Annotated in this window: 189 protein-coding genes, 1 tRNA gene, 2 pseudogenes and 1 riboswitch; of the genes and pseudogenes, 78 read left to right on the forward strand and 114 right to left on the reverse strand. The window is 70.9% G+C overall.

From position 1 onward, the window contains the following. Positions 1-355: 355 nt before the first annotated feature. A complete protein-coding gene (locus tag ACWD4O_RS29215) occupies positions 356-997 on the reverse strand; it encodes a DNA-3-methyladenine glycosylase (protein WP_451284342.1) in 642 nt (213 codons plus the stop codon). 165 nt (positions 998-1,162) lie between these two features. Here ACWD4O_RS29215 and ACWD4O_RS29220 point away from each other — a divergent pair, with 165 nt between their 5' ends. Then, entirely contained in the window at positions 1,163-1,945 is a 783-nt protein-coding gene (locus tag ACWD4O_RS29220) for a sporulation protein (protein WP_451284344.1), read from the forward strand. Between the two features lie 61 nt (positions 1,946-2,006). On the opposite strand, the gene ACWD4O_RS29225 is transcribed toward ACWD4O_RS29220, so the two are convergent. Further along, positions 2,007-5,393 (reverse strand): LamG-like jellyroll fold domain-containing protein, encoded by a 3,387-nt coding sequence (locus ACWD4O_RS29225; protein WP_451284346.1) that lies wholly within the window; start codon positions 5,391-5,393, stop codon positions 2,007-2,009. Positions 5,394-5,505: 112 nt separating this feature from the next. Between ACWD4O_RS29225 and ACWD4O_RS29230 the strand changes: the two genes are divergently transcribed. Next, positions 5,506-6,045, forward strand: coding sequence for a YbhB/YbcL family Raf kinase inhibitor-like protein (locus ACWD4O_RS29230; RefSeq protein WP_451284348.1), 540 nt, complete (start codon positions 5,506-5,508; stop codon positions 6,043-6,045). A gap of 195 nt (positions 6,046-6,240) precedes the next feature. Continuing rightward, positions 6,241-6,747: an HNH endonuclease gene (locus tag ACWD4O_RS29235; RefSeq protein ID WP_358806606.1), complete on the forward strand. Its 507-nt coding sequence runs from the start codon at positions 6,241-6,243 to the stop codon at positions 6,745-6,747. A gap of 173 nt (positions 6,748-6,920) precedes the next feature. On the opposite strand, the gene ACWD4O_RS29240 is transcribed toward ACWD4O_RS29235, so the two are convergent. From ACWD4O_RS29240 to ACWD4O_RS29250, 3 genes are all read right to left on the reverse strand, one after another. Continuing rightward, complete coding sequence (locus ACWD4O_RS29240) at positions 6,921-7,892, reverse strand: SPFH domain-containing protein (protein WP_451284350.1); 972 nt, start codon at positions 7,890-7,892, stop codon at positions 6,921-6,923. Between the two features lie 143 nt (positions 7,893-8,035). Then, positions 8,036-8,467 carry an NfeD family protein gene (locus ACWD4O_RS29245; RefSeq protein ID WP_358806608.1) on the reverse strand — a complete coding sequence of 144 codons (432 nt, stop codon included), beginning with the start codon at positions 8,465-8,467 and terminating at the stop codon, positions 8,036-8,038. Positions 8,468-8,520: 53 nt separating this feature from the next. Next, positions 8,521-9,318 (reverse strand): ABC transporter ATP-binding protein, encoded by a 798-nt coding sequence (locus tag ACWD4O_RS29250; RefSeq protein WP_451284353.1) that lies wholly within the window; start codon positions 9,316-9,318, stop codon positions 8,521-8,523. A 154-nt stretch (positions 9,319-9,472) separates the two neighbouring features. Here ACWD4O_RS29250 and ACWD4O_RS29255 point away from each other — a divergent pair, with 154 nt between their 5' ends. Continuing rightward, complete coding sequence (locus tag ACWD4O_RS29255; RefSeq protein ID WP_451284355.1) at positions 9,473-10,261, forward strand: hypothetical protein; 789 nt, start codon at positions 9,473-9,475, stop codon at positions 10,259-10,261. A gap of 218 nt (positions 10,262-10,479) precedes the next feature. Here the strand turns inward: ACWD4O_RS29255 and chpE are convergent, their stop codons facing one another. From chpE to ACWD4O_RS29270, 3 genes are all read right to left on the reverse strand, one after another. Continuing rightward, complete coding sequence (chpE, locus tag ACWD4O_RS29260) at positions 10,480-10,725, reverse strand: chaplin ChpE (RefSeq protein ID WP_351908232.1); 246 nt, start codon at positions 10,723-10,725, stop codon at positions 10,480-10,482. Positions 10,726-10,889: 164 nt separating this feature from the next. Next, complete coding sequence (locus ACWD4O_RS29265; protein ID WP_351908234.1) at positions 10,890-11,531, reverse strand: response regulator transcription factor; 642 nt, start codon at positions 11,529-11,531, stop codon at positions 10,890-10,892. Continuing rightward, positions 11,524-12,669, reverse strand: a complete 1,146-nt coding sequence (locus ACWD4O_RS29270) for a GAF domain-containing sensor histidine kinase (RefSeq protein ID WP_451284358.1) — start codon at positions 12,667-12,669, stop codon at positions 11,524-11,526. Before ACWD4O_RS29270 ends, ACWD4O_RS29265 begins: the two co-directional genes overlap by 8 nt. Before the next feature lie 239 nt (positions 12,670-12,908). Between ACWD4O_RS29270 and ACWD4O_RS29275 the strand changes: the two genes are divergently transcribed. From ACWD4O_RS29275 to ACWD4O_RS29285, 3 genes are all read left to right on the forward strand, one after another. Next, positions 12,909-13,607: an SDR family NAD(P)-dependent oxidoreductase gene (locus tag ACWD4O_RS29275; RefSeq protein ID WP_451284360.1), complete on the forward strand. Its 699-nt coding sequence runs from the start codon at positions 12,909-12,911 to the stop codon at positions 13,605-13,607. Beyond that, positions 13,604-14,779 (forward strand): S-adenosylmethionine:tRNA ribosyltransferase-isomerase, encoded by a 1,176-nt coding sequence (locus tag ACWD4O_RS29280; protein WP_451284362.1) that lies wholly within the window; start codon positions 13,604-13,606, stop codon positions 14,777-14,779. Before ACWD4O_RS29275 ends, ACWD4O_RS29280 begins: the two co-directional genes overlap by 4 nt. A 309-nt stretch (positions 14,780-15,088) precedes the next feature. Beyond that, on the forward strand, positions 15,089-15,832 hold the full coding sequence (locus ACWD4O_RS29285) for a transglycosylase SLT domain-containing protein (protein ID WP_451284364.1): 744 nt from the start codon (positions 15,089-15,091) through the stop codon (positions 15,830-15,832). A gap of 93 nt (positions 15,833-15,925) precedes the next feature. Here ACWD4O_RS29285 and ACWD4O_RS29290 read toward each other — a convergent pair whose 3' ends face one another. Then, positions 15,926-18,430, reverse strand: coding sequence for an FHA domain-containing protein (locus ACWD4O_RS29290; RefSeq protein ID WP_451284366.1), 2,505 nt, complete (start codon positions 18,428-18,430; stop codon positions 15,926-15,928). 245 nt (positions 18,431-18,675) lie between these two features. Between ACWD4O_RS29290 and ACWD4O_RS29295 the strand changes: the two genes are divergently transcribed. Next, complete coding sequence (locus ACWD4O_RS29295) at positions 18,676-20,862, forward strand: streptophobe family protein (protein ID WP_451284368.1); 2,187 nt, start codon at positions 18,676-18,678, stop codon at positions 20,860-20,862. Positions 20,863-21,193: 331 nt separating this feature from the next. Beyond that, the gene (gene serB, locus ACWD4O_RS29300) at positions 21,194-22,408 is read left to right on the forward strand and encodes a phosphoserine phosphatase SerB (RefSeq protein ID WP_358806617.1); all 1,215 of its coding nucleotides are present in this window, start codon (positions 21,194-21,196) and stop codon (positions 22,406-22,408) included. Between the two features lie 83 nt (positions 22,409-22,491). On the opposite strand, the gene ACWD4O_RS29305 is transcribed toward serB, so the two are convergent. From ACWD4O_RS29305 to ACWD4O_RS29320, 4 genes are all read right to left on the reverse strand, one after another. Then, complete coding sequence (locus ACWD4O_RS29305; RefSeq protein ID WP_451284370.1) at positions 22,492-23,010, reverse strand: SixA phosphatase family protein; 519 nt, start codon at positions 23,008-23,010, stop codon at positions 22,492-22,494. A gap of 67 nt (positions 23,011-23,077) precedes the next feature. Further along, positions 23,078-23,284: a hypothetical protein gene (locus ACWD4O_RS29310; protein WP_351908252.1), complete on the reverse strand. Its 207-nt coding sequence runs from the start codon at positions 23,282-23,284 to the stop codon at positions 23,078-23,080. 224 nt (positions 23,285-23,508) lie between these two features. Continuing rightward, positions 23,509-23,625: an SGM_5486 family transporter-associated protein gene (locus ACWD4O_RS29315; protein WP_105974872.1), complete on the reverse strand. Its 117-nt coding sequence runs from the start codon at positions 23,623-23,625 to the stop codon at positions 23,509-23,511. Between the two features lie 121 nt (positions 23,626-23,746). Then, positions 23,747-25,228, reverse strand: a complete 1,482-nt coding sequence (locus ACWD4O_RS29320; RefSeq protein WP_451284373.1) for an MFS transporter — start codon at positions 25,226-25,228, stop codon at positions 23,747-23,749. 70 nt (positions 25,229-25,298) lie between these two features. On the opposite strand from ACWD4O_RS29320, the gene ACWD4O_RS29325 reads away from it, so the two are divergent. Continuing rightward, positions 25,299-25,988: a FadR/GntR family transcriptional regulator gene (locus ACWD4O_RS29325; RefSeq protein WP_451284375.1), complete on the forward strand. Its 690-nt coding sequence runs from the start codon at positions 25,299-25,301 to the stop codon at positions 25,986-25,988. Here ACWD4O_RS29325 and ACWD4O_RS29330 read toward each other — a convergent pair. From ACWD4O_RS29330 to fabG, 3 genes are all read right to left on the reverse strand, one after another. After that, entirely contained in the window at positions 25,969-26,310 is a 342-nt protein-coding gene (locus tag ACWD4O_RS29330) for a hypothetical protein (RefSeq protein WP_451284376.1), read from the reverse strand. The genes ACWD4O_RS29325 and ACWD4O_RS29330 overlap by 20 nt on opposite strands. Positions 26,311-26,484: 174 nt before the next feature. Next, positions 26,485-27,252 carry an enoyl-ACP reductase FabI gene (gene fabI / locus ACWD4O_RS29335; RefSeq protein WP_351908261.1) on the reverse strand — a complete coding sequence of 256 codons (768 nt, stop codon included), beginning with the start codon at positions 27,250-27,252 and terminating at the stop codon, positions 26,485-26,487. Between the two features lie 5 nt (positions 27,253-27,257). Beyond that, a complete protein-coding gene (gene fabG / locus ACWD4O_RS29340) occupies positions 27,258-27,977 on the reverse strand; it encodes a 3-oxoacyl-[acyl-carrier-protein] reductase (protein ID WP_351908263.1) in 720 nt (239 codons plus the stop codon). A 244-nt stretch (positions 27,978-28,221) separates the two neighbouring features. Here fabG and ACWD4O_RS29345 point away from each other — a divergent pair, with 244 nt between their 5' ends. From ACWD4O_RS29345 to tyrS, 3 genes are read left to right on the forward strand one after another with little or no spacing between them, the layout of a single operon-like run. Beyond that, positions 28,222-29,745, forward strand: a complete 1,524-nt coding sequence (locus tag ACWD4O_RS29345; protein WP_451284379.1) for a TldD/PmbA family protein — start codon at positions 28,222-28,224, stop codon at positions 29,743-29,745. Next, complete coding sequence (locus ACWD4O_RS29350) at positions 29,742-31,136, forward strand: metallopeptidase TldD-related protein (protein ID WP_450950696.1); 1,395 nt, start codon at positions 29,742-29,744, stop codon at positions 31,134-31,136. The genes ACWD4O_RS29345 and ACWD4O_RS29350 overlap by 4 nt, the downstream gene beginning before the upstream one ends. A 44-nt stretch (positions 31,137-31,180) precedes the next feature. Next, positions 31,181-32,446, forward strand: a complete 1,266-nt coding sequence (tyrS, locus tag ACWD4O_RS29355) for a tyrosine--tRNA ligase (RefSeq protein ID WP_451284381.1) — start codon at positions 31,181-31,183, stop codon at positions 32,444-32,446. Between the two features lie 60 nt (positions 32,447-32,506). Here the strand turns inward: tyrS and ACWD4O_RS29360 are convergent, their stop codons facing one another. After that, positions 32,507-32,785 carry a GlsB/YeaQ/YmgE family stress response membrane protein gene (locus ACWD4O_RS29360; RefSeq protein WP_450950694.1) on the reverse strand — a complete coding sequence of 93 codons (279 nt, stop codon included), beginning with the start codon at positions 32,783-32,785 and terminating at the stop codon, positions 32,507-32,509. Between the two features lie 266 nt (positions 32,786-33,051). Here ACWD4O_RS29360 and ACWD4O_RS29365 point away from each other — a divergent pair, with 266 nt between their 5' ends. Together ACWD4O_RS29365 and ACWD4O_RS29370 are read left to right on the forward strand one after the other, a co-directional pair. Continuing rightward, complete coding sequence (locus ACWD4O_RS29365) at positions 33,052-33,468, forward strand: DUF3099 domain-containing protein (RefSeq protein WP_451284383.1); 417 nt, start codon at positions 33,052-33,054, stop codon at positions 33,466-33,468. 197 nt (positions 33,469-33,665) lie between these two features. Beyond that, positions 33,666-33,887: a hypothetical protein gene (locus ACWD4O_RS29370; RefSeq protein WP_450950693.1), complete on the forward strand. Its 222-nt coding sequence runs from the start codon at positions 33,666-33,668 to the stop codon at positions 33,885-33,887. Here ACWD4O_RS29370 and moaA read toward each other — a convergent pair. The 3 genes from moaA to ACWD4O_RS29385 all read right to left on the reverse strand — a co-directional run bounded on the left by moaA (position 33,884) and on the right by ACWD4O_RS29385 (position 37,015). Continuing rightward, positions 33,884-34,873: a GTP 3',8-cyclase MoaA gene (moaA, locus tag ACWD4O_RS29375; RefSeq protein WP_451284385.1), complete on the reverse strand. Its 990-nt coding sequence runs from the start codon at positions 34,871-34,873 to the stop codon at positions 33,884-33,886. The genes ACWD4O_RS29370 and moaA overlap by 4 nt on opposite strands. A gap of 160 nt (positions 34,874-35,033) precedes the next feature. Next, entirely contained in the window at positions 35,034-36,662 is a 1,629-nt protein-coding gene (locus ACWD4O_RS29380; RefSeq protein WP_451284386.1) for a solute symporter family protein, read from the reverse strand. Next, a complete protein-coding gene (locus tag ACWD4O_RS29385) occupies positions 36,659-37,015 on the reverse strand; it encodes a DUF485 domain-containing protein (protein ID WP_351908298.1) in 357 nt (118 codons plus the stop codon). Before ACWD4O_RS29385 ends, ACWD4O_RS29380 begins: the two co-directional genes overlap by 4 nt. 352 nt (positions 37,016-37,367) lie before the next feature. Between ACWD4O_RS29385 and ACWD4O_RS29390 the strand changes: the two genes are divergently transcribed. The 3 genes from ACWD4O_RS29390 (at position 37,368) to ACWD4O_RS29400 (ending at position 41,490) form a co-directional block, all read left to right on the forward strand. Further along, a complete protein-coding gene (locus ACWD4O_RS29390) occupies positions 37,368-38,897 on the forward strand; it encodes a S8 family peptidase (RefSeq protein ID WP_451284389.1) in 1,530 nt (509 codons plus the stop codon). 124 nt (positions 38,898-39,021) lie between these two features. Next, the gene (locus ACWD4O_RS29395; RefSeq protein ID WP_451284390.1) at positions 39,022-40,434 is read left to right on the forward strand and encodes a CoA transferase; all 1,413 of its coding nucleotides are present in this window, start codon (positions 39,022-39,024) and stop codon (positions 40,432-40,434) included. Positions 40,435-40,503: 69 nt separating this feature from the next. Next, positions 40,504-41,490, forward strand: coding sequence for a CopD family protein (locus ACWD4O_RS29400; RefSeq protein WP_451284392.1), 987 nt, complete (start codon positions 40,504-40,506; stop codon positions 41,488-41,490). 24 nt (positions 41,491-41,514) lie between these two features. On the opposite strand, the gene ACWD4O_RS29405 is transcribed toward ACWD4O_RS29400, so the two are convergent. Genes ACWD4O_RS29405 through ACWD4O_RS29415 form a run of 3 tightly spaced genes read right to left on the reverse strand, consistent with a single transcriptional unit; the run spans position 41,515 to position 44,222 of the window. After that, a complete protein-coding gene (locus ACWD4O_RS29405; RefSeq protein ID WP_451284394.1) occupies positions 41,515-42,558 on the reverse strand; it encodes a zinc-dependent alcohol dehydrogenase family protein in 1,044 nt (347 codons plus the stop codon). A 48-nt stretch (positions 42,559-42,606) separates the two neighbouring features. Next, entirely contained in the window at positions 42,607-43,308 is a 702-nt protein-coding gene (locus tag ACWD4O_RS29410; RefSeq protein ID WP_451284396.1) for a lysoplasmalogenase, read from the reverse strand. After that, positions 43,305-44,222: a sterol desaturase family protein gene (locus ACWD4O_RS29415; protein WP_451284398.1), complete on the reverse strand. Its 918-nt coding sequence runs from the start codon at positions 44,220-44,222 to the stop codon at positions 43,305-43,307. The genes ACWD4O_RS29410 and ACWD4O_RS29415 overlap by 4 nt, the downstream gene beginning before the upstream one ends. A gap of 161 nt (positions 44,223-44,383) precedes the next feature. Between ACWD4O_RS29415 and ACWD4O_RS29420 the strand changes: the two genes are divergently transcribed. After that, positions 44,384-47,464 carry an NACHT domain-containing protein gene (locus tag ACWD4O_RS29420; RefSeq protein WP_451284400.1) on the forward strand — a complete coding sequence of 1,027 codons (3,081 nt, stop codon included), beginning with the start codon at positions 44,384-44,386 and terminating at the stop codon, positions 47,462-47,464. A gap of 3 nt (positions 47,465-47,467) precedes the next feature. Here the strand turns inward: ACWD4O_RS29420 and ACWD4O_RS29425 are convergent, their stop codons facing one another. Next, on the reverse strand, positions 47,468-48,178 hold the full coding sequence (locus tag ACWD4O_RS29425) for a VIT1/CCC1 transporter family protein (RefSeq protein ID WP_451284402.1): 711 nt from the start codon (positions 48,176-48,178) through the stop codon (positions 47,468-47,470). Between the two features lie 104 nt (positions 48,179-48,282). Here ACWD4O_RS29425 and ACWD4O_RS29430 point away from each other — a divergent pair, with 104 nt between their 5' ends. The 5 genes from ACWD4O_RS29430 (at position 48,283) to ACWD4O_RS29450 (ending at position 53,236) form a co-directional block, all read left to right on the forward strand. Further along, positions 48,283-49,296: a DEDDh family exonuclease gene (locus ACWD4O_RS29430; RefSeq protein WP_451284404.1), complete on the forward strand. Its 1,014-nt coding sequence runs from the start codon at positions 48,283-48,285 to the stop codon at positions 49,294-49,296. A gap of 93 nt (positions 49,297-49,389) precedes the next feature. Next, positions 49,390-49,623: a hypothetical protein gene (locus ACWD4O_RS29435; RefSeq protein WP_143637050.1), complete on the forward strand. Its 234-nt coding sequence runs from the start codon at positions 49,390-49,392 to the stop codon at positions 49,621-49,623. A 98-nt stretch (positions 49,624-49,721) separates the two neighbouring features. Then, positions 49,722-50,513 carry an SURF1 family cytochrome oxidase biogenesis protein gene (locus ACWD4O_RS29440; protein ID WP_451284406.1) on the forward strand — a complete coding sequence of 264 codons (792 nt, stop codon included), beginning with the start codon at positions 49,722-49,724 and terminating at the stop codon, positions 50,511-50,513. A gap of 174 nt (positions 50,514-50,687) precedes the next feature. Next, positions 50,688-52,475 (forward strand): glycoside hydrolase family 15 protein, encoded by a 1,788-nt coding sequence (locus ACWD4O_RS29445; RefSeq protein ID WP_451284408.1) that lies wholly within the window; start codon positions 50,688-50,690, stop codon positions 52,473-52,475. 5 nt (positions 52,476-52,480) lie between these two features. Then, a complete protein-coding gene (locus tag ACWD4O_RS29450; RefSeq protein WP_451284410.1) occupies positions 52,481-53,236 on the forward strand; it encodes an SDR family oxidoreductase in 756 nt (251 codons plus the stop codon). Between the two features lie 62 nt (positions 53,237-53,298). Here the strand turns inward: ACWD4O_RS29450 and amaP are convergent, their stop codons facing one another. From amaP to ACWD4O_RS29475, 5 genes are read right to left on the reverse strand one after another with little or no spacing between them, the layout of a single operon-like run. After that, positions 53,299-53,877, reverse strand: coding sequence for an alkaline shock response membrane anchor protein AmaP (gene amaP, locus ACWD4O_RS29455; RefSeq protein ID WP_451284411.1), 579 nt, complete (start codon positions 53,875-53,877; stop codon positions 53,299-53,301). A gap of 5 nt (positions 53,878-53,882) precedes the next feature. Next, positions 53,883-54,521, reverse strand: coding sequence for a DUF6286 domain-containing protein (locus ACWD4O_RS29460; RefSeq protein WP_451284413.1), 639 nt, complete (start codon positions 54,519-54,521; stop codon positions 53,883-53,885). Then, the gene (locus ACWD4O_RS29465) at positions 54,518-54,937 is read right to left on the reverse strand and encodes an Asp23/Gls24 family envelope stress response protein (protein WP_451284415.1); all 420 of its coding nucleotides are present in this window, start codon (positions 54,935-54,937) and stop codon (positions 54,518-54,520) included. The genes ACWD4O_RS29460 and ACWD4O_RS29465 overlap by 4 nt, the downstream gene beginning before the upstream one ends. Positions 54,938-54,942: 5 nt before the next feature. Continuing rightward, positions 54,943-55,128, reverse strand: coding sequence for a hypothetical protein (locus ACWD4O_RS29470; RefSeq protein ID WP_351764570.1), 186 nt, complete (start codon positions 55,126-55,128; stop codon positions 54,943-54,945). A 43-nt stretch (positions 55,129-55,171) separates the two neighbouring features. Next, positions 55,172-55,654, reverse strand: coding sequence for an Asp23/Gls24 family envelope stress response protein (locus ACWD4O_RS29475; RefSeq protein ID WP_450950676.1), 483 nt, complete (start codon positions 55,652-55,654; stop codon positions 55,172-55,174). A gap of 96 nt (positions 55,655-55,750) precedes the next feature. On the opposite strand from ACWD4O_RS29475, the gene ACWD4O_RS29480 reads away from it, so the two are divergent. Then, positions 55,751-56,470 (forward strand): nucleopolyhedrovirus P10 family protein, encoded by a 720-nt coding sequence (locus ACWD4O_RS29480; protein WP_451284417.1) that lies wholly within the window; start codon positions 55,751-55,753, stop codon positions 56,468-56,470. Positions 56,471-56,578: 108 nt separating this feature from the next. Here ACWD4O_RS29480 and ACWD4O_RS29485 read toward each other — a convergent pair whose 3' ends face one another. From ACWD4O_RS29485 to ACWD4O_RS29495, 3 genes are all read right to left on the reverse strand, one after another. Then, the gene (locus ACWD4O_RS29485; protein WP_451284419.1) at positions 56,579-57,382 is read right to left on the reverse strand and encodes an enoyl-CoA hydratase/isomerase family protein; all 804 of its coding nucleotides are present in this window, start codon (positions 57,380-57,382) and stop codon (positions 56,579-56,581) included. Between the two features lie 119 nt (positions 57,383-57,501). Next, the gene (locus ACWD4O_RS29490) at positions 57,502-57,723 is read right to left on the reverse strand and encodes a helix-turn-helix domain-containing protein (RefSeq protein ID WP_004002281.1); all 222 of its coding nucleotides are present in this window, start codon (positions 57,721-57,723) and stop codon (positions 57,502-57,504) included. A 347-nt stretch (positions 57,724-58,070) separates the two neighbouring features. Further along, a complete protein-coding gene (locus tag ACWD4O_RS29495; protein WP_450950674.1) occupies positions 58,071-59,669 on the reverse strand; it encodes an ABC-F family ATP-binding cassette domain-containing protein in 1,599 nt (532 codons plus the stop codon). 248 nt (positions 59,670-59,917) lie between these two features. Between ACWD4O_RS29495 and ACWD4O_RS29500 the strand changes: the two genes are divergently transcribed. Further along, a complete protein-coding gene (locus ACWD4O_RS29500) occupies positions 59,918-60,331 on the forward strand; it encodes a VOC family protein (RefSeq protein WP_450950673.1) in 414 nt (137 codons plus the stop codon). 27 nt (positions 60,332-60,358) lie between these two features. Here ACWD4O_RS29500 and ACWD4O_RS29505 read toward each other — a convergent pair whose 3' ends face one another. The 3 genes from ACWD4O_RS29505 to ACWD4O_RS29515 form a co-directional block, all read right to left on the reverse strand. Further along, positions 60,359-61,795 (reverse strand): hypothetical protein, encoded by a 1,437-nt coding sequence (locus tag ACWD4O_RS29505; RefSeq protein ID WP_451284422.1) that lies wholly within the window; start codon positions 61,793-61,795, stop codon positions 60,359-60,361. 192 nt (positions 61,796-61,987) lie between these two features. Then, entirely contained in the window at positions 61,988-63,151 is a 1,164-nt protein-coding gene (locus ACWD4O_RS29510; RefSeq protein WP_451284424.1) for an alpha/beta hydrolase family protein, read from the reverse strand. Positions 63,152-63,274: 123 nt separating this feature from the next. Continuing rightward, positions 63,275-64,006 (reverse strand): class II aldolase/adducin family protein, encoded by a 732-nt coding sequence (locus ACWD4O_RS29515; protein ID WP_451284425.1) that lies wholly within the window; start codon positions 64,004-64,006, stop codon positions 63,275-63,277. Between the two features lie 176 nt (positions 64,007-64,182). On the opposite strand from ACWD4O_RS29515, the gene ACWD4O_RS29520 reads away from it, so the two are divergent. From ACWD4O_RS29520 to cobI, 10 genes are all read left to right on the forward strand, one after another. Beyond that, the gene (locus ACWD4O_RS29520; protein WP_451284427.1) at positions 64,183-64,947 is read left to right on the forward strand and encodes a lysozyme; all 765 of its coding nucleotides are present in this window, start codon (positions 64,183-64,185) and stop codon (positions 64,945-64,947) included. 153 nt (positions 64,948-65,100) lie between these two features. Beyond that, positions 65,101-66,324 carry an anion permease gene (locus ACWD4O_RS29525; protein ID WP_451284429.1) on the forward strand — a complete coding sequence of 408 codons (1,224 nt, stop codon included), beginning with the start codon at positions 65,101-65,103 and terminating at the stop codon, positions 66,322-66,324. A gap of 34 nt (positions 66,325-66,358) precedes the next feature. Beyond that, positions 66,359-66,580, forward strand: coding sequence for a hypothetical protein (locus ACWD4O_RS29530; RefSeq protein WP_450950667.1), 222 nt, complete (start codon positions 66,359-66,361; stop codon positions 66,578-66,580). A 160-nt stretch (positions 66,581-66,740) separates the two neighbouring features. Next, positions 66,741-66,881: riboswitch (cobalamin riboswitch) on the forward strand. Between the two features lie 101 nt (positions 66,882-66,982). After that, positions 66,983-67,948 carry a cobalamin biosynthesis protein gene (locus tag ACWD4O_RS29535; protein WP_451284431.1) on the forward strand — a complete coding sequence of 322 codons (966 nt, stop codon included), beginning with the start codon at positions 66,983-66,985 and terminating at the stop codon, positions 67,946-67,948. Beyond that, the gene (locus tag ACWD4O_RS29540; protein WP_451284433.1) at positions 67,945-69,456 is read left to right on the forward strand and encodes a cobyric acid synthase; all 1,512 of its coding nucleotides are present in this window, start codon (positions 67,945-67,947) and stop codon (positions 69,454-69,456) included. Before ACWD4O_RS29535 ends, ACWD4O_RS29540 begins: the two co-directional genes overlap by 4 nt. After that, complete coding sequence (gene cobN / locus ACWD4O_RS29545) at positions 69,453-73,106, forward strand: cobaltochelatase subunit CobN (protein WP_451284435.1); 3,654 nt, start codon at positions 69,453-69,455, stop codon at positions 73,104-73,106. The genes ACWD4O_RS29540 and cobN overlap by 4 nt, the downstream gene beginning before the upstream one ends. Then, entirely contained in the window at positions 73,103-75,109 is a 2,007-nt protein-coding gene (locus tag ACWD4O_RS29550) for a putative cobaltochelatase (RefSeq protein ID WP_451284436.1), read from the forward strand. Before cobN ends, ACWD4O_RS29550 begins: the two co-directional genes overlap by 4 nt. Beyond that, entirely contained in the window at positions 75,109-75,708 is a 600-nt protein-coding gene (gene cobO / locus ACWD4O_RS29555; protein ID WP_451284438.1) for a cob(I)yrinic acid a,c-diamide adenosyltransferase, read from the forward strand. Before ACWD4O_RS29550 ends, cobO begins: the two co-directional genes overlap by 1 nt. 7 nt (positions 75,709-75,715) lie before the next feature. Next, a complete protein-coding gene (locus ACWD4O_RS29560) occupies positions 75,716-77,101 on the forward strand; it encodes a cobyrinate a,c-diamide synthase (RefSeq protein ID WP_451284440.1) in 1,386 nt (461 codons plus the stop codon). Beyond that, the gene (cobI, locus tag ACWD4O_RS29565) at positions 77,086-77,847 is read left to right on the forward strand and encodes a precorrin-2 C(20)-methyltransferase (RefSeq protein WP_451284442.1); all 762 of its coding nucleotides are present in this window, start codon (positions 77,086-77,088) and stop codon (positions 77,845-77,847) included. The genes ACWD4O_RS29560 and cobI overlap by 16 nt, the downstream gene beginning before the upstream one ends. A 26-nt stretch (positions 77,848-77,873) precedes the next feature. Here cobI and ACWD4O_RS29570 read toward each other — a convergent pair whose 3' ends face one another. Then, positions 77,874-78,602, reverse strand: coding sequence for a ZIP family metal transporter (locus ACWD4O_RS29570; protein WP_451284443.1), 729 nt, complete (start codon positions 78,600-78,602; stop codon positions 77,874-77,876). Between the two features lie 109 nt (positions 78,603-78,711). Here ACWD4O_RS29570 and cobM point away from each other — a divergent pair, with 109 nt between their 5' ends. From cobM to cobC, 6 genes are read left to right on the forward strand one after another with little or no spacing between them, the layout of a single operon-like run. Continuing rightward, positions 78,712-79,530: a precorrin-4 C(11)-methyltransferase gene (cobM, locus tag ACWD4O_RS29575; RefSeq protein WP_451284445.1), complete on the forward strand. Its 819-nt coding sequence runs from the start codon at positions 78,712-78,714 to the stop codon at positions 79,528-79,530. Next, complete coding sequence (gene cbiE / locus ACWD4O_RS29580) at positions 79,527-80,828, forward strand: precorrin-6y C5,15-methyltransferase (decarboxylating) subunit CbiE (RefSeq protein WP_451284447.1); 1,302 nt, start codon at positions 79,527-79,529, stop codon at positions 80,826-80,828. Before cobM ends, cbiE begins: the two co-directional genes overlap by 4 nt. Then, positions 80,825-82,537 carry a precorrin-3B C(17)-methyltransferase gene (gene cobJ / locus ACWD4O_RS29585; protein ID WP_451284448.1) on the forward strand — a complete coding sequence of 571 codons (1,713 nt, stop codon included), beginning with the start codon at positions 80,825-80,827 and terminating at the stop codon, positions 82,535-82,537. The genes cbiE and cobJ overlap by 4 nt, the downstream gene beginning before the upstream one ends. Then, positions 82,534-83,121 (forward strand): precorrin-8X methylmutase, encoded by a 588-nt coding sequence (locus ACWD4O_RS29590; protein ID WP_451284450.1) that lies wholly within the window; start codon positions 82,534-82,536, stop codon positions 83,119-83,121. Before cobJ ends, ACWD4O_RS29590 begins: the two co-directional genes overlap by 4 nt. Continuing rightward, the gene (locus tag ACWD4O_RS29595; RefSeq protein ID WP_451284452.1) at positions 83,118-84,056 is read left to right on the forward strand and encodes a sirohydrochlorin chelatase; all 939 of its coding nucleotides are present in this window, start codon (positions 83,118-83,120) and stop codon (positions 84,054-84,056) included. The genes ACWD4O_RS29590 and ACWD4O_RS29595 overlap by 4 nt, the downstream gene beginning before the upstream one ends. After that, positions 84,046-85,176, forward strand: coding sequence for an Rv2231c family pyridoxal phosphate-dependent protein CobC (gene cobC / locus ACWD4O_RS29600; protein WP_451284634.1), 1,131 nt, complete (start codon positions 84,046-84,048; stop codon positions 85,174-85,176). Before ACWD4O_RS29595 ends, cobC begins: the two co-directional genes overlap by 11 nt. 38 nt (positions 85,177-85,214) lie before the next feature. Here cobC and ACWD4O_RS29605 read toward each other — a convergent pair whose 3' ends face one another. From ACWD4O_RS29605 to ACWD4O_RS29625, 5 genes are all read right to left on the reverse strand, one after another. Further along, entirely contained in the window at positions 85,215-86,216 is a 1,002-nt protein-coding gene (locus ACWD4O_RS29605) for an SCO1860 family LAETG-anchored protein (RefSeq protein ID WP_451284454.1), read from the reverse strand. A 199-nt stretch (positions 86,217-86,415) separates the two neighbouring features. Next, positions 86,416-87,507: an amidohydrolase family protein gene (locus tag ACWD4O_RS29610; RefSeq protein WP_451284456.1), complete on the reverse strand. Its 1,092-nt coding sequence runs from the start codon at positions 87,505-87,507 to the stop codon at positions 86,416-86,418. Positions 87,508-87,528: 21 nt separating this feature from the next. Next, positions 87,529-88,323 carry an amino acid ABC transporter ATP-binding protein gene (locus ACWD4O_RS29615; RefSeq protein WP_451284457.1) on the reverse strand — a complete coding sequence of 265 codons (795 nt, stop codon included), beginning with the start codon at positions 88,321-88,323 and terminating at the stop codon, positions 87,529-87,531. After that, the gene (locus ACWD4O_RS29620) at positions 88,320-89,153 is read right to left on the reverse strand and encodes an amino acid ABC transporter permease (RefSeq protein WP_450950652.1); all 834 of its coding nucleotides are present in this window, start codon (positions 89,151-89,153) and stop codon (positions 88,320-88,322) included. The genes ACWD4O_RS29615 and ACWD4O_RS29620 overlap by 4 nt, the downstream gene beginning before the upstream one ends. Beyond that, entirely contained in the window at positions 89,150-90,001 is an 852-nt protein-coding gene (locus tag ACWD4O_RS29625) for an ABC transporter substrate-binding protein (RefSeq protein ID WP_451284459.1), read from the reverse strand. The genes ACWD4O_RS29620 and ACWD4O_RS29625 overlap by 4 nt, the downstream gene beginning before the upstream one ends. Before the next feature lie 174 nt (positions 90,002-90,175). On the opposite strand from ACWD4O_RS29625, the gene ACWD4O_RS29630 reads away from it, so the two are divergent. Beyond that, a complete protein-coding gene (locus ACWD4O_RS29630; protein WP_451284461.1) occupies positions 90,176-91,297 on the forward strand; it encodes a pyridoxal-phosphate-dependent aminotransferase family protein in 1,122 nt (373 codons plus the stop codon). A 204-nt stretch (positions 91,298-91,501) separates the two neighbouring features. On the opposite strand, the pseudogene ACWD4O_RS29635 reads toward ACWD4O_RS29630, so the two are convergent. Next, positions 91,502-92,035: pseudogene (locus ACWD4O_RS29635) on the reverse strand (GNAT family N-acetyltransferase); the annotation flags it as partial. Next, positions 92,020-92,400, reverse strand: a pseudogene (locus ACWD4O_RS29640) (hypothetical protein); the annotation flags it as partial. The pseudogenes ACWD4O_RS29635 and ACWD4O_RS29640, both read right to left, overlap by 16 nt. 31 nt (positions 92,401-92,431) lie before the next feature. On the opposite strand from ACWD4O_RS29640, the gene ACWD4O_RS29645 reads away from it, so the two are divergent. The 3 genes from ACWD4O_RS29645 (at position 92,432) to ACWD4O_RS29655 (ending at position 93,452) form a co-directional block, all read left to right on the forward strand. Further along, positions 92,432-92,602: a hypothetical protein gene (locus ACWD4O_RS29645; protein WP_451284463.1), complete on the forward strand. Its 171-nt coding sequence runs from the start codon at positions 92,432-92,434 to the stop codon at positions 92,600-92,602. Continuing rightward, the gene (locus ACWD4O_RS29650; protein ID WP_451284465.1) at positions 92,599-92,736 is read left to right on the forward strand and encodes a hypothetical protein; all 138 of its coding nucleotides are present in this window, start codon (positions 92,599-92,601) and stop codon (positions 92,734-92,736) included. Before ACWD4O_RS29645 ends, ACWD4O_RS29650 begins: the two co-directional genes overlap by 4 nt. 146 nt (positions 92,737-92,882) lie before the next feature. Beyond that, positions 92,883-93,452 (forward strand): DUF3885 domain-containing protein, encoded by a 570-nt coding sequence (locus ACWD4O_RS29655; RefSeq protein WP_451284636.1) that lies wholly within the window; start codon positions 92,883-92,885, stop codon positions 93,450-93,452. Between the two features lie 131 nt (positions 93,453-93,583). Here ACWD4O_RS29655 and ACWD4O_RS29660 read toward each other — a convergent pair whose 3' ends face one another. The 4 genes from ACWD4O_RS29660 to ACWD4O_RS29675 all read right to left on the reverse strand — a co-directional run bounded on the left by ACWD4O_RS29660 (position 93,584) and on the right by ACWD4O_RS29675 (position 98,407). After that, on the reverse strand, positions 93,584-95,317 hold the full coding sequence (locus ACWD4O_RS29660; RefSeq protein WP_451284467.1) for an AIPR family protein: 1,734 nt from the start codon (positions 95,315-95,317) through the stop codon (positions 93,584-93,586). A gap of 1,006 nt (positions 95,318-96,323) precedes the next feature. Continuing rightward, positions 96,324-96,396: transfer RNA gene (locus ACWD4O_RS29665), tRNA-Ala, on the reverse strand. Between the two features lie 78 nt (positions 96,397-96,474). After that, positions 96,475-97,848, reverse strand: coding sequence for a hypothetical protein (locus tag ACWD4O_RS29670; protein ID WP_451284469.1), 1,374 nt, complete (start codon positions 97,846-97,848; stop codon positions 96,475-96,477). Between the two features lie 85 nt (positions 97,849-97,933). Then, entirely contained in the window at positions 97,934-98,407 is a 474-nt protein-coding gene (locus ACWD4O_RS29675) for a hypothetical protein (RefSeq protein WP_451284471.1), read from the reverse strand. 52 nt (positions 98,408-98,459) lie between these two features. Between ACWD4O_RS29675 and ACWD4O_RS29680 the strand changes: the two genes are divergently transcribed. The 5 genes from ACWD4O_RS29680 (at position 98,460) to thpD (ending at position 102,424) form a co-directional block, all read left to right on the forward strand. Then, entirely contained in the window at positions 98,460-98,987 is a 528-nt protein-coding gene (locus tag ACWD4O_RS29680) for a DinB family protein (protein ID WP_451284473.1), read from the forward strand. A gap of 236 nt (positions 98,988-99,223) precedes the next feature. Further along, positions 99,224-99,733, forward strand: a complete 510-nt coding sequence (gene ectA / locus ACWD4O_RS29685) for a diaminobutyrate acetyltransferase (protein WP_451284475.1) — start codon at positions 99,224-99,226, stop codon at positions 99,731-99,733. A 62-nt stretch (positions 99,734-99,795) separates the two neighbouring features. Then, on the forward strand, positions 99,796-101,067 hold the full coding sequence (ectB, locus tag ACWD4O_RS29690; protein ID WP_451284477.1) for a diaminobutyrate--2-oxoglutarate transaminase: 1,272 nt from the start codon (positions 99,796-99,798) through the stop codon (positions 101,065-101,067). Positions 101,068-101,123: 56 nt separating this feature from the next. Further along, positions 101,124-101,528 carry an ectoine synthase gene (locus tag ACWD4O_RS29695; protein ID WP_450951275.1) on the forward strand — a complete coding sequence of 135 codons (405 nt, stop codon included), beginning with the start codon at positions 101,124-101,126 and terminating at the stop codon, positions 101,526-101,528. After that, positions 101,525-102,424 (forward strand): ectoine hydroxylase, encoded by a 900-nt coding sequence (gene thpD, locus ACWD4O_RS29700; RefSeq protein WP_451284480.1) that lies wholly within the window; start codon positions 101,525-101,527, stop codon positions 102,422-102,424. Before ACWD4O_RS29695 ends, thpD begins: the two co-directional genes overlap by 4 nt. Before the next feature lie 39 nt (positions 102,425-102,463). Here the strand turns inward: thpD and ACWD4O_RS29705 are convergent, their stop codons facing one another. From ACWD4O_RS29705 to ACWD4O_RS29720, 4 genes are all read right to left on the reverse strand, one after another. Beyond that, on the reverse strand, positions 102,464-103,516 hold the full coding sequence (locus tag ACWD4O_RS29705) for an aminotransferase class V-fold PLP-dependent enzyme (RefSeq protein WP_451284482.1): 1,053 nt from the start codon (positions 103,514-103,516) through the stop codon (positions 102,464-102,466). A gap of 96 nt (positions 103,517-103,612) precedes the next feature. Continuing rightward, the gene (locus tag ACWD4O_RS29710) at positions 103,613-104,329 is read right to left on the reverse strand and encodes a DsbA family oxidoreductase (RefSeq protein WP_451284484.1); all 717 of its coding nucleotides are present in this window, start codon (positions 104,327-104,329) and stop codon (positions 103,613-103,615) included. Between the two features lie 85 nt (positions 104,330-104,414). Further along, on the reverse strand, positions 104,415-105,023 hold the full coding sequence (locus ACWD4O_RS29715) for a DUF1349 domain-containing protein (protein WP_451284486.1): 609 nt from the start codon (positions 105,021-105,023) through the stop codon (positions 104,415-104,417). Positions 105,024-105,146: 123 nt separating this feature from the next. Next, entirely contained in the window at positions 105,147-106,676 is a 1,530-nt protein-coding gene (locus tag ACWD4O_RS29720) for an aldehyde dehydrogenase (NADP(+)) (protein ID WP_451284488.1), read from the reverse strand. A 123-nt stretch (positions 106,677-106,799) separates the two neighbouring features. Between ACWD4O_RS29720 and ACWD4O_RS29725 the strand changes: the two genes are divergently transcribed. The 3 genes from ACWD4O_RS29725 (at position 106,800) to ACWD4O_RS29735 (ending at position 109,643) form a co-directional block, all read left to right on the forward strand. Further along, positions 106,800-107,573 carry an IclR family transcriptional regulator gene (locus ACWD4O_RS29725; protein ID WP_033283195.1) on the forward strand — a complete coding sequence of 258 codons (774 nt, stop codon included), beginning with the start codon at positions 106,800-106,802 and terminating at the stop codon, positions 107,571-107,573. 3 nt (positions 107,574-107,576) lie between these two features. Next, positions 107,577-108,047 carry a GNAT family N-acetyltransferase gene (locus ACWD4O_RS29730; protein ID WP_451284490.1) on the forward strand — a complete coding sequence of 157 codons (471 nt, stop codon included), beginning with the start codon at positions 107,577-107,579 and terminating at the stop codon, positions 108,045-108,047. Positions 108,048-108,188: 141 nt separating this feature from the next. After that, positions 108,189-109,643, forward strand: coding sequence for a peptidoglycan D,D-transpeptidase FtsI family protein (locus tag ACWD4O_RS29735; protein ID WP_451284492.1), 1,455 nt, complete (start codon positions 108,189-108,191; stop codon positions 109,641-109,643). A gap of 69 nt (positions 109,644-109,712) precedes the next feature. Here the strand turns inward: ACWD4O_RS29735 and ACWD4O_RS29740 are convergent, their stop codons facing one another. After that, positions 109,713-111,164 carry an NCS2 family permease gene (locus ACWD4O_RS29740; protein WP_451284494.1) on the reverse strand — a complete coding sequence of 484 codons (1,452 nt, stop codon included), beginning with the start codon at positions 111,162-111,164 and terminating at the stop codon, positions 109,713-109,715. Between the two features lie 257 nt (positions 111,165-111,421). Here ACWD4O_RS29740 and ACWD4O_RS29745 point away from each other — a divergent pair, with 257 nt between their 5' ends. Further along, positions 111,422-111,985 carry a SigE family RNA polymerase sigma factor gene (locus ACWD4O_RS29745; protein WP_351908427.1) on the forward strand — a complete coding sequence of 188 codons (564 nt, stop codon included), beginning with the start codon at positions 111,422-111,424 and terminating at the stop codon, positions 111,983-111,985. Continuing rightward, on the forward strand, positions 111,982-112,863 hold the full coding sequence (locus ACWD4O_RS29750) for an anti-sigma factor (protein WP_451284496.1): 882 nt from the start codon (positions 111,982-111,984) through the stop codon (positions 112,861-112,863). Before ACWD4O_RS29745 ends, ACWD4O_RS29750 begins: the two co-directional genes overlap by 4 nt. 66 nt (positions 112,864-112,929) lie before the next feature. On the opposite strand, the gene ACWD4O_RS29755 is transcribed toward ACWD4O_RS29750, so the two are convergent. After that, positions 112,930-114,084 carry a right-handed parallel beta-helix repeat-containing protein gene (locus ACWD4O_RS29755; RefSeq protein WP_451284498.1) on the reverse strand — a complete coding sequence of 385 codons (1,155 nt, stop codon included), beginning with the start codon at positions 114,082-114,084 and terminating at the stop codon, positions 112,930-112,932. Positions 114,085-114,362: 278 nt separating this feature from the next. On the opposite strand from ACWD4O_RS29755, the gene ACWD4O_RS29760 reads away from it, so the two are divergent. Then, a complete protein-coding gene (locus ACWD4O_RS29760; RefSeq protein WP_451284500.1) occupies positions 114,363-116,597 on the forward strand; it encodes a family 43 glycosylhydrolase in 2,235 nt (744 codons plus the stop codon). Here the strand turns inward: ACWD4O_RS29760 and ACWD4O_RS29765 are convergent. The 20 genes from ACWD4O_RS29765 to ACWD4O_RS29860 all read right to left on the reverse strand — a co-directional run bounded on the left by ACWD4O_RS29765 (position 116,590) and on the right by ACWD4O_RS29860 (position 139,714). After that, positions 116,590-117,387: an HAD family acid phosphatase gene (locus ACWD4O_RS29765; protein ID WP_451284502.1), complete on the reverse strand. Its 798-nt coding sequence runs from the start codon at positions 117,385-117,387 to the stop codon at positions 116,590-116,592. The two genes, ACWD4O_RS29760 and ACWD4O_RS29765, sit on opposite strands and share 8 nt — an antisense overlap. 109 nt (positions 117,388-117,496) lie before the next feature. Beyond that, the gene (locus ACWD4O_RS29770) at positions 117,497-118,612 is read right to left on the reverse strand and encodes a right-handed parallel beta-helix repeat-containing protein (protein WP_451284504.1); all 1,116 of its coding nucleotides are present in this window, start codon (positions 118,610-118,612) and stop codon (positions 117,497-117,499) included. Between the two features lie 38 nt (positions 118,613-118,650). Further along, positions 118,651-119,826 carry a dienelactone hydrolase family protein gene (locus ACWD4O_RS29775; RefSeq protein WP_451284506.1) on the reverse strand — a complete coding sequence of 392 codons (1,176 nt, stop codon included), beginning with the start codon at positions 119,824-119,826 and terminating at the stop codon, positions 118,651-118,653. Beyond that, positions 119,813-120,847 carry a pectinesterase family protein gene (locus tag ACWD4O_RS29780; protein ID WP_451284508.1) on the reverse strand — a complete coding sequence of 345 codons (1,035 nt, stop codon included), beginning with the start codon at positions 120,845-120,847 and terminating at the stop codon, positions 119,813-119,815. Before ACWD4O_RS29780 ends, ACWD4O_RS29775 begins: the two co-directional genes overlap by 14 nt. A 1-nt stretch (position 120,848) precedes the next feature. Next, positions 120,849-121,967 (reverse strand): pectinesterase family protein, encoded by a 1,119-nt coding sequence (locus ACWD4O_RS29785; protein ID WP_451284510.1) that lies wholly within the window; start codon positions 121,965-121,967, stop codon positions 120,849-120,851. A 78-nt stretch (positions 121,968-122,045) separates the two neighbouring features. After that, complete coding sequence (locus tag ACWD4O_RS29790; RefSeq protein ID WP_451284512.1) at positions 122,046-123,380, reverse strand: pectate lyase family protein; 1,335 nt, start codon at positions 123,378-123,380, stop codon at positions 122,046-122,048. A gap of 88 nt (positions 123,381-123,468) precedes the next feature. Next, positions 123,469-124,266 carry a rhamnogalacturonan acetylesterase gene (locus tag ACWD4O_RS29795; RefSeq protein WP_451284513.1) on the reverse strand — a complete coding sequence of 266 codons (798 nt, stop codon included), beginning with the start codon at positions 124,264-124,266 and terminating at the stop codon, positions 123,469-123,471. Positions 124,267-124,371: 105 nt separating this feature from the next. After that, positions 124,372-125,709, reverse strand: coding sequence for an ABC transporter substrate-binding protein (locus ACWD4O_RS29800; RefSeq protein WP_451284515.1), 1,338 nt, complete (start codon positions 125,707-125,709; stop codon positions 124,372-124,374). A gap of 104 nt (positions 125,710-125,813) precedes the next feature. Continuing rightward, the gene (locus ACWD4O_RS29805; RefSeq protein ID WP_451284517.1) at positions 125,814-127,868 is read right to left on the reverse strand and encodes a pectinesterase family protein; all 2,055 of its coding nucleotides are present in this window, start codon (positions 127,866-127,868) and stop codon (positions 125,814-125,816) included. A 33-nt stretch (positions 127,869-127,901) separates the two neighbouring features. After that, a complete protein-coding gene (locus tag ACWD4O_RS29810) occupies positions 127,902-129,425 on the reverse strand; it encodes a family 43 glycosylhydrolase (RefSeq protein ID WP_451284519.1) in 1,524 nt (507 codons plus the stop codon). Next, positions 129,422-130,276 carry a DUF6807 domain-containing protein gene (locus ACWD4O_RS29815; protein WP_451284520.1) on the reverse strand — a complete coding sequence of 285 codons (855 nt, stop codon included), beginning with the start codon at positions 130,274-130,276 and terminating at the stop codon, positions 129,422-129,424. Before ACWD4O_RS29815 ends, ACWD4O_RS29810 begins: the two co-directional genes overlap by 4 nt. Next, complete coding sequence (locus tag ACWD4O_RS29820) at positions 130,276-131,454, reverse strand: Gfo/Idh/MocA family protein (protein WP_451284522.1); 1,179 nt, start codon at positions 131,452-131,454, stop codon at positions 130,276-130,278. The genes ACWD4O_RS29815 and ACWD4O_RS29820 overlap by 1 nt, the downstream gene beginning before the upstream one ends. After that, positions 131,451-132,752, reverse strand: a complete 1,302-nt coding sequence (locus ACWD4O_RS29825; RefSeq protein WP_451284524.1) for a pectate lyase family protein — start codon at positions 132,750-132,752, stop codon at positions 131,451-131,453. The genes ACWD4O_RS29820 and ACWD4O_RS29825 overlap by 4 nt, the downstream gene beginning before the upstream one ends. A gap of 8 nt (positions 132,753-132,760) precedes the next feature. After that, positions 132,761-133,660: a carbohydrate ABC transporter permease gene (locus ACWD4O_RS29830; RefSeq protein ID WP_451284526.1), complete on the reverse strand. Its 900-nt coding sequence runs from the start codon at positions 133,658-133,660 to the stop codon at positions 132,761-132,763. Further along, positions 133,657-134,592 carry a carbohydrate ABC transporter permease gene (locus tag ACWD4O_RS29835; protein WP_351908463.1) on the reverse strand — a complete coding sequence of 312 codons (936 nt, stop codon included), beginning with the start codon at positions 134,590-134,592 and terminating at the stop codon, positions 133,657-133,659. Before ACWD4O_RS29835 ends, ACWD4O_RS29830 begins: the two co-directional genes overlap by 4 nt. Positions 134,593-134,760: 168 nt before the next feature. Next, complete coding sequence (gene araD / locus ACWD4O_RS29840) at positions 134,761-136,527, reverse strand: L-arabinonate dehydratase (protein ID WP_451284528.1); 1,767 nt, start codon at positions 136,525-136,527, stop codon at positions 134,761-134,763. Beyond that, positions 136,515-137,426 carry a dihydrodipicolinate synthase family protein gene (locus ACWD4O_RS29845; RefSeq protein ID WP_451284530.1) on the reverse strand — a complete coding sequence of 304 codons (912 nt, stop codon included), beginning with the start codon at positions 137,424-137,426 and terminating at the stop codon, positions 136,515-136,517. Before ACWD4O_RS29845 ends, araD begins: the two co-directional genes overlap by 13 nt. Continuing rightward, entirely contained in the window at positions 137,423-138,097 is a 675-nt protein-coding gene (locus tag ACWD4O_RS29850) for a GntR family transcriptional regulator (RefSeq protein ID WP_351908469.1), read from the reverse strand. The genes ACWD4O_RS29845 and ACWD4O_RS29850 overlap by 4 nt, the downstream gene beginning before the upstream one ends. Before the next feature lie 132 nt (positions 138,098-138,229). Beyond that, positions 138,230-138,991, reverse strand: a complete 762-nt coding sequence (locus ACWD4O_RS29855; protein ID WP_451284532.1) for an MBL fold metallo-hydrolase — start codon at positions 138,989-138,991, stop codon at positions 138,230-138,232. A gap of 129 nt (positions 138,992-139,120) precedes the next feature. Beyond that, on the reverse strand, positions 139,121-139,714 hold the full coding sequence (locus tag ACWD4O_RS29860) for a TIGR03086 family metal-binding protein (RefSeq protein WP_451284533.1): 594 nt from the start codon (positions 139,712-139,714) through the stop codon (positions 139,121-139,123). A 119-nt stretch (positions 139,715-139,833) separates the two neighbouring features. On the opposite strand from ACWD4O_RS29860, the gene ACWD4O_RS29865 reads away from it, so the two are divergent. Then, complete coding sequence (locus ACWD4O_RS29865; protein ID WP_451284535.1) at positions 139,834-141,102, forward strand: MFS transporter; 1,269 nt, start codon at positions 139,834-139,836, stop codon at positions 141,100-141,102. Here the strand turns inward: ACWD4O_RS29865 and ACWD4O_RS29870 are convergent. Beyond that, positions 141,039-142,202 (reverse strand): hypothetical protein, encoded by a 1,164-nt coding sequence (locus tag ACWD4O_RS29870; protein ID WP_451284537.1) that lies wholly within the window; start codon positions 142,200-142,202, stop codon positions 141,039-141,041. The two genes, ACWD4O_RS29865 and ACWD4O_RS29870, sit on opposite strands and share 64 nt — an antisense overlap. Next, complete coding sequence (locus ACWD4O_RS29875; RefSeq protein WP_451284539.1) at positions 142,203-143,144, reverse strand: 5-dehydro-4-deoxyglucarate dehydratase; 942 nt, start codon at positions 143,142-143,144, stop codon at positions 142,203-142,205. 284 nt (positions 143,145-143,428) lie between these two features. Between ACWD4O_RS29875 and ACWD4O_RS29880 the strand changes: the two genes are divergently transcribed. The 3 genes from ACWD4O_RS29880 to ACWD4O_RS29890 all read left to right on the forward strand — a co-directional run bounded on the left by ACWD4O_RS29880 (position 143,429) and on the right by ACWD4O_RS29890 (position 146,598). Further along, entirely contained in the window at positions 143,429-144,238 is an 810-nt protein-coding gene (locus ACWD4O_RS29880; protein WP_451284541.1) for an NAD-dependent epimerase/dehydratase family protein, read from the forward strand. Between the two features lie 263 nt (positions 144,239-144,501). After that, entirely contained in the window at positions 144,502-145,272 is a 771-nt protein-coding gene (locus ACWD4O_RS29885) for a DeoR/GlpR family DNA-binding transcription regulator (protein ID WP_451284543.1), read from the forward strand. A gap of 105 nt (positions 145,273-145,377) precedes the next feature. Beyond that, positions 145,378-146,598 (forward strand): TerD family protein, encoded by a 1,221-nt coding sequence (locus ACWD4O_RS29890; RefSeq protein WP_451284637.1) that lies wholly within the window; start codon positions 145,378-145,380, stop codon positions 146,596-146,598. 254 nt (positions 146,599-146,852) lie between these two features. Here the strand turns inward: ACWD4O_RS29890 and ACWD4O_RS29895 are convergent, their stop codons facing one another. The 7 genes from ACWD4O_RS29895 to ACWD4O_RS29925 all read right to left on the reverse strand — a co-directional run bounded on the left by ACWD4O_RS29895 (position 146,853) and on the right by ACWD4O_RS29925 (position 153,974). Continuing rightward, positions 146,853-147,455, reverse strand: a complete 603-nt coding sequence (locus ACWD4O_RS29895; protein WP_451284545.1) for a TetR/AcrR family transcriptional regulator — start codon at positions 147,453-147,455, stop codon at positions 146,853-146,855. A 131-nt stretch (positions 147,456-147,586) separates the two neighbouring features. Continuing rightward, entirely contained in the window at positions 147,587-148,465 is an 879-nt protein-coding gene (locus ACWD4O_RS29900; protein ID WP_451284546.1) for a carbohydrate ABC transporter permease, read from the reverse strand. After that, on the reverse strand, positions 148,455-149,477 hold the full coding sequence (locus tag ACWD4O_RS29905) for a carbohydrate ABC transporter permease (RefSeq protein WP_451284548.1): 1,023 nt from the start codon (positions 149,475-149,477) through the stop codon (positions 148,455-148,457). Before ACWD4O_RS29905 ends, ACWD4O_RS29900 begins: the two co-directional genes overlap by 11 nt. A gap of 1 nt (position 149,478) precedes the next feature. Further along, positions 149,479-150,786, reverse strand: a complete 1,308-nt coding sequence (locus ACWD4O_RS29910) for an ABC transporter substrate-binding protein (protein WP_451284550.1) — start codon at positions 150,784-150,786, stop codon at positions 149,479-149,481. A 196-nt stretch (positions 150,787-150,982) separates the two neighbouring features. Continuing rightward, on the reverse strand, positions 150,983-152,044 hold the full coding sequence (locus tag ACWD4O_RS29915) for a LacI family DNA-binding transcriptional regulator (RefSeq protein WP_451284552.1): 1,062 nt from the start codon (positions 152,042-152,044) through the stop codon (positions 150,983-150,985). Positions 152,045-152,259: 215 nt separating this feature from the next. Next, the gene (locus ACWD4O_RS29920) at positions 152,260-153,285 is read right to left on the reverse strand and encodes a 1-aminocyclopropane-1-carboxylate deaminase (protein ID WP_450951232.1); all 1,026 of its coding nucleotides are present in this window, start codon (positions 153,283-153,285) and stop codon (positions 152,260-152,262) included. 14 nt (positions 153,286-153,299) lie between these two features. After that, the gene (locus ACWD4O_RS29925; RefSeq protein ID WP_451284555.1) at positions 153,300-153,974 is read right to left on the reverse strand and encodes a GntR family transcriptional regulator; all 675 of its coding nucleotides are present in this window, start codon (positions 153,972-153,974) and stop codon (positions 153,300-153,302) included. Positions 153,975-154,127: 153 nt separating this feature from the next. Between ACWD4O_RS29925 and ACWD4O_RS29930 the strand changes: the two genes are divergently transcribed. Next, entirely contained in the window at positions 154,128-154,769 is a 642-nt protein-coding gene (locus tag ACWD4O_RS29930) for a TetR/AcrR family transcriptional regulator (protein WP_451284557.1), read from the forward strand. A gap of 119 nt (positions 154,770-154,888) precedes the next feature. Here the strand turns inward: ACWD4O_RS29930 and ACWD4O_RS29935 are convergent, their stop codons facing one another. Together ACWD4O_RS29935 and ACWD4O_RS29940 are read right to left on the reverse strand one after the other, a co-directional pair. Next, the gene (locus ACWD4O_RS29935) at positions 154,889-156,091 is read right to left on the reverse strand and encodes a YbfB/YjiJ family MFS transporter (protein ID WP_451284639.1); all 1,203 of its coding nucleotides are present in this window, start codon (positions 156,089-156,091) and stop codon (positions 154,889-154,891) included. A 50-nt stretch (positions 156,092-156,141) separates the two neighbouring features. Further along, positions 156,142-156,450, reverse strand: coding sequence for a muconolactone Delta-isomerase family protein (locus tag ACWD4O_RS29940; protein ID WP_451284559.1), 309 nt, complete (start codon positions 156,448-156,450; stop codon positions 156,142-156,144). Between the two features lie 138 nt (positions 156,451-156,588). On the opposite strand from ACWD4O_RS29940, the gene ACWD4O_RS29945 reads away from it, so the two are divergent. The 3 genes from ACWD4O_RS29945 to ACWD4O_RS29955 all read left to right on the forward strand — a co-directional run bounded on the left by ACWD4O_RS29945 (position 156,589) and on the right by ACWD4O_RS29955 (position 158,954). Continuing rightward, a complete protein-coding gene (locus tag ACWD4O_RS29945) occupies positions 156,589-157,524 on the forward strand; it encodes a LysR family transcriptional regulator (protein WP_451284561.1) in 936 nt (311 codons plus the stop codon). Between the two features lie 274 nt (positions 157,525-157,798). After that, positions 157,799-158,512 (forward strand): SDR family NAD(P)-dependent oxidoreductase, encoded by a 714-nt coding sequence (locus ACWD4O_RS29950; RefSeq protein WP_451284563.1) that lies wholly within the window; start codon positions 157,799-157,801, stop codon positions 158,510-158,512. A gap of 70 nt (positions 158,513-158,582) precedes the next feature. Next, positions 158,583-158,954 (forward strand): YybH family protein, encoded by a 372-nt coding sequence (locus ACWD4O_RS29955; RefSeq protein WP_451284565.1) that lies wholly within the window; start codon positions 158,583-158,585, stop codon positions 158,952-158,954. Positions 158,955-159,056: 102 nt separating this feature from the next. On the opposite strand, the gene ACWD4O_RS29960 is transcribed toward ACWD4O_RS29955, so the two are convergent. The 3 genes from ACWD4O_RS29960 to ACWD4O_RS29970 all read right to left on the reverse strand — a co-directional run bounded on the left by ACWD4O_RS29960 (position 159,057) and on the right by ACWD4O_RS29970 (position 164,205). Beyond that, on the reverse strand, positions 159,057-160,640 hold the full coding sequence (locus ACWD4O_RS29960; protein ID WP_451284567.1) for a TROVE domain-containing protein: 1,584 nt from the start codon (positions 160,638-160,640) through the stop codon (positions 159,057-159,059). A 527-nt stretch (positions 160,641-161,167) separates the two neighbouring features. Continuing rightward, entirely contained in the window at positions 161,168-162,625 is a 1,458-nt protein-coding gene (locus ACWD4O_RS29965; protein ID WP_451284569.1) for an alkaline phosphatase PhoX, read from the reverse strand. 152 nt (positions 162,626-162,777) lie between these two features. Then, positions 162,778-164,205, reverse strand: a complete 1,428-nt coding sequence (locus tag ACWD4O_RS29970) for a hypothetical protein (RefSeq protein WP_451284571.1) — start codon at positions 164,203-164,205, stop codon at positions 162,778-162,780. A gap of 399 nt (positions 164,206-164,604) precedes the next feature. Here ACWD4O_RS29970 and ACWD4O_RS29975 point away from each other — a divergent pair, with 399 nt between their 5' ends. Further along, positions 164,605-166,431: an endonuclease/exonuclease/phosphatase family protein gene (locus ACWD4O_RS29975; protein WP_451284573.1), complete on the forward strand. Its 1,827-nt coding sequence runs from the start codon at positions 164,605-164,607 to the stop codon at positions 166,429-166,431. 58 nt (positions 166,432-166,489) lie between these two features. On the opposite strand, the gene ACWD4O_RS29980 is transcribed toward ACWD4O_RS29975, so the two are convergent. Next, positions 166,490-167,224 carry an SRPBCC family protein gene (locus ACWD4O_RS29980; RefSeq protein WP_451284575.1) on the reverse strand — a complete coding sequence of 245 codons (735 nt, stop codon included), beginning with the start codon at positions 167,222-167,224 and terminating at the stop codon, positions 166,490-166,492. A 17-nt stretch (positions 167,225-167,241) separates the two neighbouring features. Further along, entirely contained in the window at positions 167,242-167,850 is a 609-nt protein-coding gene (locus ACWD4O_RS29985) for an ArsR/SmtB family transcription factor (RefSeq protein WP_451284577.1), read from the reverse strand. A 143-nt stretch (positions 167,851-167,993) separates the two neighbouring features. Between ACWD4O_RS29985 and dapA the strand changes: the two genes are divergently transcribed. Then, positions 167,994-168,881 carry a 4-hydroxy-tetrahydrodipicolinate synthase gene (gene dapA, locus ACWD4O_RS29990; protein ID WP_451284579.1) on the forward strand — a complete coding sequence of 296 codons (888 nt, stop codon included), beginning with the start codon at positions 167,994-167,996 and terminating at the stop codon, positions 168,879-168,881. A 44-nt stretch (positions 168,882-168,925) separates the two neighbouring features. On the opposite strand, the gene ACWD4O_RS29995 is transcribed toward dapA, so the two are convergent. Together ACWD4O_RS29995 and ACWD4O_RS30000 are read right to left on the reverse strand one after the other, a co-directional pair. Continuing rightward, positions 168,926-170,152, reverse strand: a complete 1,227-nt coding sequence (locus ACWD4O_RS29995; protein ID WP_451284581.1) for a WD40 repeat domain-containing protein — start codon at positions 170,150-170,152, stop codon at positions 168,926-168,928. Beyond that, complete coding sequence (locus ACWD4O_RS30000) at positions 170,149-170,706, reverse strand: SigE family RNA polymerase sigma factor (RefSeq protein WP_451284582.1); 558 nt, start codon at positions 170,704-170,706, stop codon at positions 170,149-170,151. The genes ACWD4O_RS29995 and ACWD4O_RS30000 overlap by 4 nt, the downstream gene beginning before the upstream one ends. A gap of 152 nt (positions 170,707-170,858) precedes the next feature. On the opposite strand from ACWD4O_RS30000, the gene ACWD4O_RS30005 reads away from it, so the two are divergent. Then, positions 170,859-171,362 carry a hypothetical protein gene (locus ACWD4O_RS30005; RefSeq protein WP_451284584.1) on the forward strand — a complete coding sequence of 168 codons (504 nt, stop codon included), beginning with the start codon at positions 170,859-170,861 and terminating at the stop codon, positions 171,360-171,362. Positions 171,363-171,439: 77 nt separating this feature from the next. On the opposite strand, the gene dapD is transcribed toward ACWD4O_RS30005, so the two are convergent. From dapD to ACWD4O_RS30020, 3 genes are all read right to left on the reverse strand, one after another. Beyond that, positions 171,440-172,429, reverse strand: coding sequence for a 2,3,4,5-tetrahydropyridine-2,6-dicarboxylate N-succinyltransferase (gene dapD, locus ACWD4O_RS30010; protein WP_451284586.1), 990 nt, complete (start codon positions 172,427-172,429; stop codon positions 171,440-171,442). Between the two features lie 94 nt (positions 172,430-172,523). After that, complete coding sequence (locus tag ACWD4O_RS30015; RefSeq protein WP_451284588.1) at positions 172,524-173,060, reverse strand: TetR/AcrR family transcriptional regulator; 537 nt, start codon at positions 173,058-173,060, stop codon at positions 172,524-172,526. Continuing rightward, positions 173,060-173,380, reverse strand: coding sequence for a DMT family transporter (locus ACWD4O_RS30020; protein ID WP_451284590.1), 321 nt, complete (start codon positions 173,378-173,380; stop codon positions 173,060-173,062). Before ACWD4O_RS30020 ends, ACWD4O_RS30015 begins: the two co-directional genes overlap by 1 nt. A 374-nt stretch (positions 173,381-173,754) precedes the next feature. Between ACWD4O_RS30020 and ACWD4O_RS30025 the strand changes: the two genes are divergently transcribed. Next, positions 173,755-174,477 (forward strand): AbfB domain-containing protein, encoded by a 723-nt coding sequence (locus ACWD4O_RS30025; RefSeq protein ID WP_451284592.1) that lies wholly within the window; start codon positions 173,755-173,757, stop codon positions 174,475-174,477. Between the two features lie 67 nt (positions 174,478-174,544). Here the strand turns inward: ACWD4O_RS30025 and ACWD4O_RS30030 are convergent, their stop codons facing one another. From ACWD4O_RS30030 to ACWD4O_RS30065, 8 genes are read right to left on the reverse strand one after another with little or no spacing between them, the layout of a single operon-like run. Further along, positions 174,545-174,877 (reverse strand): metal-sulfur cluster assembly factor, encoded by a 333-nt coding sequence (locus ACWD4O_RS30030; protein ID WP_037743875.1) that lies wholly within the window; start codon positions 174,875-174,877, stop codon positions 174,545-174,547. Beyond that, a complete protein-coding gene (gene sufU, locus ACWD4O_RS30035) occupies positions 174,874-175,341 on the reverse strand; it encodes a Fe-S cluster assembly sulfur transfer protein SufU (protein ID WP_451284595.1) in 468 nt (155 codons plus the stop codon). The genes ACWD4O_RS30030 and sufU overlap by 4 nt, the downstream gene beginning before the upstream one ends. Positions 175,342-175,359: 18 nt before the next feature. Beyond that, positions 175,360-176,616, reverse strand: coding sequence for a cysteine desulfurase (locus ACWD4O_RS30040; RefSeq protein ID WP_451284597.1), 1,257 nt, complete (start codon positions 176,614-176,616; stop codon positions 175,360-175,362). Then, positions 176,613-177,377 (reverse strand): Fe-S cluster assembly ATPase SufC, encoded by a 765-nt coding sequence (gene sufC / locus ACWD4O_RS30045; RefSeq protein ID WP_451284599.1) that lies wholly within the window; start codon positions 177,375-177,377, stop codon positions 176,613-176,615. Before sufC ends, ACWD4O_RS30040 begins: the two co-directional genes overlap by 4 nt. 7 nt (positions 177,378-177,384) lie before the next feature. Then, positions 177,385-177,705, reverse strand: a complete 321-nt coding sequence (locus ACWD4O_RS30050) for a non-heme iron oxygenase ferredoxin subunit (protein ID WP_450952351.1) — start codon at positions 177,703-177,705, stop codon at positions 177,385-177,387. Further along, complete coding sequence (gene sufD / locus ACWD4O_RS30055; RefSeq protein ID WP_451284601.1) at positions 177,705-178,889, reverse strand: Fe-S cluster assembly protein SufD; 1,185 nt, start codon at positions 178,887-178,889, stop codon at positions 177,705-177,707. The genes ACWD4O_RS30050 and sufD overlap by 1 nt, the downstream gene beginning before the upstream one ends. Positions 178,890-178,945: 56 nt before the next feature. Then, positions 178,946-180,370: a Fe-S cluster assembly protein SufB gene (sufB, locus tag ACWD4O_RS30060; protein WP_451284603.1), complete on the reverse strand. Its 1,425-nt coding sequence runs from the start codon at positions 180,368-180,370 to the stop codon at positions 178,946-178,948. Further along, positions 180,367-181,110 (reverse strand): helix-turn-helix transcriptional regulator, encoded by a 744-nt coding sequence (locus ACWD4O_RS30065; RefSeq protein ID WP_451284605.1) that lies wholly within the window; start codon positions 181,108-181,110, stop codon positions 180,367-180,369. The genes sufB and ACWD4O_RS30065 overlap by 4 nt, the downstream gene beginning before the upstream one ends. Positions 181,111-181,294: 184 nt before the next feature. Here ACWD4O_RS30065 and ACWD4O_RS30070 point away from each other — a divergent pair, with 184 nt between their 5' ends. From ACWD4O_RS30070 to ACWD4O_RS30085, 4 genes are all read left to right on the forward strand, one after another. After that, positions 181,295-182,095 carry an aminoglycoside N(3)-acetyltransferase gene (locus ACWD4O_RS30070; RefSeq protein ID WP_451284607.1) on the forward strand — a complete coding sequence of 267 codons (801 nt, stop codon included), beginning with the start codon at positions 181,295-181,297 and terminating at the stop codon, positions 182,093-182,095. Between the two features lie 87 nt (positions 182,096-182,182). Next, entirely contained in the window at positions 182,183-183,106 is a 924-nt protein-coding gene (locus ACWD4O_RS30075) for an ABC transporter ATP-binding protein (RefSeq protein ID WP_451284609.1), read from the forward strand. 50 nt (positions 183,107-183,156) lie between these two features. Beyond that, complete coding sequence (locus ACWD4O_RS30080; RefSeq protein WP_451284641.1) at positions 183,157-183,873, forward strand: ABC transporter permease; 717 nt, start codon at positions 183,157-183,159, stop codon at positions 183,871-183,873. Positions 183,874-183,917: 44 nt separating this feature from the next. Then, complete coding sequence (locus ACWD4O_RS30085; RefSeq protein ID WP_451284611.1) at positions 183,918-184,928, forward strand: COX15/CtaA family protein; 1,011 nt, start codon at positions 183,918-183,920, stop codon at positions 184,926-184,928. 116 nt (positions 184,929-185,044) lie between these two features. On the opposite strand, the gene ACWD4O_RS30090 is transcribed toward ACWD4O_RS30085, so the two are convergent. The 3 genes from ACWD4O_RS30090 to ACWD4O_RS30100 all read right to left on the reverse strand — a co-directional run bounded on the left by ACWD4O_RS30090 (position 185,045) and on the right by ACWD4O_RS30100 (position 187,588). Then, positions 185,045-186,151 carry an amidohydrolase family protein gene (locus ACWD4O_RS30090; RefSeq protein ID WP_451284613.1) on the reverse strand — a complete coding sequence of 369 codons (1,107 nt, stop codon included), beginning with the start codon at positions 186,149-186,151 and terminating at the stop codon, positions 185,045-185,047. A gap of 91 nt (positions 186,152-186,242) precedes the next feature. After that, positions 186,243-186,572: a hypothetical protein gene (locus ACWD4O_RS30095; protein ID WP_398418226.1), complete on the reverse strand. Its 330-nt coding sequence runs from the start codon at positions 186,570-186,572 to the stop codon at positions 186,243-186,245. Positions 186,573-186,670: 98 nt separating this feature from the next. Then, on the reverse strand, positions 186,671-187,588 hold the full coding sequence (locus tag ACWD4O_RS30100) for a heme o synthase (protein WP_451284616.1): 918 nt from the start codon (positions 187,586-187,588) through the stop codon (positions 186,671-186,673). A 391-nt stretch (positions 187,589-187,979) separates the two neighbouring features. Here ACWD4O_RS30100 and tkt point away from each other — a divergent pair, with 391 nt between their 5' ends. From tkt to pgl, 5 genes are read left to right on the forward strand one after another with little or no spacing between them, the layout of a single operon-like run. Beyond that, positions 187,980-190,067, forward strand: a complete 2,088-nt coding sequence (gene tkt, locus ACWD4O_RS30105) for a transketolase (RefSeq protein WP_451284618.1) — start codon at positions 187,980-187,982, stop codon at positions 190,065-190,067. Positions 190,068-190,101: 34 nt separating this feature from the next. Continuing rightward, complete coding sequence (gene tal, locus ACWD4O_RS30110) at positions 190,102-191,220, forward strand: transaldolase (protein ID WP_398418228.1); 1,119 nt, start codon at positions 190,102-190,104, stop codon at positions 191,218-191,220. Between the two features lie 4 nt (positions 191,221-191,224). Beyond that, positions 191,225-192,763, forward strand: coding sequence for a glucose-6-phosphate dehydrogenase (zwf, locus tag ACWD4O_RS30115; RefSeq protein ID WP_351918901.1), 1,539 nt, complete (start codon positions 191,225-191,227; stop codon positions 192,761-192,763). After that, positions 192,760-193,917, forward strand: a complete 1,158-nt coding sequence (gene opcA, locus ACWD4O_RS30120) for a glucose-6-phosphate dehydrogenase assembly protein OpcA (RefSeq protein WP_451284620.1) — start codon at positions 192,760-192,762, stop codon at positions 193,915-193,917. Before zwf ends, opcA begins: the two co-directional genes overlap by 4 nt. Next, the gene (gene pgl / locus ACWD4O_RS30125) at positions 193,914-194,696 is read left to right on the forward strand and encodes a 6-phosphogluconolactonase (protein ID WP_451284622.1); all 783 of its coding nucleotides are present in this window, start codon (positions 193,914-193,916) and stop codon (positions 194,694-194,696) included. The genes opcA and pgl overlap by 4 nt, the downstream gene beginning before the upstream one ends. 39 nt (positions 194,697-194,735) lie before the next feature. On the opposite strand, the gene ACWD4O_RS30130 is transcribed toward pgl, so the two are convergent. The 9 genes from ACWD4O_RS30130 to ACWD4O_RS30170 form a co-directional block, all read right to left on the reverse strand. Beyond that, the gene (locus ACWD4O_RS30130) at positions 194,736-195,638 is read right to left on the reverse strand and encodes a hypothetical protein (RefSeq protein WP_451284624.1); all 903 of its coding nucleotides are present in this window, start codon (positions 195,636-195,638) and stop codon (positions 194,736-194,738) included. Between the two features lie 120 nt (positions 195,639-195,758). After that, positions 195,759-197,408, reverse strand: a complete 1,650-nt coding sequence (gene pgi, locus ACWD4O_RS30135; protein WP_451284626.1) for a glucose-6-phosphate isomerase — start codon at positions 197,406-197,408, stop codon at positions 195,759-195,761. A gap of 53 nt (positions 197,409-197,461) precedes the next feature. Beyond that, positions 197,462-198,655: an MFS transporter gene (locus ACWD4O_RS30140; RefSeq protein ID WP_451284643.1), complete on the reverse strand. Its 1,194-nt coding sequence runs from the start codon at positions 198,653-198,655 to the stop codon at positions 197,462-197,464. Between the two features lie 260 nt (positions 198,656-198,915). Further along, positions 198,916-199,251 carry an RNA polymerase-binding protein RbpA gene (locus ACWD4O_RS30145; protein ID WP_003957010.1) on the reverse strand — a complete coding sequence of 112 codons (336 nt, stop codon included), beginning with the start codon at positions 199,249-199,251 and terminating at the stop codon, positions 198,916-198,918. A gap of 210 nt (positions 199,252-199,461) precedes the next feature. Then, a complete protein-coding gene (secG, locus tag ACWD4O_RS30150; RefSeq protein WP_351918892.1) occupies positions 199,462-199,698 on the reverse strand; it encodes a preprotein translocase subunit SecG in 237 nt (78 codons plus the stop codon). Positions 199,699-199,793: 95 nt separating this feature from the next. Continuing rightward, on the reverse strand, positions 199,794-200,570 hold the full coding sequence (tpiA, locus tag ACWD4O_RS30155; protein WP_451284629.1) for a triose-phosphate isomerase: 777 nt from the start codon (positions 200,568-200,570) through the stop codon (positions 199,794-199,796). A 6-nt stretch (positions 200,571-200,576) separates the two neighbouring features. Next, complete coding sequence (locus ACWD4O_RS30160; RefSeq protein ID WP_451284631.1) at positions 200,577-201,788, reverse strand: phosphoglycerate kinase; 1,212 nt, start codon at positions 201,786-201,788, stop codon at positions 200,577-200,579. Between the two features lie 134 nt (positions 201,789-201,922). Further along, positions 201,923-202,933: a type I glyceraldehyde-3-phosphate dehydrogenase gene (gene gap, locus ACWD4O_RS30165; protein ID WP_450952368.1), complete on the reverse strand. Its 1,011-nt coding sequence runs from the start codon at positions 202,931-202,933 to the stop codon at positions 201,923-201,925. Between the two features lie 229 nt (positions 202,934-203,162). Beyond that, positions 203,163-206,117 (reverse strand): M14 family zinc carboxypeptidase, encoded by a 2,955-nt coding sequence (locus ACWD4O_RS30170; RefSeq protein WP_451284632.1) that lies wholly within the window; start codon positions 206,115-206,117, stop codon positions 203,163-203,165. Positions 206,118-206,270 lie beyond the last annotated feature (153 nt).

The raw sequence follows: 206,270 nt of genomic DNA on the forward strand, positions 1-206,270 counted from the left end.
GGACGCTTCCTTTGTACTCACCCGAGACACTCTCAGGCTTTCCTCCGGGCAGTTTCCCTTCGGTCTTGCGTTTCCGACTCTATCAGATCCTTTTCTCGATCCGATTCCCTGTCGGCGGGATTGTCTTGGGCTTTGGGCTTTCGCCCGTCGGCCTTTCGACATTCACTACGTTAGCCGATTCCCTCCGCAACTCATAATCGAGTTCCGCCGAGTTCGAATTCGGGCATGCGGGCACGCCGAATTCGCTCCCGTTGTAGGGGCGTCGTAGGTAGTGGGTTGGCCGCTTCCGGCTGCTGGCGATTGCCGTACCCGGTTCAAGCGGCTCGGGCTACGTTACGCGCAGGCCAACAGCGAGTCAACTTCGACGGCGCTTGGGGACATGGGCCCGATACGGGCTCACCGTCGGGTCGTCGGCGACCCAGTACCGCCAGGGGTGGACGGCCCCGTCGCCGGAGACTCCCGTGCGCGGGCCGTTGCGTACCTGGTCGGAGGGGACCGGGGTGCCGGTCAGGATCTTCAGGGGGGTGTCCCCCGTGGCGCAGGCGTCGGTGCCGTCGAGGGCTCGGTCCACGTCCAGGGCGGTGGCCAGGCGGGCAGGGCCTTTGGCCAGTTCCTTGTCATTTCGGGCCGAGAGTCGACGTTTGCGCGCCGCCTCGGCGCCCTCGACGATCTCGCCGGCGCGCAGCAGGACGGCGCTCGCCCTGCCCTCCGGGCCGCAGACGAGGTTCATGCAGTGCCACATGCCATAGGTGAAGTAGACGTACACGTGTCCGGGCGGACCGAACATCACGCCGTTGCGGGCCGTGGGGCCGCGATAGGCGTGGGATCCCGGGTCGTTCGGGCCGTCGTAGGCCTCGACCTCTGTGAGGCGCAGGGTGATCGGACCCTCGAGGGTCGTACGGACGAGGAGGCGGCCGAGGAGATCGGGGGCCACGGCCAGGACAGGGCGGTCGAAGAAGGTCCTGGGGAGGGGCGTACGGTCGGGGGTCGCGATCATGCCCGCCGAGCGTAGTGCAGACACGTGGTGCCGATGGGTGGGTGCGTCGGGGTGGTCAGCGGGCGCTGGGCTTGCCAGGGTGTGGGACGCGGAACCGGCCACGTCCGGATCGCGTTTGTAGGGATCGAGGGATCCCGTCCGAAGGTCGTAGTTAGAGGGAGAGTCATGGCGTTCAAGAAGCTGCTCGCGAGTCTGGGGGCCGGCGGAGCTTCGGTCGAGACGGTGCTGACCGAGGTCAACGTCGTTCCGGGCGGTGTCGTCCAGGGCGAGGTGCGGATCCAGGGCGGGTCCGTGAACCAGCAGATCGAGGGGCTGTCGGTCGGGCTGCAGGCCAAGGTCGAGATCGAGAGCGGCGACCAGGAGTACAAGCAGGACATCGAGTTCACGAAGCTGCGGCTCGGTGGCGCCTTCGAGCTGCAGGCCGGTGCCGTGCACGCGGTGCCGTTCGGCCTGGAGATCCCGTGGGAGACGCCGGTCACGACGATCGACGGTCAGACGCTGCGTGGCATGCACATCGGTGTGACCACGGAGCTGGAGATCGCCCGCGCCGTGGACTCCGGTGATCTGGACCCGATCAACGTGCACCCGTTGCCGGCGCAGAAGGCCATCCTGGACGCCTTCATCCAGCTGGGCTTCCGTTTCAAGAACGCGGACCTCGAGCGCGGTCACATCCGGGGTACGCGGCAGAAGCTGCCGTTCTACCAGGAGATCGAGTTCTTCCCGCCGTCGCAGTACCGGGGGCTCAACCAGGTCGAGCTGAGCTTCGTGGCCGACGAGCACGCGATGGACGTCGTGCTGGAGATGGACAAGAAGCCCGGGCTGTTCAGCGAGGGCAGCGACACCTTCCGCTCGTTCCAGGTGGGACAGCAGGACTACCAGCAGACCGACTGGGCGGGCTACCTCAACCAGTGGCTGTCCGAGGTCGGCAGCAAGCGCAACTGGTTCTGAGACCCAGGGGCTGAACACGCAGCGGGCCCGGAGTGCCGTACGGCGCTCCGGGCCCGCTGCGCTACATGCGGGCGTAGCCCTGCGCAGTGATCTTCTCGAAGGAGAGGTGGACGACCGTGGACCGGTCCGTGGGGTCGGTGTTCGTCTCGCGCAGGGCGGTGAGCTCGTCCGCGGTGAGGGCGCGGCGGATCAGGCGGAACTCGTCGAGGGCTCCCTTGAGGCGGGTCGAGGCCGCGCCGTCGGGGCGGACGCCGAGGTGCACTCCGGTCACGTCGAAGGCGTCGCCGTAGGTGAGGGAGCCGGTGGGGACGGTGCCGGGGGTGCCGGTCGTGCCGTCGACGGAGAGGGTCAGTTGGGTTCCCTTGCGTTGAAGGACTACGTGGTGCCACGCGGCGCCGGTGCGGAACGGGGTGTCCGGGGCGTAGGCCGTGGTGGCCGCGTTCTCCGTCTGGACGAGGGCGGCCAGGCGGCCCGCTCCCGGTTCGGCGCGGAGCCAGAGCTGGCGTTCGGTGGCGCCCTGACCGTAGGCCCAGGCGAGGACCGGGGTGCCGGTGGCCGTGGTGGCGTCGTAGCGGAGCCAGGTGGCGAGGGTGAAGTCGCCGGAGCCGAGGGCCTTGGAGTCGGTGTACGGGAGTTCGACGGAGTCGTCGGTTCCGTCGAGGTCGATTCCGCCGCCGAAGGCGCCCGAGCCGGTGGAGAGGGCGGGGTTCCCGCGGACGTAGGCGTGGTTGCAGTGGGCGGAGGCGTCCGGGGTGGCGGGGCCGGTGGCAGGGCGGGTGACGTCGTGGGACTGGGTGGTGCCGTTCTCCATGGACCACCAGATCCTGCTGCCGGCGGGGTAGGCGCCGGTGCCCGAGGTCGGGGCGGCGATCTTGGCGAGTTCGGTGTCCGTGAGGGCGCGGTCGTAGAGGCGGAAGTCGTCGAGGGTGCCGGTGAGGATCTCGGTGGTGCCGGGGCGGGAGCCGAGGCGCAGGCCGGGGACGGTGGTGCGTCCTGCGGTGAAGGAGCCGGTCAGGCCGTCGGCGTGCTGGGTGTGGGCGGCGTCGACGGAGACGGTGAGGGTGGTTCCGGCGCGGGTGGCGGTCAGCAGGTGCCACTGGTCGTCGCCGAAGGCCGTGCGGGTGGTGTCGGGGTCGGGGAGGGAGAAGTTGACCTTGCCCTGGTCGGTTTCGGCCCAGGCGTAGAGCTCGTCGTTCTGGGGGCGGGCGCGGATCCAGAGGGAGGGTTGGCCCGTGGTGGAGCCGTAGGCCCACAGGAGGGCGGCGTTGGGGGTGGTGGGGGTGGCGGTGTAGCGGAACCAGAGGGTGAGGGTGAAGTCGTCGTCGCCGGTGTCGAGGGCGGGTACGTAGGGGACTTCGAGGCCCGGGCGGTCCGTGGCGACGGGGAGGGCGCCGAGGCCCATGCGGGCGGCGGTGGTGACGCGCGGGGTGGCGCCGGAGCCGAGCAGCAGGGTCGCGTCGGCGCAGTTGGCGGAGATGTCGTCCTCGATGGCGACCGTGGTGAGTGCGGGGTCGGTGGCGGTGTCGACGGTCTGGAAGGGGAGGTGGGCCGTGAGGGCGTTCTCCGCTGCGGTGGTGGTGTTCTTGGTGCGTAGTTCGGTGAGCTGGGCGTCGGTGAGGGCGGTGCGGTAGAGGCGGAACTCGTCGAGGGCGCCGGTGAAGGTGTCGCTGGCGGTGGCGTCGGGTTTGGCGCCGAGGCGGATGCCGTCGACGCCGGAGGCGCGGGGTGCGGCGAGGGTGCCGGTCAGGCCGGTGCCGGTGACGGTGGCGCCGTCGACGGCGAGGCGGACCTGGCTGCCGGAGCGGACCAGGGTGAGGTGGTGCCAGACGCCGTCGCCGTAGGCCGCGGAGCCGTCCGGGGCCTGGAGGGTGAGGCTGACCCTGGTGCCGGAGCCCTGGATCCAGGCGACGATCTGGTTGTCCTTGGGGATGGCGCGGATCCAGAGCTGTGGGGCGGCGGAGTTGTGGCCGTAGGCCCACAGCAGGGCCTGTTGGGGTGTGGTGGAGGTGGCCTGGTGGTTGAAGAAGAGGGAGTAGGTGACGTCGTCGGAGCCGGGGTCGATCGTGGGGCTGTAGGGGAGGTCGGCGTGGCCGCCGGCGGGGAAGTTCAGGGCCTGCCGGAATCTGCCGCTGACGGCTGCGGCGGCGCCGGTGAGGTAGGCGTCGTTGGCGTCCGGTGTGGTGTCGGGGGTGGTGGGGCCGGCGTCGGGGGTGGGCTGTGGGAGGACGGTGCCGTCGAAGGTGCCGGGGAGTCCGATGGCCGTGGGGGCGAAGCGGTTGAAGTAGATGTTGGCGGCGGAGAAGTCCGTGCCGCCCTCGTAGACCAGGCCGAGTTCGCCGCCGGTGAGTTCGGCGAGGTCGGAGTAGCCGGCGCGGGCCGTGTTGAGCTGACCGCCGGGGGCGTCGGTCCAGGTCGTGCCGCGGTCGGTGGAGTAGCGGACGCGGAGTTTCTCGCGGCCGGTGCTGCCGCTGGGGGCGGCCAGGACGAGGGTGTCGCCGGGGTGGTCCTGGTAGGTGTGGCGCAGGGTGAGGACGGAGGCCTGGATCTGGGGTGTGGTGAGGTTCGCGACGGTGTGGCGTCCTACGGTCGTGCCGCCGTCGGTGCTGATCACGTGGGTGCGGTGCGGCTTGGTGTCGTCCTGCTCGTTGCGGGCGGCGAGGTAGAGGTCGCCGTTGTCGAGTTCGGCGAGGGCGGTCTCGGTGGGCTTGAGCTCGCCTGCGACGTAGGAGTTCTCGGTGGTGCTCGTCTGCCAGGTCTCGCCGTGGTCGGAGCTGTAGAGGACGCCGGCCAGTTGGGTCGTGGCGTCGGGGCTCTCGTAGGCGCTGACGACGAGACGGCCGGCTTCGGGTCCGGTCCGGAGCTGGATGCCGTGTGCGGGGCCGGTGGCGAACCAGCCGCTGGTCTTGCCGCTGAGCCGGGGCAGGGCGCGTGGGGCGTCGAAGGTGAGGCCGTCGTCGGTGCTCTTCTGGACGTACGGCAGGCGGGTGCCGCGGGTGGCGGGTTCGCCGGTGGAGACGAGGAAGACGTCTCCGGTGGTCTCGTCGGCGACGGGGGTGGCGTTGTCGCGGGTGTACGGCGCTTCGGGGTCGGTGGCGGTGCCGGCCAGGACGGTTCTGGTCGGGCCCCAGGTGCGGCCGTCGTTGGTGGAGCGTCGTACGACGATGTCGATGGGGCCGCGGTCGGCGCAGGACGGGGAGGCGCGGCCTTCGGCGAAGGCGAGGAGGGTGCCTGCCTTGGTGCGTATGAGGGTGGGGATGCGGAAGCAGCCGTAGCCGCCGGTGCCGGAGCGGAAGAGGGTCTGTTGGGTGCCGACGAGTCTGTCGTCGGAGGTCCGGGTGCCGCTCGCGTCCGCGGCGGGTGCGGCGACGAGGGTGGTGGCCACGGACAGCAGGACGGCGGCCAGGGTTCTTCGGCGTCCCCGGTGGGTGAACGATCTCCGATAGGGCATCGGGCAACGGTATGTGACGGTGTGAAAGTCGTGGGAGTCGTGGGCGGTCGGAAGGTCGTAGGCTCCGGAGGCAGGCATGGAGTGCCTTTCCGATCTAGCAGGAGGTGTCGAGGTGACCGAGCTGAAGAGGCGGCCGCTGCCCCACGATTTCCATCCGCCGGTGCCGTCGTTCACGGTCACGAGCGAGGATGTGCAGGAGGGGGCGACGCTCAAGGACGCCCAGGTCCACGCCTTGGGGAACCTCTCGCCGCAGCTGCGGTGGGAGGGGTTCCCGGCCGGGGCCAAGAGCTTCGCCGTGACCTGCTACGACCCCGACGCTCCGACGGGCAGCGGGTTCTGGCACTGGGTGCTGTTCGACATCCCGGCCTCGGTGACCGAGTTGCCGGCCGGTGCGGGCAGCGGGGCCTTCGACGGGCTGCCGAAGGGTGCCGTCCAGGCGCGCAACGACTACGGCGGCAAGGACTTCGGCGGGGCCGCGCCGCCGCCCGGGGACGGGCCGCACCGGTATGTGTTCACGGTGTACGCGGTGGACCAGGAGAAGCTCGGTCCGGACGCGGACGCCTCGCCCGCCGTTGTGGGCTTCAACCTGCGCTTCCATGCGATCGGCCGCGCTCAGCTGATCGGCGAGTACGAACATCCCAAGGAGGGATGAGTCAGCTCATCGTTCATTGAACGTTTGCCCGCCTCTGGTCTTGGAAGTGATCAGGGGCGGGCATTTTGTTGCCGGGGGCGCGGGGGTCGTCCCTTGTGGAGCAGCAGATATTGCGTTGTCCATCTCGGCGTGCCCGGCCAGAGTTGATCCCAGTCCGCCAGGGGGTGGGCCGGTGCACACAGGAGGTGGGCTGGTATGCGGGACACGCTGGTACTGAACGCGAGCTTCGAGCCGCTGTCGACGGTGACGTTGAACCGAGCCGTCGTCCTGGTGCTTCAGGACAAGGCCGTCGTCGAGCAGGCCCACCCCGAACTGCGGATGCGTGGCGCGGAGTTGGACATACCGGCGCCCCGGGTGATCAGGCTGTGCAGGTATGTACGGGTGCCCTTCCGAAGACAAGCACCGTGGTCGAGGCGGGGTGTGCTGGTCAGGGACCGGCACCGGTGCGCGTACTGCGGCCGTCGGGCGACGACCGTGGACCACGTGGTGCCGCGGGCGCAGGGTGGTCAGGACTCGTGGCTGAACACGGTCGCCTCGTGCGCGGAGGACAACCACCGTAAGGCGGACCGGACTCCGGAGCAGGCGGAGATGCCGTTGCTGCGGCAGCCGTTCGAGCCGACGCCTGCGGACGCGATGCTGCTGGCGCTGGGGCAGGACGACCTGGCCGCTCTGCCGGACTGGCTGACGGTGGACGCCGCGTAGGCGCTCCGCTGGAAGTGCCGTGATGTGCCGTGATGTGCCGTCGTTCCGCTGCGGCGCCATCGTGGCTGGTCGCGCAGTTCCCCGCGGCCCGGACGTGCCCGTGCCGGTACACGGCTGGGGCCCACCTCCCGAGCGGAGGTGGGCCCCAGTCGTGTGGATCGGGGTGGTGCCGGTCAGTCGATCGAGGGCTTCTCCCGGCGTTCGCCGCCACCGTCGCCGTTGCCACGGTTGCCGCTGTTACCGCCCGAGTTGCCGCCTGAATTGCCGCCGAAGGGGCCGAAGTTGCCCATGGCGCCGGACAACCCCTTGAGCGCGTCGCCGATTTCGCTGGGGACGATCCAGAGCTTGTTGGCGTCGCCCTCGGCGATCTTCGGGAGCATCTGGAGGTACTGGTAGGAGAGGAGCTTCTGGTCCGGGTCGCCGGCGTGGATCGCCTCGAAGACCGTGCGGACGGCCTGGGCCTCGCCCTCGGCGCGCAGCGCGGCGGCCTTGGCCTCACCTTCGGCGAGCAGGATCTGGGACTGCTTCTCGCCTTCGGCGGTGAGGATGGCGGCCTGGCGGACGCCTTCCGCGGTGAGGATCGCGGCGCGCTTGTCACGGTCGGCGCGCATCTGCTTCTCCATCGAGTCCTGGATGGAGGTCGGGGGCTCGATCGCCTTCAGTTCCACACGGTTGACGCGGATGCCCCACTTGCCGGTGGCTTCGTCGAGGACGCCGCGCAGGGCCGCGTTGATCTCCTCGCGGGAGGTCAGGGTCCGCTCGAGGTCCATGCCGCCGATGATGTTGCGCAGCGTGGTGACGGTGAGCTGCTCGATCGCCTGGATGTAGCTGGCGACCTCGTAGGTGGCGGCCCGGGCGTCGGTCACCTGGTAGTAGATGACCGTGTCGATGTTCACGACCAGGTTGTCCTGGGTGATCACCGGCTGCGGCGGGAACGGCACGACCTGTTCGCGCAGGTCGATGCGGTTGCGGATGGTGTCTATGAACGGAACGACGATGTTGAGGCCCGCGTTCAGCGTCCGCGTGTAGCGGCCGAAGCGCTCCACGATGGCGGCGCTGGCCTGCGGGATGACTTGGATCGTCTTGATCAGGGCGATGAAGACCAACACCACCAGAATGACCAGGACGATGATGACCGGTTCCATCGTCGGCTCCCCGTACCCTTCTCCGCCTCAGCGCTTTCGGAAGATCTTATGTCTGTTGAAGATCTTGCTGGTCGAGTGTGTCAGACCGTCGTGCGGCTCGCGAGGTGTTCGGTTCACTTACGTGGTGCGGGAGTTGTACAAGGTCAGATGACGATCGCCGTGGCTCCCTCGATCTCCACGACGTCGACCTCCTGCCCCACGTCGTAGGCGCGGTCGGTGTCGAGTGCGCGCGCCGACCATACTTCGCCGGCGAGCTTGATCCGGCCGCCGGAGCCGTCGACCCGTTCCAGCACGACGGCTTGCTTGCCCTTCAACGCGTCGATGCCTGTGGCGAGTTGGGGCCGTTGTTTGCTGTGCCGGGTCGCGATGGGGCGTACGACGGCGATGAGGGCGACGGAGACGACGACGAAGACGAGCACCTGGGCGACGGCGCCGAACCCCAGGCCTGCCACGATCGCCGCGGCCACCGCGCCGACCGCGAACATGCCGAACTCGGGCATCGCGGTCACCACGAGCGGGATACCGAGCGCTGCCGCGCCGACGAGCCACCACACCCATGCGTCGATGTCGTTCACACCGTCATGGTAGGGCCGGGGGTCCCGCCTCCGACAGGGCGCAGAAGGAGCGGTCAGGACAGCGGCAGGCCCTGAGCCGTCCAGCGGTCGCCGACCTGTTCCACGACGAGCGGGAGGCCGAAGCAGAGGGAGAGGTTGCGGGAGGTGAGCTCGAGCTCGACGGGCCCGGCGGCGAGGACCTTGCCCTGGCGGATCATGAGGACGTGCGTGAAGCCGGGGGCGATCTCCTCGACGTGGTGCGTGACCATGATCATCGAGGGGGCGATGGGGTCGCGGGCGAGGCGCCCGAGACGGCGTACGAGGTCCTCGCGGCCGCCGAGGTCGAGGCCGGCGGCGGGCTCGTCGAGGAGGAGCAGCTCGGGGTCGGTCATCAGGGCGCGGGCGATCAGGGTGCGCTTGCGCTCGCCCTCGGAGAGGGTGCCGAACTTCCGGTCGAGGTAGTCGCTCATGCCGAGGCGGTCGAGGAAGGCGCGGGCGCGCTGCTCGTCGATGTCCTCGTACTCCTCCTGCCAGCCGGCCGTCATGCCGTAGGCGGCGGTGAGCACGGTCTGCAGGACGGTCTGGCGCTTGGGGAGCTTGTCGGCGAGGGCGATGCCGGCCATGCCGACGCGCGGGCGCAGCTCGAAGACGTCGGTGCCGGGCTTGCCGAGGGGCTCGCCGAGGACGGAGACGTCGCCGGAGCTCGGGAAGAGGTAGGTGGAGGCGATGTTCAGGAGGGTCGTCTTGCCGGCCCCGTTGGGACCGAGGATGACCCAGCGCTCGCCTTCTTTGACCGACCAGGAGACCTGGTCCACAAGAGCCCGGCCCTCGCGGACCACGGATACGTCCTGAAGCTCCAGAACATCGCTCATGAGCGCGTTGTCTCCCCTTGCAGTGTGGCCGGTCGGTTTGTCGCGGACGTCTGTGGGTCGGACCGCCGCGCGTGGGTGGGCGCGGCCCCCTCGGGAAAATCTACGCCACCGGTCGGGCGACCCGTTCCATCGGTCCGGTCCTTAGGGTGGGGGCATGCTCTCGGAACCGCGCTCTGGTCGCCTCGCCGCTTGGGGAAATGCCCTGTTGGCCGGATTTGTCTCGCCGGACGACGCCGTACTCGCGATCGTCGGGGAGGACGCCGTCCATCGGGTGGAGGGGCTGCCCGGGGAGTCGGCGCCCGTCGGGCTGACGCTGGCGCTGGGGCGGCTGCGGGCGCTCGGGGTGAGCGGGCTGCGGGTGGCGCTGCCCGCGCCGGGGCATCCGCTGGGGTTGAGCGGTCCGCCGGAGTTCAACGCGCGGGCGCTGGAGGCGGAGGAGGCGGTGGTCTGCCACGGCGCCGGGTACGGGCTGGTGCCGGAGGTGTACGAGGCCGGGCCCGAGGGCGACGTACATGTCGAGGTCGTCTGGCACTGTCTGCCGGTGCGGGAGGCTCCGCCGGCCGATGTGCCGTCGCTGGGCGAGGCGGAGCGGGAGCTGGCGGAGGCGTTGCGGGACGCCACGGCGGTGCTGACCCAGCTGGACGTGGCGGGGTCCGGGCCGGTGGCGGAGGCGGCGATCGACGCGTACCGGGCTCGGGCCGACGGGGGGCGGGAGGTGCTCGCACCGGGGTATCCGCCGCGGGCGGTGCGGGTGCTGGAGCTGGCGCAGCGGGTGGGGTTGCTGGTGGCCCTCGCGTCGGAGCACGGGCACGGCGGGGCGGTCAGCTCCGCCGAGATGGCGGCGCGGGCCGAGGCGTTGCGGCCGGTCGAGCGGACGGCTCGGCGGGCGCTCGTCGCGGCGTACAACTCCGTTGTGGAGGAGCGGGAGCGGGGGGTGCGGTGAGCGTTGCCGGGGGCTCTGCCCCCAGACCCCCGGTTCGGCCCTGAACGGGCCTTGTCCTCAGGCGCCGGGCGAGCCGGTAGGCGTCGGAGCCCTTTTCTCGCTGCGGCGGCTGCCTCACCGGCCGTTCGGCTCATTGGAGCGACCGGTCGACAAGCGGACCGGCCTCCCCCGGTGGGGGCCGGGGGAGGCCGGAGGTCACCGCGGGTGCGGGCCGGACCTCAGTGGTTGAGGCCCAGGTTGCCGAAGGCGGGGTTCAGCACGCCGATGACGTTCACGCTGTTGCCGACCACGTTGACCGGGACGTGCACCGGGGCCTGGACGAGGTTGCCCGAGACGACGCCCGGCGAGCCCTTGGCCTCGCCGAGGGCGGTGGCGCCGTCGGTGGCGGAGGCCATGCCGGCTCCCGCGGCGACCAGGCCGCCGGCCACCATCGTCACAGCCGCTGCCTTCTTCAGGTTCTTCACTTCTGAGCCCTCCTCGCGATGGCCGCGGCAGTCGCCGCGGCACGCACTGGAGAACGGCGGAGACCGACGAAGGATGCGCCATCCGGGGGACATTCCCACGACGGTATGAATCTCGGATCGGAAGTTAACCCTCCGTATTGCCGCTGCCTTGCCTCGGCATGTCCTCAGCCGGCCACGCCGTGGCGTACGGCCCACAGTGCGGCCTGGGTGCGGTCCGCGAGGTCGAGCTTCATCAGGATGTTGGAGACATGCGTCTTGACGGTCTTCTCGGAGAGGACCAGCGCGCGGGCGATCTCGCGGTTGGAGCGGCCGTCCGCTATCAGGCCGAGCACCTCGCGCTCCCGCTCGGTGAGCGAACCGCCTCTCCCCTGGCCCGAGTTGGCTTCGTCCTGGGACAGCAGGGCGTCGGCGACCTCCGGCTGGAGCAGGATGTGGCCGGCGTGCACCGAGCGGATGGCGCCGGCCAGGGCGTCGGGGTCGACGTCCTTGTAGACGTATCCGGCGGCACCCGCGCGCAGGGCGGGGACCACGGTGCGCTGTTCGGTGAAGCTGGTGACGATCAGCACGCGCGCGGGGTTGGCCGCTTCGCGCAGTTTGCGGAGGGCCTCGACGCCGTCCATGCCCGGCATCTTGACGTCCATCAGGACGATGTCGGGTTTCAGCTCCTCGGCGAGGGCGACTCCTGCCGCGCCGTCGGCGGCCTCGCCGACGACCTCGATGTCGTCCTGCACCTCCAGGAAGGTGCGCAGGCCCCGGCGGACGACCTGATGGTCGTCGACGAGCAGCACCTTGATTGCGTCAGCCACCGGGAGCCTCCATCTCGATCGTGGTGCCCTTGCCGGGCGCCGATTCCACCATGAGCGTGCCGCCGACGCCGCTCGCCCGGTCCCGCATCGACACCAGGCCGAGGTGGCGGCCGGCCCGGCGGACCGTCGTCGGGTCGAAGCCGCCGCCGTCGTCCTTGATGCGCAGGAGCGTGTCCTGGCCGCGCTTGCGCAGGACGACCTCCACATGCTCCGCGCCGGAGTGGCGCAGGGCGTTGTGCAGGGCCTCCTGGGCGACCCGCAGCAGGGCCTCCTCCTGGGCGGCGGGCAGGGCGCGCACACCCTGGCTGGTGAAGGTCACGCGCGCGGTGTGGGCACGGTCGAGGACCTGGATCTGGGTGCGGAGGGTGGCGACCAGGCCGTCCTCGTCGAGCGCGGCCGGTCTCAGCTCCACGACCGCGGCGCGCAGCTCGTCGGCCGCCTCCGCGGCGAGCGCCGCGACCTGCTGCAGCTCGCCCTTGGCGCGCGAGGGGTCGCGGTCGACGAGGGCGGCGGCGGCCTGGGCCGTCAGGCGAAGGGAGAACAGCTTCTGACTGACCGCATCGTGCAGTTCATGGGCCAGCCTGGAGCGTTCCTCGGCGATCGTCAGTTCGCGGCTGCGCTCGTACAGGCGGGCGTTGGTGAGGGCTATCGCGGCGTGCTGGGCGAGGATCGAGAGCAGTTCCTCGTCGTCCTCCGTGAAGCCGCAGCCGCCGTGCGGCTTGGGACAGTTCTTGTTGGCGAGGAACAGGGCGCCGATGACCTCGTCGCCGTCCCTGATGGGCAGGCCCAGGAAGTCGGACATCTCCGGGTGGGCGGACGGCCAGCCCTCGAAGCGGGGGTCCTTGCGGACGTCGGCGAGGCGCTCGGGCCTGGCCTCGTGCAGCATCGCCGCGAGGATGCCGTGCTGGCGGGGCAGCGGGCCGATGGCCTTCCACTGCTGGTCGCTGACGCCGTCGACGACGAACTGTGCGAAGCCCCCGTGGTCGTCGGGGACGCCGAGGGCGGCGTACTGCGCGTCCAGCAGTTCGCGGGCGGAGGCGACGATCGTCTTGAGGACGTCGCGCACCTCCAGGTGCCTGCTCATGGCCAGCAGCGCGGAGCTCACCGCGGCGAGGCCGGACCGGGGGCCTTGACTCATGTCCTCACGGTACCGGCGGGGTGTGACAGCGCGGATCGGACCTGTGACGGCCCCGGGTGGGGCGGGAGACCTAGGCCTGAGGTCCCGGGTACTGCGGTCCAGGGCGAAGGGACCGGGTGCTCGGGTGTACGACGAAGGGCCCCTCTCGGCCCGGTCCCGCGTCCGAGGCGGGGGCGGGGGGCCGGTTCCTACGTTGGGGGCACCGCCGAGCCGGGCGGTCGGACGAGGGGACGGTTGTCATGCCGGTAGCGATCATCACGGGGGCCTCGAAGGGGCTGGGGCGGGCGCTGGCCGAGGCGCTGGCCGCGCGGGGCTGGGATCTGGTGCTGGACGCCAGAACGGCGGAGGTGCTGAAGGAGACGGCTGCTGCCGTGGCGGTGCACGGGACCCGGGTCGAGGCCTGTGCGGGGGACGTCACCGATCCCGCGCACCGGGTCGAGCTGGTCGCGGCGGCCTGGCAGCTCGGCGGCTGCGACCTGGTGGTGAACAACGCGAGCGCGCTGGGCGCCGAGCCGCTGGTGCGGCTGGCGGAGCTGCCCCTGGACGGGCTGCGGCGGGCGCTGGAGGTGAACGTCGTGGCGGCGCTGGGGCTGGTCCAGGAGGCGCTGCCGCTGCTGCACGCCGCGCCGGCGGGCGCGGTGATCACCGTCAGCTCGGACGCGGCCGCCGAGGCGTACGAGACATGGGGCGGCTACGGGGCGTCCAAGGCGGCCCTGGACCATCTCGCGGCGGTGCTGGGCGAGGAGGAGCCGTCGCTGCGGGTGTGGGCGGTGGACCCCGGGGACATGGCCACGGACCTGTACGCGGCGGCGGTGCCGGACGACGACGGCCCTCGGCCGGATCCGGCCGAGGTGGCGCCGGCCTTCCTGCGGCTGCTGGACGAGCGTCCGGCGAGCGGGCGCTACGGGGCGCCCGCCCTGCTGGAGGGACGGCGATGACGCTGGCCGTGCAGGTGCCCCGGGAGCTGTCGGCGCGGGTGCCGGCCGAGCAGCGCGGGCCGGGGCGGGACCGCGACGATGTCCGGCTGCTGGTGTCGCGGGGGACGGATGTGGCGCATCACGCGTTCCGGGAGCTGCCGTGTCTGTTGCGGGCCGGGGACCTGCTGGTCGTGAACACCTCGGGGACGCTGGCGGCGGCCGTGGACGGGCGGATCGGGCACGCACGCGTGGTGGTGCACTTCTCCACGCGCGGGGACGACGGACGGTGGGCCGTCGAGCTGCGGGACCCGGACGGGAAGGGCACCACACGCGTGCGTGCGGGCGGCCCGGCGGGGGCGCGGGTGCGGCTGCCCGGAGGCGTGCGGCTGGTCCTGGAGGAGCCGCTGAGCCCGGGGAGCGGGCGGCTGTGGTGGGCGCGGGTGTCGCCCGGCGGAGCGGGCGGCGGCGGAGCGGGCGGCGGCGGAGCGGGCGGCGGCGGCGGAGCGGGCGGCGGCGGAGCGGTGCCGGGGCTGCTGCGGGAGCACGGGCGGCCCATTCGCTACTCCTATACGGAGCGGGATCAGCCGCTCTCCGTGTATCAGACGGTGTTCGCGCTGCCGTCGGCCGACGGGGCGGGCAGCGCGGAGATGCCGAGTGCGGCGCGGCCCTTCACCGCGGGGCTGGTGGCGGAGCTGGTGAGCCGGGGGGTGCAGTTCGCGCCGATCACGCTGCACACCGGGGTCGCCTCGGCGGAGGCGCACGAGCCGCCGTATCCGGAGCGGTTCGCGGTGCCGGAGGCGTCGGCGCGGCTGATCAACGCGGTGCGGGCCGGGGACGGGCGGGTGGTGGCGGTCGGGACCACGGCCGTGCGGGCGGTGGAGTCCGCGGCCGGGGCGGACGGGGTCGTACGCGCGCGTGCGGGGTGGACGGATCTCGTCGTCACTCCCGCGCGCGGGGTGCGGGTGGTGGACGGGCTGCTGACCGGGCTGCACGAGCCGGAGGCCTCGCATCTGCTGATGCTGGAGGCGGTGGCGGGGCGGGCGGCGATCGACCGGGGCTACGGCGAGGCGTTGCGCGGGCGCTATCTGTGGCACGAGTTCGGCGATGTGCACCTCATCCTCCCGGCGGAGGGCGACGACCGACGCCGACAGCCCTCGCCGGGCACTGACGCAGAGCATTGCTTTGGCAACTAGCGGTGAGAACGGGTGGGACCCCATGTGAGCCCGCGCATAGGGCGCACATCACGTACTAGGGGCAATAGGAGATAAAGGGGACCCGTATGAACGGGACAGATGGTTCTATCTGTCCCGTTTTGCCCTTCCCTGATCCACTATCGGGGATCGTACGTCACACCTTTGCCTGGGCATTTTGCGGCCGCTAAGAATTGCTCTCGTCGCTCAGCGCCGTGGGGTTCCCCCCGCGGCGTTCCTGCCGAAAGCACCCGCTGTCCGCCGTCGGACGAAGTGAGCGACCTCCGCGCTATTCGAAGAGGTCCTTCCGCCATGCCCAAGAACACTCACAAGATCGCGATCGCCGCTGCTGCCACCCTCGGCACCGCAGCCCTCGCCTTCTCCGTGGTGCCGGCCGACGCGCAGACGACCACCACCGACGCCGCCTCCTCGGCCCGGGTCGCCTACAGCTCCAAGCCGGTGCAGGACGTCAAGGCCAGCGTCACCGACCAGCTGGCCGGGGCGAGCGTGAAGGTCGACGCCATCGAGGCCAAGAAGAAGGCCGCAGCGGACGCCGCCGCGAAGAAGAAGGCCGCCGCGGCGAAGACCGCCGCCGAGAAGGCCGCCGCTGCGAAGAAGAAGGCTGCCGCCGAGGCCGCCGCCGAGAAGAAGGCCGCGGCCGCGCGCAAGGCGAAGGAGGCCGCGAGCCGGTCCGCCAAGCGCGCCGTGGTCAAGCAGGTCGCCGCCAAGAGCTACGCCAACAACCTCGACGGCTGGATCAAGGAGTCCCTGGACATCATGAAGTCCAAGGGCATCCCGGGCAGCTACCACGGCCTGCACAAGAACATCATGCGCGAGTCCTCGGGCAACCCGAACGCGATCAACGACTGGGACATCAACGCCATCAACGGCATCCCGTCCAAGGGCCTGCTGCAGGTGATCCCGCCCACGTTCGCGGCCTACCACGTCTCCGGCACGTCCTGGAACATCTACGACCCGGTAGCCAACATCACGGCCGCCGCGAACTACGCCGCCGACAAGTACGGCACGATCGACAACGTCAACAGCGCGTACTGAGCAGCTGTCGCACACGCCGGAGGGCGGCACCCCACGTCAGGGGTGCCGCCCTCCGGCGTCGTACGGCCGTCGCCGCCCGATCGGTGCGCGTGACTACTTGCGCATGACCTCGGGCTCGTGGCGGCGCAGGAAGCGGGCCACGAAGAAGCCGCAGACCACGCCGATCGCGATCAGGGCGACCATGTCCAGGCCCCAGGCGCCGACGGTGTGCTCCCACAGCGGGTCCGTCTCGCCGCCGTCCTTGGGCGGGCTGATCTTGTTGAAGTCCAGCGTGGCGCCGGCCGCCGCGACCGCCCAGCGCGAGGGCATCAGATACGAGAACTCGTTGACCCCGACCGCGCCGTTCAGGGTGAACAGGCAGCCGGTGAACACGACCTGGATGATCGCGAACATGACCAGCAGCGGCATGGTCTTCTCGGCCGTCTTCACCAGCGAGGAGATGACCAGGCCGAACATCATCGAGGTGAAGCCGAGCGCCATGACCGGCACGCACAGCTCCACCAGCGTGGCGCTGCCGAAGACCAGGCCCTCCGTGGGGATCTCCCGGCTGGAGAAGCCGATGACGCCGACCAGCAGCCCCTGGAACACCGTGACCAGACCGAGCACGAACACCTTGGACATCAGATACGCCGAGCGCGACAGGCCGGTGGCCCGCTCCCGCTCGTAGATGACCCGTTCCTTGATCAGTTCACGGACGGAGTTCGCCGCGCCCGCGAAGCAGGCGCCGACCGCGAGGATCAGCAGAACGGTGGTGGCGGTGCCGTTGGGGATGATCCGGCCGCTCTTCGGGTTGACCGGGTTGGGCAGCAGGCTGTTCCCGGAGTCGATCAGCAGACTGACCGCGCCGAGGACCACCGGCAGGATCACCGTGAGAGCGAGGAAGCCCTTGTCGGACGCGATCACCGACACATAGCGGCGCACCAACGTGATGAACTGGGACATCCAGCCCTGCGGCTTCGGTGGCCTCATCGCCTGCATCGGCGGCATCTGTACGGACTGCGGCGCGATGGCGTCGATGTCCGCGGCGTACATCTGGTAGTGCTGCGAGCCCTTCCAGCGGCCCGCCCAGTCGTAGTCGCGGTAGTTCTCGAAGGCGGAGAAGACATCGGCCCAGGTGTCGTAGCCGAAGAAGTTCAGCGCCTCCTCGGGCGGGCCGAAGTAGGCGACGCTGCCGCCGGGCGCCATCACGAGCAGCTTGTCGCAGATCGCGAGCTCGGCCACGGAGTGGGTGACGACCAGGACCGTGCGGCCGTCGTCGGCGAGGCCGCGCAGCAGCTGCATGACATCGCGGTCCATGCCCGGGTCGAGGCCGGAGGTCGGCTCGTCCAGGAAGATCAGCGACGGCTTGGTGAGCAGCTCCAGAGCCACCGAGACGCGCTTGCGCTGGCCGCCGGAGAGCGAAGTGACCTTCTTCTCCTTGTGGATGTCCAGCTTCAGCTCGCGCAGCACCTCGTCGATGCGGGCGTCGCGCTCGGCCGCCGTGGTGTCGGCGGGGAAGCGGAGCTTGGCCGCGTACTTCAGGGCCTTCTTGACGGTCAGTTCCTTGTGCAGGATGTCGTCCTGCGGGACCAGGCCGATGCGCTGGCGCAGTTCGGCGAACTGCTTGTAGAGGTTCCGGTTGTCGTAGAGGACATCGCCCTGGTTGGCGGGCCGGTACCCCGTCAGCGCCTTGAGCAGGGTCGACTTGCCGGAACCCGACGGTCCGATGACCGCGATCAGCGACTTCTCCGGGACGCCGAACGAGACGTCCTTCAGGATCTGCTTGCCGCCGTCGACCTCGACGGTCAGATGGCGGGCCGAGAAGGAGACCTCACCGGTGTCGACGAACTCCTCGAGCCGGTCGGCGACGATCCGGAACGTCGAGTGGCCGACGCCGACGATGTCGGTCGGGCCCAGCTGGACCGAGCCGCCCTTGGGGATCGGCTGGCCGTTGACGTAGGTGCCGTTGTGCGAGCCGAGGTCGCGGATCTCCATACGGCCGTCGGGCGTCGAGTGGAACTCGGCGTGATGGCGCGAGACCTGCAGGTCGGAGACGACCAGCTCGTTCTCCAGGGCACGGCCGATGCGCATCACACGGCCGAGGGAGAACTGGTGGAACGTGGTGGGGCTGCGGTCGCCGTAGACCGGCGGCGCCCCCGCGCCGACGCCGGGGCCCTGCTGCTGCGGGATCGACGGCGGCTGCTGCCCCTGCTGCGGCTGCTGCCAGCCGGCCTGCGGGGCCTGTTGCGCCTGCGGGGCCTGTTGGGCCCAGCCCGGGTTCGCCGCCTGCGCCGCATACGGCTGCTGGGGCTGCGCGGCGGGCGCCTGCGCTCCCGACAGGTTCAGCCGCGGTCCGTCGGTCGCGTTGCCCAGGTGCAGCGCCGAGCCGGGGCCGATCTCCAGTTGATGGATCCGCTGCCCCTGCGCGAACGTGCCGTTGGTGCTGCCGTGGTCCTCGATGACCCAACTGCGGCCGTTGAAGCTGACCGTGGCGTGGCGCCAGGAGACCCTGGCGTCGTCGAGGACGATGTCCCCCTGCGGATCACGTCCGAGGGTGTATGGCCTGGACGGATCGAGCGTCCAGGTGCGTCCGTTCAATTCCAGTACGAGTTCCGGCACTCCAGCCCCACTGAGTTGTCCCCCGAATAGCCCCATCAACGGGGAGTCTAGGGATGTCGAACATCGGGGGGAACTATTTCAGTAGCGGCCCCCTGACCGAAAGTCGGGCCTTGTGAAGAGCGTGCGCGAGCGTATCGGCCGTTCCCGTTGACGGGGTTGAAACCCGGCCGGAGAGTGGTAAACGCACGCGAGGGGGACGGAAGCGGCGATCTTCGCCGCTGCGCGCCGCGGATCGGGGGGTCTGCATGAGTGCCGGCACAGGTGTCGAAGGCAGTGGAAGCGTGGCGCGCGGTGGGGGCGTGCCGTGGACGGACGTACTCCTGGGCGCAATCGCCGCGGTGAGCTGGGCGTTGATCGGAATGGCGGGGACGGCCGCACTCGGGCTGCATCTGCTGGGAGCGGACTCGGTGGGCTCGTTGGGCCCGATGACGGCGGCGGCGGTGGCACTGGGGGCCGGCGGCTCGGTGACTCCGTCCGGCGACGTTTCCGCGTTCGGGCTGACGGGCGCGGAGGCGAACACGGCCATCGAGATCACGCCATTGGGGGTGAGCCTGGTGGGTGCGCTGCTGCTGTCGTGGCTCTTCCTGCGGTCCCTGCGCACGGCGGGAGTTGTGATCGCCCCGGCCGAACTCGTCGCGCGCGTCGGCGCGGTGGTCGCGCTGTTCGTGGCGATGCTCGGCGGACTGGCCTGGGCGGGGCACGACGTCATCACGCTCGACGGGGGCTCGCTGGGCCTGGACGACCTGCCCGGGGGCGGCGGGGGCGGGGGCGGGGGCGGCGGCCTGGAGATCCCCGGGCTCGGCGACGTCGGGGACATCGGGGGGCTGCTGCCCGACCGGCTCGGCGACCTGGTCGGCGCGAAGGCGGCGGTCGGCTTCACCGTCGACACGGCGCCCACACTGCTCGGCGGCCTCGGCTGGTCGCTCGGCATCCTGCTGATCGCCCTGCTGGCCTCGCGCCGCACGCCGCTGCCGCGCGGCTGGGAGGCGGTGCACCGCGTGGTGCGGCCGGCCGTGTCCGCCGTCGTCACCGTGCTGCTGGTGGCCGTGGCGGCCGGGTTCGCCGCGGGGGCCTACGCGGCGATCGGCGACGACCACCCCAAGCGGATCGCGGGCGCCGCGCTGCTCGGCGCGCCGAACGGGGTCTGGCTGGGCATCCCGATCGGTCTGTTCGTCCCGTGGGACGGTCGGGCGACCGGCGCACTGACGAGCTTCCTCCCGGACCCGCTGGACGACCTGCTCGGCGCCGGCACCGAACAGCCGGTGACGCTGGGCCGCCTGGCCGAGCTGGACGGACGGGTGTGGCTGCTGGGAGTGGCGGCGGCACTGATGATGCTGCTGGCGGGGGTCATGGCGGCCGTACGGACGCCGGTGGGGACGATGGGGTCGGCGGGACGCGGGACGGCTGGGGGGACCGAGGGGATCGAGGGGACTGCGCGGGGTGGGCCGGGCGGGGGGCCTGGAGGGACTGGGTGGACTGCGGGGGCCGGGGGGGTCGCCGGGCCCGGCGGGGCGGCGGCGCCTGCGGGGACCACGGCAGGGGCGGGACGACGTGCGGGTGCAGGGACCACCGCAGGGGCGGAACGAAGTGCGGGTGCAGGGGGCGGAGCTGGACCCTCCGGAGTGGATGAGGCTGTCGGTGCAGGAGGCGCAGGTGGGCGCGGGGCCTGGGTCGCCGGGTTCGTGGGGCGGTGTGCCGTGCGGCTGGGGGTGGCGACCGCCCTGGCGTTGCCGTTGATCGCCTGGCTGACGGAGGTGTCCGTGGACGCCTCGCTGTCCGTGCTGGGCTTCGATGCGTTCGGTGCCGGGATCGAGTTGCGGGGACGGCTCGGCATGGCGTTGCTGCTGGGCGCCGTGTGGGGTGCGGGGGCCGGGGCCGCCGGTGCCCTGCTGGCCTGTGCCACGGGAGCCGCCGGAGGGCGGGCGGCGCCACTGGCACGGGGTGACGTGGGAGACGCGGGAGGCACGGCGGTCGGCGCCTCCGGTGGGGGCGCTCGGCCTTCGGGGGACTCGGGTGAGCGGACCGGGCCGTATGCGCCGAGTGCCTCGTACCGGCCGCCGAATCCAGCGACCAATCCGTACCTGCGCCTCCCGGAGGGGCTGCTGGACGCGGAGGACGCACGGCCCGGGCCGCCGCCGGCCGGGCGGGCCGGGCCGTCGAGGTCGTACGAGAGCTCCCGGCGGGACGATCCCCCGGCGACGGGCGGGCGGCCGCCCGGCGTGCCGCCCGGACCGGACGACGTCTACGGCGCCCCGACCGTGGTCCGGCCGATCGGACCGCCTCCCCGCTCGCCGCGGCGGCCCGCGGGTCCACGCCCCGGCCCGCGCCCCGGTGAGCGACCGCCGTCGGGCCCGGAGGAGGGCCCGCCGCCTCCGCCACCGACTCCCCCACCCGCGCCGAGGACGCCGAGGGGACCGAAGGGATCACGGTGAGGGCCGACCCGAGGCGGCCCGAGCCCGGGCCCGGGCTCGTCGGCGGCCCAGCCCGAGGAGGGCCCGCGGCGGCCGGCAGTTCCTCTCCCCCCGCCCGAGGAGAAGGGGGCCGTGGCCGTCGCCACCCGCCGGGCATTCCCCTCGCCGAGGAGACCGAGAGGACGAAGGAATCGTGGTGAGCGGGCCGGGCCCAGCCGGGCGGGGACAGGGCCGTGAGGGCCCGTGGCCGTCTGTTGAGGTCCGCGTCACCTCTCTGACATCGAGTGTTCCCTGTCCGTCAGGCGGCCCCGAGCGGCGATCGGCACTGGGTGCCGGATACGGTGGATACACCATGAGCGCTTTGCAGACTTCGTCCTCCGACGTCCCTACTCTCCTAGTCAAGATTTTCGGCAAGGACAGGCCGGGCATCACGGCCGGCCTCTTCGACACCCTCGCCGCCTACTCCGTCGACGTGGTCGACATCGAGCAGGTCGTCACCCGAGGCCGGATGGTGCTGTGCGCGCTCGTGACCGAGCCGCCGGCCGGCCTCGAGGGGGAACTGCGGTCGACGGTCCACAACTGGGCCGAGTCGATGAAGATGGAGGCGGAGATCATCTCCGGCATCGGCGACAACCGGCCACGTGGGCTCGGACGGTCGCTGGTCACCGTGCTGGGGCATCCGCTCACCGCCGAGGCCACGGCATCGATCGCCGCGAAGATCACGAAGGCCGGCGGCAACATCGACCGTATCTTCCGGCTCGCCAAGTATCCCGTCACCGCCGTCGAGTTCGCCGTCTCCGGTGTGGAGGCCGCGCCCCTGCGCACCGCCCTGGTCACGGCCGCGGCGGCGCTCGGCGTGGACATCGCCGTGGTGGACGCGGGCCTCTACCGGCGGGCCCAGCGGCTCGTCGTGATGGACGTCGACTCCACCCTCATCCAGGACGAGGTGATCGAGCTCTTCGCCGCGCACGCGGGCTGCGAGGACAAGGTCGCCGAGGTGACGGCGGCCGCGATGCGCGGTGAGCTGGACTTCGAGCAGTCGCTGCACGCGCGCGTGGCGCTGCTGGAGGGGCTGGACGCCTCGGTCGTGGACAAGGTGCGTACCGAGGTGCGGCTGACTCCGGGGGCGCGCACCCTGATCCGGACGCTGAAGCGGCTCGGATACCAGGTGGGCGTCGTCTCCGGCGGTTTCACCCAGGTCACCGACGATCTTCAGGACCGGCTCGGGCTGGACTTCGCCCAGGCCAACACGCTGGAGATCGTCGACGGCAAGCTGACCGGCCGGGTCACCGGCGAGATCGTGGACCGGGCGGGCAAGGCACGGCTGCTGCGCCGGTTCGCCGCCGAGGCGGGTGTACCGCTCTCGCAGACCGTGGCGATCGGTGACGGCGCAAACGACCTGGACATGCTCAACGCGGCGGGGCTCGGGGTCGCCTTCAACGCGAAGCCGGTGGTGCGGCAGGCGGCGCACACGGCGGTGAACGTGCCGTTCCTGGACACCGTCCTGTACCTGCTGGGCATCACCCGCGAAGAGGTCGAGGCGGCGGAGACGCACGACGAGCAGTAGCCTCCGCTCGGAAGCCTCCGCTCGGACGGACTGCGAGGGCCCGGCACCGCAGCGGCGCCGGGCCCTCGTGTGTGCCGGGTGGGTTACTCGGAGGGGGCCCAGTAGTCGAGCAGGGTGGCCGCGCCCGGTTCCAGGGACTTCCAGGAGCCGTCGAAGGAGACGACGACGAAGGCGGCGGCCGGGAAGCCCCGGCGCTGCATGCGCTCCCCCGCGTCGCCCTCGGCCTGGCCGGAGACGATGTCGGCGAGACCCTGGATGCCCGGGTTGTGTCCGATCAGGACGAGGTTGTGCACGTCGTCGGCCGTCTCGTTGAGCAAAGCGATCAGCTCGCCCGGTGAGGCCTCGTAGATCCGCTCCTCGTAGACGGTTTTCGGCCGCTGCGGGAACTCCTGGACGGCGAGCTTCCACGTCTCCCGGGTGCGGACCGCGGTGGAGCACAGGGCCAGGTCGATGGGGATGCCGGTGTCGGTCAGCCTGCGTCCGGCGACGGCGGCGTCCTTACGGCCCCGCTCAGCGAGCGGACGCTCGTGGTCGGTCACCTGAGGCCAGTCGGCTTTCGCATGGCGGAAGAGGACGATCCTGCGGGGTTCTGCGACGCTCATGAGTCCCAGCTTCGCATGAAACAGGCCATGGGGCGCAGGGAGTTGACATGCGGTTTCACCCGCGGTTCTAGCGTGCTATCAGCTGCTGTACGCGCTCGACGAGGTGGGTGATCGCCGGGTCGCCGGCGGCCGCCTGGGCGTCGGCGGGGTTCAGGAGCAGCACGAGGAGGGTGATGAAGCCGAGCGTCGGGAGGGCGAGGGCCCACCAGGGCAGCCGGATGTCGACGCCGCCCGGGGTGGCCGGGTGGGGCCGGGTGTGCGTAGGGGCCGACATGGTGCCTCCGCTGTCTTCGAGTGGTCCGTGTTCGGTGGACCGTGGCGCGTGATCCGCGTCGCGCGGTCACCCTTCGAAGTTACGGAACCGGCGGCCCTCAACCCATCCGGTGCTCCACCCACTTGACCCTGACCCTGGCCCCCTAGGGGACAGGGGGGTTAACCCCACCCCGCCCCTGGAGCCGGGTCGGACCGGACCGGGTCGGACCGGACCGGGTCGGACCGTCAGGGGGAGGCGATGGTCGCGATGACGGCGATGATCACGAAGATGGCGAAGAACGAGCCGAAGACGAGCAGCATCTTCTTCTGGCCGTTCTGCGGGTTCGGGTCGAGCACTGGCATACGGCAAGTCTCGCACCCCGCGTCCGCGACGGTTCCCCCGGGGTCAACGGCGTCACGGAGGTCGGCCGTGTACCGGGGCCGGCCGTGTACCGGGGTCGGCCGTGTACCGGGGCCGGCGGTGTCATCGGGTTCGGCGGGCGGCCTCCTCCTCCACCGTGCGGTCGCGGCCGGCCAGGACGCCCACGACCGTCTGCGGGACCAGCAGCGCCGCCATCAGCGCGAGGGGCAGGCCCCAGCCGCCGCTGTGCTGGTAGAGCACCCCCACCAGGAGCGGGCCGGGGATGGAGATCAGGTAGCCGGTGCTCTGCGCGAAGGCCGACAGCTGGGCCACGCCCACACCGGTCCTGGCTCGCATCCCGACCATCGTGAGGGCGAGCGGAAAGGCGCAGTTGGCGACGCCGAGCAGCAGGGCCCAGGCCCAGGCGCCGCCGGCGGGCGCGAGGTACAGGCCGGCGTAGCCGACGAGGCCGCAGCCGCCGAGCGCGAGCACGATGGGGCCCTGCTGCGGCAGCCGGGTGGCGACGCGCGGTATGACGAAGGCGAGGGGGACGCCCATCGCCATCGTCACCGCGAGGAGCAGTCCGGCCGTGCTCGCGGGCACTCCGGCGTCCCGGAAGATCTGCGGCATCCAGCCCATGGTGATGTAGGCGGCGGTGGCCTGGAGACCGAAGAAGACGGCGAGCGCCCAGGCGGTACGGCTGCGGGTGATGCGCAGCGGGGCGGACGGCCGCGGCACGTACGCGTGGGCCTGTGCTGCGGACGGCCGTCCCCCACGCGCGTGGTTCTGCGCGGCGGATCGCGGCCCTCCCGCGCGCGTCGCGGACTCCTCCCCCGCCTGCGGCCGCTCCTGCTCGGCAGGCTTCCCCGGCCGCCTCTCAGGCCGCTCGTCCGCCGTCCTCGCACGGCCCACGCCCGCGCCCGCGCCCGGGTCCGCTCCCGCGCCCGCGCCCCGGTCGCGTGCGAGCAGCAGCCACGGGAGGACGGCCGCCGCCGCCAGGGCCGCCCACACCGCAAGGCCGGTTCGCCAATTGCCGCCCAGGGTCTCGGTCATGGGCACGGTGATCGCGGCGGCGGTGGCGGTGCCGAGGGCGAGGGCCATCGAGTACAGGCCGGTCATGGAGCCGACCCGGTCCGGGAAGTGGCGCTTGACGATGACCGGCATCAGGACGTTGCTGACGGCGATGCCCATGAGGGCGAGCGCGCTCGCGGCGAGGAAGCCGGCCGTGCCCGCGACGTAGGGGCGGACGAGCAGTCCCGCGGCGATCGCGCCCATGCCCGCGCAGACCACCGCGCCCGGCCCGAACCGGCGGGCGAGCCGAGGGGCCATGACGCCGAAGACGGCGAAGCAGAGCGGGGGCACGGAGGTGAGCAGCCCGGCCGCGCTGCCGCTCATGCCGAGCCCGTCGCGGACCTCTTCGAGAAGGGCGCCGAGGCTGGTGATGGCGGGCCTGAGGTTGAGGGCGGCCAGCACGATGCCGACCACGAGCAGCCGTCTCGTCCACGCGTGTGTGACCGCTCGCGGGGGCTCGTCCTCGCCCGGGGTGCGGAGGGGCGGTGATGTGGTCGTCGTCCGGGTCTGCTCGCTCACCATGCCGCCCATCATAGAATCATGGGATGATTGGTTGTCCATGTCCGGGTGCGGATCCGGCGCCCCGTCCGTGCGAAGGTGTGCCATGCCCCTGAGCCATCCCCGTCGCTCGGCGTTGTCCGAGCAGGTCATCGCCGAGCTGCGTACCCAGATCACCTCGGGCGAGTGGCCGGTCGGCTCGCGGATCCCCACGGAGCCCGAGCTGGTCGAGCAGTTGGGCGTCGCGCGCAACACGGTCCGCGAGGCCGTCCGCGCGCTCGCGCACAACGGGCTGCTGGACATCCGGCAGGGCTCGGGCACCTACGTCGTGGCGACCAGCGAGCTGGCGGGCGTGATGCACCGCCGCTTCGCCGACGCCGACCCCGGACACATCGCGGAACTGCGCGCCACGCTGGAGTCGAGCGCGGCGAAGCTGGCGGCCGGGCGGCGGACGGAGAAGGACCTCAAGCAGCTGGACGCGCTCCTGCTGCGGCGCGAGGAGGCGTGGGAGTCGGGCGACACGGAGACGTTCGTGGCGGCGGACGCGACGTTCCACCTGGCGGTGGTGGCGGCCTCCCACAACGACGTCATGACGGCGATGTACGCGGATCTCGGCGAGGTGCTGCGGGACTGGCTGCGCGAGGACGTCGGCGCGGAGCTGACGCCGGAGACGTACATGGACCACTCGCGGCTGGTGGACGCGATCCGCGCGGGCGACGCGGCGACGGCCGCCGCGGAGGCGGCCGGCTACCCGTTGCTGTGCCGGCCCGGACGGTTCACACCTTCTGGTGACTGACCCAGGCCGAGCGGACCTCCTTCCAGCAGCGGCCGGTGAGCCGTACGGTCTGGGCGGGGCCCGCGTCGGCCGGGGTGCCGTCGGTGTCGAGGTCCCACCAGCGGTCGCACTCGATGTGCAGACGGACCCGGTCGATGTCGACGTACGGGTTGTGGCAGTAGGCGACGACGCGGGAGCCCTCGATGCCGGTGCGGCACTCCGCGCCGAACGGATCGGGGTGCTCGGAGTGCCCCACGCGCGTGTGGGGAAGCGCCTCGTACGCCGGGCAGAGGACGAGGGCGACGGCAGCGGTCACTGGGACGAGGCTACGGAACAGGCGCACAAGGGAACCTCCTCGGCAGAGCTGGGGAGGGAAGCGCGTGGTGAACGCGTACTTCAGCGTGCCTGGTGGGAGCCGTCCACCGCCCGGCCAGATAGGCCGAACGAGTGATGGGTGAGGGCCCGCGTCCGACCGGACGCGGGCCCTCACCCGACACTCAGTGCCTCAGCGGCGGCGTCACGCTCCGATGGCGTGCAGACCGCCGTCCACGTGGATGATCTCGCCCGTGGTCTTCGGGAACCAGTCGCTCAGCAGGGCGACGACACCGCGGCCGGCCGGCTCGGGGTCCTTGAGGTCCCACTCCAGCGGGGAACGCTCGTCCCAGACGGCGGCCAGGTCGCCGAAGCCCGGGATGGACTTGGCGGCCATGGAACCGATCGGGCCCGCCGAGATGAGGTTGCAGCGGATGTTCTGCTTGCCCAGGTCGCGCGCCATGTAGCGGCTCGTGGCCTCCAGGGCGGCCTTGGCGGGGCCCATCCAGTCGTACTGCGGCCACGCGTACTGCGCGTCGAAGGTGAGGCCGACGACCGAGCCGCCGTTCTGCATCAGCGGGAGGCAGGCCATGGTGAGCGACTTCAGGGAGTACGCCGAGACGTGCATGGCCGTGGCGACCGACTCGAAGGGCGTGTTGAGGAAGTTGCCGCCGAGCGCGTCCTGCGGCGCGAAGCCGATGGAGTGCACGACGCCGTCGAGACCGCCGAGCTCCTCGCCGACGATGTCGGCCAGCCGGCCGAGGTGCTCGTCGTTGGTGACGTCGAGCTCGATGACCTTGGTGGGCTTGGGCAGCTTCTTGGCGATGCGCTCGGTCAGCGTGGGCCGCGGGAACGCGGTCAGGATGATCTCGGCGCCCTGCTCCTGGGCCAGCTTGGCGGTGTGGAAGGCGATGGAGGACTCCATCAGCACACCGGTGATCAGGACGCGCTTGCCCTCGAGAATTCCGCTCATGGTGATCAGTGACCCATTCCCAGTCCGCCGTCAACGGGAATGACGGCTCCAGTGATGTACGAGGCGTCGTCCGAGGCGAGGAACCGCACCGCCGCGGCGACCTCCTCGGGCTGCGCGTAACGACCGAGCGGCACCTGCTTCACGATGCCCTCGCGCTGCTCGTCGGTGAGCACCTTGGTCATGTCGGTGTCCACGAAGCCGGGCGCGACGACGTTGAAGGTGATGTTGCGCGAGCCGAGCTCACGGGCGAGGGAGCGCGCGAAGCCGACCAGACCGGCCTTCGAGGCGGCGTAGTTCGCCTGGCCGGGGCCGCCGAACAGGCCGACGACCGAGGAGATCAGGACGACGCGGCCCTTCCTGGCGCGCAGCATGCCGCGGTTGGCGCGCTTGACCACCCGGAAGGTGCCGGTGAGGTTGGTGTCGATGACCGAGGTGAAGTCCTCCTCGGACATCCGCATCAGCAGCTGGTCCTTGGTGATGCCGGCGTTGGCGATCAGGACCTCGACCGTGCCGTGCTCGGCCTCGATCTCCTTGTAGGCCTGCTCCACCTGCTCGGCGTCGGTGATGTCGCACTTGACCGCCAGGCAGCCCAGCTCCGTCAGGGCGGCCGGCGGCTCACCCGAGCGGTATGTGATCGCGACCTTGTCGCCGGCGTCGACGAACGCGCGGGCGATGGCGAGGCCGATGCCCCGGTTTCCTCCGGTGACGAGAACCGAGCGGCTCAACGGATCACCCTTTCGGTAGGGATCTGAAACACCCGCCCGAGCACTGGATGGCAGGCGGCTTCCCTCGAAACCTATCGGTCCGATTCAGGTCACGGACATTCGGGCACCGACAGTGGCTCCCGGGAGTGTCTGTGGGGTCCCTACAGAAAGTTTGCGGACGCGGGGCGGAAAGGTGTGGTCCGGGGGCCGCCGGGCGCGACATGATCGGTGCCTTCACACGCGACGACACCAGGGAGAGACGTAGGTGCCCCACAGCATCGATGAAAGTTTCACGGCCCTACCCCTACGCGCCCTCGCCGACGCCGCTCTCGCACGCGCGCGTGCGCTCGGGGCGGATCATGCGGACTTCCGGTTCGAGCGGGTGCGCAGCGCGTCCTGGCGACTGCGGGACGCCAAGCCCTCCGGGTCGTCCGACACGACGGATCTCGGGTACGCGGTACGGGTGGTGCACGGCGGCACATGGGGGTTCGCGTCCGGCGTGGATCTGACGATGGACGCCGCGGCCAAGGTCGCCTCGCAGGCCGTGGCGATGGCCAAGCTCTCCGCGCAGGTCATCAAGGCGGCCGGCTCGGACGAGAGGGTGGAGCTGGCCGATGAGCCGGTGCACGCCGAGCAGACGTGGGTCTCGTCGTACGAGATCGACCCGTTCACCGTGCCCGACGCGGACAAGGCGGCGCTGCTCGCGGACTGGAGCGCCCGGCTGCTGGCGGCCAACGGGATCAACCATGTGGACGCCTCGCTGCTCACCGTCCACGAGAACAAGTTCTATGCCGACACGGCCGGGACGGTGACCACCCAGCAGCGGGTGCGGCTGCACCCGACGCTCAACGCGGTGTCGGTCGACGAGTCCAGCGGCGAGTTCGACTCGATGCGCACGATCGCGCCGCCCGTCGGGCGCGGCTGGGAGTACCTCACCGGCACCGGGTGGGACTGGGACGACGAACTCGACCGGATCCCGGAGCTGCTCGCCGAGAAGATGCGGGCGCCGAGCGTCGAGCCGGGGCTGTACGACCTGGTCGTCGACCCGTCCAACCTGTGGCTGACCATCCACGAGTCCATCGGCCACGCCACCGAGCTGGACCGCGCCCTCGGCTACGAGGCCGCCTACGCCGGCACCTCCTTCGCCACGTTCGACCAGCTCGGCAAGTTGCGCTACGGCTCGGACCTGATGAACGTCACGGGCGACCGCACCGCCGAGCACGGCCTGGCGACCGTCGGCTACGACGACGAGGGCGTCGCGGGCCAGTCCTGGGACCTGGTGAAGGACGGCACGCTCGTCGGCTACCAGCTGGACCGGCGGATCGCGAAGCTGACCGGGTTCGAGCGGTCCAACGGCTGCGCCTTCGCCGACTCCCCCGGTCATGTGCCGGTGCAGCGGATGGCCAACGTGTCGTTGCGGCCGGATCCGGCGGGCATGTCGACCGAGGGGCTCATCGGGAGCGTCGACCGGGGCATCTATGTCGTCGGCGACCGGTCCTGGTCCATCGACATGCAGCGCTACAACTTCCAGTTCACCGGACAGCGCTTCTTCCGGATCGAGAACGGGCGGATCACCGGGCAGTTGCGGGACGTGGCCTACCAGGCGACGACGACCGACTTCTGGGGCTCGATGGCGGCGGTGGGCGGTCCGCAGACGTACGTCCTCGGCGGCGCCTTCAACTGCGGCAAGGCCCAGCCCGGGCAGGTCGCGGCCGTCTCGCACGGCTGCCCGTCGGCCCTGTTCAAGGGCGTCAACATCCTCAACACCACGCAGGAGGCCGGTCGATGAGCGCTCGTACCACCAAGCCGCACGAGGTCGTCGAGCGCGCCCTCGAGCTGTCGCGGGCCGACGGCTGTGTCGTCATCGCCGACGAGCAGTCGACGGCGAACCTGCGCTGGGCCGGCAATGCGCTCACCACCAACGGCGTCACGCGCGGGCGCACGCTCACCGTGATCGCGACGGTCGACGGCAAGGAGGGCACCGCCTCCGGGGTCGTCTCGCGGTCCGCCGTGACTCCGGACGAGCTGGAGCCCCTCGTGCGGGCCGCCGAGGCCGCCGCGCGCGGTGCGGCCCCCGCCGAGGACGCGCAGCCGCTGGTCACGGGCGTGGCGCCGTCCCCCGAGTTCACGGAGGCGCCCGCGGAGACGTCGTCCGCCGTGTTCGCCGACTTCGCGCCCGCTTTGGGCGAGGCGTTCGCACGCGCGCGTGCGGGCGGCCGTGAGCTGTACGGGTTCGCCAACCACGAGCTGGTCTCGACGTACCTGGGCACGTCGACCGGGCTGCGGCTGCGGCACGACCAGCCGAACGGAACGCTGGAGCTCAACGCCAAGTCCCCGGACCGTACGCGCTCGGCGTGGGCGGGGCGCTCGACCCGGGACTTCAAGGACGTCGACCCGGCCTCGCTGGACGCCGAGCTCGCCGTCCGTCTGGGCTGGGCGGAGCGACGGATCGAGCTGCCCGCCGGGCGGTACGAGACGCTGCTGCCGCCGACCGCGGTGGCCGACCTGCTGATCTACCAGATCTGGTCGGCCTCGGGCCGGGACGCGACCGAGGGCCGGACGGTGTTCTCCAAGCCCGGCGGCGGCACCCGGCTCGGCGAGAAGCTGACCGACCTGCCGCTGAGCCTGCGCAGCGACCCGAACGAGCCGGGCCTGGAGTCGGCGCCGTTCGTCATCGCGCACTCCTCCGGCGGCGATCAGTCGGTGTTCGACAACGGGCTGCCGGTGCGGTCCACCGAGTGGATCGGCGAGGGGCAGCTGAAGCAGCTGACGACCACCCGGCACAGCGCCGCGCTGACCGGCCTGCCGGTGGCTCCCGGGACCGACAACCTGATCCTGGACGGCGGCGACGACCGCTCCCTGGAGGAGATGGTCGCGAACACCGGGCGGGGGCTGCTGCTGACCTGCCTGTGGTACATCCGCGAGGTCGATCCGGCGACCCTGCTGCTGACCGGCCTGACCCGGGACGGCGTCTATCTCGTCGAGGACGGCGAGGTCGTCGGCGAGGTGAACAACTTCCGGTTCAACGAGTCGCCGGTCGGCCTGCTGGGGCGGGCGACGGAGGCGGGGCGCACCGAGAAGACGCTGCCCCGGGAGTGGAGCGACTGGTTCACCAGGGCTGCTATGCCCGCGCTGAGGGTGCCGGACTTCAATATGAGCTCTGTCAGTCAGGGCGTATAACCTCGTACTCGATTCACGAGACCACTCAAGGAGACAAGAGAACCGTGACGGACATCGTCGACGAGCTGAAGTGGCGGGGGCTGTGGGCCCTGTCCACCGACGAGGACGCTTTGCGCAAGGCGCTCGCGGACGGTCCCGTCACGTTCTATTGCGGTTTCGACCCGACGGCGGCCAGTCTGCACGTCGGCCACCTGGTGCAGGTCCTCACCATGCGTCGGCTGCAGCAGGCGGGCCTGCGTCCGCTGGCCCTGGTGGGCGGGGCGACCGGCCAGATCGGCGACCCGCGCCCGACGGCGGAGCGGACGCTGAACGACCCGGAGACGGTCGCGAACTGGGTGACGCGGCTGCGGGCGCAGATCGAGCCGTTCCTGTCCTTCGAGGGCGAGAACGCCGCGGTGATGGTGAACAACCTGGACTGGACGGCCGGGCTGTCGGCCATCGAGTTCCTGCGTGACATCGGCAAGCACTTCCGCGTCAACAAGATGCTCACCAAGGACTCCGTCGCCCGGCGTCTGGAGTCCCAGGAGGGCATCAGCTACACGGAGTTCAGCTACCAGCTGCTCCAGGGCATGGACTTCCTGGAGCTGTACCGCAGGTACGGCTGCACGCTGCAGCAGGGCGGCAGCGACCAGTGGGGCAACCTCACGGCGGGCCTCGACCTGATCCACCGGCTGGAGCCGGAGGCCGAGGCGCACTGCCTGGCGACGCCGCTGATGGTGAAGGCGGACGGCACCAAGTTCGGCAAGACCGAGGGCGGCGCCGTCTGGCTCGACCCGGAGATGACGACGCCGTACGCGTTCTACCAGTTCTGGCTGAACGTGGACGACCGGGACATCTCGACGTACATGCGGATCCTGTCCTTCCGGTCCCGTTCGGAACTCGAGGAGCTGGAGCAGCAGACCGAGGAGCGTCCGCAGGCCCGTGCCGCTCAGCGCGCGCTGGCCGAGGAGCTGACGACGCTGGTGCACGGCGCCGACCAGACGGCCGCCGTGATCGCCGCGTCCAAGGCCCTCTTCGGCCAGGGCGAGCTCGGCGACCTCGACGACCGGACGCTGGCCGCGGCCCTCTCCGAGGTGCCGCACGTCCAGGTCACCGAGCTCGGCCTCGTCGTGGACCTGTTCGCCGAGGTCGGCCTGGTGGCGAGCAAGTCCGCCGCGCGGCGGACCGTGAAGGAGGGCGGGGCCTACGTGAACAACGTCAAGGTCACCGCGGAGGACTCCGTCCCGGCGAAGGAGGAGCTCATCCACGGGCGGTGGCTGGTGCTGCGGCGGGGGAAGAAAAACCTGGCGGCGGTCGAGTTCACGGGCTGACCTGCGGAGCGGCCGCGGGGTGACCTCCTGACGGAGGCCGGCCCGCGGCCGAGCCCGTTCTCAGGCCTGTTGCTTCCGCTTGCCCAGCGTCGCCATGTAGACCATGTCGCCGAGGGCGACGATGATGATCGCGGCGACGAGCTGGAAGAAGTGGCGCCACCAGTCGATGCCCGAGGTGGCCTCCACGCCGAAGCCACGGGCGATCGCGTTGCCCACGATCGCGCCCAGCATGCCGAAGATGGTGGTCAGCCAGAGCGGGCTGTGCTGCTTGCCCGGGATGATCGCCTTGGCGATCAGACCCAGCACGAATCCCACGATGATCGCCCACAACCAGCCCATGACTGCCTCCTCGTACGCTCGACGTGAGCATGGCCCTGCTCGACGTGAGCATTGCCCTTGAGTCTCGGTCCGCCCGCCGTACGCCGCACGTCGGGTACGGCCGTACGCGGGACGGCGCAGAGCCTTCGCCCGGACGGGAGACCACCCGGTCTCGAAGGCGGCGCAGGCGCGGCGTAACGTGGACGGTGTCCGGACCCGGATCCCCGATCGGGTGCGGACGACGGAGTGGCCGAGGCGAGGCCGATGCGGGCGGACGGTGGAATGTGATGCGGAAGCAGGGTGGCGGCGGGCACGTCGAGGTGTTCCGGATCACCGGTGCGCGCCAGGGGCTCCAGGACGATGTACGGGGCCGGCAACGGCGGTACATCATCTCCATGTCGATCCGTACGTTGTCGGTGATCCTCGCGGCGACCTTGTGGAACGTGGAACGGCACGTGGCCGTCGTGGCGTTGGTCCTGGGCGTGGTTCTCCCCTATATCTCCGTGGTGATCGCCAACGCGGGGCGGGAGAACGTGCCTTCGCTTCCCTCGACGTTCCTGAAGGCGCCGGTGCGGACCATGATCGCGCCGCCGCGGGCCTTCGACGACGCCGCGGAATCCGTCCCGGGAGGGACGGAAAAGGAAGGCTTCGCGGAATCCGTCCGGGAGGAATCCGTGCCCGGTCAGACCGAGCGGAAGCCATGAACCCGCCCTGAACAGGCTGTGCGCCAAGCTCAGGAAAAGCTCAGATCAATCATGTTGTTCCAGTGCCGTGGGAGCGCTCGGCCGTGACATACTTCGTACGCGCTCCGCATCCCCCGTCGGAGCGACGGACCGACGCCGGGCAGCTCCCCCCGTGGCTGCTCGGCGTCGCCTTTTGTGCGCACACGTGAGACGGTTCTGTGACTGACGAGACCCCCATCTGCTCCGCCAAGGGCTGCCGCGTCGACGCCGTGTGGGTGCTCGCCTGGAACAACCCGAAGATCCACACGCCGGAGCGGCGCAAGACCTGGTTGGCGTGCGAGGAGCACCGGGAGCATCTGTCCCAGTTCCTCGGAGTACGGGGTTTCCTGAAGGACGTCGTCCCGCTGCCGGAGTGGGAGGCGTCTCAGACGCAGGGCTAGCCGCCGATCGCCGACATCGGTCGGTCCGGCTGGAGGAAGCTCGGGTCGTCCAGGCCCGAACCCGCTTTCTTGCCCCACATCGCCAGGCGCCAGATGCGGGCTATCTCCTCGTCGGGTGCGTCGGAGCGCAGGGCCGCTCGCAGGTCGGTCTCCTCGCGGGCGAAGAGGCAGGTGCGGATCTGGCCGTCGGCCGTGAGCCGGGTGCGGTCGCAGGCGGCGCAGAACGGTCGGGTGACGGAGGCGATGACGCCCACGCGGTGGGGGCCGCCGTCCACCAGCCAGCGTTCGGCCGGGGCCGAGCCTCGTTCGTCCCGGCCCTCGGGGGTGAGGTCGAAGCGGGTGCGCAGGGAGGCCAGGATGTCGCCGGCCGTGACCATGCCCTCGCGCTTCCAGCCGTGCTGCGCGTCCAGCGGCATCTGCTCGATGAAGCGCAGCTCGTAGTCGTTCTCCACGGCCCAGGCCAGGAGGTCCGGGGCTTCGTCCTCGTTCAGGCCCGGCATCAGGACGGAGTTGACCTTCACCGGGATGAGGCCGGCTTCACGGGCGGCTTCGAGGCCTTCGAGGACGTCCTTGTGGCGGTCGCGGCGGGTGAGCCTCTTGAAGACGTCCGGGCGCAGGGTGTCGAGGGAGACGTTGACCCGGTCCAGGCCCGCCGCCTGCAGGGCGGCGGCGGTGCGGCGCAGGCCGATGCCGTTCGTCGTCAGCGACATCTGGGGGCGGGGGGTGAGGGCCGCGACGCGCTCGACGATGCCGACCAGGCCGGGGCGCAGCAGGGGCTCGCCGCCCGTGAAGCGGACCTCCTCGATGCCGAGCGTGGAGACCGCTATGTCGATCAGGCGGACGATCTCGTCGTCCGTGAGGAGGTCGGGCTTGGCCAGCCACTGCAGGCCCTCCTCGGGCATGCAGTAGGTACAGCGCAGGTTGCACCGGTCGGTCAGCGAGACTCTCAGGTCGGTGGCCACTCGGCCGTAGGTGTCGATGAGCACGTGGGCCCCCTCCCTCGCAGCAGATCGCTTGTCGTTCTCCGTCACTTGCGAGCCTACGTGACACCACTGACAACGAAAGAGCCCGATCCCACGAGGCAAGACGCGGCCGCGTCGTAGGGATCTACGACGCGGCCGCGGGGGGAGCGTGGCAGGTGGGTGCTCAGTGGGCTCCGGTGCCGGTGAGGGAACGGACCTCCAGCTCGGCGAACTTCTTCGTGTCGGGCTCCTCCTTCGACAGCAGGGTGCCGACGACGCCCAGCAGGAAGCCGACCGGGATCGAGATGATGCCGGGGTTCTCCAGCGGGAACCAGTGGAAGTCGACGTCCGGGAACATCGAGGAGGGCTTGCCCGAGACGACCGGCGAGAACAGCACCAGGCCGACCGCGGTGACCAGGCCGCCGTAGATCGACCAGAGGGCCCCGGAGGTGGTGAACCGCTTCCAGAAGAGGCTGTAGAGGATCGTCGGCAGGTTGGCCGAGGCGGCGACCGCGAAGGCGAGCGCGACCAGGCCGGCGACGTTCAGGTCACGGGCGAGGGCGCCCAGCAGGATGGAGACGGCGCCGATGCCGACGGTGGCGTAGCGGGCGGCGTTGATCTCCTGCTTCTCGGAGGCCTGGCCCTTCTTGATGACGTTCGCGTAGATGTCGTGCGCGAAGGACGAGGACGACGCCAGGGTGAGGCCGGCGACGACCGCGAGGATGGTGGCGAAGGCGACCGCCGAGATGGTGGCCAGCAGGATCGCGCCCCAGTTGGAGTCGACGCCGCCGAGGTGCAGGGCGAGGAGCGGTGCGGCCGTGTTGCCGGCCTTGTTGGAGGCGATGATCTCGTCCGGCTTGATGAGGGCGGCGGCGCCGAAGCCGAGGGCGAGGGTCATCAGGTAGAAGGCGCCGATCAGGCCGATGGCCCAGATGACCGACTTACGGGCGGCCTTGGCGGTGGGCACGGTGTAGAAGCGGATCAGGATGTGCGGCAGGCCCGCGGTGCCCAGGACGAGGGCGATGCCGAGGGAGATGAAGTCCAGCTTGGTGGTGCCGGTGGCGCCGTACTTCAGGCCGGGCTCCAGGAAGGCTGTGCCCTTGCCGCTGTTGGAGGCGGCCGAGCCGAGCAGATCCGAGACGTTGAAGTCGAACTTCAGCAGGACCAGGAAGGTGAGCAGCAGGGCGCCTGCGATGAGCAGGACCGCCTTGACCATCTGGACCCAGGTGGTGCCCTTCATGCCGCCGATCGTCACGTAGACGATCATCAGGACGCCGACCAGGGCGACGATGCCGACCTTGCCGCCGTCGCTGGTGATGCCGAGCAGGAGCGAGACCAGCACGCCCGCGCCCGCCATCTGGGCCAGCAGGTAGAAGATCGAGACGACGATGGTGGAGGTGCCGGCGGCCGTGCGGACGGGGCGCTGGCGCATGCGGTACGCCAGCACGTCGCCCATCGTGTAGCGGCCGGAGTTGCGCAGCGGCTCGGCGACCAGGAGCAGGGCGACCAGCCAGGCGACGAGGAAGCCGATGGAGTACAGGAAGCCGTCGTAGCCGAAGAGGGCGATGGCGCCGGCGATGCCGAGGAAGGACGCGGCGGACATGTAGTCGCCGGAGACGGCGAGGCCGTTCTGGAAGCCGGTGAACTGGCGGCCGCCGGCGTAGAAGTCGGCGGCGTCCTTGGTCTGGCGGCCGGCCCAGACGGTGATGACGAGGGTCGCCAGGACGAACACCGCGAACAGTGTGATGATCAGTGTGCGGTGCTCGCTGGCCTCACCGGCGGCGAGCAGGGTGGTGTGCTGTGCGGGGCTCATGCGCCGCCCTCCATCCGGGACTTGATGGCTTCGGCCTTGGGGTCGAACTTGGCGGCGGCGGTCCGTGCGTACCACCAGGCGATGAGGAACGTGGTGAGGAACTGGCCGAGGCCCAGGGCGAGGGCCACGTTGATGTTGCCGAAGAGCTTGGTGCCCATGAAATCGCCCGCGTAGTTGGACAGCAGGACGTACAGCAGGTACCAGGCGATGAAGGCGATGGTCAGCGGGAAGGCGAAGCCACGGTAGGCGCCGCGCAGTTCACCGAACTCCGCGCTCTCCTGCACCGCGACGAACTCCTCGCTGGAGGGGAGTTGGGTAGGGGCTTTCGAAGGGGGCGGTGTCTCGGTGGCCACGGAGTCTCCTCGTGCTTGCAGGTGGCGGGTCGGGCGGGGGCTCGATCGTGCACGGGCTCCCTGCACAAGGGCACGGCGGCGCGCGAAGGCCGGTTCAACTCGATCGGGTTCTTTCGGAAGTCGCCGCATGGACCTTGTCCGAGCCGCGCCCGGCCCTTGTCCGAGCCACACCCGAGCCGCGCCCGCGCCGCGCCCGCGCCTGATCTGAGCCTCTTTCGGAAGTCGTCCCCAAAGGTCATTGCTGGCCAACGAGTCCGGGAGATAGCTTCGGCACAGCACCACCCGTCATGTACCTGCCCAAGCACCACCTGCGCTTGGGCCAGGTCCCGTTTCCGGATGATGTGGAGACCCCATGGCTCATCTGCCTTCCAGACGCCGCCTCGCTCTCGCGGTGCCCGTCGTGCTGTCGCTGACAGCCTCCCTCGGCTTCCTGCCGACGGCGGCCACCGCGGCCCCCGTCACGACCTCCGCCACTCAGACGGCCGACGCCGGAACCCTGGCGTACGTCGTCAACACGAAGGTGGACCACCGCACGATCGGTTCGGTGAAGAAGGCGATCGCCGCGGCCGGCGGCACCGTCGTCGCGGCCTACGAGAAGATCGGCGTGCTCGTCGTCCACTCGGCGAACCCCGACTTCGGCGCCCAGATACGCGCGGTGCGCGGCGTGCAGTCGGCGGGCGCGACCCGTACCGCGCCGCTGAGCCTCGCCGGGACGACCGACGAGGGCGCGGCCCAGATCCTGTCGCAGGCCGAGGCCGCGAAGGTCGAGAAGGCATCCGACGCCGCGGGCCAGAGCGAACCGCTCGAGGCCGACCAGTGGGACCTGCGCGCGATCGGCGCCGACAAGGCCGCCGAGATCGACCCGGGCAGCAGGAAGGTCACGGTCGCCGTGATCGACACCGGCGTCGACGACACCCACCCGGACCTCGCGCCGAACTTCTCCGCGTCCCAGTCTGCGAACTGCGTCGGCGGCGTCGCGGACACCAGCGAGGGCGCGTGGCGCCCGTACACCGTGGACGACTACCACGGCACGCATGTCGCCGGTGAGATAGCCGCGGCCCGCAACGGCATCGGCGTGGCGGGCGTCGCGCCCGGCGTGAAGGTCGCCGGCATCAAGGTGAGCGACCCCAAGGACGGCCTCTTCTACCCGGAGAGCGTCGTCTGCGCCTTCGTGTTCGCCGCCGACCACGGCGTCGAGATCACGAACAACAGCTACTACGTCGACCCGTGGCTCTACAACTGCATGGACGACCCCGACCAGAAGGCGATCGTCGACGCGGTCAACAGGGCCCAGCTGTACGCCCAGAAGAAGGGCACGCTCAACGTCGCCTCGGCGGGCAACTCCAACCACGACCTGGACGCCGACTCCCTGGTCGACACCTCCAGCCCGGACGACTCCACGCCGGTCGAGCGGACGATCGACCCGCACGAGTGCTTCGACGTGCCGACCCAGCTGCCGGGCGTCGTCACGGTGAGCGCGACGGGCGTCAAGGGCACCAAGTCGTACTACTCCACCTACGGCCTGGGCGCCATCGACGTCGCGGCTCCGGGCGGCGACCGGTACCAGATCCCGGACACCCCGTCGGCCAACGGCCGCATCCTGTCGACGATGCCGAACAACGCGTACGGCTTCCTGCAGGGCACCTCGATGGCGTCCCCGCACGTGGCCGGTGTGGCCGCGCTGCTGAAGTCGACGCACCCGTGGGCGACCCCGGCCCAGCTGCAGGCGCTGCTCAAGGCGCAGGCGAACAACCCGGGCTGCCCGACCGAGCCGTACGACGGCAACGGTGACGGTGTCGTGGACGCGACCTGTGTGGGCGGCAAGCGGGTGAACGGCTTCTTCGGCTTCGGCGTCGTGAACGCGCTGCGCGCCGTGAAGTAGCACGCACCGTGAAGTAACACGCGCCGCGAGGGGCCGGGCGGATCATCCGTCCGGCCCTTTGTCGTGCCCGTAGGGCCCATATGGCGATTGAATATTGATTGAATCAATACTGCACAATACAGTCATGACTGAAATCAAGTTCGCCTGGTCGGAACTGGGCGGCGATCCCGCCCTTCTCGCGCGCGTGTCGACCGTCGTCCGGGAGGGCGTCCTACCGGCGCGCCTCCCCGCGCGGGAGCTGGCGCGGGCCTGTGTGGGCGCGTGTGTGCTGGCCGGCGCCGAGCTGGGGGCGCGGCGGGCCGGCCTCGCGGAGGTCCCCGCGGTGCGGGTGGACGACGGGGCGGTGGCCGCCGCGTTCACCAGCGAGCGGCAGGTGCTGGTCGACGGGCGCGCGCCGGTCCTCTTCGCCCCGCTGTCCCGGTTCTGGCGGACGGCCGACGGCTGGGTGCGCACCCACGCCAATTACCCGCACCACCGCACGCGGCTGCTGAAGGCGCTGGGCATGTCCGAGGACGCCGACCCGGCCGCCGTCGAAGCGGCGCTCGGCGAGCGCTCCGCCCTGGACGTGGAGGACGCGGTGTACGCGGCCGGGGGCCTGGCCGTGGCGCTGCGCACGCTCCAGGAGTGGGCGGCACACGAGCAGGCAGCCGCGATCGCCGCTCGCCCCTTGGTCGAGCGGGGCCGATGGGACGGGGCACGCGCGCGTACGTTCGCGCCGCTCGGCGCCCCTCTGCTGCCCGCCGCCGGTCTGCGCGTGCTGGACCTGACCCGGGTGCTCGCCGGGCCGGTCGCCACCCGCACCCTCGCCCTGCTGGGCGCGGACGTCCTGCGCGTCGACGCGCCCCACCTGGCCGAGCTTCCCGACCAGCACGCCGACACGGGCTTCGGGAAGCGCTCGGCACTGCTGGACCTGACGGCGACGGCTGACCGGCGCGTCTTCGAGGAGCTGCTCGCGGCGGCGGACGTCGTGGTCGCCGGGTACCGGCCGGGTGCCCTGGACCGGTTCGGGCTCTCCCCCGAGGCGCTGGCCGAGCGGCGGCCCGGGCTGGTCGTGGCGCAGGTGTCCGCGTGGGGCGCGGACGGGCCGTGGGGCGGGCGGCGCGGCTTCGACAGCCTGGTGCAGGCGGCCACCGGCATCGCGACGGCCGAGGGCTCGGCCGAGCGGCCGGGCGCCCTGCCCGCGCAGGCCCTCGACCACGGCACCGGCTACCTGCTGGCGGCGGGCGTACTGCGGGCGCTGACCGAGCAGTCGTACGACGGCGGCAGCCGGTTCGTACGGCTGGCGCTGGCGCGGACCGCAGCCTGGCTGACCGAGGACGCCCGGATGGACGAAGCCAAGGGCAAAGGGACGGCCAAGGCAGCAGCCCCGAAGACCGGCGGGGACGCCCGCACAGACCCGCAGCCCTGGCTCGCGGAGGCCGACAGCCCCCTCGGACGGCTGCGGTACGCCCTTCCGCCGGTGTCGTTCGACGGCGGGCCGCGCGACTGGGCGCGTCCGCCCGGGCCTTGGGGGGCCGATCCGGCGCACTGGCTGTGACCTCGAGTCGCAGCCTGGGCAGCCGAAACCGATTTGCCCCACTTTGAGACGCGTGGTGAGGATCCTGCCATGGCGCTCATACGACCGACCGACGCAACCAGCTCCGGCCCTGACGCCGGTTCCGGCTCCGCACGCCGCACCCGACCCGGTCCCGGTCTCTACCGGGCGGTGGCGGTGCTCGTCCTGGTGGGACTCGGGGCGCTGGTCCCGCTGCTCGGGCCGTCCCTCGCCGCGCACGGCACCGGAGAGAGCGCGGCCCCGGACTCCGGCGCGGTCGCGCTGCTGCGGGCGGCCCTGTTCGCCGCGCTGTGCGTGCAGGTGGGCGAGGTGTTCGTGACCGGGTTGGCCCGGCGGGTGCCCGAGGCCCCGCCCGGCCGGCCGGGCGGCTGGGCGCCGTACGCGGCCGTCGTGGGGTTCGCGGCCGCGGCGACCGCCGGAGAGCTGGCGCCGCACGGCCACGGCTCACGGTCCGGCGTCCTGGCCCTGCTGGAGGCGATCGCGTTCGCGGTGGCGGGGCTGTGCGCACTCTCGCGCCGGCCGGGCCGTCAGATGTGGCCGCTCGCGGCGGTGGTCCTGGCGGAGGCGCTGCGCGCGCATCCGCCGACCGAGCACACGCCGTTGATCGGCTCCGCGCTGACGCTGGTGCATCTGACGTGCTCGGCGCTGTGGGCGGGCGGACTGCTCAACGTGCTCCGCACGCTGCGCCGGTGGGACGACGCGGAGGCGGGCGGCGCACTGCTCGGGCTCTACGCGCGCGTGGCGGCCGTCCTGTTCGCCGCGGTCACCGCGACAGGGCTGTGCAGTTCGCTGCGCCGACTGCCGTCGGGGCCGGTGCTCGATCAGCTGACGACGACGGCGTACGGGCGCGTGCTGCTCGCCAAGGTGCTGCTGGTCGCCGCGGTCGCCCTGCTCGCCCTGTGGGCGCGGACCCGGCTGCGTCGGGCCCCCGACCCGCGGGCCGCCTGCATCCCCGCGCGCGTGGAGGTCGTCGCGCTGGGCGTGGTGGTCGCGGCGTCGGGGTTGTTGACGGCCTTGCCGCTGCCGATCAAGGGTTGATCCACCTGTTGACCAGGTGGACTGTCAGTTGGTGACCATCACCTTGAGGGCGGTGCGCTCGTCCATCGCCTTGTAGCCGTCCGGGACGCCTTCGATGTCCACGGTCAGGTCGAAGACGGGCGACGGGTCTATCGCACCGCTGAGGACGTCGGGCAGCAGCTCGGGGATGTAGGCGCGGACCGGGGCGACGCCGCCGCGCAGTGCGATGTTGCGGTCGAACAGGACACCGAGGTCGAGTCCGGTGCCGCTGCCGTGCGGGACGCCGACGAAGCCGATGGCACCGCCGTCACGGGTGATGTCGACGGCCGTCCGCATGGACTGCTCGGTGCCGACGGCCTCGACGACCGCGTGCGCGCCCTGGCCGCGGGTGAGCTCGCGGACGGCCTCGACGGCCGCGTCCCCGCGCTCGGCGACGACGTCGGTGGCGCCGAAGCGGCGAGCGATGTCCGTACGGACCTGGTGGCGGCCGAGCGCGATGATCCGTTCGGCGCCGAGCCGCTTGGCGGCGAGCACCGCGCACAGGCCGACGGCGCCGTCCCCGACGACCGCCACGGTGGCGCCGGGCCGCACGCCCGCGCCGAGGGCGGCGTGGTGGCCCGTGCCCAGCACGTCGGACAGGGTCAGCAGCGCGGCCAGCAGACGGTCGTCGGAGGCCGCCTCCTTGGGCAGCCGGACGAGGGTGCCGTCGGCGAAGGGCACGCGCACGGCCTCGCCCTGGCCGCCGTCGTAGCCGACGGAGCCCCAGAAGCCGCCGTGCTCGCAGGACGTCGTCAGGCCCTCACGGCAGTAGTCGCAGACGCCGTCGGACCACATGAAGGGCGCGACGACGAGGTCACCGCGCCCCAGCGTCGTCACGTCGGAGCCGGTCTCCTCGACCACGCCGAGGAACTCGTGCCCGATCCGCTGGCCGGGCTGCCGGGTGGCCTCGCCGCGGTACGCCCACAGGTCGCTGCCGCAGATACAGGCGCGCAGCACCCGGATCACGGCGTCGGTGGGCCGTTGCACCACGGGCTCGGGCACGTCCTCCACGCGCATGTCGAACGGGGCGTGGATGGTGGTGGCGCGCATGGCGAGGGTCCTTCTCGTTGCTCGTGCGATCTGTGCTGTTCGATGCGCTCAGGGGGTGGTCGAGCGCACTTCACGGTACGTCGTCGCCGACGGGCGTCGCTCGCCGAGGGTGCCGCGGACCAGCAGGAACTGTGCGGCGAGGTACGTGAGCATGATCCAGAGGTCGGGGCGCGGGGGCTGCGGCCAGTCGGCGACGCCGGTCGCGATCAACGTGTCGGAGAGCAGGAACAGCGCGCCGCCGGCGCCGGCGACCGGGCCGAGCCGGGTGGTGGCGGTGTACGCCATGGCGGTGAGCAGGGTGCTGTAGACGGCGACGGGGAGGCGCAGCTCCGGTGGGAGGCCGGGCCACAGCAGGGCGACGGTGGCGATGCAGGCGGCGGCGTAGCAGGGGGCGAGGAGCGCGCCACGCGCGCGTGGGCGGCCGATGCGGGCGAACAGCGCGAGGTAGCAGAGGTGCCCGGCGGCGAAGGAGGCCATGCCGGCGAGGAAGGCCGGGTCGGCGTCGGAGAGGAGCAGGACGTCGCCGCCCCAGCCGCACAGGAGGGCGGCGACCAGGAGCCGCGGCGCGCCGCGCAGGGCCGCCCAGGCGGCGAGGAGGGGCATGAGGAGCGGCTTGGCCACGACATGCCCGGCGTCGAAGCCGACCGCGAGGCTGAGCAGGTCGACGGCGGCGGCGAGCGCGAAGAGGACGAGGAGGACGGGAAGGGAGGGGAGGGCGGGGAGGGCGGCGAGGGCGCGGGGGCGGGTCACGCGGACGTGCTCTCCTCGACCGGCGCGGCGGGCGCGGAGGTGGATGCGGGCACAGGTGCGGGCACGGATGCGGGCGCGGGCGCGGGCGCGGGCTGCCAGCCGGGGCCGCGGAAGACCCGTCCGGCCCGCTCGCGCCAACTGGCCGCCGTCTTCACGTCCTTGACGATCGCGACGTATTCATGAGTGGCCACCTTGATCGGGTTGAACGTGTTGATGTTCTTGGTCAACCCGTAGACGGGCCGCTCCACCTCGGCCACGAACGAGCCGAAGAGCCGGTCCCAGACGATGAGGATGCCGCCGAAGTTGCGGTCCAGGTAGCCGCCCTGGGAGGCGTGGTGGACGCGGTGGTGGGAGGGCGTGTTGAACACGAACTCGAACCACCGGGGCATCCGGTCGATCCGCTCGGTGTGGATCCAGAACTGGTAGACGAGGTTCGCCGAGGAGCAGAACGCGAGCGCGGCCGGGTGGACGCCGGCGGCGACGAGCGGGACGTAGAACGGCCAGACGGTCAGCGTGGTCCAGGGCTGGCGCAGGGCGGTGGTGAGGTTGAACTTCTCGCTGGAGTGGTGGACGACGTGGCAGGCCCACAGGACGCGGATGACGTGGTGGCCGCGGTGCGACCAGTAGTAGAAGAAGTCCTGCCCGAGCAGCATCAGCGGGAGCGTCCACCACAGGACGGGGACGCGAAGCGGCGTGAGCTCGTAGATCGCCGTGTAGATCGCGACGATCGGGATCTTCCAGACGAAGTCGAAGACGAGACTCCCGAGCCCCATGCCGACGCTCGTCACGGCGTCCTTCGTCCCGTATCCGGCCGCGTCCTCGTCGGGATGGATCCGGACGCTGATCATCTCGACCACGGTGAGCAGCACGAAGGCGGGTATCGACCACAGCACGACATCGGGCAGGTTCGGCATGGGTGCACCGTAGAACCGCTGGTGGGCTGCGGCTAGACGTTGTTACCCACAAGTATTACCTACGGTACGCGCTTGCTTGTTGGCGATCTCCGCCAACGGCCGGGCCGCGCCTGCCTACGATGCCGTGCGGGCGGAGGGCGGCGGGACGGGGAGGTCGGGGGATGCAGGGGCTCGAAGTCGTGGTGGTGCGGCTGGCGTCGACGGTGGTCTCGACGATCGCCCGCTCGATGCTGAAGCCGAGTCCGGGGGCGGGGCTGGCGGCGGATCCGGTACGGCCGCTGCCCAGGCAGCCGGGGCCGGAGAAGCTGGCCAGGGTGCTGAGCGGGCGGATCGCCGACGGCTACGCGGCGCTGCCGGAGCACGAGCGGCTGGCCGCGGTCGCCGCGGTCCAGGACACCTTCGCCGCGGCGGGTGAGCTGACCGCCGACCGCTTGTTCGCGGCGGACCTCGACCCGGGGCGACTCGCGCACGAGGTACGGCGTCCCGTGGCCGATCTGGCGGAACCGGCCCAGGTCCTCTACACGGAGCTGCTGCGGCTGTGCTGCGCGCACCTCGTCGAACAGCTCACCGCACAACCGTCGTTCGCGGCGCGGGCGGCGGTGGAACAGACCCGGCGGACCGGGGAACTGCTGCGCAAGCGGCCGGACGCCACCTCGTCGGCGGACCTCGCGTTCGAGCAGCGGTACGCGGACTTCGTCGCCGAGGCGCACTCCCGGCTGGAGCTGTTCGGGGTCACGCTCGGCGGCCGACACCGCGCGGAGTGGCCGCTGGACACGGCGTATCTGAGCCTGGCGGTGAACGGGGAGCGGCGCTACGCACCCCTGGGCGAGGGGCTGCCGGACGAGACGCGGACGCCGGTGAAGGTGGAGCAGGCGCTCGCGGACCGCAGGAGGCTGCTGTTGCGAGGCCCGGCCGGGTCGGGGAAGTCGACGCTGATGCAGTGGCTGGCGCTGAACGCGGCCCGGCGGAGCTTCGGGCCGGAGCTGGCGGACTGGAACCGGTGCGTGCCGTTCGTGCTGCGCCTGCGGTCCTTCCACACCCCCGACGGGCTTCCACTGCCGGAGGACTTCCTCCCCGCCTCGGGCGTGCCGCTGCGGGCGCCGGAGGGCTGGGTCGAGGAACTCCTGAACAGCGGCCGGGCGTTGGTCCTGGTGGACGGGGTCGACGAGGTGCCGCAGCGGCTGCGCGACCGTACGGAGAAGTGGCTGAAGTCGTTGCTGACGGCCTTCCCGCAGGCCCGGTACCTGGTCACCACCCGCCCGTCGGCGGTCCCGGAGGACTGGCTGACGCCCCAGGGATTCACGGCGCACACACTGCTGCCGATGGAGCGCGACGACATCCGGGCCTTCGTCCGGCACTGGCACGACGCGGCCCGTCAGGAGTGCGCGCCGGACACCGAACGGGAGCTGCTGGACCGCTACGAGGCGAGCCTGACCGAGGCGGTGACGACCCGCCGCGACCTGGGCCGGCTCGCGACGAACCCGCTGATGTGCGCCCTGCTGTGCGCCCTGAACCGGGACCGGCGCACATATCTGCCCCGCGCGCGCAAGGAGCTGTACGACGCGGCGCTGGACATGCTGCTGGTGCGCCGCGACACGGAGCGGGACATCTCCCCGGTGGAGGGCGTGGTCCTGTCCCGGGACGAACAGACCGCCCTGCTCCAGCGGCTGGCGTACTGGATGATCCGCAACGGCCAGGTGGAGGCGGCGCGGGACGAGGTCGTCGCGATGCTGGACGAGTGGCTGGACTCGATGCCGCAGGTGCGCGAACAGGGCGACGCCGAACAGGTCTTCGCGCACCTGTTGATCCGCAGCGGGCTGCTGCGCGAACCGGTGCCGGGCTATGTGGACTTCGTGCACCGCACCTTCCAGGACTATCTCGGCGCGAAGGCGGCCGTCGAGACCCGCGACTTCGGCGTGCTGGTGCGCAACGCGCACGACGACCAGTGGGACGACGTCGTCCGCATGGCCGTGGGCCACGCACGCGTGGAGGAACGCACCCGGCTGCTACGGCAGTTGCTGCGCAGGGCGGACAAGGTGCAGCGGTACCGGCACCGGCTGGTGCTGCTGGCGGCGGCGAGCCTGGAGCACGCGCCGGAGCTCGATCCGGCGGTGCGGCGGGAGGTCGAGTCCCGGGCCGAGGAGTTGATGCCGCCGCGCACGATGGAGGAGGCGGAGGAGCTCGCGAAGGTGGGCGAGCTGGTGCTGGAGCTGCTGCCGGGGCCGGAGGGGTTGGACGAGGCGACGGCGGCGGCTGTGGTGCGCACGGCAGCGTTGACCGGTGGGCCGGCGGGGATGGCCGTGATCGCGCGGTTCCGGGAGGACACCAGGCACCAGGTGGTCTACCAGCTCTCCCGTGGGTGGCGGTTCTTCGACGCGGCGGAGTACGCGGATGCCGTGCTGGCCGGCGCACAACTCCCGCGCAGCTATCTCCATGTGGTGACGCCCGAGCAGTTCGCAGCGCTCGAACGGCTCCCGCACATCGAGCGTTTTCACGTCAAGGCACACCTGGGCATCCCCGAGGCGATGATCAAGAGCGCACGGGCGAAATGGCTGTTCCTCAACGGCGAAGGCGTGGACGACCTCGCCCCCTTGGCCCGGCTCACCCGGCTCGAACTGCTCGGCCTGGACGGCTGCTCAGACGTGCGTGACCTCGCACCCGTGGCAGGCCTGCCGGTGACGAATCTCTACCTCTACGGCCTCTCGCCCGAGCTGTCCCTGGCCCCGCTCGGCAGCCTCAGGGAACTGGTGCAGGTCTCACTGGACTACCGACCCGAGGAAGTACGTTCCCTGGCCGACCTTCCCGAGACCCCGCTGCTCACGCGCCTCGCGCTCATCCGGGGTGCGGAGGGGATCCGGCTCGACGGACTGTCCCGTCTGTCCCGGCTCGACTGGCTGACAGTCTCCGGCACGGCGCAGAGCGAGGAATTGGCCCGACTGGACGGCGTACCCGACATCACGTTGCTCCAGATCATGAACAATCCCACGGTGACCCCGGAGGCGTTGACCCGCCACGGTCGCCTCGGGCAGATCAGTTTCGACGACTGCGAGTTCACCAGTGGGCTCACCCCCCTCAAGGATCTGCCGGAGCTCCGCGAACTGTGGCTGGTCCGATGCGGAGGACCGATCGATCTGACGCCGCTGGCCGACCGGGAGGACCTCACCATCCACGTCACCCACGGCACCCGCCTGCGCGGCGCCGACCTCTTCCCCGCGGACCGCCTCAGGTTCGTCTCCTCCTGACCCTCACACCCCCGCCGCCCCCAGCACCGACCCCACCAGGTACGTCACCCCCATCGCCAGCGCCCCGCCGCCCACGTTCCGCAGCACCGCGCGGCCCGGGGCCGCCGCGCCCAGGCGGGCGCTGCTCCAGCCGGTGACGGACAGGGCCACCAGGACGGAGACGACCGTCACCGGGAGGCGCCAGTCGGCCGGGGGCAGGACCATGGCCAGGAGGGGGAGCAGGGCGCCGGCCGTGAAGGCGAGGAAGCTTGCGACGGCCGCGTGCCAGGGGTCGGTGAGGTCGTCGGGGTCGATGCCTAGCTCCACGCGTGCGTGGGCCTTCAACGCGTCCCGCTCCGTGAGCTGGACGGCGGCCTCCCGGGCCACCTCCCGGGTGAGGCCCCGCTCCTCCAGCAGCTCGGTCAGTTCGTTCAGCTCGGCCTCCGGCTGCTCGCGCAGTTCCCGGCGCTCCAGTGCGAGGGCGGCCTTCTCGGAGTCCCGCTGGGTCGACACGGAGACATACTCCCCGGCCGCCATGGACATCGACCCGGCGAGCAGACCGGCGAGGCCGGCCGTCAGCAGCGCCGAGCGGTCGTCCGTCGCGCCGGCCACGCCGACGACGAGGCCCGCGGTGGAGACGATGCCGTCGTTCGCGCCGAGGACCGCGGCCCGCAGCCAGTTCAGCCGGGATCCGAGCGAGCCGTCGTGGGCCTCTGCGTGGGTCGGTTCGGTCACAGCAGCGAGGATGACACCTCAGGAGGGCACAATGCGCCAACCGTGAGGGTGACTTCGGGGGAGGTGCGACGAGGTGTCAGTGGCGGCCCGTATCCTCAATGACCATGCTCGAAGACCACACGACGACAGCGTCCTCCCCCACGGAGTGGCCGACCGCGTATCCCCAGGGGTACGCGGTCGTTGACGTGGAGACCACCGGCCTGGCCCGGGACGACCGGATCATCTCCGCCGCCGTGTACCGGCTGGACTCGCGCGGCGAGGTGGAGGACCACTGGTACACCCTGGTCAATCCGGAGCGGGATCCGGGGCCGGTATGGATACACGGTCTGACCAGCGAGGTGCTGGAGGGCGCTCCCCTCTTCCAGGACGTGGCCGAGGAGTTCGCCGCCCGGCTCGACGGGCGGGTGCTCGTCGCGCACAACGCGGTCTTCGACTGGCAGATGATCGCGCGGGAGTACGCGCGCGCGGAGCGCGAGGCTCCGGTGCGGCAGCGGCTGTGCACCATCGCCCTCTCCAAGGAGCTGAGGCTGCCGCTGCCCAACCACAAGCTGGAGTCGCTGGCGGCCCACTTCGGCGTCGTCCAGCAGCGGGCGCACCATGCGCTGGACGACGCGCGCGTGCTCGCGGAGGCGTTCCGGCCCAGTCTGCGGGCCGCGGCGGCGGGCGGCGTCCGGCTGCCGCTGCTGGAGTGCCGGCCGCTGACGGAGTGGACCGACCGGCCCGCGCCCCTGATCGGCCGGCAGGCGAGCGGTCCCGGCGGCGGCGGTCAGGGCGGCTACGGCAGCTATCGGCCGAGCAGTTGGCGGCCGTCCCGCAAGCGGCCCGCCTGTCCGTATCCCAACCCTGGCCGGTACCAGGACGACAAACCGCTCAAGCAGGGCATGCGGGTCGCTTTCTCCGGCGACACCTCGGTCGAGCGCGAACTGCTGGAGGACCGGGCCGCCGAGGCGGGGCTGCATGTGGCGACCAGCATCTCCCGGCTGACCAGCCTCCTCGTCACCAACGATCCCGACTCGGGCACGTCGAAGGTGGTGAAGGCACGCCAGTTCGGGACGCCCGTCGTGGACGAGGCGGCCTTCGGGCAGCTCCTGCGGGATGTGGCGAGCGCCGACGAGTGACCCGCGCGCGCGACCCGTACGTACGGGTGATTGGCACGCGACTCGCCCGCTGCCCGCTCGCCCGCGCGGGAGCGACGGCTCACCCTGTGGCGCATGGCGAGATGCGAAGTATGCGGCAATGACTACGGTATGACCTTCGAGGTTCACGCTCAGGGCGCTGTGCACGTCTTCGACTGCTTCTCCTGTGCGATTCATCGCATGGCACCGATCTGCGAGCACTGCCGGGTCCAGATCATCGGGCAGGGCGTCGAGGTCGAGGGTCACTGGTACTGCGGCGCGCACTGCGCCCGCGCGGAGGGCAGGGTGGGCATCATCGACAAAGTGTGAGCCGACCCGACCCCTGAAACAGCCGAGCGCCACCCCCGGAAGGCCTGCTTCCGGTACCCGGCCTGATGCGCCCCACGACCGAGTTGTACGGTCGTGGGGTGTACCGCTTCCTGTTGTCCCGGCAGTGGGTGATCCTCACGCTGGTCTCCCTCCTCCTCATCCCCACGATGATCAGGCTGGGCTTCTGGCAGATGCATCGCTACGACGAGCGCACCGCGCGCAACCAGCTGGTCTCCGACGCCCTGGGCGCCGAACCGGTGCCCGTGGAGACGCTGACCACCCCGGGTCACGCTGTCACCCGCAGCGAGCGGTACCGCAGCGTCAGCGCCACCGGCGCGTTCGACACGGCGCACGAGGTCGTCGTCAGACGCCGGGTCAACGCCGACGAGACGGTCGGCTTCCACGTCCTCACCCCGTTCGTCCTGACGGACGGCAAGGTGCTGCTGGTCAACCGGGGCTGGATCCCCGCGGACGGTCCGAGCCAGACCGCGTTCCCGAAGATCCCCGCACCGCCGAGCGGCCAGGTCACGGTCACCGGGCGGCTGATGCCCGACGAGACGACCTCGGCGAGCGGCATCAAGGACCTCAAGGGACTGCCGGACCGGCAGATCATGCTGATCAACAGCGAGCAGGAGGCCTCGCGCCTCGGTCTCCAGGTGCTCGGCGGCTACATCGCGCAGACCGCGCCCGAGCCGAAGGGCGACAGCCCGGAACTGCTCGGCCGGCCCGGCAACGAGGACGCGGCCCTGAACTACGCGTACGCCATCCAGTGGTGGCTGTTCTCGGTGGGCGTCCCCGTGGGATGGGTGATCCTGGTCCGCCGCGAGTCCCGCGACCGGGCCCAGGCAGCCGCCCAGCCGACGGAACAGGCCGAACCGGCGGCGGTGTAGCCCCCCGCCCCGCAATCCCCCATCCTCCATCCCCCCATCCCCCCATCCCCCATCCCTCATCTCCGTCGGAGCCGGGTGTCCTCTGCTCCGGGGCGGGCTCGCCGGTGAGCCCGGCGTCACTCGCCAGGCCGCACCCCTGATTGCCGCCCCGGTCCGCCGGGAACTCGCAATCCCATGCACCCGCGCATCGAGGACTACGCCCTCATCGGCGACGAACAGACCGCCGCCCTGGTCGGCACGGACGGTTCCGTCGACTGGCTCTGCCTGCCCCGCTTCGACTCCGGGGCCTGCTTCGCCCGCCTCCTCGGCAACGAGGAGAACGGCCACTGGCGCATCGCTCCCAAGGACGCCGAGGGTCCCTGCACCCGGCGCGCCTACCGGCCCGACACGCTCGTCCTGGACACCGAGTGGGAGACCGACGAGGGCGCGATCCGGGTCACCGACCTGATGCCCCAGCGCGACGGGGCCCCCGACGTCGTCCGCGTCATCGAGGGGCTGCGCGGCCGGGTCACCGTCCGCAGCACGCTGCGGCTGCGCTTCGACTACGGGTGGGTCGTGCCGTGGATGCGCCGGGTCGACGGCCATCGTGTGGCCGTCGCCGGTCCGGACGCGGCCTGGTTCCGCAGCGAGCCGGCCGTGCGCACCTGGGGCGAGGACTTCTGCACGCTCTCGGAGTTCACCGTCGCCGAGGGCGAGTCGGTCGCCTTCGTGCTGACCTGGCACCCCTCGCACGAGCCCCGCCCGCCGCTGGTCGACCCGTGGGAGGCGCTGCGCACCAGCATCGAGGACTGGCAGACGTGGTCCGCCCGCTGCCGCTACCGCGGGCCCCACCGGGACATCGTGATGCGCTCGATCATCACCCTCAAGGCCCTCACCTACGCCCCGACCGGCGGCATCGTCGCCGCGCTCACCACCTCGCTGCCCGAGGAGCTGGGCGGGGTCCGCAACTGGGACTACCGCTACTGCTGGCTGCGCGACTCCACCCTCACCCTCGGGGCCGCCCACGCGGCCGGCTACCACGAGGAGGCCGAGGCGTGGCGCAACTGGCTGCTGCGCGCCGTCGCGGGCGATCCGGCGGACCTGCAGATCATGTACGGGCTGGGGGGCGAGCGCCGGCTGCCCGAGTGCGAGCTGCCCTGGCTGTCCGGCTACGGCGGCTCCAAACCCGTCCGCATCGGCAACGGAGCGGTGAACCAGCTGCAACTGGACGTCTACGGCGAGGTCATGGACTCGCTGTCGCTGGCCCGGACCGTGGGCATGTCGCCCAGGCCGCACATGTGGGCGGTGCAGAGCGCGCTGATGAACTGGCTCAGCGAGAACTGGCGCCAGCCCGACGAGGGACTGTGGGAGGTGCGCGGCGGCCGACGGCAGTTCGTGCACTCCAAGGTGATGGTGTGGGTGGCCGCCGACCGGGCCGTCCGCGCGATCGAGGAGCACCCCGAGCTGACCGGCGACCTGGCGGGCTGGCGGGCGATGCGCGACGAGGTGCACCAGGAGGTGTGCGAGCAGGGCTACGACCCGGCGCGCAACACCTTCACCCAGTACTACGGCTCGGCCGACCTGGACGCCTCCCTGTTGCTGATCCCGCGCGTCGGCTTCCTGCCGCCGGACGACCCGCGGGTCGTCGGCACCGTCGACGCGATCCGCGCGGAGCTGGGGCGCGGCGGCCTGGTGCGCCGCTACAGCACCGAGGGCACGACCGTCGACGGTCTGCCGGGCGCCGAGGGCGCCTTCCTGGCCTGCTCGTTCTGGCTGGCGGACGCGCTGCACATGACGGGCCGTACACAGGAGGCGCGGGAGCTGTTCGAACGGCTGGTGGGCCTGGCCAACGACGTGGGACTGCTGGCGGAGGAGTACGACCCGGCGGCCGAACGGCACCTCGGCAACTTCCCGCAGGCCTTCAGTCACATCGGCCTGGTGCACACCGCCTTCGCCCTGTTCGACGGCGAGGAGGCAGGATAGGGGCCATGGATCTTGGACTGAAGGACCGGGTGTACGTCGTCACCGGAGCCACGCGCGGCCTGGGCAACGCCGCCGCGCGCGAGCTCGTCGCGGACGGCGCGAAGGTCGTGCTCACCGGCCGTGACGACAAGCGTACCGCGGAGGCGGCCGCCGAGCTGGGGCCGAACGCCGTCGGCGTCGCCGTGGACAACGCCGAACCGGAGGCGGCGGCCCGGCTCATCGCCGCGGCCCGGGAGGCCTTCGGCGGGTTCGACGGGGTGCTGGTGAGCGTGGGCGGGCCGCCGCCCGGGTTCGTCGCGGACAGCACGGACGAGCAGTGGCAGGCCGCGTTCGAGTCGGTGTTCCTCGGCGCGGTCCGGCTCGCGCGGGCGGCCGCCGCCGAGCTGGAGGCCGGCGGGGTCATCGGGTTCGTGCTGTCGGCGTCGGTGCACGAGCCGATCCCCGGGCTGACGATCTCGAACGGGCTGCGGCCCGGGCTCGCGGGGTTCGCCAAGTCGCTGGCCGACGAGGTGGGGCCGCGGGGGATCCGGGTGGTCGGGCTGCTGCCGTCCCGGATCGACACCGACCGGGTACGTGAACTGGACGCCCTCTCGGCCGACCCGGCGGCCACCCGGGCCGCGATCGAGTCCCGCATCCCGCTGCGGCGATACGGGACGCCTGAGGAGTTCGGCCGGACGGCCGCGTTCCTGCTCTCCCCGGCCGCCTCCTACCTCACGGGCGTCATGCTGCCGGTGGACGGCGGGATGCGGCACGGGTTCTAGCCGTCCCTCAGAGGGCCGACCCCTCAGGGGACAGGAGGGGAGCGCGGCCGGGTCGGCGGCGGTCAACTCACCCTTTCCGCCTTGTGCTTGGCCGCCTTCAGACGGACCTCGGCCGGCAGCGCCTCCAGCGCTGCCGAGTTCCTGGCGTGCGTCAGCGCCTGTGCCGTGAGCTCGTCGAGGACGGTCGCCGGGTCCACATGGGGTTCCAGCAGGAGCCGCACCCGTGCCTGCGGCGCCTCCCGCCTGCCCGTCAACGCCACGTGCGCGTGGGCGACGCCGTCCGCCCGGCCCGCCTCGCCCGTGAGGACGCCCTCCAGGGCGCGGCCCCGCAGCAGGGCCCCCGCGCCGTCGCCCGTGTCCACGAGGACCTCGCCGAGCCGACGGCGGCGCAGGACCGCCGTCAGCCACCACAGGGCGAGCAGCACGAGCAGGGCCAGGGCGGCGATGACCGTCGGCCACCACCAGGCCTCGTCGCGCCAACGCGTGCGTTCGGCGGTGCTGAGCAGGACGTCGTGGCGGCCGTCGTGGATCCACCAGGACGGCGGGGAGGCCCCCAGGCCGACGGCCAGCACCGCGCCGCCGACGGCCAGCAGCACCAGTCCGACCAGGCCGAGGAGCACCCGGTTCACGGTCGCGGGCATCGCGCTCACCCCTTCTTCCCGGGTCGCCGCACATGGACCGAGAGCGCGGGCGGCCGGGTCAGGCCCAGGCCGCGGACCGCGTCGGTGAGGACGGCGTCCAGGTCGGCGCGCACATCGTCCAGGGCGCGGAAGTGGCAGACCGCGCGGACGTCGGCCTTCCGGCGGCCGGTGCGGACCCGTACCGACTGCACGCCGGCGACCTCCATGGCCCGGTCGCGCAGCACCAGCGCGGCGGCGGCCCGCTGGAGCCCGGCACGGACGTCGGGCTGCGGGCGGTTCATCGGCAGGACGTCCCGCAGCCCCGGGGTGACGGCCAGGAGGATCAGCCACCCGCCGAGGACCGCCGTGATCCCGGCGCCGACCAGCACCCAGATGTCGTCGAGGGGGCGCTCGGCGAGCTGCCGGGCGAGGTCGCGCCGCCAGGCCATGGCCTCCCGGTCGGCGCGGACGGCGGCGACGTCGTAGAGGAAGCCGCCCGCGACGACCAGCAGCGCCACCGCGACGATCCCGGCCGGCACGCGGCGCGCCGACCAGAAGCGGTGGCCCGCGGGCCCGCCCCGACCGGGGTGTTCGTCCGGTGGCGGCGCCTCCTTCTCCAGAACGGGCGCCGTGCTGCCGCCCTGCAAGCTTCCGGGCTCGCTCATCGCGTCCTCCCGTGTGCTGTGCCGGGGGCCGATGTCAGGTGCAGCCGTTCGACCTGGACGGCGACCTCCGGAACCTCCATTCCCACCAACGCGCCTACCCGCTCGGTGACATGACGACGCACCTCATGACAACGGGCGCCGATGTCGGTCGGATAGTCGAGTTCCAGATGGACCCGGACGTGCGCGGCTTCGACGGAGGTCCCGCCGCCCGAACGCGGCTGGGAGTGGGGGCGTACGACGACGGTGGCGTGCGGGCGCCCCGCTTCGGCCGGCAGCGGGCCGACCGCCTCGCGCGCGGCCTGAGCGGCGATCTTCGCCACGACCCGGTCGGCGATGCGGGTCGCACCGCGTTGCCCCGCAGGGACGACGGTGGAGCCTGTGCCGACGGCGTCGCCCCCCGCACTGCCCTCGGTCACGGACGTCACCGGCGACGGTCGTCGCGGGTGCGGAAGAAGTCGCCGAGTTCCAGGTCCCCCTCCAGGAACCGGCCGACGACGAACCCGATGGCGCCCAGTGCCGCCACCAGCAGAAAGGCCCCGAACCCGCCGAAGTACCCGGCGAAGCCCAACGCCATGCCGGCGATCATGCCGACCACGGCCATGCTCAAGGTGCTCTCCCCTCGACGGTCCGGTCACCCGGCCGTATGTGCGTCACTGGATCCGGGGCTCCGGCTCCTCGTCCTCTTCGTCGGGCAGCTTGACGTCGCTCACCGCGATGTTGACCTCGACGACCTCCAGGCCCGTCATCCGCTCCACGGCCGCGATCACGTTCTCCCGCACGGCCTGGGCGACTTCGGCGATGGCCACCCCGTAGTCGACGACGATCTCCAGGTCGAGCGCGGTCTGCACCTCGCCGACCTCTGCCTTCACCCCTCGGGTCACGGACTTCGAGCCGCCCGGCACCCGGTCGCGGACGGCGCCGAAGGTGCGGCTGAACCCGCTGCCCATGGCGTGCACGCCGAGCACGTCCCGGGCCGCGAGGCCTGCGATCTTCTCCACGACCCCGTCGGCGATGGTGGTCCGCCCACGAGTCGCCGGCGCCCCGCCGCCGCGCTTCACGGCCTTGCGGGTGTGCAGCGGCTCGGCGCCGCCTTCGGGGGTCTGCGTCCGGTTCTGTTCCGCCTGATCGGTCATCGCCGTAGGTCCTCACATCCGGTTCGGCTCTCGCCCCTTCGACCACGGTAAGCGCGGTTGCCCGACCGCGCTTAGGGGATGCGGCAGGCTGGAGCAATGACTGCGGACGGATGGACGAGCGCGGTACGGCATCAGCTGGGCCTCGGCAGGCTGCTCCCGCTGGGCGGACCGCGGGACGGCGCGTGGATCACGGAGGCGGCGGTGGAGACGGTCCTGCGGCGGGCGGTGCGGACGGTGCCGGGCGTGCGGCTGGGAATGCTGCGGCTGGGGCCGGCGGATCCGGAGGCGGAGTTCGAGCCCGTGGTGCCGACTCCGCCGAGCGGGCTGGCGCCGGGGCCGTTGCGGGTGACGGCGGAGTGCGCGGCCGGGCCGTCCGAGCCACTGCCGACGGCGGCCTCCCGGCTACGGGACGCGCTGGCGGCGGCTGCGGCGGACCGGCTGGGGCTGGCGGTGTCGGAGGTGGACCTGAGGGTGACGGCCCTTCTGGACGAGGACCCGGAGGCCGAGCCCGAACAGTCCGCCGCGCCGGTACCGGCCGGGCCGGCCCTGACCGGAGACGAGGCACTCGCGGCCACGGCGGCGCTGTCCGTGCCGGGCGTGACGGGCACGAGCGGCGTCCTCGGACGGGCCGTCCGCATCGAGGAGCACCAGGACGCGGCCACCGCGGCCGCGCTGCCGCGCCGCCACGCGCGCGTGGAGATCACGGTCGCCGCGGACCGTCCGGCCCTGGCCGTGACCCGCGCGGTCCGCACAGCGGTCGCGGAGGCCCTGCCGGACCACCCGACGGTCGCGGTACTGGTGACGGCGGTGAGCTGACGGCGGTGAGCTGACGGCGGCGGACCGGCCGCCGCCGGTCGGCCGACCACCGTGCGGTGACAGCTGACGGCAGTCAGATCACGGCCGTCGGCTCGCTGGCGGGGGTGGCTACTCGCCGATGCCGGCCAGGTCGCGCAGGCGGCGGGCCTGGGCGGCTCGTTCGGCGGCGCGCTGGTCGTCGTAGGTGCGGTCGCCCGCGCCGCGCAGAAGGGCCTTCGTCTCGATGACGGCCTCCCGGGGCGCGGCCAGGACGGCCGCGGCCAGCTCGCGCGTGGCCGCGTCGAGCTCCGGCGCGGGCACGGCGAGGTTGGCGAGCCCGGTGCTCACCGCTTCCTCGGCGTGCACGAACCGGCCGGTCAGGCAGATCTCGACCGCACGGCCGTAGCCGACCAGCGAGACGAGGGGATGCGTGCCCGTCAGGTCCGGCACGAGGCCGAGGCTGGTCTCGCGCATGGCGAACTGCACGTCGTCGGCGACAACGCGCAGGTCACAGGCGAGGGCCAGCTGGAAGCCCGCACCGATGGCATGGCCCTGAACGGCGGCGATGGACACGAGGTCGTTGCGCCGCCACCAGGTGAAGCCCTCCTGGAACTCCGCGATGGCGGCGTCGAGTTCGGCGTCGCCACTGCGTGCGAGATCGATGAAGGACCGCTCGCCCTCGATCCCCTCGGGCGTGAACATCTGCCGGTCGAGCCCCGCGGAGAAGGACTTGCCCTCGCCGCGCAGCACCACCACACGGACGGAGCCCGGCACCAGCCGCCCGGCCTCGGCGAGCGCCCGCCACATCGCGGGACTCTGCGCATTGCGCTTGGCCGGGTTGGCCAGCGTCACCGTGGCGAGCGCGTCGTCGACGGTGAGCCGTACGCCGTCCTTGTCGAGCAGGGGAACGAGTTCCTGGTCGGGCGTGGCCATAAGGCGCCTCCGATGGGTGCGGTCAGCTAGCGGTCAGCTAAGTGACTGCACAGTAACCACCCGGCCGATCGGAAGAACGACCGGGTGGCCACCATCGAAGGCGGCGGGCCGCCCGGGGGTCAGGACGAGGCAGCCTTCTTGCCTCGCGTCGCCCCGCCACGCCCACGAAGCGTGACGCCCGACTCGCTGAGCATCCGGTGCACGAAGCCATACGAGCGGCCGGTCTCCTCGGCCAGTGCTCGGATGCTCGCACCGGAGTCGTACTTCTTCTTCAGGTCTGCCGCGAGCTTGTCGCGCGCGGCGCCGGTTACCCGGCTGCCCTTCTTCAGAGTCTCGGCCACCCGTGCCTCCTCATGGGAAGTGCGCTCTGGTCCCCTCATGATCACCCCTCCGGGGCCCGATGGCCACCCATTCGGCAAGGTCCGTGCGACATGGTTTTGACGACAGGAGCTCCTACTCACAAGTGGAATCTGTGATTCCACCCAGGAGCGTTCGTGGGGCCGAACGGGTTGTTCCGAGAAGTAGCAGGTCAGAGACGCGCAACGGCCGATCCCTTGTCGACAAAGGGATCGGCCAAAAAATCGATGTAGGACACACCTCGATACGAGGAGATCTCACACAGATGATGGATCACCGGTAGGCCGAATGATCCAGACGAATGATCCAACGCTGTGGATCACGCATTCGATCAGGCCAGAGCGACCAGATCCGCGTAGTCGGAGCCCCACAGATCCTCGACGCCGTCGGGCAGCAGGATGATCCGTTCGGGCTGCAGCGCCTCCACCGCGCCCTCGTCGTGGGTGACGAGGACGACCGCGCCCTTGTAGGTGCGCAGCGCGCCGAGGATCTCCTCGCGGCTGGCCGGGTCGAGGTTGTTGGTCGGCTCGTCGAGGAGCAGCACGTTGGCCGAGGAGACCACGAGGGTGGCGAGGGCCAGCCGGGTCTTCTCGCCGCCGGACAGGACGCCGGCGGGCTTGTCGACGTCGTCGCCGGAGAACAGGAACGAGCCGAGCGTCTTGCGGACCTCGACCAGGTCCAGGTCGGGGGCGGCGGAGCGCATGTTCTCCAGGACCGTGCGCTCCGGGTCGAGCGTCTCGTGCTCCTGGGCGTAGTAGCCGAGCTTGAGGCCGTGGCCGGGGACGACCTCACCGGTGTCGGGCGTCTCCACCCCGCCCAGCAGCCGCAGCAGGGTCGTCTTGCCGGCGCCGTTGAGGCCGAGGATGACGACCCGGGAGCCCTTGTCGATGGCCAGGTCGACGTCGGTGAAGATCTCCAGCGAGCCGTACGACTTCGACAGGCCCTCGGCCATCAGGGGCGTCTTGCCGCAGGGCGAGGGCTCGGGGAAGCGGAGCTTGGCGACCTTGTCGGCCTGACGGACCGCCTCCAGGCCGGAGAGCAGCTTGTCCGCGCGGCGGGCCATGTTCTGCGCGGCGACCGTCTTGGTGGCCTTGGCGCGCATCTTGTCGGCCTGCGAGTGCAGCGCGGCGGCCTTCTTCTCGGCGTTCTGCCGCTCGCGCTTACGGCGCTTCTCGTCGGCCTCGCGCTGCTGCTGGTAGAGCTTCCAGCCCATGTTGTAGACGTCGATCTGGGAGCGGTTGGCGTCCAGGTAGAACACCTTGTTGACGACCGTCTCGACCAGGTCGACGTCGTGGCTGATGACGATGAAGCCGCCGCGGTAGGTCTTGAGGTAGTCGCGCAGCCAGACGATCGAGTCGGCGTCGAGGTGGTTCGTCGGCTCGTCGAGGAGGAGCGTGTCCGCGTCGGAGAACAGGATGCGGGCCAGTTCCACGCGGCGGCGCTGACCGCCGGACAGGGTGTGCAGCGGCTGGCCGAGCACCCGGTCGGGCAGGTTGAGCGCGGCGGCGATGGTGGCGGCCTCGGCCTCGGCGGAATACCCGCCCTTGGTGAGGAACTCCGTCTCCTGGCGCTCGTACTGGCGCATCGCCTTGTCGCGGGTGGCGCCGCTGCCGTTGGCGATCCGCTGTTCGTTCTCGCGCATCTTGCGGATCAGGGTGTCCAGCCCGCGCGCGGAGAGGATGCGGTCGCGGGCGAGGGTGTCGAGATCGCCGGTGCGGGGGTCCTGCGGGAGGTAGCCGACCTCGCCGGAACGGGTGACCTGGCCGCCGGCCGGGATGCCCTCGCCGGCCAGGACCTTGGTCAGGGTGGTCTTGCCGGCGCCGTTGCGCCCGACCAGACCGATCCGGTCGCCCTTGGCCACACGGAAGGAGGCGTTCTCGATGAGGATGCGGGCACCGGCGCGCAGCTCGATGCCGGAGGCGGAGATCACGGACAGACTCCAGTGCGGGGAAGTTGGCGGGATGGGCGGCTGAGGACGTTCCCGCCGTCTAATGCGCGAGGAGAATGGCCATGACGCCAGTCTAACGGGACCGTGCAAGGACTTTTTTCGGTTCAGGTGTTCGATCACGGATCGGGGGGCGTTCCCGGGGCACGGGTCGTTGTCAGTGCCGGGTGCCATGCTGGGCGAGAGGTGAGCAAGGCGACAGATCCGGCATGGGGCACAAGGGAGTGATCGGCATGGCAGGCACGAACGGCGCGCGTCCCAGCATCTACCCGACGGTGTTGTACGCCGACGCGAAGGCGGCGATCCGGCAGCTCACGGAGGCCCTGGGCTTCACCGAGCTGTCCGTGTACGAGGGGGAGGACGGCTCGGTGGTGCACGCCGAGCTGGTGCAGGGCAACGGCGCGGTGATGCTGGGCTCGAAGGGCACCGGCAGCGTCTTCGACACGGCAATGAAGAACGCGGGCACGACCGGCGTGTACGTCGTGGTGGACGACGTCGACGCACACCACCGGCGGGCCGTGGAGCACGGCGCGGAGATCCTGATGCCCCCGACCGACCAGGACTACGGCTCCCGGGACTACATGGCCCGGGACATCGAGGGCAACCTGTGGAGCTTCGGCACGTACGCGCCCGAGATACAGGGCTGAGAGCCCCGTCGGGGCTCTCGCGGGCGGTCAGCTGCCCCCGGTGTGCACCTGGAAGGCGGCCCGGCGGACGGCCTTGGCCAGCGCCGGGTCGGGGTGCGCGGCGGCGAGCGCCACCAGCACCTGCACCGTGCGCGGGTGTCCGACGGCACGCACCTCGGTCAGCAGGGCGGGCACGGTCGGCTGCAGCGCGGACTCCAGGTGCCGTACGAGCATCGGCGCCTCGCCGTGGTCGGCGACGGCCGCGGCGGTGTCGACCCACAGCCAGGTGGCCTCCTCCCGGGTGAGCACCTCGTGGGCGTCCTCCGGGTCCACTCCGTCGTGCTCGGCGAGCCACAGCAGCGCGTACGGCCGCAGGGCGGGCTCGTCGACGACCGCGCGGACGTCGGGCTCGGCGGGGGCGCCGACGACGCGCAGCGCCTCGAAGGCGAGGCCGCGCAGCAGGGCGTCGTCCCCGCGGGCCGCGAGCAGCAGCTCGCCGACGGCGCTGCCGACGGTCCGGGCCGCGAGCCAGGCGCGGTACTCGGCGCGGGCCGCGTTCGGGCGGAGCTGGGCGCAGCCGCGGAGCATGCCCTCGGCCGACTGCTCGATGTTGCCGGCGGGGCTCTGCGCGGCGACGCAGATCTGCTCCAGCTTGACCCAGACCGCCCAGCTGCCCAGCGCGGTCAGCGTGGCCTGTCCGGCGCCGTAGGTGAGGGCGCCGACGGAGGCGAGGGCGTGCAGTGCCCAGTCGAGGAGGGGGGCGAGTTCGGCGTCCTGCGCGGGCTCCGCGGGGTCGGCCTCGGCGACGGGGACCGCGGCGAGCGGGGTCGCGGCTTCGGACCCGGCGCCGTAGGGGACCTCGCAGCGCTCGGTGCGCAGTTCGGTGACGCGCTGGCGCAGCAGGTCCAGGAGCTGTTCCACGGGGACGGGCCCGGCGGACAGCTGGAGGAAGGAGAGCACCTGAGGCATGGCCGAGACGACCTCGGCGACCGCGGCGGGCTCCTGGTCCCCGGGTTCCGGGGAGGCGAGCGACCAGGCGTCGAAGAGGGCGACCCAGCCGCGCAGGACGGCGCTGTCGTCCCGGTCCCAGGCGCGCAGCCGCCAGCCGGGGCGGGCGCTGTCGCCGTGCACCTCGACGAGACCGGCGAGACGGGCGGTGTCCCAGTCGGCGCGGATCCGATCCGTGGTCAGGCCCAGATCACTGGCCGCACGTTCGGCGGTCGTGTCGGAGAGCGTGGCCTTGCCGTCGGTGGTCGCGGCGTCTCGGCCGGGGCCGAGGGCGTTGTCGGCCCAGCGGGCGACACGCGCCGCGGCCGCCAGTCCGGAGCGCGCCATTCTGGCCAGCTCAGCGGGGGCCGGGGTGCCCTCCGGCGGGCGGGGTGCGGGGCGGCGCGGGCGCCGCTCGTTCACAGCTGAGGGGGCGGCGGCCAGGGGTCGCGGGCGGACGAGTCGAAGCCTGGAGTCGCGCGGGATACGGGACGTCACGGGTGCAGTCTTCCGGTTGACGGTCCGAAAACCCAAACGGAATGTCACGGCGGGCTACGGGACTGGCCAACGCACAGGGTTCGGCGAGGGCCGAAGAGGCGTCTTCCGGCCAGTGGTACGGCGTTAAACGGAACCGTCGGGACCGCTCCGGGCGCGTCGGCCGCGGGCTCACATGAGCGGTCGCCGCGGGGGTCACATCAGGGGGGTCAGGAAGCGGCGGAGGGCCTCCTCGTAGGCCTCGGGGTCGGCGTTCCACATGGCGCCGTGCGGGGCGTGCGGGACGGTGTGCAGGGCGACCAGGTCGGGCCGGCGGTCGGCGAGGCGACGGGAGACGCGCCAGGGGGCGACGGTGTCGTCGGGGCCGTGCAGGATCAGGGTCGGGACCGTCAGCCGGGCCGGATCGGCGGCCGCGTCGCCGAGGTCTCCGGAGCCGCCGGAGGTGCGGGAGCCGCTGTAGCTGCCGCGCAGGCTGGTGCGCCCCTCGGCGGCCCGGACGGCGAGCGGCAGCAGGGCGCCGGGAGTGTGCCGGGCGGCGGCGAGGGCCCGCAGCGTCGCCCGCCAGTCGAGGACCGGGGAGTCGAGCACGAGCCCCGAGACGAGGTCGCGCAGCCCCGAGTCGGCGGCGGCGCGCAGTGCCATGGTCGCGCCGGTGGACCAGCCGAGCAGGACGATGCGTTCGGCGCCGTAGCGCACGGCGTACCGCATCGCCGCGTCCAGGTCGCGCCACTCGGTCTCGCCGAGGTGGTTCAGACCGTCCGGGGACCGGGGCGCCCCGAGGTCGCCGCGGTAGGCGAGGGCGAGCACGGGGAAGCGGCGGCGGTGCAGAAAGGCCATGACGTTCAGCGCGTGTTCCCGGGTGGTGCCCAGGCCGTGCACGGCGATCACCCAGGTGCGCCGGGCGCCGGGGACGAACCAGGCGGGCAGGTTGCCCAGCTCGCCCGGGATGTCGATGTCGGCGTGGTCGAGGCCGAGGGCGCTGCCGGGGTTGCCGATGTGCAGGTTCGGGGTGAGCCAGACCGCGTCCCGGGGGTTCAGGGTGCCGTGCGTGACGCGTTCCAGGCGGCGTACGACGGTGTCCGCGGAGTGCGGGGCGGTGGGCAGGACGGCGCCGACGACCGCGTGGGAGCCGTTCCCGGAGAGCCCGTAGGTGCCGGGACGCAGGGCGGCCAGGTCGCGGGTGAGGGTGATCTGTCCGGCGGCCGTGCCGTGCACGGTGAGCCGGGGTTCGGTGGGCAGCGGCCGGCCGGGCGGCGCCTTCAGGGCGGCGTCGCTGGCGAACCGGCCGACGGCGACGCCGGCCGCGCCGGCGGCCAGGGCTGCGGTGACGGCGGCGGCCGTCGCTCTGACAGTGCGCACGCGTCCAGTGTCCTGGCCATCCCTGCGAGCGGCCAGTGGTGCGGTCGGCGAGAGTGACGGGGGCCGGTGGGCAGCAGGGTCGGGGCCGGTGGGCAGCAGGGTCGGGGCCGGTGGGGAGCAGGGTCAGGGCCGCTGCCCGTATCCCCGGAGCCGCTCCCCCGCCTGCGCCACCTGTTCCTCCGTCAGGAGGGTGGGGTTCCGGCCGGGCAGCGACGAGGCCGTCAGCCACAGGCGGCACATCCACTCCAGTTGGGCCGTGCGGTCATAGGCCTGGTCGAGGGTGGTGCCGTAGGTGAGCGTGCCGTGGTTCTGCAGCAGGCAGCCGGTGCGGTCCGCAAGGGCCTGGAGCATGTTCTCGGCCAACTCCGCGGTGCCGTACGTGGCGTAGGGGGCGACCCGGACGGGTCCGCCGAGCGCGGCCGCCATGTAGTGGACGCGGGGGAGCTCCGTGACGAGGGTGGAGACGGCCGTGGCGTGCACCGCGTGGGTGTGGACGACCGCGCCGGCGTCGGTGGCGCGGTAGACGGCGAGGTGCATGGGCAGTTCGCTGGTCGGGACCAGGCCGCCGAGCACCTGACGGCCGGTGAGGTCGACGCCGGTGAGGTCGTCCGGGGCGAGCCGGTCGTAGGGCACGCCCGACGGTGTGACCAGCACGGTGTCGCCGACCCGCACCGAGACGTTGCCGGAGGTGCCGACGACCAGTCCGTCGGTCACGGTGCGGCGGGCCGTCGTCACGAGCGCCTCCCAGGCGCGGGCCTCCTCGGGGACCGCACGCCTCCGCGGCCGCTCCGCCGCACCCCGTGCGCCGTCTCCGGAGTCCCGGGCGTCCTCCTGCTCGCGCCGCTGCTCAGCCATGCCGCACTCCCCCTCTTGAGGTGATTTGGCCGGAGATCGACGAACACCCACCGATATTCGTGGATCTTCCTCTAGCCTCTGGTTCGTTTTCGTTTCGTGCACGCCGCCGTTCCGGGGGAATCATGGCTCGCGCCCACGCTCCATCGCCCACGCCGTCCACGCCCTCCTTGCCGTCCTTGCCGTCCTTGCCGTCCTCGCTGTCCACGCCGTCCTCGCGTCGCCGCGGCCTCGCATGGGCGGCCTGTGCCGTGGCGCTCGCCGCCGCGGGGACCGCGCTCGCCCAGGCGCCCGCCCGTGCGGCGGAGCAGCCGAGGGGGCATGACGTCTCGTCCCACCAGAAGACCGTCGACTGGCCGCGGGCGAAGGCCGCGGGGGCGGGGTTCGTCTACGTCAAGGCGACCGAGTCCACCTCCTACCGCAACCCGTACTTCGAAGCGCAGTACGAGGGCGCCGGCGCGGTCGGGCTGCTGCGCGGCGCGTACCACTTCGCGCTGCCGGACAAGGGCTCGGGCAAGGCGCAGGCCGCGCACTTCGTCGGCAACGGCGGCGGCTGGAGCGCGGACGGCCGGACCCTGCCGCCCGCCCTCGACATCGAGTACAACCCCTACGGCGGCTCGAACAGGTGCTACGGCCTGACCGAGGCGCAGACGGTGGCCTGGATCCGGGCCTTCAGCGACGAGGTGCACCGGCTCACCGGCCGTCGCCCGGTGATCTACACGACGACCCACTGGTGGAACCTCTGCACGGGCGGCAGCAGCGCCTTCGCCGCGGATCACGCCCTGTGGATCGCCCGTTACCGGTCCGCCGACGCGGGCGCCCTGCCGGCCGGATGGTCGGCGTGGACCTTTTGGCAGTACGCCGACAGCGGCAGCCTGCCGGGTGACCAGAATCTCTTCAACGGCTCCGCCGACCGGCTGCAGAGCTTCGCGCAAGGGGACTAGCCGTGCGGCGTCTGTGCCGCCGGCGGCACAGGGAAGAAACGGAGCCCCGCCCCTGCCCTACTGGACACCACCAAGCCCCCTCCAGTTCACCTTCCGTTCATTCAGGTTACTTACGTTCAACCGGCCGATTACTTCGAACGAATGCCTGGGTAAATGGAAAGCTTCTCGCTGATCCTCGCGATTGTGGTCGTAACCGCACTTGCGTTCGATTTCACGAACGGTTTCCACGACACCGCCAACGCGATGGCCACGACCATCTCGACCGGTGCACTCAGACCCAAGGTCGCGGTGGCCATGTCCGCCGTGCTCAACCTCGTCGGCGCGTTCCTCTCCGTGGAGGTCGCCAACACGATCTCCAAGGGGCTCGTCGACGAGACCGGCATCCGGCCCGAGGTCATCTTCGCCGCCCTGGTCGGCGCCATCCTCTGGAACCTGCTGACCTGGCTGGTGGGCCTGCCCTCCAGCTCCTCGCACGCCCTCATGGGCGGCCTGATCGGCGCCACCATCGCCTCGGCCGGCATGGGCGCGGTGCACGGCGACGCCCTGGTCACCAAGGTCCTGATCCCGGCGATCGCGGCCCCGATCGTCGCGGGCATCGCGGCGTTTCTGGCGACCCGCCTCTCCTACACCCTCGGCAAGAAGGCCGACGGCAAGGCCGCGGCGAAGGGCTACCGCGCCGGCCAGATCGCCTCGGCCGGCCTGGTCTCGCTCGCCCACGGCACGAACGACGCGCAGAAGACGATGGGCATCATCACCCTCGCCCTCGTGGCCGGCGGCGCCGTGGCCCCCGACTCGGACCCGCCCACCTGGGTCATCCTCTCCGCGGGCCTCGCCATCGCGCTCGGCACCTACCTCGGCGGCTGGCGCATCATCCGCACCATGGGCAAGGGCCTGACCGACCTCCAGCCACAGCAGGGCTTCGCCGCCCAGACCAGCGCGGCCACGGTCATCCTGGCCTCCTCCCACCTCGGCTTCTCCCTCTCCACCACCCACTCGGTCTCCGGTGCGGTGATGGGCGCGGGGCTCGGCCGCAAGGGCGGAGTGGTCCGCTGGTCGACGGCGACGCGGATGTTCGTCGCGTGGGGCCTGACGCTGCCGGCGGCGGCCCTGGTGGGTGCGCTGGCCGAGTCCGTGACCGACCTGGGCGACTGGGGCACCGCGGTGGTCGCGATCTTCCTGGTGGCCTCCAGCGCGGCGATCTGGAAGATCTCGCGGCGCGAGGTCATCGACGCCTCGAACGTCAACGGGACGGAGGAGCCGGCGGCGATCCCGACGGCGGCCCCGGTCGCCGACAGCCTGACGGCCACCATCCCGTCCCCCGCCGCCACCGCCTCCGCCACCGCCACGGCCACCGAGCCCACGGCCCCGGCCGTCTGAGCCCGCGCACCCGGTACGAAGGAAGAGAAACAGCATGAAGATCGACTGGGCGGCCCTGGGCTCCGTCTTCGGCGTCAGCCTCGTGGTCACCGTGGGCCTGGTGGCTCTGTTCACCCTGGGCGTCATGGGTCTGTCGCGGCAGGAACGCGCAACGGCGGAGGGCGGCTCGGCCACCCTCGCGGTGACGGGCGCGTACGCGTGCTTCGTCGCCTGCGCGGCCGCGGTGGCCTACGGGATCTCGCTGATCGTGGTCTGACGCCCGGCCGACGGCACTCACCGCCCTGTGCGGCTCTCGCGAGGAGCCGCACGGGGCGGTCCGTTTTTTCCTCCGGGAGCCGTGCGCGAGTGACGGCCGTCGTGGCAGCGGTGTGGGGTTCTGCACACTCTCCCTGTGCAGGTCAACGGCAAGTTGACGGCCGTTCCGGGCCCGTGGTGGACTGCCGGAGCCATCAACGGCGGTAGGAGAGGAAGCCGGTGCGAATCCGGCGCGGTCCCGCCACTGTCACCGGGGTAGTAAGCCCCCGGGAGCCAGGAACTCTCCCCGCCGGTCTAGTCGAACCAGGGCGCGGACACCCTGAGTGAGGACATATCGCCATGCTCGCTGGGCCGTTGAGGTACCGCACCGGTTCGCTGCCCGACCCCACGGCCGGCTGAGCCCGTGCGTGCCGATCGCGTCTTCGCGTACGGCGCCGCCGCCGGCCTCCTCGGCGATCTGATCCTCGGCGATCCCCGCCGGGGGCATCCGGTCGCCGCGTTCGGGCGGGCCGCGGGTGGCGTGGAGCGGGTGTTGTGGCGGGACCATCGGGGGTGGGGCGCTCTGCACACCCTCGTGTGCGCCGGGAGCGCCGTCGCGTTGGGGGCTGCCGTCTCGCGCGGCGGACGGTCCTCCACCGCCGTCTCCGTCGTCCTCACCTCCGCCGCCACCTGGGCCGTCGTCGGGGGCTCCTCCCTCGTCCGCGAGGCGCGGGGCATCGGGCGGGCCCTCGAAGCGGGTGACGTCGACGCCGCGCGGGAGCGGCTGCCGCATCTGTGCGGGCGGGATCCGCAGTCGCTGGACGCGGACGGGATCGCCCGGGCCGTGGTGGAGTCCGTCGCCGAGAACACCTCCGACGCCGTCGTGGGGGCGCTGGTGTGGGGGGCCGTCGGCGGGGTGCCGGGGCTGGTCGGGTTCCGGGCCGTCAACACCCTGGACGCCATGGTCGGGCACCGGTCGCCGAGATATCTGCGCTTCGGGTGGGCCTCCGCTCGGCTCGACGACCTGGCCGGGTGGCCGGGGGCTCGGCTGACCGCTGTGCTCGCCGCCGTGGCCGGGGGCGATCCGCGCGGGGCCGTTCGGGCCTGGCGGGCGGACGCGGGCAGGCATCCCAGTCCCAATGCCGGACCCGTCGAGGCGTCGTTCGCCGGGGCGCTCGGCGTGCGGCTGGGCGGGACCCTGTCGTACGGCGGCCGGGTCGAGCACCGGCCCGTGCTCAACGGGGCGGCCGGGCGGCCCGTCGTCGCCCGGGACATCGAACGGGCCGCGCGGCTCTCCCGCCGGGTCGGTCTGCTCGCGCTCGGCGTGACCGTCGCCGCGCGCACCCTCGCCACGACGGTGAACGCGAAAGCGAAGGGGCGTACTTCATGACGGGCGGCGGTCTTCTGGTGGCCGGCACGACCTCCGATGCCGGCAAGAGTGTCGTCACGGCCGGGATCTGCCGGTGGCTGGTGCGGCAGGGGGTGAAGGTCGCGCCCTTCAAGGCCCAGAACATGTCCCTGAACTCGTTCGTGACCAAGGAAGGCGCCGAGATCGGGCGGGCGCAGGCCATGCAGGCCCAGGCCTGCCGGGTCGAGCCGACCGCGCTCATGAATCCCGTGCTGCTGAAGCCGGGCGGCGAGCAGAGCAGTCAGGTCGTGCTGCTCGGGAAGCCCGTCGGGGAGCTCAGTGCCCGTGGGTATCACGGGGGGCGGCAGCAGAAACTCCTGGGAACCGTTCTCGACTGTCTCGCCGAGTTGCGGGGCACGTATGACGCGGTGATCTGTGAGGGGGCCGGCTCTCCCGCCGAGATCAATCTTCGGCGGACCGACATCGTCAACATGGGGATCGCCCGGAATGCCGGGCTTCCCGTCCTCGTCGTCGGTGACATCGATCGTGGCGGGGTCTTCGCGTCCTTCTTCGGGACCGTCGCGCTTCTGTCCCCCGAGGATCAGGCGCTCGTCGCCGGATTCCTCGTCAACAAGTTCCGCGGCGACGTCTCCCTGTTGGAGCCGGGGCTCGACATGCTGCTCGGGCTCACCGGGCGGCGGACCTACGGGGTGCTGCCGTTCCGGCACGGGCTCGGGATCGACGAGGAGGACGGACTGCGCGTTTCGCTGCGCGGCACCGTGCGTGAGTCGAACACCGCCCCGCCCGTCGGCGAGGACGTGCTGCGGGTCGCCGTCTGCGCGATACCGCTCATGTCCAACTTCACCGACGTGGACGCGCTCGCCGCCGAACCCGGTGTCGTCGTGCGGTTCGTGGACCGGCCGGAGGAGCTCGCCGACGCCGATCTCGTCGTCGTGCCCGGCACCCGGGGCACGGTCCGGGCCCTGGAGTGGCTGCACGAGCGCGGGCTGGCCGCGGCCCTGCTGCGCCGGGCGGCGGAGGGCCGGCCGATCCTCGGGATCTGCGGCGGCTTCCAGATCCTCGGCGAGCGCATCGAGGACGACGTCGAGAGCCGCCGGGGCCGGGTCGACGGACTCGGACTGCTGCCCGTCCGGGTGCGGTTCGCCCGGGAGAAGACCCTCACCAGGCCGGTGGGCGAAGCCCTCGGCGAGACGGTCGACGGCTACGAGATCCACCACGGGGTCGCCGAGATCCTGGGCGGAACCCCCTTCCTGGACGGCTGCCGGGTCGGACAGACCTGGGGCACGCACTGGCACGGCTCGCTGGAGTCGGACGGGTTCCGGCGGGCGTTTCTGCGCGAGGTGGCGGCCGCCGCGGGCCGCCGGTTCGTGCCCGCCCCCGACACCTCTTTCGCCGGGCTGCGCGAGGAGCAGCTCGACCGGCTCGGCGACCTGATCGAACAGCACGCGGACACCGACGCGCTCTGGCGGCTCATCGAGTCGGGCGCGCCGCAAGGACTGCCTTTCATTCCACCGGGAGCGCCCGCATGAGCACAGTGTTGTTGTTGTCGACCGCCGACACGGATCTGCTGGCGGCCCGGGCCGCCACGAGCGCCGCGTACCGCATCGGCAACCCGACCCGCGTCGACGTCGCCGCCGAGCTGCCCGCGCTGCTCGACGGCGCCGACCTCGCCGTCGTCCGGCTGCTCGGCGGGAAGCGGGCCTGGGAGGACGGGCTCGCCGCGCTGAAGGCGTCCGGCATCCCGACCGTGCTGCTGGGCGGCGAGACCGTGCCGGACGCGGAGTTGATGGCCGAGTCGTCCGTACCGGCCGGCGTGGTGGCGGAGGCGCTGCGCTATCTCGTCGAGGGCGGTCCCGCCAACCTGACCGAGCTGGCCCGGTTCCTGTCCGACACCGTGCTGCTGACCGGCGAGGGGTTCGTCGAGCCGCAGAAGATGCCGGAGTACGGCGTGCACGGGGAACGGCCGTTCGTCGATGGGCGGCCGACCGTGGGCGTGCTCTTCTACCGGGCCCACGAACTCAGCGGCAACACCGGCTTCGTGGACACCCTGTGCGACGCGATCGAGTCGAAGGGCGCCAACGCCCTTCCCGTGTACTGCGGTTCGCTGCGCGGTGCGGACCCCGCGCTGTACGAGATCCTCGGCCGGGCCGACGCCCTGGTCGCCACCGTCCTCGCCGCCGGCGGTACGCACGCCTCGCAGGCCTCGGCCGGCGGCGACGAGGAGGCCTGGGACATCGGGGCGCTCGCCGACCTCGACGTGCCGGTACTGCAAGGGCTGTGCCTGACGTCGTCGCACGCCGCGTGGATGGCCTCCGACGCGGCCGTGTCCCCCATGGACGCGGCCATGCAGGTCGCCATCCCCGAGTTCGACGGCCGGCTGATCACGGTCCCCTTCTCCTTCAAGGAGCAGGGCCCGGACGACGTTCCGGTGTACGTCGCCGACCCCGAGCGGGCCGCACGCGTCGCCGGGATCGCCGTACGGCACGCGCAGTTGAAGCACACGCCGAACGCCGAGAAGAAGCTGGCGCTCGTCTTCACCGCCTATCCGACCAAGCACTCGCGGGTCGGCAACGCGGTCGGACTCGACACGCCCGCTTCGGCGGTCCGGGTGCTGGACGCGCTCAAGGACGCCGGTTACTCGCTCACCGAGTACCCCGACAACGGGGACGAGTTGATCCACCGGCTCATCAACGCCGGTGGCCACGACGTCGAATGGCTCACCGAGGAGCAGCTGGCCGCCGCGCCCGCGCGGGTGCCGCTCGCCGACTACCGGGCCTGGTTCGACCAGCTGGACCCGGAGCTGCGCGGCGGGATGCTGGAGGCGTGGGGCGAGCCGCCGGGCAACCTGTACGTCGACGGGGACGACATCGTGCTGGCCTCCCTCCAGTTCGGGAACGTCGTCGTGATGATCCAGCCGCCGCGCGGCTTCGGCGAGAACCCGATCGCGATCTACCACGACCCCGACATGCCGCCGTCCCACCACTACATGGCGGCCTACCGCTGGCTCGACAACTCCTTCGGCGCGGACGCCGTCGTCCACATGGGCAAGCACGGCACGATGGAGTGGCTGCCCGGCAAGGGGCTCGGGCTCAGCGGCGGCTGCGCCCCGGACGCCGTCCTCGGCGAACTCCCGCTCATCTACCCGTTCATCGTCAACGACCCCGGCGAGGGCACCCAGGCCAAGCGGCGCGGGCATGCCACGGTCGTCGACCACCTCGTGCCGCCGATGGCGCGTGCCGACACCTACGGCGACCTGGCCAAGCTGGAGCAGCTCCTCGACGAGTACGCGCTCGTCTCCGACCTGGACCCGACCAAGGCCCCGGCCGTGCGGGCGCAGATCTGGACGCTGGTGAAGGCGGCCGAGCTGCACCACGACCTGCATGTGGACGACCAGCCGGACGACGAGGCCTTCGACGAGTTCGTCATGCACATCGACGGCTATCTGTGCGAGATCAAGGACGTCCAGATCCGCGACGGCCTGCACATCCTCGGCGGCGGTCCGGTCGACGAGGCGCGGGTGAACCTCGTGCTGGCCGTGCTGCGGGCCTCGCAGGTGTGGGGCGGCGCGGCAAACGCCCTGCCGGGGCTGCGGGCCTGTCTCGCCGAGCACTTCGGCCTGGTGGAGAAGGATCTGCTGGCCGAGCCGGGCGCGCCGGTGAAGGCACCGGTGGAGCTGACCGACCTGGTCGAGGGTCCGGCCCGTTCGGCGGCCGACGCGATCGACCTGCTGGAGCAGCTGTGCCGCCGGTTCGCGGAAGGCATGGAGGAGCGGGGCTGGGCGACGGCCGCGGTCCCCGCGCTGGTGCGTGAGGTGGTGGGGGTCGAACTCCCGGACGCCGTCGCGGTGTTGGAGTTCGCCTGCACCGAGGTCGTGCCGCGGCTCGCGCGGACGACCGACGAGATCGACCACATCCTCAAGGCCCTGAACGGCGGTTACGTCCCGGCGGGCCCGTCCGGCTCGCCGACCCGCGGGCTGGTCAACGTGCTCCCGACCGGCCGCAACTTCTACTCCGTCGACCCCAAGGCCATTCCGTCCCGGCTGAGTTGGGAGGTCGGGCAGGCGCTCGCCGACTCCCTCGTCCAGCGCTACCTCCAGGACACCGGGGAGTATCCGAAGTCCGTCGGCCTGACGGTGTGGGGCACGTCCGCGATGCGCACCCAGGGCGACGACATCGCCGAGATCCTGGCGCTGCTGGGCTGCCGCCCGGTGTGGGACGACGCCTCGCGCCGGGTCACCGGCTTCGACGTGGTCCCGCTGGCGGAGCTGGGCCGGCCGCGCATCGACGTCACGGTCCGTATCTCCGGCTTCTTCCGGGACGCGTTCCCGCACGTCGTCGGGCTGCTCGACGACGCGGTGCGGACGGTGGCCGAGCTGAAGGAGCCGGTCGACCGGAACTTCGTGCGCGCCCACGTCGAGGAGGACGCCGCCGAGCACGGCGACCGGCGGCGCGCGACGGCCCGTATCTTCGGCTCCAAGCCGGGGGCGTACGGGGCGGGGCTGCTGCCGCTGATCGACGCCCGCAACTGGCGCTCCGACGCCGACCTCGCCGAGGTGTACGCCGTCTGGGGCGGCTACGCCTACGGGCGCGGGCTCGACGGGCGGGCGGCGCGCGGGGACATGGAGACGGCGTTCAAGCGGATCGCGGTGGCGGCGAAGAACGTCGACACGCGTGAGCACGATCTCGTCGACGCCGACGACTACTTCCAGTACCACGGCGGCATGGTCGCCATGGTCCGGCATCTGACGGGGGCCAACCCCGAGGCGTACGTGGGCGATTCGGCGACGCCGGACCAGGTGAGGACGCGCACCCTCGGCGAGGAGACGCACCGGGTGTTCCGGGCGCGGGTGGTCAACCCGCGCTGGATGGCGGCCATGCGCCGGCACGGCTACAAGGGCGCCTTCGAGATGGCGGCGACCGTCGACTACCTCTTCGGGTACGACGCCACCGCCGGGGTCGTGGACGACTGGATGTACGAGAAGCTCAGCGCCGAGTACGTGTTCGACCCGGAGAACCAGGACTTCATGAAGAAGTCCAACCCGTGGGCGCTGCGGGGCATCACCGAGCGGCTCCTCGAAGCCGCCGACCGCGGGCTGTGGGCGGAGCCGGACGCGGACACGCTGGAGCGGCTGCGCGCCACCTACCTGGAGCTCGAAGGCGATCTGGAGGGCGACAGTTGAGTACCCCGTTCCCGTTCACGGCCGTGGTCGGCCAGGACGATCTGCGGCTCGCGCTGCTGTTGAACGCCGTGTCCCCGGCGGTCGGCGGTGTGCTGGTGCGCGGCGAGAAGGGCACCGCCAAGTCCACGGCCGTGCGGGCGCTCTCGGCGCTGATGCCGACGCTGGACGTCGTCGTCGGGTGCCGGTTCTCCTGCGATCCGGACTCGCCCGATCCCGCCTGCCCGGACGGGCCGCACGAGCCGGGGGCGTTCGAGTCCCGGCCGGCCCGGATGGTCGAGCTGCCGGTCGGCGCGTCCGAGGACCGGCTGGTCGGCGCGCTCGACATCGAGCGGGCGCTCGCCGAGGGCGTGAAGGCCTTCGAGCCGGGGCTGCTGGCCGACGCGCACCGCGGCATCCTGTACGTCGACGAGGTCAACCTGCTCCACGACCACCTCGTGGACCTGCTGCTGGACGCCGCCGCGATGGGCGCCTCCTACGTGGAGCGTGAGGGCGTCTCCGTCCGGCATGCGGCGCGGTTCCTGCTCGTGGGGACCATGAACCCCGAAGAGGGCGAGCTGCGGCCGCAGTTGCTCGACCGGTTCGGGCTGACCGTCGAGGTGGCCGCCTCCCGGGAGCCCGACCAGCGGGTCGAGGTGGTGCGCAGGAGGCTCGCGTACGACGACGATCCGGAGGGCTTCGCGGCGCGCTGGGCCGAGGAGGAGTCCGCCGTGCGGGCGCGGATCGTGGCGGCGCGGGAGCTGTTGCCGTCCGTGCGGCTCGGCGACGGGGCGCTGCGGCAGATCGCGGCGACCTGTGCGGCCTTCGAGGTGGACGGCATGCGCGCCGACATCGTGATGGCGCGGACGGCGGTCGCGCTGGCGGCCTGGGCCGGGCGGACCGACGTGCTCGCCGAGGACGTCCGGCAGGCGGCGCTGCTGGCTCTGCCGCACCGGCGGCGGCGCAACCCCTTCGACGCGCCCGGCATGGACGAGGACAAGCTCGACGAGACGCTGGAGCAGTTCGCGGGCGAGGACGAGGACCCCGATCCCGACCCCGACCCCGGCGGGCCCGGCGGCGGGGACGGCGGGCAGCCGCCGTCGGACGGGGACGGCCCCGAGGGCGGGGACACCGCCGCGCGGCCCGAGGCCGGGGAGGGCGGAGAGCCGCAGCCCTCCGGCGCCGGGGAGCAGTCCGCCGTCCGGGCCGCCGAGCCGTTCCGCACGAAGGTGCTGAGCGTGCCCGGGATCGGCGAGGGGGCCGCCGGACGACGGTCGCGGGCGCGGACCGAGCACGGGCGGACCACCGGGGCCCGGCGGCCGCGGGGGGCGCTCACCAAGCTGCACCTGGCGGCGACCGTGCAGGCCGCCGCGCCGCATCAGCGGGCGCGGGGCCGGTCCGGGCGCGGGCTGGTGATCCGGCGGGACGATCTTCGGCAGGCGACCCGGGAGGGACGGGAGGGCAACCTCGTGCTGTTCGTCGTGGACGCCTCCGGGTCGATGGCCGCCCGGCAGCGGATGAGCGCCGTGAAGGGGGCGGTGCTGTCGCTGCTGCTCGACGCCTATCAGCGGCGGGACAAGGTGGGGCTCGTGACGTTCCGGGGGGCGGCGGCCGAGGTCGCGTTGCCGCCGACCTCGTCCGTCGACGCCGCCGCCGTCCGGCTGGAGTCGCTGCCCACCGGCGGGCGGACGCCGCTGGCCGCCGGGCTGCTCAAGGCGCATGACGTGCTGCGGGTGGAGCGGCTGCGCGATCCCGCGCGGCGGGCGCTCGTCGTGCTGGTCACGGACGGGCGGGCCACCGGTGGGCCCGAGCCGGTCGCGCTGGCCGGGCGGGCGGCCCGGCTGTTCGCCGCCGAGGGCGTCGCGTCGGTGGTCGTCGACTGTGAGTCGGGGCCGGTGCGGCTGGGGCTCGCGGCGCAGGTCGCGGGTGAGCTGGGCGGTACCGCGGTGACGCTCGACGAACTGCGGGCGGAGTCGATCGCCGGGCTGGTCAGGGACGTTCAGGGGACTTCGAGGAGGGCCGCGTAATGCCGCAGGGACAGCCGAGTGCAGTGCCGGACGACGGGCTGACGACGCGTCAGCGACGGAACCGGCCGCTCGTCGTCGTGCACACGGGCATCGGCAAGGGCAAGTCGACCGCCGCCTTCGGGCTGGCGCTGCGCGCCTGGAACCAGGGCTGGCCCATCGGGGTGTTCCAGTTCGTCAAGTCGGCGAAGTGGAAGGTCGGCGAGGAGAACGCGCTGCGGGTGCTGGGCGCCTCCGGCGAGGGCGGGTCCGTCGACTGGCACAAGATGGGCGAGGGGTGGTCGTGGGTCCAGCGCGACTCCCAGATGGACAACGAGGAGAAGGCCCGCGAGGGCTGGGAGCAGGTCAAGCGGGACCTCGCCGCCGAGACGTACAAGCTGTATGTGCTCGACGAGTTCGCGTACCCGATGCACTGGGGCTGGGTCGACACGGATGAGGTGATCTCGGTGCTGCGGGACCGTCCGGGGACGCAGCACGTGGTCGTCACCGGGCGGAACGCGCCCGAGAAGCTCGTCGAGTACGCCGACCTGGTGACCGACATGTCCAAGGTCAAGCACCCCATGGACGCCGGTCAGAAGGGTCAGCGGGGTATCGAGTGGTGAATCAGTCGTGACTTCCTCGTTCTCCGTTCCCCGGCTGGTCATCGCCGCGCCGTCCTCCGGCAGCGGCAAGACCACCGTCGCCACGGGGCTGATGGCCGCGTTCGCCGCGCGGGGGCTCGCCGTGTCCCCGCACAAGGTCGGGCCGGACTACATCGACCCCGGGTACCACGCGCTCGCCACCGGGCGGGTGGGGCGGAACCTCGACGCGTATCTGTGCGGGCCGGAGTTGGTCGGGCCGCTGTTCCTGCACGGGGCGCGGGGGTGTGACATCGCCGTCGTCGAGGGGGTGATGGGGATGTACGACGGGGCCGCGGGCGAGGGTGAGCTGGCGTCCACCGCGCAGGTCGCGAAGCTGCTGCGGGCGCCGGTGGTTCTGGTGGTCGACGCGTCGTCCCAGTCGAGGTCCGTCGCCGCGCTGGTGCACGGGTTCGCTTCCTGGGATCCCGAGGTGCGGGTCGGGGGCGTGATCCTGAACAAGGTCGCCTCGGACCGGCACGAGGAGTTGCTGCGGGAGGCGTTGGAGTCGGCCGGGGTGCCGGTGCTGGGCGCCTTGCGGCGGGCTGCGCAGGTGTCCACGCCTGCTCGGCACCTCGGGCTGGTTCCGGTCGCCGAACGGCAGGGGGCTGCGGTCGACTCCGTCGCGGCGATGGGTGCGCAGGTGTCCCAGGGGTGTGACCTCACCGCGTTGGAAGCCCTTGCCCGTGCTGCCGGTCCCCTCCCAGGGGGCTCCGCCCCCTGGACCCCCGTCCCGCCCACCCACAGCCACCCGACTCGGTTGGTCGAGAAGCGAGGGCCCCTGGTTGCCGTTGCCGGAGGTGCCGCGTTCACCTTCTCCTACGCGGAGCACAGTGAACTCCTCACCGCCGCCGGCGCCGAAGTCGTCACCTTCGATCCGCTGCGCGACGAATCCCTCCCGGAGGGCGCCGCCGGGCTCGTCGTCGGGGGCGGGTTCCCCGAGGTGTACGCCGCCGAGCTGTCCGCCAACGAGCCCCTGCGCAAGTCCGTCGCCGCCCTCGCGGAGTCCGGCGCGCCGGTGGCCGCCGAGTGCGCAGGCCTGCTGTATCTGTGCCGGGAGCTGGACGGGCAGCCGATGTGCGGCGTGCTGGACGCCACCGCGCGGATGACCGAACGGCTCACCCTCGGCTATCGGGACGCCGTCGCCGTGAGCGACAGTGTCCTGGCGCCGGCCGGGACGCGGATGCGGGGGCACGAGTTCCACCGGACGGTCGTCGAGCCGGGGGCGGGTGCGGTCCCCGCGTGGGGCGTGCGTACCCCCGAGCGGCGGGTCGAAGGCTTCGTACAACAAGGTGTGCACGCGAGTTATCTGCACACGCACTGGGCGTCCGAGCCCGGTGTGGCCCGTCGGTTCGTGGAGAGGTGCCGGACGTCATGAGCAGCAGGAGCAGCGTGGGCAGCAGGCTGGTCGGGGTCGGGGTGGGGCCCGGGGATCCGGAGCTGGTGACCGTCAAGGGCGTGAACGCGCTGCGGGCCGCCGAGGTCGTCGTCGTGCCCGTGATGGACAGCGGTGAGCGGGGGCGGGCCGAGGCCACGGTTCTGCACTACGTGCCCGAGGACAAGGTCGTCCGGGTCGTGTTCGCGCTGAACGAGCGGTCCGACCGGGCGCGGCGGGAGGCCGCCTGGGACGCCGCCGGGGAGCGGGTCGCCACGTTGCTGCGGCAGCACGGGAGCGTCGCCTTCGCGACCATCGGCGACCCCAACGTGTACTCCACGTTCACCTATCTCGCGCAGACCATCCTGGACGCGGTGCCCGAGGTCGTGATCGAGACCGTCCCGGGCATCACCGCCATGCAGGATCTCGCCGCGCGGTCGGGCGCCGTGCTGACCGAGGGCACCGAGCCGTTGACGCTGGTGCCGGTGACCGCGGGGTCGGCGGTGCTGAAGGACGCGCTCGCCGGGCCGGGGACGGTCGTCGCGTACAAGTTCGGGCGGCAGGCCGCCGAGGTCGCCGAGGCGCTGCGGGAGACCGGGCGGCTCGGGGACGCCGTGTGGGGGTCGGCGCTGGGGCTGGCGGACGAATCCATTCGGTCGGCCGACGAACTGGGCGGGGAGCCGTTGCCCTATCTCTCGACGCTCATCGCGCCCGCGCGGCGGGACGGCGGTCGGGGCGGCAAGCTGTGAGACCGGGGAAGGCGAGGGCCCGGGTCTCAAGCGGCCAGGCCCACCACCAGCCAGATGAAGGCCGCGCCCGCGATCGTGCACAGCACGGTCGAGCGGGCGGGGTGTTCGTGGTGGGCCTCGGGGAGGATCTCGGCGGCCGCCAGGTACAGCAGTGCGCCGCCGAAGAAGCCCAGATAGCCGCCGAGCAGTTGCTCCGGGATGGTGACGAAGGCCGTCGAGGCCGCGCCGACGACCGGGGCGGCCGCGTCCGCGACCAGCATGGCCTGCGCCTTGCGGCGGGCGTTCCCGTAGAGGCTCGTGATCGTGTAGGTGTTGAAGCCGTCGGCGAAGTCGTGGGCGATGACCGCGACCGCCACGGCGGCGCCCATGCCGCCGCCCACCTGGAAGGCCGCGCCGATCGCGACGCCGTCCATGGCGCTGTGGCCGACCATCGCCGCGGCCGCCGTCAGGCCCACCTCGGGGGTCCGGCCGTCGTGTTCTTCGGCGCCGTGGGCGGCCTGGCGCACCGCCAGCAGGCGTTCCACCAGATGGGCCAGCAGGAAGCCCGCCACGAAGAGCAGCAGTGCGGCCGGTACGCCGAAGACCTCCGTGCCGGCCGCCTCCAGTGCCTCCGGCAGCAGGTCCAGGCCGACCACGCCCAGCATCAGGCCGCCGGCCAGGCCCAGCACCAGGTGGCGGCGGTCGGTCACGCGTTGTGCCGTCCAGCCGCCGGCCAGCGTCATGAGGAACGCGCCGAGCGCGACGAAGACGGCCATAGGCCCTTGCTATCCGATGAACCCCCGATTGTGCACATCCGGCCACGGCCCTGACATCCGTTACGACCCGTTGCGACCCGTTGTGATCCGCCAGAGAGGACCCGAATCCATGGCCGATGCCCCCACCGGCAAGGTGACCTTCGTCGGTGCCGGCCCCGGCGCCGCCGACCTGCTGACGTTCCGTGCCGCGCGTGCCATCGCGGAGGCCGACGTCGTGATCTGGGCCGCGAGCCTGGTCCAGGCGGAGGTTCTCGAACACGCGCGCGAGGGTGCGGAGATCCTGGACTCGGCGACCATGTCCCTGGAGGACGTCGTCGCCGTGTACGAGCGGGCCCGGCGGGAGGGGCTCAGGGTCGCCCGTATCCACTCCGGCGACCCTGCCCTGTGGGGCGGTACCCAGGAGCAGCTCGACCGGTGCCGGGAGATCGGCGTCGACACCGAGATCGTCCCCGGCGTCTCCTCCTTCTCGGCCGTCGCGGCGCTCGCCCAGCGGGAGCTGACGATCCCCGAGGTCGCGCAGTCCGTCGTCCTGACCCGGCTCGGCGGCGGCAAGACGCCGATGCCGCCGGGCGAGGAGGTGCGGGAGTTCGCCAGGCACGGCACGACCATGGCGATCTTCCTGTCGGCCGCCCGCAGCGGGCAACTGGTGCGCGAGCTGCTGGAGGGCGGCTATCCGACGACCACCCCGGTCGTCATCGCCTATCAGGCGACCTGGCCGGAGGAGCTGGTCGTGAAGTGCACGATCGAGACGCTGGAGGAGACGGTCAAGGAGCACAAGCTCTGGAAGCACACCCTCTTCCTGGTCGGCCCGGCCCTCGACGCGCACGGCACCCGCTCGCACCTCTACCACCCCGGTCACTTCCACGGCTATCGCAAGGCCGACCCGGAGGCCCGGCGGGCGCTGCGCGAGCGGGGTGCCAGTACGTGATCACGGTCATCGGGACCGGCACAGGCGCCGCCCCGCCCGGCCCGGAGCAGCTGACCGGCGCGGAGCTGGTCGTCGGCGGACGGCGGCATCTGGACGCCGTGCGGGTCCCCGAGGGCGCCGAGCGGATCGTCCTCGGCCCGCTCGCTCCCGCCCTCGACACGATCGAGGAGTACGACGCGAAGGACCGTGCCGTGGTCGTGCTGGCCTCGGGCGACCCCGGGTTCTTCGGGATCGTGCGGGCGCTGGCCGAGCGGTTCGGGGCGGCGCGGCTGGAGGTGCGGCCCGGGGTCTCCTCCGTGGCCGCCGCCTTCGCGCGGCTCGGGCTGACCTGGGAGGACGCCGTCGTCGTCAGTGCGCACGGGCGGGATCCGCGGACGGCCGTCAACGTCTGCCGGGCGCATCCGAAGGTCGCCGTCCTCACCGGGCCGGGGGCCGGGCCCGCCGAGCTGGGGGCCGCCCTCGCCCGTAGCGCGCCCGGGCGGGTGCTCGTGGTCGCCTCGGCTCTCGGCGACCCGGAGCGCGAGCGCGTCGAGCGGGTCTCCCCCGCCGACGCGGCGGCCCGCGACTGGGGGACGGCGGTGAGCGTCGTCCTGTGCCTGGACGAGACGCGCGTGCTCGGTCCCGTGCGGACGCTGGCCGGGGCCGGGGGCGGCGACCGGCCGGCCGGGTGGGCGCTGGACGAGGGCGACTTCGCCCACCGCGACTCGATGATCACCAAGTTCGAGGTGCGGGCGCTGGCCCTGGCCAGGCTCGGGCCGCGCGTCGGCGATCTGGTCTGGGACGTGGGGTCGGGGTCGGGGTCCGTGGCCGTGGAGTGCGCACGGCTCGGCGCCGCCGTCAGCGCGGTCGAGAAGGCGGCGGACGGGGTCGGACGGGTCAGGGCCAACGCCCTGGCCCACGGCCTCGACGTGCATGTCGTCCATGGCGCCGCGCCGGACGCGCTCGCCGAACTCGACGATCCCGACGCCGTGTTCGTCGGGGGCGGGGGGCGCGAGCTGCCCGAGATCGTCGCCGCGTGCGCGCGGCGGGCCCGGCGGACCGTCGTGGTCGCCATGGCCGCGCTGGACCGGGTGCCCGCGGTGCGCGGCGCGCTCGCCGCGGCCGGGTTCGGCTGCGACGGGGTGCTGCTGCAGTCCTCGCGGCTCGCGCCGCTGCCGGGCGACGTGACCCGGCTCGCGGCCACCAATCCCGTGTTCCTGTTGTGGGGCGCCAGAAGCCCCGTGGACACAGAACCCGTTGATCGAGAATTTGATCGAGAAGTTGATCGAGAAGTTGATCGAGAAGGAGTTGCTCAGTGATCGGCCTCATTTCCGCTACCGCGGCGGGGGCGGCGGCACGCGACCGGCTGGCCGCGGCGTGGCCGGACCGCACCCGCGTGTACGACGGCCGCGCCTACGAGGGCGTCGGGGACGCCGTACGGCGGGCGTTCGCGGAGTGCGAGCAGCTCGTGTGCTTCCTGGCGACGGGGGCCGTCGTACGGCTCGTCGCGCCGTTGCTGTCCGACAAGGCGTCCGACCCGGGTGTGGTGTGCGTCGACGAGGCCGGGCGGTTCGCCGTCTCGCTGGTCGGCGGGCACGAGGGCGGCGCCAATGAACTCGCCCTCGCCGTGGGCGGGTTGCTGGGCGCGGAGCCCGTGGTGACCACGGCCACGGACGCCGTCGGCATCCCCGGCCTGGACACCCTCGGCCTCCCGGTGGAGGGCGATGTGGCCGGCGTGACGCGGGCCCTGCTGGACGGGGAGCCGGTCGCGCTGGACGCCGAGACGCCGTGGCCGCTGCCGCCGGTGCCGTTCGCGGAGCGCGGGGCGTACACCGTGCGGCTGACGGACCGGGCCGTCGAGCCCGGTGCTCGGGAGGTGCTGCTGCGTCCGCCGTCCCTGGTCGTGGGGGTCGGCGCGTCCAAGGGTGCTCCGGTCGGCGAGGTGCTCGCTCTGGTCGAGGGCGCGTTGCGGGACGCGGGACTGTCCGTCCGCAGTCTCGCCGAGCTCGCCACCGTGGACGCCAAGCGCGACGAGCCCGGCATCGTCGAGGCCGCCGCGCGGCTCGGGGTGCCCGTGGTGACGTACTCCGCCGAGGAGTTGGCCGGCGTCGAGGTGCCGAACGCGTCCGCCGCGCCGCTCGCCGCCGTCGGCACCCCGTCCGTCGCCGAGGCCTCCGCCCTCGCCCGCGGCGGTGAACTCCTCGTCCCCAAGCGGAAGTCGCAGCGGACGGACGGGCAGCCGGCGATGGCCACCTGTGCCGTCGTACGGCGGCCGGGGCGCGGGCGGCTCGCGGTGGTCGGGCTCGGGCCCGGCGCGCGGGACCTGCTCACCCCGCGCGCGAAGGCGGAGCTGGAGCGGGCCTCGGTGCTCGTCGGGCTCGACCAGTACGTGGACCAGATCCGCGATCTGCTGCGGCCCGGCACCCGGATCCTGGAGTCGGGGCTCGGGGCCGAGGAGGAGCGGGCCCGGACGGCCGTCGAGGAGGCCCGGCGCGGACAGGCCGTCGCGCTGATCGGCAGCGGGGACGCGGGCGTGTACGCGATGGCCTCCCCCGCGCTCGCCGAAGCGTCCGACGACATCGACGTGGTGGGCGTGCCGGGCGTGACGGCCGCGCTCGCGGCCGGGGCGATCCTCGGTGCGCCGCTCGGCCACGACCATGTGTCCATCAGCCTGTCCGATCTGCACACCCCGTGGGAGGTCATCGAGCGGCGGGTGCGGGCGGCGGCCGAGGCGGACATCGTCGTCACCTTCTACAACCCCCGCTCCCGGGGCCGCGACTGGCAGCTCCCCAAGGCGCTGTCGATCCTCGCCGAGCACCGGGAGCCGACGACGCCGGTGGGCGTCGTGCGCAACGCCTCCCGGCCGGACGGCACCAGCCGGCTGACCACGCTCGCCGAGCTCGACCCGGCGTGGGTCGACATGATGACCGTCGTGACCGTCGGCAACACGGCGACCCGGGACATCGCGGGACGCATGGTGACCCCGCGCGGCTACCGCTGGCAGACCGACTCCGAGGAGGCCCGGTGAACCGTGTGGTGCATCCGATCGAGGTGGAGTCCTACCGGCGGCTGCGCGCCCGCCTGGACACCTCGCACTTCGCGCCGCTGACCCGGGCGGTGGTCGAGCGGGTCGTCCACTCCGCCGCCGATCTCGAGTACGCGAGCGATCTCGTCCTGGACGAGGACGAGTTGGCGAAGGCGCACACCGCGCTGCACGCCGGGGCGCCCGTGGTCGTGGACGTCGAGATGGTGGGCGCCGGGATCACCCGGCGGGAGACCGTCTGCCGTCTCAAGGACGCCGTGGCCGGGCCGGGGCTGACCCGTTCGGCGCACGCGATCCGGCTCGCCTACGAACAGGTCGGCCCCGGCGCCCTCTGGGTGATCGGCAACGCGCCGACCGCACTGGAGGAGCTGCTGACGCTCGACGCTGCCCCCGCACTCGTCATCGGCCTGCCCGTCGGCTTCGTCGGCGCGGTCGAGTCCAAGGCCGCGCTGCGCGAGAGCGGGCTGCCCGCCGTGAGCAACGTGTCCGAGAAGGGCGGCTCGGCGGTCGCCGCCGCCGCGCTCAACGCCCTGCTGTACCACCCCGTTTCCACCGAGGAGAAACCGTGACCACCCCGCCCCCGCCCGCCCTGCTCATCGCCGGCCATGGCACCCGGGACGAGGCCGGAGCCGAGGCGTTCCGCGACTTCGTACGGGAGCTCGGGCGCCGCCACCCCGAACTGCCCGTGGCGGGCGGCTTCATCGAGCTGTCCCCGCCGCCGCTGGGCGACGCCGTGACGGAGCTGGTGGAGCGCGGCGTACGGCGGTTCGCCGCCGTCCCGCTGATGCTGGTGTCCGCCGGACACGCCAAGGGGGACATCCCGGCCGCCCTCTCCCGCGAGAAGGAACGGCACCCGGGGATCTCCTACACCTACGGCCGTCCGCTGGGCCCGCACCCGGCGCTGCTGAACGTGCTGGAGCGACGGCTGGAGGAGGCGCTGGGCACCGTCGGGCGCACGCCGGACGACCTGGCCGACGTCACCGTGCTGCTGGTCGGGCGCGGCTCGACGGACCCGGACGCCAACGCCGAGGTCCACAAGGCCGCCCGGCTGCTGTGGGAGGGGCGCGGATACGCGGGCGTGGAGACGGCGTTCGTGTCGCTGGCCGCGCCGGACGTGCCGAGCGGCCTCGACCGGTGCGTGAAGCTGGGCGCGCGGCGGATCGTCGTGCTGCCGTACTTCCTGTTCACCGGGATCCTGCCGGACCGGGTGCGGCAGCAGACCGAGGGGTGGGCGGCCGCGCATCCGCAGGTCGAGGTGCGGTCGGCGGACGTCATCGGTCCCGAGCCGGAGCTGCTCGGCCTGGTGATGGAGCGGTACCGGGAGGCCGTCAAGGGCGATCTGCGGATGAACTGCGACTCGTGCGTGTACCGGATCGCGCTGCCGGGCTTCGAGGACAAGGTGGGGCTGCCGCAGCAGCCGCACTTCCACCCGGACGACGACGGCCACCATGACCATCACGGGCATCACGGGCACCACCACGGCGGACACGCCCATGCCCACTGACCACGCCGCCGAGCACCCCACAGGACATACCACCGGGCACCCGACAGGACACACCGCAGGGCACACCACCGGACACGACCTGCGTCACCACGGGGACTCGGAAGTCCGGGACGACGGTGCCGAGTTGGTCGATCTCGCGGTCAACGTCCGCGCGAACACGCCCCCGTCCTGGCTGCGCGAGCACATCGCCGGCTCGCTCGGCTCCCTGGCGGCCTACCCGGACGGGCGGGCCGCGCGGGCGGCGGTCGCGGCACGGCACGGACTCCCGGTGCAGCGGGTACTGCTGACGGCGGGCGCGGCCGAGGCGTTCGTCCTGCTCGCCCGCGCCCTGAAGGTCCGTCGGCCGGTCGTGGTGCACCCGCAGTTCACCGAGCCCGAGGCGGCACTGCGGGATGCCGGCCACACGGTGGACCGGGTGCTGCTGCGGGAGGAGGACGGCTTCCGGCTCGACCCGGCGGCCGTCCCCGAGGACGCCGACCTGGTCGTCATCGGCAACCCCACGAACCCGACCTCGGTCCTCCACCCGGCGGAGACGATCCGGCGGCTGGCCCGGGTCGGGCGGACCCTGGTGGTCGACGAGGCGTTCATGGACGCGGTGCCGGGCGAGCGGGAGGCCCTCGCCGGGCGGACGGACGTGCCCGGTCTGGTGGTGCTGCGCAGCCTGACGAAGACCTGGGGGCTGGCGGGGCTGCGGATCGGCTACGTCCTCGCCGCGCCGGAGACGATCGAGGAGCTGGAGCGGGCGCAGCCGCTGTGGCCGGTGTCCACGCCGGCGCTCGCGGCGGCGGAGGCGTGCGTGGCGCCGCGGGCGCTGGCGGAGGCCGCGCACGCGGCGCACCGGGTCGCCGCCGACCGGGCGCATCTCGTCGCCGGTCTCGAGGAGTTCGCCGCCGACGGGGTGCGGGTCGTGGGACCGGCCGACGGCCCCTTCGTCCTCATACGGCTGCCCCGGGCCGCCGCCGTCCGCCGGCAGCTGCGCAACCTGGGGTTCGCGGTCCGGCGCGGGGACACCTTCCCGGGGCTGGACGAGGAGTGGCTGCGGCTGGCGGTCCGGGACCGGGCGACGGTGAACCGGTTCCTTCAGGCGCTGGACCAGGCCCTGGCGCTGACTCGGGCGTGAGGAGCTCGGCGGTCAGCCTCGGCGGTCAGCCTCGGCGGTCAGCCTCGGCGGCGGGCCAGTACCACCGCTCCCCCGCCCGCGAGCAGCAGCGCCGCCGCGCCGCCCGCGATGTACGGGGTCGCCGAACTGCCGCCGGTCTGCGCCAGGTCCGCCTGGGCGGGCGCGGCCTGGGCCTTGACGTCACCGGCGGGGGCGGCTCCCGGCTCGGCGGCCTGCTCCTGCGTCTGTTCCTGCTCCGGCTCCTGTTCCTGCTCCGGCTCCTGTTCCTGCTCCGGCCCGTGTTCCTGTTCCTGTTCCTGTTCCTTCACCGGGGGTGTCTCGCAGGTGGCCCTCGCCAGGGTCAGGGTGCCGGTGACCTCGGCGACGTTGAGGCTCAACGGGTCGACGGAGACGGTGAGTTCGAGGGCGGTGGCGGCGGCCGTGCGCGTGGTGGTCTCCCGCTTGGAGAGGTCCAGGCGGACCTCTCCCACGCCCGGCACCTTCACATCCGTCGTGCCGCCCGCGCTCACCGAGACCTTCTTGCCCAGGACCGTCACCGAGCCGAGCAGGTTGGCGGCGGCGACCGGGGCCTTGCCCGCCTCGCAGGTCGCCTTCGAGGTGACGGCGCCGACCTCGATGAGGGAGAGCAGCGGGAGGCCGGGGACATGCAGCTTGGCGTGAGCGAGGCGGGTGGAGGCCTCGGCCTTCGTGGCGTCGACCGTCGCCTTGGCCTCGGCGACGTCCGCGCGCAGGACGCTGAAGGGCTTTCCGCCGTCGACGCCCTTCAACTCGGCCGTCAGCGCGGTCTTTTCGGCGCTCTGCGGCGCCTGCACCTCGTTGAGGGCGACGGCGAGCGGGACGTCGACGGTCTTGTTGAGCAGGGCCACGTCCAGGCCGGTGCGCAGGACGGACGCGCTCGCGCGGCCCTGGCCGTCGGTCGCGTGGGCGGTGCCCGCGCCGGCCAGGGCCGCGGGACCTGCGGCCAGGGCCGTGGCCGCCGCCACGGCGGCGACGCGCCGGGTACGGGCGCGTGCGGGCATGCGGAAGGTGTTGCCGTTCAAGGGTGGGACCCCCAGAAGAGACGCTTCGGGACCCCGCAAGAATCGCGTACGAAGGGTGAACGGTCAGCAGCCTGACGCGAGTTCACTCCAACGTGAGTTTTCCGTGCACATCTTCGAATCTCGCAGCACGTACGTTCTCCACAACCCCGCACGCCCGACGGTCCTCGGCCCACCGACCTGGGCCCGCCGACACTGGCCCTCAGCCCACCACCCGCCCGTTGAGGACCACCCGGCGGGGCGCCGCGAGCACGCCCACGTCCGCGCGCGGGTCCGTCTCGTAGACGACGAGGTCCGCCGGGGCGCCCTCGTCGAGACCGGGGCGTCCGAGCCACTCGCGGGCGCCCCACGTGGTCGCCGAGAGCGCCTCCAGCGGCGGGATGCCCGCCGTCACCAGTTCCGCGACCTCCGCGGCGACCAGGCCGTGCGGCAGCGTGCCGCCGGCGTCCGTGCCGACGAAGACCGGGATGCCGGCGTCGTAGGCGGCGCGGACGGTGTCGTATCGGCGCTCGTGGAGCCGGCGCATATGGGCCGACCAGTTCGGGAACTTGGCCTCGCCGCCCGCCGCGAGGTGCGGGAACGTCGCGATGTTCACGAGGGTGGGGACGATCGCGACGCCGCGCTCGACGAACAGCGGGATCAGATCCTCCGTCAGGCCCGTGGCGTGTTCGATGCAGTCGATGCCGGACTCGACCAGGTCGCGCAGCGAGTTCTCGGCGAAGCAGTGGGCGGTGACGCGCGCACCGAGGCGGTGGGCCTCGGCGATGGCCGCCGCGGCCGCCTCCCGGGGCCAGCTGGGGGTCAGGTCGCCGGCCTCGCGGTCGATCCAGTCGCCGACCAGCTTGACCCAGCCGTCGCCGCGCTCGGCCTCCCGGGCGACGTAGGCAACCAGGTCGTCGGGCTCGATCTCGTGCGCGAAGCCGCGGATGTAGCGGCGGGTGCGCGCGATGTGCCGGCCCGCCCTGATGATCTTCGGGAGGTCCGCGCGGTCGTCGACCCAGCGGGTGTCCGAGGGCGAGCCGGCGTCCCGGATCAGCAGGGTGCCCGCCTCGCGGTCGGTCAGCGCCTGCTTCTCGGCGACGCCCGGCTCGACCGGCCCGTGCGGCCCGAGACCCACATGGCAGTGGGCGTCGACCAGGCCGGGCAGCGCCCAGCCCGCGACGGTCCGGACGTCGCGGGCGCCGACGGGACGGTCGTAGGAGATCCGCCCGTCGACGACCCACAGCTCGTCGCGGACGTCGTCGGGCCCGGCCAGCACCCGGCCCTTCACATGCAGCACCGCGTGAACGCTCATGCACCGCACCCTAGTGACCGGCTAGTCGCTCTTGCCCACCTGGTCCGAGGTCTCCTCCTCCACGTCGGCCATCGCCGGGTCGAGGAGGCGGGAGAGGAAGTGGCGGGTGCGCTCGTGGCTCGGGGCGCCGATGACCTGAGCGGGCGCGCCGTCCTCGACGATCACGCCGCCGTCCATGAAGACGACCCGGTCGGCGACCTCGCGGGCGAAGGTCATCTCATGGGTGACGACCATCATCGTCATGCCCTCGTTGGCGAGCATGCGCATGACGGCCAGGACGTCCCCGACCAGTTCCGGGTCGAGCGCCGACGTCGGTTCGTCGAACAGCATCACCGCGGGGCCCATGGCGAGGGCCCGGGCGATCGCGACCCGCTGCTGCTGGCCGCCGGAGAGGGAGGCGGGGTAGGCGTCCGCCTTCTCCGCCAGGCCGACGCGTTCGAGGTTCTCGGCGGCCACCTTCGCCGCCTCCGCCTTGCCGCGCCTGAGCACCCGGCGCTGCGGCAGCGTGAGGTTCTCGGTCACCGACAGGTGCGGGAAGAGGTTGAACTGCTGGAAGACCATGCCGATACGGCGGCGGACGGCGTCGATGTCGACATCGGGGTCGGTGAGTTCGGCGCCGCCGACGAAGACCTGCCCCTTGGTGGGCTCTTCGAGGAGGTTCACGCAGCGCAGCAGCGTCGACTTGCCCGAGCCGGACGGGCCGATCACGCACACGACCTCGCCCCGGCCGATCTCCAGGTCGATGCCCCGCAGCACCTCGTTGGCGCCGAAGGACTTGTGCAGTCCGCGTACTTCGATCTCTGCAGTGCTGCTCACTTGGTGGCCTCCTGGGCCTTGGCCTCCATACGGCGCACGACGAAGCCGAGCGGGATGGTCACCAGCAGGTAGCAGAGGCCGGCGACCAGGATCGGCGTGGAGTTGGCCGTCGTGCTGGCCAGGTCGCGGCCGTACTTGGACAGTTCGCGTTCTTCCAGGGTCACGCCCAGGAAGAGGACCAGCGAGGAGTCCTTGAAGAGGAGGACCAGTTCGTTGGTGAGGGGCGGGAGGATGATCCGGAACGCCTGCGGGATGACGATGGAGATCATCGCCCGGGCCGGCGAGAAGCCCAGCGAACGGGCTGCCTCCAGCTGCCCCTTGGGGACGGCCTGGATGCCCGCGCGGATCGTCTCCGCCATGTAGGCCGCGGCGACCAGACCGAGGGCGAGGGCGACCTTGCCGTAGGTGCCGCCGACGATCTCCGTGCCCGGGAAGGCCAGCGGGACGGCCACGCCGATGAAGATGAAGATCAGCAGGGCGGGCAGACCGCGGAAGATCTCGATGTAGATCCCGGCCAGCCAGCGGTACGGGCCGACAGAGGAGAGCCGCATCAGCGCGACGACCATGCCGAGCGCCAGTCCGACGGCGAAGCCGGACACCGTGTACAGCACGGTGTTCTTCAGCGCCAGCGTGATGACGTCCGGGAACATCTCCTTGGCGATGCTCCACTGGGCGAACTGGTTCTTCAGCCTGCCCCAGTCGGCCGAGGCCGCGAAGGCGATCACGGCCGCGACGAAGACGACGTACTGCGCGCCGCGCGAGAGACGACGCTTCTGGCGTCGCGTCAGCCCCTTCCGTCTGGGCTGGAGTGGTACGTCCGTGGAGGTCATGACGCGGCGGGCGACGCGGCCGACTCGTCGTACGGGCCGATCCACTTCTCGTACAGCGTCTTGTACGTGCCGTCCGACTTGGCCGCAGCGAGCGCCTTATTGATCGCGGCGAGAAGCTTGGCGTTGCCCTTCTTCACCGTGAAGCCGTACTGCTCACCGGTGTTGATGTTGTCCGCGACCTCGAAGGCGGCCGCGTTCGCCTTGTCCTTCAGCCAGCCCTGGACCACCGGGTAGTCGATGACGACGGCCTTGACCTGACCGGAGCGCAGACCGTTGAGGACCGCGTCGGAGGACTCGAAGGAGACCGGGTCGAAGCCCTCCTTCTTCGCGTAGTCCTCGCCGGTCGTCTGCGCCTGGGTGCCGAGCTTGGCGTTCTTGGCCTTCACGTCGGCGAGCGAGGTGAGGCCGGCCTTCTTGTCGACCAGGAGGGCCTGGGTGGCCTCGAAGTACGGGTCGGAGAAGTCGACGTTCTTCTTGCGCTCGTCGGTGATGGTCATGCCGGCCGCGGCCACGTCGCACTCGCCCGAGTTGAGGAAGGCGCCGGTCTTGAAGTTCTCGAACGGCGTGTCGAGGATCTCCTGCTTCACGCCCAGGTCCTCGGCGACGAGGTCGATGAGCGACACGTCGAAGCCCTGCACCTTGCCGTCGATCTCCGACTGGAAGGGCGGGTAGGGCAGGTGGGTGCAGGTGGTGAGCTGGCCCGCCTTGACGAGCTCGACCCCGCCGGCGGCGGTCTTGGAGCCGCTGCCACCGTCGTCGCTGGAGGTACAGGCGGACACGAGCAGCAGCCCGGCCGTCGCGGTGGTGGCGGCCAGAACGCGGGTCCGGCGCCCGGAGAGGGGGTTCACGGCGGGCCTTCCTGTAAGAGAACTATGAGTTCCGATTATAAGGAGAAGTTTGAGGCGCTCAAACCAAACCGATGGCTGCGGGGCGGTTCGACCTACGAAGTCATCGATCCGGAAGGTGGGTCCATCGATCCGGAAGGTGGGAACAGGGGCGGTTACTCTCGTCACCCATACCCCGTGAGCAAAGAGAGCACCGCCGTGACACACCCGTTCCTCGATCTGTCCCCGCTGAGCGCCGCCCACTTCGCCTCGATCGAGGACCGCGTGGCCCGTCTGCTGGACACCCGGCAGGACGTCGTGATCATGCAGGGCGAGGCACTGCTGCCGCTGGAGGGCGCGATCCGCGGCACGGCCGGTCCGGGCACGACCGCGCTGAACGTGATCACCGGGCCGTACGGGCAGACCTTCGGGGACTGGCTGCGGGACTGCGGCGCGAAGGTGATCGACCTCGCGGTGCCGTTCCACACGGCCGTCACGGCCGCGCAGCTCCGGGCGGCCTTCGCCGAGCACCCGGAGATCGACTTCGTGTCGCTGGTGCACGCGGAGGCGGCGACCGGCAACACCAACCCGGTCGCCGGGATCGGCGAGGCGGTGCGGGAGCACGGCGCGCTGTTCTACCTGGACGCGGTCGCCTCGATCGGCGCGGAGCCGGTGCTGCCGGACGCGTGGGGCGTGGACCTGTGCGTGATCGGGGCACAGAAGGCGATGGGCGGCCCGGCGGGTGTGTCGGCGGTGTCGGTGAGCGAGCGGGCGTGGGCCCGGATGGCCGCGAACCCTACGGCCCCGCGCCGCTCGTACCTCTCCCTCCTCGACTGGAAGGAGCGCTGGATCGACGGCGGCCGCAAGGCGCTGCTGCACGCGCCGGCCCAGCTGGAGATGCTGGCCCTGGAGGCGTGCGTCGAGCGGATCGAGGCGCAGGGGCTGGAGACGACGATGGCCCGGCACGCGTCCGCCGCGGCGGCGACCCGTGCGGGCGCCGTTGCCCTGGGCGGCGGTCTGGAGCCGTACGTCCACGACGCGGCGGACGCGGCCCCGGTCGCCACGACGCTACGCACCCCGCCCGGCGTGGTGGCGTCGGAGCTGGTGGCCCGTGCGCTGTCCGACGACCCCACGCTGCCGCTGGCCGCGGGCGGGGGCGCCCTGGCCAAGGAGATGATCCGGGTCAACCACTACGGCGCCGACGCGACGACGGACATCGTCCAGGCCTGCCTGACCGCACTGTGCACCGCCCTCACGGAGAAGGGCCTGGACGTGGACCTGCCGGGGGCACTGCGCGCGGCGGCGGGGGGCCGGGGGTAGAAGTCGGACCCGGGGCAGGATTCAGACCGGGGTCGGCAGGCGTTCGGGATCACCGCCGACAGCTCGCCCTGCCCACACCAAGCACCCTCACGCCCAACCCGCCCCGGCTACCTGCCGCTCTTCAGGATCGCCTGATCCTTCTCGGCGTTTCCGCCCAGGTGCGCCTCGGTGAGAACAGTCAAGGTGTCGCCGACACTCACGAGCCAAGGGCAGTTCGGCCAGCATGACGGCGTACACCGGGGAGTCGGGGAAGGGTTGCCGTTCGCCCACCTTCCGGAAGCCCCAGGAGTCGTACAGCGTCTGCACTCGAGGGTGTCCGGTGTCGACGAGGAGGACGGCGAGGTCCTCGTCCCGCACCTTCAGGAAGGCCCGGGTGACGACAGCGGACACGCCCCGCTTCCGATAGGCCGTGCGGACGGCCAGCTCGGAGTAGGAGAACGTGCGGTCCTTCTCCGGAGCGGGGCTCACGTGCTCGCGCCACCACTCGCGGTACGGGGTCGCCGGGGCTCCGTACGCGAAGGCCACGGCTTCCTCGCCGTCGTAGGCAATCACGCAGTCGAAGCCGGGGTTGCCGCCCCAGTGGTCGACGAACCAGGGGAAGCGCTGGTTGAACTCGTCGTCCATGGCGTCCACGTAGGCGTCTGCGTGCACGTCGATCAGCGTCTGGCGGATCTTTGGGAGGTCAGCGTACGTGAAGCGGCGGACGACCAGATCTGCGGAACTCAAGATCGACTCCATTCGGATCGGAAGCGGTCTCCCCACTCTTGTGCGATCCGAGCATCCGGCGCAAGAGTGATCAAGTCCCGGTAGTAGTCGCCGAGGAGAGAACGCATCCGCCCCGGGAGCAGGTCCCCGTTCATCAGGTCGAACACGGTGGACGCCGTGGCACACACCTGGTCGATGTCCCGTTGACGAAGTTGGGCCAGAGCGAGCCGTGTCGTGGCCATGGCCCTGTTTCTGCGGAACTGCTTCGGAACTCCGGCCAGAGCCCTGTGGGATGCCGCCTCGGCACGACCCGAGTCCCCGATCCGGTCCCGAACGATCGCAGTGATGGCGACGAGTTCGGCGCTCCCGTAGAAAGCCGCCCAGCTCGGCCGCGGCTCCTCGCCGAGCGAGCGGTTCATACGGATCGCCGTGGTCGACAAGTCCCGCACGATGCCGGAGATCCGGCAGTCCGACGGCGAACTCTCCACGAGTGGCCGGGGGTTGGTCCTGATCAACGCCTTGACCAACCGTTGGGGCACCGACCTCTTCCGCTGGGGAAAACGGGTCTGGGGCAAGCTGGAGAGCGAGCCGGCCAAGTGACCGAGGAACAGCCCAGGGCGTGGGTCGGCGACCAGGTGTACGACGCCGAGGTAAGCAAAGAGGGCGTCATCACCGATACCCAGGGCGGCGTCGCCCATCTCCTTGGATCTTCTGGAGGAGCAAAGACCGCCTGACTCCATTGGTGCCCCAGGGCAGGCAACTGCACCACACTGGACAAACAGCCAAGCCGAGACAGGTAAGAAGTCATTTCTCTTGGCGAGTGGGCGCCGGGCATCATGGTCGTCGATACGGGCCATACACAAGAGGGGGATTGCAGCAGGTGTCTAGAAGCGGGCAGACGGCTTTGACAGAGTTGTGGCAGCTGCGATGGCCCCACTGCCCTCCGGTCGGCCACAAGCTGCGTGACCCGTATCGAGATCTCTGGGTGCGCTTTCACAGCCTGCCGGAGTCGAAGCGGTACGCAGAGAACGAGAGCGAGTACGCCGTCGTCCTGGCGCGTTACAACACCGTCCTCGACGAGTTGTTCGTCGGCGCAGACGTATACGTGATCACTCCCCGCTGGGCGACTGAAGCCGAAGTCCCTCCGCTCCAACCCGACGCCGACTACTGGCAGAGCCTGCTGGTGCAGGACGATCCAGAGCCGGGGCTCCGCACCTACTGTCACCTCTTCGTTGCCCGCCGACCTTGGCAACGTGGCTGCATTGACGAGTTGCTCCGTGACGTCGCCGACGACAAGGAGGCGGGAGTCCTCATCACCGACACTCGGATGCGGCGCATCCACCACCCCTACGACGGTGGTGCCGACGTCTTCCTCACCACACCGCAGGAGCGGGACCACACGCGCGATCGGCATGCCAACTGGCTCTCCAGTCATCCCTCAGGTCTCTGACAGCCTCGGATCGCCACGCCCGCCCACCGTGCCTGATTCAGGAAATCAGCTGACGGAGGCAGACGAGCCCTGCCGCGATGCCTACGAAGGCAAGGGAGAGTGGGAGCCCGTTCCGGTCGACGATCAGGTGATCATCGATCAATCTTGAATCGACGCATCGCAATAGTGGCTTGACGCAGCCTGAGCGTAAAGTCCTGACTGCGGGCCACTTTGTCGATTCCCTGAGCCCTGTTCCCTCTGAACGTGGCACGATATTCTCGATCCAGGAGATTCGTCATCGCCCCCATAAGAGCATCTGTCAGGTGTTCAGTTCTCACGTTCAGGAGATCTCTTTGAGTGGGCCTCCGCAAACGCGTCAGAGTGAATGAACTCATGTATGCGAGATGGTATCGCCAGTTCTCTGCAGTGTCACCAAGCAACGGTCGATCTTCGGCGTAGACAGAAAGAAACTCGCCGATTCGCACATGCACATCAAGCACCAACCTGAAGAGGTCGAGATCAGTGTCGGTCGAGAAGACTTTATAGTAGTGCGAGTCGTCTAATAGCAGCGTCTCCGAGTACTTAAGCGCGGTGTGTGGCTCACCCACGACAAATGCCGTGTATTCTCGAGCAAGTCGCGACATGGAGACGACTTGCTCGAGAGGGAATCCCAAGTTCTTATAGTAATTTGCCCGCCGCTCGTAGTAATAGCCGTCTCGCGCCAGAGACTCCTCAGTATCTTTCTGAATCTTCTCAGTAGCACGCAGGGCACCCGGCGGGAGTTGCGTCTGGCTGTTGGTAGCGCGAATGATGACATCTCTCGCCCGCCCGGAAGTCGGCGGAACCATTACCCTGACAAGGACCGACCGATCGTTATGATGTCCAGCATTCTGGAAGTGGTTGAATATTTCATGGCTCGTCTGCAGGCCATTCACGATCTGAGGATCCCTGATTACGATCTTCTTTCCAGCGATCCTGACTTCTTCCGCTACGATCGTCACACCATTATTGAACCACCAGAAGTCCTCGCGATGGCTGGACTTCAGAGTTTCACCGATTTCAGTGTTTACTGACGTACGCCCCGCATAGTCTCGCACATTCGATTCAAATAACTCGAGACGCAATGCACCATTATCCGAGGTGATGAATTTATGGTATTCATCCAGGCGCACCAGGCAGACATAGCCTTCACCGAGTGACGTACCCATGGGCGTCTCGGTAAACACCATTTCGGATACAACCACAGCACCCCGGGCTGACAACGCCCTTAGTTCTACAGCACCCAGATACTCGACTTCGCATTTCGTCTGGGACGCGACCTTGGCCAACTCGCGAGCGAGCCTATTTCCTTTCGCGCGGACGTTAGGATGCGGTGGCTCTGCGGATCGCGTGGCATAAATGACCCTGATTGACACCTCAGGGAAGCTGGAGGCAAGAGCCTCCAGGACGTTAAGGAACCGGCCTGTACGGTCCAGCAGCTTTGCGTTTGTTGATTCGGATAGCTCCTTTACGTCACGATCCATGTCCATCAGCAAAGGCAAGTGGTAATGCAACTTCTCGAAAGCATTCTCCTGATATCCAGGAGATGTTTTCGCCTGCAGAATTACCAGCTCAATCTTGTTGGCTCTAACGGTTACGTGTCGTTCGATACTAGCCGAAACGTAACGGTCATCAACAAGAACCCAAAGGCCGTCAATACCGCAATCATGAGAACCATCAACGATGCCATCTCGAAGCTCGTCAATGTCCAGATCCAGGTCCTGCAGTGCTGTACTCGCCGCGAAATAGTTGAAGAAATCGTCCATCTTCTGATTTGGCGCAAGTCGACGTCGTTGATCCTCGAGAATGCGGTCGAGCAGGCGTTGATCATTGCTCTTCACGGCCATCTGCAGAGCCCCCAGGTGATCCCTACGACTACACAAGCTCCCATTTTGGCGATGAGGTACGCCCGCCGCAAGACAACGACCCATAACTCGATACGAGCTCCAGGTCCGAACTGTTGAACATATCCGTCGTGGGTGGAGGCGCAGCCGGACACCGTCGAAGGCACCTGTCGTCGGTCGTGACGCGGCTGTGCGCCGGACAGGCTGGGCCGTTCCTGAACTCTGCACGGCCCTCGACAGCGGCCGTCGACCAATAGCAACCCCCTCAAGCGAACACGCGACTGCAGGGCGACGGCGGCGCAACCGAGCTGGGTGGGTGCGGTGATGGCAGTCAGCTAAGCCTCCACGTGGGCAGCCACCCAGCTCGGACGGAACTCCGTCCAGGACACGTTCCCCAACGCCTCCTAGGCGTACTCCCGGGAACGGATCACGGCCTGACGCTCCCCGAGACTGGAGTGGGCGAGGCCGTACAAGCGTGCGCAAAGAGACCTGTAGAAGAGGTTTCGCCGAGCCATGGCCGTCGCCCGGGCCGCATACCCGGCGTCCACGGCCTCTGCGTGCTGGGTCCGCTGACAGGCGAGCATGGCGTACGACTTCCAGGCCATTGCCTGCCTCGGTCAACTCGGCCTACCTCAGGCCCAGCTCGGTCAAGGCACACGGCACACCCAGCCGACTTTTCCTCATCGTGGCGGGTTCCAGCACGTCCGCGTCGCTGTCTCCTGGCCGAGGGAGCGGTTCGTACGGATCGCCATGGTGAACAAGTCCTGCACCATGCCGGAAATCAAACGGGTTCGGGACGAGCTGAAGAGCGGGCCGGCCAAGTGACCGAGCGATCCTCATCTGGACAGGCAGATAGCCAACGCGGACCTCCCGGGCCCAGCCAGACGAGAAGACCGGCATGCGAAGAAAACGTCGTCCGGTTAGCCCCGACATTTCATGATTCGCGCTCCTCTTCGAGCGAGTGCGCCGACCACCCGGACCGCAGGCTGTTCATCGAAAGCTGTGAAGACGACGAGGGCAGGATTCGAACCTGCGTCCACCCGGAATGCGAGCCGGGCGCTCCTCCGCAGAGCTTCCTCGTCGCCGGTGTGATCATCGCCGCGGTCGCCGCACGAGGCAACTGCTTTACCGTCGCGGACTCGTGCGTGCGGTGCCGTCGATCACCACCATTCCTGGACGGCAGCACGTTTGTGCTTGCCGGAGAAGATCCCGGCCGACCGCAGCGCACTGGCCGCGAGCGGGTCGGCGACGGCGACTCCGTGGACCAGTTCGGGCGTCCGTCGGAACGCGACGGCTTCGGCTGCCGGTCTGGGGGCGGTCCAGGCACCGGACACCGGGTCCACCCGATACCGGGCGCAGGCTGCCTCGACGAGTGAGCGTGGGCATTCCTTCTCACCCCTGAGTACCTCCCAGGGCAGCGGAAGCTCTGCCCAGACGTAGGTGTCTGGGTGCAGCCCCCCGCCGCTCATGCGGTGCCAGTACGCCACGTCGGCCGCCATCAGTCGGGGCACCTTGCCGGGACAGAACCGGTCGAGGAGCTCGTCCTGGCCCAGCTCGCTCAGCAGCGCGAACCAGTGGGCCCGGGCCGTGTTCCACGCCTGTGCGGCCCGGTTCCACGTGGACGAGTCGTCGCCACGGCGCACAATCATCGTGTCCCGTTCGAGTGGGTGCCGGTTCCAGGCGTCCTCCAGCAGGTCGGCGACCTGGCGCAGGAAGTCGTTCCACCGCAGCAGCAGGTGCGTGAGGTCCTGGTCGGACACCTGGGCCAGCACTTCGGCCGTGGGGTGCACATGCGCGACGGCGTACCAGCACGTCCGCTCGGGGAAGTTCCGCAGCCGCTGGAACAGGGCCTCTGCGACCTCGTCGTAGGCCTGACGCTGGCGACCGTTGGTGAAGACGCTGCGCATGTGACCACGCGCCGTGAAGTACGCGATGAAGGCCGCCGTGTCCGGGTCGGTGGCGAACAGCTCGTACGGCAGAACGTGGGCGAGCGCACCTTTGCCGGTCAGGGTCACTTCGCGGCGGCGCTGCTCATGAATGACCCGGGCCAGTTTGGCTTCCATCCTGCGCAGCAGCCTGAAGCGCTTGTTGTACTGGCGCTTGGAGATCTCGCCGAGGCCCGCCGCCGTGCGCTCCGCCCGGTCGAGGCGGTCCCTGCCGAAGTCGTTCTGCCCGTACGAGCGGCCGATCTCCTCGCCCGCCTGTCGGATCACCGCCTCGATGCGTGCCGGATCGTCCCCGGCGCCGCCCGGGAGTTCCGGCACGTTCGTGAACAGGGTTGCCGCTCGGAGGAGTTGGCGTTGCGCGCCGATGGGGCGGGCGAACTCCTCACGCATGGAGGTGTAGCCGTGCCAGAGGTTGCGTAGCGAGTGCTCGGCGGCTTTGGCGAGCGCCGCCTCGGTCGCGGTGTCGAGGTCGGTCTCCTGTGCGGCGTAGAGGTCCTGGACGAGCCGGGCCACGTCTTCCGGACGCTTGCGCAGGTTGAGCGAGGTGTGCAGTTCAAGAAGCAGTCGTTCGACTACGGGCGACGGCATGGACCTCACCGTGCCATCGGCACGACCAGGTCTCCACTGAATATCCGCCTGCGCCCCCCTCGCTTCCCCTACTGCAGACTTCGATCTACAGACTGCGATCGGAGAGGACCGATGGGGTCGCACCCGAGGCGATGAGTCGCGCCTCCGCCCGGTTGGCGAGTCGCATGTAGCGCGGCCAGACGGGCATTCCCGGAAACATGCCGTCCCGATGCTCGACGAACAGTGCGGCGGCGTACTTCAACCGGCCCAGAGCCGGGGCCCAGAGCTCCAGGAAGTCCTCCTCGTCCACGTATTTCTTCTCGCAGTAGTACCCGGCGACGTCCAGAGCCGCCAGGACCCGGTTGGCGAGTTCGCAGTCGAGCGGGCCGAGGTCCTCGACCGCGCCTTGCCGACGGTAGAGGTCGAACAGCACCTTCCGCCCTCTCTGCAATTCGGGAGAGATGAGCGTTTCGTGCAGCCTCAGGAACACATCCCGTTTGTCCGTCCGTGTCGTGTAGAGAACGGCGACGCCGCTCACGAGCAGGGCGACGATCGAGATGACGATTCCCGCGATCTGCATGTCCGACTCCAACCACCGGTGATCGATGCCCGCCCCGTGCCATCCTGCCCCGATGACCACGAACACATCCCTCACCCTCCCCGACGGCCGGCCCGTCCCTCTCCTGACCGGTGACGAACTCCCCATGCTGGAGAGCTGGTTGGAGTTTCATCGGAGCACGCTGGCGCTGAAGTGTGCGGGGCTGGACGACGAGCAGCTGCGGCGGACCTCCGCCGAGCCGTCCGCGTTGACGTTGCTCGGGCTGGTGCAGCACATGGCCGAGGTCGAACGGAACTGGTTCCAGCGGGCGTTCGCCGGGCTCGACCTGCCGCCGGTCTTCGAGGAGAGGACCGGGTACGCCCTCGACGCCGGGCGAGGGCTCGACGAGGCGTTGGCCGTCTGGCGGCGGGAGATCGCGCGGGGGCGTGAGCTGATCGCAGGGCGGTCGCTGGACGACACCGGGCGGATCCTCGACGGACCGATGGCCGGCGTCGAGGTCAGCCTGCGTTGGATGCTCATCCACATGATCGAGGAGTACGCCCGGCACAACGGGCACGCGGACATTATCCGGGAACGTATCGACGGGGTCACCGGAACCTGAATTCGGTAATGGGAACTCCAGGTTCTTCTGCCCCGGATTCCCTACACTAAACACGGGGATATCCCGGGGATTTCGAGAGGGTTTCGCGTCGGCGTGACGCATTGCACAGGAGGTGCGATTTGCCCGCTTTAATGGCGGGCAAATCGCCATATAGCCAACCCCTGCCCCTCCTGCATCACGGAATCCGCACCAGCCCTCCATGCGTTATTGAATTTCCCTGGGTAGGTTCAATCCGCATGACCGCCGCACCCACAGAACTCCTTATCGACCGCCCGACCATTGCCGACGGGGCCGCACTCTGGCGTATCGCCAAGGAATCCGGAACGCTCGATCTGAACTCGTCCTACAGCTATCTGCTGTGGTGCCGGGACTTCGCCGTCACCTCGGCGGTGGCGCGGAGCGAGGGCGGCGAGCCGGTCGGGTTCGTCACCGGTTACGTACGGCCCGAGGACCCGCGCACCCTGCTGATCTGGCAGGTGGCCGTGGATCCCGCGCACCGCGGGCGCGGTCTCGCCGCGGCCCTGCTCGACGGGCTCACCGCGCGGCTCGTCGCCCACCGCCCGCTCGTCACCCTCGTCGAAACGACCATCACCCCGGGCAACACCGCCTCCGAGCGGCTGTTCGCCTCGTACGCCGCCCGGCATGACGCGCCCGTCAGCCGCGAGGTGTTGTTCGGCGAGGACCTGTTCCCGGACGGTCCGCACGACCCCGAGGTCATGTACCGGATCGGCCCCCTGTCCCGCTGAGCCGGCCTCACCCTCTCACCCCCACACGCCCCCCACACCCCCCACACCGAGGAGTGTTCGTCGTGAGCATCACCCAGCCCGACCTCAGCGTCTTCGAGACCCTCGAGTCCGAAGTGCGCAGCTACTGCCGCGGCTGGCCCGCCGTGTTCGACCGTGCACAGGGCAGCCGCATGTACGACGAGGACGGTCATCGGTATCTCGACTTCTTCGCCGGCGCCGGGTCACTCAACTACGGCCACAACAACCCCGTGCTCAAACGGGCGTTGGTCGACTATCTGATGCGGGACGGCGTCACGCACGGGCTCGACATGTCGACCGTCGCCAAGCGGTCGTTCCTGGAGACCTTCCAGGATCTGGTGCTGCGTCCGCGTGAACTGCCCTACAAGGTCATGTTCCCGGGCCCGACCGGCACCAACGCCGTGGAGTCCGCGCTGAAGCTGGCGCGGAAGGTGAAGGGGCGCGAGGCCATCGTGTCGTTCACCAACGCCTTCCACGGGATGTCGCTGGGGTCGCTCGCCGTGACCGGCAACGCGTTCAAGCGGGCCGGCGCCGGGATCCCGCTGGTGCACGGCACGCCCATGCCGTTCGACAACTACTTCGACGGTCAGATCCCCGACTTCCTGTGGTTCGAGCGGCTGTTGGAGGACCAGGGGTCCGGGCTCAACAAGCCGGCGGCCGTGATCGTCGAGACCGTGCAGGGCGAGGGCGGCATCAACGTCGCACGTCCGGAGTGGCTGCGCGCGCTCAAGGAACTGTGCGAGCGGCAGGACATGCTGCTGATCGTCGACGACATCCAGATGGGCTGCGGGCGCACCGGAGCGTTCTTCTCCTTCGAGGAGGCCGGGATCGTCCCGGACGTCGTCACCGTGTCCAAGTCGATCAGCGGCTACGGACTGCCCATGTCGCTCTGCCTGTTCAGGCCGGAGCTGGACGTGTGGGAGCCGGGCGAGCACAACGGCACCTTCCGCGGCAACAACCCGGCCTTCGTCACCGCCACCGCCGCCCTGGAGACCTACTGGGCCGACGGGTCCGCGATGGAGAAGCAGACCCGGGCGCGTGGCGAGCAGATCGAGCAGGGGCTCATCTCCATCACCGAGGAGAACCTCGCCGACGTCAAGGAGTACCGGGGCCGCGGTCTGGTGTGGGGCCTGGAGTTCCACGAGAAGGCACGCGCCGGGCGGGTCGCGAAGCGGGCCTTCGAGCTGGGTCTGCTGATCGAGACGTCCGGCCCGGAGGGCGAGGTCGTCAAGCTGCTGCCGGCCCTGACCATCACCCCCGAGGAGCTGGACGAGGGCCTGAGCGTCGTCGCCCGCGCGGTGCGGGAGACCGTCTGACCTCCTCGGGAGCCGCGCCACGAACACCGTCACCTATCTGGGAGGCATCGCACCCCGTGATCGTCCGTTCGTTCAAGGACATCGAAGGCACCGACCGGCATGTGCGGGCGGCGTCCGGCACCTGGGAGAGCAAGCGCATCGTCCTCGCCCGGGAACGCGTCGGATTCTCGCTGCACGAAACGATTCTGTACGCCGGCACCGAGACGTCGATGTGGTACGCGAACCACATCGAGGCCGTCGTCTGCATGGCGGGCGAGGCCGAGCTGACCGACCACGAGACCGGGCGGACGCACCGCATCACGCCCGGGACCATGTACCTCCTCGACGGGCACGAGCGGCACACGCTCCGCGTCGAGGAGGACTTCCGCTGTCTGTGCGTGTTCAACCCGCCCGTGACCGGACGGGAGGACCACGACGAGAACGGCGTCTATCCCCTGCTGACCGAGCCCGAGGAGGTGTGAGCACCGTGACCACCACGCTCACCGATCTCTACCCCACCCGTGGCGCCGCCGAGGTGTCCGTCCCCCGTCAGGACCCCGTCGTATGGGGCTCCCCCGACGCTCCGGGCCCGATCCCGGCGGCCAGCCTCCGGACCTACGAGCGCGACGGCTTCCTCGCCGTCGAGAAGCTGATCAGCGACGACGAGGTGACCGTCTGCCGGCGGGAGCTGGAGCGGCTAGTCGCCGATCCGGCGATCCGGGCCGACGAGCGGTCGATCGTCGAGCCGCGGTCCGAGGAGATCCGGTCCGTCTTCGAGGTGCACAAGCTGAGCCCCGTCTTCGCCGCCCTCGCCCGCGACGAGCGGGTCGCCGGGCGGGCCCGGCAGATCCTCGGCTCGGACGTGTACGTCCACCAGTCCCGGATCAACGTCAAGCCGGGCTTCGGGGCCGGCGGCTTCTACTGGCACTCCGACTTCGAGACCTGGCACGCCGAGGACGGTCTGCCGAACATGCGGACGGTGTCCGTGTCGATCGCGCTGACCGAGAACCTCGACACCAACGGCGGCCTGATGATCATGCCGGGCTCGCACCGGACGTTCCTCGGCTGCGCCGGGGCCACCCCCGAGGACAACTACAAGAAGTCGCTGCAGATGCAGGACGCGGGCACGCCGTCGGACGAGGCGCTGACCGAGATGGCGGGCGAGTACGGCATCAAGCTCTTCACGGGCAGGGCCGGTTCCGCGACCTGGTTCGACTGCAACTGCATGCACGGGTCCGGCGACAACATCACGCCGTTCCCGCGCAGCAATGTGTTCCTCGTGTTCAACAGCGTGGAGAACGCGGCCGTGGAGCCCTTCGCGGCGCCGATCCGGCGGCCGGAGTTCATCGGGGCCCGGGACTTCACCCCGGTCCGCTGACGGCTGTGGGCCTCGGCCCCCCGGTTGCCGGCCGGGGGGTCAGCCCGACAGCACGTCCAGCAGGCGGTCGACGTCCGCGGGCGTGTTGTACAGGTGGAAGGCGGCCCGCAGATTGCCGGCGCGGTTGGAGACCTCGATGCCCGCGGCGCTCAACTCGGGCTGGCGGACGCCGAGTCCGGGCACGGAGACGATCGCGGAGCCGGGCGCGGGCACCGGTCGGTGGCCGAGTCCGGCCAGGCCCGTGCGGAAGCGGTCGGCGAGGGCGAGGTCATGGGCCTGGACGGCGGCCACGCCGAGTTCCTCGAGGAGGTCGAGGGAGCGGCGCAGACCGGCGTAGGTGAACAGGGCGTGGGTGAGGTCGAACCGCCGGGCGGAGTGGGCGAGTTCGGCGACGGGGCCGTAGCAGCTGTCCCACGGATTTTCCCCCGCGACCCAGCCGGCCAGCACCGGCGTCAGCCCGCCGAAGTCCTCCGGGACGACGAGGAACGCCGCTCCGTGCGGGCCGAGCAGCCACTTGAAGGCGACCGAGGCGGTGTAGTCGTACGCGTCGGCGTCCATCGGCAGCCAGCCGGCGGCCTGGGAGAAGTCGACGTAGGTGCGGGCGCCGTGCGCATGGGCCGCCTCGCGCAGTGCGGGCAGGTCGGCGATCCGGCCGTCGGCGGACTGGGCGGCGCTGACGGCGACCAGCGCGGTGCCGGGCCGGACCGACTCGGCGATCCGCTCCAGCGGGACGGCGCGGACCTTGAGGTCGCCGCGGACGTGGAACGGGTTCAGCACGGAGGTGAAGTCGTCCTCGGCGGTGAGCACTTCCGCGCCCGCGGGGAGCGAGGCGGCGATCACACCGGTGTGCGCGGCGACCGACGCGCCGAGCGCGACCCGGTCGGCCGGGACGCCGGCCAGCCGGGCGTACCCGGCCCGGCAGGCCTCCACGTCCTCGTACAGCTCGGTCAGCGGCCGGCCCTCGGCCCGCAGCAGCGCCGCCGCCTGCAGGGCGGCGACGGTGCGGGCCGGCAGCAGGCCGTTGCTCGCGGTGTTCAGGTAGGTGTTCTTCGGGGCGAACTCGGCGCGGACGAGGGTCGCGAACGTCTCCATGGCTCCACTGTGCGGCCGGGAGAAGTCGCAGTCCATCGCGAATTCCTACGGGGAACCCCTAAGCAACGCTTATGGCTCCGCTCCCACCTGCGCTTATCAGTGCTGGGGCACGGCGCAGCCGTCCGGGCCGCAGGCCTGCGCGCCGCCGTCGTCGAGCAGCTTCAGCGGGGAGCGGTCGCCCCAGGCCTGGGTCAGCGCCTGGGCGAAGACCTCGGCGGGCTGGGCGCCGGAGACGCCGTAGGCGCGGTCGAGGACGAAGAAGGGCACTCCGTTCGCGCCGAGCTGGGCGGCCTCGCGCTCGTCGGCGCGGACCTCGTCGGCGTAGGCGGTCGGGTCGGCGAGCACCTTGCGGGCGGCCTCGGCGTCGAGCCCGGCCTCGACGGCCAGCTCCACGAGCCGCTCGTCGCCCTCGGCGAAGACGGAGCGCTCCTCGGCGAAGTTCGCCCGGTAGAAGATCTGGATCAGCTCGTCCTGCCGGCCCTGCTCCTTGGCGAGGTGCAGCAGCCGGTGCATGTCGAAGGTGTTGCCGTGGTCGCGGTCACGGGTGCGGTAGTCGAGGCCCTCGGCGGCGGCCTGGGTGCCCAGGTTCTCCTCGCCGGCCTGCGCCTGCGCCTCGCTCATGCCGTACTTCTTGGTGAGCATCTTGATCACGGGCTGGACATCGCTCTTGGCGCGGCCGGGGTCCAGCTCGAAGGAGCGGTGCACCACCTCGACCTGGTCGCGGTGCGGGAAGGCCTCCAGAGCCTTCTCGAAGCGGGCCTTGCCCACGTAGCACCAGGGGCAGGCGATGTCGCTCCAGATCTCGACGCGCATGTCTCGGCTCTCTTCAGGTCGTACCGGTGGCACGGAGACTCCCTCCGCCCGCTGAGTGAACCTTCAATCAGCCGGTTTCATTCCCTCAGCTGCCGTCCCTCAGATCGTCCGGCCAGTCGGTCCGGAACTCGAGGTGGTCGTAGGTCACGACGCACCCCTCCCCCATCGGCGACTGCGTCATGAAGCCGACCAGGGCGGCGCCGGTCTCCTTCTCGTCACCGAGCGTGAACAGCCGCACGAAGGTCCAGCGCTTGCCGTCCCGGGAGGCGTGGAAGGCGAAGGCGCGACCGGTGCGGCTCACCCGCAGCCAGACCGAACTCCCTTCCACGGTGAAGGAGTTGGCATCGTCGGAGTGCCCCCGGGTGACCACCGTGCAGACGGTCGCCACATCCGGGGAGTACTCCAGACACAGCTTGGCCCAGGCTCGCTCGCCGACCTGGACGTACAACGCCCCCGCGTCGAACGCCCAGTTGAACCCCACGGTGACGCGGGCGATCAACTGGAAGTCCCCCTCGGGCGCGCCGAGCAGCCGGGGCGCGTCGGCGGCGGGGTCCAGCGCCTCCCCGGTGGGCGGCACGAACCGGTCCTGCCGCGGCCCGGCCCACCCGGTCAACACCCCGCCCTCGTGGGACCAGTGCCCGTCGGGCCCATAGGTACGGAGGGGGAAAGGCAGTTCGGGCAGCGTGACGTCCATGTACTGATTATCCAGGGGGAGGAGGCCCACTCTCTTGGGGGCGCGGGGAACTGCGCGACCGGCCCCCACCGGCCCGCAGCCCGCGAACAACCGCACCCCAACGGCGCCCCCGCAAAGCCGGCGCTACCGCTCGAGGCGCCCGTCGAACCGCCGCGGAAGCCCCAGCTCGTTCTCGTCCCGGAGCTCCACCGGCAGCAGCGCGGCAGGCGTGTTCTGGTACGCGACCGGCCGCAGCCACCGCTCGATCGCCGTACCGCCCACCGACGTGGACGTCGACGTCGTGGCCGGGTACGGCCCGCCGTGGTGCTGGGCCGGCGCCACCGCGACGCCCGTGGGCCACCCGTTGACCAGCACCCGCCCGGCCAGCGGGGTGAGCTCCGCGAGGATCTCCGCCCCCCGTCCCTGGCCGGCGGCCTCCCCCTCGGACAGCTGAACGGTCGCCGTGAGGTTGCCCGGCAGCCGCGAGAGCACCGCCTTGACCTCACCCTCGTCCTCGTAGCGGGCCACCACGGTGACCGGCCCGAAGCACTCCTCCAGCAGCAGGTCGTGCGCGCCCTCGGCGGTGAGCCGGGCCGCGGGCACGGTCAGGAACCCCGCGCTGACGGTGTGCTCGCCGCCCGCGCCGGGCGTCACCGGCGACTCCACGTCGGCCAGCTCCGCGCGCTCGGCGACCCCGGCGATGAAGTTGTCCCGCATCCGGTGGTCGAGCAGCACGCCCGCGTCGGTGTCGCTGACCGCGTCCGTCAGCGACTTGACCAGGCCGTCGCCGGCCGCGCCGGAGGGCACGAGCACCAGGCCCGGCTTGACGCAGAACTGGCCGACGCCCATCGTCATGGACCCGGCGAGTCCGGCGCCGATGTCCTCGGCGCGCTCGACGGCGGCCGCCTCGGTCACCACGACGGGGTTCAGCGAGCCCAGCTCGCCGTGGAACGGGATCGGCGCCGGGCGGGCCGCCGCCGCGTCGAACAGCGCGCGGCCGCCCCGGATCGAGCCGGTGAAGCCGGCCGCGGCGACCAGCGGGTGCTTGATCAGCTCGACGCCGGCCTCGAAGCCGTGCACCAGGCCGAGCACGCTCTCCGGGATGCCGTGCTCGGCGGCCGCCGTGCGCAGCACCTTGGCGACCAGCTCGGACAGCGCCGGGTGGTCGGGGTGGGACTTGACGACGACCGGGTTGCCGGCCGCCAGCGCGCTCGCGGTGTCGCCGCCCGCGACGGAGAAGGCGAAGGGGAAGTTGGACGCCGAGTACACGGCGACCACGCCGAGCGGCACCTTGTAGCGGCGCAGATCGGGGATGGGCGGGGTGGCGGCGCCGTCCGGGTGGTTGATGACGACGTCGAGGAAGGCGCCCTCGTCGACGATGTCGGCGAACGCGCGCAGCTGGTAGCAGGTGCGGGCGAGCTCGCCGTTCAGCCGGACCGGGCCGAGCGCGGTCTCCGCGTCGGCCACCTCGACGAGCGTGTCCTTGGCCGTCTGCAGCCGGTCGGCGGCGGAGCGCAGGAAGGCGGCGCGGACGGTGCGGTCGGCGAGAGAGGCGCGCGCTTCGTGCGCGGCGCGGACCACGGTGTCGACCTCCTGGGCCGTTGCCTCCACCGCAACCTGTTCACGCTGCTTCCCGGTTCGGGGGTCGACACTCCAGACTGGTGCTGCTGCCACCGCGGGTCCCTCCACGTTTGGTACTGGCTCATTCACCAGGGTCGTTCGATATACTGAACGCTGTCTCTGATGATGAATATGCTGTCGGAGCGTATTTCCCGTCGAACGAAGGGGTCAAGGGCGATGTCGGCTGGCGAGACGGGGGGCGGAGCGCAGGTCAAGTCCGCAGTGCGGACGGTTGAGCTGCTGGAATACTTCGCCGGCCGCCCCGGAATGCATTCCCTCGCGTCGGTCCAGGAGGCCGTCGGATATCCGAAGTCCAGTCTCTACATGTTGCTGCGCACGCTGGTGGAGCTCGGCTGGGTCGAGACGGACGCGACGGGCACGCGGTACGGCATCGGCGTACGGGCACTGCTCGTCGGCACGTCGTACATCGACGGCGACGAGGTGGTCGCGGCGGCCCGGCCGACCCTGGACCGGCTCTCGGACGACACGACGGAGACGATCCACCTGGCACGGCTCGACGGCACGAACGTCGTCTACCTCGCCACCCGCCAGTCCCAGCACTACCTGCGTCCCTTCACCCGGGTCGGCCGCCGGCTCCCCGCGCACTCCACCTCCCTCGGCAAGGCGCTGCTGAGCACGTACTCCGACGAGCAGGTCCGCAAGATGCTCCCGGAGACGCTGCCGGCGCTGACCGAGCACACGATCACCGACCGGGAGAAGCTCATCGAGGAGCTGCACCAGGTCCGTGAGCAGGGCTTCGCGGTGGACCGCGAGGAGAACACCCTGGGCCTGCGCTGCTTCGGTGTGGCGATCCCGTACCGCACGCCGGCCCGGGACGCGATCAGCTGCTCGGTGCCGGTCGCACGGCTCACGCCGGCGCACGAACAGATGGTCAAGGACGCCCTGTTCGACGCACGCGACCGGCTGACACTGGCGACCCGTAGGCTCTGAGGCATGCTGATCGATCTGCGTCGAGTACACGACAGCGACCTGCCGGTGTTCTACCGCCAGCAGAACGACCCCGAGGCCGTGCGGATGGCCGCCTTCACCCCGAAGGACCCGGCCGACCGGGACGCCTTCGACGCCCACTGGGAGAAGATCCGCGCCTCGTCCGCCGTGCTGCGCACGATCCTGGCCGACGGGGACGTCGTCGGCAGCACGGCGGTGTACGGGGAGCCGGGCGAGCGCGAGGTGACGTACTGGGTGGACCGGGCGTACTGGGGCCAGGGCATCGCCACGGCCGCACTGTCGGCCCTGCTCGCCGAGGTCCCGGAGCGTCCGCTGTTCGCGCGGGCGGCCGCCGACAACGCCGGTTCGCTGCGCGTCCTGGAGAAGTGCGGCTTCCGGCCCACCGCCCGGGCCGCCGGATTCGCGAACGCGCGCGGCGCGGAGATCGAGGAGATCGTGCTCCGGCTGGAGACCTGAACCGGCCGCGGCCGAACCGGTAGCAGCCGAACCGGTAGCCGCCGAACCCGGCCGTGGCCGAACCGGCCGCACATGAACGGACGATGAGAAAACGGGCGGGCGGGAACGAACTGTTCCCGCCCGTTCGTCTTTCTGTTCGCAATGAACAAGACGATCAGGCGCGCCTCGGTCTTCGCGCTGCTCCTGGTGTTCGCCCTGCTGCTCCGGGCGACCTGGGTGCAGTTCTACGAGGCACAGGCGCTCGCGGACGACACAGACAACCGGCGCAACGCGATCGAGACGTACTCGGAGCCGCTGGGGAACATCATCGTGGCCGGAAAGGCGGTCACCGGCTCGGCCGCCACGACCAGCGGCGACCTCAGATACAAGCGCACGTACACGGACGGCGAGCTGTACGCGGCGGTGACGGGTTACGCCTCGCAGAGCTACGCCCCGACCCAGCTGGAGGGCATCTACGCGGACCTGCTCAACGGCACGGACACCCGGCTGAAGACCGTGCTGGACACGGTCACGAACCAGCGGGCCGATCCGGGCAACGTGATCACCACGATCGATCCGGACGTGCAGAAGGCCGCGTACGACGCGCTCGGGGACAAGAAGGGCGCGGCCGTCGCGATCGACCCGACGACCGGCCAGATTCTCGCGGTCGTGTCGACGCCGTCGTACGACCCCTCGTCGCTCACCGACGCCAACACCGCCGGGACGGCCTGGAAGTCGCTGAACGCGGACTCCGACAAGCCGCTCACCAACCGGGCGCTGCGCCAGCCGCTGGCCCCGGGCTCGACGTTCAAGCTGGTGGTGGCGGCGGCCGCGCTGGAGGACGGGCTGTACTCGTCGGTGGACGAGAAGACCGACAGCGAGGACCCGTACACCCTGCCGGGCACGCGGACGGTCCTGGCGAACGAGAACACGTCCGCGCCCTGCGAGAACGCCACGATCCGGGTCGCGCTCCAGTACTCCTGCAACAACGTGTTCGCGCACATGGCCGTCGAGCTCGGGCAGGACAAGGTCAAGGCGATGGCCGAGAAGTTCGGCTTCAACGACGAGAGCCAGGACGTGCCGGTGCGCGCGTACCCGAGCGTGTACCCGTCCGACATGGACGAGTCGTCCACGGCCCTGACCGGCATCGGCCAGTTCGACGTGACGGCGACCCCGCTGCAGATGGCGATGGTGTCGGCCGCCATAGCCAACGGCGGCAAGCTGGTCTCGCCGCACATGGTCTCGCAGATCACCAACGGCAGCGGCGACGTCCTGACGGACTACGACGACGAGGCGTCGACCACGCAGATCGTGAGCTCCTCCACCGCCGAGCAGTTGCAGTCGGCGATGCAGACGGTCGTCGAGAAGGGCACGGGCACGAACGCGATCATCGACGGCGTCACCGTCGGCGGGAAGACGGGCACGGCCCAGAACGGCGAGAACAACAGCAAGGCGCCGTACGCCTGGTTCACGTCGTACGGGAAGTCCGACTCCTCCGACAAGCAGGTCGCCGTGGCGGTCGTGGTCGAGCAGTCGGACGCGGCCCGCTCCGAGGTCAGCGGTAACGGCCTGGCGGCCCCGGTGGCGAAGGCCATGATGCAAGCAGCGCTCAAGTAACCCCCTAGGGGAGCGAGGAACTGCGCGACCAGCCACAACAAACCCGAGCTGGTCGCGCAGCGAACCGTATTACTTCACGCCCAGCACCTGCTCGATCGGGTCGATCGCGAAGTACACGACGAACAGCGCCGAAGCCCCCCACAACAGCCAGTGCACGTCCTTCGCCTTGCCGAGCACCGTCTTGATGAGGACGTACGCGACGAAGCCCGCGCCGATGCCGTTGGTGATCGAGTACGTGAACGGCATCACGGCGATGGTCAGGAACGCCGGGATGGCGATCTCGTACTTGTCCCAGTCGATGTTCTTGACCTGGGTCATCATCAGGAAGCCGACGGCGACCAGGGCCGGGGCGGCCGCCTGCAGCGGGACGATGGTGAGGATCGGCGTCAGGAACAGGGCGAGGGCGAAGAGACCGCCGGTGACCAGGTTGGAGAAGCCGGTGCGCGAACCCTCGCCGACGCCGGCCGCCGACTCGATGTAGGAGGTCGCGGAGGACGAGGAGGCCGCGCCGCCCGCGACCGCCGCCGCGCCGTCGATGAGCAGCACGCGGCCGAGGTTGGGCACCTGCCCCTTGTCGTCGAGGAGTCCGGCCTCCGCGCTGATGCCGACGACGGTGCCCATGGTGTCGAAGAAGTCGGACAGCACGAGCGTGAAGACCAGCAGGACGACGGTGACGGCGCCGGCCTCGCCGAACGCGCCGAACAGGCTGAAGTGGCCGAGGAGCCCGAAGTCCGGGGTGTCGACGATCTTGTCCGGCCAGGACGGCGTCGTCAGGCCCCAGGACTTGATGTCGGCGATCGAGTTGATGACGATCGCGAGCACCGTCATGGTGACGATGCTGATCAGGATCGCGCCCTTGACCTTGCGGGCGAGCAGGCCGACGGTCAGCAGCACGCCGAGGCAGAAGACCAGGACCGGCCAGCCCGAGAGGGTGCCGGTGCCGCCGAGCTGCACGGGGACGGTAGTGCCCGCGACGTCGGGGATACGGGTGACGAAACCGGCGTCGACGAAGCCGATGAAGGCGATGAACAGGCCGATGCCGACGCTGATCGCCTGCTTCAGCGCCTGCGGGATGGCGTGCATGACGGCCTCGCGCAGACCGGTCACCACCAGCACACAGATCAGCAGACCCTCCAGCACGATGAGACCCATCGCGTCGTCCCAGCTCATCAGCGGGGCGATCTGGAAGGCGACGACCGCGTTGAGGCCGAGGCCCGCGGCGAGCGCGAGGGGCAGGTTGCCGGCGACGCCCATGATGATCGTCATGACCGCGGCCACCAGGGCGGTGGCGGTGGTGAGTTGGACGGCGTCGAGCTGGTGCCCGAACTTGTCCTTGGCGCTGCCCAGGATGATGGGGTTCAGGACAAGGATGTAGGCCATGGTGAAGAACGTGGCGAAACCGCCGCGTATCTCCCGGCCGAAGGTGGATCCCCGCTCGGAGATCCGGAAGAACCGGTCGACGCTGTTCACCGCAGGTGGCGAGGCAGTCGGCCGGTCGGCCGCCTTCTTCGTCTCGGACATGGCTGGTACTCCTAGGTGCCTGGATGATCTGTGTGCGGATGCTGGCTGGATTGTTCCCTTGTTGAACCGTCTTCAGGTTTTCGCCGTGTTACGGAATCGGGCCCCCGCGCAGCTTCCCGAGGCCACATGATGTTCGAACCCCCGTACCAATCCAGGAGTTGGATCACTGCTACGCTTCCGGATCCCGCCCGGCTCCTCCCCGGGAAGTCCGCAGGTCATCCACATGACATGCACAGTCACGCGAGAAGAGGTCACCCGTGGGCACAGTCGTCGACGACGCCGCCTCCGTGGAATTCCATGCCTTCTTCGACCGCCACTACGCCGAACTGTCCCGGCTCGCCCATCTGCTGACCGGTGAGGCCGACGCCGCCGACGATCTGGCGGCGGATGCGCTCCTCGCGCTGTGGAACCGCTGGGACCGGGTACGGGCGGCCGACCATCCGGTGGCGTACGCCCGCGGTGTCGTCGCCAACCTCGCCCGCACCCGCATCCGCAGCGCCGTCCGTGAGCGCCGCAGGATCGCGCTGTTCTGGTCGCAGCGCGAGGAGAAGACGGAGAACCCCGACGTCGCGGGCGTGGTGGACGTACAGTCCGCGCTGCGTAGACTTCCGTTCCGCAAACGGGCCTGTGTGGTGCTCCGGCACGCCTTCGACCTCTCGGAGAAGGACACCGCGCTCGCCCTGGGGGTCTCGGTGGGTACGGTGAAGAGCCAGACCTCGAAGGGGATGGCCGAGTTGCAGAAGCTGCTCGGCGCCAAGGGAACTCCGCTCAAGGTGCCTGCGATGGTACGCACCGGTCAGACCGGAGGAAGGGACCGATGACGATGCAGCGGGACGTGCACGACGAACTGCGCGCCCGGCTGCACGAGGCGGCCGAGGCGCACGAGCCCGACCGGGCGCGCATCCTGGCCCGGGTCGAGCGCGGCATGGCGGGGCAGGCACAGGGGCAGGACCGGTTCGATCACCGGGCGACCCGCCCGGCGCTGTGGGGCTGGACGCGGATCGTCGGCGCCACGGCGGCGGTCGCGGGCATGCTGGCGATCGGCGGCTACGCGGTGGCCTCCGCGGTGAAGGACGACACCGCCCCGGCGCAGCAGACGGTCTCCGTCTCCTCGCCGCCGGTGGAGTCCCCGGACGCGACGAGCCGCCCGCAGGCCTCGCCGAAGGCCACCCCGAGTGCCGGCACGGGCGCGAAGGACCCGGTGCAGCCGAGCACCTCCGCGCCGAAGAGCTCCGCCGCGACGCCCTCCGCGCCCGCGGCCGCACTGCTGCCGGACACCAGCGACGAGGAGGACGGCCCGCTGTGGTCGGACGGCTCGGTCGACCCGCACAGCAACGACTTCTGGGCGCAGAGCAACATCACGCTGAAGTCGTCCGAGGTGCTCACCGAGCTCACCGTGCAGTTGAAGGTCGCGCAGACCGGCGGCGTCTCGTCGGCCGGCGCCTGGCGCTCACCGCCCGAGGGCGACTTCACGTTCACGGTGGCCGAGCGGGACGGCTTCCTGGTCTACACCTGGGTGCTCAAGGAGGGCCGTACGGTCCCCGTGGGCGAGTGGGTGTTCGCCGGGCAGTACGACCACGACCGCGGCGGGCGCGACGCGAAGGACGACACGTACGCGGTCACCGGCGCGTCGGACAAGCAACAGGGTTCCGTGGGCGGCGACTTCGCCTCCCACGAGAGCGACGAGGGCGACTCCTAGCGCGCCCTCAGGGGCGCGGGGAACTGCGCGACCAGCCACGCACAACCCGCGCCCCGAACACGACGATCAGTTCATGGTGGACCCGACAACGGTGGACCCGGTGGTCAGAAACACCGTTGCCGGCAACGAACCGTCCGCCTGCCGCGAGGCGTACGCGGACGTCGCGTCCGTCGACGTGAACGCCGGCGTCGACACCCCGCCGTCCCAGTTGTTGGCCGCGGAGACCGTTGCCGACCCCAGCTTGGACAACCCGCCCTTGTTGCCGACCGCAAGGTTCCGGGCCAGCCGGGCCTTGCCCGTGGCGAAGTAGAAGCCCGCCTCCGCGTTGGCGTACGCGGTGTTGCGGTTGAGGACGATCGCCCCGGTGTTGGAGTTCTCGGTGAACCCGTTCAGCGTGTTGTCCCAGGCCGCGTTGTTGTTGACGGTGTGAGCCACCGCGACTCCCCCGCCGCCCAGCTTGAAGCCGTTGCCGTTCCCCTCGAACGCGCTGTCGCTCCACCGGTTCTTCCCGTTGCCGAAGGCCCACGAGTGGTCGATGGTGACCGAGGTGGAGAACTGCCACAGGTCGAGCCCGTCGTCCGAGTTGTTGTAGAGGCGCGCGCCCGTGATCCGGTTGCCTGTCCCGGAGCCGAACTTGACGGCGATGCCGTCGGCGTTCTGCCCGTGCCCGGCGGCGTCGTAGTTGCCGTAACTGTCCAGGTTCTGCACGAGGTTGCCGACCGTGTTGTCGCCGCGGAGCGTGAACCCGGAGTCTCCGTTGTTCGCGGTGACGAGGTTCTTGAAGATGCCGCCGGTCGACGAGGTGACCACGAATCCCTGAGCCGGGGAGGACTGGAAGGTCAGGTTCTGGACGGTCCAGTAGCTGCCGTAGATCCCGGCGAGCCAGGAGCCGGCGGGCAGTCTGGAGCCGTCGATCTTCACCTTCTCGCTGCCGTAGGCCTGAAGGGTGATGCGGGCCGAACCGGTGCCGCCGGCCGTCGACTTGAGGGTGGCCGTCGGATAGTACGTGCCGGCGCGGACCTGGATGACGGTGCCGGCCGTCGCGTTCTTGACGGCCGACTCCAGCTGCGCGGTGGTGGACACCGTGACCGTCGAAGAGGCGGCCTCCGCGCCGCCGTTGGACAGACCGAGGTAGACGCCGCCCGCCCCTGCGGAGACGGCCACCGCGGCGGCGATCGACAGGGTGCGCGTTCTGCGGTGGCGTCCGGTGCTCAAGCGCACGGGGCGTTCCTTTCGCTGAGGGGGTCGGGAGGAAACGGGCCGGAGGGGCCGCCCCGGCCCGTTTCCGCACACCAGTCGCCGCCGGGCCGGGAATGGGTTGCCGCGCCCGGCGAAAGAGATCGAAACTTTCGCTCCCGTCCCGCCCTGCCCCCACCGATTGACGCCCCGTCTCCCACTGGTGACACTCCGAAGGCACCACACCCCACAGAAACAACCAAGAGAAACCCTGGAACACCCCGGAAACACCCGGAAACCCCCACACTCACACAGGATGTGTCATGCGCCGCCTGGGTATCGTCCGCACACTGCTCCTGGCACTGTTCCTCACCTTCCTCACCGCCCCGCCCAGCACCGCGACCACCGGAGCCCCGCCCGTGACCCACCCGAAGTACGCCGGCTATCTCTTCACCTACTTCACCGGCGAGGGAACGGCCGACGGCGAGCAGATCCGCTACGCGCTCAGCCGGGGCAACGACCCGTTGCACTGGCGGGAGTTGAACGGCGGCAGCCCGGTCCTGACCTCGACCGTCGGCGAGAAGGGCCTGCGCGACCCGTTCGTGATCCGCTCCCCCGAGGGCGACAAGTTCTTCCTCATCGCCACCGACCTCAGGATGTACCGGTACAGCAGCGGCGACTGGGACCACGTCCAGCGCCACGGCAGCAAGTCGATCATGATCTGGGAGTCGACCGACCTGGTCCACTGGACCGACCGGCGGCTGGTGCAGGTGGCCCCCGACAACGCGGGCAACACCTGGGCCCCGGAGGCCTATTGGGACGACAGCCTGGGCGAGTACGTCGTCTTCTGGGCGTCCAAGCTGTACGCCGACGACGACCCCGAGCACACCGGCTCGACGTACAACAAGATGCTGTACGCGACGACGAAGGACTTCCGTGCCTTCAGCGCGCCGAAGGTCTGGGACGACCCTGGCTACTCGGTCATCGACTCGACGGTCGTGAAGCACAAGGGCAGTTACTACCGCTACACGAAGGACGAGCGGGACCCGACCTCCAGCTCCCCCTGCTCCAAGTTCATCACCGGAGAGAAGTCGACGAGCCTCACCTCGACGCGGTACGACTTCGTCGCGGACTGCATCGGCAGCGGCTCGATCAGCCGGGGCGAGGGGCCGACGGTCTTCAAGTCCAACACCGAGGAGAAGTGGTACCTGTTCATCGACGAGTACGGCGGCCGCGGCTACGTCCCCTTCGAGACGACCGACCTCGACTCGGGCCGCTGGACCATGTCGAGCGACTACCAGTTGCCCGCAAGTCCCCGCCACGGCACGGTGCTTCCGGTCACACAGTCCGAGTACGACCGGCTGCTGGCCGCCTACCCGAGCACCCCGACGTCGGTCGTGGACGCCACGGCGAAGGGCCAGAAGGGGTACGCGGTCGTCACCGAGGCCGCCTCGAAGGTCGTCCTGCCGATGCGGCCCGAGACGGATCTCTCGCGGCTGGCCCCGCAGCTGTGGGTCGGCGAGGGCGCCTCGGTGAGCCCCGGGTCCGGTACCCGCCGCGACTTCCGCACGCCGCAGACGTACACCGTGACGTCCGCCGACGGCACCAGGCGCACCTGGACGGTGGAGGCGGTTCGGACCGGAAGTCCCGTCCTGCCAGGGCTGAATGCCGACCCTGACGTGCACCATCTGAACGGCGAGTACTGGATCTACCCCACGACGGACGGCTTCCAGGGCTGGGGCGGGACGCAGTTCACGGCGTACTCGTCGAAGGACCTGGTCCACTGGAAGGACCACGGCGTCATCCTGGACCTCGGTCCGGACGTGTCGTGGGCGGACACGTACGCGTGGGCCCCGGCGATCGCCGAGCGCGACGGCAGGTACTACTTCTACTTCTGCGCCGAGCAGCAGATCGGCGTCGCGGTGGCGGACTCCCCCGCCGGTCCCTTCAAGGACGCTCTGGGCAGGCCGCTGGTGGCGAAGGGCGGTGCCTGGAGCGGCCAGATGATCGACCCGGCGGTCTTCACGGACGACGACGGGCAGGCGTATCTGTACTGGGGCAACGGGCACGGATACGTCGCGCCGCTCAACGACGACATGGTGTCGTTCGACCCGACGAAGGTGCAGGACATCACCCCGGAGAACTTCCGCGAGGGTTCCTTCGTGATCGAGCGGAACGGCACGTACTACTTCATGTGGTCCGAGGACGACACCCGCAGCGAGAACTACCACGTCGCCTACGCGACGGGACCGTCCCCGCTCGGCCCGTGGACCGAGAAGGGGACGATCCTGTCCAAGCGTCCCGAGTACGGCATCCTCGCCACCGGCCACCACTCCGTGGTGAACACGCCGGGCACCGACGACTGGTACATCGTCTACCACCGGTTCGCCCTGAACGGGCCCGGCAGGGCGGGCGGGGACGGCATGCACCGCGAGACGACCGTCGACCGCATGGAGTTCGCGGCCGACGGATCGATTCTGCCGGTGGTGCCGACCCTGGAGGGGATCAGGCCGGCCAGGAAGAACCAGGGCCTGTCCGGCCGGACAGGCCCTAGCTGACGAAGTACGTCGGGTTCGGGAGCTTGTACGTCTTGTCGGCGTAGCCGCCCTCGAGGTCCGAGTACTGGTCACCGAAGTTGGCGACGATGTCGTACCCGAGGTCCTGCTCGATGTGCTTGCGGGTGCCGGACTTGTACTGCACGGTCGTGCAGGTCCAGGTGCCCGGCGTGGCGCAGGCGCTGAGGTAGGACGGCGGGTTGGCCTTGTCCTTGAGGAACACGTGGTCGGCGTCGAGGTTCACATCGGCGCCGATCTTCTTCAGGTTCGCGACGGCCGCGGAGCGCTGCGCCTCGGACAGGCCCGAGTTGTAGAAGACCTCGACGCCCTTGGCCTCGGCGTACCGGACCAGTTCAGCGCTGCCGAAGACGCCCGGGCGGTCGGCCTTGTTCACGTAGTCGGCCCAAGTGGTGGCGTTGTACGTGTAGTTGGTCTTCTTCTCGTAGTCGAGGCTGAGCAGCAGCGTGTCGTCGATGTCGAAGACGACCGCGGGCTTGTCACCCTTCTTCAGCGCCTTGCGGGCCGCCTTGTCGATCTGCTTCCTGGCGGCCGCGTCGAGCTTCGCCAGGTCCTTGGCGTACTGGCTGCTCGTGGACGCCTGGTAGACGCCGTCGGCGTCGAGCGTGGTGCCGTAGTAGGTGTCGATGTCCTTGACCAGGAGCCCGATGTTGTAGGGCTCGTGGGTGCTGTTCGCGGTGGACTGGCCGGCCGTGGCCGCGCCGGCGCCGTAGAGGCCGGCACCGGCGACGACACACGCGGCGGCCAGGGCCGCGATACGCAGTGGCTTATGCATGACAGAGGTTCTACGCGCGTCACCCCGGTGGGCGCGAGACCCGTTGCCTGATCGATACCTCCTTCGCAGGCAAAAATCGGGTCAAGCGCCCCGGTGGGTGGACGACTGGTCAGTCCATCGTGGCGCCGATGGTCGTCGAGCCCGTCTTGAGGAAGCTCGTCGTCGGCAGGGTGCCGCTGGAACTGCGGGCGTTGTACGTCGTCGACGCGTCCGTGGAGATGAAGGACGGTGTCGCGATGCCGGAGTCCCAGTTGTTGCCGGCCGAGGTCACGCTCGAACCCTTGCTGACCGAGCCGCCGCCGTTGCTCACCGCCAGGTTCTTGCCGAGCTTCGCGGAGCCGGTGGCGAAGTAGTAGCCCCACTTGCTGTTGGCGTAGGCGGTGGTGCGGTTGATGACGATCGCACCGGTGTTGGAGTTCTCGGTGAAACCGTTTCCTGCGTTGCCCCAGGCGGCCGAGTTGTTGATGACGTGCGCGACGACCTCGCCGTCGCCGCCCAGCTTGTAGCCGTTGCCGTCGCCCGCGAAGGCCGAGTCCGACCAGCGGTTGACGCCGTTGCCCATGGCCCAGGTGTGCTCGACGGTGACGGGCGACGAGAAGGACCAGAAGTCCAGTCCGTCGTCCGAGTTGTTGTAGAGGCGGGCGCCGGTGATCAGGTTGCCGGAGCCGGAGCCGTACTTCACGGCGATGCCGTCGGCGTTCTCGCCGTGGTTCGCGGCGTCGTAGTGGCCGTAGGAGTCGATGTTCTTGACCGTGTTGTTCACGGTCCCGTCTCCGGTGAGGGTGAAACCGGAGTCGCCGCCGTTGATGGTCTTGATGTTGTTCCAGTTGGTGCCGGTGCAGGACTGGCAGACGACCGCGCTGTCCGGGGAGTTCTGGAAGGTCATGTTGGAGACGTTCCAGTAGTCGGCGGTCAGCTTGAAGATCCAGTCGCCGTCGGGGAGCGACGAGCCGTCGATCTTCACCGTCTCCGAGCCGTACGCGGTGAGCGTGATCGGCGCGGAGGAGGTGCCGTTGGCCGTGGACTGGAGGGTGGCCGTCGGGTAGTAGGTGCCCGCGCGGACCTGGATGACGGTGCCTGCGGTGGCGTTCTTGATGGCGTTGGAGAGGTCGGTCGAGTTACTGACGACCACGGTGGCGGCCTGCGCCTGGGTGGGCAGGACGACGGCGAGTCCGGCGCCCAGGGTGAGGGCGGCGAGGGCGCTGAGAGCGGTACGACGAGACATGGAGTGCGGTCCTTTCTCGTACGGGTGGGGAGGGTGGTTCACAACAGGACGGAGTCGAGCCAGGTGAAGACCTCGTCCTGCATGCGGTCGACGAAGACATGGCCGAGGTCGGGCCAGGTCTTCAGCTGCAACCGCCCCTCGGCGTGGCGCGATTTCCAGACGGCCCGCAGCTTGTCGTGGGCCACCCGTACACCGTCGGCGGGGAACAGCGGATCGAGTCCGCCGTCGAAGAACAGCATCGGCCTGGGTGCGGCGATGCTCGCCACGTCGGGGAAGTCGAGGAACCGGGGAAGCCCCGGGTGGAGCAGGTAGTACGAGGACTGCCCGCGCAGGGTGTTGTTGCCGGGCGTCATCATTTCCTTGAGGCCGGTCATCCAGCAGACGGCCGCCGCGGCCGCGACGTCGTCGCTGAGCGCGGCCGTCTGCCAGGCGCGGAAGGCGCCCATGGAGAATCCGACGGCCGCGACCCTGCCCGGGTCGACCCGGTCGAGGCCGGCCAGGAATCCGGCGGCGCGGGCGTCCTCGCGGGCCATGAGTCCGGCGAGCGAGGAGCCGAGGTTGTAGAAGTTGGAGGCGAGGGCCTGCTGTTGGTCGTAGCCGAGGGGGCCGCGGTCGCCCCAGCCGAGGGCGTCCGCGCAGAGCACGACATATCCGCGCCGGGCCAGCTCGTCGCCGACGAACCGTCCGCTGAAGTACCGCTGCGACCAGCCTTGCGCCGAGGCGAGCCGGGTGTCGTCGTACCAGGGCCGGACCAGCTTCTCCTTCCCGATGTCGAACTTCGCCCCGTGGTCGTGCAGCAGGAGCACGGCCGGGAACGGGCCGGGGCCGTCCGGGGTGAGGAGCACGGCGCGGACGCGTTCGTGGTGGGTGAGGGAGAGCGTCACCAACTCCCCGGTGTAGCCGTCCTGTTGCTGTCGGCCGCTGAACTCGGGGGCGTACGGGGTCCGGTCCGGGTCCGCCCTGCCGACGATCAGCAGTTCCTCGACCTTGGCGCGGGCAGCCCGGCGCCAGGCGCGGAAGTCGCGGATCGGGGAGTTCCCCCAGGCCAGGGGGAAGGTCAGCGCGGCCTTGAGCGCCGGGTGGAAGTCGGGCAACGGACCGTCCACGACGGCGGCCTGCGCGGGCGAGGCGGTCGCTCCTCCCGCCAGCAGGGCGGCCCCGGTCCCCGCCACGAACGCTCGCCGCCCCAGCGCCGCCGGGTCATGGGCGGCCATAGGGCTGCCAGTTCCCGAGATAGGTGCGCCGGGTGTGCGTGGCCGCCTCTTCGGCGGTCAGTTGCGGACGGTTTTCGGGAACCGTTGTCACCGCGCCCGGCCCGGAGTTGGCGTACTCCCTGAACCGCATGGTCTGCCAGGGGTAGGCGTCGCGCATGTTGACGTAAGGGGTTACGGCGTCGATCCCGGGGCCGATCCAGGTGTCCCGCAGGACCAGCGAGGGCCAGGCGGTCGTCTCGTACGACGGCACCCAGGGCCGGGCGATCTTGTACGCGGCGTCCTCGGCGCCGGAGGTGATCCGGCCGCGCAGGGCGAGGAACCCGTAGGGGTTGGCCCGGGCGGTGGCCGGGGCGAAGACCATGCCCTTGGGGGTGAAGGTCACGTCCCGCTGGAGCGTGTGGAAGTGGCAGGCGTCGAAGACCGTACGGCCCCGCCCGAAGACGAAGTCGACGTCGCCCTCGATGTAGCAGCGGTGGAAGTACTGCCGGTCGAAGGCGTCCAGTGCGGTGGTGTCCGCGAAGAGGGTGTCCTGGTGGGCGAGGAGGCGGACGTTCTCGAAGTGCGTGCGGTCGCCGGTGACATGGGCGGCCACGGCCTGGGTGCCGGTGATCTCGGGGTGGTCGGCGCGCAGCCAGTCGTTGGCGAGGGTGAGGTCGCGGACGGTGAGTCCGGGCGCGGCGGAGGTGAAGGTGGCGGAGCCCGCGGTGCCGTAGGTGCCCGAACCGTCGGGTTTCTGCGTCCCGTTGGCGTTGTCGTACACGAGGACGGCGGCGCGTGCGTCGCGGCCGGCCCCGCGCAGGGTCAACTCGCCTTTGTCGGCGGGGATGTCGACGACCTCGCGGTAGGTGCCCGGGTGGACGACGATCGTCCAGCCGGGGCCGGTCACCGCGTCGACGGCCGTCTGGAGGGAGTCACCGGGGCGGACGTGCAGGACACGGCGGGATCCGGTGGCGAGGGCGGGGGTCGCGCCGGCGGCGATCAGCCCCCCGGCCAGGCTGGTGAGAAGAGTGCGTCGGCGCATGTCAGCACGTGTCCTTCCACGGTCGCCAGTCGCCGAGGTAGGTCTCGCGGTTCGCCGACTCGGCCTGTTCTCGGGTGAGTTGGGGTCGGTTCTCGGGGACGGTGACGACCGCGCCGGGGCCGGTGTTGCGGTACTCGGCGAAGCGCTGGCTCTGCCAGGGGAAGGCGTCCGACATGTTGGCGTAGGGGGCGATCGCGTCGATGCCGGGGCCGAGGCGGGTGTCCCGCACGGTGAGCGAGGGACGGGCGGTGGTGTCGGAGCTGGGCACCCAGGGGCGGGCCAGCTTGTAGTGGGCGTCGGGGGCTTCGCTGCTCACCCGACTGCGGGTCACCAGGTAGCCGAGCGGGTTGGCGCCCGCGGTGGAGGGGGCGAAGACGAAGCCGTACGGGGCGGTCGCCAGGTCGGTGCGGTTCAGGGTGCGGAAGTGGCAGTCGTCGTAGACCGCGGTCGCCCGGCCGAAGACGAAGTCGACGTCGCCCTCGACATGGCAGTGCGCGAAGTACTGGCGGGCGAAGACGGTCAGGGCGCGGGAGTCGGCGTACAGGGTGTCCTGGTGGCCGAGGAAGCGGCAGTGGTGGAACGCGGAGCGGTCGCCCTGGATCTTGACGGCGACGGCCTGGGTGCCGGAGATGTCGGGGTGGTCGGCGCGCAGCCAGTCGTTGGCGAAGGTGATCCAGCGGGCGGTGAAGCCGTCGGCCTGCAGGGTCGTGGTGGCCGACCCGGTGGTGCCGTAGGTGCCGCCGCCCGGTTTGGGGGTGCCGGCGGCGTTGTCGTAGACGATTACTACGTCTTTTGCGTTCTCGGCGGCGCCGATCCAGGTGGCCTCGGTGCGGGTGACGTCGAGGGCGACCGTCTCCCGGTAGACGCCCGGGGCGAGGACCAGGGTCCAGCCGCTGCCGGTGGTGGCGGCGACGGCGTCCCGGACGGAGGTGTGGTCGCCCCGGCCCAGCGGGTCGACGTACAGGGTCCGGCTGGTGAGCCGGGCGGCCGGTGAGCCGTAGCGGCCGAACGGGCGTCTGCCGGCGGCGGCCCGCGCGGGCTGTGCGGCGAGGCCGAGCGCGGCGGCCGTGCCGGCGACGGAGGTCGCGGCGAGGAACCGCCTTCTCGAAACGGGATGCATGCGGGTGCTCCTTGGTGGCGGTGCTGAGGGGGCCGGGGCGGAGCGAGGCGCCGCCCCGGCAGCCGTGGGGGACGGGGATCAGCCGAGGCGTCCCGCGCCCGCGCCGCAGTCGACGATCCGGGGGACCGACCGGGCGGGGTCGACCTTGGTGCGCAGGGTCGGCGTCCAGCCCGCGCCGGACTCGAGGGTCTCGGCGGGGATCTCCGCGTTGTGCACGGCGATCAGGTCGGTGGGCGTGCCGTTGACGTAGTTGTCGGCGGCGGTGACCGGCGCCACGTTCCACCGCTTCAGCACCTTGGCCGCGCTGACGCCGGTCGGCAGCGTGAACGCGTTGTGCTCGGCGACGAGTCGGGACTCCTTGCCGATGCCGAAGCTGTAGGCGAAGTCGCCGTTCGCGACGAAGTGGTTGTTGTAGGAGTCGACCTGTCCGAAGCGGACCCGGGGCGCGCGCTCGACCAGGTTCGAGAACAGGTTGTGGTGGAAGGTCACCTTCAGATGCCCTCGGTCGCCGACGGCCGTCGACTCGCTGTCGCTGTTGCCGACGAGGATCGTCTTGTCGTGCTCGGTGAAGACGTTCCAGGAAGCGGTTACGTAGTCGGCGCCCCGCACGATGTCCAGCTCGCCGTCGTGCTGCTGGTAGAGCATCCCGAAGTAGGTGGGCGCGGCGCTGTCCGGGTGCGAGCCGTCGGTGAACGTGTTGTGGTCCAGCCACACATGCGTGGAGCCGTAGACGACGGCCGTGTCGTACTCGGAGTTCCAGTTGCCCTTGTCGCCGTCGGTCGGGTCCCACTGCGGGAAGCAGTCGATGGGCGACTCGAAGGCAAGGTTGCGGACGATCACGTTGTCGACGGCCTTGATCTGCAGGCTGACGCCCTTGAACCCGGCGTTCCGCCCGATGCCCACGATGGTGGTGTTGGCGGGGATGTTCGCCTTGATGGCCTTGTCCTGGGCGGCGGCGGAGGCGCGCCGCAGGCCCTCCGGGCTGTCGTCGGGCTCGGCACTGAGGTCCGTGTCCAGGCCCCAGGCCTCGGGCGAGTACCTGGCGAGGTAGGCGTCGAAGTCGTAACCGGTTGCGGCGAAGGCGTCACACCCTTCCGCGACGGCGTCGATGACGCCCTTGACCTTGATGATCTTCGGTGTCGAGCCCCCGGCGGCGAGGGCCGCCTTGAACTCGGCCCAGGTGGTGACGGTGTAGACGTGGTCGGCGTCGGCGGCCGATCCGCCCGTGGTCCCGGTCCCGTACGAGGCCCAGCCGTCGTTCGCGGCGAGGACCTGTCGGCCGAGGTCGCGGGTGGCGGAGCGGGAGGTGGATTCCGCCTGGGCGGCGGACGCCGTGCCGGTGACGGGCAGCACCAGCGCGGTGCACCCCACCAGCGCACCAATGACGCGTCCATGACATACCTGTGTACGCACTGTGCGGGTCTCCTCTTTGCTGCGAGAGCGGTTGCGCGAACGGTTGTGAAAGCGGTTACGAAAGCGACTGCGAAAGCGGTTACGACAGCTACGACAGCGACTCGGGCCAGCTGATCCAGGACGTGGGGATCTCCTCGTGCAGCCGGCGGACGTCACACGGCGCGAGCACCCGGGTCCGCAGCAACTCCCGCGCGACGAGCCGCGCCACGGCGATCGCGCCCGGCGGATTGAAGTGCGTGTTGTCCTGCTCGGTCGCCGTCCAGTTGAAGTACGTCTTGGTCTCCTCGACCCCGAGCTCCTGCCACAGCGCGAGGGAAAGCGCCTGGACGTCCAGCAGCGCCACCCGTTCCGCCGCGGCGAGCGCGCGCATCGCGGCGGGGTACTCGCCGTGCGTCGGCAGGGCGTTCCCGTCCGCGTCGAACCTGCGCCGCTCGACGGGCGTGGCGAGCACCGGCCGCGCGCCCTTCGCACGGGCGCCGCCGATGTACAGGCGCAGATAGTCCTGGTACGTCGTCCAGGGCTCGGTGTAGCGGGTCGGGTCGGTGGTCTTCTCGTCGTTGTGCGCGAACTGGATCAGCAGGAAGTCCCCCGGGCGGACGGCCGCGAGGACGGCGTCGAGCCGGCCTTCGTCGACGAAGCTCTTGGAACTGCGCCCGTTCACGGCATGGTTGGCGACGGGCCGGTCCGCCTGGAGGAAGAAGGGCAGCGCCATGCCCCACCCGGTCTCGGGCGCGGCGTCGGCGTACTTCTGGGCGGCGGTGGAGTCACCGGCGATGTAGAGCGTGCGGGGCCGGCCGGCGCCGGCCCGGGCAGGTGCGGCGGCGACCGCACCGAGAGGGAGGGCGGCAAGCGCCGCCGAGGTGACCTGCCTGCGGGTAAGAGACACGAGGATGCACCTCTCGACAAGGGTTCGGTGAATTCCCTGGGGGCGCGGGGAACTGCGCGACCGGCCACAACGGACCCGCAGTCCCCCGCGATCGAAGCCGTGCGACTACGCGTGGTTCTTCTTCCAGTCGGCCTGCGCCGTGTTCAACTGCTCGGCCACCGTGTCCAGAAAGTCCTTCGCGCTCATCTTCCCGAGCAGCACCTTCTGGAAGTTCGGCTCGTTGTCGGCCTTCGAGATCGTGTTCCAGTCGGGCAGGTAGTAGGGCAGCTGCACGATCTTGGTGGTGGTGCCCGCCAGTGCGTCGGCGGCCAGCTTCGTCGCCTCGGACTCCTGCACCCAGCTGTCCTGCGCCGCCTCGAGGTTCGCCGGCACCTGGCCCGCCGTCTTGTTCCACTTGCTGTTCGACTCGTGCGACGCGGCGAACTCGATGAACTTCCAGGCGGCCGCCTTGTTCTTGCCGGACTTGAACAGCCCGAGTCCGTCGACCGGGTTGGAGACCTGCACGCGCGTGCCGTCGTCCTGCGTCGGCGCGGGAATGCCCTTGAACTTGCCGGCCAGCGCCTTCTGGTGATCGCCGTAGGAGCCGAGGTTGTGGCTCAGCATGCCGATGGTGCCGGAGTCCCACTGGGCGACCATCTTGGTGAAGTCGTTGTTGACGTCGGCGGCCGGTGTGTCCTTCTTGTACAGGCCGACGTACTTCTCCAGCGCGGCCACGTTCTTGGGGTCGTTGAGCGTGGTCTTGTCGCCGTTCCAGAACGCGGTGATGCCGCTCTGCCCGTAGGTGGCGTCCAGCGCCTGGGCGATGGATCCGGCGCCGCCGCGGATGGTGTACCCGAACGCGTTCTTGTCCTTGTCCGTCAGCTTGTCGGCGGCCGCGTAGAACTTCGTCCAGGTCGTCGGCGCGTCCAGCCCCGCCGCCTGGAACAGGTCGGTCCGGTACCAGAGCGTGCCGTTGTTCGCGGAGGTCGGCACGGTGTACGTCTTGCCGTCGACGCCGGCCGCCTTGACGCCGTCGAGGAACTTGGCGTTGAGCTGGCTGTTCAGCGGGCTCTTCGCGATCCGGCTGTCCAGCGGTTCGAGGGCGCCCTGCGCGGCGATCTCGGCGAGCATGGCGGTGCCCACGCCGCCGACGTCGGGCAGCCCGCCGCCCTGGATGGCGGTGTCGTACTTGGACTGGACGCTGTCGGAGGGCACACCGACGTACTTCACCTTGATGTCCGGGTTCGCCTTCTCGAAGTCGGCGATGATCTCCTTCCAGACATCGGTACGGACACCGCCGTTGTTGTCCCAGAAGGTGATCTCGCCCTTGCCCGAGCCGTCGCCTCCCTTGTCCCCCGCCGCGCCGCTGCCGTCGTCGCCGCAGGCGGTGGCGGTCAGCGCGAGCACGGAGCCCAGGGCGACGGCCAGGGCGGCGCGCCTGCTTCTGCGGATGCTGCTCTTCATGTGATCGGCTCTCTTCTTCTGGATCCCGACGGAGATATGAAGTTGTGGGGGGTCAATGGGTGGAGCAGTGGGTGGAGCAGTGGGTGGGGCTGTGGAGGGTGCGCTCAGGGGGCGGTGACGGCGAACGGCGCCCAGCCGTCCGTGCCCTTGAGGTAGTTCGCGACGGTGTACGCCTTCGCGTCGGCGTCGCTCAGCTGCGGCCGGTCGGCCGTGACGGTCGCGCCGGGCCCGTGGTTGCGGTACTCGGCGAACCGCGCGTCCCGCCACGAGAACCCGCTCATGTCGGTCCACGGCGTGGACTTGACCGCCGCCGGCAGCTCGGTGTCGCGGATCAGCACCTGCGCGACCGCCGCCGGCTCCCCGCCCGGATGCCACGGCCGTCCCAGGTGGAAGGAGTCGGCCGGGGCGTCGCTGACGACCTTCGACCGGGTGATGAGGAACCCGTACGGGTTGCCCGTCCACGTCGAAGCGGCCGTCAGGTAACCGTTGTTGGTGGTCGATCCGCGGCTCAGCAGCCGGATGACCGAGCGGTCGATCACGGTCGTGGCCCGCCCGTAGACGAAGTCGACGTCGCCCTCGACATAGGAGTCGCGGAGGTAGACCCGGCTGACGGTGGTCAGCTTGGGGCTGTCGGTCATCAACGTGTCCTGGTTGCCCAGGAAGGCGGTGTTCTCGAAGACGATCCGGTCTCCGGTCGTCTTCATGGCCAGCGCCTGCTCGCCGTCGAGTTCGACCGCGGCCTCGTCGAAGTCGTTGCTGAAGGTCAGGTTGCGGGCGGTGACGTCGTTCGCGGCGATCCGGACGGTGGCGCTTCCCGTCGAGCCCCCGTACGCGGCAGGCGTGTCGTGGACGATGACGGTGTCCGAGCGATCGCGTCCGGTCCCCTGGAGCGCGATGTTCGGCTTGGTCGCCGGGACGAAGACCTTCTCGCGGTACGTGCCCGGCGCGACGGCCACGGTCACGGCGTCGGCGTTGCCCTCGGGCACGGCGTCGACGGCGGACTGGACGGTCGGGTAGTCGGCCGGGACGTGCAGCGTCACGGCGGCGCCGATCCGCTTCTGCGGTCCGGAGAGCCGGGTGACCAGGGCGGGGACCGCGGCCGCGGGGTCCAGCCGGTAGGCGTAGAACTCCCGCGGTTCGAAGGCCGCGCCCCATGCGTCGGTCCGTCCGGTGGTGTTCTTCAGGATCGACCCGCGCTGCACCAACTCGGCGGTCGCGTCCGCCTGATAGGGGTGCTGGACACCGTCGTAGTAACCGTTCTCGATGACCATCTTCGTGTGGCCCCGCGACCAGTTCCCGTACGTCCACACGGGGTCCCCGTCGACGACCTGCGCCGAGACGTAGTTGTTGTACAGGTGGGCGTAGGCGCAGTTGTCCGCCGAGGGATTGCGCTGCTTCGTGCCGGTGAACCAGTTGTGGTCGATGGTGATCTGGGTGAGGACATTGGTCGTCCAGCCGATGCCGAACGCCTTGTTGTGGTTCGTGAACCGGTTGTAGGAGACGGTGATGTACTGGCTGTCCTTGCGGATGTCGAGCAGCCCGTCGCCCATGTGTGTGAAGCGGTTGTGGTCGATCCAGACGTGGTCGACGGTGTCCATCTGGATCGCGTCGAAGTCGGTCGTCTTGCCGTCCCAGTCGCCCTCGACGTAGGAGTCGCGGATCGTCAGGTTGCGGATGATCACGTTGTGCGTGCCGGGGTTCAGGTGCAGTTCGCCGTGCATGATCTCGCCGGTGTCGCCGACGCCGATGATCGTCTTGTTCGAGGTCACGACGATGTCGGAGCCGAAGGGCTCGACGGCCACCGCGCCTTTGACCCGGATGACGTACGGCTCCTCGGCGGCCGCGTACCGCGCCAGCGAGGCCTGGTCGGCGACGGTGACGACCTTGCCGCCGGCGCCTCCGGTGGTGCCGCCGGCGAGCGAGGCGAAGCCATGGGCCCGGTCGGTCCAGCGGGCCGCCGAAGACGGAGAGGCATCGGCGGCCGTCGGTCCGGCGGCGGCCACCGGCTCGGCCGCGGCCGCCAGCTCAGCAGCGGCCACCGGCTCAGCAGCGGCTTTCGCCTCGCCGACCGCGCCCAGGCAGAGAGCCGCCACCAGGCCGACGACGGCCGCCAGGACCGCACCCGGTCTCGGCAAGCGCTTGCTAGGGAAGTGCGTCATTGCGGCTCCCAACAGGCGTACAGGAAAAGTGAGTCAGAGAGGTCTGATCCGGAACTCGTCGAACGAGGCCGCCCCTGCGTGTCCCGTCCCGACGGGTGCGAGGGCGAAGAGGCCGAGCAGGGCGCCGACCCAGCGCCAGGGGGTGGCGGCGAAGACGGGACCCGAGTACCGCAGGCCCTCGCCGTCGCCGACGTCGTAGGCGAACCGGCAACGGGCTCCGGAACCGATTTCTACGCGCAGTCGCGCCCGGCCCTCGGGAGCGAGCCGTGGATGGGCCGCGTCCCGCTCCTTTTCCGCAACCGGTTCCGCGAAGCGATGCACGAGGTGGACGGCGCCGTCGGCTCCCCGCTGGAGGCCGATCCAGCCGAAGGCGTCCCCGAGGACCGCGAGGCCGGCGCGTGCTCCCGGTTCCTCGCTGTGCAGCCGCAACTCCACCTCGACGGCGGACGGGAACCCGGGCAGGCGCTGGGTGAGGACGTTCGGCAGAGTGCGCAGATCGTGCGCGCCGGCCGTCCGTACGCAGGTCAGGCGCAGTCCGTCGGCGGAGTGCTGGGTGGCGAAGCCGTCCTGCGGGTTGGCCGTCCACGACCACTGGCGGCCGAAGCGTCCGCCGGGGAAGTCGTCGTCGGTCGCGGGCGCGGCGGGCGGCCCGGCGGGCAGCTCGGGCCGCCGGTGCTCCGGGACCGGGGCGCCCTCGTCGCCGATGACCGGCCAGCCGTCCGCCCCCCAGCGCATGGGCTGGAGGTGGACGACCCGGCCGTAGGCGCCGCGCTGCTGGAAGTGCAGGAACCAGTCCTCGCCGGACGCGGTGCGCACCCAGCCGCCCTGGTGGGGGCCGTTGACCTCGGTGTCCTTCTGTTCCAGGACGATCCGCTCCTCGTAGGGGCCGAAGAAGTCCCGTGCGCGCAGCGCGCCCTGCCAGCCGGTCTCCACTCCGCCGGCGGGCGCGAGGATCCAGTACCAGCCGTCGTGCCGGTAGAGCTTCGGGCCTTCGAGAGTGAACCAGCCGGGGATCCGGTCCCCGTCGACGATCAGCTTGCCCTCGTCGAGGACGGCCGTTCCCTCCGGGTGCATCCGGTGGCCGGTGAGCCGGTTCTTGACGCCGGCCCGGGACTTCGCCCAGGCGTGCACCAGGTAGGCCTCGCCGGTCTCCTCGTCCCACAGGGGGCAGGGGTCGATGAGCCCCTTGCCCTCCTTCACCAGGTGCGGACGGGTCCAAGGGCCCCTGATCTCCGGTGCGTTGACCTGGAAGACGCCCTGGTCGGGGTCGCCCCAGAAGATCCAGAAGCGATCGTCGTGATGCCGGAGCGAGGGCGCCCAGACACCGCAGTCGTGGCGCGGGGTCCTGAACTCGTCGGCCGGTTCGAGGCGTTCGAGGGCGTGCCCGACCAGCGTCCAGTGGACCAGGTCGCGCGAGTGCAGCAGCGGCAGGCCGGGGGCGCGGCCGAAGCTGGAGGCGGTGAGGTAGAAGTCGTCGCCCACGCGCACGACGTCCGGGTCGGACCAGTCGGCGTTCAGGATCGGGTTCGTGTACGTCCCGGGCTGCTCGTCCGTCACTGGCTGACCGCCTTCCTGACCAGGGCCGCCGCCTCGCCGCGGTCCGGGCGGCCGTCGGCGACGACGGTGACGATCCGGCGGACGGCCGTCTCGCCGGGCGGGATCGGCAACCGCTCGGCCGAGGCCAGCGAGGAGCCGACGCCCGGGTACTCGGCGGTGCGGACGAACCAGGGGTCGCGGCGGGTGGCCTCGGTGGCGCCCGCGAAGACGAGCGTCCAGCCCTCGCCCGCCAAGGCGAGCCAGTCGGCGCAGGTCCCGTGGACCGAGGCCTCGCCCTCGGCGCCGGCGGTGAAGACGTCGGGGGCCGCGTCCTCCTTCCGGGCGCGCCAGAAGAAGCCGCCGTAGGCCGCGCCGGGGCGTCCGTTCGTCGCCGGGCTGCCGATGGACAGCGGTGCGGAGGTGACGTTGGTGAGCGAGAAGGTGAAGTCCAACGCCCAGGCCGTGTCGGTGAGTTCGGTGGCCGCAACCGTACGGCGCTCGCGCAGCAGCTCGGTTCCGGAGGCGACCCAGCGCAGCTCCTCCACGAAGCCGTCGGGGTCGCGGAGTTGGAAGGAGCCGTGGCGCTGGGCGCCGTGGTTGTCGAGCTCGGTCGGGCCGCGGTCGCGGACGTAGGTACGGCCGCCCCAGAAGTTGTGCCCCTCGACGTCGGGTACGGCTACACCGACGCCGAGGTGGTGTGCGTGGTCGGCCGGGCTCAGTTCGGTGACCGCCGTGCCGGCCAGGGTGGTGACGGGGTGCAGGTAGGGGCGCGGGGAGAGCCGGGCGGGCAGCTCGGGCCGGGTGACGTACCGGCCGACCGGGCGGCCGGCGACACGCAGGACGACCGGTGAGTCGGGTGCCGGTGCGGTCATCAGGGGCTCACCTCTTTCGGATGCGCGGTCGTGAACGCCCAGGGGGCGCCCAGTTCGGAGTAGAGGGCGAGGGTGTCGGCGGCGGCCGCGACCAGCCCGTCGATGCCGGGGACGACGCGTCGGTCCTCGTCGGGGATCAAGTGCCAGGCGTCGTCGGGCAGTTGCACCGGGTCGGGGGCGACCCGGATCGCCTCGACGACCCGCATGAACGACTCGGTGGCGGTGGGCGGGACGAGCAGCCGCGCCCCGTCGGTGAGGTGGTCGACGAGGTTCTCCAGCAGGTCGGTGCTGCCGTACTCCAGCTCCTCGGGGCCGTGGCCGGCCCGCTGGAGCAGCACGCGGTCCTGCTTGTACCAGTAGGTGATCCGGCCGCGGTCGCCGTGGACAACGACGTACGGGTCGTCGGGGTCCTCGGCGCACAGCGTGGCCGCGACGACGATCCGGAGGCCGTCGGCCGTGGTGACGCGGACGCAGGAGGTGTCGTCGGAGGCGATGGCGTTGGCGTGCGCCAGTTCCGTCTCGATGCCGGTGACGTCCTCGGCGCGGGTGGCGCCGGCCAGTGCGAGGGCGGTGGCGACGGCGTGCGCGAGCGGGTTGGTGAGCGCCCCGTCGATGACGTCGACGCCGTTCAGCCGCCGCTTGCCCGCCCAGGGGGCCCTGCGGTAGTACCCCTGCGCACGCGCCCAGGCCCCGGCGCCGCCGACGCCGTCCACCGCGCCGATCGCACCGTCGTCGATCAGCCTGCGGATCGCGGGCACGGCGTGCGAGCCCAGCGACTGGAAGCCGATCTGGCAGACCACGCCCGCCTCGGCGACCCCGTCGGCCATCCGGCGGAACTCGGCGTAGGACGGGGCGGGCGGCTTCTCCAGGAGCAGGTGGACTCCCTTGCGGGCCGCGATCAGGGCCAGGTCGGTGTGGGTCGGGATCGGGGTGCAGATCACCGCGATCCGGGCGCCGGTCGTGTCGAGGAGCGTGCCGAAGTCGGCGGACTGCTCGGGGGCGCCGAGGCCCTCGGGGATCTCGGCCGGGGTCAGCGGGGTCAGTTCGCAGACGCCCGCCAGTCGGACGATGCCCTTGTCCTGGAGCCGTCGGATGTTGTCCAGGTGCCAGCGGCCGTGGCCGCGCGCGCCCGCGAGAACGATCGGGACCGGTGCGTTCATCGGTTCTGCGGTGCTCATGGGATCCTCCCTGCGCCCGCGCCGCGTGCCACCTCGCGGTCGGCTGCCGCGGCGCTGTCGATCTTTCCGTGCAGGGTAGGCGTCCAGCCGACGTCCGCCGTGAGATCCCGCTCGCTGCCGCTGTTGTAGGCGTTGTGGATCGCGAGGAGATCCACGGGCCAGCCGTTGAAGAGGGTGCCCGTCTGGTGCAGGGCGGTGCCGTTCCAGCTCTTGACCAGGTCGGCGACCTCCACGTGCCCCGGGGTGTGGAAGGCGTTGTTCTCGGCGTGGATCGCGGACTCGGTCGACACGCCGAGCGAGTAGCGGTAGTCGGCGCCCTCGGGGACCACGTACCGGTTGTCGTACAGGTGCACCTGCCCGAAGCGGACGCGCGGGGCGCGCTGGACGATGGACTCGAACTGGTTGTGATGCACGGTTACCCGGAGTTTTCCGCGGTCGCCGATGGCGGTGTCGCCGCTGCCGATGAGCATCGCCTTGTCATGGCCGGCGAACCGGCTCCAGGAGACGGTGACCAGGTCGGAGCCGTTGGTGATGTCGAGCAGGCCGTCGTGGCGGAGGTAGTTGCGGGCGAAGTAGGTGGGCTCGTCCTCGTCCGGGTGGCCCTGGTCGCTCGCGGTGATGTGGTCGACCCAGACGTGGGTGGCGCCGGTCAGCCAGATGTTGTCGTACGCCGTCTTCCAGTCGCCGAGGCCGCCGGTGTTGGGCTGCCAGACGGGGAAGCAGTCGTAGGCGTCGCGCAGGTCGAGGTTGCGCAGGATGACGTTGTCGGCGTTCCTGACCTGGAGGCTCGCGCCCTTGAGGACGGCTCCCCGGCCCAGGCCGACGATGGTGGTGTGGGAGCCGACGGGCAGCACGATCCGCTCGGCCTGCCGCGCGGCCGACGCCTGTCGGGCTTCCTCCTGGGGGCCGCTCGGCTTGGCGGCGCCCCAGGTGCGGGGGTCGTAGGCGGCCAGGTAGGCCCGCAGGCTGTAGCCGTCGGTGGCGTAGTCGGCGCAGTCCAGGCGGTCGCCGTCGTCGTCGGTGTTGGCGTCGACGGTCCCGGCGATCCTGATGATCTTCGGGGTGTCGCTGCCGCCGTCGAGGGCGCGGACGAGTCCCGCGCGGTCGGTGACGGTGTAGACGTGGGCGTCGTCGGCGGCCGCGCCTCCGGTGGTGCCTGCTCCCGCGGAGGCCCAGCCGTCGTTCGCCGGCAAGGTGTCGCGGCCGATGTCCCGGGCCTCGGCGCGGGCGGGCATGCAGAGGGTTCCCCACACCACTGCCATGACCGCGATCTGACGGAGCCTCACTCCACCTGTCATCCCGTTCCTCATCCCTTCACCGCCCCCGCGCTGAAGCCGGTGATCAGCCACTTCTGGATGAAGGCGAAGACGATCACCACGGGGACGGCGGCGATGATGCCGCCCGCGGCCAGCGCGCCCAGGTCGACGCTGTCCCCGCTCATCAGGGTGTTGAGGCCGACCGGAATCGTCTGCTTGCTCTGGTCGGAGAGGAACATCAGGGCGAACAGGAAGTGGTTCCAGGCGTGCACGAAGGCGAAGGAGCCGACCGCGATCAACCCGGGCCGCAGCAGGGGGAGGATGACGATCCGGAAGGCGGTGAGCCGGTTGCAGCCGTCGACCCAGGCGGCCTCCTCCAGGGAGTACGGCACGTTCCGGATGAAGCCGCTGATCAGGATCATCGACAGAGGCAGCTGGAAAACGGTTTCGGCGATGATGACACTCGCCAGCGAGTTGATCATCTTCAGCTCGGCGAAGATCTGGAAGAGCGGCACGAGAAGCAGTGCGCCGGGCACGAACTGGGTGCACAGCAGGGCGAGCATGAAGCCACGCTTGATCTTGAAGTCGAAGCGGGCCAGGGCATAGCCGCCGGCCAGGGCGACGCCGGTGGTGAGCAGCAGGGTCGCCACCGCGGTGATCACGCTGTTCTGGAAGTAGATCCCGAAGTCACGCTCGTTCCAGACCTTCTCGAAGTGGTCGGAGGTCATCGGCCAGGGCACGAGCGAGGTCGAGCCGGCCGGGCGGAGCGCGAAGAGGAGGATCCAGTAGAAGGGGACGAGGGTGAAGACCAGGTAGATCGTCAGGGGGAGGTAGATCTGCCAGCGCGGGGCTTCGTCCCAGGCGCGCTTTCTCCTGGACGGCCGTCGGTCGGCGGCTTGGGGCAGGTGCACGGGGACGGGCCTGACCTCGGTGGCCTCCTTGGTGATCACTTGTCGCCTCCTCCGAACTTGCTCAGCCGCAGATAGACCATCGAGCAGAAGAGCAGGATCACGAACGCGACCGTGGTGAGGGCGGACGCGTAGCCGAAGTTGTGTGCGTCGACGCTGGTGTTGGCGATGTAGAGCGGGAGGGTGGTGGTCTCCCCCGCCGGGCCGCCGCCGGTGAGCGTGTACAGCAGGTCGACGTTGTTGAACTCCCACACCATGCGCAGCAGCGTGGACAGGACAATGGCGTCCTTCAGGTGGGGCAGGGTGATGTACCAGAACTGCTTGACACGGCTGGCTCCGTCGACCTCGGCGGCCTCGTACAGGTCCTTGGACACGGACTGGAGGTCGGCGAGGATGAGGATCGCGAAGAAGGGGACACCGCGCCACAGGTCGGCGACGACCACCGCCGAGAAGACGGTGGAGGTGTCCGAGAGCCAGCTGGTCCCGTACTCGCCGATGCCCATGTCGGCGAGGTAACGGGTGATGCCCGTCTGCGAGTTGTAGAGCAGCACCCAGATCGCGGAGGTCAGCACGCCGGAGACGGCCCACGGGGAGAAGACCAGTGCGCGGCCGAGCGAGCGGCCGACGAAGGTCTGGTTGACGATCAGCGCCAGCGCGAGACCGAACAGCAGCTGCAGCCCGACCTCGACGAAGACCCACTTGGCGCTGAAGGTCAGCGTGTCCCAGAACTGCGGGTCGTCGGTGAAGATCTTGACGAAGTTGTCGAAGCCCGCGAAGCCGTTCCGCCAGGGCTTGGTGGGGTTGTAGTTCTGCAGGCTGTAGTAGAAGACGCTGATGACCGGATAGGCGATGAAGCCCACCATCAGCAGGGCCGCCGGCGCGATCAGCAGGTACGGCAGCCTGCGCGGGGTGGCGGAGGCACGGCGCCGCCGCCCGGGCGCGGGCGGTTTCGCCACGGCTGCGGCTTGGGCCATGACTGTTCTCCGTTCTCAGTTACGTCGTGCGTGCGTGGTGCGTGTGTGCGTGCGTGCGTTCGTGGTGCGTGCGTGGTGCTTGTTCTCGCGCTCGTTCTCGTGCTCGTTCTCGTGCAGGAAGCGCTTTCCCCCTGTACAGGCGTGTGCGCTGCGATGCTTGCTGTGGCTTCAGCCCGCGTACGGGTCCGCGACCTTGCCCGGGCGGGCCAGGAACTCGAAGTCGCAGCCGGTGTCGGCCTGGGTGATCTGTTCGTTGTAGAGCGCGCCGTAGCCGCGCTCGTACCGGGTGGGCGGCGGCGTCCAGTCCGCCCGGCGTCGCGCCAACTCCTCGTCGTCCACGTTGAGTTGGAGCGAGCGGGCCTCCACGTCGAGGGTGATCGAGTCACCCGTGCGCACCAGGGCGAGGGGCCCGCCGACATACGACTCGGGCGCGATGTGCAGCACGCATGTGCCGTAACTCGTCCCGCTCATCCGGGCGTCGGAGATCCGCACCATGTCCCGGACGCCCTGCTTGAGCAGGTGGTCCGGGATGGGCAGCATGCCGTACTCGGGCATGCCCGGGCCGCCCTTGGGACCGGAGCCGCGCAGCACCAGCACGGTGTCGGCGGTGATGCCCAACTCCGGTTCGTTGATGGTGCGTTGCATGGTCCGGTAGTCGTCGAAGACGACCGCGGGGCCGGTGTGCTTGAGCAGGTGCGGCTCGGCGGCGATGTGCTTGATGACGGCGCCGTCCGGGCAGAGGTTGCCGCGCAGGACGGCGACCCCGCCCTCGTCGGCCACCGGGTTGTCCCGGTCGCGGATGACGTCGTCGTTGTGGACCTGGGCGCCGGCGAGCTGCTCGCGCATCGTGTCGTACGAGACGGTCGGGCGGTCCAGGTGGAGCAGGTCCGGGATCCGGGAGAGGAAGCCGGGCAGGCCGCCCGCGAAGTGGAAGTCCTCCATGAGGTACGTCCGGCCGCCGGGGCGGACGTTGGCGAGGACGGGGACGGTCCGGGCGATGCGGTCGAAGTCGTCGAGGGTGAGCTTGACGCCGGCCCGGCCGGCCATGGCGATCAGATGGATCACGGCGTTGGTGGAGCCGCCGAGGCCCAGAACGGTCGTCACGGCGTCCTCGAAGGCGTCGCGGGTGAGGATCGACGAGAGAACACGGTTCCTGTGGACCTGTTCCACGATTCTCATGCCGGACTGCGCGGCCATCCGATCGTGCCCCGAGTCCACGGCCGGAATGCTCGACGCGCCCGGAACCGTCACGCCCAGCGCCTCCGCCGCGGCCGTCAGCGTGGACGCCGTGCCCATCGTCATGCAGTGGCCCGGCGAGCGGGCGAGGCCGTTCTCCAGCTCGGCCAGCTCGCAGTCGCCGATGAGACCGGCCCGCTTGTCGTCCCAGTACTTCCACATGTCGGTGCCGGAGCCGAGGACCTCGTTGCGCCAGTGGCCCGGCAGCATGGGCCCGGCCGGCACGAAGACCGTCGGCAGGTCGACGCTGGCGGCGCCCATGAGCAGCGCGGGAGTGGTCTTGTCGCAGCCGCCCATCAGCACGGCCCCGTCGACCGGGTAGGAGCGCAGGAGCTCCTCGGTCTCCATGGCGAGCAGATTGCGGTAGAGCATCGGGGTCGGCTTCTGGAAGGTCTCGCTGAGCGTGGAGACCGGGAACTCCAGCGGGAAACCGCCCGCCTGCCACACGCCCCGCTTGACCGCCTGGGCGCGGTCACGGAGGTGCACATGACAGGGATTGATGTCCGACCAGGTGTTGAGGATCGCGATGACCGGCTTGCCGAGGTGTTCCTCGGGGAGGTAGCCGAGCTGGCGGGTGCGGGCGCGGTGGCTGAAGGAGCGCAGGCCCTCGGCGCCGTACCACTGGTGACTTCTGAGGTCCTCGGGACGCCGTTGCGAAAGATCGCCTGGAAGATCGTCGAAGCGCTTCATATGGACCATCCGGCTGCTATGGCGGCGACCTCGGCCCGCTCGCCCTCGGGCAGCGTCCGGCTCGGCGGGCGGACCTCTCGGCGGCACAGGCCAAGGGAGGCAAGGGCTTCCTTGACGACGGTGACGTTGTTGGCGGAGCCGCCCGCGGCCCGTAGCTCCTCGAAGCGCCTGATCTGTTCCCACACTTTCATCGCGGCCGGATAGTCCCCTGATCGGAGCGCTTCGATCATGTTCAGCGAAACAGCCGGGGCGACGTTCACGAGCCCTGAGGTGAATCCGGTGGCGCCCGCGGAGAAGTAGGAGGGGGCATACGGCTCGGCGAGACCGGCGACCCAGACGAAGCGCTCCAGACCGGCGTCACGCGCGAAGGCGGCGAACCGGGAGGCGTCCGGGACGGCGTACTTGACGCCGATGACGTTGGGACAGTCGTCGGCGAGTTCGGCGAGGCGTTCGCCGAGCAGCTGCGCGTTGCGGATGTACGGGACGACCCCCAGCTCGGGCACCGCCCGCGCGATCTCCCGGTGGTAGTCGACCCAGCCGCTCTGCGAGACGTAGGGGTGGACGGGCTGGTGGACCATCACCATCTGTGCGCCCAGGTCACGGGCGTGCCGGGCGGAGGCGACGGCGGTCGGCACATCGTGGCCGACGCCGACGAGGATCGTCGAACGCTCCTCCGCCTCGTCGATCGTCAGTTCCGTGACGAGCCGCCGCTCCTCGGGGGTGAGGGCGTAGAACTCGCCGGTGTTGCCGTTCGGGGTGAGGGTGGTGATCCCGCCGTCGAGCAGTCGGCGCAGCAGGGCCCGGTGGGCTTCGCCGTCGACGGAGCCGTCCTCGGCGAACGGGGTCACCGGGATCGCCACCACGTCGGCCAGGGCCGCCCGCTGGGTCTCGAACGCCACGCTGCTCATTCCTGACCTTCCTGTTCAGGTAGCTGTGCCTCTCGGTCGATCTCGGGGAACGCCCGGTGCACGAAGGACGCGATGTGGGCGTGCAGGGCGCGGCCCGCGCCGTCCGCGTCGCCGGCCAGGGCGAGCCGCAGGATCTCGCGGTGCTCGCCGGCCTCCCGTTCCCAGGAGGGCGAGGCGGCCCAGGCGACGGCGGAGACCAGGGCGGCCTGGTCGCGGACCTCGTCGAGCATCCGGCCGAGCAGCGGGTTGCCGCACGGCAGATACAGGGCGCGGTGGAACTCCCGGTTGGCCAGGGACCGTTCGGCGGTGTCGGTCGCCTCGTCGGCCCTGGTCAGCGCGGAACGCGCGGCGTCCAGGGAGGCGCCTCGGCGCACGGCCCGCTTGAGCGCCTCGGGTTCGAGGAGCAGGCGTACGTCGTAGACCTCGCGCGCCATGTCCGCGTCCACCATGCGCACCGTGACGCCCTTGTACTGGCTCATGACGACCAGTCCGGTGCCGGCCAGGGTCTTGAGCGCCTCGCGCACCGGGGTCTTGGAGACCCCGAACTGCGCGGCGAGCTCGGTCTCGACCAGGGCCTGACCGGGCGTCAACCGCCCGGTGAGGATGCGGCGTTTGATCTCCTCCAGCACGTACTGCGTGCGGGACGGGATCGGCGTGGGCACAGAGGTCATGCGCGCCTCTCGGATCTCACGGATCTCGGGATCGGATCTCACATATCGCGTCTCATATATGACGTACGAAGTACGACGCGTTGAAGGTAGGAGCAGCCCTGTGTTTCGTCAATGCTTCTGACAAAGGAAGCGTCAGAACGGGATGGTCTCGCCCTCGCGTGCCGTGCGGGTGGGCCCTCCGAAGGCGGCGGCGGCCCGGGCGGTCGCGTCCTTGCGGTTCAGCGTGGGCCCGACGTGGGTGATGTACAGCTCGCGCACCCCCGCCTTGCGGGCGGCCTCGCCGGCGTCCTCCGGCGTGAGATGCACCTGCTGCTCGCGTTCGCCTTCGCGATGCCGGTCGATGTCCGCCTCGCACAGGAACAGCTCGGCCCCGGAGGCGAGTTCGGTGAGCGCGTCGCACGGCCCGGTGTCCCCGGAGTACGCGAGGACACTGCCCTGGCACTCGACCCGCAGCCCGTACGCCTCGGTGTCGTGCGCCATCCGGCGCGAGCTGAGGCGCAGGTTCCAGTGCCGTACGGTGTGCCCGTCGAACAGGGCCCTGAAGTCGAGGAACTCGCTCAGGAACCGTACGTCCGGCCGACCGAAGAAGCCTGCCATGCGCCGGGCGCAGTCGAGCGGCGCGTACACCGGGATCGGGGCCGGCGGGGCCATCCCGCCGTAGGCGAACGCGTAGGCGGCGGCGAGCAGATCGGCGCTGTGGTCGACGTGGAGGTGGGAGATCCAGATCGCCGTGAGCCGGTCGGGGTCCGTGTGCCGCTGCAACTCAGCGAACGATCCCGGCCCCGCGTCCACCCACACCTCGGCTCCCGCGCCGCGCAGCAGATAGCCGGAGCAGGGGCGGCCGGGCCCCGGGTGCGGAGAGGCGGTGCCGAGAACGGTGAGGCTGAGGGGCATGCTCGGGAGCGTACGTTTCGGCCCCACCGGACGCGCCCCGTTTACGCGTACGCGCCCTGTTTACGTCCGTCTGCGGCGGCCGCGGGGTGCGCCTTCGCGTCCGTCTGCGGCGGCCGCAGAGTGCGTGGGTCAGCGCGTCCATCCCGGGGCGCGGCCGCTCAGACCGACCGTGCGGTCGAGCAGGGGGGCGTCTCCCGGGACCTTGACGACGGGGCCGAAGATGCCGTCTCCGCGGTCGTTCTCGGCTGCCGCGGCGGCGAGGAAGTCGTGGGCCGCGGACAGCGCCGCCGGGTCGGGCCGGTACTCCTGGCCCGTGGCCCGGGCCAGGTCCCAGCCGTGGATCACCAGTTCGTCGACGGCGACGGCGGCGGCGATCGCGCCGGGCAGGTCCACGCCGCCCGCGCGGGTCATGCCGCTCCAGGCCGCGGGGTCGCGCCAGGCCTCGGCGAGCTCGTCGAGCGCCTCGGCGAGTTCCTCGCGCCAGGCGGGGCCGATGTCCGGCACGGCGGTCGTCGGCGGGGTGTCGGTGGTGGCGCCGAGGTCCTTGCGTGCGGCGTCGCGGAAGGCGACGGCGAGGCCGGTCAGGTGTCCGAGCAGGTGACGGACCGCGTAGTCCGGGCAGGGCGTCCCGTCCGCGAGCCGCTCGTCGCGCACCGCCTCCGCGAGGCGGGCCACGATCCGGGTCTGGGGTCCGAGGTCGAGGGTGATCGTCGTGTAGGTCATACAGGGTGGACCGGCGGCGGCCCGCGAACTCATCGGTGCGCTGCGGCGAGCTCCCGGCCACGCTTCTAGGGCATCTGCCCGATGCCCGAGTGACCGCCTTAGAGCCACGATGACCAGGCATGACGAAGAACTGGTCCGTGGTGCGCGTGCTGCGGGACCGCGACGCGGGGCTCTATCTGGCCGCGTCGGTGGTCTCCGGGTTCGGCACCTCGGCGCTGTGGCTGGTGTCCGGGGTGTGGGTCAAGGACCTCACCGGCTCGAACGGGCTTGCGGCGCTGTGTGTGCTGGCGCTGTGGCTCCCCACCCTGTTCGGCCCGCTGCTGGGCGCCCTCGCCGATCTCCCCCAGTCCCGGCTTCGCTCGACCGGGCGGTGCCCCCATGGTCGAAAGCCCCTGCTGGTCGCGCTCAACCTGGGCCCGGCGGCCCTGCTGCTCACCGTCCTCGCCGTGGACTCCCCCGGCCGGCTGTGGCTGCTGTTCACGGTGCTGGTGCTGTACGGCGCCGCCTCGGTGGTGGCCGACGCGGCCGAGTCCGCGCTCGTCGCCGGCGCCGTCGCACCGGAGCTGCTCGGCGACTTCAACGGGCTGCGCACGACGGCCGTGGAGGGCATGAAGCTGGTGGCCCCGCTGGCGGGCGCGGGTGTCTACGCGGCCTACGGCGGCCCGAGCGTGGCGCTGCTGGACGCGGCGAGTTTCGTGTGCGCGGCGGGGCTGTACGCGTGCGTGCGGGTCCGCGAGGAGCGCCCGGAGCCCGTGACGGGCGGTTGGCGGGCGCGGACGGCCGAGGGCGCCCGCTTCCTCCGGGAGCACCCGGCGCTGCGTCCGCTGGCCGTGGCGGGCGGTACGACGATGCTGTTCGCGGGGATCAACGGCGCGTTGATCTACGCCGTCGTCGAGGGCCTCGGCCGCTCCCCCGCGTTCACGGGCGTGCTGTACGCCGTCCAGGGCGCCGGTTCGGTCGTGGTCGGGCTGCTCGCGGGGCCCGCGCTGCGGTGGCTGGGAGAGCGCCGGTTCGCGGCGTGCGGGATCGCCCTGACGGCCGTCGCGGTGATCGTGCGGGCCGTTCCGTCGGAACCGGTGGCCCTGGTGTGCGCCGCCGCGATCGGGGTTGGGCTGCCCTGTGTGCTGATCGCCGCGCTGACCGCCGTCCAGCGGGAGACTCCGGACGCGCTGCTGGGCCGGGTCGCCGCCACGGCCGGCACCCTGCTGTACGCGCCGAATGTCTTCGGCCTCGCGGCGGGCGCCGCGCTCGTCGAACTCGTGCCGTACCAGCCGCTGTTGGTGTTGCTGGGCGTGACGCGGCTGGTGACGGTCCTGCCGCTGTTTCAGCGCGCCGCGAGTGCTTCCCGCACGGCGGCCAGGTCTCCGTCCGACGCCAACCCGGCGTGATACAGCCGGATCTGCGTCGCCCCGAGCTCCTTCGCGCGGGCCGCGTCGGCCGTGAGGGTCCCCGGGCTGCCGCCCATGCCGGAGACGACGCCGAGGTTGGCGGCGATGACCGTGCCCTCGTGGCGCTGCTCGGCGAAGGGCGTCAGCAGGCCGGGCCCGCCCGCGCAGGGCACCACCACACCGTCCGCGACGGACAGGATGTGCGCGGGGTCGACGCCCGGGTTGGCGCCCACGTGGTACGTCACGGGGTCGGCGTGCAGCAGGACCTGGAAGCCGACGGGCGCGGCGGCCCGAACGGCGGCGACGGCCGTCTCCTGGAGGGTGCAGGCGGTTTCGTCGCGCCACGCGCGCGTGGCCGCCGCCGTCTCCTCCCCGAGGAGCTTCTCGACGGCTGCCCAGCCTCCGTCGTCCGGGGCCCCCCGCCACAGCGGCTCCAGCGCCTCGCGGACGGCGGCGGCGAGCGCGTCGGCGTCCAGGCCCCGGGCGCCGTAGCCGGAGCGGCAGTCGGGGCAGAAGCAGAGCGCCATCAGGTACTGGCCGGCGTCCCCGAGGCCGACGCCGCCGGTCTTGTCGTGGGCGTGCAGATGCTGGAGGCCGTACCAGCCGAGGGACTCCAGTTCGGTGCCGGCCGCGCCGGGGCGCACGGCGGCCTCGGCGGCGAGGTCGACGAGGTACGCGCGCGTGGCGGGCTGGGCGATGCAGGGGGCCCACGGGTAGCGGTCGCCGTAGGCGTTGACGACCGAGGTGTCCGGATGGTCGGCGCCCAGGCGGGAGTTGTGCGCGAGGACGACCCAGGTGTGCACGTCGAGGCCGGCCTGCGCGAGCGCTTCGGCGGCCTCGGCGAAGGCGTCGCCGGGGGCCCAGTCGCCGGCCGGGTACGGGCGCAGGGCGCGGCCCTCCCAGCGGTCGTCCGGCGGGTACAGCACGGCCGCGTGCTCGGCGGTGACGATGCGGTGGTGCGGGTGGCGGGGGGTGAGGGCGCGGGTGGAGTGGTAGGCGGCGGCGAGGGTCACCTGTTCCACTCCGAGCGCGGCGATCCGGGCCGGGGCCTCGGGATCGCCGGTGACGTCCCAGGGGTAGACGAATGTCGACGCCTTCACTTACGTGTCCTCCTCCAGCAGCGCGAAGCCGCGTTCGATCACCTGGGCGAGTTGCTTGACATGGTCCTCGCTCGGTTCGTGCAGCGGCGGGCGGACCTCGCCGACGTCGAGACCGCGCAGCCGGACACCGGCCTTGACGAGGGAGACGGCGTAACCGCGGCCCTGGGCGCGCAGTTCGACGAACGGCCGGTAGAACCCGTCGAGCAGTCGGCGGGCGGTGCGCTCGTCGCCGGTGGTGAGCGCCCGGTGGAAGGCGAGGGCGATGTCGGGGACGAAGCAGAACACGGCCGAGGAGTAGAGGGTGACGCCGAGGGCCCGGTAGGCGAGCTGGGTCTGCTCGGCGGTCGGCAGGCCGTTGAAGTAGAGGAAGTCGCCGGGGACCTCGGTGCGCACGGCGCTGATGATCCGCTGCATGAGGTCGAGGTCGCCGAGGCCGTCCTTGAGGCCGATGATCCCCTCGGTGCGGGCGAGTTCGACGACGGTCTCGGGGGTGAAGACGGCGTTGTCGCGCTGGTAGACGATCGTGGGCAGCGCCGTCGCGGCCGCCACCGTCCGGTAGTGCTTCAGCAGGCCCTCCTGGGCGGCCACGACGAGGTAGGGCGGCAGGACGAGCAGGCCGTCCGCCCCGGCCCGCTCCGCGAGTCTCGCGTAGCGCACGGCGAGCGCGGTCCCGTAGCCGGCGCCCGCGACGACCGGCACCCGCCCGGCGGTCTCCTGCACGGCCGCTCGTACGCAGGCCTCGAACTCCTCCGGCGCGAGCGCATGGAACTCCCCGGTGCCGCAGGCCGCGAAGACCGCGGCGGCGCCCGCCTCCACCCCGTGGCGGACATGCGTGCGGTAGACGTCGAGGTCGAGGGAGCCGTCGGGGCCGTAGGCGGTGACGGGGAAGAACAGCGGTCCGCTGGGGACGCGGAGGCGGGCGGCGAGCGGGGCTGACGTCACAGGCTCTCCCGGGTCCATACGCTCATGATTCCCGAGAATCACAAGCATCACGAGCAGTCCATATTCTTGAGCAGCGTCCATATTCCTGAACAAGCTCACGCTAAGGTGCCCGATCGAGCCCGGTCAAGCGCGCCAACCCCCGAGACACCAGCAGTTTTGGCACCCCTGTAGGACACTTGACGAGCACCGCCGCCGCTCCTTAGCGTGTCCATGAATGTGAACCTCGGCCATGCATGTGCCCGATGGCGGGGGTGCCCGCTCAAGTGATCCAAGGAGACCCGAGGATGCCCGCACCGCGCACCGTCCTGCTCACCGGCGCCGCCGGCGGCCTCGGCACCCTGATGCGGGACCTGCTGCCGGCCTACGGCTACGAGCTGCGCCTGCTCGACCTGCGCCCGATCGACGGCGAGCCGGCGGCGATCGTCGCGGACCTGGCCGACCGGGAGGCGGTCCGGGAGGCCGTGCGGGGCGTCGACGCGATCATCCACCTCGCGGGCATCTCCCTGGAAGCCCCGTTCGAGAAGATCCTCAAGGCCAACATCGAGGGCACCTACCACCTGTACGAGGCGGCTCGCGAGGAGGGCGTCGGCCGTGTCGTCTTCGCCTCCTCCAACCACGCGGTCGGCTTCACACCCCGCCCCGGCGGCGACGACCCGCTGATCCCGATCGACGCCCCGCACCGCCCGGACACCTTCTACGGCCTGTCCAAGTCCTTCGGCGAGGACCTCGCCCAGCTCTACTGGGACAAGCACGGCCTGGAGAGCGTCTCGGTGCGCATCGGCTCCTGCTTCGCCGAGCCGACCAGCGTGCGCATGCTGTCGATATGGATGAGCCCGGCCGACGGCGCCCGCCTCTTCCACGCGGCCCTGACCGCCGAGAACGTCGGCCACAGCATCGTCTACGGCTCCTCCGCCAACACCCGGCTCTGGTGGGACCTGAGCACCGCGCGGGCGCTCGGCTACGAGCCGCAGGACGACTCCGAGCCGTACGCCGAGAAGCTGATCGCCGAGCAGGGCGAACTGGACCCGGAGAACATCGCCCACGCCCACCTGGGCGGGCACTTCGTCAGCGACCCGCCGATCTGGCCGTACTGACCGCAGAGCGGACCTCGCGAACGGCGGGCGGGCACCGAACGGGCCCGCCCGCCGCCGTATCCGGGCACGCGCCCTGCCCGATCCCACCCGCCGCACGGCCGCCCCGCAGGTCCGAGCCGGGCAGACCGCAACGCGAACGGGCCCGCCCGGGCCGTATCGGGCCCGCAACAGGCCTGGTCAGTGCCGCGCACCCGCTGTAGAACTTCCCCCATGGGCCGCACCGGGCCCGAACGGGCAAGGCAGCGGGAGAGCGAGGTGAGGGCATGACCTCGAGAACGGCGGAGGAGCGCCAGCGCGAGATCGTGCGCACCGCACGGGCCGCCGGCTCGGTCGACGTCGCCGCGCTCGCCGCCGAACTGGGCGTGGCCAGGGAGACCGTACGACGGGATCTGCGCGCCCTGGAGGACCACGGTCTCGTCCGCCGTACGCACGGCGGCGCCTATCCCGTGGAGAGCGCCGGCTTCGAGACGACGCTCGCCTTCCGCGCCACCAGCCATGTGCCCGAGAAGCGCCGGATCGCCGCCGCCGCGGCCGGGCTGCTCGGGGACGCCGAGACGGTCTTCGTCGACGAGGGCTTCACCCCGCAGCTCATCGCCGAGGCGCTGCCCGGGGACCGGCCGCTGACCGTGGTCACCGCGTCCCTGCCGGTCGCGGGCGCGCTCGCCGGGACCGACAACGTGTCCGTGCTGCTGCTCGGCGGCCGGGTGCGCTCGGGCACCCTGGCCACCGTCGACCACTGGACGACGAAGATGCTGGCCGGGTTCGTCGTCGACCTCGCCTACATCGGCGCCAACGGCATCTCCCGCGAGCACGGTCTGACCACCCCGGATCCCGCTGTCGGCGAGGTCAAGGCGCAGGCCGTGCGGGCGGCCCGGCGCACGGTCTTCGTGGGCGTGCACGCCAAGTTCGGGGCGGTCAGCTTCTGCCGGTTCGCCGAGGTGGGCGCACTGGAGGCGATCGTGACCAGCACGCTGCTTCCGACGGCCGAGGCGCACCGGTACTCGCTGCTGGGGCCGCAGGTCATCCGGGTCTAGCCACGATCCGGGACGGGCCGGAGCGGGTGGCCGAGGCCGGACCCGATTGGCCGCCGGGTAAGGGAACGGCAAAGTGGGCCCGATCGTTCACGAGGCATGACAGCTATGACCCCCGGCTCGAACATCCCACTCCCCGTCGCCCGAGTGACGGTGGACGTCGCCGCACCGGTGCGCCTCGACGTTTCGGGCCTGCTGCTCACCGGCGACGGCAAGGTGCGCTCCGACGACGACTTCATCTTCTACAACCAGCCCGCCGGCCCGGGCGTCACGTACCGCTCGGGCGGCGGCACGGCGCCCGACGCGATCACGGTCGACACCACCGCCCTCCCCCCGGGCATCGAGAAGATCGTCGTCACCGCGAGCCCGGACGCCGCGGGGCAGACCTTCCAGGGCGTCGAACCGACGGCGACGATCCGCGGCGCGGACGACAACAGCGTCCTGGCCACCTTCACTCCCCCGCAGCTCGGCAACGAGACGGCGCTGGTCGTCGTGGAGATCTATCTCCGCAACGGCGCCTGGAAGGCCCGCGCGGTCGGCCAGGGATACGCCAACGGCCTGGCCGGCATCGCGACCGACTTCGGCGTCACGGTGGAGGAGCCGCCGCCGGCCGTACAGACCCAGCCGGTCGCCCCGCCGCCGCCCGTGCAGGCGCCGGTGACTCCGCCGGCCCCGGGCTGGGACCCGCGCACCGCCACGCCTCCGCCGCCCGCCGTTCCCCCGGCCGCGCCCGCCGCACCCCCGGCCACCGGGAAGATCAACCTGGACAAGGGCCGGGTCAGCCTGCAGAAGAACCAGACCGTGTCCCTCGTCAAGGGCGGCCGCCCGCTGCTCTCGCAGGTCAAGATGGGCCTCGGCTGGGAGCCCGCGTTCCGCGGCAAGGACATCGACCTGGACGCCTCGGTGATCGCCTACGGCCCCCAGCGCAACCACATCGACAGCTGCTACTTCGGCAAGCTCTCCATCGTCAACGGCGCGATCAAGCACTCCGGCGACAACCTCACCGGCGAGGGCGGGGGCGACGACGAGGTGATCGTCGTCGACCTCGGCCGTCTCCCGCAGGAGGTGAGCGGTCTGGTCTTCACGGTGAACTCGTTCTCCGGCCAGAAGTTCACCGAGGTCGCCAAGGCCTACTGCCGACTGCTGGACGCCGCGACCGGCGAGGAGCTCGTCCGCTTCGACCTCACCGGCGCCGAGCCGCAGACGGGCGTGCTGATGGCCAAGATGATCAGGCAGTTCTCCGGCGAGTGGGAGATGACGGCCATGGGCGACTTCGTGAAGGCGCGCACGGTCCGCAACATGGTGAAGCCGGGGGCGCAGGCGCTGTAGTCGGCCGCCGACCCGCAGTCACGCAGGCCGACGGGCGCCCGCCACCACGGGGGCGCCCGCCGCCGTCACCAGGGGTGGACCGCAGCCGTCACGGGTGGGCACCGCCGTCACCGGGCGGACCGCAGCCGTCACGGGTGGCCCGCCGCCGTCATCAGGGGTGAACCGCAGCCGCCACGGGTGGCCCGCAGCCGTCACGGGTGGGCACCGCCGTCACCGGGCGGACCGCAGCCGTCACGGGTGGCCCGCCGCCGTCATCAGGCGGACCGGGCGGACCGGGTGGACCGCAGGCCTTGCGCCAGCAGGCCCTCCGTCAGCAGCGAGACATACCGGCGGATGGCGCCGCTGTCCCCGTTCGCCAGCTCCGACGCCGTCGCCACCCCGTGCGCGAGCCGCAGCACGTCGATCGGCTCGACGTCCGCCCGCAGGGTCCCCTCCCGCTGCGCCGCCCCGACCAGCCGGGCCGCCGCCGCGTTCATGTTCGTGCCACAGGCGGTGACCGCGGCCGCGCTGCCGTCCGTGACGGCCGAGCCCAGCAGGGACTTCATGCCGCGGACCTGGATCGTGCCGACGCACAGCTCGTTGAGCCACGCCACCAGCGCCTCGCCCGGCGGGAGCTCCGCGCCCAGTTCGTCGGCCCGCGCGGCGAGCGCCTCGACGCGGTCGAGGTAGGCCGCCTCCAGCAGCGCCTGCCGGGTCGGGAAATGCCGGTAGAGCGTGCCGGAGCCGACGCCGGCCCGCTTGGCGATGTCGTCGAGGGAGGCGCCCTCCCCATGCTCGGCGAAGGCCTCGGCCGCCACCTTCAGCAAGCGCTCGTAGTTGCGGCGAGCGTCCGCGCGCATGGGTCTTCCTTGCGTCATCCAGCTGACTCCTTGCGAACCGGGGACTCTCTCGGGCGACCGGGTCCTGTCGCGCTGTCCGCATGGTCCACCAGATCACGCAGTGACACCAGACGGGCAGCAGCCCGGGGCCGCCCGCCCGGTGCCGGGGTTCACATCTTCGTCGCCCCCGCCGCGAGGTCCCGCAGGAAGTGGCGCGCGCCGATCAGGAAGACGATGATCAGCGGGATCACGCTCATCAACGCCCCGGCCATCACCAGGGAGTAGTCGGTGTTGTAGAGGACGTTGAGGTTGGCCAGGGCGACCTGGAGGGTGACCTTCTCCGGGTCGATCATGACGACCAGCGGCCAGATGTAGTCGTTCCAGATGCCGATGAACGTGAAGATGCCGAGGAACGCCAGGGCCGGCCGGAACAGCGGCAGAGCGATCTGCCAGTACAGCCGGAAGAACCCGGCGCCGTCGATCCGTCCGGCGTCCAGCAGTTCGTCGGGCAGCGAGTTCTGCGCGTACTGGCGCATCCAGAAGATGCCGAAGGCGTTGGCCGCGCCGGGGATGATCAGCGCCTTCAGCGAGCCCGCCCAGCCGAACTCGGCCATGGTGACGAACTGCGGCACCAGCGCCAGCTGCGCGGGGATCATGTACGTGATCAGCAGCATGCCGAAGAGGAACTTCTTCGCCGGGAACTCGTACTTGGCGAACGCGAACGCGGCCAGCGAGTCGAAGAACAGCACCAGCACGGTCCCGAACACGGCGACCACGATCGTGTTGAACAGCGAACCGAAGAAGTCCACTGTGTCGAGCACCCGCCGCATGTTGTCCAGCAGATGCGGGCCGGGCACCAGCTTGGGCGGATAGCGGTAGATGTCCTGGGTGGTGCCGGAGGCCATCACCACCAGCCAGTAGAAGGGGAAGAGCGAGATCAGCACACCGAGCAGCAGCGCCGCCCGGACACAGATCCGGGTGAACCTGCTGCCGGCGCCGATGGCGAGCCCGGCGTTGCCGGTCGCCCGGTCATGGGAGTCAGCGGCCATTGCGGGCCCCCTTCCTGCGCAGCAGCTTCGGACGGTCGTCGCGGTCGGACCCGGAGACCAGCCGCCAGTTGACGATGGTGAACACCGCGATGATCGCGAAGAGGAGCCAGCCCATCGCGGCGCCGTAGCCGAACTGGTGGTCCTTGAACGCCTTCTGCCACAGATAGAGCACGATCGTCATGCCTTCCTGGCCGGGTCCGCCCGTGGTGCCGACGTCGTCGGACTGGAAGAGCACCTGGGACTCGGTGAAGATCTGCAGGCCGTTGATGGTGGAGGTGACGGCGGCGAACAGGATCACCGGCCGCAGCTGCGGCACCACGACCCGGAACAGGGTCTGCCAGCTGTTCGCGCCGTCCACGCGGGCGGCCTCGAAGTGCTCGGTGGGGATGGCCTGGAGACCCGCCAGGAAGATCAGGGCGTTGTAGCCGACCCACCGCCAGATGATCATGATGGACAGGGCCGACTTGATCCCCCACTCGGAGGACAGCCAGCCGACGCCGTCCAGGCCGACCGCCCGCAGCGCCGAGTTGGCCAGGCCGCCCTGGGCGAAGACCGAGCCGAACACGATGGTCATCGCGACCATCGAGGTGACGTTGGGGACGAAGTACGCCACCCGGTACGCGCCGGTGAAGCGGACCTGCGAGTGCAGCAGGAACGCGAGCACCAGGGCCAGGAACAGCATCGGCACGGTGGACAGGAACCAGATCTCGAAGGTGTTGAGCACCGAGTGCCAGAACACCGAGTCCTCGATCAGCCAGCCGTACTGCTGGAGGCCGACGAAGCGCATGTCACCGATGCCGTCCCAGTCCTGGAAGGACAGGTACAGGGAGAAGACCACCGGGAACGCGCCGAAGACAGCGAACAGCGCGTAGAACGGGGAGATGGCGAGGAGCGGCGGGACGACTCGCCTGCGCCGGCCCGGCACACCGGAGCGGCCGACGCCACGACTACGGCGTCCAGGGCGCCGTTCGTCGGCCGGCGGTGCGCCCGCCGGGTCGAGAACCGTGGCCATGTCAGCTCACCCCCAGCCGGGACAGTGTGGTCTCGGCGGTGTTCACGGCGTCCCGCCAGGCCCGGTCGGCGTTCTTGCCGAGCATCTCCACATTGGTCAGCTCCTGGAAGAACGGGGTGTTGGCGGTCTCCTCGTAGGGGCTGAAGTAGACGACCGGGGCCTTCTGGGCGGCGGGGCCGAAGACGTCGATGGGCCGCTGACCGCCGAAGAAGGGGTCGGCCTTGTGCATCGCGGGGTCGGCGTAGGCGGCCGGAGTGGTGGGGAACAGGGACATCTCCTGGTAGCTCTTGAGCTGGTTCTCCGGGCCGAGCAGCCACTTCAGGAAGGCGAAGGCGCCCTCCGGGTCACGGCAGTAGCGGGTCAGGGTGAGGTACGAGCCGCCGTAGTTGGCCGGGCCGTCCGGCATGGTCGTCAGCCGCCAGGCGCCGGACGTCTTCGGCGCGGTGTCCTTCAGTCCGTTGATCGCCCACACCGCGGTGGTCATGGTGGCGATCCGGCTGCCGCTCATGGCCGCGTTGTAGTCGGGCGTGCCGTCCCTGATCCGGGCGCTGAGGCCCTGGCGGAGGATCTCCAGGGACAGGTCCCAGGCACGTCTGACGTGCGCCTGGTCGCCGATGAAGCGGTTGTCGGCGTCCACGAACTGCTTGGTGCTCTGGAGCAGGATCTGCTGGAAGACGTTGCCGACGTTGCTCACCAGGTACGGCTTGCCGGGCGCCTTCGCCCGGAGCGTCACTCCGGCCTCGAGGTACTTCTCCCAGGTGGCGGCGGCCTCGGCGACCTCCTGCGGCTCATCGGGCAGCCCGGCCTTCGCGAAGAGATCGTTGCGGTAGTAGAGCGCGGTGGGTCCGGCGTCGAGGGGGAAGCCGATCATCCGGCCCGACGGGGTGAAGCAGCTCTTCCACTTCCAGTCGAGGTACTGGTCGCGGACGCTCTCGGCGCCGACCGTCCGCAGGTCCAGGAACTCGCTCTCGTCGGGGAAGAACGTGGCGAGGTTGTCGGAGTTCGCGACCGTCAGGTCCGGCACATAGGCGCGGGCGGCCAGGCTGGTGCGCACCTTCGAGTCGATGTCGCCGTCGGGGATCTGCGCGCCTTTCACCCGCACCCCCGGCACGCCGGGCACGGCGCGCGCGGCGGTGGAGAGCAGCGTCTCGCTCAGCGCGCCCTTCCAGTACCACAGGCTCAGGTGATCCGTGCCGGCCGAGGCCGAGCCGCTGTCGGCCCCGCATCCCGACAGGCCCAGGAGGGCGCCGCCGACGCCGCCGAGGGAGGCCCCCAGCAGACGACGGCGGGACAGCGTTCGGTGTTCCATCACGCACTCGCTTCACGAGAAGGGGAAAACGCGAGGACAACGATGTCGGCGGATGGTTCCGGGCTCTGGCCGACAGCGTCAGACGGGCCGTGAACGTTCACGTGAACGTTGCCGTCGAGTATTGGGGCGGCCGAAAACCACTGTCAAGACACGTACATCGGCAATGTGTTGACACCGTGTCAGTGCGGGTGACCGGTCAGGCGGAGGCCCGCACCACCAGCTCGGGGATCACCCAGGCGTCCGCGCCGCTCAGCGGTTCCTGGCCCGCGCGCAGCCGGGCCACCTGCTCGACGGCCAGCCGTCCCAGCCGGCGTTTGTCCAGGTGCAGGGTGGTCAGGGCGGGCTCCACCAGCTCGCCCAGCGACAGCCCGTCGAAGCCCATGACGGCGAGGTCGTCGGGGATCCGCCGGCCGCGACGGCGGGCGGCGCGCATCGCGCCGACGGCGATCAGGTCGTTGAAGCCGAAGACCGCGGTGATCTCGGGCCGGGCGTCCAGGAGGCGCTCCATGCCCGCCTCGCCGCCTGCCACGCTGTGCTCCGGGGACAGCACGATCCAGCTGTCGTCGACGGACAGGCCGTGCCGCCGGACCTCGGCCAGGAACGCCTCCCGCCGGGCACCGGGCACCGTGAGCCGGTCGCCGTCCACCATGCCGATCCTGCGGTGACCCGCGCCCACCAGATGGGCGATCCCCTGTTCCAGACCGGCCGCGGCGTCGATGCCCACGGCCGCGAACCGGGTCTGCTGCGGGCCGCGTTCGAGCAGCACGAGCGGCACCCCGCCGAGGTGCCGGGCGAGGACCTCGTCCTCGTTCTTGAAGTAGCCCACGACCGCGTCCGCCTGGTGGGACAGCACGTCGAGCGCCTCACGCTCCCTGGCGTAGTCGATGCGGGAGTCCCACACCACGACCTGCCAGCCGCGCTGCTCGGCGGCCTCCAGCACCCCGGCGGCCACCTCGGGGAAGAACGGGTTCATCAGGTCCGGGATCACCAGCCCGGCCGTCACCGCCCCCTTGCGGACCAGCCCCCGGGCGAACCGGCTCGGCCGGTAGTTCAGCAGCCGCGCCGCCTCCAGCACGCGTTCCTTGGTGGCCGGGTCGATCTCGCCCTTGTCGTTGACGGCCCGGGAGACCGTCTGGCGCGAGACTCCGGCCAACCGGGCGACGTCATGGATCGTGGCCCGGCGGCTGGGACCGCCGGACTCGTCGACACGCGGCTCCCGCGGCTCCCGCGGCTCCCGCGGCTGATCGTCGGCCCACACGCTGTGCACTGTATCCGGCCATCACGTGAATGCTCCCCTGTCGTCCGGCAGGTGCGCCTCGCGGGCGGCAGCCGGAGTCCCGGGTCGGAAGGGGCGCGCCGTAGCCGGAGTCCCGGGTCAGAGCGGGCGGGCCGTAGCCGAAGTCCCGGGTCAGAGCGGGCGGGCCGTAGCCGGAGTCCCGCGTCGGAACGGGCGGGCCGTAGCCGGAGTCCCGGTCAGAACAGCGCGCTGTAGCCGTTGAGCGCGGGCTGGCCGCCGAGGTGGGCGTAGAGCACGGTGGAGTCCGCGGCGATCTCGCCGCCGGCGACCAGGTCGATCATCCCGGCCATCGACTTCCCCTCGTACACCGGGTCGGTGACCATTCCCTCGGTGCGGGCCGCGAGCCGCATCGCGGCCAGGGTCGTCTCGTCCGGGACGCCGTAGACGCCGGCGTGCCAGCGCTCGTCCAGCTCGACGTCCTCGACGGTCAACTCGCTGCGCACGCCGATCAGTCGACCGGTGCGGTGAGCGATGCGGGCGACCTGCTCGCGGGTCTCGGCGGGCTTGGCCGAGGCGTCGATGCCGATCACCCGGCGGGCCCGGCCGCCCGCCTCCTCCAGCGCGGCGAACCCGGCGACCATCCCGGCCTGCGTCGAGCCGGTCACCGAGCACACGATCACGGTGTCGAAGAAGACGCCCGACTCACGTTCCTGCTCGGCGACTTCGTACGCCCAACCGGCGAAGCCGAGCCCGCCGAGCGGATGGTCGGAGGCCCCGGCCGGGATGGCGTACGGCTTTCCGCCCGCCTCCTCGACGTCCCTGAGCGCCTGCTCCCAGCTCTCCTTGAAGCCGATTCCGAACCCGGCCCGGACGAGCCGTACATCGGCTCCGGCGAGCCTGCTGATCAGGATGTTGCCGACCTTGTCGTACACGGAGTCGGGCCAGTCCACCCAACTCTCCTGCACCAGCACGCACTTCAGCCCGGCCCGGGCGGCGACGGCCGCGACCTGACGGGTGTGGTTGGACTGCACCCCGCCGATCGACACGAGCGTGTCGCACCCCTGCGCGAGCGCGTCGGCGACCAGGTACTCCAGTTTGCGGGTCTTGTTCCCGCCGTACGCGATCCCGGAGTTGCAGTCCTCCCGCTTGGCCCAGAGGGCGGCTCCGCCGAGGTGGGCGGTGAGCCGTTCCAGCGGGTGGATCGGCGAGGGGCCGAAGAGCAGGGGGTAACGCTCGTACGAGGACAGGGACTTGGGGGACATGGAGCCTCCTTGGCTCAGTCGGTGTCGGCCGGATCGGCCGGATCGGCCGGATCGGCCAAGCGGGCCGAGTCGGCGAGGGTCCGCCAGATCTCCGCCGTGACCCGGACCGCCTCGTCCACGTCACCGTCGGCGCAGGCCTCGATCAGGCGTCCGTGCAGTCCGGCCGAACGGCAGGTGCCGCCCTCGCCGAAGCGCCGCCGCTCCAGCCGCCGGATGAGCGGGGTGTAGCGGGCGACGGTGGCGGCGGCCGCGCGGTTGCCGGCGGCCCGGACGAGGATGTCGTGGAGTTCGTCGTCGGCGCGCAGGGCGGCGTCGACGTCACCGGCGCCGACCGCGGCCGTGAAGCGCTCGTTGGCCGCGCGCATCCCTTCGACGTCCGCCGCGAACAGCCGGGGCACCGCGACCCGGGTGACCAGCTCGTGCATCGCGCCGACGACGGCCGCCGCGTCCCGAACGTCGGCCGCGACGACCGGGGTGACCCGCGTGTAGCTCTGCGGCTTGCTCTCCAGCAGCCCCTCGTCGACGAGCCGCGCGAACGCCTCCCGCACGGGCGCCCGGGACAGCCCCAGCCGCTCCGCGAGATCGGCGTCGCGGACCACCGTGCCGGGGGCGATGTCCCCGGCCACGATGGCGTCCCGGATCGCTGCGTAGGCGCGGTCCCTGAGGAGGGTGCGGGGTACGGCTTCCATGAACTGAAATGTTAGATATCAGTCTGCCGGGCGGCAAGGGTGCGGCTCGCGAAGAGTCCGGCCGCCGAAGAGTCCGGCTCGCGCCGTGCAGGACCGGCCCGGTAGCCGTCCGTCGGGCCCGTCCAGTAGACGACCGGTCGTACACTCGAGGTCATGGGACGGACCAGCGATGCCCGGGAGAAGATCCTCGGCGCCGCGCAGACGCTGATCGAGCTGCGCGGTTACTCGGCGCTCGGAGTGGCCGAGATCTGCAAGACGGCCGGGGTGCCCAAGGGCAGCTTCTACTACTTCTTCGAGTCCAAGGAAGCGCTCGCGCTGGCCGTCGTCGACGAGCACTGGGCGGAGCAGCGGCGGGCGTGGACGGCCGTGCTGACCGGCGCCGCGGAACCGCTGCAGCGCCTGCGGCGGCTGTTCGAGGAGACGGAGGCCGGGCAGCGTGCCGGGCAGCGGGGCTGCGGAACCGTCGCGGGGTGCCTGTTCGGGAACCTCACGCTGGAGCTGAGCAACCAGACCGAAGCCGTCCGCGTCCGGCTCCAGGAGATCTTCGAGGCGCAGGTCGAGATGGTCGAGGCGGTCGTCGCCGAGGCGCTCGGGCGCGGCGAGATCAGTGTCGCCGACACCGGGGCGGCCGCACGGGCGGTCGTCGCCCAGCTGGAGGGCCAGGTCATGTTCGCCAAGCTCTACAACGACACCGACCGGCTCAGCCCCCTCTGGGACAACTGCCTGGCGCTGCTGGGCGCGGCACGCGAACCGCGGGTGAGCCCGGTCGGGGCCAGGGCCGAGGCCGGGGCCTGACGGCGAGCCCGGCTGGCGGGAGGCGGCTGACGGCTGGCGGCTGGCGGCTGGCGGCTGGCGGCTGGCGGCTGGCGGCTGGCGGCTGGCGGGAAGCTGGTCGCCGTCCGAAGGCGGTCTCGTCAAGTGTCGCCTTGGTTCGTGGCCGGTTGCCGGGGCGTGGGCCGTCGCCGTGTGCGTACGGCGGCTGCGGGGTGCCGAAGGCCGACGCGCAGCGCCGCCGCGGCTGCCGCGGATGTGAGGACCACCGCGGCGGCCAGGAGCAGTGCCGGGCGGTAGCCGTCGCCGAGCAGTGGGGTGACGGCCAGTGGGCCGAGGATCTGGCCGACGGAGTAGCCGGCGGTCAGCAGCCCCACCGAGCGGTGGACCTGAAGCCGGGCACCTGTGGCCAGGGCCAGCGTGCTGATCCCGATGAAGGTCGCGCCGAACAGCACAGCGGAGAGCAGGGCCGCCGCGACACCGCTCACCAGCGCGGGCAGAGCGATGCCCACCGCCTGCACGACCAGCGCGGCGAGCAGCAGGTCGGGCAGGGGCCGGCGGCGTCCGAGCCGGGTCCACAGCGCCGAGGACGGCACGGCCGCCAGGCCGACCAGCACCCAGGCGGCGCTGCCGACCCAGCCGGGCGAGGTCTGTGCGACCGCGGCGACCAGGAAGGTCCCGGCGACTATGTAACCGGTGCCTTCCAGGGTGTAGGAGGCGAGCAGGACGGCGAACCAGCGACGCCGGTGCCTGGTGGTGGTCGGACGCCCGGCCTCATCCTCGACCGATGCGACCGATGCGACCGATGCCGCCGGTACCGGTGGTACCGGTGGTACCGGTGGCGCGGGGAGTTCGAGGCGCAGTCGCCATGCCGCACCGGCGAGGAGGGCGGTGAGTGCGGCCGAGGCCCACCAGACCGCCCGCCAGTCGGCGACCGGGCTCAGACCCAGGACGAGCAGACCGGACGCCGCGATACCGGCGCCGACCCCGCCGAAGGCCCAGCCGGGCAGGTGCGCCGGATGCCCGCGCAGGAGGCCCAGTATGGAGGTCACCGCGATGACGAACACCAGGGCGCTGGCCACCCCGGCGAGCAGCCGCAGCGCCAGCCACACCGTCGTGCTGTGGGTGACCGGCATCGCGGCCAGACTTCCGGTCAGCGCGACCAGGGACGTGCGCAGGGCGGCCGGTGAGCGGACCAGTCCGGGGATCAGGGTGCCGGCGAGCGCTCCGCCGAGATAGCCCACGTAGTTGGCGGTCGCCAGGTGCGCACCGGCGCTCGCGGACAGTCCCGCCTGCGTCTGCATCAGCGGCAGGACCGGCGTGTAGACGAGACGGCCGACTCCCATCCCGGCGGCCAGCGCGGCCGCCGTCCGGGCGACATGGGCCCAGGGAGCCTTCACCGCCTGCCGTCGGCGGCGTCCCGGCCGGGGTCGTTGGGGTGGGACTCGAGCGCGGTGACGGTGAGGGTCATCCACGGGCGCAGCGGCAGTGTGCCGAGCACCTTCTCGTGGAGTTCCGCCTCGTCGGCGGCGCGCCAGACGCCGATGCTGCGCAGTTCGCCGACCGGCCGCCACAGTCGGGCCAGGTGGCCGGTGGCGGCCAGTTCGCGAGCCCGGACGGCTTCGGCGGCGCGCCGTTCGTCGACCTCGTTCTGACGGGTGCCCTCGGGGACGGTGGTGGTGATCTCGACCAGGAACTCTCGCATCGTCCTGCTCCGCTCGGTCATGTCAGCTCAGGTCAGTTCAGTTCAGGTCATCGTCCGCCCGGCGCCGCACCGGCGGCCACGACCGCCGTGCTCCCTGCTGGTAGGAACAGCCTCCCAGCGGCCTGCCTCGGACGTAGCATGGCGGGCGTGGAGCTGCGCCAACTGCGGTACTTCGTCGCCGTCGCCGAGGAGCTGAACTTCGGGCGGGCCGCCGAGCGGCTCCTGATCGCCGGTCCGTCCCTGTCCCAGCAGATCAAGGCGCTCGAGCGCGACCTCGGCGTGCGCCTCTTCGACCGCGACCGCCGTTCGGTGTCGCTCACCCCGGCCGGCTCCGCCCTGCTCCCGCACACCCGCGCCCTGCTGGAACGGGCCGACGACCTCCAGGTCCGGGCACGCCGGCTGTCGGGCTCGCAACCGGTGCGCCTCGGGTACGTCAACTGGCTTCCGGCGGATCTGACCCGACGCACCTCCGCCGCGGCCCAGGTCCACCTCGACGCATGGGTCGCGCCCTCGCACACCCAGGCCGCCCGGGTCGCGGACGGCAGCCTCGACCTCGCCGTGTGCTGGGTGCGCAACGAGGATCTGAAGCGGCACGGGCTGCGGGCCCGGCTCCTCGGCGCCGACCGGCTCTACGCCGTCGCCACGGGTGCCGACTCCACCGACGTACCGGCCCGGGACACCGACGTCCTCATCGACGACGACGTCATCTCCTGGGCGTCCTGGAACGTCTACGCCGAGGAGTTGACGCAGGCCGGCGGGGCCCGTGAGGTGCGCATCTCCGACGGGGCGGTGACCGGTGCCGCCTTCTTCGACCACGTCCGCCGCTGCCGTCGTCCGGTCGTCAACTGCCCCAAGGGGCAGACCGCTTCGCTGCCGTCCGACCTGGTCCGCCGGGAGATCGTCGGGCCGAAGGTGTACTGGACCTGGTCCCTGGTCCGGCGCGAGACGGAGGCGCGTGCGGAGGTCCTCGCCGTCGTCGACGCCCTGTGCGACGGCGTCGGCGCCGACGCCCTCGGGATCCACGCCCCGGACGCCTGGCTGCCCGCCGACGACCCGTACGCACTCCCCCGCTGACCCGTACCGACCTGCGCTGACCCGCGCCGACCTGCGTTGGGAGCCTGCTCCTCCCAGGCGGGAGGAAACAGGTCCCGGCCAGCACCCTCCTGACCTTTGACGTCGACCGCCGAGCGACTTACGTTCTGAATAGTCGACCGGTCGGCTAGTAACCGGCAGCGAGGTGCGCACCGGCCCGGTCATCTCATCGCACCTCACCTCATCGCATCACACGGCATCGCATCACACGGCATCGCATCACACGGCATCGCATCGCATTCAGGAGAAGATCACCATGAGCGTTCAGCACCAGAAGGTCGCCATCGTCACCGGCGCGTCACAGGGCATCGGCGCCGGACTGGTCGACGCCTACCGCAAGCTCGGTTACGCCGTCGTCGCCACCTCGCGCACCATCGCGCCCTCCGACGACGCCGACCTCGTCACCGTCCAGGGCGACATCGCCGACCCCGCCACCGCCGAACGCGTCATCGCGGCCGGCGTGGAGCGGTTCGGCCGGATCGACACGCTGGTCAACAACGCGGGCGTGTTCGTCGCCAAGCCCTTCACCGACTACACCGTTGACGACTACGCCACGGTGACCGGCGTGAACCTCGACGGGTTCTTCCACATCACCCGACTGGCCGTCGAGCGGATGCTGGAGCAGGGCGGCGGGCACATCGTCAGCATCACCACCAGCCTCGTCGACAGCGCCGACTCCAGGGTGCCCTCCGTGCTGGCCTCGCTGACGAAGGGCGGTCTGCAGTCCGCGACCAAGTCCCTCGCCATCGAGTACGCCGCTCGTGGCATCCGCGCCAACGCCGTTTCGCCGGGCACCATCAAGACGCCGATGCACGCCGAGGAGACGCACGACTTCCTGGCCGCGCTGCACCCCGTCGGCCGGATGGGCGAGCAGAGCGACATCGTCGACGCGGTCGTCTACCTGGAGAACGCCCCGTTCGTCACCGGCGAGATCCTCCACGTCGACGGCGGCATGAGCGCCGGCCACTGACCGAGCGGAACGCCCGGACCGAACGCCCCAGCCGCACGAACCGAACGCCCGATCCGACCGGGAGAATCCCATGACCAGCACAGCAGACGACGAGACGATCCTGCGCGGCGTCCTCGACCGGTGGAAGACGGCCGTCGACGGGCACGAGCCCGAGCAGGTCGCCGCCCTGTTCACCGAGGACGCGATCTTCCAGGGGCTGCACCCCTACAGCGTGGGGCGGCCGGGAGTCGCGGAGTACTACGCCTCCCAGCCGCTCGGCATGACGGCCGACTACCGGATCCTCGAGACGAGACGCCTCGCCGACGGCCTCGTCCTCGGCTACCAGAGCGTGGACTTCGCGTTCACCGACCGGCCCACGCTCTCCGTCCACCTCGCGGTCCTGGCGAAGCGGGTGGCGGCGGACTGGTACATCAGCCACTACCAGGTGTCGCGCCTCGGCTGACCGCAAGGCCGGACGCAGGGCAGGTCGCAGGGCCGACCACAAGGCCGGCCCTGCGACCTGGCCATGCCACCCGGCCCTGCAACCTGGCCCTGCGACCGGCCGTCAGGCAGCCCACGGCCAGTCGGCGTTCCGGGCCGCCTCCAGCAGGGGAACCATCCGGAAAGCCGCGTCCGAGAGGCCGCCGAAGGTGTGGCGGTTGGCCTTTCCGGACGGGCCGTGGCCCGCTCGGTAGCCGGCCAGGTTCCAGGTGTACACCGGGATGTGCGCCGGGATCTGCTCGGTCGGGTCGCCGTGGTGGTTGTAGGCGTACTGCTCGTCGGTGACGATCAGCACCCGGTCCTGGCCCCGGTAGTGCGCGCGGATCGCCGAGGTGGTGTCGGTGCCGCCCAGGTCGCCGAAGCGACCCAGAATCTTCAGCACCGACTCGCCCTGGTCGAACGTCAGGCGCCGGCTGTTGGTGCCGAACTCGACGAGGTCCGCGTCCGCCGCCCGCAGTGCGAGCGCCGTGCCGAAGATCGCCGCCGCGTCGGCCCGGTTGAGCTCCGAGCGGTCCGACAGCCGCGAGTAGAACATCGAGCCCGAGCGGTCGACGAGCACCAGCGTGCGGCCGGGCAGCGCGGGCACGTTGGCCAGCGAGTGGCCGAGCGCCTGCTCCAGCGGGTACGCCCAGCGCAGCGAGGGCGCGTGCTGGTATGCGGCGAGGTACCGGAACGGGAACTGCCGCGAGCGCGCGACCTCCGCCGGGTCGCTGATCTTCGCCGCGACCCGTGCCGCGACCTCGTCGGACACCCCGGCCTGGTCGAAGTTGCGCAGGTTGCGGACCAGCGCCATCGCGCCCATCGACGGAATCACCGCCTCCCAGGCCGCCTTGTCCATCGGACCCTGCAGCCAGCCCGCCAGCGCCTCCCAGGTCATCCCGGCCGCCGCGAGCCGCTCGGCCCCGGCCGGCGAGGTGACCACCGCGCGTCGGTCCTCTACGGGCAGCGCCATCAGCTCGCGGTGCGCGGTCAGGACCCGGTTCGAGGCGGGCGGCACGGCGGTGTCCGGGTTGTGCCGGCGGTCGAGGGCGTACTGGAACAGCTCGCCCTGCCACGGCTTGTCCGGGTCCGGCGCCGCGTGCACGAGGTTGAGGATGTCGCCGAAGCGGTAGCCCTTGGACGCGGTGTCGTACTTCAGCAGCGACTTGCCGCCGTACAACCGTCGGACGGCGTCGGCGACGCCCCGCTTGACGGGCTTGGGAACGTTGCGGCCGTACACGCTCGTCCAGTAGGCGAGCAGCTCGCCGGGCTCGTCGGGCCGCTGCAGCACGGAGTCCACGACCTGCCGGTTCGACGGACCGTCGGTCGCGCCCGCGTCGAGGCGCGCCTTGACGTACTCGGCGGCGCCGACGACCGCGGCCGTACGGAGGTTGCCCGCGCCGCGCAGCCAGCCGAGCAGGCCGGCCGTCCAGGACGGGTCGCTGACGGCGAGTTCCCGCACGAGCTTCGCGAACCGGTCGTCGCGGTCGGAGCCGGACTCGTAGAAGGTCTTCTGGGAGACCAGATTGGAGACGGCGAGCAGGAAGAGCTCGGAGCGCGCGTCCCGCTCCTGGCCGCGGCCGCCCTGGTGGGTGCGGAGCACCCGGCCGGTGGTGGTCACGGGCGAGGTGGACTGCGCCTTGGTCGCACGGATGTTGAAGCGGGCCATGATGAATTCCCCCGAATTCGTCGGACGACCTTTCGATCGCGTTGACGACCTTTCGGTCGCGTTTCGGAGGGAGGCACAGCAAAAGGAGGGTGCCCGAGGTCGAAGTCGACTGCGGTTGCTTATAACTGGCGCGTCTTCCGTTCCGCCACATCGCTTGATGCGATGACGGGATTCGAACCCGCACGGGGATTCTCACCCCACCAGCTCCCGAAGTATCCGCCGCCTGCGCACCGGGCACCCACCATGTGCTGCGCCTCCCGAGATCAATTCGGCGGCGGCCTGGATTCTTTGAAAGAGAAGTAGCCGCAGCCTGCGCACCGGGAGGTGCATGAAGTTGTGGTGTCCAGAGTTCAGGTCGGCGGAACCGACATTAGGTGCTCTAACCCCTGAGCTACACCGGCGCGTTGTACCGGTGGCGGGACTCGAACCCGCGGCCGCCCCATTATCAGTGGAAGTAGGTCCTGCCTTCGCACCTGGACGTGCATCACTCTAGGAGGCGTGCCGCGGGGCGGGCGAGCGAATTAAATTCAGCCGCGCTTCTGCCGCTTCCAGGGGCCGGTGATGGCCAGCATGATTCCCGGGTCCTGGATGTTGGCGAACAGGGTGTGGCCGTCGGGGGAGAAGGTCACGCCGGTGAACTCGCTGTACTCGGGCTCGTCCTCGGTGCCCATGTTCAGTTCGTTGCGGGCGATGGGGTAGGTGCGGCCGCTGTCGGTGGCGCCGAACAGGTGCTGGACGCCCTCGCCGTCCTCGGCGATGACGAGGCCGCCGTAGGGGGAGACGGTGATGTTGTCGGGGCCGTCGAAGGCGCCGTCGACGGACGGGTCGGGGTTCACGCCGAGCAGCACCTTCAGGGTCAGCGTGCGGCGCTTGGGGTCGTAGAACCAGACGGCGCCGTCATGCTGGACGGGGCTCTCGCCACGGGCGTAGGAGGAGACGATGTAGGTGCCGCCGTCGCCCCACCACATGCCCTCCAGCTTGCGGGCGCGGGTGACCTGTCCGTCGGCGAACTGCTTGCGAACGGGCACCGACTTGGCGTCGCGGTCGGGGACGTCGATCCAGTCGACCCCGTACACCGTGCCGATCTTCGTGGCGCGGGAGAGGTCGTCGACGAACTTGCCGCCGGAGTCGAAGCACTTGAAGGCCTGCAGGACGCCGGCGTCGTCGGCGAGGGTGCGCAGCTTGCCGCGGCCGTGGTGGAAGCCGGCCGGCGGGGTCCAGCGGTAGAGCAGGCCGTTGGGGCCGGAGGCGTCCTCGGTGAGGTAGGCGTGACCGCGCTTGGGGTCGATGACGACGGCCTCGTGGGCGTAACGGCCCAGCGCCTTGATCGGCTTGGGGTTCCGGTTGGCGCGGCGGTCCTCGGGGTCGACCTCGAAGACATAGCCGTGGTCCTTGGTCATGCCGTTCTGGCCGGCCTTGTCCTCGGTCTCCTCGCAGGTGAGCCAGGTGTCCCAAGGGGTGCTGCCGCCCGCGCAGTTGGTGGAGGTGCCGGCGATGCCGACCCACTCGGCGACCTTGTTGCCGGGGCGTACCTCGACGACCGTGCAGCCGCCGGAGGCCGCCGGGTCGTAGACGAGGCCCTCGGTGAGCGGGACGGGGTGCTCCCAGCCGGAGCGCGGGCCCTTCAGCTCGTGGTTGTTGACGAGCAGGGTCGCGCCGCGCGGGCCGCAGAAGGCGGCGGTGCCGTCGTGGTTGGACGGGGTGATCTCGCCGGACTCCAGCTTGGTCTTCCCGCTGTAGGTGATGACGCGGTATTCGAACCCGGCGGGCAGCGCGAGGATGCCGTCGGGGTCGGGGAGCAGCGGTCCGTAGCCGACCCCGTGGTGCCCGGTCGCCGACGCCTGCGACGCGTCCGCGGTGTCTTCGGCGTCCGTGGACGCGAGGGCGTTCGGCGCGGTGGCGAGGGCGCCGACGCTGCCCGCCAGCGCGACCCCGGCTCCGGTGATCGCGGAGGTTCTGGCGAAGTCCCTGCGGGTGAGCGACATGGTGTCTCCTGTGACGGTGGATGTGCCGTGGAGGGTGGCGAACCTCGGTCCGGCGACACCGTCCCGCCCATGCCTGAACGGGAGTTGAACGGGGGGCGACTTCAGCGGACCCGCTTCCGTGAATCCGGCCCGGGGGCGCCCGGGAGGAGCCGTCAGCCCCCCTGCTGCGACCGCGCCTTGAACGCCGCCTTGCGCGCCTCCTTCGCGATGCGCTTGTCGGGGTGCAGACGGCCCATCGCCTCCAGGACGTCCGGGGTCGCCGGGTGGTCGACGCGCCAGGCCGCCGCGAAGAAGCCGCTGTGCTGCTGGGCGAGCCCCTCGACGAGGGCCTGGAGTTCCTCGGAGTTGCCCTCGGCGGCGAGCTGGGCGGCCAGGGTGTCGATGGTGAGCCAGAAGACGAGGTCCTCGGACGGTGGGGGTACGTCCGCGGCGCCGAGCTCGCTCAGCCACACGCGCGCGAGACCGCCGAGTTCGGCGTCGTCGAGGACCTCGCGCACGGCGGGTTCGGCCTGGGCGCCGACCAGCGAGAGGGCCTGCTGGCAGCGCAGGCGGCGCAGCGGTGCGCCGGGGTCGGAGCCGCGGGCGGCGGCCAGCAGATCCCGGGCGGCGGCGAGGGGTTCGCGGTGGGCGAGCCAGTGCTCGGTCTCGGCGAGCGCGGCGCGCGGGCCGTAGCCGGCGCTGCCGTCGAGGAGGGCGTCGGCGCCCTTGTCGGCGAGATCGCCGACGGCCGGGGCGTCGAAGCCGGCCTCCAGCAGCCGGGCCCGCAGCCCGTAGAGGCCGAGCGGGGTGAGCCGGACCATGCCGTAACGGGAGACGTCGGTCTCGTCGACCGGGGCGGCGGGCTCCTCCTCGGGATCCGCCATCAGGGCCTCGTCGACGGGCTGGTAGGCGACGAGGCCGATGGGCTCCAGCAGCCGGAACTGGTCGTCGAGCCGCATCATCGCGTCCGAGACCTGCTCCAGGACGTCGTTGGTGGGCTCGTCCATGTCACCGGGGATGATCATGGAGGCGGCGAGCGCGGGGAGCGGGACGGGGCCGTCGCCGGGGCCCTCCTCGTTGGCGGTCAGCAGATAGAGGTTGCCGAGCACGCCGTCGAGGAACTCGGCCTCGGCCTCGGGGTTCCAGTCGAGCCGGGAGAAGTCGACCTGACCGCCCTCGTCCATCGCGTCCATCAGCTCGTCCAGGTCGGGGACGGCCGCGTCGGCGAGCACGGTCTCCAGGGCGCCGAGCCAGACGGCGAGGATGTCGTGCGGGGAGCCGCCGGTCAGCAGGGCCAGCTCCTCGCCGGCGGTGACGGTGCCGGCCTCGTCGTCGACGACCTCCACGAGCCCTGCGTCCACGGCGACCCGCCAGGCCTCGCTCGCGTGGCCGGCGGCGTCCTCCCCGGTCAGTCCGAGCGCCTCCGCGGCGGCCGCGAGCTGTTCCTCGACGAGGCCGCCGCCCGCGTCGACCCGGGTGTCGGGGCCGGCCCAGCGGGCGAGCAGGGCGGCTCGGGAGAGCAACGGCGTGGACAGCGCGTCGCGCGCCAGCTCCGCTTCGGGGTGCAGCCGCACCGGCGGCAAGGGGGAGCTGTCTGACATCGGCTGGTTCTCCTAGGGCGCGTGGTGCCACCGGCCCGCTGGGCACTGGGCCCGCTGGGGCACTGGGCCACTCAGCCTAGACGGATATGGACCCATGCCGCCCGGTTCATCTACCCGTCGGGCCGCGTACATGGCTGAAACCTTGACAAGTGGACTGACCAGGCACGAGATTGACGCGCGTAGAAATTCACTGGACACCTGTTCACCGTATTTTCTGCTCGCGGTATTTTCTACGCGCGTCGCGCTCCGGTCACCGGTCGCGGCCCCTCGACCCCTGCACCACCCTCGTTCCACCTGGTTCCACCCGGCTGCACCTCGCTCCACCTCGTTCCACCTCGCTCCACCTCGTTCCGTTCCACCCTCGTCCCGGCGCTCACGTACGTCCCCGGAGGGATTCCGTTGCCGAGCAACAAGTCCGCGCGTCTCGCCGCGCTCACCGTCGCCGCCGTCTGTTCCGCGGCCTCCACCGTCGCCCTCACCGCACCCGCGCAAGCGGACACGGTGGCCGTTCACGACATCCAGGGCACGACCCGGATATCCCCGTACGCCGGCAAGGCGGTCACGGGTGTGGCCGGAATCGTCACCGGCGTGCGCACCTACGGCTCGTCCAAGGGGTTCTGGATCCAGGATCCGAACCCGGACGCCGACCCGGCCACCAGTGAGGGCGTCTTCGTCTTCACCAGCTCCGCCCCCAAGGTCGCCGTCGGCGACTCCGTCACGGTCACCGGCACGGTCTCGGAGTTCGTGCCGGGCGGCGCCTCGACCGGCAACCAGTCGATCACCGAGATCACCAAGCCGACGGTGACGGTCCTCTCCGGCGGCAACGCGGTCCCGGCCGCGACCGTCGTGAACGCGAAGTCGGTGCCGGCCGCGTACACCCCGGCCGGCGACGCCGCCGCGAGCAACTCGGTCAACGGCCTGACCCTGGAGCCGAAGAAGTACGCCCTGGACTACTACGAGTCCCTCGAGGGCATGAACGTCCAGGTCGCCGACACCCGTGTGGTCACCGCGACCGACCCGTACACCGAGCTGTGGGTCACGGTGAAGCCGCGCGAGAACACCACCCGCCGCGGTGGCACGCTGTACGGCTCCTACACCTCGCAGAACACCGGCCGGCTGCAGATCCAGTCGCTCGGCGCGACGGCGGACTTCCCCGTCGCGAACGTCGGCGACACCCTCACGGGCGTCACCGCGGGCCCGCTCGACTACAACCAGTTCGGCGGTTACACCCTCGTCGCCAACACGATCGGCACGCTGAAGAGCGGCGGTCTGGAGCGGGAGACGACGCAGAAACAGAAGAAGGGCGAGCTGGCGGTCGCGACGTACAACGTCGAGAACCTGGACCCGTCCGACGCCACGTTCGAGGAGCACGCCTCCGCGATCGTGAACAACCTGAAGTCGCCCGACATCGTGTCCCTGGAGGAGATCCAGGACGACAACGGCGCGACGAACGACGGCACGGTCGCCGCCGACGTGACGGTCGGCAAGCTGATCGACGCGATCGTGGCCGCGGGCGGCCCGAAGTACGACTGGCGCTCGATCGACCCGACGAACAACACCGACGGCGGCGAGCCGGGCGGGAACATCCGTCAGGTGTTCCTGTTCAACCCGCAGCGGGTCTCCTTCACCGACCGCGCGGGCGGCGACGCGACCACCGCCGTCGGCGTTGCCAAGGTGCACGGCAAGGCGCAGCTCACCGCCTCCCCCGGGCGGATCGACCCGGCGAACACGGCCTGGGCGAACAGCCGCAAGCCGCTGGCCGGCGAGTTCGTCTTCCGGGGCCGCACGGTCTTCGTGATCGCCAACCACTTCAACTCCAAGGGCGGCGACCAGGCGCTGCACGCGCAGTACCAGCCGGTCGCGCGCAGCTCGGAGACCCAGCGCCACCAGCAGGCGACGCTGGTCAACGCGTTCGTCAAGGACATCCTCGCGGTGCAGAAGAACGCCGATGTCATCGCGCTCGGCGACATCAACGACTTCGAGTTCTCCGGCACCGCGCAGCTCCTGGAGAGCGACGGCGCACTGTGGTCGGCGATCAAGTCGCTGCCGAAGAGGGAGCGTTACACCTACGACTACCAGGGCAACCAGCAGGTCCTGGACCAGATTCTGATCAGCAAGTCGATCAAGCACGGCCGTGACTTCGAGTACGACAGCGTGCACATCAACTCGGAGTTCCACGACCAGATCAGCGACCACGACCCGCAGATCCTGCGCTTCGAGCCGTAGGTCCCAGGTTCCGGAACCTGATCCGGCTCCGGAACCCGATCCGATCCGGCTCCGGGTCTCAACTGGGCCGGCTGAACACTCCGTTCAGCCAGCCCAGCCATGCGGCCTCGTTCGCCTCGGCGTCGGCGTCCGGCGCGAAGTCGTGGACGCTGACGCCGACCGGCGCGCCCCAGTGGTTGCGCCCGAAGACGCGGATCAGGGCGGTGTCGGTGCGCAGCCCGATGAAGTACGCGTTGCGGTAGTCGAGCACGGCGTCGAAGCCTTCCGGCCCGCTCACGCTCACCCGGTCGCCCACCCGCGCGTCGTCCGCGAGCCCGAGCGCGGGCCCCACGGCGGCGAAGGCGTCGGCCGCGGTGGATCCCGCGGGGCCGTCGAGCTGGGCGAAGGTCACCGGGCGGGGCGCGAAGTGGACGAGGTACTCGCGCAGGGTGTGCAGATAGAAGTCGGTGTGCTTGGCGGCGCCGTCGTACTGGTTGTCCCAGTCGTCGACGAAGATCCCGCTGTGCACGTACCGCACCCAGGCGCGGCGTCCGCCGTCCCGCGGCTCGACGACGTGTTCGAGCTGGTTCACGCTCTGGACCGAGAAGCCGACGTCCTCGCTGCGGACGGTGAGGTGGTGCGGCGGGTCCCAGGCGGTGACGGTCGAGCCGAAGGCCGCCGTGCCGCCCACCTTGGGCTCCGGGGCCTCCATCGGCCACAGATACCCGCCGGTGCCGTTCGTGATCGCCTCCCACACCTCCTCGGGCGTGGCGTCGACCTCGAACTCACGGACGATCTCGAATTCCTTGGACATGGTGACTCCTGTGCTGACTACTGGTCCAGTTCCGGGGTCGGCTGGTCCTTGACGGTGGGGTGTACGGCGACGACGATCCGGTGATCGCGGCCGCCCTCTGTGCCGGGGGCGTCGTACTTGCGGATGAGCGCGCCGACGCCCGCCGTCAACTCCTGGATGAAGGCGGCCCGTTCGGCTGCCGAGGCGAAGCGCACCTCGCCGTCGAGCGCATAGGTCGCCAGCCGCTTGTTGGCCTTGGCCGCGCCGGTGATCAGCGAGCCGACGTCCCGCACCAGGCGGGCGCCGAGCGCGAGCAGCCAGCGCGCGGAGAGCTGGTCGCGGAAGCGGTCCGGGTCCGGCTGGACGGCGGCGAGGGCCAGCGGCGAGATCACGTACGAGGCGGCGGTCGCCTGCATCAGCCGCTCGGTGACATTGCCCTTGCGGCGCTCGCCGGCGAGCTCGACCAGGCCGTGCCGCTCCAGCGCCTTGAGGTGGTAGTTCACCTTCTGGCGCGGCAGCCCGACCTTGCCGGCCAGCATCGCGGCCGACGCGGGCCCGGCCGCCAGCTCGGCGAGCAGCCTGGACCGTATGGGGTCCAGGGAGACGGCTGCGGCCTCGGGGTCCTCGATCACGGTGACGTCCAACATGCGTCCACCGTCTCACCGAAAACTTTTTTTGTCCAGGAGACTTGAGTTTTCGGCGAGAAATTGCAGAACCTACAGATCTGCTTATCAACACGTCGTAGAAAAATTAAGTAGAGCTTCACTGTGGCGCGGCCGAGACTACTCCCATGACGACATACCGCCCCTTCGGCCGCATCCTCTGCGCGATGGTCACGCCCTTCACCGGCTCCGGCGCGCTCGACCTCGACGGAGCGCAACGGCTCGCCGACCGGCTGGTGTCGGCCGGCTGCGACGGGCTGGTGCTCTCCGGGACGACGGGCGAGTCGCCGACCACCTCGGACGCCGAGAAGGCGGAACTGGTGGCGGCGGTCCGGGGGTCGGTGGGCGACCGGGCGTCGATCGTGACGGGGGTGGGCACGTCCGACACCCGCCACACCCTCGAACTCGCCGCGGCCGCCGAGAAGGCGGGCGCGGACGGCGTCCTGGTGGTCAGCCCGTACTACAGCCGGCCCCCGCAGGACGCCCTGGAGGCGCACTTCCGGGAGGTCGCGGACGCCTCCGGGCTGCCGGTGATGCTGTACGACATCCCCGGCCGCACCGGCACCCGGATCGAGCCGGAGACGGTGCTGCGGCTCGCCGAGCACCCCCGGATCGTCGCGGTCAAGGACTGCTCCTACGACTTCCTCGGCGCCCAGAAGGTGCTCGCCCGCACCGAGTTGGCCTATTACGCGGGCTGCGACGAGCACAACCTCGCGCTGTACGCGGTCGGCGGGGCGGGCTGTGTCAGCACGGTCGCGAACATCGCTGCGGACCGACTCCGCGCCGTTCTCGACGCGTTCGACGCGGGAGACACCGCCGAAGCCGCCCGACTTCAGCAACGGGCCACCGAGCTCGTGGAGTCGGTGATGTGCTCGGGGCTGCCCGGCATCGTCACCGTCAAGGGGCTGCTGAACGACCTCGGTCTGCCGTCCGGCCCGGTCCGCGCGCCGCTGCGGCCCGCCGACCGGAACACGGTGGACGGGCTGCGCGCGGTCTACGAACGTCTCGTGGCCTGACCGGCCCGGCCGCCGCTCACGGCCGGGTCCCGGGCGAGGGCCAGTCAGCGCTCCGCAAAGATCGGCGTCCAGCGGCCGACGGTGTTGTCCTTGGTCGACCGGAAGTCGCTGAGCGGGACGACCTTGTCGCTGCCGAGCGTCACCAGCACCAGCCGATTGTGGAACTCGTCGCCGTCCGCCCCGACGTCCCAGGCGATGAGCGAGGAGTCGTCGGCCCAGGCGAGCAGCAGCTGGCCGCGTGTCTCGGTGAGCTTCTTGCCGGTCCTGGGGTCCAGGATCCAGGAGGACGACTTGTACTTCTCGGCCGCGAAGGGACCGGCGAGCTTCTTGCCGTCGGGCGAGAAGTAGGCGGAGCCGTCGACGTACCACTCCACGTACCGACCGTCGGCGGGCGGGGCGACCTTCTTGCCCTGCCGGTCGTAGTACTGGTAGCCCGGCGCCATGGGCATGCCCGACCAGAGGAGGCTGTCGTCCCTGCTGAAGGCGAAGTCCTGGCGGCTGTTGAGGAAGTCGATCTCGCCGAGCTTGTTTCCCGTCTTGAACTCGACCTCGCTCCAGGAGCCCTTCCCGGAGGCCACGTCGAAGACGTAGAACCCGGTACGGGAGCCCTGCTCGTTCTCGTACGAGTCATTGGGGTACCGCACCTGGACCCGCAGGTCCGGGTTCTCGCCGTAGGTCGTCGCCACCAGCTCGCTGCCGTCGTGCGAGAAGGCGAGCCCGCCGACGGCGTGGTCGACGGCGATCCACCGCTTGACCTCGCCGCTGGCCAGATCGAGCAGGCCGATCCGGCTGACGGGCAGGTTCTGCTCCAGCACGGCGGCGGTCCGCAGGCCCGGGGCGACGGCGACCCATGACCACTTGGTGGTCTTCTCGTACTTCTGCGTCGTCGGGTTCAGCAGCCAGTAGGTGCGCGTGGTGACCGACCGCTGCGCCGTCTTCGGGACGAGGGTCGTCGTGTAGTAGGCGGCCAGCGCCGTCCGCCCGGCGGCGATCAGGTCGCGCGGCGGCGACTGGTCCGGGTGGGCGCTGATCCTGGTGGGTGCCGGGACGTCGGCGGGGCGGACGTCGGTCGTGCCGGAGCCGCCCTCCAGCGTGGGCACCGCCACGGCGACGACCACCACGGCGACGGCCGCGGCCGCCACGGTCGCGAACCTCCGGGTGCGACGGCGCCGGCGCAGGGCGAACACCCGGTCGGCGAGGCCGAGCCCGGCCGGCTGCTGTGCGTCGGCCTGCTCGCGCAGGGAGTCACGGACGAGTTCGTCGACGTTCACGGACGCACCTCCATGGGCGAGAAGTCGGGGGACGGCGCCTGCTCGGCGGCCGCCGGGCCGAGAGCGGCCAGTTCCGGCGCGAGGGAGCGCAGCCGGGCGAGGGAGCGGTGGGTCGTGGACCGCACGGTGCCCACGGAGCAGCCCAGGATCGCGGCCACCTCGGCCTCCGGTAGATCCTCGAAGTAGCGGAGCACCAGCACGGTGCGCTGGCGTGCGGTCAGCCGCGACAGGGCCGCGCGCATCACCACACGCAGTTCGGCGGCCGAGGACGCGTCCGGGCCGGCTCCGCCGTCCGGCAGCTCGGCGACGCTGACCTCGCGCCGGGGCCACTTCAGGCGCCAGCGGCTGATCTGCTGCCGGTAGAGGACCTGGCGTACATAGGCCTCGGGTTCCTCGATGCGGTGCCAGCGGCCGGCCGCCTTGGCCAGGGCGTTCTGGAGCAGGTCCTCGCCGGCGTGCCGGTCGCCGCCGCTGAGCAGGACCGCGGTTCTCAGCAGCGCCGACGACCTGCTGTCCACGAAGTGTCGGAAGCTCTCCAGCGCTTCGGCATCCATCGTCACCTTCACTCTTCCCCCGGGAGCGGACCCGCTGTCCGGCCCCTGTGTCCCTTGTGACGCGTGCGGCCCGCCCCCGCTATGCCTGCCTGCGCCTCGCGGCGAACGGAAATTCCCGGCGGCCGCCCGTCCGGCTTCCGTACGGTGGCCGTATGAGTCGGCCCCTGCTCTATCTCGACGTCGACGGCCCCTTGAACCCGTACGCCGCCAAGCCCACCAAGCGGCCCGCGGGCTATACGACGATCAGGGCGTCCGTGGGCCGGGCCCGGCCGCTGCGGGTCTGGCTGAACCCCGAGCACGGCGCGGCCCTCCTGCGCCTGCCCTACGAGCTGTGCTGGGCCACGACCTGGATGGCCGAGGCCAACCGCTGGATCGCCCCGGTGATCGGCCTGCCCGAGCTGCCGTACGTCGACTTCGCCAAGGTGCTGTTCGCCCACCGGTCCGACGGCGTCCACTGGAAGACGCAGACGATCGTCGCCCACGCGGCGGGCCGCCCCTTCGCCTGGGTGGACGACGAACAGTCCCCCGCCGACACGGCCTACGTCACCGCCCACCACCCGGCGCCGGCCCTCCTGCACCACGTGAGCCCCCGACTCGGCCTCCGCGACGAGGACTTCACGACCCTGACAGAGTTCGCGACGGGCCTGCCCGCCTGAACGAACCGCATGAACCGCCCCCATGCAGAAGCGCCCTGTCACCGGCGGCGAGAGGGCGCTTCGACATGCGGGGCCGATCAGTTGTGGCTGTGCAGGATCTCGTTCAGGCCGCCCCACACCGCGTTGTTCGGGCGGGCCTCGACCGCGCCGGTGACCGAGTTGCGGCGGAAGAGGATGTTGGAGGCGCCGGAGAGTTCGCGGGCCTTGACGATCTGGCCGTCGGGCATGGTGATCCGGGTGCCCGCGGTGACGTAGAGGCCGGCCTCGACGACGCACTCGTCGCCCAGGGCGATGCCGACGCCCGCCTCGGCGCCGATGAGGCAGCGCTCGCCGATGGAGATGATCACGTTGCCGCCGCCGGACAGCGTGCCCATCGTGGAGGCGCCGCCGCCGATGTCCGAGCCGTCGCCGACGATGACGCCCGCGGAGATACGGCCCTCGACCATCGACGTGCCGAGCGTGCCGGCGTTGAAGTTGACGAAGCCCTCGTGCATGACCGTGGTGCCCTCGGCGAGGTGCGCGCCGAGCCGGACCCGGTCGGCGTCGGCGATCCGGACCCCCTTCGGGGCGACGTAGTCCGTCATCCGCGGGAACTTGTCGATGGAGGTGACCTGGAGGTGCAGGCCCTCGCCACGGGCGTTCAGCCGGACCTTCTCGATGTCGTCGACGGCGACCGGGCCGAGCGAGGTCCAGGCGACGTTGGCGAGGTGGCCGAACATGCCGTCCAGGCTCTGCCCGTGCGGCTTCACGAGCCGGTGGGAGAGCAGGTGCAGACGCAGGTAGACGTCGTGCGCGTCGAGCGGCTTGTCGTCGAGGGAGGCGATGACCGTGCGGACCGCGACGACCTCGACGCCCCGACGGGCGTCCGGACCGGTCGCCTTCGCCGCGCCCTCGCCGAGCAGCTCCACCGCTTTGTCCGCGGACAGCCGCTCGGTGCCCGACGGGCCGGGCTCCGCGACGAGCGCGGGCGCGGGGAACCAGGTGTCGAGCACCGTGCCGTCGGCGGCGATCGTGGCGAGGCCGGCGGCCACGGCGCCGGTGGTGCGAGGAGCAGTCATTTCGGTCATGAGGGCAACCTAACCGGCCGGGGGCCGCAGAGGCCAACCCGCACAGCGGTGTCTCAGCAAGCGGGCCGGGCAACCCCTCCCACCTCCCGAGTTCCTACGGAACGAGCCGTGCCAACGCCTCCCGCGCGTACCCCTCGTCGTAGGGCACGTCCGTCAGCAGCACCTGCAGGCAGATGCCGTCCATCAGCGCGACCAGCGCGCGTGCGGTGAGCGGGTCCGTGCGGCGGACGAGGAGGGCGATGAGGTCGTCGGCCCACTCGGAGGCGACGGGACGCAGCGCGGGGCGGCGCAGGGCGGCCAGGTAGAGCTCGCACTCCAGCTCGACGCCGGTGCGGTCGCCGGCCAGCCATTCGCCGAGCAGTCCGGCCAGTTCGGTGGGCAGGTCGACGCGGGTGTCCGCCAGCCCGCCGCGCGCCGCGACCACCTTGGCGAAGCCCTCGTTGGCCTGCCGCAGGGCGGCGATCATCAGCTCGTCGAGGGTGGCGAAGTGGTACGTGGTGGAGCCGAGCGGCACATCCGCCTCGGCGGCGACCGAGCGATGGCTGAGCCCGCTCAGGCCCTTCTCGCCGACGACCCGGATCGCCGCGTCGATGATCCGCTGTCGCCGTTCGGGGTCGTAGCGGCGGGCCATCAGTGCGCGCCCCCGAGGTTCAGCACCACCACTCCCCCGATGATCAGCAGGATGCCCGCGACCTTGGTGAGCGTCAGGGACTCGCCGAACAGGGCCAGGCCCAGGACGGCGATGGCCGCGGTGCCGGCCCCGGACCAGATGGCGTACGCGGTGCCGATCCCGACGCTCTTCAGGGTCTGGGCGAGGAGCAGGAAGGAGACGACGTAGCCGACGGCCGTCACCAGCGAGGGCCAGAGCCTGCTGAAGCCTTCGCTGTACTTCATGGCGGTCGTCGCGGCCACCTCGGCGGCTATGGCGCCGGCGAGTGTCAGGTATCCCATGCGTACGAGTGTACACAACGATGCGTACACCCGTACGCATCGCTGGAGACATCGTCGTACACATCGGCACACACCCGATATCGCCCTTGTCCCAACTGGCCGCAGAGTCGAAAGCGTTATGGAAAGCGCTCCCTCAAACGGCTGAACGTGAGACACAGGTTCCACTACTGTTTCACCGTTCACACACCGGGCCATCGCAGCCGCGGCAGCCGCCAGAAGCGCCGCTGGAGGAACAGCGCATGCCAATAGACAAGTCCCGGCCGTCCCAGGAGCAACCTTGGGAGAACGGCTGGGCCCCGGACAGTTCCCGGGCCCCCGGAACACGACGCCTCTGGTTGGCCGGCGGTCTCGCCGTGGCCACCATCGTGGCGTGCGTGACCGCAATCGCCTTGAACGACAAGCCTGTTGACGACGAGAAGGCCGCTGCCCGCGAGGGACAGACCCTGTCGGACGACGAGACGGCGGGCGGTCTGATCTCCTTCGCCACGCCCTCCGCGAGCGCGTCGTCGACGCCGACGGCGGGGAAGAGCGGCACGTCCGCGTCCGCGTCGCCGAAGACGTCGGCCTCGGCGTCGGCCGCGTCCTCGCCCAAGCCGCAGGGCAGTTCGACGCCGCACACCTCGACCGCGCCCTCCGCGTCACCGACGAAGAAGCCGGCCGACCCCAAGCCGACCTCCATCCGCCGTTCGGTCCGCTCGGTCAACTACCCCGACCGCTACTGGCATGTCAGCAACGGCGTGGTGAAGCTCGACGAGCCGCGCGGCTCGGAGTCCCGGGCCGACTCCACGTTCACCGTCGTCGCGGGCCTGACCAACAGCTCCTGCTACTCGTTCAGGACATCCGACGGCGACTACCTGCGGCACCGCAACTTCGTCCTGCGGGCCGAGGGCAACGACGGCTCCACCCTGTTCAAGCAGGACGCCACCTTCTGCTCCGTGCCGTCCTCGTCGTACTCGGACGCCGTGATGCTGGAGTCGGTCAACTACCCCGGCCGCTTCCTGCGCCACCAGAACTTCGCGCTGCGCCTGGACCCGTACGGCTACAACACGAGCGGCCGCTCGGACTTCTCGTTCCGCGTGGTGGCCGCCCTCGGCTGAGCCGAGCCGGACCCGCACATGAGCAGGGCCCCCGGCGTGTGCCGGGGGCCCTGCTCATGTCACGTTCTCAGACGTTGAACCCGAGCGCGCGAAGCTGCTCGCGGCCGTCGTCCGTGATCTTGTCCGGGCCCCACGGCGGCATCCAGACCCAGTTGATGCGCAGCTCGTTGACCAGGCCGTCGGTGGCGGACTTCGCCTGGTCCTCGATGACGTCGGTCAGCGGGCAGGCCGCCGAGGTCAGGGTCATGTCGATCGTCGCGATGTTCGCGTCGTCGATGTGGATGCCGTAGATCAGCCCGAGGTTGACGACGTCGATGCCCAGTTCGGGGTCGACGACGTCGTACAGCGCCTCGCGGAGTTCTTCCTCCGAGGCCGGCTTCATCTCAACGGTCTCGCTCATGCCGTGTTCCTTTCGGCGTCGGCTCCGCCCAGGGCCTGGGCCGTCGCGTCCTTCCATGCCATCCAGCTGAGGAGGGCGCACTTGACCCGGGCCGGGTACTTGGAGACGCCGGCGAACGCGACCGCGTCCTCCAGCACCTCCTCCATCGCGTCGTCGGGCTCGATCCTGCCCTTGGACTGCATCAGCTCCAGGAAGGTCTCCTGGATCTTCTGCGCCTCGGCCAGTTCCTTGCCGACGAGCAGCTCGTTCAGGACGGACGCGCTCGCCTGGCTGATCGAGCAGCCCTGGCCCTCGTAACTGACGTCCTCGATCTTCGTGCCGTCGTACCTCACACGCAACGTGATCTCGTCGCCGCAGGTCGGGTTCACATGGTGCACCTCGGCGTCGCCATCGCGCAGACCACGCCCGTGCGGGTGCTTGTAGTGGTCCAGGATGACTTCCTGGTACATCGAGTCCAGCTTCACGGTTTCAGCTCACGCCCTTCAGCCGAAGAAGTTCCGTACGTGCTCCAGACCGTCGACCAGAGCATCGATCTCGGCCGGCGTGGAGTACAGATAGAACGACGCTCGCGTGGTCGCGGGAATTCCGTAGCGCAGGCAGACGGGTCGGGCGCAGTGGTGTCCCACCCGGACCGCGATGCCCTGCTCGTCCAGGACCTGGCCCACGTCGTGCGGGTGGATGTCGCCGAGCGTGAAGGAGATCGCCGCACCCCGGTCCTCGGCCGTCGTCGGGCCGATGATCCGCAGGTCGGGGACCTCGGCCAGCCGCTTCACCGCGTACTCGGTGAGCGCGTGCTCGTGCGCGAGGATCTTGTCCATGCCGATCGCGGACAGGTAGTCGATGGCCGCGCCCAGTCCGACCGCCTGCGCGATCGGCGGGGTGCCCGCCTCGAACTTGTGGGGAGCGGGAGCGTAGGTCGAGGAGTGCATCGACACGGTCTCGATCATCTCGCCGCCGCCGAGGAACGGCGGCAGGTCCTCGAGCAGCTCCTGCCGGCCCCAGAGGACGCCGATGCCGGTCGGGCCGCACATCTTGTGGCCGGTGAAGGCCACGAAGTCGGCCTGCAGGGCCTGCACGTCCATCGGCATGTGCGGGGCGGCCTGCGAGGCGTCGATGCAGACCAGCGCGCCGACCTCCTGCGCACGGCGGACTATCGCCTCGACCGGGTTCACGGTGCCGAGGATGTTCGACACCAGCACGAAGGAGACGATCTTCGTCTTCTCGGTGATGATCTCGTCGATGTTCGACAGGTCGAGCCGGCCGTCGTCGGTCAGGCCGAACCACTTCAGCTTCGCGCCCGTGCGCTGCGACAGCAGCTGCCACGGCACGATGTTGGAGTGGTGCTCCATCTCCGTGATGACGATCTCGGTCTCGGAGTCGACCCGGTAGGGCTCGTCGGCCCAGCCGAGCATGTTCGCCACGAGGTTGAGCGATTCGGAGGCGTTCTTGGTGAAGATCACCTCGTCGCGGCTGGGCGCGTTGATGAACGCGGCGACCTTGTCCCGCGCGCCCTCGTACAGCGCCGTGGCCTCCTCGGCGAGCACATGCACACCGCGGTGGACGTTGGCGTTGTAGCGCTCGTAGTACTCGTTCAGGGCGTCCAGCACCTGGCGCGGCTTCTGCGAGGTCGCCGCGTTGTCCAGGTACACGAGCTTCGCGCCGTCGTGGACCTGGCGGTCCAGGATGGGGAAGTCCTTGCGGATCGCCTCTGTGTCGAGGAGGCCCGGCAGCTGTGTCACTCGGATGCGCCACCCTTCGTGTAAGCCTCGTAGCCCTCGTTCTCCAGCTTGTCCGCGAGCTCGGCGCCGCCGGACTCGACGATGCGGCCGCCGGAGAAGACGTGGACGTAATCGGGCTTGATGTAGCGCAGGATGCGCGTGTAGTGCGTGATCAGCAGGGTGCCGACCTCGCCGGTCTCGCGGACGCGGTTGACGCCCTCGGAGACGATGCGAAGGGCGTCGACGTCCAGACCGGAGTCCGTCTCGTCGAGGATCGCGACCTTCGGCTTGAGCAGCTCCAGCTGGAGGATCTCGTGGCGCTTCTTCTCGCCGCCGGAGAAGCCCTCGTTGACGTTGCGCTCGGCGAAGGCGGGGTCCATGTTGAGGCGCTGCATGGTCTCCTTCACCTCCTTCACCCAGGTGCGCAGCTTCGGCGCCTCACCGCGGATGGCGGTGGCGGACGTACGAAGGAAGTTGGAGACGGAGACGCCGGGGATCTCGACCGGGTACTGCATCGCCAGGAACAGGCCCGCGCGGGCGCGCTCGTCGACGGACATCTCCAGGACGTCCTCGCCGTCGAGCAGCACGGTGCCGCTGGTGATCGTGTACTTCGGGTGACCCGCGAGCGAGTAGGCGAGGGTCGACTTGCCGGAGCCGTTGGGGCCCATGATGGCGTGCGTCTCGCCCTGCTTCACGGTCAGGTCGACACCCTTGAGGATCTCCTTCGTGGCGTTGTCGGCCTCGACGGTGACGTGCAGGTCTCGGATTTCAAGCGTTGCCATGGGTGCCTCAGGACTCCTGGGTGAGGGAGACGAGCACGTCGTCCCCTTCGATCTTTACGGGGTAAACGGGTACGGGGCGCGTCGCGGGAAGGCCGGACGGCTTGCCGGTGCGGAGGTCGAAGCTCGAGCCGTGCAGCCAGCACTCGATCTGGCAGTCCTCCACCTCGCCCTCCGAGAGCGAGACGTTCGCGTGGGAGCAGATGTCGTGAATGGCGAACACCTCCCCCTCGGTACGGATGACCGAGACCGGCGTGCCGTCGAGTTCCACCCGCTTGGGGGTGTCCTCCGCCAGCTCGCTGAGTCCGCAGGCGCGTACGAAGGCGGCCATCAGACGGTGGCCTCCAGCTCGGTCTCGATCTTGGCGAGCAGGCGCTCCTCGATGTCGTCGACGCCGATCTGCTGGACCAGCTCGGCGAAGAAGCCGCGGACCACCAGGCGCCGGGCCTCGTCGGCCGGGATGCCGCGGGCCATCAGGTAGAAGAGCTGCTCGTCGTCGAAGCGGCCGGTGGCGCTCGCGTGCCCCGCGCCGACGATCTCGCCGGTCTCGATCTCCAGGTTCGGCACGGAGTCGACGCGGGCGCCGTCGGTCAGCACCAGGTTGCGGTTCATCTCGTAGGTGTCCGTGCCCTCGGCCTTGGCCTCGATGAGCACATCGCCGATCCACACCGCGTGGGCGCCCTCGCCCTGGAGCGCGCCCTTGTACATGACGTTGGACTTGCAGTGCGGGGTGTTGTGATCGACCAGGAGGCGGTGCTCCTGGTGCTGGCCGGCGTCGGTGAAGTACAGGCCGAAGAGCTCGGCCTCGCCACCGGTGCCCGCGTAGGAGACCCGCGGGTGCAGGCGGACTACGTCGCCGCCGAAGGTGACCACGAACGACTTGAAGGTGGCGTCGCGGCCGATCAGCGCGTTGTGCTGCGCCACGTGCACGGCCTTGTCGTCCCAGTCCTGGACCGAGACGACGGTCAGCTGGGCGCCGTCGCCCAGGATGTAGTCGACGTTGGCGGCGACCACGGCGTCACCGGTGTGGTCGATGACGACGACGGCCTCGGCGAAGGCGCCCAGCTCGATGACCTGGTGGCCGTAGGAGACCCCGCCCTCGCCGTGCACGGCGATGCGGATCGGCTCGGTGAGCACGGTCTCCTTGGGGACGGTGATCACACCGGCCTTCTCGAACGCGGAATACGCCTGGGCGGCGACGCGGTCCACCGGGGCGCCGGCCCTGCCGAGGCGCGGGTCGGCACGGTCCACGAGCTCGACGGTGACGCCCTCGGGGGCCTCGACGGCGACCTTGACGCCCTCGCCGGCCGCGACGGCGGTGCCGTCGTGCAGCCCGCGCAGCCGCTCCAGCGGGGTGAACCGCCACTCCTCCTCGCGGCCGTGCGGGACCGGGAAGTCCGCCACGTCGAAGGAGGGGGGCGCGCTCATGCGCGTGGCGACGGTCGACTCGGCGGCCACCGCGATCGATCCGGCGGTGGTGGAGGACCCCACCGTGGAGTTCTGAGCCTCAGCCATGGCTGTCGTAGTGCTCGCTTTCTGAAGTCAAGAAATGTGCTGGCCGATGGGCGGGGTCAGCCGACCGCGCCTTCCATCTGCAGCTCGATCAGCCGGTTGAGCTCCAGCGCGTACTCCATCGGCAGCTCCTTCGCGATGGGCTCGACGAAGCCGCGCACGATCATCGCCATCGCCTCGAACTCGCTCAGACCACGGCTCATCAGGTAGAAGAGCTGGTCCTCGGAGACCTTGGAGACGGTCGCCTCGTGGCCCATGGACACGTCGTCCTCACGGACGTCCACGTAGGGGTACGTGTCGGAGCGGGAGATGGTGTCGACGAGCAGCGCGTCGCACAGCACGTTGGACTTGGAGCCGTGGGCGCCCTCGCCGATCTCGACGAGACCGCGGTAGGACGTACGGCCGCCGCCGCGCGCCACGGACTTGGAGACGATGTTGGAGGAGGTGTTCGGCGCCATGTGGACCATCTTGGAGCCGGCGTCCTGGTGCTGGCCCTCGCCCGCGAAGGCGATGGAGAGGGTCTCGCCCTTGGCGTGCTCGCCCATCAGGTAGACGGCCGGGTACTTCATCGTCACCTTGGAGCCGATGTTGCCGTCGATCCACTCCATGGTCGCGCCCTCGTACGCCACGGCGCGCTTGGTGACCAGGTTGTAGACGTTGTTCGACCAGTTCTGGATGGTCGTGTAACGGCAGCGGGCGTTCTTCTTGACGATGATCTCGACCACGGCGCTGTGCAGCGAGTCCGACTTGTAGATCGGGGCCGTACAACCCTCGACGTAGTGCACGTACGCGCCCTCGTCGACGATGATCAGGGTCCGCTCGAACTGGCCCATGTTCTCCGTGTTGATACGGAAGTAGGCCTGGAGCGGGATCTCGACCTGCACGCCCTTGGGCACGTAGATGAACGAGCCGCCCGACCACACCGCGGAGTTCAGCGACGCGAACTTGTTGTCGCCGACCGGGATGACGGTGCCGAAGTACTCCTTGAAGAGCTCCGGGTGCTCCTTCAGCGCGGTGTCGGTGTCCAGGAAGATGACGCCCTGCTCCTCCAGGTCCTCGCGGATCTGGTGGTAGACGACCTCGGACTCGTACTGGGCCGCGACGCCCGCGACGAGGCGCTGCTTCTCCGCCTCCGGGATGCCGAGCTTGTCGTACGTGTTCTTGATGTCCTCGGGCAGGTCCTCCCAGGACTCCGCCTGCTTCTCCGTGGAGCGCACGAAGTACTTGATGTTGTCGAAGTCGATGCCCGAGAGGTCGGAACCCCAGTTGGGCATGGGCTTCTTCTCGAAGAGCCGGAGGCCCTTGAGACGGAGCTTCGTCATCCACTCGGGCTCGGACTTCTTCGAAGAGATGTCCTTGACGACATCCTCGTTGATGCCGCGCTTGGCAGAGGCACCGGCCACGTCGGAGTCGGCCCAGCCATATTCGTAGTTGCCCAGACCCTCGAGTTCGGGGTGGGCAGTCTCCTCGATGGGGAGCGTCATGCGGGGTTCCTCCCGGCGGTACTTGCAGATGCTTGGTGAGTGGCTGTGGAAACTGTGGGGATGAACGTCGTGCAGACGCCGTCGCCGTGGGCGATGGTCGCCAGTCGCTGGACGTGGGTGCCGAGCAGCTGGGAGAAGATCTCGGTCTCCGCCTCACAGAGCTGCGGGAACTTTTCCGCGACATGAGCGACGGGGCAGTGGTGCTGGCACAGCTGCTCGCCGACCGGTGCGCTGCGCGCCGTAGCAGCGTACCCGTCCGCGCTCAGGGCCTTGGCCAGGGCTTCGGTGCGCTCCTCGGGGGCGGCGGCCTCGATCGCCTTGCGGTACTCGGCGGCCTGTTCGGCGATCCGCGCGCGGGCGAAGGCGACGACCGCCTCCTCCCCGCCGAGACGCTCCTGGATCCAGCGCAGGGCGTCGGCCGCGAGCTTGTCGTAGGACTGGTCGAAGGCGTCACGGCCGCAGTCGGTGAGCACGAAGACCTTGGCGGGACGGCCGCGGGTCCGCGCGCCGTACACCCGCTGCTCGCGGGCCTCGACGACGTCGTCGGCGACCAGTGCGTCGAGGTGGCGGCGGACGGCGGCCGGGGTGAGGCCCAGTCGTCCGGCCAGCTCGGTCACGGTCGACGGGCCGTGGTCCAGGATGGACCGCGCGACCCGGTTGCGCGTCGAGCGCTCTCCGGTCGCGAGCTCCTCCTGGGGGTTCCCTGTGCGGGTCGCCCGAGCCTCGCCGACGTTTTTCACAACGCCATTGTTGCGTAATTCCTCAGAGGCAGGCAAGCCGCGCCCGGACCACCGGGCGGTGCCCTGCGTCACTTAGGCATACCTAATCTGACCTGCGCAAACGATCTTTGATCGATCAGGGCGAGCGCCGGCGGCCGATTAAATCACTGGCCCCCGAAGCCCTCCGCGAGGACACTGCCGGACCATGCCCACACCACCTCCCACCGGCCCACTTGTCACCCAGGACACCCTGACGGCGGAGCTTCGCGCACTGGGCGTGGAACCCGGCGAGATCCTGCTCGTGCACTCCTCGCTCAGCTCACTCGGCTGGGTCTGCGGAGGCCCCGTCGCGGTCGTGCGAGCGCTCCTCGAAACGGTCGGCCCGGATGGCACAATCGTGGTCCCCACCCAGTCCGGCGACCTGTCCGACCCCGCCCTGTGGAGCAATCCGCCGGTTCCCGAGCAGTGGTGGGAGCCGATCCGGGCGAGCATGCCCGCCTACGACCCCCGCATCACCCCCTCCCGCGGCGTCGGCGTGATCCCTGAGACGGTCCGCACCTGGCCCGGCGCGCTGCGCAGCGGCCACCCGCAGACGTCGTTCGCGGCGCTCGGGGCGCGGGCCGCGGAGATAGTCGAGGGCCACTCCCCCGACTGCCGGCTCGGCGAGCACAGCCCGCTGGCCCGGCTGGAGAACCTCGGGGCACGCGTGCTGCTCCTGGGCGCCGGCTACGACACCTGCACCAGCTTCCACCTGGCCGAGTACCGGATCCCGGCCCCCGTGGTCACGGTGGGCCGACCGGGTGCCGACGGCGGCTGGGAGGCGGTGACCGAGGTGTCGATCGACTCCGACCGCTTCGACGAACTGGGCCACGACTTCGAACGCGACCGTGCCGTCGTCCGGGGAAAGGCGGGCGCGGCCGACGTACGGCTGTTTCCGGTCGCGGACGCCGTGGCCTACGCCCAGCGGTGGCTGCCCCTGCACCGGTCCCGCGAGGACGAATTCTGAGCACGCCCGCCGCAGCCGCCGTCGCGAATGGCTGCTTCCCGTACCCCCTGGTCCGAGCCCCCGTCCGCGAACCTAGACTCTTGAGCCATGCGAAGTGAGCCTGTCGTCCAGGTCCGGGCCCTGGTGAAGCGGTACGGGACGAAGACCGCGGTGAACGGCCTCGACCTGACGGCCGGGCCGGGCGTCACCGCCGTCCTCGGCCCCAACGGCGCCGGCAAGACGACCACGATCGAGACCTGCGAGGGGTACCGCAGGCCGGACTCCGGCACGGTGTCCGTCCTCGGCCTCGACCCGGTGCGACAGGGCTCCGACCTGCGCCCCAGGATCGGGGTGATGCTCCAGTCGGGGGGCGTGTACTCGGGTGCTCGGGCCGACGAGATGCTCCGGCACGTGGCCAGGCTGCACGCCCACCCGCTGGACGTCGACGCCCTCGTCGAACGCCTCGGCCTCGGCTCCTGCGGCCGCACGACCTACCGTCGCCTCTCCGGCGGCCAGCAGCAGCGCCTCGCGCTCGCCATGGCCGTCGTCGGCCGCCCCGAGCTGGTGTTCCTGGACGAGCCGACGGCCGGCCTCGACCCGCAGGCCCGCCGCGCCACCTGGGAGCTCGTACGGGACCTGCGGACGGACGGCGTCTCGGTCATCCTGACCACCCACCACATGGACGAGGCCGAACAGCTCGCCGACGACGTCGCGATCATCGACGCGGGCCGGGTCATCGCCCAGGGCTCCCCCGAGGAGCTGTGCCGCGGCGGCGCCGAGAACACCCTGCGCTTCACCGGCCGCCCCGGCCTCGACGTCGCCTCGCTGCTCAAGGCCCTGCCCGCCGACAGCGCCGCCGCCGAGCTGACCCCGGGCTCCTACCGGGTCAACGGCAAGGTCGACCCGCAACTGCTCGCCACGGTCACCTCGTGGTGCGCGCAGCACGGGGTGATGCCGGACCGGATCTCGGTGGAACGGCACACCCTGGAGGACGTCTTCCTCGAACTGACCGGCAAGGAGCTGCGCTCGTGACCGCCACCGGCACCTACACCCCCCGGCCCGGCGCGGCCCCCCTCCCCCGCATGATCGCGACGCAGGCGGCGCTGGAGACGAAGATGCTCCTGCGCAACGGCGAGCAGCTGCTGCTCACCGTGGTGATCCCGGCGCTGCTGCTGGCCCTGTTCGGCAGCGTGGACATCGTCGACACCGGTGCGGGCGAGGCGGTGGACTTCCTCGCCCCCGGCATCCTCGCGCTCGCCGTGATGTCGACGGCCTTCACCGGGCAGGCCATCGCGACCGGCTTCGAACGCCGCTACGGGGTGCTGAAGCGGCTCGCCGCCTCGCCCCTGCCCCGCTGGGGCCTGATGACGGCGAAGACGCTGTCGGTGCTGGTCACGGAGATCCTCCAGGTGATCCTGCTGACCGCGATCGCCTTCGCGCTGGGCTGGGACCCGCACGGCAACCCACTGGCCGTGCTGCTCCTGCTCGTCCTGGGCACGGCCGCCTTCTCCGGCCTCGGTCTGCTGATGGCGGGCACCCTGAAGGCCGAGGCGACGCTGGCCGCGGCCAACCTGGTCTTCCTGCTGCTCCTCGTGGGCGGCGGGGTGATCGTCCCGCTCGACAAGTTCCCGCCGGCCGCCCAGGACGTGCTCGGGCTGCTCCCGATCACCGCCCTCTCCGACGGCCTGCGGGACGTCCTCCAGCACGGCGCGGGCATGCCCTGGGGCGACCTGGGGATCCTGGCCGGGTGGGCGGTCGTCGGACTCGCGGCGGCCGGGAGGTTCTTCCGCTGGGAGTAGACACGGGGGACCCTCGTGAAAGCGTGCACAAGCGGCCGCCTACGATGGGGCACGTGCCAAAAGTGACCCGTGCCGACGCCGTAGCCGCCGTGCGCAACCCCCTCGTCTTCATCGCCGCACGCTGGACCCCCACACCCCGGACGGTTCAGCGAGCGGCCTTCTTCGCGCTCGTGATGTCGGTGGTCATCGTGGTCACGGGCGGTGCCGTCCGGCTCACGGGCTCCGGCCTGGGCTGCCCGACCTGGCCGAAGTGCACCGCCGACTCGCTCACCGCGACCAGCGCGATGGGCGTCCACGGCGCCATCGAGTTCGGCAACCGCATGCTGACGTACGTGCTCTGCGCCGCCGTCGGCTGGGCGATCATCGCCGCGCGCTCGGAGAAGCCGTACCGCCGGAGCCTGACCCGGCTGGGGTGGGCGCAGTTCTGGCTGGTGATGGGCAACGCGGTCCTCGGCGGGATCGTGGTGCTCGTCGGCCTCAACCCGTACACGGTCGCGGCGCACTTCCTGCTCGCCTCGGCGCTCACCGCCGTCGCCACGCTGATGTGGCAGCGCACCCGGGAGGGTGACACGGCGCCCAAGCCGTTGGTCGGCGCGTCCGTGCAGCAGCTGGTGTGGTTCCTGGTGGTCGCCTCGGCGCTGCTGATCGCCGTCGGCACGGTGGTCACCGGCTCCGGTCCGCACGCCGGCGACTCCAGCGAGGTCGAGCGGATGCCGCTGGACTGGGAGACGGTGGCCAAGCTGCACGCCGTGCTGGCCTGGATCGTGGTGACGCTGACCTTCGCCCTGTGGTTCGTCCTGAAGGCGGTCGACGCCCCCAAGGGCCCCCTGGACCGCACCCGCGAGCTGTTCCTGGTCCTCCTCGCCCAGGGCGCCGTCGGCTACGTCCAGTACTTCACGGACCTCCCGGAGGTCCTGGTCGGCGCGCACATGTTCGGCTCCTGCCTGGTGTGGATCGCGGTGCTGCGCGTCCTGCTGGCGCTGCGCGAACGCCCCCTGCCGACGATCGACCTGCCGGGCCCGGCGACCGAGGCGACGGTCGGCACACGCGCGTAAGCGCTCCGCCGGCGGTGCGGGGATGTGCCGTCGCTCCGGTGCCGCACCGTCGTGGCTGGTCGCGCAGTTCCCCGCGCCCCTTCGGGGCGCTGCCGACTTCGCCCGGTCCGGACGGTTCACCCCAGCCCGTACACCCTGCGCGCGTTGCCCGCCGCGATCAGGCCCGCCACCCGCTGGGCGTCCGTCAACGACCACGCGCCCTCCGCGACCCAGGTGCCCAGCACCCGGGCCAGGGCCTCGCGGAACAGCCGTGCCCCGACCACATGCAGCTCGGGCAGCCCCTGGGCCCCGCTGGAGAACAGGATCTTGCCGAAAGGGGCCAGTTCCAGGATCTCCGCGAGGATCGTCCCGGCGCGGGCGCCGGTCCGTACGAGGGCCGCGCCGGAGTCCGCGTACACATGCGAGAAGACTCCGGCGAGATGCGCGGCGTGCCGGTGGTACGGGTAGCCGTGCAGCAGGACGAGGTCGGTGCCGAGGCCCGCCGTGGCGCGGACGAAGTCGGTGAGCAGGACGGGGTCGGTGCGGTCGATGCGCGCCCCCGGCGCCCCGAGCCCCGCGTGCAGTTGCAGCGGCAGGCCCGAGGCGACGGCGATCCACAGCAGGTGCCGCAGCAGCACCGGGTCGCTCAGCTCGCCGCCGACCCGGCGGGCGGCCAGCCAGCGGCCCGCCGCGCCCCGCACCTCACCCGGGCCGGGCGGCTCGGGCGCGAGGGCGAGGCCGTGCCGGACGCCCGCGACGGAGGTGAAGGCCACGGCGTTCGCGGCGGCCGCGTGGACCGCCTCGGCGAGGTTGGCGAGGAAGGACTCGACGGTGCCGGAAGTGTCGGCGACCTGTTCGGCGAGGAGTTCCAGCCGCACGATCTCGCGCGCCTCGGCCGCGCCCGCGGAGGCCAGTTCGCCCGGTCCGGTGAGGTCGCCGGGCAGGCCCGTGTCGACCAGATACGTCGTGATGCCGCTGCCGCGCAGCAGCCGGCGGCCCGATTCCAGTACGCCGAGTTCACGACGCCGGGCGAGATAGCGGGCGGGCGGCGAGTGCGGTTCCAGACCGAGCAGCGGCGGACACCAACGGCGTACCGCGAACCCCGTCTGGGTGTCGAAGAGCGTCGTGCCCGGGGCGGGCGGGCCCTCGGTGCGGGCCAGCTGGGCCTCGAACGTGCCGAGACCCAGCTCCGTTCTCAGGACGCCGTGGCAGTACTGGTCCACCAAGGACGGCGTTTCGATCATCCGGACTCCCGGGAGCTGGACCACGTCGCTTCCACGGGGCCTAACGGGTGACCGGGGTGTCAGGTGTTGCTGCGCAGCGGTTTGTTGCTGCTCAGCCGTTCTTCGGTCCGCCGACCTGGATGCCCGCCATCCGGGTCCACTCGTAGCGGCCCGTGGTCACCTTCGACGCGAACTCGCCGTCGAAGGACTCGTGGACGGTGATCCCGGCCTTCTCGACGGCCTTCTCGGCGACCGCGACCGAGGGGGCCACCAGGTCGCCCCAGCCGCCGTCCTCGCCGACGAGGACGATCCGGGCGCCGCGCTCGCCGATGTACGCGACCTGGCCCTCGGCCCCGCCGTGCTCCTTGGAGAAGGCGCTGATCTGCTTGGCGAGCCGCGCCGCGGTGCGCTCGGCCTTCACGTCCTGCTTGGTGTCTGCCATGGCCAGGATGCTACCGACGGGTAGATCGAACGGCGACGGCCGGGGTGCGTGGCCTTGACCACGCACCCCGGCCGTCGTACGGACCGCTCAGCGACCCGTCAGCGCAGGAAGGGGTCCACCGCGACCGCCACGAAGAGCAGCGACACATAGGTGATGGACCAGTGGAACAGCCGCATCTCCTTGAGCTTCCCGCCCGTGGTCTCGGCCTTCGCGCGGTTCTGGAGCGCGTGCGCCTCCCACAGCCACCAGCCGCCGGCCACCAGCGCGACCGAGGTGTAGAACCAGCCGGTGTAGCCGAGCGGGGTCAGCAGCAGCGAGACGGCGACCATCATCCAGCTGTAGAGGACGATCTGCTTGGCGACGACCTTGTTGGAGGCGACGACCGGCAGCATCGGCACGCCCACGCGCGCGTAGTCGTCCCGGACCTTCATGGACAGCGGCCAGTAGTGCGGCGGCGTCCAGAAGAACATGACGAGGAAGAGGACGACCGGCGCCCAGGACACCGAGTTCGTCACGGCCGACCAGCCGATCAGCACCGGCATGCAGCCGGCGATGCCGCCCCACACGATGTTCTGCGAGGTACGCCGCTTGAGGATCATCGTGTAGACGACGACGTAGAAGAGGAGTGCGCCGAGGGCGAGCCATGCCGACAGCCAGTTGACGGTGAGACCGAACAACAGTGTCGAGACCACCGCGAGGGTGATGCCGAAGGCGAGGCATTCACGCGGGCTGACCATCCCGGTGACCAGCGGGCGCTGCGAGGTGCGGTCCATCAGCGCGTCGATGTCACGGTCGATGTACATGTTCAGCGCATTGGCGCCGCCCGCGGACAGGTAGCCGCCGAGGCAGGTCAGCACCACCAGACCGAGGTCCGGAACGCCCTGCTGCGCCAGGAACATCACCGGGACGGTGGTGATCAGCAGCAGCTCGATGATCCGCGGCTTGGTCAGCGCCACGAATGCCTTGACCCGGGCCCCGAACGGCCGCCGGCTCGGGCTCTGGCTCGTCCCGATCATCCCCACTGGACGGGATTCAACGGCCGTCACGCACACCCCTGACAGAGACTCCCAGCAAGCCCGCGGGTGTGAACTCCCCGTAAAGGCTCGCGCGTACCACGCCACTGTAGACGTTGCCCATACCCCGACATTCGCGGGGGTGGGGTCGTGTTGGGAGGCGGCCCCGGAAGAGCTGATCGGCACTCCGTTGAGCACTCGTACGAGCGCCTCCGTATTCACATGCCGAACAGGAAACACACCGGTCGGGAGGCGGATCCCGAAGTCTCCCGGCAGTCTGGAATGACTCGAAAAATTGCACGTTCTGACGGGGGTAGGCTCGACAACGGCCGGTGGGCGCCGCGTGCACCGGCATTCGACATGCGTGACATGTGGAGAGGAGCCCTGACCCAGGGTGAGCACCAAGCCGACCACCACAGACCTCGAGTGGACCGAGTTGGACCAGCGGGCCGTGGACACCGCCCGCGTCCTGGCCGCCGACGCCGTACAGAAGGTCGGCAACGGCCATCCCGGTACGGCGATGAGCCTGGCTCCTGCCGCGTACACCCTCTTCCAGAAGGTGATGCGGCACGACCCGGCGGACGCCGACTGGGTCGGCCGTGACCGCTTCGTGCTGTCCGCCGGCCACTCGTCCCTGACCCTCTACACCCAGCTGTACCTGGCCGGCTTCGGTCTGGAGCTGGAGGACCTGAAGTCGTTCCGTACGTGGGGTTCGAAGACTCCGGGTCACCCGGAGTACGGCCACACCACCGGCGTCGAGACGACGACCGGCCCGCTGGGCCAGGGTGTCGCCAACGCCGTCGGCATGGCGATGGCCGCCCGCTACGAGCGCGGTCTGTTCGACCCGGAGGCCGCGCACGGCGAGTCGCCCTTCGATCACTTCGTGTACGCGATCGCGGGTGACGGCTGTCTGCAGGAGGGCATCTCCGCGGAGGCGTCCTCGATGGCCGGCCACCAGAAGCTGGGCAACCTGGTCCTGCTGTGGGACGACAACCACATCTCGATCGAGGGCGACACGGAGACGGCCGTCTCCGAGGACACCGTGAAGCGGTACGAGGCGTACGGCTGGCATGTGCAGCGCGTCGCCCCGAAGCCGGACGGCGACCTGGACCCGCACGCCCTCTACAACGCGATCGAGGCCGCGAAGCAGGTGACGGACAAGCCGTCCTTCATCGCGATGCGCTCGATCATCGCCTGGCCCGCCCCGAACGCGCAGAACACCGAGGCCGCGCACGGCTCGGCGCTCGGCGACGACGAGGTCGCGGCCACCAAGCGCGTCCTCGGCTTCGACCCCGAGCAGTCCTTCGAGGTCGCCGACGAGGTCATCGCCCACACCCGCAGGGCGCTCGACCGCGGCGCCGACGCGAAGGCGGACTGGGAGAAGTCCTTCCAGCTGTGGCGCGACGAAAACCCGGCGCGGGCCGCCGAGTTCGACCGCATCGCCGCGGGCGAGCTGCCGGCCGGCTGGGAGGAGAAGCTCCCGGTCTTCGAGCCCGGCAAGGGCGTCGCCACCCGCGCCGCGTCCGGCAAGGTGCTCCAGGCGCTCGGCGCGATCATCCCCGAGCTGTGGGGCGGCTCCGCCGACCTCGCGGGCTCGAACAACACGACGATCGACAAGACGTCGTCCTTCCTCCCCGCGGACAACCCGCTGCCGGAGGCGGACCCGTACGGCCGCACGATCCACTTCGGCATCCGTGAGCACTCCATGGCCGCGGAGATGAACGGCATCGCGCTGCACGGCAACACCCGTATCTACGGCGGCACCTTCCTGGTGTTCTCCGACTACATGCGCAACGCCGTCCGGCTGTCCGCGCTGATGCACCTGCCGGTGACGTACGTGTGGACGCACGACTCCATCGGTCTCGGCGAGGACGGCCCCACCCACCAGCCGGTCGAGCACATCGCCGCGCTGCGCGCCATCCCGGGCCTCAACGTCGTCCGCCCGGCCGACGCCAACGAGACCGCGATCGCCTGGCGCGAGATCCTCAAGCGTCACACCAAGGTCTTCGGCAAGGGCGCCCCGCACGGTCTGGCCCTCACCCGCCAGGGCGTGCCGACGTACGAGTCCAACGAGGACACCGCGCGCGGCGGTTACACCCTGTTCGACGCCTCGAACGGCACTCCGGAGGTCATCCTCATCGCGACCGGCTCCGAGGTGCACGTCGCCGTCGGGGCGCGCGAGCAGCTGGAGGCCGACGGTGTGCCGACGCGAGTCGTGTCCATGCCGTCCGTGGAGTGGTTCGAGGAGCAGGACCAGGCGTACCGGGACAGCGTGCTGCCCCCGTCCGTCAAGGCCCGCGTCTCGGTCGAGGCGGGCATCGGACTGACCTGGCACAAGTACGTCGGGGACGCCGGTCGCATCGTTTCCCTGGAGCACTTCGGTGCTTCCGCCGACGGCAAGGTCCTCTTCCAGGAGTACGGCTTCACTGCCGAGAACGTGGCCGCGAAGGCGCGCGAATCCCTCGCCGACGCCCAGCGCTGACGCTCACATACGACACGTAGGAGATGCAATTTCCATGACAGACGCACTCAAGCGCCTCTCCGAGGAGGGCGTCGCGATCTGGCTGGACGACCTGTCGCGCAAGCGGATCACGTCCGGCAACCTCGCCGAACTGATCGACCAGCAGCACGTCGTGGGCGTCACCACCAACCCGTCGATCTTCCAGAAGGCGATCAGCAGCGGCGACGGCTACGAGCAGCAGCTCGCCGACCTCGCCGCCCGCAAGGTCACCGTCGAAGAGGCCATCCGCATGATCACGACGGCGGACGTCCGCGACGCCGCCGACATCCTGCGCCCGGTCTACGACGCCACCGGCGGCCAGGACGGCCGGGTGTCGATCGAGGTCGACCCGCGCCTGGCGCACCACACGGCGCCGACGGTCGCCGAGGCCAAGCAGCTCGCCTGGCTGGTCGACCGCCCCAACACGCTGATCAAGATCCCGGCCACCAAGGCGGGTCTGCCGGCCATCACCGAGGTCATCGGCAACGGCATCAGCGTCAACGTCACGCTGATCTTCTCGCTGGAGCGCTACCGCGAGGTCATGGACGCCTACCTGGCGGGTCTGGAGAAGGCGCAGGCCAAGGGCCTGGACCTGTCCCTGATCCACTCCGTGGCGTCCTTCTTCGTGTCCCGCGTGGACACCGAGATCGACAAGCGGCTCGACGCGCTCGGCACCGACGAGGCCAAGGCCGCCCGCGGCAAGGCCGGCGTCGCCAATGCGCGGCTCGCCTACCAGGCGTACGAAGAGGTCTTCTCGAACGGCCGCTGGGCCGCGCTGGAGAAGGCGGGCGCCAACAAGCAGCGTGCGCTGTGGGCCTCCACCGGTGTGAAGGACCCCGCGTACAAGGACACCCTGTACGTGGACGACCTGGTGGCGCCCAACACGGTGAACACCATGCCGGAGGCGACCCTGTTCGCCACCGAGGACCACGGGCAGATCACGGGCGACACGATCGCCGGCACCTACGAGCAGGCCCGCGCCGAGCTCGACGCCGTCGAGAAGCTCGGCATCGGCTACGACGACGTGGTCCAGCTGCTCGAGGACGAGGGCGTCGAGAAGTTCGAGGCCTCCTGGAACGACCTGCTCAAGTCGACCGAGGCAGTGCTGGAGCGCCTCGCCCCCTCGGAGGGCTGACACCTTGGCATCTCTTGCCGGATCCGGAGCCAACCCGCTCCGTGACCCCGCAGACCGACGGCTCCCGCGTATCGCGGGGCCGTCGGGCCTGGTCATCTTCGGCGTCACGGGCGATTTGTCCCGGAAGAAGCTCATGCCCGCCGTGTACGACCTCGCCAACCGGGGTCTGCTCCCGCCGGGCTTCTCGCTGGTCGGGTTCGCCCGCCGCGAGTGGAAGCACGAGGACTTCGCACAGGAGGTCCACGACGCGGTCAAGGAGCACGCCCGCACGCCCTTCCGCGAGGAGGTCTGGCAGCAGCTGGTCCAGGGCATGCGCTTCGTGCAGGGCGTCTTCGACGACGACGACGCGTTCGAGCGGCTGCGCTCGACGATCGAGGAGCTCGACAAGGCGCAGGGCACGGGCGGCAACTTCGCCTTCTACCTGTCCGTGCCGCCGAGTTCGTTCCCGGTGGTCATCCAGCAGCTGAAGAAGCACGGGCTGGCCGACCAGGAGGGCGGCTCCTGGCGCCGCGCGGTCATCGAGAAGCCCTTCGGCCACGACCTCGCCTCGGCCGAGGAGCTCAACAAGGTCGTGCACGAGGTCTTCGCCCCGGACCAGGTCTTCCGCATCGACCACTACCTGGGCAAGGAGACCGTCCAGAACATCCTGGCGCTGCGCTTCGCCAACACGATGTTCGAGCCGATCTGGAACCGGTCCTTCGTGGACCATGTGCAGATCACCATGGCCGAGGACATCGGCATCGGCGGCCGGGCCGGCTACTACGACGGCATCGGCGCCGCCCGTGACGTCATCCAGAACCACCTGCTCCAGCTGATGGCCCTCACGGCCATGGAGGAGCCTGCCTCCTTCGACGCGGACGCGCTGGCCGCCGAGAAGACCAAGGTGCTCGGCGCGGTACGGCTGCCGAAGGACCTGGGCCTGGCCACCGTGCGCGGTCAGTACGCGCCCGGCTGGCAGGGCGGCGAGAAGGCCGTCGGCTATCTGCAGGAAGACGGCATCGACCCCAAGTCGAAGACCGACACCTACGCGGCCATCAAGGTGGAGGTCGACAACCGCCGCTGGGCGGGCGTCCCCTTCTATCTGCGCACCGGCAAGCGGCTGGGCCGCCGGGTCACCGAGATCGCGGTGGTCTTCCAGCGGGCCCCGCACTCCCCCTTCGACTCCACGGCCACCGAGGAGCTCGGCGCGAACGCGATCGTCATCCGCGTCCAGCCCGACGAGGGCATCACGGTCCGCTTCGGCTCGAAGGTGCCCGGCACCTCGATGGAGATCCGGGACGTGTCGATGGACTTCGCCTACGGCGAGTCCTTCACCGAGTCCAGCCCCGAGGCGTACGAGCGCCTCATCCTCGACGTGCTGCTGGGCGACTCGAACCTCTTCCCCCGCACAGAAGAGGTCGAGCTGTCCTGGAAGATCCTCGACCCGATCGAGCAGTACTGGGACAAGCACGGCAAGCCCGCCCAGTACCAGTCGGGCACCTGGGGGCCCGTCGAAGCCGACGAGATGCTCGAGCGAGACGGACGGAGCTGGCGCCGGCCATGAAGATAGACCTCACGGACACCACTGCCAGCAAGATCAACAAGGCGCTGGTGAAGGGCCGCCGGGCCATCGGCACCCCCGCCGTCGGCATGGTGCTCACCCTCGTCGTCGTGACGGACGAGGAGAACGCCTACGACGCCCTGAAGGCCGCGGGCGACGCGTCGCACGAGCACCCCTCGCGCACGCTCGTGGTCATCAAGCGGGTCTCGCGCTCGGCCCGGGGCCGCACCGACTCCCGCCTGGACGCCGAGGTACGGGTGGGCGCGGACGCGGGCACCGGTGAGACGGTCATCCTGCGGCTGTACGGCGAGGTCGCCGACCACGCCCAGTCGGTCGTCCTGCCGCTGCTGCTGCCGGACGCGCCGGTGGTGGTCTGGTGGTCGGTGGACGCCCCGCGCGATCCGGCGGGCGACCCGCTGGGCGCGCTGGGCCAGCGCCGGGTCACCGACAGCTACGCGGCCGAGAAGCCCATCAACGAACTGCGGGCGCGCGCCGAGAGCTACGAACCGGGCGACACCGACCTGGCGTGGGCCCGGATCACCCCGTGGCGCTCGATGCTGGCCGCGGCCCTCGACCAGATCTCCTGCGAGATCGTCTCCGCCGAGGTGGCGGGCGAGGAGGCCAACCCGAGCGTCGAGCTGCTCGCCATGTGGCTCGCCGACCGGCTCCATGTGCACGTCCGGCGCGCGGTCTCCGCGGGTCCCGGCCTGACCCAGGTCCGGATGGAGACCACCGCGGGCCCCATCACCCTGCACCGGTCGGACGGCGCGATGGCCACCCTGGCGCTGCCGGGCCAGCCCGACCGCGCGGTGGCGCTCAAGCGGCGCAACACGGCCGAGCTGCTCGCGGAGGAGCTGCGCAGGCTCGACCCCGACGACACCTACGCGTCCGCCCTGCGCTTCGGGGTGGACCGGCTCGGCGGGATCCAGTCGGCGGAGGAGCGCGCCGGGGAGCGGGCCGAGGCGGGTGCTCAGCCCACGCCGGCCCTCCCGGTCCGCGGGGTGCCGGAGCCGGCGGCGGCCGCGGTCCGCAAGCCCGCGCCGACCACTCCGGCCGAGCCGCCCGCCGAGTCGGGCGCCGCGCCGTCGGGCGCCGGCGACGCGGACCGGCCCACTCCGGCGCAGATGCCCCCGGTCAGGAAAGCGGATCCGCAGTGAGCACTCCCCAGCTGGTCGTGCACCGCGACAAGGAGCTGATGGCGCAGGCCGCCGCGGCCCGTCTGATCACGAAGATCGTGGACGCCCAGGCCTCCCGGGGCCAGGCGTCCGTGGTCCTCACGGGCGGCCGCAACGGCAACGGCCTGCTGGCCGCGCTGGCCGCGGCGCCGGCCCGCGACGCCATCGACTGGGGCCGTCTCGACCTGTGGTGGGGCGACGAACGGTTCCTGCCCGAGGGCGACCCGGAGCGCAACGTCACCCAGGCCCGCGAGGCCCTGCTGGACTCCGTCCCCGTGGACCCGAAGCGCGTGCACGCCATGCCCGCGTCCGACGGTCCCCACGGCGCCGACGTGGAGGCGGCCGCGGCCGCCTACGCCGAGGAGCTGGCCCGCGCGGCCGGCCCCGAGAACCACGGCGCCGTGCCCACCTTCGACGTCCTGATGCTGGGCGTCGGCCCGGACACCCATGTGGCCTCGCTCTTCCCGGAGCTGCCGGCCGTACGGGAGACCGAGCGCACGGTGGTCGGCGTCCGCGGGGCGCCCAAGCCCCCGCCGAACCGGGTCACCCTCACCCTTCCGGCGATCCGGTCGGCCCGTGAGGTGTGGCTGCTCGCGGCCGGCGAGGACAAGGCGCAGGCCGCGGCGATCGCCCTGTCCGGCGCGGGCGAGATCCAGGCCCCCGCGGCGGGCGCGCTGGGCCGGGCCCGCACCCTGTGGCTCCTGGACACCGCGGCGGCCTCCCGGCTCCCGCGGTCGCTGTACCCTCCCGCGTCTCCCTGACGCGCTCGCCGGGGCAAGCCCCGAACGGAACCCGTACGGTCAACCGCCGTACGGGTTCTGTCCGTTGTAGGGCTGGTAGGGGCCGCCGCCGTACGGGCTCTGCGGCGGCGGGGCGTACGGCGCCCCCTGCGGGTGGCCGTACGCGTTGCCCTGGGGATGACCGTAGGGGTGGCCGTACGGGTGGCCCTGCGGCGGGACCGGGGGCGGCACGGCCGCGGACGTCGGCGGCAGGGTGGCCGGGTGGGCCGAGAGGCGGATGCCGTAGCGCCGCTTGAGCCGGCCCATCTCCAGCAGGGCGATGCTCGTCACGGTCAGCGGCGCGCCCAGGATGAAGACGATGCCCATGGTGAGGCTCAGCCCGTGCAGGTCGCCCGTGACGAGGTCGGGGACGGCCATCAGCCAGGTCGTCACCGTGGCGAGCAGCGGCGGCAGGGACCGGTGGACGGCGGCCGTGCCGAAGAAGTTCCCGGAGACCTGCACCGCTCCGTAGATCACCATGCCGGTGAGCCAGAGCGCGGCGAAGCCGAGCGGCACCAGCCAGAAGCCGCCGAGCGTCGTCGTCCCCTGCCACAGGAACACCAGCCCGACGACCGAGCCGATGAAGAACAGCAGCAGCTTGAGCGAGTTGAGGAGCGGCACCCGCATCTGCCGGACGGTCCCGGTACGCCGCCATACGAAGAGCATCACGCCGACCGTCAGCGGCGTGATGAAGAGCACGACGACGGACGCCGTCAGCATGTTCTCCAGCACTTCCTCGAAGGCGAACTTGCGCTGTACGAAGGTGTACACGCCGAAGGCCGCGACGGCTCCGGCGATGATGCGTGCCTTCTTGAGCCGATCCACGGACGGATCGACCGATGCCGGGATCCACACCGGGTGGTACAACGCCTGCGCCACCTGTTTGGGCTGCAGGATCGACCGCATCGACAGTCTGTCGCTCATCCAGGTTCCGCGCCTGCCGGCCAACTTCCACTCCCCCGAGTCGTCGCTGCGTGATCCTCGCGGATTTTACGGGAAGCGGACGGACTCCCGCCGCCCGCTTCCCCTCACTTCCCGCGTCGCCTACCGGCCGCGCAGTTCCCGGTACCTGGCGACGAGTGCCTTCGTCGACCCGTCGAGCCCCGGTACGTCCGCGCCTTCCGTCAGCGCCGGCTCGATGCGCTTGGCGAGGACCTTGCCGAGCTCCACGCCCCACTGGTCGAAGGAGTCGATGTTCCAGATCGCGCCCTGGACGAACACCTTGTGCTCGTAGAGGGCGACGAGCTGGCCGAGGACCGAGGGCGTCAGCGCACGGGCCAGGATCGTGGTCGTGGGGTGGTCGCCCTTGAACGTCTTGTGGGCCACCAGTTCCTCGGGCACGCCCTCCGCGCGCACCTCCTCCGGCGTCTTGCCGAAGGCGAGCGCCTGGGTCTGCGCGAAGAAGTTCGCCATCAACAGGTCGTGCTGGGCCCCCAGTTCGGCACTCAGTTCGGCGGACGGCTCGGCGAAGCCGATGAAGTCGGCCGGGATGAGCTTCGTGCCCTGGTGGATCAACTGGTAGTAGGCGTGCTGCCCGTTGGTGCCCGGGGTGCCCCAGACGACGGGGCCGGTCTGCCAGTCCACCTCGCGGCCGTCCCGGCCGACGTACTTGCCGTTGGACTCCATGTCCAGCTGCTGCAGGTAGGCGGCGAACTTGGACAGGTAGTGGCTGTAGGGCAGCACGGCGTGCGACTGGGCGTCGTGGAAATTGCCGTACCAGACGCCCAACAGGCCGAGCAGCAAAGGCACGTTGGACTCGGCGGGGGCGGTGCGGAAGTGCTCGTCGACGAGGTGGAAGCCGTCGAGCATCTCGCGGAAGCGGTCCGGGCCGATGGCGATCATCAGCGACAGGCCGATCGCCGAGTCGTAGGAGTAGCGGCCGCCGACCCAGTCCCAGAACTCGAACATGTTGACGGTGTCGATGCCGAAGTCGGCGACCTTCTCGGCGTTGGTCGACAGCGCCACGAAGTGCTTCGCGACGGCGTCCCCGTCACCGAGCGCGGCCAGCAGCCAGGTGCGGGCCGAGGTCGCGTTGGTGATCGTCTCGATCGTGGTGAACGTCTTGGACGCGATGATGAACAGCGTCTCGGCCGGGTCCAGGTCGCGGGTGGCCTCGTGCAGGTCGGCGCCGTCCACGTTCGACACGAAGCGGACCGTGAGGTCGCGGTCGGTGTAGCCGCGGAGCACCTCGTAGGCCATCGCGGGGCCCAGGTCGGAGCCGCCGATGCCGATGTTCACCACGTTCCGGATGCGCCGCCCGGTGTGACCGGTCCAGGCACCGGAGCGGACGCGGCCGGCGAAGTCGGCCATCTTGTCGAGGACGGCGTGCACCGCCGGGACGACGTTCTCCCCGTCGACCTCGATCACCGCGTCGCGAGGGGCGCGCAGCGCGGTGTGCAGGACCGCGCGGTCCTCGGTGGTGTTGATCTTCTCGCCGCGGAACATGGCGTCCCGCAGGCCGAAGACATCGGTGGCTGCGGCCAGCTCGCGCAGGTGGCGCAGCGTCTCGTCGGTGACGAGGTGCTTGGAGTAGTCGATGTGCAGGTCACCGACCTGCAGCGTGTATCCGGCGCCACGCTCGGGGTCGGCGGCGAACAGCTCCCGCAGCCGCACCTCGCCGAGTTCCTCGCAGTGTTTGGCCAGAGCGGTCCACTCGGGCGTCTGGTTGAGCCTCGTACGGCCGTCTGCGTTCATGTCGGACTTCAGCCCTCTTTCCTCATCTGCCCCGTGCCTCTCAACCTAGTTGATCAGGAGGGGACGTGAGCCGTCGCGGCACCGTCGTGCGGGGCAACAACAGGTACGTCCGCCTTGCCCGCGGGTATCAACGCGGCGACGGCGAGTGCGAAGAGCACGGCCGCCAGCAGTGCGGGCGTGTTGAGGCCGAAGGCCCGGGCCGCCGCTCCGCCGAGCAGCGCGCCCAGCGGCGCGCCGGAGGTGGAGGCCGTCCGGAAGGCGGCGGCGATACGGCCCACCATGGACGCGGGGCTGCGCTGCTGCATGAGCGTGACCTGGTTGACGTTCCACACCATGTTCATGATGCCGAGCAGCAGCATGCCCACGAGCAGCGCGCCGAGGTGCCGAACCGTGCCCATGAGCAGCAGTGACACCGTCTGGACGGTCCCGCCGAGCAGCAGGGCCCGGGCCCGCCCGACGCGGCCCGCGATCCGCTGGGCGACGAACCCGCCGACGAGGCTGCCGAGCGCGTACACGGTCATCGCCGCGGCGAACTCGGTGTCGCCCGCGTGCAGCCAGCGCGTCACATGCAGCACCAGCGTGGCGATCAGGGCGCCCATGCCGATGTTGCACAGCAGGGTGGCCAGGCAGATCGACCGCAGGACGCCGTCGCCCCACAGATGGCGCAGGCCTTCGCCGATCTCCGCGCGCAGGGTGCTCCCGGCGGGGCGCGGCTCTCGCTCGGGCGGCCGTATCCGCAGGGAGGCCACCAGGGCGGCGGCCAGCAGATAGGTGCCCGCGTCGGCCGCGAAGGGCAGGAAGGCGCCGACGCCGAGCAGCAGCGGCACGACCGGGCCGGCCAGCAGACCCCCCGCGAGCTGTTGACCGGTCATCAGACGGGCGTTGGCCCCGCCGAGGGTCTCGGCGTCCACCAGGGAGGGCAGCAGGGCCGTGGCGGCGTTGTCGAAGAGCGTCTGAAGGGTCGTCAGCAGGAAGGCGAGGGCGAGCAGCAGCGGGATGGAGGCGTGGCCGAGGGCCACGGCGAGCGCGAAGGCGGCGACCAGCAGACCGCGCACGGTGTCCACGGCCCACATCGCGCGCCGCTGGTCCACCCGGTCGGCGACGGCCCCGCCGAGCAGGCCGAACAGCAGCCACGGGAGGTAGCCGCAGGCGGTCACGGAGGCGATGACCAGGGGATCGTCCGTGAGCTGGACGGCGAGCAGGGGCAGCGCGGTGGTGCGCAGCGCGTCCCCGAAGCGGGAGATCACGGCGGCGCTCCACAGCCGCCCGAACCCCCCGCGCCACGCGGGCGCGCGCACCTCCGCCGTACCGACCGCCGCCACAACTCCCCCTCCCGGTTCGCGGGTTCACCGCGAGACACGGGAACCGCTGTGAAAACCGTAGAGGGCACCACTGACAATCGGCCCGTGGGACAGCGTCCGCCTCGGATCGGGACGGATCGGATCGGGACAGCGTGAAACAGGTCCGGCCCGGCACCCTGGGGCGCCCGGCCGGTCCTGGAAAGTCGCTAGATCTCGCCCCGCAGTTTGGCGAGCGCTTCGGCGAGGATCGCCTCGCCGTCCGCGTCGCTGCGCCGCTCCCGTACATACGCGAGGTGCGTCTTGTAGGGCTCGGTGCGCGGCGGGTCCGGGGGGTTGTCCCGGTCCTGTCCGGCCGGGAATCCGCAGCGGGGGCAGTCCCAGGTGTCGGGGACCTGCGCGTCGCTGGCGAAGCTGGGCTGCGTCTCGTGTCCGTTGGAGCACCAGAAGGAGATGCGCAGACGGGGCGCGGACTCGCCCCGCTCGGCCTCGCCCATCGGCCCCGCCCCGACCCGGCTTCCTCGGATCGCGTTGCCACTTGCCACGGTCGTAACTCCCTGCGTGATGGTGCCGCAAAGCGAGTCGGCGTTTCGCTTCGCTGCGAGCGCCTCAGTCTACGTAAGGCCCAACGCGCGTCCAGTGATTCGAGTTACAGCTCCCACACCTAGACGCAAGCCCCATGATAGGCCGCGCTCAGCTGCGCGTACCGAACATGGGGCCTTACGTACCGGATTGTGCGTGCCTGTGCGAGCTGATCAGCTGTTCGTCTTCATCAGCAGGCCGAGGACGATGATGGAGGCGAACCACAGCATGCCGACCACGACGGTGATGCGGTCGAGGTTGCGCTCGGCGACCGAGGAGCCGCCGACGGAGGACTGCATGCCGCCGCCGAACATGTCGGAGAGGCCGCCGCCCTTCCCCTTGTGCATCAGCACCAGCAGCATCAGCAGCAGGCTGAAGACGATCAGGGCGATCGAGAACCCCAAAACCACGGCTGGACCAACTTCCTCGGAATCGGATAACGACGGGGGCACGGCACGACGGCCATGCCCCCGCAAGGGTACGACGGATCGCCGCTACCGCATACTCACTGGTCGCGGAAGCGCACGATCTTGACGAACTCGTCGGTGTCCAGCGAGGCGCCGCCGACCAGCGCGCCGTCGATGTCGGCCTGCGCCATGATCTCGGCGACGTTGCCGGACTTGACGGAGCCGCCGTACTGGATGCGGACGCCGTCGGCCAGCTCCTGGCTGTAGAGCTCGGCGAGCTTGGCGCGGATGGCGGCGCAGACCTCCTGCGCGTCCGCGGCGCCGCAGACCTTGCCGGTGCCGATGGCCCACACCGGCTCGTAGGCGATCACGACGGACTCGGCCTGCTCGGCCTGGAGGTCCTTCAGACCGCCCTCGACCTGGGCGAGGGTGTGGGAGACGTGGTTGCCCGCCTCGCGGACGTCCAGCTCCTCGCCGACGCACAGGATCGGGGTCAGACCGTGCTTGTAGGCGGCCTTGACCTTGGCGTTCACGACGTCGTCGGTCTCGTTGTGGTACTGACGGCGCTCGGAGTGGCCGATGGCCACGAACGTGCACTTCAGCTTGGCGAGCATCGGGCCGGAGATCTCGCCGGTGTAGGCGCCGGAGTCCTGCGCCGAGATGTCCTGGGCGCCGTACTTGATCTTGAGCTTGTCGCCGTCGACCAGCGTCTGTACGGAGCGCAGGTCGGTGAAGGGCGGCAGGACGGCGACCTCGACGGCCTCGTAGTCCTTGTCGGCCAGGGCGAAGGCGAGCTTCTGGACGTGGGCGATGGCCTCGAGGTGGTTGAGGTTCATCTTCCAGTTGCCCGCCATCAGCGGCGTGCGAGTGGTCATACGGGGTCAGTCCTCCAGTGCGGCGAGGCCGGGGAGCGTCTTGCCCTCGAGGTATTCGAGGGAGGCGCCGCCGCCGGTCGAGATATGGCCGAATGCGTTCTCGTCGAAGCCCAGGATGCGGACGGCCGCGGCGGAGTCGCCGCCGCCGACGACCGTGAAGGCCGGGGAGTCGACGAGGGCCTGGGCGACCTCCTTGGTGCCCTCGGCGTAGTCGGGGTGCTCGAAGACGCCCATGGGGCCGTTCCAGAAGACGGTGGCGGCGTCGGCGAACTTCGAGGCGTACAGCTTGCGGGTCTCGGGACCGATGTCCAGACCCTCCTGGTCGGCGGGGATCGCGTCCGCGGCGACGGTGGCGGGGTTCGTCGGGGCCTTGGCCTTCAGGTCCGGGAACTCGGTGGAGACGAGGACGTCGACGGGCAGGACCAGCTCGACGCCGGTCCGCTCGGCGCGCTGGAGGTACTCCTGCACGACCGGGACCTGGTCCTCCTGCAGGAGGGAGATGCCCACCTCGTGGCCCTGGGCCTTGAGGAAGGTGTAGGCCATGCCGCCGCCGATGAGGATGCGGTCGGCCTTGCCGAGGAGCTCGTCGATGACGGCGAGCTTGTCGGAGACCTTGGCGCCGCCGAGGGCGACGACGTAGGGCCGCGCGACGTCCTCGGTGAGCTTCTTCAGGACGCCGACCTCGGTGGCGATGAGGAAGCCGGCGGCGTGCGGCAGCCGGGCCGGGAGGTCGTAGACCGAGGCGTGCTTGCGGTGCACCGCGCCGAAGCCGTCGCCGACGTAGAGGTCGGCGAGCTCGGCGAGGCGGTCGGCGAAGGCGCCGCGCTCGGCGTCGTCCTTGGCCGTCTCGCCCGCGTTGAAGCGCAGGTTCTCGATGACGGCGACCTGGCCGTCGGCCAGGCCCGCGACGACGGAGCGCGCGGAGTCGCCGACCGTGTCGGTAGCGAAGGCCACGGCGGAGCCGAGGAGCTCGCCCAGCCGGGAGGCGGCGGGGGCGAGGGAGAAGGCCGGGTCCGGCGCGCCCTTGGGTCGGCCCAGGTGCGAGGCGACGACCACCTTGGCGCCCGCGTCCGCGAGGGCCTTGACGGTGGGCAGGACGGCGCGGATACGGCCGTCGTCGGTGATGGCGCCGCTCTCGAGCGGCACGTTGAGGTCGGCGCGGACGAAGACCCGCTTGCCTGCGACGCCTTCGGCGAGAAGTTCGTCGATCGTCTTCATAGAGAGGGCTCCCGAGGAGGACTTGTCGTGCTCGTGATCGTAAGAGGGCTGATCTGTACGTGAGTCAGGGCCCGGACGGCGCGTCCCTGCGCCGCCCGAGCCCTGTGCTCACATCGAAGTGCCTGATCCGACGATCAGAGCTGGCCGCCGACGAAGACCGTCAGGTCGACGAGGCGGTTGGAGTAACCCCACTCGTTGTCGTACCAGCCGAGGATCTTCACCGTGTTGCCCTCCTGGACCATGGTCAGGGAGGAGTCGAAGGTGCAGGAGGCCGGGTCGCTGACGATGTCCGAGGAGACGATCTCGTCCTCGGTGTAGGCCAGGTAGCCCTTGAGGTCGCCGTCCTCGGAGGCCTTCTTGAACGCGGCGTTGACCTCGTCCTTGGTGACCTCGCGCTGCAGTGTCACGACCAGGTCGGTGGCCGAGCCGGTGGGGACCGGGACGCGCATCGCGATGCCGTCGAGCTTGCCCTTGAGCTGCGGGAGGACCAGGGCGGTGGCCTTCGCGGCGCCCGTCGTGGTCGGGATGATGTTCTCGGCGGCGGCGCGGGCGCGGCGCAGGTCCGAGTGCGGGAAGTCCAGGATGCGCTGGTCGTTGGTGTACGCGTGGACCGTCGTCATCAGACCCTTGACGATGCCGAAGTTCTCGTCGAGCACCTTGGCCATCGGCGCCACACAGTTGGTGGTGCAGGAGGCGTTGGAGATGACGTGGTGGTGCGCCGGGTCGTACTTGTCCTGATTGACACCCATCACGATGGTGATGTCCTCGTCCTTGGCCGGAGCCGAGATGAGGACCTTCTTGGCGCCGCCGGCGATGTGCTTCTCGGCGTCGGCCTTCTTCGTGAAGATGCCGGTCGACTCGATGACGATGTCGACGCCGAGCTCGCCCCACGGGATGTCGGCGGGGTTGCGCTCGGAGAGCACCTTGATGGTGTGACCGTCGACGGTGATCGTGTCGGCGGTGTGCGACACCTCGGCCTTGAGGCGGCCCAGGATGGTGTCGTACTTCAGGAGGTGTGCGGTGGTCGCGGTGTCACCCAGGTCGTTGACAGCCACGATCTCGATGTCAGCACCCTGCTCCAGCAGCGCGCGGAAGTAGTTACGACCGATGCGGCCAAAGCCGTTGATGCCTACGCGGATCGTCACGAACCGATCTCCTCGTTGATACACCGGCTATGCGGTGCCGGCGAGCTGTATTTGGGATGTCCCCGACCACCCACGACCCTACCTCTCCGAGGGCCCCGTGGTGACATCGAGTCGCCCCATACACGGCAGGACGGTCCGTACCCGCCAGTAGGGGTACGGACCGCCCGGCCCTGAAGGCCTCGTCACTCGATTTGATCACGAACTTTCACGCGGGGTTGACTGTGGTGTGTCACCCCTCAAGTGAGTCGAGAGCCTTTCCGATGAGCGCTTTTCGGTCGGCCGCCGAGGTGAGGTGCTCCAGGCCGAAGCCCAGCAGCACGGTGTCGTCGGTGGTGACCGCTCCATAGGTCTGGAACAGGGTGCCGGTGCGCGTCCAGTCCTTCAGGACGACCGGGCTGCCCGCGGGCGGACCGCCGACCTGCCAGGCGCCGAGCGAGGTCTCGAAGCCCTCGGTCCCGGTGGCCGTGCCGCCGACGACCAGCGAGGCGTCGTCGGCGAGGACTCCGTGGCCGCCGCTGCCGGGGTCGGTGACGTAGGCGATCGAGACCTCCACCTTCTTGCCCGCGTACGCGCTGAGATCGAAGTTCACCTGCTGCCAGCCGCTGGAGGCGCCGGTGAGGGCGTTCCAGGAGCCGGTGGTGCCGGTCGCGGCGCAGCCGCCCGAGCCGACGGTGAGGTAGTGCCCCAGCCAGGGGTGCTCGTCGACGTAGAAGCCGGCCCCGCACTCCGCCGGCACGACGGCGCTGGTGGCGCCGCCCGCCTCGGGGAGCGTGGTCCAGTCGTCGGCGCCGACGGTGTGGACCTCGACGATCGCGTTGTCGTAGCCCGGCTCGGTGTCCCACAGGAGCTGGGTGCGCAGGGCCGGCTTGCTCGCCGCGGCGACCCCGCTGAGGTCGAGGGTGCGGGTGAGGCGCTTGTAGGCGTCGTCGGTGTGCACGGCGGCGGCCATGTAGGAGCCCGCGTACGGCCCGTACGGGTTGACCGTCCCGCTGAACTGGCCCGCGCCCGCGCTCTTGAACTGCGGGTACTTCGAGACCGGCAGCTCGTCGGAGGTGACCCCGTAGGTGCCGGCCCTGTCCAGCGGGTTGCCCGGGGCGGCGCCGAGGACCCCGCCCGCGCCGGCGAGCGCCCCGGAGCCGGTGAATCCGGTGGCGCCGGGGGTCGTCGTACGGGAGTAGGCGCCCAGGTAGTACTGGCTGAAGTCGTTGGACGGGGTGCCGTCGCCGAGGTCGACGTTGCCGCCGGCCAGTTCGCCCGCCTCGATCAGCTTGCCGCCCTCGTTGAGGAAGGCGCGCAGTTCGAGCTGGGTCGGGTTGCCGGGGACGCTCGCGCCCGTGTGGTGGACGACGGTGTCGAAGTGGCTCAGCACGCCGAGCGCGTCGGGCACGCCCTGGACGGCGACGTCCCAGACGATCGCCCTGCGGCCGTTGGCCTTCAGCGCGTCGACGTAGGTCTGCGCCTGTGTGGTGGCGGCACCCTCCTCGGCGACGACGAGCGTGTCGGCCTTGGGGCGGGCGGCGATCGTGTAGGTGAAGCGCGAGCTGGAGACCTTCTTGCCGTCCTTGGTCTCGCCCGTGAACCACACCTCGACCTTGTCGCCCGGCTCACCGCTTCGCACCTTGGCGCGGTACTCGTCGAAGTACAGGTTGTCGTCCCCGCCGTAGGTCTCGCCGCCGTTCCAGGCCTTGAGCGCCTGGTCGTGGGTGCGGCCGCCGTTGACGCGGTACTTGAGCTCCTTGTCGCGGATCGCCTTGCGTGCGACGACGGAGACCTCCTGGTCGGCGCCGCGCGAGTAGGACGTGGTGAACGGCGCCGGGGTGAAGTCGGCGGCGCTCCGGCCGATCGAGGACTTCGGCTGGTCGGGGCGGGCCGCGGACTCGGCGACGGAGAGCGCGAACGGGACGTTCTTGGCGAACTCGTCCTGGATCAGCTTCTCGTCGTCCGGGAAGTTGAAGCCCGACTGGCAGTCGGACGCGTTCCACTGGTCGTTCGGATCGATGTCCGACGCGGTCTGGCACGTCGACATCTCGGGGGTGAACATCGCCGTGCCGTTGACGTTCGCCGCGTGGCCGTCCGCCTCGCCGTTGGTCGTGTACAGCTCCGAGGCCACCTGCGGGCGGTAGCCCGGGATCGCGGAGTCGTCGGGGGTGCCGGCGAGCGCCTTGTAGACGACGTCGTCCGGGGTGTCGGTGGCGACCTGCCAGCCGACGCCGTAGAGGAGGAGTTCGGCGGCGGAGTGGTAGTTGACGCCATAGGTGAAGCCGATCCGCGCCTCGAACGCGTCGAGCGCCTTCGTCTCGGGCTCGGAGCCGGGGCTCGCGCCGCGGTAGGTCTGACTGGTGGGGTTGGGGGACGAACCCTCGTCGTCGTAGCCCCACTTGTAGGCGAAGTTGCGGTTGAGGTCGACGCCGTCGCCGGTGGTGATCGCGCCGTCGCCGTTGACGTCCCGCAGGTTCTTGCGCCACAGACGGTTGTCGGTGCTCTTGAACGTGTAGTCGTAGCCGTCGGGGTTGGCCGACAGGACGAACCACAGCTCGGTGGAGTCGACGATCTTCTTGATCCGCTTGTCGGTCCGGTAGTTGTCCAGGTAGTGGTGCATCAGCCGCCGGGTCATCTCCGGGGTGATCCACTCACGGGCGTGCTGGTTGGACATGTACAGCACCGCGGGCCTGGCGCCGTCCTTGGAACTCTTCGCGTTCTTGGTCAGTTTGACCGCGAGGATGTCCTGGCCGTTCACCGTCTTGCCGAGGGAGACGACCTTGGTGAGGCCCGGGTTCTCCTGGCCGGTGCGGAGGATCTCCTCCCGCAGGCCGCCGCTGCCGCTGTAGGGGCGGAACACCCCGTCCGAGGCCGCCTCCGCACGGTTCTCGGCGGCGGCGGAGAGGGTGTGCTCGGTGAGCTCGACCCCTTGTTTCCCGAGTTTCTTCGCCTGTTCGTCGGTCAGGAACACCTCGACGGTGGCGGTGCCCTTCTCCGGAGCCTGTTCGCTGAGTTCGTGGCCGTCCTGGCCGGCCGCCAGCAGCAGGGGCACCTGTTTCTTGGTGACCTCGGCGCGGAAGACCTTGACCTCGTCCGGGTCGGGCGCCGGTGAGCCTGCGGGCTGTGCCTGGGCGATGGGTGCGAGCGCCGCTCCGCCCAGCAGCAGCGCGCCGACAGCGAGGATCGATCTCCCTCTGCGTCTCATGAACCCCCCTAGCGTGAGTTCGCCACGGCAGCGAACTCTGCCAGGCTCATGACAGTTCATGATCCAGTCAAGAGCGCCTCAAAGCCACGCAAATGCCGGTGGTGTCGCCCGATCGGGCGACACTCACGGCTCGCACGGGAGGGGTGCACCCAG

This window comes from Streptomyces sp. NPDC002623, from assembly GCF_053592635.1.

Coding starts and splice junctions, on each gene's coding strand:
- ACWD4O_RS29215 (WP_451284342.1), bottom strand. CDS start 997: ATGATCGCGACCCCCGACCGTACGCCCCTCCCCAGGACCTTCTTCGAC.
- ACWD4O_RS29220 (WP_451284344.1), top strand. CDS start 1,163: ATGGCGTTCAAGAAGCTGCTCGCGAGTCTGGGGGCCGGCGGAGCTTCG.
- ACWD4O_RS29225 (WP_451284346.1), bottom strand. CDS start 5,393: ATGCCCTATCGGAGATCGTTCACCCACCGGGGACGCCGAAGAACCCTG.
- ACWD4O_RS29235 (WP_358806606.1), top strand. CDS start 6,241: ATGCGGGACACGCTGGTACTGAACGCGAGCTTCGAGCCGCTGTCGACG.
- ACWD4O_RS29240 (WP_451284350.1), bottom strand. CDS start 7,892: ATGGAACCGGTCATCATCGTCCTGGTCATTCTGGTGGTGTTGGTCTTC.
- ACWD4O_RS29250 (WP_451284353.1), bottom strand. CDS start 9,318: ATGAGCGATGTTCTGGAGCTTCAGGACGTATCCGTGGTCCGCGAGGGC.
- ACWD4O_RS29255 (WP_451284355.1), top strand. CDS start 9,473: ATGCTCTCGGAACCGCGCTCTGGTCGCCTCGCCGCTTGGGGAAATGCC.
- ACWD4O_RS29270 (WP_451284358.1), bottom strand. CDS start 12,669: ATGAGTCAAGGCCCCCGGTCCGGCCTCGCCGCGGTGAGCTCCGCGCTG.
- ACWD4O_RS29275 (WP_451284360.1), top strand. CDS start 12,909: ATGCCGGTAGCGATCATCACGGGGGCCTCGAAGGGGCTGGGGCGGGCG.
- ACWD4O_RS29280 (WP_451284362.1), top strand. CDS start 13,604: ATGACGCTGGCCGTGCAGGTGCCCCGGGAGCTGTCGGCGCGGGTGCCG.
- ACWD4O_RS29285 (WP_451284364.1), top strand. CDS start 15,089: ATGCCCAAGAACACTCACAAGATCGCGATCGCCGCTGCTGCCACCCTC.
- ACWD4O_RS29295 (WP_451284368.1), top strand. CDS start 18,676: ATGAGTGCCGGCACAGGTGTCGAAGGCAGTGGAAGCGTGGCGCGCGGT.
- serB (WP_358806617.1), top strand. CDS start 21,194: ATGAGCGCTTTGCAGACTTCGTCCTCCGACGTCCCTACTCTCCTAGTC.
- ACWD4O_RS29305 (WP_451284370.1), bottom strand. CDS start 23,010: ATGAGCGTCGCAGAACCCCGCAGGATCGTCCTCTTCCGCCATGCGAAA.
- ACWD4O_RS29310 (WP_351908252.1), bottom strand. CDS start 23,284: ATGTCGGCCCCTACGCACACCCGGCCCCACCCGGCCACCCCGGGCGGC.
- ACWD4O_RS29315 (WP_105974872.1), bottom strand. CDS start 23,625: ATGCCAGTGCTCGACCCGAACCCGCAGAACGGCCAGAAGAAGATGCTG.
- ACWD4O_RS29320 (WP_451284373.1), bottom strand. CDS start 25,228: ATGATGGGCGGCATGGTGAGCGAGCAGACCCGGACGACGACCACATCA.
- ACWD4O_RS29325 (WP_451284375.1), top strand. CDS start 25,299: ATGCCCCTGAGCCATCCCCGTCGCTCGGCGTTGTCCGAGCAGGTCATC.
- fabI (WP_351908261.1), bottom strand. CDS start 27,252: ATGAGCGGAATTCTCGAGGGCAAGCGCGTCCTGATCACCGGTGTGCTG.
- ACWD4O_RS29350 (WP_450950696.1), top strand. CDS start 29,742: ATGAGCGCTCGTACCACCAAGCCGCACGAGGTCGTCGAGCGCGCCCTC.
- ACWD4O_RS29360 (WP_450950694.1), bottom strand. CDS start 32,785: ATGGGCTGGTTGTGGGCGATCATCGTGGGATTCGTGCTGGGTCTGATC.
- ACWD4O_RS29365 (WP_451284383.1), top strand. CDS start 33,052: ATGCGGAAGCAGGGTGGCGGCGGGCACGTCGAGGTGTTCCGGATCACC.
- ACWD4O_RS29380 (WP_451284386.1), bottom strand. CDS start 36,662: ATGAGCCCCGCACAGCACACCACCCTGCTCGCCGCCGGTGAGGCCAGC.
- ACWD4O_RS29390 (WP_451284389.1), top strand. CDS start 37,368: ATGGCTCATCTGCCTTCCAGACGCCGCCTCGCTCTCGCGGTGCCCGTC.
- ACWD4O_RS29395 (WP_451284390.1), top strand. CDS start 39,022: ATGACTGAAATCAAGTTCGCCTGGTCGGAACTGGGCGGCGATCCCGCC.
- ACWD4O_RS29400 (WP_451284392.1), top strand. CDS start 40,504: ATGGCGCTCATACGACCGACCGACGCAACCAGCTCCGGCCCTGACGCC.
- ACWD4O_RS29405 (WP_451284394.1), bottom strand. CDS start 42,558: ATGCGCGCCACCACCATCCACGCCCCGTTCGACATGCGCGTGGAGGAC.
- ACWD4O_RS29415 (WP_451284398.1), bottom strand. CDS start 44,222: ATGCCGAACCTGCCCGATGTCGTGCTGTGGTCGATACCCGCCTTCGTG.
- ACWD4O_RS29420 (WP_451284400.1), top strand. CDS start 44,384: ATGCAGGGGCTCGAAGTCGTGGTGGTGCGGCTGGCGTCGACGGTGGTC.
- ACWD4O_RS29430 (WP_451284404.1), top strand. CDS start 48,283: ATGCTCGAAGACCACACGACGACAGCGTCCTCCCCCACGGAGTGGCCG.
- ACWD4O_RS29435 (WP_143637050.1), top strand. CDS start 49,390: ATGGCGAGATGCGAAGTATGCGGCAATGACTACGGTATGACCTTCGAG.
- ACWD4O_RS29445 (WP_451284408.1), top strand. CDS start 50,688: ATGCACCCGCGCATCGAGGACTACGCCCTCATCGGCGACGAACAGACC.
- ACWD4O_RS29450 (WP_451284410.1), top strand. CDS start 52,481: ATGGATCTTGGACTGAAGGACCGGGTGTACGTCGTCACCGGAGCCACG.
- amaP (WP_451284411.1), bottom strand. CDS start 53,877: ATGCCCGCGACCGTGAACCGGGTGCTCCTCGGCCTGGTCGGACTGGTG.
- ACWD4O_RS29460 (WP_451284413.1), bottom strand. CDS start 54,521: ATGAGCGAGCCCGGAAGCTTGCAGGGCGGCAGCACGGCGCCCGTTCTG.
- ACWD4O_RS29475 (WP_450950676.1), bottom strand. CDS start 55,654: ATGACCGATCAGGCGGAACAGAACCGGACGCAGACCCCCGAAGGCGGC.
- ACWD4O_RS29480 (WP_451284417.1), top strand. CDS start 55,751: ATGACTGCGGACGGATGGACGAGCGCGGTACGGCATCAGCTGGGCCTC.
- ACWD4O_RS29485 (WP_451284419.1), bottom strand. CDS start 57,382: ATGGCCACGCCCGACCAGGAACTCGTTCCCCTGCTCGACAAGGACGGC.
- ACWD4O_RS29500 (WP_450950673.1), top strand. CDS start 59,918: ATGGCAGGCACGAACGGCGCGCGTCCCAGCATCTACCCGACGGTGTTG.
- ACWD4O_RS29515 (WP_451284425.1), bottom strand. CDS start 64,006: ATGGCTGAGCAGCGGCGCGAGCAGGAGGACGCCCGGGACTCCGGAGAC.
- ACWD4O_RS29525 (WP_451284429.1), top strand. CDS start 65,101: ATGGAAAGCTTCTCGCTGATCCTCGCGATTGTGGTCGTAACCGCACTT.
- ACWD4O_RS29530 (WP_450950667.1), top strand. CDS start 66,359: ATGAAGATCGACTGGGCGGCCCTGGGCTCCGTCTTCGGCGTCAGCCTC.
- ACWD4O_RS29540 (WP_451284433.1), top strand. CDS start 67,945: ATGACGGGCGGCGGTCTTCTGGTGGCCGGCACGACCTCCGATGCCGGC.
- cobN (WP_451284435.1), top strand. CDS start 69,453: ATGAGCACAGTGTTGTTGTTGTCGACCGCCGACACGGATCTGCTGGCG.
- cobO (WP_451284438.1), top strand. CDS start 75,109: ATGCCGCAGGGACAGCCGAGTGCAGTGCCGGACGACGGGCTGACGACG.
- ACWD4O_RS29570 (WP_451284443.1), bottom strand. CDS start 78,602: ATGGCCGTCTTCGTCGCGCTCGGCGCGTTCCTCATGACGCTGGCCGGC.
- cobM (WP_451284445.1), top strand. CDS start 78,712: ATGGCCGATGCCCCCACCGGCAAGGTGACCTTCGTCGGTGCCGGCCCC.
- cobC (WP_451284634.1), top strand. CDS start 84,046: ATGCCCACTGACCACGCCGCCGAGCACCCCACAGGACATACCACCGGG.
- ACWD4O_RS29610 (WP_451284456.1), bottom strand. CDS start 87,507: ATGAGCGTTCACGCGGTGCTGCATGTGAAGGGCCGGGTGCTGGCCGGG.
- ACWD4O_RS29620 (WP_450950652.1), bottom strand. CDS start 89,153: ATGACCTCCACGGACGTACCACTCCAGCCCAGACGGAAGGGGCTGACG.
- ACWD4O_RS29660 (WP_451284467.1), bottom strand. CDS start 95,317: ATGGCCGTGAAGAGCAATGATCAACGCCTGCTCGACCGCATTCTCGAG.
- ACWD4O_RS29670 (WP_451284469.1), bottom strand. CDS start 97,848: ATGCCGTCGCCCGTAGTCGAACGACTGCTTCTTGAACTGCACACCTCG.
- ACWD4O_RS29675 (WP_451284471.1), bottom strand. CDS start 98,407: ATGCAGATCGCGGGAATCGTCATCTCGATCGTCGCCCTGCTCGTGAGC.
- ACWD4O_RS29680 (WP_451284473.1), top strand. CDS start 98,460: ATGACCACGAACACATCCCTCACCCTCCCCGACGGCCGGCCCGTCCCT.
- ectA (WP_451284475.1), top strand. CDS start 99,224: ATGACCGCCGCACCCACAGAACTCCTTATCGACCGCCCGACCATTGCC.
- ACWD4O_RS29705 (WP_451284482.1), bottom strand. CDS start 103,516: ATGGAGACGTTCGCGACCCTCGTCCGCGCCGAGTTCGCCCCGAAGAAC.
- ACWD4O_RS29710 (WP_451284484.1), bottom strand. CDS start 104,329: ATGCGCGTCGAGATCTGGAGCGACATCGCCTGCCCCTGGTGCTACGTG.
- ACWD4O_RS29715 (WP_451284486.1), bottom strand. CDS start 105,023: ATGGACGTCACGCTGCCCGAACTGCCTTTCCCCCTCCGTACCTATGGG.
- ACWD4O_RS29725 (WP_033283195.1), top strand. CDS start 106,800: ATGTCGGCTGGCGAGACGGGGGGCGGAGCGCAGGTCAAGTCCGCAGTG.
- ACWD4O_RS29730 (WP_451284490.1), top strand. CDS start 107,577: ATGCTGATCGATCTGCGTCGAGTACACGACAGCGACCTGCCGGTGTTC.
- ACWD4O_RS29735 (WP_451284492.1), top strand. CDS start 108,189: ATGAACAAGACGATCAGGCGCGCCTCGGTCTTCGCGCTGCTCCTGGTG.
- ACWD4O_RS29740 (WP_451284494.1), bottom strand. CDS start 111,164: ATGTCCGAGACGAAGAAGGCGGCCGACCGGCCGACTGCCTCGCCACCT.
- ACWD4O_RS29750 (WP_451284496.1), top strand. CDS start 111,982: ATGACGATGCAGCGGGACGTGCACGACGAACTGCGCGCCCGGCTGCAC.
- ACWD4O_RS29760 (WP_451284500.1), top strand. CDS start 114,363: ATGCGCCGCCTGGGTATCGTCCGCACACTGCTCCTGGCACTGTTCCTC.
- ACWD4O_RS29765 (WP_451284502.1), bottom strand. CDS start 117,387: ATGCATAAGCCACTGCGTATCGCGGCCCTGGCCGCCGCGTGTGTCGTC.
- ACWD4O_RS29770 (WP_451284504.1), bottom strand. CDS start 118,612: ATGTCTCGTCGTACCGCTCTCAGCGCCCTCGCCGCCCTCACCCTGGGC.
- ACWD4O_RS29775 (WP_451284506.1), bottom strand. CDS start 119,826: ATGGCCGCCCATGACCCGGCGGCGCTGGGGCGGCGAGCGTTCGTGGCG.
- ACWD4O_RS29780 (WP_451284508.1), bottom strand. CDS start 120,847: ATGCGCCGACGCACTCTTCTCACCAGCCTGGCCGGGGGGCTGATCGCC.
- ACWD4O_RS29785 (WP_451284510.1), bottom strand. CDS start 121,967: ATGCATCCCGTTTCGAGAAGGCGGTTCCTCGCCGCGACCTCCGTCGCC.
- ACWD4O_RS29800 (WP_451284515.1), bottom strand. CDS start 125,709: ATGAAGAGCAGCATCCGCAGAAGCAGGCGCGCCGCCCTGGCCGTCGCC.
- ACWD4O_RS29805 (WP_451284517.1), bottom strand. CDS start 127,868: ATGACGCACTTCCCTAGCAAGCGCTTGCCGAGACCGGGTGCGGTCCTG.
- ACWD4O_RS29815 (WP_451284520.1), bottom strand. CDS start 130,276: ATGACCGCACCGGCACCCGACTCACCGGTCGTCCTGCGTGTCGCCGGC.
- ACWD4O_RS29820 (WP_451284522.1), bottom strand. CDS start 131,454: ATGAGCACCGCAGAACCGATGAACGCACCGGTCCCGATCGTTCTCGCG.
- ACWD4O_RS29825 (WP_451284524.1), bottom strand. CDS start 132,752: ATGACAGGTGGAGTGAGGCTCCGTCAGATCGCGGTCATGGCAGTGGTG.
- ACWD4O_RS29835 (WP_351908463.1), bottom strand. CDS start 134,592: ATGGCCCAAGCCGCAGCCGTGGCGAAACCGCCCGCGCCCGGGCGGCGG.
- araD (WP_451284528.1), bottom strand. CDS start 136,527: ATGGTCCATATGAAGCGCTTCGACGATCTTCCAGGCGATCTTTCGCAA.
- ACWD4O_RS29845 (WP_451284530.1), bottom strand. CDS start 137,426: ATGAGCAGCGTGGCGTTCGAGACCCAGCGGGCGGCCCTGGCCGACGTG.
- ACWD4O_RS29850 (WP_351908469.1), bottom strand. CDS start 138,097: ATGACCTCTGTGCCCACGCCGATCCCGTCCCGCACGCAGTACGTGCTG.
- ACWD4O_RS29855 (WP_451284532.1), bottom strand. CDS start 138,991: ATGCCCCTCAGCCTCACCGTTCTCGGCACCGCCTCTCCGCACCCGGGG.
- ACWD4O_RS29860 (WP_451284533.1), bottom strand. CDS start 139,714: ATGACCTACACGACGATCACCCTCGACCTCGGACCCCAGACCCGGATC.
- ACWD4O_RS29865 (WP_451284535.1), top strand. CDS start 139,834: ATGACGAAGAACTGGTCCGTGGTGCGCGTGCTGCGGGACCGCGACGCG.
- ACWD4O_RS29880 (WP_451284541.1), top strand. CDS start 143,429: ATGCCCGCACCGCGCACCGTCCTGCTCACCGGCGCCGCCGGCGGCCTC.
- ACWD4O_RS29885 (WP_451284543.1), top strand. CDS start 144,502: ATGACCTCGAGAACGGCGGAGGAGCGCCAGCGCGAGATCGTGCGCACC.
- ACWD4O_RS29890 (WP_451284637.1), top strand. CDS start 145,378: ATGACCCCCGGCTCGAACATCCCACTCCCCGTCGCCCGAGTGACGGTG.
- ACWD4O_RS29895 (WP_451284545.1), bottom strand. CDS start 147,455: ATGACGCAAGGAAGACCCATGCGCGCGGACGCTCGCCGCAACTACGAG.
- ACWD4O_RS29900 (WP_451284546.1), bottom strand. CDS start 148,465: ATGGCCGCTGACTCCCATGACCGGGCGACCGGCAACGCCGGGCTCGCC.
- ACWD4O_RS29905 (WP_451284548.1), bottom strand. CDS start 149,477: ATGGCCACGGTTCTCGACCCGGCGGGCGCACCGCCGGCCGACGAACGG.
- ACWD4O_RS29910 (WP_451284550.1), bottom strand. CDS start 150,786: ATGGAACACCGAACGCTGTCCCGCCGTCGTCTGCTGGGGGCCTCCCTC.
- ACWD4O_RS29920 (WP_450951232.1), bottom strand. CDS start 153,285: ATGTCCCCCAAGTCCCTGTCCTCGTACGAGCGTTACCCCCTGCTCTTC.
- ACWD4O_RS29925 (WP_451284555.1), bottom strand. CDS start 153,974: ATGGAAGCCGTACCCCGCACCCTCCTCAGGGACCGCGCCTACGCAGCG.
- ACWD4O_RS29930 (WP_451284557.1), top strand. CDS start 154,128: ATGGGACGGACCAGCGATGCCCGGGAGAAGATCCTCGGCGCCGCGCAG.
- ACWD4O_RS29935 (WP_451284639.1), bottom strand. CDS start 156,091: ATGGGAGTCGGCCGTCTCGTCTACACGCCGGTCCTGCCGCTGATGCAG.
- ACWD4O_RS29940 (WP_451284559.1), bottom strand. CDS start 156,450: ATGCGAGAGTTCCTGGTCGAGATCACCACCACCGTCCCCGAGGGCACC.
- ACWD4O_RS29945 (WP_451284561.1), top strand. CDS start 156,589: ATGGCGGGCGTGGAGCTGCGCCAACTGCGGTACTTCGTCGCCGTCGCC.
- ACWD4O_RS29950 (WP_451284563.1), top strand. CDS start 157,799: ATGAGCGTTCAGCACCAGAAGGTCGCCATCGTCACCGGCGCGTCACAG.
- ACWD4O_RS29955 (WP_451284565.1), top strand. CDS start 158,583: ATGACCAGCACAGCAGACGACGAGACGATCCTGCGCGGCGTCCTCGAC.
- ACWD4O_RS29960 (WP_451284567.1), bottom strand. CDS start 160,640: ATGGCCCGCTTCAACATCCGTGCGACCAAGGCGCAGTCCACCTCGCCC.
- ACWD4O_RS29965 (WP_451284569.1), bottom strand. CDS start 162,625: ATGTCGCTCACCCGCAGGGACTTCGCCAGAACCTCCGCGATCACCGGA.
- ACWD4O_RS29970 (WP_451284571.1), bottom strand. CDS start 164,205: ATGTCAGACAGCTCCCCCTTGCCGCCGGTGCGGCTGCACCCCGAAGCG.
- ACWD4O_RS29980 (WP_451284575.1), bottom strand. CDS start 167,224: ATGTCCAAGGAATTCGAGATCGTCCGTGAGTTCGAGGTCGACGCCACG.
- ACWD4O_RS29985 (WP_451284577.1), bottom strand. CDS start 167,850: ATGTTGGACGTCACCGTGATCGAGGACCCCGAGGCCGCAGCCGTCTCC.
- dapA (WP_451284579.1), top strand. CDS start 167,994: ATGACGACATACCGCCCCTTCGGCCGCATCCTCTGCGCGATGGTCACG.
- ACWD4O_RS30000 (WP_451284582.1), bottom strand. CDS start 170,706: ATGGATGCCGAAGCGCTGGAGAGCTTCCGACACTTCGTGGACAGCAGG.
- ACWD4O_RS30005 (WP_451284584.1), top strand. CDS start 170,859: ATGAGTCGGCCCCTGCTCTATCTCGACGTCGACGGCCCCTTGAACCCG.
- dapD (WP_451284586.1), bottom strand. CDS start 172,429: ATGACCGAAATGACTGCTCCTCGCACCACCGGCGCCGTGGCCGCCGGC.
- ACWD4O_RS30015 (WP_451284588.1), bottom strand. CDS start 173,060: ATGGCCCGCCGCTACGACCCCGAACGGCGACAGCGGATCATCGACGCG.
- ACWD4O_RS30020 (WP_451284590.1), bottom strand. CDS start 173,380: ATGGGATACCTGACACTCGCCGGCGCCATAGCCGCCGAGGTGGCCGCG.
- ACWD4O_RS30030 (WP_037743875.1), bottom strand. CDS start 174,877: ATGAGCGAGACCGTTGAGATGAAGCCGGCCTCGGAGGAAGAACTCCGC.
- sufC (WP_451284599.1), bottom strand. CDS start 177,377: ATGGCAACGCTTGAAATCCGAGACCTGCACGTCACCGTCGAGGCCGAC.
- ACWD4O_RS30050 (WP_450952351.1), bottom strand. CDS start 177,705: ATGGCCGCCTTCGTACGCGCCTGCGGACTCAGCGAGCTGGCGGAGGAC.
- sufD (WP_451284601.1), bottom strand. CDS start 178,889: ATGGCTGAGGCTCAGAACTCCACGGTGGGGTCCTCCACCACCGCCGGA.
- sufB (WP_451284603.1), bottom strand. CDS start 180,370: ATGACGCTCCCCATCGAGGAGACTGCCCACCCCGAACTCGAGGGTCTG.
- ACWD4O_RS30070 (WP_451284607.1), top strand. CDS start 181,295: ATGCCCACACCACCTCCCACCGGCCCACTTGTCACCCAGGACACCCTG.
- ACWD4O_RS30075 (WP_451284609.1), top strand. CDS start 182,183: ATGCGAAGTGAGCCTGTCGTCCAGGTCCGGGCCCTGGTGAAGCGGTAC.
- ACWD4O_RS30080 (WP_451284641.1), top strand. CDS start 183,157: ATGATCGCGACGCAGGCGGCGCTGGAGACGAAGATGCTCCTGCGCAAC.
- ACWD4O_RS30085 (WP_451284611.1), top strand. CDS start 183,918: ATGGGGCACGTGCCAAAAGTGACCCGTGCCGACGCCGTAGCCGCCGTG.
- ACWD4O_RS30090 (WP_451284613.1), bottom strand. CDS start 186,151: ATGATCGAAACGCCGTCCTTGGTGGACCAGTACTGCCACGGCGTCCTG.
- ACWD4O_RS30095 (WP_398418226.1), bottom strand. CDS start 186,572: ATGGCAGACACCAAGCAGGACGTGAAGGCCGAGCGCACCGCGGCGCGG.
- ACWD4O_RS30100 (WP_451284616.1), bottom strand. CDS start 187,588: ATGATCGGGACGAGCCAGAGCCCGAGCCGGCGGCCGTTCGGGGCCCGG.
- tal (WP_398418228.1), top strand. CDS start 190,102: ATGACAGACGCACTCAAGCGCCTCTCCGAGGAGGGCGTCGCGATCTGG.
- opcA (WP_451284620.1), top strand. CDS start 192,760: ATGAAGATAGACCTCACGGACACCACTGCCAGCAAGATCAACAAGGCG.
- ACWD4O_RS30130 (WP_451284624.1), bottom strand. CDS start 195,638: ATGAGCGACAGACTGTCGATGCGGTCGATCCTGCAGCCCAAACAGGTG.
- pgi (WP_451284626.1), bottom strand. CDS start 197,408: ATGAACGCAGACGGCCGTACGAGGCTCAACCAGACGCCCGAGTGGACC.
- tpiA (WP_451284629.1), bottom strand. CDS start 200,570: ATGACCACTCGCACGCCGCTGATGGCGGGCAACTGGAAGATGAACCTC.
- ACWD4O_RS30160 (WP_451284631.1), bottom strand. CDS start 201,788: ATGAAGACGATCGACGAACTTCTCGCCGAAGGCGTCGCAGGCAAGCGG.
- ACWD4O_RS30170 (WP_451284632.1), bottom strand. CDS start 206,117: ATGAGACGCAGAGGGAGATCGATCCTCGCTGTCGGCGCGCTGCTGCTG.